Origin of the sequence: Archangium sp. Cb G35 (genome assembly GCF_001896145.1) — a bacterium.
In the GTDB taxonomy this organism is placed as follows: domain Bacteria; phylum Myxococcota; class Myxococcia; order Myxococcales; family Myxococcaceae; genus Archangium; species Archangium violaceum.
Window position 1 is genome coordinate 457,999 of the sequence record NZ_MPOI01000005.1, and the last position, 188,537, is coordinate 646,535.

The window sequence follows — 188,537 nt, forward strand, 5'->3', positions numbered from 1 at the left end:
AGCGCCGCCACGGAGGAGGTGAAGCTGACGGATTTCGGCATTGCCTCGCGCATTCCCCGCGAGCATGTGTCCCCGAGGAGCCCTCGTCATATCGAGGGCTCCCTGCCTTACATGTCTCCAGAGCAGACCGGCTGGACGAACCGGGCGATCGACAACCGCTCCGATCTCTACTCGCTCGGCGTCATCTACTACCAGATGCTCACGGGCAGGCTTCCGTTCGACGCGAGGGACCCCCTGGAGTGGGTGCACTCGCATATCGCCCGCACGCCACCGTCCCCCTCGGCGCTCGTCCGCACGGTGCCCGAGACGCTCTCTCTCCTCGTGATGAAGCTGCTGGCCAAGGCGGTGGACGATCGCTACCAGGGCGCCCGCGGACTCGCCCACGACCTGGAGAAATGCCTGGTGCAATGGCGTGAGCACGGGACGATCGAGCCCTTCCCCCTGGGAGAGCGGGACATCACCGCCCAGCTCCGGATTCCCCAGCGGCTCTACGGACGCGAGGCCGAGCTCGCCCTCTTGCAGGGCGCCTTCGAGCACGTGGTGTCCGGAGGCACTCCGGAGCTCGTCATGGTGGGGGGGGACTCCGGAGTCGGCAAGTCCGCGCTCGTGCGCGACTTCCACGAGACCGTCGTCCGGGCTGGAGGCAACTTCCTGTCGGGCAAGTTCGACCCGTACGCGCGCAACGTCCCGTATGCCACCATGGCCCAGGCCTTCAAGGCGCTCGTGCTCGACTTGCTGGCCCAGGACGAGACACGGCTGAACGCCACGAGACAGGCGCTCTGGGAAGCGCTCGGCCCGAACAACAGGCTGCTTTTCGACGTGCTCTCCCCGCTCGAGTTGCTCCTCGGAAAGCTCCCTCCCGTTTCCGAGCTTCCACCTGCCGAGGCGGAGCGGCGCTTCCGCGGAGCCTTCCGGAAGTTCCTGGGGGTGTTCGCGTCGCGGGAGCACCCCATCGTGCTCTTCCTCGACGACCTTCAGTGGGCCGACTCGGGCAGCCTCGGCCTCATCGAGGATCTCCTTGTCGAGCCTGGAACGCGCCACCTCCTCCTCATCGGAACCTGTCGCGACAACGAGGTCTCCGCCTCACACCCGCTCACGATGCTGCTCGAGCGGGTGAAGAAGACCTCCGCGGCCTTGAATGAATTCCGCCTCACACCGTTGCGGCTGGAGCACGTGGTTCAACTCGTGGCGGACGCCGTGCGCGAGGCGGAGCCAGAGCGCATCCGCCCGCTGGCCACCCTCGTTCATGAGAAGACGGGCGGCGCTCCCTTCTTCATCCTCCAATTCCTGACGACCCTCCACGAGGAGCGGCTGCTCGAGTTCGACGAGTCCTCCATGGTCTGGCGGTGGGACCTGGAGCGGATCCGCCAGAAGGGCTACACGGACAACGTCGTCGACTTCCTGCTCGGCAAGCTCGTGGGGCTCCCCACCCCCGTGCGGGACGTCCTGGAGACAGCGGCCTGTATCGGCAGCAAGGGGAAGATGTCCCTCCTCGCGCTCGCGGGCGGGAAGTCCGAGGAGGAGACCCGCCATGATTTGATCGACGCGGTCCGGGAGGGGCTCATCCTCTACTCGCGCGAGGTCTACGCCTTCGCGCATGACCGCGTGCAACAGGCCGCCTACTCCCTCCTGTCCGAAGGGAACCGGCGCGAGCTGCACCTGCGGATCGGCCGCCTGCTCATGGCGCGCACTCCGGGAGAGGCGCTCGACGAGCAGCTCTTCGAGGTCGTCACCCAGCTCGACCTGGGCGCGCCCATGGTCACGGAGCCGCGGGAACGGACCCATCTCGCGGAGCTGAACCTGCGCGCCGCACGCAAGGCCAAGGCCTCCGGGGCCTACCGGAGCGCCGTGAGCTACCTCGTCACGGGAATGGAGATGCTCGACAGGAGCTCGTGGGAGCTCGAGTACAGACTCGCCTACGAGCTGTTCCTCGAGCGGGCGCATTGCGAGTTCCTGAGCGGCAACTTCAACGAGGCCGAGCGTCTCTTCCCCGAGCTCCTGCGGCATGCCCGGACACGTGCGGACAAGGCCGCCGTCCATTGCCTCCAGATCAGCACCGAGCTCACCCGGGGTGAGCTCGGCGCATCCATCGAGGCCGCGCTCGAGGGGCTGCGGATGTTTGGAATCAAGATGCCGCTCCATCCCTCGGAGAGCGAGGTGGAGCAGGTCTACCGCTCGGTCTGGAGCCACCTCGGAAACAGGCCGATCGAGGACATCCTCTCGTTGCCCCCCATGACGGACCCCGACGTGCAGGCCGCCATGAGCCTCCTGTCCACCATGCGCGTGCCGTCATTCTCCTGGGACCTCCACCTTCTCAACCTGACCCTCTGCCACGCCGTACTCCTCGGCCTGCGTTACGGCAATGCCTCCACCTCTCCCGCCATCTATGCCTGGTTTGGCATGAGCCTGTGTCACGCCTATCACCGGTACGAGGAAGGGTACCGGTTCGCCAGCGTGGCCCTGGAGCTGGTGAAGCGGCCCGGGTTCATGGCCTACAAGGCGAAGGTGTACGCGTGCATGGGAGCCGTCTCGTTCTGGAGCCGCCCCATCGAGACGAGCCTGGAGCACATGCGCGCCGCCTTCACGGTGGGCAAGGAGGAGGGGGACCTGGTGGCGAGCTGTTTCGCCTGGCACCACATCGTCACCCAGATGTTCGCGCGGGGGGCGCCCCTGGCCGAGATTCATCGCGAAGCCGAGCGGGGGCTCGACTTCATCCGCCGGGCCAGGTTCCAGGATGCTCACGACATGCTCACCGTCGTCGAGCGTTTCGTCCAGGCCCTGCGCGGGGAGACACGGCACCTCTCGAGCTTCGACGGCGAGAACTTCCACGAGGCGGAGTTCGAGGCCCGGCTGACCGGGAGCCGCAACAAGACGGTGGTGGGCCTGTATCACCTGATGCGGCTCACGGCGCTGTTCATGGCGGGCGACTACGAAGCGGCCCTCGCCGCGGGCAGGAGGAGCCGGGAGCTGCTGGGCTCCTGCCTCGCCCTGGTGGACGTCTACCTCTTCCATTTCCATGACGCCCTGGCACTGGCGGCGGTGTGCGCCGGTCTCCCGTCCGAGCGGCGGCGGGAACCCCTGGACGCGCTCATCGCTCACCGCGAGCAACTCCGGGAGTGGGCGGAGAACTACCCGCCGACCTTCCAGAGCGCCCATGCCCTCGTCTCCGCGGAGGCCGCCCACCTGTCGGGCCAGGGCGAGGAGGCCATGCGGCTCTACGAGGAGGCCCTCCGGTCCGCCCGGACGAACGGCCTCGTGCAACACGAGGCCCTCGCCTACGAGTACGCGTCGCGGTTCTACCGGGCCCGTGGGTTCGAGCTGTTCGCCGACACGTACCTGCGCGAGGCCCGCGCCCGCTATGTGCGCTGGGGCGCCGACGGCAAGGTGAGGTGGCTCGACCAGCGCCATCCCCACCTCGTGGAGCACAAACCCCTCGACTCCATGGCCGCCACCATCTCCGCGCGCACCGAGCAGCTGGATCTGCTCTCGGTGGTCAAGGCGTCGCAGAGCATCTCGGGGGAGATCATCCTCGACAAGCTCCTGTGCACACTGCTCGAGGTCGTGCTCGAGCAGGGGGGCGCGCAGCGGGGCTGCCTGCTCCTGGCCCGGAATGGAGCCGTCTCGCTCGAGGCCGAGGCGAACCTCGTCGAGGGACGGCGGGTGGTGTCTCACGTGTTGCGGTCCCAGCCCCTCTCGCCAGAGCTGGCCCCCGTTTCCATCGTCCATTACGTGGTGAGAACGAAGGAGCGGGTGATTCTCGACGACGCCGCCGGGGCCGTGAAATACGCCTCGGACGCGTATCTGGCCCGCGTCAGGCCCAGGTCACTCGTGTGTCTGCCCATCCTCCGGCAGGCCGAGGTGGTTGGACTGATGTATCTGGAGAACCGCCTCGTCCCGGGCGCGTTCACCCACGAGCGGCTCGCCGCACTGGAGCTGCTCGCCTCGCAGGCCGCCATCTCCCTGGAGAACGCGCTGCTGCTCGCCCGGGAGCAGTCGGCCCGGGCCAAGGCCGAGCTCGCGGAGCGCCGCTCGAGGTTCCTCGCCGAGGCAGGAGAGCTCCTTTCGGAGTCGCTCAATTATGAGGAGACACTCATGCGGCTCAGCCGGCTGTGTGTCCGCTCGATGGCCGACTGGTGTGTGATCGACGTTGTGGTGGACGGGGAGCTCCGCCGGCTGGCGGGGGCGCACGTCGATCCATCGAAGGAGCCCTTGATCGAGAAGCTCCGGCGGGAGTATCCGCCCCGTCAGGATTCAGCCCACGCGGCAACGGCCGTTCAGCGCCACCGCCAGCCGCTCGTCATGCCGGACCTGACGGATGAGCTCATCCGCCGCATGACAGACAACGCGGAGCACCAGCGGCTCATCCATGAGCTGGGGAGCACCACCGCGCTGGTCGTCCCGATCATCGCGCGTGGACAGATGCTCGGGGTGATCAGCCTCGCCTCGGGAGAGGCGGGGTACCATTATGGGAATGCCGAACTCGAGCTGGCGCAGGAGGTGGCACGCCGCGCCGCGATCGCCATCGACAACGCGCGGCTCCATGGCCAGACCCAGGAAGCCATCCGTGTGCGGGACGAGTTCCTGTCCGTGGCCTCGCACGAGCTCAATACACCGCTGACCTCCCTCACGCTCGCGCTTCAATCCCTGCTCCGGTCTCTCCAGATGGGGCGGATCGTCGAGCCACAGGACCTGAAGAAGCAGCTCGAGCGCGCGTTGCAGCAGGGAGCACGTCTTGGCAGGTTGAACCGTGCCCTCCTCGACGTCTCGCTGCTCCACTCGGGGCGGCTCCCCCTGGAGCTCAGGGACGTGGACCTTGGAGCCGTCGTCCGTGAGACGGTCGAGCACTTCGCACCGGAGCTGATGCGGGCCCGGTGTCCCGTCTCCATCCAGGAGGACGCCCGCGCCTTGGGCGTGTGGGATCGCACCCGGCTCGGGCAGATCGTCGCCAACCTCCTGTCCAATGCCATCAAGTTCGGAGCGGGCCGGCCCATCGAGCTCCGGGTCGGGAATCTGGGTGGAAGGGCCCGCTTGACGGTCACGGATCACGGAATCGGCATCGAGCCGAGCCAGCGTGCGCGAATCTTCGGCCGCTTCGAGCGCGCCGTCTCGGAGAGGCACTACGGTGGGTTGGGCCTCGGCCTGTACATCAGCCGGGGGATCGCCGAGGCGCATGGGGGCAACATCCAGGTCGAGAGCCAGCCGGGACAAGGAGCGACCTTCACGGTCGAGTTGCCCTGTCCCGGCCCCTGATGGGTCAGCTCACGGGATGCGGCTCAGCGCGTGTAGCGCTCCACGGAGCGGGGGCTGTTGTCGTTGCCGCCCACGAACAGCACTTCGCCGGTGTGGAGCATGGTGGACGAGTACTCGCCGCGGCCCACGTTCATGCCTGGCGTGGCAGTCCACGTGTTCGTCGAGGGGTCATACAGCGCCGCCTCGCCGCCGCCGCCCGTCACCAGGACCTCTCCCGAGTAGAGCAGCGTCGCGGAGAAGAAGAAGGTCCCGTCGAAGGGGAGGGGAGGACCCAGGGAGAACTGGCCGGTGTACGGGTTGTACAGCTCCACCGTGTTGCCGCCGCCAATGCCACCCACGATGAGGACGAGGCCCGAGTAGAGCCGGATGGCGGAGTGGCCGTGGCGAGCCTTGGACAGGAGGCCGGCGAAGGACCACGAGTTCGTCGCCGGATCGTAGAGGTTCGCCTCGGAGGATGCGTTGGCTGGGTCGGTCAACCACAGGTAGCCACCGGTCACCAGCACCTTGCCCGAGTAGAGCACCGTCGCGGAAACGCGGCTGCGGGGCCAGAATTGGCCACCGGGGATGCTCGACGTGCCCGTGTCCGGGTCATACACCTCCGTCATGTTCCCGATGGGCCCGCTCCGGTTCACGAACATGTTGCCGCCCATCACCAGCACCTTGCCCGAGTCGAGCAGCACGGAGGTGTGGTTGAAACGGGCCGTGGTCATGGGGCTCGTGGCGCTCCACGTGTCGGTGGCCGGGTCGTACAGCTCCGCGCTCGATTGGATGTTGGACCAGTCCGTGGTGCGGCCACCGAGCACCAGCACCTTGCCCGAGGGGAGCTCCGTGGCGGTGTGGGAGTAGCGGCTGGCCGTCATGGCCGGTGTGCGCCGCCACGCGTTCGTGTACGGGTTGTACACCTCCGCGCCATTGCCATCCGCCACCAGCACGTCGCCCGGGCCGCGCAGCAGGGTGACGCTGTGGCCTCCCGGGTGCGAGTTCAGTGAGGACGCATTGCTCGTCCATGCGCCGGTGGTCAGCGCGGATTTTTGTGACTTGAGTGCGGCGGGGGGGGCCTGCACGGGCTCCTCGGGCCCGCATCCACCGGCCATGGATGCGAGGCCCGCGAACAGCAACGACCAACGGCTTGTCTTCATGAGTACCCTCCCTATGGGGGACATGCGGCCTGGGGGGAGGCCGCGTTGTCAGTGTAGCGGGAGGGACTGCGCATGACGCTCGTGGCGAGGCCTCTCATGAACTTGGAAATTTGGAATTGAAGACTTCGCGCACCCTGATGTGCCTTCATCGAGGCCACCGCGTCCATGACGCTCATTGCAGGAGATTCCACCATGCCGAAGTCGAAGAACCTCTTGTCCCGCCTCCGTTCCGCCCGCCGAGCCTGGCCGGGGCTCACCGCCCTTGCCCTGGCCGCGGCCACGCCGGCCGCCCATGCCGATTCGGCGATCTACGGCGGCGGCCCGTTCTATTCCGGCGGTACCGCGGTGATGGACGACCTGCGCAACTCGGGCTTCACCACCGTGATGTTGTGGAGCTTCCACATCGAGGACAACGGCGACCTCGTCTACAACGACATCCCGGTGGTCAAGAACGGCGCCTACATTGGCGATCCCGCCTGGCCGGCGCGGCTGGCCACGCTCAAGACCGCGCCGACCTCGGTCAATCGCATCGAAGTATCGATTGGCGCCTGGGGCGTTCCCGATTTCGAGCGCATGATCAAGCTGGTCAACGGCACCGCCGCTGGTTGTGGCAGCACCCTCGTTTGCGGCACCGGCAGCAACAGCATCCTGTATCGCAATTTCCAGGTGCTGAAGACCGTCACGGGCGCCACCGCGGTCAACTTCGATGACGAGAGCGCCTACAATCTCGCCCCGACCACCCAGTTCGGGCAGATGCTGATTGGCCTGGGCTACAAGATCACCTTCGCGCCCTACACCAATCAGACCTTCTGGAGGAGTCTCAAGGACAACCTCGGCAGCGCGGTCGATACCATCTACCTGCAGGTGTACGACGGTGGCGCTGGTAACAATCCGGCGAGCTGGAACACCGCGATGGGCATGACTGTCGATCCGGGCCTGTGGTCGCGTCACGGCTCCGGCTGCGGCAGCGGCGACAGTCCTGCCACGGTGCAGAGCAAGATGACCAACTGGAAGGCCTCCGCCGGCATCTCGGGCGGCTTCATGTGGCTGTATGACGATATCCAGGCGTGCGCGTCCCAGGGCACGGCCGCGCAGTACGCGGCGGCGATCAACACCGCTGTCAGTGGCAACACCCCGCCAGTGGCCAATTTCGGTGTCACCGTGAGCGGGTTGACCGCGACCTTCAGCGACGCCTCCAGCGACAGCGACGGCAGCATCACCTCGCGCAGCTGGAATTTCGGCGACGGCAGCGGCTCGACCGCCACGAATCCCAGCCGTGTCTACGCCAGTGCCGGCAATTACAACGTTAGCCTGACCGTGACCGACAACGGTGGAGCCAGCCACACCAGGACCCAGACCGTCTCGGTCGGTGCCGGCTACGCCAACCTGGCGCTCAACAAACCGGCGACCGGCTCCACCGCCTGCAACAGCAGCGAGACGCCGGCCAAGGCGGTCAACGGCAGCGTCTCCGGCGGCACCACCGACAAGTTCTGTTCGTTGGCCTCGCCGTCCTGGCTGCAGGTGGATCTCGGCTCGGTGCAGACGGTCAGCAGCTTCGTGGTCAAGCATGCCGGCGCGGGTGGTGAGTCGAGCACCTGGAACACCAAGGCCTTCACCATCCAGACTTCCAGCAACGGCACGGCCTGGAGCACCCCGGTGACGGTGACCAACAATACCGCCAGCTCCTCGAGCCACTCGATCGGCGCCACCTCGGCGCGCTACATCAAGTTCAACGTGACCACCCCGTCCCAGAACGGCGATCCCGCGACGCGCATCTACGAATTCGAGGTGCGCTGACCCCGCATTCACCGTTCGGTCCGCCGCCTTCCAGTTGCCCGGCGCGGTGACCGCCGCGATGGCCGCGCCCGGCGACTTTACCCCCAGAGTCCGAAGGTCTCCTGGAATGTCATCGAGCAGCGGGGGCGGAGGGGACACGGCGGGGCAGTATACTCGCCGCCTCTTCAGGAGGACCGAATGTCACGCTTCAAGGTAGGGACGTTCAATGTGCTCAACCTCGCCCTGCCAGGGCAGGTGACCTATTCGAACGACAGGCCGTTCAGCGACGAGGAGTACAAGAACAAGATCGCGTGGATCGGTGGCCAGCTGCGGAGGATGGATGCCGAGGTCGTCGGCTTCCAGGAGGTGTGGCATGAGGACGCGCTGAGAACGGCCGTCCAGGCCGGGTCGTCTGGCGGCAGGCCCGTCCAGGTGATGGTCGCCACCCAGGAGCAGAAGAAACCCCAGGTGGGACTGGCCACCTCCCTGGAGGTCGTCCAGACCCTCACGCACCAGGATTTTCCAGAGGGCTTCGAGCTCTCGGTCACTGGGATTCCCGAGCCCATCAAGGCGTTCTCCCGTCCGGTGTTGCAGGCCGACCTGAGGCTGCCCTCGGGCCAGGAACTGACCGTGCTCGTCGCGCACCTGAAGTCCAAGCGCCCGTTGGTGGACGATGACCATCAGGTGGACGCCAGGGCCCTCGCCCTGGGGAGTGCACGTGCGCTGATGGTGCGGGCCGCCGAGGCCTACGCCCTGCGCTGCATCCTGCTCAAGCTCATGCAGGGCACGGAGCGGCCCGTGGTCCTGCTCGGAGATCTGAACGACTCCGCCCTGGCGGTGACGACGGTGATCATCTCGGGCTCGCCTCCCATCCATCACCTGCCCCCGCAGGAGAAGCAGGCCATCTGGGATGTGCTGCTCTACAACGCCTTCGACATCCAGGCGCGGCAGAACACCCGGCGGGATGTCAGCTACAGCCACATCTTCAACGGCTATTACGACACCCTGGATCAGATCTACGTCTCCCAGGAGTTCAGCCGGCTCAACCCCAGGCGGTTGGGGGAGGTGGAGTATGTGCACTACTTCAATGACCACCTGGTGGACCGGACCTTGAGCCGGGAACGGCCCGACCGCATCCAGTCCGACCACGGACAGGTGGTGGCTACCCTCCGGTTGACGGAGAAGCCCTCTCAGCGCCGGTGAGTGGGCACCGCGGAGCGGACAGGCCCTCCCAGTCAGTCACTGCTTCCGCCCCCGCCACAGCCCCCGCAGCCGCCACCGCCACCGCCACCGCCCGAGTCCCCGCTGGAGCTCGAGCTGGAGTCCGAGCTCGAGCCGTTGGACGGATCGTAGGCATTGGGAATGAAGGCCCGCAGGTAGCTGTGCGCGGCGGCGAAGTCCGCGGCCGGCAGCGTCCACACCCCGAACAGGCCCACCGCCAACGCGAGATCCCGGGGGCGCAGCGCGCGGGCACTTCCCTCGGTGGAGGCACTCACGCGCAGCGGCTCGTGCTTCTTCTTCAGCATCTCCAGCGCGGCGTGGCCCCGGGGCGTCACCAGCCCAAAGAGCCACCCATTGAACCACAGGAGGAGCGCCCACGCCGGGACGAGCGGCATGAGCAGGCAGACGAGAACTTGCACCGGCTTGTCCCGCTCGATGCCCACCGCCAGCTTGGCCACCCCCAGGCCCACCGTCACGAGGAACACCAGCCAGGGCAAGCCCAGATAGCGCCGGTGCTGCTCGCGCGAGCGCATGAAGCCCAGCTCTCGCAGGGTGTCCTCCACGCGTTCGAGCTCCGGCTTCACTCGCGTGCGCAACGTCTCCACGTAGATCGGGCCGGCCTCCACCGCGCGGTACACGGCGCGCTTGAGGTCCGACGCCCGAGCGGGCAGGGGCACGGCCACCGACAGCCGCCTCTCCTCGAAGCGCAGACAGCCTTGGTGCACGAGCTCCACCACTGTGCTGCACACGGCCGACTTTTGCCCATCCAGCACCGCCACCTGCTCCGGGCTCAGCTCGAGCTCTCGGGGCGTTGGCGGCGTCGTCGGCTGGTCCAACGCCCGCCGCCACATGAACGAGCCGAAGAAGGCGAGCACCAGCAGCGGTACATAGAAGGCGAGGAAGTACGGCCCCGGCCAATCCAGCGGATTCATGATGGGGCCAGCATACATGGCGCCCCCGGGTTCAGTCCCGCCCCCCCGGGGAGCGGGTCACTCGCTTGCCGGCCCGGGACGGGGAGACGAACCCAGCGCGAACTCTCCCACCGAGGTCTCGGTGAAGCGGCCCAGTCCAGAGGCCCGGGCAAACGTGTCGGGGTTTCCGCCGCCGAGCGCGCAGGGAGCGAGGCCCATGGCGGTCGCGACCAGGTACAGGGTCTGGTACAGGGCGCCCACATTCTGGAGGATGAGGGCGTAACCCATGGACTCGTACTTCCAGAAGACGCGCGGGAACCGCGCCGCGAGGGTTATCAGGACGTGGGGCGGTTCATGGCGGCCGAGCGCGCGGGCGGCGTCCTCGAGCAATGCGCGCACGTCGGGCGTCATGGGCGAGAGGTAATACAGCCGATGCTCGCCCGCATGATAGTGATACAGCCCGGCCGCGAGCTGTCCGCACGAGGCAACGCTGAGATAGAGCTCGAGCTCGTAGCTGGCGCCACCGCTGGGATATGGGCGATCGCTCGAGACCCCGTTCTCGCCGGCGGCGGTGGCCCGTTCGCGCGCGACGCGATAGAGAAAGGCGCCGAGTTCCTGTTCGGTGAGAGGGGACGCGCCGTACTCGCGGCGGGAGCGGCGGGCTTCGAGCACCCGCGTGAATGAGATGTCATCAGCGCTCAGGCGCTCGATGTCCGGCCGGTAGAGGTCCACCGCGGTCTCGGACATGGGCGCCTTGAGCGCAGGCACCGGCTGGACGGGAGCCGCGCCCCTGAAGGTGCCGCCATATCCTCCCGCGTGCCGGCCCATGCGGCTCCGGGTATGAAACAGGAGATCGTGGAACTGCCACCTCGCGAGCGGCTCGTCGTGCTCGTCCTGGGGCTGACCTGTGGGCCGGGCTGGGACCAGCATCCGCGCCTGGTGCAGGAGTGCGCACAGGTCCTCGGCCTCGTCGCTCGACAGGCCGCACGCCGCGTGCGGCAGTGCATCGCGTGTGTGCGCCGAGATCAGCGCCATGCACAGGAGCCGCGCACGCGGATCGTGGAGGAGGATGCGTGCGCCAGTCGTCGAACTCTCGACCATCAGCTCGTCATCCACGCGCCTGAGATACGCGAATGGAGACAGGACATAGGGGATGTCCGGAGCCGGCTCTTCTGTCTGGAGGGGGCCCGATGGGTTGGGTACGGGAAGTGGAGCGAGGGTGGCGAGCGCGCCCGTGGAGCTGGCGGCCACGGCTCCGAGCACGCCGGAGGCTCGCCACTCATCGAGGTGGTAATACAGCCGAGCGAGCGCCGCGGGGCCGTCGTGCTCGAGGAGATGGTCAGCCAGCTCCTCCCGGGTCGCGCCCGCGCCCGCCAGCGCGCGCACTGCGTGACCCAGCCCGCGAGACGCCTGGCGCAGCACGAACTGCCAGCCCGCTCCACGAATCGCGAGCTGCTGCTCGGCCAGCTCGACGACCGAAACGCCGGGGCCAAAGAACAGCTTGAGCGATGCTCCGGGTCTCCTGGTGATGGGTGTCATGACTCCATGGGAGCGATCAAAAGAAGATCGAGACAGGGTTGAGCTCATGCTCGTGGCGCGGGCGCTGCAACCAGCCGAGCTTGACGGGCACGTCGTAAAGCCTGCCCGGACCGAGCCGCCGCCAGAAGTGCCGGAGCCCGGGCACCACGACCTTGACGACGTGCATGCCGATGTCCGGCCGCGACTGGTCGAGGACCAGCGTCTCCAGCCCGTGTCTGGCTGCCATGCGCACACAGGCCTCGACGTCGTCGCGCAGATCGCCGCGGTGCTCGGTGGGATGGCTGGCTGCACGGACAGGCGGGAGGTCCGTGGCCGGTACGAGGTAGTCGTGCGCGTCGAGGGTGGCCTCCCTGAGCCACGCGTCGACCTCGTCCTCGTTCGGGCGGACCTTGGCCGGCGCACGGTCGCGCTCGAGAACCAGTGGGAGGAACTGGTTGGCCTCGGTGATGGCCCGGAGGATGCCCAGCCTGGGTGACAGGTGTGCACCGAATCCCAGGGTGATCGCTTGCGGATGGGCGTGCGTGTTGGCGGAGATGGCGGCGAACGCCGGGATGCCGAGATCCGTGGTGAGATCCAGCACCCACAGATCGCGTCCGAGCGAGCGGTAGTAGGCCCTCAGCTCGGCGAAGTACGGCTCGTCGAAGGAGTCGAGATCCACTCGCGGGCGCCGGACACGGTTGTACCACCAGAGGGAAACGCTATCGCGCTCGACCAGCTCCATGAATCCCTGGAGGATGGCTTCCTCGATGCAGTTGCCGGCCGCGCAGCCGTTGGAGTCCGACAGGCACGGCATCGAACGGGCGGGCTCGGGGTAGCCGTAGTAACAGTACGAGGCCGGCAGATACTTGAAGGTCTCCTCGGTCAGGGACCACAGCGGGCACCATTCCAGGGTGGCGTTCTCATCGAACGGTACCGGGACGACGTGATTCATCTTGAGCTGCTTCGCGTTCCAGGCCTCGCGCGTGGCGTATTGCGAGTCACTGAAGCACATGGCTGTATTGGGGTGGATGGCTCGCTCGCCCAGCTCGCGGTAGCTGTGGCGGACGCGGATCTCGTCTCCCTGGAACACGCCCGAGTGCCGCTCGATGGCCTCGCACAGCGCGCTCGCCTTGGCCTGTGTATCGGTCTTGCCCTTGCCGCTGCACTGTCCGCGGAAGTTGGTGCGCAAGAGCGACAGCGAGTCGCTCATCATGGCCGTGTTCTGACCCGAGATGTAGACGGGAGCGATCGATGGATCGGCGAATGAGGCGGCGTGCAGTGTGGCGATGACACCGGTGATCGGGCTGACCTGGTGGGCGTGCCTGGCCAGGGTGACCTCGGGAGCGCAGGCCCGGTATCCGCCGTCCTGGGTGAAGGCCTTGGGCTGGCTGCGTGGCCGCAAGGGAACGGGGGCTCGGGTGCGCCAGGATTCGCCGGCACCACAGGCGATGCACTGGGGCCGGCGGACGAGGGCGTGGCGCTCGGTGGCGAGGGTGGTGAAGTCGAGGGAGATCAGGCTGCCATCGAGCGCGCAGTTTCCATCGAGGGCGAGCCACTTGACGATCTCGGTGGCGAGCAGATGGGCCGCGGCGGCCGCGACCGGGGGCACGGTGGCCTGCGGATACGGACGGGGGAGGGGCCGCTGATGGAGGCGCTCGAGGTATGTCTCGATGACGCGATTCTGCCGCAGGCGCGCGGCCAGGCACTGCCAGCAGCCCGTGTGCCCGGGGCGGAACACCGGACCGAGCCAGGCGCTCGGGCCGTGCAGTTTGGCCAGCACGAACGGCGTCTGGTGGGCGAGGAAGCCGCGATTGTAGGCGTCCAGCCTGGGGTCCAGATAATCCTCGACGAGGAGCACCGAGAGCCCGCGCTCCTGGGTGAGTGCGACTCCGCCGGTGGCTGGCCTGGCGTGGATATCGAGGCTGGACAGCGCCGAAATCAATAATTCCCGTGGTGCTGACGGATCCAGCGAGTGAATGGGCACGTGCGCGCCGCGCAGGCGCCGTGCACCCACGTCGGCATCCGCGCCGAACGTCTCCAGGAAGGCGGCAACCGCGGGTGTGGTCTCTGGCGGTGCCGTCCGGATGAAGCCCATGTTCTCGAGCCGGGCCAGCACGTAGAAGATCTCGGCGGCCGGCACCCGATGCGCGAGCAAGCCCAGGAGATCGTCCACGGTCCGTGTGCCGTCGAGCAGTGGAATGACAGAGGCGTACGCCCGGCCCGTGAGCAACTCCGTGCCATTCCTGGCGAGCAGGAGGACATGGTGCTCGTCCACGACGTGAGCGTCGTAGCAGCTCTTGAGTGTTGGTCGATTCGACATGCCATCATCCTTCGGCGGACACGAGAGGCAGGCCCGCCTGTTCCGGACGCGAGTGCTCGCGACGGCTTTGGGCCTCGAACTGTTGCAACAGCGCCGCGGGCGCGACGGCGAGGGCGACCAGGTGGCCCTCCAGCGGGACAGCCACCTTCCTGGCCATGGCCCACTCGGCCTCGAGCGCGTTATCCAGGGGCTGGGTCACGAGCGCGGCCAGGGCCTTCGAGCGCTCGATGACCTCGGTCTCCGGGAGACCGGGTAGACCCCGTGTGTCGGTCAGCAGGAACCAGTCACCAAACACTGGCTGGATGGTCAGGGCCGGCCGTCTGTCGGCTCCGCGCCAGGCCTCGATCCACCGCGCGACCTCGTCATACAGGGTGCGCAGCAGCGTGGGCTGATCGTATAGCGCGCTGTCGTAGTCGCCCCAGAAGTGGAACGCGACCTGACGCGCGTCGGCATGCTCCGGCAGGGTCCAGGTGTACGAAGGAAGTGGCTCGATGCGGCGGATTCCGTATTTCTCAGGCCGCTCGAAATACGGGCTGAACCGGTCGATGGAGACGTGCACCAGGCCGTTGGGCGGCGGCAGGTGGCGGAGCAGCGGCAAGAGCGCCGCGATCTCCGCGTGTTCATCGGCGGTCTCGCCGGGGATCCCCCACAAGAGATTCCACAGCACCGAGATGTCCACGGCCCGCGCGTAGCGGAGGAGCGCGACGTTCTGCCGCCCTGTGACTCCTTTGTCCATGCGCCGCAGCAGTTGGCTGGAGAAGCTTTCGATACCGGGCTGGATCTCGTGGACTCCTGCCTGCTCGAGGGCGACGACGTGCTCGAGACGGAGGTTGGCTTTTTGCTCGTAGAACAGTCGCAAGCCCGGGAATGCGGTCGCCAGCCTCGGAATCAACGTCTGGAAGTACCGGCGCGGCATGATGTTGTCGACCATGAACACGTTCGGCTCCGGGTGGCGCTTCAGCAACTCGCCGAGCTCCTCGAGAACGCGCTCGGGGGACTTCTCGCGAAACCCCATGGCCTCTTCGCTGATGCCGCAGAAGGTGCAGTGATGGACCGCGCCCCACCAGCACCCGCGGCTGCTCTCGTAGGGCAGCACCATGGCGCTGCCGTGCACACTGTCCGGAAGGTGAGCCGCCATCTGCTCGTAGTAGTCGTCGAAGCGCGGCGTCGGCAGGTCATCCATGCGCCGCACCGGCGTGCCGCGCAGCACGCGGTCGCGGGGAACCTGTCCCGCCGCGACCGCACGCAAGAAGCGCACGAAGGACTCTTCGCTCTCGCCTGAGAACACGTGATCGATGGCCGGCGACAGGCTGGCGATGCCCTCGGCCATCGGTCCTTCGCAATTCGAGCCGCCGATGATGGTGATGATGCCGGGCGACAGGGCCTTGATGCGCTTGAGGATCGCGATGCTGGCCGCGGTCTCGTCATAGCAGGTCGTGCATCCCACGATCCTCGGCCGGGCTTCCACCACCATCCGGGCGATGGCGTCCGCGAATGGCGCGGCCAGCGCTTCGATGGAATACAGCTCCTCGAGGCTGATGGGGAATCCCGAGTGGTGCTCGAACGCGATCGAGCGGCTCTTGCCGACCAGGAGGTTGGGATCGAACATGTCGGCCGGACACTGTCCGAGCGGCTCCAGGCCGTAGGCGGCGGCGGCGAAGATGCGCTCGCCCACGAGCGACGTTGCCGCCGCGAAGCCGATGGTATCGTAGCGTTTGACTCCGATCTGCGCGGCGAACCGCATGTTCGCGTACAGGATGCGGACGTCGAAGCCAGCGTCGCGCGCGCACGCCTGGAGCAGGTGCAGAGCGAGCGATGGACGATCGAGCGCCGAGAACGGCGGGCAGATGAGAAGGGTATCGACCATGGCTCCGCAGGTGCGCAGCTCGTGCGCTGATGACGCCGCGCGTGCACGCGAGGCCTGGTACACACTACCCAGGCTCGCGTGCACTCGGGAAGGCGGGTGAGGTCAGCTGCTGCAGGTACTACAGGTGCTGCAGAACTGCGTGCCACCTTCCGCCCACAGGCGCGAGCTCTGATTACCCAGACCCTCGGGCTTCGCGGGCAGCGGCAGGCCGATCATGCCGGTGGCCGTATTCGGCAGCAACTTGATATCGACCTTGCCGGTGACATCGACGCCATACTGCTTGAGCACCGCGACAGGATCGGCTTCGACCTGCTTCTTGAACGCTTCATCAGTCCAGGTCTTCGCGACGATCTGCGCCCATGCCTTGCCCAGACTCTGCCAGAAATCCATGCTGCTGCTCCTCTCGTGGGGTGCTGCGTGGTGAGACAGCTGGGGCCCAGGGTCACGGTGTTCTCGCCAACGAACCCTGCTCGAGGCTCGCGGGCAATTCTGTCTCCCCGGGGGGGTTTTCAGCGGCCGGTGCGACCGGGTTCCGTGGCTCGGAGGCCTCGTTCCGGTTCGCTCGCACCGCGTCGAGCAATCGAGCGACCGCCATGGGGCTCAGCAAGGCGCTCTTGAGGTCGCGTTGCCGTGCGCACGCTCGTATGTATTTCCAATAGTGTGGGCGATCCTTCCAGACGACGCCCAGCTTCCACATGGCGAGCAGTCCGCCCGTGAGGTGCTCCGGGAGCCGGAACGCGGGCGGTTGCACCGGGGCAGGCCGTCCACGGCTATCGAGCGTCATCCTGGCGGGCCGGCCCAGCCGACGCGAGACCGTCTCACCCAGGGACTGCCATGCGGATGCCAGCCCGGAACGGCTCGCGGCCCGCTGTTTGGGGCGCACGTGCTCGACCTGGTAGGTCAATCGCCGCAGCATGCTCCTGGGTTCGTACAGCCCCTCGACCGTCTCGGTGAACATCTGCTGCACCACGTCCTGGCCGAGCTTGTAATGCATGTACGGCCACTCCGGCCGCAGCCGCCCTTCGTGCTCCATGCGGCGATAGAGCTGCGTGCCTTTCAGCGCGGTCAACATGGTGATGCCAATCAGGACGATGTTCGCGCTCTCCACGAACGCGACCTGGGCAGCGCCAGACGTGCGGGTGTCGGTGTCGAACCCGAGGATGAGAGAGCCCGCGACTTCGATGCCGTGGGCGTTGATCTTGCGGATCGACTCGGCCACCGGATGACGGGTGTTCTGCTTCTTCTGGATGCGCAGCAGCGTATCCACTTCCGAGCTTTCGATCCCAATCCCGAGGACCTTGAAACCCGCGTCGCGGTACAGGCCGAGGAGTTCCTCCCGGTCGGCCACGTCCAGGGTCGCGGCGGTGTCGAATTGGAATGGGTAGTCGTGGCGCTGTTGCCAGCCGGCGATGGCGCGCAACATCTCGCGGGCGGTCTTGGGATTGGCGTGGAAGTTGTCGGACACACACGTCACCCGCCCGCGCCAGCCGGTGTCGTAGAGCAGGTCGAGCTCACGGAGGTAGCGCTCGGGCGACTTCGACTGAGGCACCCGGCCAAATATCTCGATGATGTCGCAGAACTCGCAGAGGTATGGACAACCCTTCTGGAACTGCACCATCGCGGACGTGTAGTGGCGGGTGTCGATCTTCTCCAGCGCCGGCAGCGGCTGCAAATCCATCGGGATGGTGTCGCTGGTCTGGAAACGGATCTGCCACGGCGGAGGGTCGTCGTTGGCGTCGAGCCACTGGACGAGCTCGTAGGTCCGATCACCCAGGTCGCCGATATGGACGATGTCGAAGCTCGCGGCCAGGTCTGGATTGAGGATGACGCCAGGCCCACCGATGACCGAGATGGCGCCCCATCGCCGCGCGTGCATGGCGATCTCGTTGGCTCGCCGGGCTTCGATGTACATGCCCGAGAGGAAAACGATGTCGGCCCACTCCAGGTCCTGTTCACAGACAGGAGTGCCGATGCGCTCGTCGATCAGCCGGTGTTCCCAGGACTGGGGGAAGTAGTTGATCGCCGTCATCAAGCCGAGCGGCATCGACAAGCTCTTGAACTCGCGGAGCGATGTCTTCCAGCGGGGGAGGGCGGGTGGACGTGTGCTCGGCACGCCGCGAAAGCTCGCCTCCGCGGAGATCCACAGGCACCGCTTGTGTGAGCGGACCGGCGGCGATTGCAGCCACTGCGGACGTTCCTCCGGGGGGCACCCAGGCGCGAGGACCGGCGGCTTGATGATTGGCGTGCTCCGTGGACCTGGCCGCTGGCTCATGGCTTCCCCGGTCCGGCGCGAGATGCGCATGGACAAGGCCGGTGATGGTCCGTCGAGGTATCTTTGGCCTCAAGCCTTCTCGTATGCGTTCATCGATTGATGATGGCTTGCCTGTTGGATGCCCGACATTTCGTGGGCATCTCTTGCCGGGCACATGCGCCCCAACCCTTGTCTGTCCTTGGTGGGGCGCATGTCAGTGCTCAGGGGGCCCGGACGGTGTGGTTGCGGACCCGGAACTCGTTGTCGAAGTGGCCGCTCTTGAGCGACACCTTGCCGAGGTCATCGGTGGGGGGCGCGTCGGAGCGGAAGGCGAAGCGGTCGGCGATGAGCACCTCGCTGCCACCGGGAGGCGTCACCCAGACGCTGTATGTCTTCGCACCCAGGTCCGTCCGCATGCGCACGTGGTAGGTGGTGTTGGCCTGGTAGGGCACGCTGGCGAGCGCGGCGTACGCTCCGCCCCGGCGCACGTCGAAGAAGCCACTCGGGTTCATGCGGATGCTCATGGCCAGGCTGGTGTAGGCGGTGACATTGGTCGAGGTGTCCGCATAGCCAATGACGCCGTCGATGAGCTTGCTGAGCGGCGTCACGTCGAACTCGACGAGCCGCACCCCGGTATTGCCGGTGCCCAGGCCCCGCACGCTCTCGGGGAAGCCGAGCGTCGAGAGCCATCCTCCCTGGTTCCACAGCTTGAAGCGGCTCGCCGCCTCGACGAAGTAGTAGTCCCCGTAGATGAGGCTCTTGTCGATGTCCTCGCCCGTCGGCTTGATGGCCGTCTTGTAGAAGGCGGTGCCGTGCAGGAGGATGCCGGGGAAGGCACTGGTGGCCGGGGCCAGGTAGGCCGGGGACGCGAGGCTGTCGAGCGTCGCCAGGGCCGCGCTCTGGTAGCGCTGGGCCACGGCCGGGTCGCTGACATACCTGCTCAACTCCTGGAGCGCCGAGGCGACGATGGCGGCGGCCGAGGAGTCCTTCTGTTGTTGATCCGCAGGCGCGTTGAAGTCCCAGTTGGGGACGAAGTCCGCGGGCAGCCGGGCCAGGTAGTATTCGGTGACCTTCTGCGCGGCCTGGAGCATGCGGGGGTCCCGCGTGTACCGGTAGGCCATGGTGAAGCCGTAGATGGCCCAGGCCTGCCCCCTGGACCAGGTGGAACTGTTGGAGAACCCCTGGAAGGTGCCCTTGGAGAGGATGGCGCCCGAGGTGCTGTAGTCCACCACGTGGAAGGTGCCGCCATCCGCGCGCACCATGTCCGTCGCTGTCTTCAAGGCATGCCGGAGCGCCATGTCGTTCCAGGCGGGGTCACCTCCGTTCCGGGCCGCCCAGAAGAGCAGCTCCAGGTCCATCATCGTGTCCGTGACCATGGGCACATGCCAGGTCCCGTCATTCCAATCGCAGCAATCGATGACGCCCACCGTGGGGTTGAAACGCCGGGCCAGCGAGCCCGCGGCCGTCAACAGCACTTGCCGGTAGGTGTCATTCCCCGTCAGCCGGTACGCGTGGCCGAAGCTGCCCATGAACTTGAAGCCCAGGTCATGGGTGATTTGACGGATGTCCGGGTTGCTCTTCTGGATCTCCAGGCTGCGCGTCCAGGCATCCGCCTTGGTGCTCCAGAAGGGATCCCTCCCCTGTTCGTACATGAGCCAGAGCTGGCCCGGGAAGAAGCCCTGCACCCAGTCGATGTTGGCGGTGTTGGCGACCGTCCTCCACGGGCCGTTGGTCGTGGCCTTGGGGTATTGGGTGGTGGGGATCGCGGGATTCGTGGCCGTGGCGCGTAGCTTTTGTTGGGCGGCTTGTAGGACTCGATCCGCCGCGGCTTCATCGAAGGCGCTGGCTGGAGCCGCCACGAGCATGCACAGACATCCCACCAACAGCCAGAGGATGGATTTCCTGCGTGACGCCAGTCCGGTTTGCGGCCAGACGAGCGCGGCCGTCCTTTCCAACACGGGCACACTCCGTCCCTGGATGCTTCGTTCCCTGTTCATGTCCTTCTCCTGGTGAGCCCACACGTGGGCATGGAGATGGAGTGGGTCTCTTGTGGTTGTGATGTTTTCTCATGGCTCGGATGTCCAAACCCGCCCCCGAGATAGGACATGGCTGTCAGGGGAGCTGAACCTCCGTGTGCTCGCGTACCGTGAAATCAAGGGTTTGCGTGCGGAACGGGACTTGCTGTGGCGCGAGGTCCCCTTTCCTGGAGGATGACAGACATGACGCGAAAGCATCTGGCCGTGCTGTGGGCGGCTTTGTCGTTGGTGGGCTGTGGTGGTGGTGGTGGTTCGGGCTTTGGAGCGGCCCCGGGCGGTTCGCAGGACATCGCGCTGGCTCGGACGAAGATCGACCAAGGGCAGATACCGAGGCCGGAGGACTTCGTCGCCGAGGGGCTCTTCGCGGAGCATGACCTGCCCCTGGACGGCCCGCCCTGCGAGCAGGTGCTGTGTCTGAGCACGGCGACGGGAATCGCGCCGGCCCTCGACACGGGGCGTCAGGAGGTGTTCGTGCAGGTGGGGTTCTCCTCGGGCGTGGACCCGGCCACCTTCCGCCGCAAGCCGCTCGACGTGGCGCTGGTCATCGACCGCTCGGGCTCCATGGCGGGCGAGGCGATGGAGGCGGTGAAGGCCGCCGCGCGCACGCTGGTGGACAAGCTGGACCAGAACGACACCCTCTCGCTGGTCATCTTCGATAACTCGGTCAGCACGCTGGTGTCGCAGGGCCCCGTCAAGGATCGCGCGGCGCTCAAGCGCTCCATCGGCACGATCCAGGATGCGGGCGGCACGTGTATCGAATGTGGGCTGCGCGAGGGGTTCAAGCAGCTCGCCACGCGGAAGGTGGATCCGTCACGGGCCCGGCGGCTCTTCCTCTTCACGGATGCGATGCCCAACGTGGGCGCCACGGGCGATGGCGAGTTCATGGAGTTGCTGCGTGAAAACTCCCAGAAGGGCAGGGACACGACGGTGTTCGGCGTGAACATCGCGTTCGGGCAGGAGCTCGTCACGAAGATGTCGGCCGTGCGCGGCTCCAACTACTTCTACCTGAGCGACGCGGAGCGGACGCGGAAGGTGTTCGACGAGGACTTCGACTTCCTGGTGACGCCCATCGCCTACGACTTGAAGATGGCGCTCACGCCGGCCGAGGGCTCCCGGGTGGAAGCGGTGTACGGCCTGCCCGGAGTGGATCCCGGGGCGAGCCAGGCGGTGATGGACGTGGCCACGGTGTTCCTCTCGCGGCGCCGGGGCGCGGTGCTGGTGCGGCTCAGCCGGCCGGAGCAGGGGCAGGTGCCGCCCAACCAGCAGCTGGTGACGAGCGCGTTCTCCTACAACGCGGCGGAGGGGAACTCGGGCACGTCGGCCACCCTCACGGCGAGCTACGAGGGCAGCGAGCCGCTCGTGTCCTCGGAGGCGTGGTACTCGCAGCGCACGGTGCGCAAGACGGTGGCGCTGACGAACTTCATCCTGGGGGCCCGGATGGCCTGCGACAAATGGATGAAGGGCGAGCAGGCGCAGGCTCGCGAGCTGGCGGACCGGACGGCGGAGCTGCTGCGCTCGGAGGCGGAGGTGCTGGACGACGCGCCGCTGCGCACCGAGGCGGAGCTCGCGAGCAAGCTCGCCGCGTTGATGGTGCGCTGAAGAACCCCAAGAACCCCTCTCCCCCTGGGAGAGGGAGGGGGTGAGGGGGGTCACGGGCCCTGGGTCGAGCCCGTTACCTGGGGCACCTTGCCCGGGGCCGCAGGACGCGTGGGCCAACGCATGGTCCACGTCGCGACCTGGAACAGCCCCTTCTCGTTGGGAACATGGGCGGCCACCATGGCCACGTCGCCGTTCACCGCGGAGGTCAGCGACGTGTCCATGCCGAACTCATTCCACACGAGCCGGGTCCGCGCGGGCCCGTAGGAATAGGTCTCCCAGGTGCTGAACACCAGTTGGTAGTACTCGTTGATCCAGAAGACGCCGCGCTCGGAGCCGTTCTGCAGCGGCTCGGAGATCAACGAGAGTCCCATGGGGCCATCGAGGACCTTTCCGAACCAGGTACAGCGCTGCTCGAGGGTGGCGATCTTCAGGTGGCAGCGCCGGGCATCGCCCAGGTGGGTGATGTGGATCCACTCCACGTTCGTGCCGTCGCTGATGACGGCGACGGTCGTCCCGAAATTGAGGAAGACGCGTTTGAGGACGGCCTGCTCGGTCTCGGCGGACATGCCCGGGACCTTGGGCCACCGGTTGACGGTCCGGATGGTGGGCGGGACCTTGGATTCGGGGATGACCTTGGGCTCGGCCGAGGGCTTTCCATCGAGGCCGTACGGCCGGGAGTAGTAGCGGTCCTCGATGGACGAGCGGTACGTCACGACGAAGCCCTGCTCCGAGCGGCGGACGTCCGGGTAGACCTCACCGGGAGGTGTCTGGTGCGCGTGGGCGAGGGTGCCCGTCATCCACATGGCGAGCAGGACTCCGCGCATCCACACCTGGGGGTTCTGGTTCATCATCCCCCGAGCCTACCCGAGAGCCCGGACCTCGTGGACCTCCCCCAAGGTCATTCGCGGGGCCGGGCCGTCTCCACCTCGGGGTCCGGCGTCCCCTGGAGGTAGCCGGCCTGCTGGAGGGCCTCGATGGCGGCCTGGCCGATGTGGCCCTGCTCCGCGGTGGTGCTCCGGCGCTTCCACCGCTCGAGCTCCGCGCGGAGGGCGGTGGAGGCCGCTTCGGCCCGGGCGGACTCCTCTCCGGCGATGTCGCGCTGTCCGGAAGGATCCTTCGCCAGGTCATACAGCTCGCGCGGCTTCACGGTGGTGCGCAGGCCGTAGGAGAGCACGGACTCCTTGCCCTCGGGGTTGATGATGACGAGCTCGTCGCCCCGGTACTGCGCGAAGAAGTAGCCCTTGCAGTCGGCGTAGGCGGGGGCCTCGGGGAGCGGCTCGCCCCGGAGCGCGGGGGACAGGTCCCTCCCGTCCAGCCCGGGCGGGTGCGGCACTCCGGCGAGCGAGAGCAGGGTGGGGAACACGTCGATGAGCTGGACCCGGGACGGGATGCGCTGCCCGGCGGCGAGGTTGCCCTCCCAGGCGATGATGAGCGGGACCTGGAGGACGGAATGGTGGGGCGCGACGTGCTCGAGCACGGCACCGTGCTCGCCGAGCCGCTCGCCATGGTCGGCGGTGATGACGACGATGGTGCGCTCCAGCACGCCGTGCTGGTCCAGCGTGGCGAGCATCGCCTGGATCTCCTGGTCCGCGTCCACGATGGCCGAGTCGTAGAGCGCGTTGATGTGCTCCTGCTCGCGGGGCGTGACGTCCCCGGGGGACATGAACTGGTTGTGGTCCTCCTGGGTGAAGGCGTTCTGGAAACGTCCCTCGTAGCCGGGGTCGAACCGGAGTGGCTGCCGGGGGGTGAGCGGGTAGTGGACGTTCTCCAGGTGGAACCAGGCGAAGGTGGGGTGGCCGGCGAACTGCGCGGCGAGCCGCTCGAGCTGCTTCTGCGGCGAGGGCTTGATGAAGACGTTGATGCGGTCGGCGTCGTCGAAGTCGGACAGGTCGATGGGCGGGAAGAGCGCCTGGTCCGTGCCGGCGAAGGTGTCGTAACCGTGCGCGGCGAGGAGCTGGGGAAGGGTGGCGAGGTCGGGCGGGGGCCGCTGCCCGCGCTCCTGGACGCCGGTGTGGAGGGGATAGCGGCCGGTCATCAGGGAGGTGATGGAGGGCCAGGTCAGGCAGGACTGGGCGGTCGCGCGGTCGAACTGGACGCCCGAGCGCGCGATGTGATCGATCATCGGCGAGGTGTTGCGCCCATGGCCATAGGTGCCCAGGCGGTCGGCGCGCAGGGCGTCCACGGTGATGAGCAGGATGTTGGGCGCGGACGAGGCGCTCATGACGCGGGGGGTGGACCAGAGACCGCGCGCCTCGCCCGTGCCGCCGGCGGCCTGGGCCTCCAGGGTGATGCGCGAGCGCTGGCCGGCCTCGCCCTCCAGGCGCAGCCGCTGGTCGTGCCACTTCAGGTCCGCCGGCACCACCTCGTCGAGCAGCACGCGGTCATCCTGGCGGGCGATGAAGCGCACCGGGGCTCCGCGCGAGCCCTGCTCGTGGCCCAGGCCCACCCAGAGCTCGGCGCGCTCGGGCAGGGTGACCTCGAAGGTGTAGCGGCCGCCGGGACGTGCCACGAGCCCCGTGCGCCAGCTGGAGCCCGTGGGGCTGGCGTTGGCGGCGCGGCGGATGAGGCGCGAGAGGATGGGGTTGCCCGGGGTGCGCCAGTCCGGCATGTCCGCGTTCAGCACCTCGATGCGCCGCACGGCGTTGGCCGCGCCGGAGATGACGAGCAGGCCCGCGCCCGCGTTCGAGGGCAGGTGGGCGAAGCGCTGGCACATCCACTGTCCGTTGGGGGCGCGCGAGGACCGCAGGCAGGGGCCCAGCTCCTTACCGGGGAGGGGCCCGTCGATGGGCCGGGGCTGGCCTCCGAAGGCCGCGGCCTCGGCGGCGTCGAGGCTGCGCAGGGTGATGGCGGGGCGGGGGCCGTCGGTGGGGGCCATCAGCACGCGGAGCACGAAGCCGCGCACGGGCTCCACCGGGATGGGCACGGCGAGCGCGGCGTGGCCCGTGGTATCCGGGAAGCTCTCCAGCTCGAGCAGCGCCGGCTCGACGGGGGGCGCCGGGACCTCGAGGGCGTTCGCCAGGGCATCGATGAGCCGCGGGGACGTGGGGGGCGCGGCGTAGGGCCTCAGGGTGAAGGCCAGCCCCAGCGCGCCGGCCAGCAGCACCAGCAGTACGAGCATCCGCGCGCGCATCATTGTTCCTCCCGGTAGACGAGGTGCTCACGCGCGTCCAGCCAGCGCAACGGATCCTGCTCCATCCAGCGCAACAGCTCGGCTCGCAGCGAGGCGGTGACGTCCGGGTGCTCGCTGGACAGGTCCCGCTGCGCGTGGGGATCCGCCTTCAAGTCGAACAGCCGCCAGCGGGGCGACTCGTTCGTCGGCATGTAGACGAGCTCCCAGGGACCCCGCCGCGCGGCGCGGAGCTTGGCGGTCACCGTCCGGTCCATCCACGAGCGCTTGAGCACGAGCGCATTCGTACCGGGCTCGACCTCCAGCAGCTCCAGCAGGGCCGGGTAGGTGAGGGCGCCGGGCGGTTGCGACCGGGGGCCGCCGAGCCAGAGCGTGGTCTCGGCGAAGACGGTGCGGTCCTCGGGGAGCGGCTGGAGCAGGGAGCGGCCGTCGAGGCCCTCGGGCACCTTCAGCTGGAGCGCGTCGAGGAGCGTGGGCATCAGGTCCACCCCGCTGGCGAGCCCCTCGCGGGTGCCGGGCGTGATGCCGGGGCCCTGGAGCAACAGGGCGGTGCGGTTGGCGGCGTCACCGCCCTCGAACCACTTGCCGTGCTCGGTGGTGGTGCCGGGCTCGAAGAGGTTCTCCCCGTGGTCTCCCGTCACGACGAGGAGCCGGTCCTGGACGCCATCGGCCTCGAGCCGCTCGACGAGCCGGCCCACCTCGCGATCGAAGGCCCGGAGGCTGCCGTCGTAGAGGGCGCGGATCTGCTCGATGTCCGTGTCGGCCGGACGGTCGGAGACGCGGGCGAGGTCGTTGAGCTGCTGGAGCTCGTAGGAGTAGCGGCTGGAGCCGGTGTAGTCCGGCCGGGTGTAGGCGTTCGCGTCCGGCATGGGCGGGGCGAAGGGCGCGTGGGTGACGGAGTAGAAGGCCACCAGGAGGAAGGGCTTGTCGCTGGACTCGAGCCGCTCGAGCTGGGCGAGGACGCGCTCGGTGAGGACGGAAGGGTCCGCGTTCACCGGGAGGTAGCGGGCCACGGGGAACAGGCGCTGGCCGAGCGGGCCACTGAAGAAGGCGAGCGCGAGGGGCAGGCGCTGGAAGGACTCACGGTCCGCGAAGACCTCGACGCTCGTTTCGGGAGGGGCGTCGACGACGTCGAAGCCGTAGCGGACGCGGTTGAACATCTCGCCGGCGTAGTCGCTCACCACGGCGGTGTTGTAGCCCTGGGCGGCGAGCACGCGGGGGAGCGTGGGCAGGAGCACGTTGGACACCTCGGCGCGGGGGAAGAGATCCCGGATGCCGTGGCGGTGCGGGTAGACGCCCGTGAGCAGCGAGGTCCACGACGCGGTGGTGCTGGCGATGGGCACGAAGTGGTTGGCCACCCACAGGCTCTTGCTCCGCAGGGCGTCCAGGTGGGGCGTGGTGTCGCGCGGGTTGCCCTCGGAGGTGAAGCGGTCGGGCCGGAGCGAATCGGCGGCGAGGATGATGATGGACCTCCCCTTGGCCTGGGAGGTGTGCTTCATCGGCAGCGCGGAGGCGAGGGCCACGAGGAGCACCGCCCCGCCGCTGAAGAGGGCCTTGCGTCCGAGCAGGAGCCGGTGGTGCCGCACGAGCGCGGCCACGGCCCAGGCGGCACCAAGGCCGAGCAGGAGCAGGTCCAGGTTCCGCTCGCCGAGGCCCTCCACCAGCGCCACCTGGAAGCGCGCACGGAGGCCGCCAGCGCGCCAGAGCATGTCCTCGAAGAGGGCGGGGCGGTGGGCGATGGTCCGAGCCACCTGGGCGGCGGCGAGCAGCGCACCCAGGCCGGCCACCCGGAGGCGGGAGGGACGGAGGCCGAGCCCGAGCAGGAGGACGCGGGCCGCCACGCCGCACAGGGCACCCACGAGCACCACGCCCAGGATGAGCGCGGCCTGGAACCCGAGGATGTGGGCGGTAAGGGCGGACATCTCGTCCCGCACCTGGCCGGTGAGTTGCCGCCACGCGGGGAGCAGGAAGGCGCCGAGCGAGAGCAGGTGCAGGGCCAGGAGGAGGCCGGCGCCCAGGCCAGCCGCCTCGAGCCAGGGCCGTGCCCTCGAGACCCGGGAAGCGGGCGGGTGAGAACTCATGCCGGGCAAGAAACCCGATCCTCCGATGGGCATGCAAGGAATTGCGGCCGGGAAGCTCCCCTGCCCGTCCCCGGTCCCGGCGGGGGGGCGCCCGGAGGGTCATCCCTCACCGGCAGACGGAGTGGGCGGTCTCGTAGGTGCCCACGTGGGCCTCCAGGGTGGCGGTGATGGGCTTCGCGTAGCCGCCCCCGAGGGTGAGCACGATGGGGAGACCGCGGTGCCACGCGGCCTGCAGCACGAACCGGTCGCGCTCGCGCATGCCGGAGTGGGTGAGGGACAGCCGGCCGAGCGAGTCCTCGGCGAGCGGGTCCACCCCGGCTTGGTAGAAGAGGATGTCAGCACCGGCGGCCTCGAGCACCTCGGGCAGGTGGGTGACGAGCACATCGAGGTAGGAGCGATCGTCCACGCCATCGGGCAGCCCCACGTCGCGGCTGGAGCGCTGCTTGCGGAAGGGGAAGTTGTGCTCGCCGTGGATGGAGAAGGTGAAGACGGAGTCATCGCCCTGGAAGACGGCGGCGGTGCCGTTGCCCTGGTGGACGTCGAGGTCCACGACGACGGCGCGCTGGATGCGCCGCTCGGCCTGGAGGACGCGGATGGCCACGGCGATGTCGTTGAAGACGCAGTAGCCCTCGCCATGGTCGGGGAAGGCGTGGTGGGTGCCACCGGCGAGGTTGCCGGAGATGCCGTCCTCGAGGGCGGCGCGGGCGGCGCCCACGGTGCCACCCACGGAGGCGCACGAGCGCACGAGCAGGTTCTCGGACCAGGGGAAGCCCAGGCGGCGGAGCTCGGCCTCGGAGAGGGTGCCGGTCCAGAGGGCGTCGAGATAGCGCGGGGTGTGGACGCGCTCCAGGTCCGTGCGCGAGATGGGGGCGGAGGGCTGGAGCTGGCCGGGGGAGAGCACGCCGCGCTCCAGGAGGAGCTCGCGCAGCAGCCGGTACTTCTCCATGGGGAAGCGGTGCCCGGGAGGGAGGGGGACGGCGTATTGGTCGCAGTGGAAGACGCGCACGGGTGGACAGGCGTAGCGCCTGGGCGGAGCGGGTGCAACGGGAGGCGTTAGACCGAAGGGGAGGCTCGTCCGTTACACCAGCGAGCGCGCGCTGGAATTTCGACCCGGATTACCTCTCCCGGAGCCCTGCCATGACCCTGAAGTCCGTTTCGCGCCCCGTGTTCGGGGCCGCGCTGGCCCTCGTTGCGTTCGCGTCTCCCCTGGCCCTCGCCGAGGCGCCCCAGAAGCCCGCCCAGGCCCAGGTGCAGCAGGGGGCACAGGTCCAGCCCCCGCCATCCCAGCAGCAGCAGATGCGTCCGAGGATCGACGTGGTGTTCGTGCTGGACACGACGGGCTCGATGTCGGGGCTGATCGAGGGCGCGAAGCAGAAGATCTTCTCCATCGCGTCGCGCATCGCGCAGGGCAAGCCCACGCCCCAGGTGAGGGTGGGGCTGGTGGCGTACCGGGACGTGGGGGACGCCTACGTGACGAAACGGTACGAGCTGACGGCGGATCTGGACGGCCTCTTCACGCATCTGCGGAAGCTGGAGGCGGACGGAGGCGGTGACACGCCGGAGCACGTGGGGCGTGGGTTGGGCGAGGCGGTGTCGAAGCTGTCGTGGGACCAGAGCCGGGAGACGATGAAGCTCATCTTCCTGGTGGGGGACGCGCCGCCGGCGCAGCGCAACGACGACTGGAACTTCAAGCACTGGGTGAAGAGGGCGGCGGAGAAGCACATCGTGGTGAACACGGTGAGGTGCGGAGGGGATCCGGAGACGGAGACGCACTGGAAGCTGGCGGCGAAGACGACGGATGGGCGGTACGAGTCGCTGGAGCAGTCGGGAGGGATGGTGGCGGTGGCGACGCCGTATGACGCGGAGCTGGCGAAGGTGAACGCGGAGCTGGCGAGCAAGACGCTGTACGCGGGGAAGAAGGAAGCGCAGGTGGCGAACCGGGCGAGGGCGGAGCAGATGGCGACCCTGGCGCCGGAGGCGGCGGCGGAGCGCATCCAGTTCCTGAAGACGACGCGTGGAGCGGGGAAGGGAGCGGGGGCCGCCGCGTCGGTGAGCAGCGCGCCGGAGTCGGTGGGAGGAGCGGTGGATCTGGCGGCGCAGCCGGAGGCGTTGGCGAGCGTGAAGGCCGACGAGCTGCCGCAGGAGTTGAAGGGGCTGGACGCGGAGGGGCGGGACGCGAAGGTGAAGCAGCTGGCGGGGGAGAGGAAGGCGCTGGAGGAGAAGGCGGCGAAGCTGGCGGCGGAGCGGGACGCGTGGAGGGCGAAGAACGTGGAGGAGAAGGAGGACTCGTTCGACGCGAACGTGATGAAGGGAGTGAAGGAGAAGGCGGCGAAGTACGGCCTGACCTACTGAGTGGCCCCAATCACCCAGCCACACTGACTCCTCGCCCCAATCACCCCTCTCCCCTCGGGAGAGGGACGGGGTGAGGGTATCTGGAGCACACGGGTTGCGAGTACCTTGGGGCCGCATGTCCCTTGTCCGCAATCCGGCTCCCACCGTGTCATTCCGTTGGGTGGTGTTGTTCCTCCTGGCCTTCATGGAAGGCTGTACGTCGATGGGCTCGGGCCGGACGAAGCCCGAGCTTCCCGCGGGAGAAATCCTCTACATCCGGGGAGCCGACCTCTGGATCCAATCCCTGGATAGCGGACGACACCGACCGCTGACCTCCAGTGGGAAGGTGATGATCGAGCCAGCGGGACACATGCCGCCTGGCTGGAGGGGCGTGGCCATCTCGCCCGATGGGAAGCAGGTGGCGTACGTCGAGAACCACCTCTCCGATGCTCCTGGTTCGAGCCAGGGCGGGGTGGGCCGCTGGAACATGCTTTTCGTCGTCAATGCGGACGGGACGGGACGCCGCAAGCTGGTGGACCTGACGCGGCAGCGGGTACCGGAGGGGCAGTACGTCCGAGCGGGCCGCTTCCTCTGGTCCGATGACGGGAAGAGCATCGCTTATGTCCTCGCGAGCAGTCCCATGAAGGCTCTCTCGGGGAGCTGCGCGAACGTGACCTTTCACTCCGTGGACGTGGCCTCGGGCCGTGGCACCTCCCTGTTCGAGGCGCGTCCCCTGGATGACGTCACACTGCTGGGCTGGAGCCCGGCACGCGCGGAGCTCGCCTTCCATGACGGGTGCGGTTTTCAGGAGGGAGATGAGCCCAGTCCCATACCGAAAGGCCGTGTGACGCTGGTGCGGGTGAGCGACATGAAGATGCGGCAGCGGTATGCGCTCCATCCCTCGATGTCTCCGGATGGGACCTTCGTCTTCATTCCCTTGCAACCGGGCGTCCATGCTCCACCCGCCCTCTACCGGACGGAGGAGCTGGGTGGGGCGCCCGCCGTGCCCATTGCGCTGCCAGCCGGGCATGAAGGGCGCATCCACTGGCTGCACCAGGCTCCTGCCGCACTCATCAGCTCCACGGCGTGGGAGTTACCTTTTCTGGAGTGCGTGGGCACGGAGCCGCAACCGCGGGTGCTATTCAGGTTGGACTTGGGGACGGGGGCACTTCAGAGGGTGAGGGAAGATGCTCGCGCGCTGAAGGTGGTGGCCATCAGCCCCGATGGAACGCACGCGCTCGTTGGTATCATCACGGGTGAGGACGATCGGTTCTACGGCCGCTGCGTGGGCCGGCCTGTCGAGCGGCTGTTCCTGGTACGTCTGGATGAGCTCGCGAGCGAGCTGCCCATCCAGGAACTCAAGCGCCGCGCCAGGCCTCTCACGCCGCCTCGCCTGTGGAGTGGCGTGGATGCCTTCAACGAGTACGTGGGCTGGGTGCGCTGACTACGGCCAGCGCACGTTGCCGCCAACGGCCATGGCCGAGCCGACGAACGGAGTCATCGTCTTGAAACCCGTCGGGGGAGTCATGGGGGTGGTGCTGGCCACGCCGAGCTGGGTGATGCCGTGGGGGAGGAGCCGCTCGAGGTTCCAGCTCCTGCCCTGGAAGTGGAACGTCGTGCTGGAGCGCAGGGCCGCGGAGAACAGGTTGGTGCCGAGCGGACCCACGGAGGTGCCCACCACGGAGGACAGCCGCTGGAAGGTGGCGATGGGCTCGCCGCGAGAGAACGTCTCCGGGCGGGAGAAGTCCCCACAGGGCTCGCGGTTGAGGTACAGCGTGAAGCTGCCGGTGGTGTCGAGCGACACCGACAGGTCACCATTCTGGAACTTCCGGGCGGTGAAGGGCTCGGCGCGGAAGGTGAAGAAGGCCGAGCCCTCACCGTGATGAGGGCCATTGAAGAGGGGCTCGATGCCCCCGAGGTGGGCGAAGTAGCCCAGGTCCTGCAGGGACCCATCCTGGGCCTCGTAGAAGCGCCCGATGGCGTACCAGACGACTCCAGCGATGGGGTGCGGGTCCATGGCCGTTACCTCCGAGACTCACGCGTGGGCGCGCAGGAACTCCACGAGGGGAGGATTGACGGCGTCGGGGTGGGTCATGTTGGCGGCGTGGGCGGCACCGGGGACGAGGACGAGGCGCGTGCTGCCGGGGAGGCTCTTGTGGAGGAGCTCGCCCTCGGAGGGGGGAATGCCGGTGTCATCGGTGCCGTGGAACACGATGGCGGGGCAGCGGATGTCACCGAGCCGGGGCCGGATGTCATCGCGGTCGATGAGGTTGTTCATCGCGGCGACGAAGTGGTCCTTGGGGGTCTGGCGCCAGCGGTCGAGCCAGGGGGAGTGGAAGCGGGAGTCGCCGATGATGCCGCCGGCGAGGAACTGGATGATGTTCTCGGTGGCGCCCGGGGTGCCCCAGAGGTCGCGCGTCTGGAGGTAGCCGGCGCGGACTTCGGGCTCGTCGATGGTGCCGCGGGTGCTCATGAGGACGAGGGCGCGGACGCGGTCGGGGTAGCGGAGGGCGACGCGGAGGGCGCAGTAGCCGCCCTGGGACATGCCGCCGACGACGGCCTGGCGGATGCCGAGGTGGTCGAGCAGGGCGATGCAGTCCGCGGCGGAGTCATAGAGGTCGAAGGGCTTGCCATCCCAGCGGGTGCGGCCGAAGCCGCGGGCGTCCCAGCGGATGACGCGGAACGCGGGGGCGAGCGCCTGGACCTGCGCGTCGAACATGCGGCTGTCCATGAGGAAGCCATGCGCGAGGATGAGGGCGGGACCGGAGTCGCCGGAGTCCTCGAAATAGATGCCTTGGTGGTTGAGTTCGGCGATGGGCATGGGCGCGTTCTAGCACGTGCTCAATCCTCGTCACGGGTATCCATCAGCTCGCGGAGGTAGCGCTCGCGATGGAGGAGGAAGTCGCGAGTCAGGCGGTAGTGCTCGGTGTCCTCGTAGGCAATGGGGGCGAGCCCCTGCTTGGACAACCAGTAGATGCGCGAGTCTGGGTAGGCCAGGAGGATGGGCGAGTGCGTGGCGATGAGGAGTTGCGAGGACTTGCGGCGGGCCAGGTCGTCGATGTGGCGCAGCAGGGTGAGCTGGTGCTGGGGTGACAGGGCGGCCTCGGGCTCGTCGAGGATATAGAGGCCGTTGGCCCAGAAGCGGTTGCGCACGAGCATCAGGAACGACTCGCCGTGGGACTGCTCGTGCGGCGAGACGCCACCATAGGCGTCCTGGAGGATGTCCGGCATCTGTTCCAGCACGGTGCCCACGTTGAAGTAACTCTCCGCGCGCAGGAAGAAGCCGGTGCGAGGGCGGCGATAACCTCGGATGAGCCGGAGAAACCGATGCAGCTCGGATTCGGAGCTGCGGGTGGAGAAGTTGAAGCTGCGCGTGCCTCCTTCGGGGTTGAACCCCGCGGTGGCGGCGATGGCCTCGAGCAACGTGGATTTCCCGCTGCCGTTCTCCCCGGCGAAGAAGGTGACACGCGGGTGGAGCTCCAGATTTTCGAGCTCGCGCACCACGGGTAGGTTGAACGGGTAGCGGTTGAAGTCCGGTACCTGCTCGCGCAGGAGCGTCACCGTACGGATGAAGGTCGGGTCCATGGTTCTCGCGGTTGCCTCGTGGCCGAGGATACACGAGCCGGATTGTCGGGCTCGGATGCCCGATGTAGCGTCGGAAGACATGAGTCGCTGGATGATGCCGCTCCTGGTCCTGATGTGCGCATGCGTGCGAGGCCCCTATCCCTACCCGGTGGCGTATGGAGCGGGACCGTCCACGGGACGCTTGGAGCAGAGCCTGGACTCGGCTTCGAGCGCCTGCCGACAGAACCCGGCGTACTGCACCGCCATGGCGGGTGAGGAGACGATTCTTCCCATTCCCGTGAGTACGACTCCGTTGCCTGTTCTTCCGGAAGCCGCAGCGCCGACAAAGGACGAGCCCTCTGAGGGTTCAAAGGATGAAACGACGGAGTGGTCACCAGAGAAAATCAAGAGAAGGTGCAACGAGGAATTTACTCGATGCCTGGGAACAGCGGTGCAAAGCATTCGCGGGCCCAAATTCAACCACAGTCAGTGCGTCGGATGCCGTGATGTCTGTATGCAGAACAGTGGAGTCTGGCCTACCGAGGCCAATGGGAAGCTTTGTCCATGAGCCAGGAGCGCGATGAGGAGGCGTTTCATCAGCGGTGGATGGCAGGCGCTGATGCCATCGCCCAACTCTATGTCGCTCTGCTGGACGCTCCGTTCGAGCAATACGAGCGGGAGTTCCTTGCACTGCAACGCAAACTGCTCGCCACGGTGAAGACTCCTTGGGAGCACTTGGAGACACGCCGACGCGTCGCGGAGGAGATCCTGCTGGGCGCTTTTGGTTGTAATGCCCCATGGCCGGATTTCGGACGTGCCCTTCGTCGAATCCGGCGGCTGGGCTACACGGATGTCGAGCGCCGGGTGCACGTTGCCATTCTGTTCGCGCGATGGGCGAAGTTCCATCCAGAGCACCTGCCGGCGGCGAGACGCATGCTGGAACTGGCCGAGCGCCAGTTTCGATCCGTCTCGCCGGAACATACCCAGTACAAGGATATGAGAGGCAGCTTGGAGTTGATCCGGATGGAGAAGGAGTTCAGACCGGATTCATCCATTCCCTGAGCGGTGGTGCTGGTTGCTCCAACGCTCACTCCCTCGTCACCGCGCGCAGCACGATCTCCCTCCGCTGTCCGAGCAGCCGCAGCGCCAGGGGGAGCAGCGAGCGGTACAGAATGAGATTGAAGGCGGCGCACAGGGCGATCATCGCCAGCGTCTGCCCGGTGGGCCCGCTCTTCCCGGCGAACCGCAGGGCCCAGACGAAGGGCGCACAGCCCACGCTCGCCGCGACGATGCCGAGCATGGAGGCGGTGAGGGGCAGCTTGTCCCGGCGCTTGAGGCTCGCGTGGAACTTCACCGGAAAGTACAGGGATAGGAAGTTGCCAGCGGCGAGCAGCACGGGGACGACGGCCACCACGGCCGTCATGGCGCACAGGAAGTCCAGCGCCGAGCCCTTGCCGAAGTACACCCGGTAGAACAGTCCCACCAGCAGGGCCATGGCTCCGGCCGCCGTGCCCTGCACCACGTTCTTCGCCCGCAGCACGTCCCCCAGCTCCACGGGGGCGGCGATGAGCATGGCCAGCCCGTGCCCGTCATAGGCGAACGTGTTCTGCGAGAACGTGGAGGCCATCACCACCGCGCCGTAGATGCACAGGCCGCCCATCAACCAGGCATCCGCGCTCGCTCCCAGCATGTACTCGAAGAGGGCCCGGCCCGACGTCAGCTTCAGCAGGATGGCCAGCACGAAAGGCACGGACGCCAGCAGCCGCGCGCGCGGGTTGCGCCACAAATCCAACGCCTCGCGTGTCAGCAGCGTGGTGTACGTGGTGCGCGTCCGGGCGAACGGGTCGTTGTCTCCGGACTCCTTCACGGACGGGCCGGCGCGGCCCACGTTGCGGTGGAAGCGCAGCAGCAGCGCATAGGCGATTCCCAGTCCCAGCAGGGCGAAGAAGACCATGCCCACGCCGTCCACCAGCGCATTGCGCCTGTACCCATAGCTGAGCTCCAGCAGCGCGTCCCCGAAGAAGCCCGAGGGCACCCGTCCCAGGGCAATCGTCGCGTCGATGATGAGGGCCATGTCCAGCTTCTCCACGCCCCCCTCGCCCACGGCCGTCAGCCAGGAGGTGTCGATGGGCGGGATGAGGGACGCGCCCACGAGGAACAGGACGAAGCCGCCACCAATCAACTGGGCGCTGTGCTTCTCGCGCAGCACGTTGAGCACCGCGTGCAGGCCCACCCGGCTCCAGGCCGCGTTGAGCAGCGCGAACAGTATGTAGAGCAGCACGGCGAACCACTTCACCCGCACCGGGTGCACCGAGGCGAAGCCCAGCGCCGCTCCCGTCAACGGCGCGTAGAAGACGAGCGCGCGCGGCTCGAAGAGGCTCGCCACCGTGGAGGCGATGAGCAGCCGGAAGGGCGAGATGGGGAAGGGCGCGTAGCGGCTCAGCTCCGAGTGGTCATCCACGCCCGCGCTCATCAGCGGCCACGTCACCCACACCGCGGAGGTGACGAAGCACAGCAGGTTGAGGATGAAGAAGGGCCACACGCCGTTCTCGGCGATGGGTTTCAGCCGCATCAACCCATAGAACGTCACGCCCAGGCCCCAGGCCGGGGCACTCGAGAGCAGGAAGGCGGCCACCGCCATCCACCGGCTCCGGCCCGGACCCTGGTTGAGTCCGATGTCCAGGCGCAGGCCCCACAACAGCCACAGGTGCCGGAAGAAGCCCGGCGCGGCTACCCGGTTCACGCGGACCCCCGGCGCAGCTGCACCACCTCGGCGGCCGGCGCGTCCCCGTAGAAGGACAGCTTCGCGTTGCGCGCGGCCGGCACGGAGATGAGCTTCTCGAACACGGCCTCCAGCGAGGGCGCGTCATAGCGCTGCATCAACTGTTGCACCGTGCCCTGGTCCAGCATCCTCCCGCCCCGGATGACACCCGCGTGCGTGGCCAGCCGCTCCGCGATCTCCAGCACGTGCGTGGTGAGCAGCAGCGTCACGCCCCGCCGGCTCAGCTCGCGCAGCAGCTCGCGGATGACGCCCGCGGCCAGCACGTCGATGCCCTCGAAGGGCTCGTCCAGCAGCACCAGCTCCGGCGCGTGGATCAGCGCCGCCGCGATGGCCAGCCGCCGCCGCATGCCCTTGGAGTACTCGGCCACCAGCGCGCCCGCCTTGTACGTCAGCTCCGTGAGCTCCAGCAGCTCGGCGGCCCGCGCCGCCGCCTCGTCCCCGCTCAGCCCGTACATGCGCCCGCAGAAGGTGAGGTACTGCCGCCCGGTGAGCCGCTCGAAGAGGCTCAGCTCCTCGGGCACCACGCCGATGTGGCGCTTCACCTCCAGCGGCCGGGCCACCGCGTCCACCCCCAGCAGGGAGATGCGGCCGGCGTCCGGCGCGTACACGCCGGTGAGCAGGGCGATGGTGGTGGACTTGCCCGCCCCGTTGGGGCCGAGGAAGGCGTAGAAGGAGCCGCGGGGAATGGTCAGCTCCATGCCATTGAGCGCGGTGAATTCGCCGAAGCGCTTCACGAGCCCATGGGCATCGACGGCCAGGTCAGTGGGGGTGGGAGACATGCGCGGGCCGGATCAGAGCCGACTCCGCCGCCCTCCCACAATCCCCCCGATGTCCGAGGCCCACAGGAGGAGCCTGGCACCTGGGAGGTGGCGCGGGAGGGTCCGTGCTGCTCAGTGCACCATGGCCACTTCGGGCGGGCCGATGATGCGCTGCACCGTCATCCGCACCTTGTCCAGGTCCACGGGCTTGGAGATGTAGCCGGCGGCTCCCACCAGCTCCGCCTCCCACTCGAAGCCGTAGCCCGAGATGATGATGATCGGCAGCCCGCGCGCCCGCGGCATCTTCTTGAGGGCGTCCAGCAGGCCCCAGCCGCTCATCACCGGCATGCGCAGATCCAACAGCACGGCCTGGGGTATCTCTCCCTCGAGGGTGTCGAGGGCCTCCCGGCCGTTGCCGGCCTGTTCCGTGCGATAGCCCATCTCCTCTAGGGCATCGCAGATGAGCGTGCGGTGGCTCGCGTCGTCGTCGACGACCAGGATGTAGGACATGGCAAGGCCTCGATGCGTGTTCCGGCAGGGATGGCAGATTCTATGCGGGGCAAGATGCGAATGGCTTTCCGGTTCCGGAAGGGGTGTGCCCGGTTTTCAACATCCCTCGAAAAGTTGGAGGGCGTTCTGCCCCAGGAGGCCTGCCTCCACCTCGTCCCCGAGCTTGAGGGCCAACAACTGCTTGAGCTCGCGGTCCCAGGCGTACGGCAGGTTGGGGAAGTCCGTGCCGTAGAGAATGCGCTCGGGGCGGACTTCCAGCAAGCGGCGGGGGACCGGAATGGGGAAATAACCGGCCACCGCCATGGTGGTGTCCAGCCAGAGGTTGTCGTGGCGTTCCAGGAGCCGCTCGTACGCGTCGAACTCGTCCGCGCCCAGGTGGGGGATGCACAGCTTGAGGCCCGGGTGGTCCTTCAGGACCCGCTCCACGCGCTCGGCCGAGCAGAGGGCGTGCACATCGCACCTGTATTGGGGGCTGGCGGGCTCGCGGCCGGCGTGCATCACCAGGGGCCGCCCGGCTCGGGCACAGGCCTCGTACACCTCGTGAAGCGCGGGGGCGTCCGGGGCGAAGCACTGCACGTGGCAGTGCAGTTTCACGCCCTTGAGGCCCGCCGCGAAGGCCTCGGCGAGGATCTCCGCCGCGCCCTCTTCTCCCGGCATCACGGTGGCCAGCCCCAGCACGCGCGGCTCGGCCCGGGCCACCTCGGCGACATAGGAGTTGAGGAAGCGCGCCATGCCCGGCTTGTGCGCGTAGTGCAGCGCCACCACCCGGTGCACCCTGCGCGACAGCAGGAAGGACACCACCTGGGGCGTGTGCAGCTTGTAGCGGATGGGCCAGCCGTACTGGTCGAACCAACGCCAGATGGCCTCGAAGACGCCGTCCGGGAAGAGGTGGACGTGGGCATCCACCACGGGTGGCAGCCCCTCGGGCAGCCGGGGCCCCTCCTCGTCGTTCAAGGCCGGCAGGGGCAGTGTCGAGCTTCCAGGCGCCAGCCAGCCGGAGGCGGCGCCCAGGCAGACCGGGGAGTCATCGGGGTGGTGCATGCGCCGAGGAGGTCTACTCCTTCTTGCGCTCCGCGTCCCCCGGCTTGGGCGGGTTGTCCAGCCGCTGGAGGTAGGCGTTGTTCGAGTATCCGGCGCGCTCCAGGCGCTGCGTCTCGATGAGATCGGCGACCTTGGTACACACCTGGCTGAGCAGACGGAGCGACTCGGCCAGCAGCTTCTCGGCCTGGTCCTGCGCGTCCGCGCGCTTGATGACGGTCCGATCGCGGCGGAACAACTGGGTCAACTTCATCCCCGCCAATCTAAGGGAAGGCGTGCCCTCTTGCCACCGGACTCACGGGCTCCGCGCGGGTGCCGCGCGCCGCTCGGGGCTCCCTCGGGGGCGGGGCGGGCTGATCCGCTCGCGCGCGAGTGTCGGGCCGTTGACGCATCCGGACGGCGCGGAGCGTTGGGCATCAACAACTTAACAGTCCAGCAAATTTACAACTTGGAGTGCGCCCGGCTGGAGGGTGGAGCCGCCACGAGGGGAAGCGTCGGGTAAACGACCAATATCAGGGGCCTTTCACGAATTTTCAGCTGGGGGGGTGACGCGCGGAAAATTTGTGCTTACAGTGCCTCCATTCACTTCCCGACTTCCTGTCGGACGGTCGAAAGGGGGAACTGCGCATGGCTTACGATGGCGAGCTTGTGAAGATGGAGAATGGCCGCTGGGCGCGGTTCCAGCGTTGCCAGGTGTACCGCCCGGGCGTCGAGGACGCGGGCGAGACGATGATGTTGATCGCCGTGGAGCTGGACGAGCGCTACCAGTTGTTGCTGGACGAAGTGGCGGACTCGCTGGCGCAGTACCGGCATCGGGGCATCCCGGTGCAGGCCAGGCTGGACGAGGCGCAGCGGCTGACGCTGCACCCGGAGTCGGAGTCCAGCGCGCTTCACTAACGAGGCCGGTAGAATCGCGTGGCGTTGTCATGCGCCACGCGCTTCACCACTCGTTCCGACAGCTTCGCCTTGGCCAGCATGTTGGCCACGCGAGCGAGCCCCAGGATGTCGCCGGCGCCATCGCCGGCGTCCGAGTTGAGCACCAGCCGTTCGCTGCCAAGCCGGCGCACCAGTGCCACGGCACGTTCGGCCTTCAGTGCCTCGGGGTGCAACGTCAGCCCCGCCCAATGCCCACAGCCGAGGATGTTGCGCACGGTCCGGCCGTTGGCGTGGTCCACCAGCACGCGGGAGGGCCGGATGCCGGACTCGCGCAGCAGGGTGAGGATGCGCCGGGTGTGGCGCTCCTTGTCGCGCACCGGGGTGTGCACCACCACCTTCAGCTTGAGCTGACGCGCGAGCGCGAGCTGCTCGAGGAAGGCCTCCTCCTCCTCGATGCCGCCCGCGTGCAGGCCCGTCTCGCCCAGGGCCACCACGCGTCCGCCCCGGAAGTAGTCGGGGAGGCTGGAGAGCACCTCGGACAGCCCGCGGCGGGGGATGCAGCGCGGGTGCACGCCCAGGGCGGCCCAGGCGCGGATGCCCAGCCGCTCCAGGCGGGGCAGTTGCCGGAGCATCAGGTCGTCGAAGTGCTTGCGCAGGGCCTTGGGCGTGGGCTCGGGCAGGTGGTGGGCGACCACCAACGCCCGCTCCACCCCGAAGAAGCGCATGGACTCGAGGTCCTGGTCGCTGAGGGCCTCCGGGTGGAGGTGCGCGTCGAAGAGTTGGAGGAGCGGGGTGGCCACGGTGTGTTCCGTCCTGTCCGTCAGTCCTGGCCGAGGCCAGCGCCCTCGTTGCGCGGGTCGCTCCCCGCGTAGCGCAGGTTCGTCTTGGGGTCGCTGTAGACGGCCTCGGCGTCGCCCCAGCCCTCCTGCTTGCGAATCTTGTGGCCCTTGGCCTCCAGTGCCGCCTGCGTGGCGGGCTCCAGGCCGTAGCGGTCCACCCACAGCTCATCCGGCATGTACTGGTGGTGCAGCCGGCCCTGTCCCACCGCGCGCACCACGTCCATCTTCTGGTCCACGATGTTGGAGATGACCTGGATGACGGTGGTGGGGATGGTGGAGCCGCCCGGGCTGCCCACCGCCAGCATCACCTTCTTCGGGTCCTCCTTGGAGAAGACGAGGGTGGGGGACATGGAGGACAGGGGCACCTTGCCCGGAGCGATGGCGTTGGCCTCGCCCGTCACCAGCCCGTAGGCGTTGGGCACGCCGGGCCGCGCGGCGAAGTCGTCCATCTGGTCGTTGAGCAGGATGCCGGTGCCCTTGGCGACGACGCACGAGCCGAAGGCGTAGTTCACCGTGGTGGTGAGGGCCACCGCGTTGCCGTCCTTGTCGATGACGGAGATGTGCGTGGTGTTCTTCTTCTCGGGCACGCTGGAGGGGTCGTACCAGGTGCCATCCGGCTTCTTGAGCGTGGAGCCGCTGGCGCCCTCCACGGGGGGCAGCAGCGAGGCGCTCGACGTGGCCTTCTTCGGGTCGATGCTGCCCGCGAGGTCCGCGATGTAGCCGGACGAGGTGAGGCTCTCCATGGGGATCTTCACGAAGGCGGGGTCTCCCAGGTACTTCGCCCGGTCCACGTACACGCGGCGCACCGCCTCTGTGTACAGGTGGAGCGACTCCGGCTCGCGGAAGTCCAGGCCCTGGGGGCGCAGCCGCTCCATCGCGCCGAGCACCTGCACCACCGCGAGTCCGCCCGCGCTCGGCGGCGGCATGGTGAGGATGCGATGGCCGCGGTAGCTGCCCTCCAGCGGCGCATGGGCGCGCGTCTTGAAGACCTTCAGGTCCTCGAGCGAGAGCGTGCCGCCGCCCGCCTTCACCGTGTCCACCATGGCCTGCGCCAGGGGGCCCGCGTAGAAGGCCTTGGCTCCGCTCTTCGCGAGCGTCTGGAGCGTGCGGGCCAGTTCCGGCTGGCGCACGAGGTGGCCCACGGGCGGCACGTCCAGCTCGCCCTTGTCGTTCTTCGCGAGGAAGAGGCGCGAGGCCTCGGGGTCCTGCCGCAGGCAGTCGCGCCGCATGTGGGCCATGGCCTGGTACTTGGGGGACACCCAGAAGCCCTTGCGAGCGGCGTCGATGGCCGGCTGCAGCACCACGGCGCGGGACAGCTTGCCGTGCTTCTCCAGCAGCTCCAGGTAGCCGGCCACCGCGCCGGGCACCGCCACGCTCGTCGCACCGTCCGTGGAAAGCCCAGGCACCACCTGTCCGTCCTTCAGGTACATGTCGCGCGTGGCCCCCTTGGGCGCCACCTCGCGGAAGTCCAGCACCTGCGTTCCGCCCGTCTTCGCGTCGTGCACCAGCGCGAAGCCACCGCCGCCAATGCCCGAGTGGTACGGGCCCACCACGCCCAGGGTGAAGGCCGCCGCCACCGCCGCGTCCACCGAGTTGCCGCCCTTCTCCAGCATCCGCAGCGCGGCCTCGCTCGCCATCGGATGCGCCGTGGCCACCGCTCCACCCCGGTACGGACGCGCCGCCCACGCGGGCCACGCCATTACCAGTGCTATCAGTGCCACTGCCCACCCGTTCTGGTGAGTCCGCATCTTTACCGTCTCCACGTGAAAAGCCTCCGTCGAGGGCCCACCGGGCGCTTTCGCGAGTGGGAGTTCTGGAGTATCCCGGCCGCCGCTCGGACTCGCTAAGAAACGTTTCAACATCGGGAAGTGTCCGGCTGACACCAGCATGCCCGGCCTGGAGTTTGACCGGGGCACAGGCGAGTGCATCCTGTGCATGACGGTTCGTCGCGCCGGGGGAAACATGAACGCCAACCTGACGACAATGAAGCAGACGTCGGCCTCACCAGAGGTCACGGTGACGACGCTCTTCCTCAAACCGACGTTCGGTATCACCGTGCAGAGCAACACGCTGTCCGTCTCAGTGCAGGCCCGTCCGGAGGGCATCCGCCCCACGCGCCCACCTGCTCGCGGTTGACGTGCCGCTTTCGCATCCCTAGTAATCGCCGCTTATGACAGCTCCTCTGGCGGCGGTGGTGTTGTGCGCTGGTAAGGGCACGCGGATGAAGTCGGAGAAGGCCAAGGTCCTTCACCCCATCCTCGGCAAGCCCATTTGTGCCTATCCCCTCATGCGAGCGTTGGAACTGGGCGCCTCTCCCGTGGTGCCGGTGGTGGGCCACCAGGCAGACGCGGTGGAGCGCTCCATCCGCGCTCATTTCCCCACCGCTCCCCTGCGCTTCGCGCTCCAGAAGGAGCAGCGGGGCACGGCGGACGCGGTGCGCTCGGCGGAAAGCGCGCTGAAGGACTTCAACGGGCGCGTGCTCATCCTCTCCGGGGACGTGCCTCTGGTGCGCCGCGAGACGCTCGAGGCGCTGTCCACCGCGCACGGCAAGAGTGGTGGCGTGCTCTCCCTGGTGTCCATGTCTCCGGCGGATCCCACCGGCTACGGCCGCGTCATCCGCGAGATGGGCAGGGTGGTGCGCATCGTCGAGCACAAGGACGCCACCCCCGAGCAGCGCCAGGTGCGCGAGTGCAACGCGGGCCTCTACCTGGTGGAGTCCTCCTTCCTGTGGAAGGCGCTGGCCAACATCCGCAGCGCGAACGCGCAGGGCGAGTTCTACCTGACGGACCTGGTGGAGATGGCCGCGGCCCAGGGGCCGGTGGGCTCCATCGAGGCCGAGTTCGGCGAGGCGGCCGGCGTGAATGACCGGGTGGAGCTGGCGGCGCGCGCCAAGGAGCTCCAGGCGCGCATCAACACCTGGCACATGCGCAACGGCGTCACCCTGACGGACCCCGCCACCACGTACATCGAGGAGGGCGTGGCCATCGGCTCGGACACGGAGATTGCCCCCATGGTGACGCTGTCGGGCGCCACGGTGGTGGGCCGCAACGTCACCATCGGACAGGGCAGCGTCCTGTACGCCTCCTCGGTGGCCGACGGGACGACCATCAAGCCGTACACCGTCCTGGAGGAGGCCCGGGTGGGCGAGCGCTGCATCCTCGGCCCGTTCTCGCGGCTGCGCCCCGGCACGGACCTCGCCGAGGAGGTGCACCTGGGCAACTTCGTGGAGACGAAGAAGGCCCGCCTCGGCCGCGGCTCCAAGGCCAACCACCTGGCCTACCTGGGCGACGCGAAGATCGGCGCCAAGGTCAACGTGGGCGCCGGCACCATCACCTGCAACTACGACGGGGTGAACAAGCACGTCACCGAGCTGGGGGATGGTGTCTTCATCGGCTCGGACTCCCAGCTGGTGGCCCCTGTGAAAGTCGGGGACGGTGCGTATGTCGGTGCGGGCACCACGGTGACGAAAGATGTGCCTCCCGGGAGCCTCGCCGTGTCCCGTACGCCACAGCTCAACATGGAAGGCTGGGTGGAGAGGAAGAAGGCGCGCATGGCCAAGTCCGCGGAAGCAGGCACTTCCAAGCCGGACAAGGCCTCCGCGGGGTAGTCGGCCCGCGTCTTGCTTGTCTTGAGGGCGACAGGTGTCGCCCGATGTGGGTGGAAATGCCCCCGGAATTTGCAAACCGGGGTTCGGGCGTGAGAGAGGACGGACAACATGTGCGGCATTGTTGGGTATGTCGGGGACAAGGAGTCGGCTCCCATTCTGGTGTCCGGGCTGAAGAAGCTCGAGTACCGGGGGTATGACTCCGCTGGCGTGGCGGTGGTGAACCGCAACGTCCTGAACGTGGTGCGGGCCACGGGCAAGCTGAAGAACCTGGAGAACCGCGTCCAGACTGACGTGCCGCAGGGCACCGTGGGCATCGGTCACACGCGCTGGGCCACGCACGGGCGTCCCTCGGACGAGAACGCCCACCCGCACACCTACGGTGGCGTGGCGGTGGTGCACAACGGCATCATCGAGAACCACCTCGCCCTCAAGGAGGAGCTGCGCGCCAAGGGGCACCACTTCTCCTCCGAGACGGACTCCGAGGTCTTCGCCCACCTCATCTCCGATGAGCTCAAGAGCGGCCTGGATCTGCCGGCGGCGGTGCGCGCGGCCATCGCCCAGGTGAAGGGCACCTACGCCCTGGCGGTGGTGACCACCAGCGACCCGAACCGGATCGTCTGCACCAAGGACTCCTCTCCCATGGTGCTCGGCCTTGGCCAGGGGCAGAACTTCCTGGCCAGCGACGTGCCGGCGCTGCTCGAGCACACGCGCGACTTCGTCTACATGGAGGAGGGTGACCTGGCCGTCATCACCGCCTCCAGCGTGGACATCTACGGCCGCTCCGGCCAGAAGGTGAACCGGCCCACCCGCCGCATCGACTGGACGCCGATGATGGCGGAGAAGGGCGGCCACAAGCACTTCATGCACAAGGAGATCATGGAGCAGCCTCGCGCGGTGGCGGACACGCTGCGCGGCCGCATGCTCCTCTCCGAGGGCGACGTGCACTTCGAGGGCTGGAACCTGAGCCCGGAGAAGGTGCGCTCGCTCACCAAGGTGACCATCCTGGCGTGCGGCACCTCGTGGCACTCGGGCATCGCCGGCAAGGCGATGATCGAGTCCCTGGCGCGCATCCCGGTGGAGGTGGAGCTGGCCAGCGAGTTCCGCTACCGCGATCCCATCGTGGAGTCCTCGCACCTGGCCATCGCCATCAGCCAGTCGGGCGAGACGGCGGACACGCTGGCGGCCTTCAAGGAGGCCAAGGCGCGTGGTGCCACGGCGCTCGCGCTGTGCAACGTCATCGGCAGCGCCATGACGCGTGAGGCGGACATCACCATCCTCACCAACGCGGGCCCTGAGATTGGCGTGGCCTCCACCAAGGCCTTCACCACGCAGTTGGTGGGTCTCTACCTGCTGGCGGTGAAGCTCGGCCGCATGCGTGGCACGCTCACCGTCAAGGCGGCGCAGGAGCACCTGACCTCGCTGACCGAGATCCCCAAGATGATCGAGGACGTGCTCAAGTGCGAGACCTCGGTCAAGCGCGTGGCGCGCGAGTTCATGAACGCGCAGGACTTCCTCTTCCTCGGCCGCGGCCCCATGCACCCGGTGGCGCTCGAGGGCGCGCTCAAGCTCAAGGAGATCTCCTACATCCACGCCGAGGGCTATGCCGGCGGTGAGATGAAGCACGGTCCCATCGCGCTCATCGACGAGAAGATGCCGGTGGTGGTCATCGCGCCCAAGCAGCCGCACGTGGCGTACGAGAAGATCATCGGCAACATCGAGGAGGTGCGGGCGCGCGGCGGCAAGGTCATCGCGATCATCGACGAGGATGACGCGCACGTGGCCTCGCTCGCGGATCACGTCGTCCGCATCCCCGCCGCCAGCGCGCTGCTCGCGCCGGTGGTGGCCACCATCCCCCTGCAGCTGCTCGCGTACCACGTGGCGGATCTGCGCGGGAACGACGTGGATCAGCCGCGCAACCTCGCCAAGAGCGTGACGGTCGAGTAGTCCGCGCCGGATCGGTCCGCCGATCCAGCCCGCCCGGGGATGCCTCGCTTCGAGGCCCCCGGGCGTTTTCATTTCCAGCTGAGCCTTCCGGTCAGAAGGCCGCGTCGAAGGTGACCTCTCCGGCGACGCCCACCTGGTACGCCGAGACGCGGCGCTCGAAGAAGTTCGCCAGCTCCTGCACGTCCTGCAGGTCCATGAAGCCGAACGGGTTCTTCGCGCCGTAGCGCTTCGGCAGGTCCAACATCACCAGCCGCTGATCGGCGACGAACTCCAGGTACTGCCGCATCTCGTGCACCGAGAGCCCCGCGACCCCGAGTCCCAGGATGTCCTCGGCGAACTGGAGCTCGCACGCCACCGCTTCCTCCAGCATGGTGGCGACCTCGCGCTCCATCTCCGCGTCGAAGAGGCCGGGCTCCTCGCGGCGCACCGTCTTCACCACCTCGAAGGCGAAGGCCATGTGCGCGCTCTCGTCGCGGAAGACCCAGTTGGTCCCCGCCGCCAGCCCGTGCAGCAGCCCCCGCGAGCGCAGGAAGTACACGTACGCGAACGCCGCGAAGAAGAAGAGCCCCTCGATGCAGGCCGCGAAGCAGATGAGGTTCAGGAGGAATTTCCTCCGCTGCTCCCGCGTCTCCAGCCGCTCCAGCTCGCCAATGGAGTCCATCCACTTGAAGCAGAACTCCGCCTTCTTGCGGATGCTCGGGATGGTGTCGATCGCCGCGAAGGCCCGGGCCCGCTCGGCCGGGTCCGGCACGTACGTGTCGAGCAGCGTGAGGTAGAACTGCACGTGCAGCGCCTCCTCGTAGAGCTGCCGCGACAGGTACATGCGCGCCTCGGGGGCGTTCACGTGCTTGTAGAGGTTCAGCACGAGGTTGTTCGCCACGATGGAGTCGCCCGTCGCGAAGAAGGCCACCAGCCGCTGGATGAGGTGACGGTCCGCCGCCGTCATCTTCGAGCGCAGGTCTCCCACGTCCGTCGAGAAGTCCACCTCCTCCACCGTCCAGGTGTTCTTGATGGCGTTGCGGTACATCTCGAAGAAGACCGGATACTGCATCGGGCGCAGCGTGAGGTTCATGCCCGGGTCCAGCAGGCGCGCACCCGTCTTCGGCGTCGCGTGTGAGACCTTGTTGGGCACTACGGGGGCAGTGTCTCGCACGGGCGGGAGGTTCATCGGAGTCCAGGTGTCGTTCGTCGGTGCGCTCACTGGCAGGCCTCGCAGGCTTCGGGGTTCTCGAGGGAGCAGGCCACGGCCTGCTCATCGGTGGGCTTCGGCTCCGCTCGCGCGATCTCGCCGGTGCCGTTCAGCTTCGTGTCCGAGCCGTTCCGGGACGCGTCCACGGTGGCCTTCGCGATGCGCGTGGCCGGCCGCGAGCGCAGGTAGTAGGTCGTCTTCAGCCCCTTCTTCCACGCGTACATGTACATGGAGCTGAGCTGGCCGATGTTCGGCGCCTCCATGAACAGGTTGAGCGACTGGCTCTGGTCGATGAAGGCACCCCGGTCCGCCGCCATGTCGATGAGCGAGCGCATCGGCAGTTCCCACGCCGTGCGGTAGATGGCTCGCACATTCGCCGGAATCTCCTCGAGCGACTGGATGGAGCCCTCCGCCAGCTTGATGCGGGCCCGCATGTCCTCGTTCCACATGCCGAGCGTCTTCAGCTCCTCGACGAGGTAGCGGTTGACCTGGAGGAAGTCTCCCGAGAGCGTCTCGCGCTTGAAGAGGTTGGACACCTGCGGCTCGATGCACTCGTAGCAGCCCGCGATGGACGCGATGGTCGCCGTGGGGGCGATCGCGATCAGCAGCGAGTTGCGCAGGCCCACCTGCTTCACGCGGGCACGCAGCGCGTCCCAGCGCGCCGTGTCCTCGGGGACCACGTTCCACGCGTCGAACTGGAGCTCGCCGCGCGCCGCCCGCGTCTCGGAGAAGGCCGGGTGGGCTCCGTGCTCGGCCGCCAGGTCCGTCGAGGCGGAGAGCGCGTGGAAGTAGATCTCCTCGGAGATCTTCCGCGACACGGCCCGCGCCTCGGCGCTGTCGAAGGGCAGGCGCATCTGGAAGAACACGTCCTGCAGGCCCATGACGCCCAGGCCCACCGGGCGCCAGCGGAGGTTCGAGCCCTTCGCCGAGGGGATGGGGTAGTAGTTCAGGTCGATCACCCGATCCAACTGCCGCACCGCCGTCCGCACCGTCCGCCCCAGCTTCTCCCAGTCGAAGGACACCCGGCCGCTCTCGTCCACCGACGTGTGCCGCGAGAGGTTGATGGAGCCGAGGTTGCACACGGCCGTCTCGTCCCGCGACGTCACCTCGAGAATCTCCGTGCAGAGATTCGACAGGTGGACGACCCGGCCCGGCAGCGCCGTCTGGTTGCAGGCCCGGTTCGACTTGTCCTTGAACGTCATCCAGCCGTTCCCGGTCTGCGCCAGCGTCCGCATCATTCGTGCGTAGAGCTCGCGCGCCTTCAGCGTCTTCGCCGCGAGGCCCTGCCGCTCCGCTTCCTCGTAGGCGCGATCGAACTCCTCGCCGTACAGGTCCGTGAGGTGCGGCACCCCCTTCGGGTCGAAGAGGGACCACTTCCCATCCGCCTCGACGCGCTTCATGAAGAGGTCGGGGATCCAGTTGGCGAGGTTCAGGTTGTGCGTGCGCCGCGCCTCGTCGCCCGTGTTGTCACGCAGCTCGAGGAACTCCTCCAGGTCCGCGTGCCACGTCTCCAGGTACACGCAGGCCGCGCCCTTGCGCTTCCCGCCCTGGTTCACCGCCGCCACCGACGCGTCCAGCGTCTTCAGCCACGGGACGATGCCGTTGCTGTGCCCGTTCGTGCTCCCGATCAGCGAGCCGCGCGAACGCACCCGGTGGTACGCCAGCCCGATGCCTCCCGAGAACTTCGAGAGCATCGCCACGTCCGTGTACCGCTGGTAGATGCTCTCCAGCTCGTCCCCGGGCGAGTCCAGCAGGAAGCACGACGAGAGCTGCTCGTGGCACGTGCCCGAGTTGAAGAGCGTGGGGGAACTCGGCACGTACTCGAGCATCGAGAAGAGCCGGTAGAGCTCCAGCGCCTCGGGCACCGTCTCCCCGAGCGCCACCGCGATGCGCATGAAGAAGTGCTGCGGCGTCTCCAGCACCTCGCGCGTCGTCGGGTGCTTGAGCAGGTAGCGGTCGTAGACCGTCCGCAGCCCGAAGTACTCGAAGAGCCGGTTGCGCGAAGGGTCGATCGTGTCGTTCAGCTTGCGCGCGTTCGTCGAGACGAGCCGGGCCACGCGCTCGTTCACGAGGCCGAGCCGGTGCGCGGCGGCGATCGACTGCGAGAAGGAGTGGATCTCCTGACCGGAGACCTCCTTGTCGATGTACGTGGCGAGCAGCCGCGCCGCGAGCTTCGCGTACTCGGGCTCCTCCAGCGTCAGCGAGGCCGCGGTCTGGATGGAGAGCTGATCCAACTCCTGCGTCGAGGCACCGTCATAGAGGCCGGCGATCGTCTTCGTCGCCACGCGGATGGCATCCACCTGACGCAGCCCATCGCAACAGCGGCCGATCGCCCGGACGATCTTGTTCAGGTCCGCGCCCTCGAGCACCCCGTTGCGCTTGCGCACCCTCATGGTGGTGGGCGGCGGTGTCGTGGACGTGATGTGGGTTCCGTTCAGCATGCTCCTCCTCCTCCGTTCGCGACCGTGTGGATCCGCGGAGAAAAAGGTCTGCCCGTGTCGCGCATTGCGACGTGCGATGACTCGCCAGGCCGACCTTCGCCCCCTCGGGCGACTGGAGCACCCCACGAGGAGAGCGGACGGGCCGGACGAGCACGGGGAACCCGTGGCGCACGGAACCTTCCACCTCCCCACGAGGCGTCCAGGTCGATCCACCCCCGGATTTCTCCCCAGGGGCAGGTGGCTGGCAGGTCTTCGGGCTCGCGAGCACCCGGCTCATCGCCGACGCCTACAACCGTCCCCTTCCCAGCCTCTCGGCCAGTGTGCGTGGACGGGTTCGTTCTCGCTGACCGCTGCGGGGCAGCTCCGGATTCACACCGGATTCCCTTTCAAGCCCGGGCCGAGACCCGGGCACCAGCGACGCGCGTCAACGTAAGGGGGGTGCCCCATGCTGTCAAAGGATCAGTGGCCGACGTTCCGGGCCTTGTGTCCTGCTTCGAGCGATCGTACTTCTGGGCTACCTTGGGTGGCCCTTCTCGCGTTCCCAGAGCGCCAGGGAGAGCGCCTGTTGCAGCCCCGCCTGGATCTCGCGCGGGCTGAAGGGCTGGCCCGTGTCCAGGGCCCACGTCAGGAGCGCTCCCGCGAACTCGCCCGCCGTGCGGTAGCGCTGGTTCACGTCGGGTGCCAGCGCCTTGCGCATCACCGCCGCCAGCCGCTTGTCCAACGTGTCCGGCAGATTCAGCTTCGCCGACCGGATGGCCGCCATCACCACGTCGGGGTCGTCACTGCCGCGCTCGAAGGGGTGGAAGCCCAGCACCAGCTCGTGCAGGACGATGCCCATGGAGAAGAGATCCGAGGCCAGCGTCACCGAGTCCCCGCGCGTCTGCTCCGGCGACAGGTAGTGCAGCTTGCCCGCCGTCACGCCTTCCTCCGGGCCCAGGTCCAACCCGCGCGCCTTGGCCACGCCGAAGTCGCCGAGCTTCACCTCGCACTGCCCGGAGAAGAAGATGTTGGCGGGATTCACGTCCCCGTGGACCAGCTCCAGCGGCCGGCCGGTGCGCGTGCGCGCCTGGTGGAAGTAGGCCAGTGCCCGCAGTACCTCGATGCACACGTGGACGCCCGCGGCCAATGGGATGCGCTGCCCCTGCCGCTCGTGCGCCCGGAGCATTCCGTCCAGGTCTCCACCCACCAGGAACTCCATGGCGATGAAGTAGCGCCCGAAGGCCTCTCCAATCTCCAGCCGGTGCACCAGGTTGGGGTGCTCCAGCAGGCCCATCAGGTCCGCCTCGTCGGCGAAGGACTCGGCGGTGACGTCCTTGCGCATCAGCTTCAGCGCCACCTTGAAAGGGGCCCCCTTCTCGTCCTTCGCCTCCGCGAGGAAGACCTCCGCCATTCCCCCCGAGCCCAGGCGCGAGCGGAGCACATAGCGCCCGAAGCGGCGCGAGGGGATTTCCACGGTCTTGGGCTGTCCGGGGGGCTGCACGGTCAGCGATTCTACTCTGTCACCACCCTGATTCAGGTACGGGAAATGCCCACATGCCTCCCCGGAGGGCGGGGTGCTGTCATCCGGGTGGCGGCCGGAGGTCCCGGCGTCGGGTGGCGGAAGCTCCGGGGTAGGGGAGGGGCGGGATGCTTTGGAGGTAGTGGGTCCCGGTCGTTACAGTCCTGGCCGTGACCGACAGCACCCACACACGCCCGCCCGGCTCCGGTTCCCGCCAGGGCGAATTGGGGGAAGAGGGGAGCGCGGAGCTGCCCTCCCTGGCCCCCTGGGAGGCGCCGGCCAGCCCCGCCGGGCCCGAGGAGGACCTGGGGCAGGTGCTCGCCCTCGTCCAGGATGCGCGGATGGCGGCCAGCGACGCGGATCGCGCCCAGGTGGCCGGGGTGCTGAACCAGCTGCTGGACGCGCTGGCGGCTGGAGGGGGCTCGCGGGAGGTGGCGGATCTGCTCGAGCAGCTCCTGGAGAGCGGCCAGCTCGCGGGACTGGAGGACACGGGAGGCCGCGCGTGCCGGGCGGCGGCCACCGAGGCACTGACTCGGCTCGGCTTCCCCTACGCGCTGGAGGTCCGCCCGGAGGATCTGGCCTTCCTGCGTGGCCAGGATGGAGCCTCTAATGACTCCCCCTGGAGGCCCACGGCGGCCGGGGCGCTGATGGCGGTGGGCATCGCCGCCCAGGTGCTGACCCATACACCGTCCCTGGAGCTGGACGGCCCGGGGCTGCCCCTCGTCCTGCTCTGGGGACTGTCGCTGCTGTCCCTGGTGCCGGCGTTGTTGGGCCCTGAACGCTCGGCGTCACAGCGGGCGGGCCTGCTGGGCCTGCTCGTCCTGTCACTCCTTCAGCTATACCTGGGCGTCTTCGGGGGTTACTACGGAGCCCTCAGCGGGGGAGCTGGACTGTTGGCCTGGTTGCTCCTCATGCTGCCTCGGCGGTGAACGCCGTGGGTCATGTCAGAGGGATGGACTAGGGTTATCCCTACGCGATACTAAACGCGAGTTCAGGTGGGCCGGGGTGGCTCGCCGCATACGCAAGGAGCAAGACGAAATGGCCGTGAATCCAGAGAAGGAGAAGGCGATCGAACTGGCGATGTCCGCTGTGGAGCGCCAGTTCGGTAAGGGGTCGATCATGCGGCTCGGCAACGAGGAGCCGCTGGTCCGGGATGTTCAGGCCATTTCGACGGGAAGCGTCTCGCTCGACATCGCACTGGGCGTCGGCGGTGTGCCCAAGGGCCGCATCGTCGAGATCTACGGGCCGGAGTCTTCCGGTAAGACGACCCTCTGCCTTCACATCGTGGCCGAGGCGCAGAAGCGCGGCGGCGTGGCCGGCTACATCGACGCCGAGCACGCGCTGGACATCGGCTACGCGCGCAAGCTGGGCGTGCGCACCGATGACCTGCTGCTGAGCCAGCCGGACACCGGTGAGCAGGCGCTGGAAATCGCCGAGATGCTGGTGCGCTCGGGCGCCATCGACGTGCTGGTGGTGGACTCGGTGGCGGCGCTGGTTCCCAAGGCCGAGCTCGAGGGCGAGATGGGTGATGCGCACATGGGTGTGCAGGCCCGTCTGATGAGCCAGGCGCTGCGCAAGCTGACGGGTACCATCAGCAAGAGCCAGACGTGCGTCATCTTCATCAACCAGATCCGCATGAAGATTGGCGTGATGTTCGGCAACCCCGAGACGACGACGGGCGGTAACGCGCTGAAGTTCTACGCGTCGCAGCGTCTGGACATCCGCCGCGTGGGCGCCATCAAGAATGGCGAGAACGTGGTGGGCAGCCGCACCCGCGTGAAGGTGGTGAAGAACAAGGTGGCGCCTCCGTTCAAGGAGGTCGAGTTCGACATCATGTACGGCACGGGTATCTCGAAGGAGGGAGACCTCATCGATCTGGCGTCCAACGACGGCATCATCGAGAAGAGCGGCAGCTGGTTCTCCTTCAAGGGCGAGCGGATCGGCCAGGGCCGTGAGAACGCGAAGGACTACCTGCGCGACCACCCGGAGGTGCGCGTGGAGGTGGAGCGGCAGGTGATGGAGAAGTACGGCATCGGCAAGCCGGCCCTGGCCGCCGTCCCGGCTCCCGCCGAGGAGACTCCCGCCGAGGGCCACAGCGAGAAGCGCCAGCGCGCGAAGGCCGCGAAGTAGTCCGGGCCTTCTCAGCCTGAAGTACCAGGGGCCGTCTTCCCGAGAGGGGGGGCGGCCCCTTGCTTTTCTGGTACCCCCGCGGCCCGTCACAACGGTTCTTCGTCACCCTCCGCCCGCTGGAACTTCCCACGGAGCCACAGGAGGGCTTCATGTCCAAGACCGTGCAGGGCCTGCTCACGTTCCTCATCTCGCTCGTCGTGCCCACGGTGGTATTGCTGAGCATCAGCGTGCTGCCGGTGTGGCAGGGCGTCTTTTCGCCGCAGACCGTGGCGGCACTTCCCAAGGTCGCGCTCATCGCCGGAGGCAGCTTTGGCCTGCTCTATGGGCTGGAGGCGGGCATCCTATGCATCTATGACCTGGAGACGGCCGCCGGGTGGATCGAGTTGTTCATCGACCTGACGTGGAGCCTGCCGAACACGATGGCCGGGTTCGTGCTCGGCAACATCATCTACATCTTCTTCGGAGCGCCCTCGCGTACGGATTCCGAGGGGCAGGCGTGGATCAGCTTCCAGCCGCGGGGCTCGGGTGGCTTTGGCCACAGTGTTCTGCAGACCATCGGGACGGTGAACCTGGGTGGCGCGGGTCAGCACGAGCGGATGCACCTGTTGCAGGCCCGGGTGCTCGGTCCCGGCTACATCCCCCTGGTGATTGCCTCCTACGCCGTCACCTTCACCCTCCAGGTGGTGTGGACCCTCACCCTTGGCGGGCTCCTGGCGCTGATCGGCGTGCGGAACAAGGCGTACTTCGAGCCGCCCTCCCACTCGGCCGTGGGTGGCTTCTTCGGGTGGATCTACTACGCCACCCCCATCGAGTTGTTCGCCTACGCCACGGGCAATCCCTGACATCTCGCAGCTTCGTGCTCGGGCCCAGGCGCAGCCGTGACCGTGGTGGCGCCCGAGTAGCCGACCGCTACCTGGGTAGGCGCGCTCGCCGAGGTCACGCCTTCATGAACGCTTGCATCCTCCGGTGGCCCGGCTGGCGCCTCCAACTCGAATAATTGAGTCTCATTGTGTCATCGGGTGTGAGTCCTCCTCCGTCTATCCAATTGCACCCTGTCGGTCGTACGCTCCGGGCCAGCCCACCCGGGTCCATCGTTTCCGCCCGAGGGCGTGGCGAACACTCATACGAGGAGCTGTGCATGACGGCCATTCCGATGGAAGTTGCCGATCCCTTTGAACTGATGCATCCCGAGCGGCGGAAGGATCCCTATTCCGGCTACGCGCGGATGCTCCGGGAGGCACCTGTCCATTTCTTCGAGCCGTGGGGTGCCTGGTTGGTGTCGCGGTACGCGGATGTGAACGCGGGCTTCCGCGACATGCGCCTGTTGTCGGCCCGGACGGGCCAGTTCTCCGCGGGCATGTCCGAGGAAGTCCGCAAGATGATGGAGCCGCTGGCTCGCAACCTGTCCTCCTGGGCGCTCTTCCTCGATGCTCCCAGCCACACGCGCCTGCGCGGGCTCATCAACAAGGCCTTCACGCCACGCATGGTCGAGGCGTTGCGTCCGCGCATCCGCGCGCTCGTGGAGGAGCTGCTGGACGCGGCGCGGGGCAAGGAGCGGATGGAGGTCATCAGCGAGCTGGCCAACCCGCTGCCCGTCATCGTCATTGGCGAGATGTTGGGGCTGCCCCGGGAGGATCGGCACCGGCTCAAGCGGTGGTCGGATCAGCTGGCGGGCCTCATCGGCACGGGCCGTCCCACGCAGGAGCAGGTGACGGCGGGCCTGAACGCCATCCTCGAGTTCGAAGCCTACTTCCGGATGCTCATCGCCCAGCGGCGCACCCAGCCGGGGACTGATCTGCTGAGCGGGCTCGTGCACGCGGAGGAGCAGGGCAACCTGCTGAGCGAGCAGGAGCTGCTGTCCACCTGCACCATGCTGCTCTTCGGCGGCCATGAGACGACCACCAACCTGATTGGCAACGGCTTGCTGGCGTTGCTGCGCCACCCGGAGCAGTGGGAGCTGCTGCGCGCCTCTCCGGAGCTGCTGCCCAACGCGGTGGAGGAGTTCCTCCGCTATGACCCGCCGGTGCAGTTCACGAACCGGGAGGCCAAGGTGGACATGGAGATTGGAGGCCAGGCCATCCGGAAGGGGGATCGGGTGATGTTGATGATGGCGGCGGCGAACCGGGATCCCGCGCAGTTCAAGGACCCGGAGAAGCTGGACGTGCGGCGCGAGGAGCTGCGCCACATGACGCTGGGCATGGGCCCTCACTACTGCCTGGGCGCGGCGCTGGGGCGCATGGAGGCGCAGGAGACCTTCGCCGCGCTGTTGCGCCGCTTCCCGCACCTGAAGCTGGAGCCCGGGGCCACGGTGGATTGGATCGACAACGCGGGCTTCCGCGGGCTCCTGGCGCTGCCGGTGGTCCTGGGAGCGGAGGCCCGGTAGGACTCCGCTCCCAGCCCGGTGCTACTCGGCCGTGAAGTACAGGTTGTCGAGCAGCAGCTTGTCCGCCGGCGCGCCCCCGCCGGCGAAGAGCGCGAACGGAGAGCTGACGACGTTCAGCTTCAGGCCGCCCGCTGTGAAATCCGCCAGCGGGATGGCCAGGTGGTGCCACTCGCCGTCATTCCTGTAGCCGTACTTCTCCACGTCGAGCTGCACGCTCTTGTCGGTCCCGTCGAGGTAGTTCATCCCCACCTTCACCGCGGAGAAGCCGGGGTCGGACGAGCGCAGGCTCACGTGGAGCGTCTTCCACGCGCTCAGGTTGCGCGTCGAGTCCCAGTGCACGCCGAGCCCCAGCCACGCCTTGCCCGCGTGGACGACGAGGTCCGCCGACTTGCCCTCCACGCGGGTGGAGGAGGGCTCCAGGGTGGAGGTGCCATCGTACAGGTAGACGTGCGTGGTGGTGTTGTCCACGGCGATGTCGTCGGAGCGGCCCCCCTCGTAGAAGCCCACGCCCAGGCGGCGCTGCCCCGTCTGGTAGGGGAACGGGCCCGGGAGCACGTCCGGGTCCGTGTCCGGGTCTCCATTGCCGGGGTTGGTCGGCCCCTGGTTCTCGTAGTCCGACAGTCCCGGGTCCGGCCTGCACGCGGCCAGCAGGGCCAGCACCGCGTATCCAGCGAGCTTCTTCATGGCTTCACCGCCCTGTCCTGACCGTTCGACAGCTTCACCAGCGTCCAGCCGCCCTGCACCATGCCGCCCATCTCGGTGATGCCCTTGTACGCGGGCGTCACCAGGTCATAGGCGTACGTTCCCGTGGCGTCGTAGGTGACCGCGTCGGGGAAGTTGTCGAGCACGGACTGGTAGGCGCGGATGGCCTGGGCCTTCACCAGGGGCAGCTCCTCCTGGCTCGCCTCGCCGTTCTGGTAGATGGCCAGCAGGGTGGTGCCCACGTAGAACTGCGCCTCGCCTCCCGGCTCCCGCGCGAGCAGCGTGGCCCACGAGTAGAACGCGGCCACGCGTGCGCCGCTGGCCTGGATGTCCCACTTCGTTTCCACACCCGGCGTGGTGTGGCGGAAGGGGTTGTTCGGATCCTCCAGGACGGAGCTGTCCGGGTAGATGCCCACGTTGGGGCTGTGGAGCTGGAGCGTGAGATCCTCCAGCGACTCGCCATACACGAAGCTGGCGGGCTCGTAGCATCCGGAGATGCCCACGGCCGCGGCCAGCACCAGCCACGTCTTCATACGGCCTCCCTCAGAGCGACAGGATTGCATACGCGCCCACCTCGTATTCGCGGCCCATCAACCCCTCGGAGAGGGCAGCCGCGCTCATGCCCTCCGAGTATTGGTCCAGCATGCGGACGATTCCGCGAACACCGAAGCGGGTGGTCACCGCGCCGAGCACCGGCCGCTTGAGGCCATACGACAGGTCTCCCGTGGCCTGGAGCGGGTAGGTGAGGTTGAACACGCGGTGGTAGTCGTACGGACCCCAGTCGTTCAGGCGCAGCTGCGCCGAGAGCGCCAGCGTGTCCAGCAGCACGGTGCCATCCACGCCGTAGCGGAAGATCTGCCGTGCGTCCTCGCCCGGGGACTGGAGGCTGCCCACCATGGCGGTGCCAAACAGCTTCAGGCGCTTGGTGGGGTTGCCCACCATGCGCAGCGTGGCCTCCCACTCGTCCGCCGCGGGGGGCGCCTTGCCGAAGGCGATGGTGGCGCCGCTGGCGAGGATGGCGATGCCGGCGTCACGCGACGTGGGCTGATGCCGGTAGACCAGGTCCAGGCCCGCGGCGAAGGGCGCGTCCTCGCGCATGTCCCGGTCCCAGGACCAGAACCACGTGCCGGGCGTCGGGTCGAAGGTGAGCAGCAGCTCGGCGCCGAGCGTCTCGCGGTTGTCCAGCACGCTGAACGTGTCCGATAGCACGCTGCGCGGCTTGACGCCCGGGAAGTACCGCCCCGTCTCCGCGTCGTAGGCGTCGTTGATGGTGGGGTTGGGCCCGATGAGGGGCTTCTGGTAGAGCACGTTGGGCGCTACCTGGAAGGTTCCCATCTGGAAGGTCATGCCCGCCTGGGCGCCGTAGTGGTTGCCACGGCCGCTCTCGCGCATGCTCCAGCCCGTCAGCACCGTGCGCTGGTCGGGGCCACCGTCCGCCACCAGTCCGCGGAACGAGGCCTGGGCGAACATGCGCACCGAGCCCAGGTCATACGTGAACCGCGCCTTGGCGCCGAGCGTGTCCAGGAACTGCACCTTGTCCCGGAGCACCTCGTAGCCGCTGTTCAGGTAGCTGGGGCCGCTCGTGGGCCGCGACCAGATGAACTCCTCGCCGATGCGCTGCGGCGCCGCGAAGATGCCACCCACCTCCAGGCCCATGGGGCCGCGCTGCCACTCGAGGCCCAGCGCCGTCCTGCGCGCCACGCGCTCGCGGATGACGGAGGCCGTCTGCTGCGTGGAGCCGCGGGTCAGGTCCTCCTGGTGCACCAGCGTCAGCGTCACCGGGCCCACGCCCTTGCGGTACTTGGCGACGATGGAGGGGTTGGCGCCCCAGAAGAGCTCCGGGCCCACCGCCACCTTGAAGCCGTCCAGCGCCTTCTTGCCGCTGAACACGACGCCGAAGGGCGCGTTGCCGTGGTAGATGTCGATGTTCGGCCCGTAGTGCGCCTCGCGGTACAGGTTGAAGAAGTCGCCTTCCTCACCCCAGTGCGTGTGGCCCACGCGGTAGAAGCCCTCGAGGTTGAAGTCCTCCCGGTCCAGCTTGAACTCCGCCTGGTACAGCGCGAAGCGCTCCAGCCCGAGCGGCTGACCCGAGGCGCCGGTGGGCGGCGTGCCCGGGGCCGGGGTGCCGTTCACCGTCGTGGGCGCGGCCTGCGTGCCCCGGTTCTCGTAGAAGAGGTTGTAGAGCCGGTTCTGCGCCACGTTGCCCACGATGTTGAACGACGCGCGCCCGTACACGCCGGAGGTGGGCTGCATCGCCAGATCGAAGAAGATGGACTCGGTGTGGTCCACCGTGTCCAGGTTGGGCCGCGTGGTGGCGATGCTCCCGCGCGACATGGAGCTGTCCATCACCAGCCGGAGGTTGGCGACGCGCACCGCGCTCAGTTCCTCCGTGCGAGCCAGCGCCACGGAGGACTCGTAGCCGCGGGACATCTCCGTCGGGCGGATGGCCTCGAAGTGCTGGCGGATGGTGTCCTGCGTGGTGGTGGCGGCGTACGGGTCCAGGCGGAAGGCCGCCTGCAGCACGTAGTAGGCCGTACGAGGCTGCACCCGGGCGATGCCCGCGTCGTCCTCGGGGCCCAGCGCGCTGATGCCGAACCACTCCTCGTTCATGTTGTTCTGGCCCTCGACGAAGTCGCTCGGGTAGCCAGCGTTGGGCCAGGACGCGGTGGCGTCGTGGACGGACAGGTTGGACTCCTGTCCCATCTTCCACCAGCCATCCACCCACTGGAACACGAAGCCACCGAGCGCGTTCTGCGCGCGGCCGTGGCCGTAGCTCTGCGAGTAGATCTCCTCCCACTGCTTGCGCAGGTAGTCCGCCTGGGCCAGGTGGTCCTCGCGGCCGGCCTTCGCGTCATAGGCGTCCGCGCCGAACTCGGTGAACATCACCGGCTTGTTCAGCTTCTGGAGCACCACGTCGAACAGGTCGCGGGCGGAGGCGCCGCGGTAGACGTTGGCACCGAAGACGTCCAGCTCGGGGGCGAGGCGCGCGATGAGGTCCACGTACTGCGCGTCGCCGTTGGCGATGGAGACCGGGTGGTGGGTGTCGCGGGCCTTGATGACGCGCACCGCCTCGCCCATGAGCGAGTAGAGGTGCTCGGCGCGGGCGGCGTCCTCCTGGCCGGGGAGCGCCTGAATCTCATACCCCGTCCAGTGCAGGCCGTAGTTGTTCTCGTTGCCCAGCATCCACATGAGCACGCCGGGAGTGCCGTGGTAGCGCTCCACCCGCTCCGCCAGGTCCGTGAGCAGCGCCTTGCGGTGGGCCGGGTTGGAGTAGTCCGTGTTCGGCGCCGAGATGCCGCCCACGAAGGTGCCGTAGCGCCCCATGAGCGGGTTCACCACGGTGAAGATGCCGTAGTTCTTGTAGATGTACTCCACCCAGCGCGGGGGGATGTCGTCGAACTGGCGGATGGCGTTGACGCCCATGTCGCGCAGCAGCGTCATCTCCCGCTTGAGCACGGCCTGGATGAAGGTGTCCGTCTGGTTCCACAGCGAGTAGCGGTAGTTCTCGCCAATGGGCGTGTAGCCCCAGTTCATGCCGCGGATGGGGAAGTCGCGGCCGTCCACCTGGAGCTTGAAGCCGCGTTCATCGCGGTGGACGCGCACGTTCTGCACGGCCGCGGAGGGAGCCGCGGAGGCGGGAGCCGGCGCCACCGTGGGCTGGAGGGAGGGGGCGGGCGATGCCACCGGCGCGTCGGCCGCCGGCTCGGTGGTGGCGGGCGCCTGCGACAGCGTCACCGCCAGACACGTGACAAGGGTCAGGGAACTCATGCCGCTTTCTCCACGTCCAGGTCGTTCTGGGTGATGACGGCGCGGTAGAGGTGGGCGCTGTCCTTGGGAATCCGCTTCTGGGTGGCGTAGTCCACGAAGATGAGCCCGAAGCGCTTCTGGTAGCCGAAGGCCCACTCGAAGTTGTCGAGCAGGGACCAGGCGAAGTAGCCCCCGAGCGGCACACCCTGCCGGATGGCGTCCAGGCACGCCCCCAGGTGCGTGCTCAGGTAGTGGGCGCGCTTGGTGTCACGCACGCGCCCGTCCGCGTCCGGAACGGTGGCGTAGGCGCAACCGTTCTCGGTGATGTAGATGCGCGGCGGGTGGTAGTCCTTGTGCAGCCGCGTCATCAGGTGGGTAAGGCCGGTCGCGTACACCTCCCAGCCCATGTCCGTGTGCTCCGGCTCCGCGTGGACGGTGCGAGGAGCGTTCTTCTCCTCGGGGATGCGGTCGCTGCGGATGATGCCGCGGTTGTAGTAGTTCACGCCCAGGAAGTCGGTGGGCGTGGCGATGGCCTCCATGTCCCCGTCCTTGACGAAGTCCAGCGTCTCAGAGGAGATGCGGCCGGCGGCCAGGTGGTCGGCGATGACGTCCTTCGGGTAGCCACGGCCGTAGAGTGGGTCGAGGAACCAGCGGTTGAAGCTGCCGTCGAAGGCGCGGGTCGCGTCGAGGTCCTCGGGGCTGGGCGAGGCGGGCTGCGAGGGCACCAGGTTGAGGGTGATGCCCACCTCCGCGTTCTTCACGTTGGAGCGGATGACGGACACCGCCTGCCCGTGCGACACCAGCAGGTGGTGCGCCGTGGCGAGCATCTCGCCCCACTGGTTCTTGTGCCCGGGCGCGTGCTCGCCGTTGGCGTGGCCCAGGAAGCTGATGCACCAGGGCTCGTTGTGCGTAATCCACCGATTCACGCGGTCGCCGAGCACCTGGCTCACCACGTCCGCGTACTCGACGAAGGCGCTCACCGTGTCACGCGCGGGCCAGCCGCCCTTGTCCTGCAGGGCCTGCGGCAGGTCCCAGTGGTAGAGCGTGACGAAGGGCTCGATGCCCGCCTTCAGCAGGCCGTCCACCAGGCGCGAGTAGAAGTCCAGACCCGCCTGGTTCACCTTGCCGTGGCCCGAGGGGAGGATGCGCGGCCACGCGATGGAGAAGCGGTAGGACTTGACGCCCAGCCACCGCATCAGCTCCACGTCATCCTGCCAGCGGTTGTAGTGGTCGCACGCGACCTTGCCGTCCGTGCCATCGGCGATCTTTCCCGGCGTGGCGCAGAAGCGGTCCCAGATGGACTCGCCGCGCCCGTCGGTGGTGGTGGCGCCTTCGATCTGGAAGGAGGAGGTGGCCACACCCCAGAGGAAATCAGGAGGAAACTGCCGCATCGTCAACGACTCCTTTCGAAGCTTCGAGGTGGCAGCGAACGAGGTGGTCCGCCGCCGAGAGGTGTTCAGGTGGGCGGGTGGCGTGGCAACGCGCATCCGCGTGGGGGCACCGGGGAGCGAAGGCACAGCCATTCGGGGGCACGGGCCCCGTCGAGGCCTTCACGGGCAGCGGGGCCCGCAGGAAGTCCGCGCCCTCCGGCACGGCCGAGCGCAGCAGCCGCGTGTACGGGTGCCGGGGAGCGGAGAGGACCTCCGCGGTCCGTCCCGACTCGACGACGCTGCCCGCGTACAGCACCATGACGCGGTCCGCGAGGTGCCGCGCGCTCGCCAGGTCATGGGTGATGAAGAGGATGCCGATGCCGCGCGCCTTCGTCAGGCCGCGCAGCAACTGGAGCACCTCGCGGCGGGTGGACACGTCCAGCATGGAGGTGGGCTCGTCCGCGATGATGACGTCCGGTTCCACCGCGAGGGCCCGCGCCACGGCCACGCGCTGGCGCTGGCCACCGGACAGCTCATGCGGGAAGCGACGGGCGAAGGACTCCGCCGGCGTCAGCCCCACCGACTCGAGCAGCGCGTGGACGCGCGCCTGGAGATCCGCCCGCGTGGCCCGCCCGTGGCGCAGCAGGGGCCGCTCCAGGTGGTAGCCCACGGTGTGCACGGGGTTGAGCGAGGCGAACGGATCCTGGAACACCATCTGCACGCGGCCCCGGTAGCCGAGCGAGGCGCCCTGCTTCTCCGCCGCGAGCATGTCCTCGCCGCCGAGCCGCAGACTCCCACCGTCCGGCGCGTCCAGCCGCGCGAGCACCCGGGCCAGCGTGCTCTTGCCGCTTCCGGACTCGCCCACGAGCGCGAGGATCTCCCCGCGCTCCAGGGTGAACGACACGCCGTTGAGCAGCGTGCGCCGGGAGCGGGACAGGAAGCCTCCCACCTGGACGCTGCGCGACAGACCGGTGACCTCCAGCAGGGGAGGGCTCATTGATGACCTCCACGAAGCGCGGTCCGCACGGGGGCCGGCGCGTTGGCCGCGAGCGCGAGCTCCGGCGGTGGCTCGGCCGCGTCGTCGGCGCTGAGATGGGGGAAGGACGACAGCAGCAGGCGCGTGTACGGGTGACGGGCCCCCGCGCGCAGGCGCTCCGAGGTGTCCACTTCCACCAGCTTGCCGCCCTGGAGGACGCCCACGCGGTTGGAGATGGCCAGCAGCAGCGGCAGGTCATGGGTGATGAAGAGCACCGCGAATCCCAGCCGCTCCTTCAGCTCGAGCATCCGCTGGAGCAGCTCCTTCTGCACCACCACGTCCAGCGCGGTGGTGGGCTCGTCCATCACCACCAGCTTGGGCTCCAGCGCGAGCGCGAGCGCGATGCCCACCCGCTGGCGCATGCCGCCCGAGAGCTGGTGCGGCCAGGCATTCACCAGCTCCGGCGACAGCCCCACCATGGCCAGCAGCTCCCGGGCCCGGGCGTAGGAGGCCGTCCGCGAGGCACGCCCGTGTGCGGCCAGCGTGTCGTGGAACTGCTCGCCCAGGGTGAGCACGGGGTTGAGCGCGCTCATGGCGCTCTGGAACACCATGGACACCTGGGACCAGCGGAAGGCTCGCAGCGCGTTGGCGTCCAGGGCCGTGACGTCCGTGCCGTTGAACAGGATGCGCCCCTGGCTGATGCGCGCGGCGGGAGGCAGCAGGCGCAGCAGCCCGAAGCCGATGGTGGACTTGCCGCTGCCGGACTCGCCGGCCAGGCCGAACACCTCGCCGGGCGCGATGTCGAACGACACGTTGTCCACCACGCGGGAGGGGCCGCGCTCCGTCGCGTACTCGATGCACAGCTCGCGCACGCTCAGCAGCACACCGGGGGCCTGGGGCTCGGCCTGCGCGGCCGTCACCACCGGGGCGATGGGGGCCACCGCCGGAGGGGCCTTGAGCGCCGGGTTGGTCAGCTCGTCGATGGCGGAGCTGAGCAGCGTCAGCGAGAAGCCGACCAGCGCGATGCACACGCCGGTGGGGACGAAGATCCACCACGAGCGCGTCAGCAGCGCCGCGTCGTTGGAGGCCCAGTAGAGGTTGGTGCCCCACGTCACCGAGCCCACGTCGCCGAGGCCGAGGAACTCGAGGCCCACCTGGGCGCCCACCGCGTAGAGCGTGTTGCCGATGAACGAGGAGCCGAGCAGCGACGCCATGTTGGGCAGCAGCTCCCGGGCGATGATGCGGGCCCGGCTCTCGCCCGTCACCAGCGCGGCGGCCACGAAGTCGCGGTTGCGCAGGGACAGCGCCTCGGCGCGGAAGACGCGGGCGTTCCACGCCCAACCGGCCACCGTCAGCACGGCCACCATGCGCAGCGGCCCGGACGGCAGGTACGCGCCCAGGACGATGGCCAGCGGCAGGCCGGGGATGACGAGGAACACGTTGGTGGTGAGCGACAGCGCGTCATCCACCCGGCGGCCCAGGTAGCCGGCCGTCACGCCGATGAGCGCGCCCACCAGGGTGACGAGCAGGCCCACCGCGAAGCCCACCGCGAGCGTCTCGCGCGCACCCACCACCGTCTGCGCGAGCACGTCCTGTCCCTGGCCCGTGGTTCCGAAGAGGTGGGCGCTGGAAGGCGGCTGGTGGGGGCGGCCCACGAGGTCGCTCGGGTCCATCACCAGCCAGGGCCCCACCAGGGCCAGGACGAGGAAGAACAGCAGGATGCTCCCGCCCACCGCGGCCTTCCGGTGGCGGAGCAGGCGTCGGATGGAATCAAGCATGGGCGCGGGTCCTCGGGTCCAGCCAGAGGCAGAGCATGTCCACGGCGAAGTTGGCGGCGAGCACCGCCAGGGTGATGACCAGGAAGAGCCCCTGCATGAGCGGGTAGTCCTGGTTGCGCACCGCGAGGATGAGCAGGTAGCCGGTGCCGGGGTACGAGAAGACGATCTCCGTCAGCAGCGAGCCGCTGAGCACGAAGCCCAGCGCCATGCCGAAGCTGGTGACGTTGGGCAGCAGCGCGTTGCGCGCGGCGTAGCGGAACATCACCTGGCGCGGAGGCAGTCCCTTGGCGTGGGCCAGCCGGAGGGTGTCCGTGCCCAGAGTGGCCACCATGGTGTTGCGCATGCCCAGCATCCACCCGCCGAGTGTGGCCACCACGATGGAGGCGGCCGGCAGCACCGCGTGCCGGACCACGTCCGCCGCGAAGGTGAAGGACAGCCCCGGCTCCAGGTCATGCGAGTACGCGTGGCGCAGGGGGAACCAGCCGAGCCCGAAGCCGAAGAGGTACAGGGCCAGCATGGCCAGCCAGAAGTAGGGGAAGGCCCCGAGGAAGGCGAACGCGGGCGCGGCCACCGAGTCCAGCCACCCGCCGCGGTTCCACGCCGCGAACACCCCGAGCAGGCAGCCCACCACGAAGCTGATGATGACCGCGCACCCGGCCAGCCCCAGCGTCCACACCAGCCCCGTGCCGATGACTTCCGACACGCGGGACGGGTAGTAGGCGTAGGACAGCCCGAGGTCTCCGGTGAGCAGGTGCTTCAGGTAGGTGAAGTACTGCTGGTAGAGCGGGGCATCCGTGAAGCCGAAGGCGGCACGCAGGGCCTCCATGGCCTCGGGCTGCACCCGGCCCTCGAAGCGCGCGAACATCGCGGAGGCGGGGTCGCCCGGAGCCAGCCGGGGGATGACGAAGTTCAGCGTGAGCGAGGCCCACGCGGCGATGAGGTAGAAGCCGAGCCGCCGGAGGAGGTAGTGCATCTCAGGGCTCCCTCGGGGCGAGCCGCGTCAGCACCAGCAGGCTGTCGGGCTCGGCATGGGGGGACAGGCGCGCGTAGGGATTCTGCGCGTTCGGGAATCCGGTGAAGCGTTTGGTGCTGGCCTCGCCCCAGGACGGGTTGGGGAAGAGGGGAATGGCCGGCGCCAGCTCGGAGAAGCGCCGCTGCACCCCGGCCATCAGCTCCTTCTGCTTCTCGGGCGAGCTCTCCGTCTCGAAGCGCGTCAGCAGCGCGTCCGCCTCCACGTCGCCGAAGCGGTGCCAGTTGGCCGCGGCCACCTCGCCCACCGGGCGCACCGTGCGCGGCGACAGCAGCCACTTGTAGAAGGTGTACGGCGTGGGGCCATCCAGCGACCAGGAGATGGCGAGTTGGAACTCCCCCTTCTGCAGGCGCGCGTACCAGGCGCTGAACTCGTACGTCTTGAGGTGCGCCTGGATGCCCAGCTTGCGCAGGTCACGGACCAGCACCTGCCCCGCGCGCACCCAGTCCGACCAGCCGCCCACCACTTCCAGCTCCAGCTCCAGCGGCTGGCCGTCCGGCATGCGCCGCAGGCCATCCGGGCCGCGCGTGAGGCCCGCCTCGTCCATCAGCCGGTTGGCGGCCTCCTCGTCATGGCGCACCCACGCGCCGTTGGCGGCCTCGGCGTCCCGCCAGCCCGTATACGAGTCATTGAGGGCCGTGGCGTCCGCCGGGCGCGTGTAGCCGTACATGGCGATGTCCACCAGCCGCTCCCGGTCCAACGCCATGCTCAGCGCCTTGCGCACGCGCACATCGTTGAAGGGCGGCCGCGTGGTGTTGGGGTAGAGGAAGACCGTGCTGCCGTAGAGCGGGAACCAGCGCGAGTGGTGCTCCGGATCCTTCGAGACGAAGGTGCGGTCCACCGCGGGCACGAAGTTGCCGGCCCAGTCCACCTCACCCTCCACCAGGGCCAGGTTGGCCTGGTCATTGGTGGGGAAGGCGAGGAAGCGCAGCGCGGAGACGGCCGGCTTGCCGGGCTGCCAGTAGTTGGGGTTGCGCCCCATTTCGTACACCTGGTTGCGGAAGACGTTCACCTGGGTGAAGGGCCCCGTGCCCACCGGCTCCGGGTTGGTGAACGTCACCGGATCCGCCACCTTCTCCCAGACGTGGCGCGGGACGATGGGCTGGTGGGCCAGCTCCGAGAAGCCGGGGATGTAGACGCGCGAGAACCGGAACGCCACCGCGTGCGTCCCCTCCGCGCGCACCTCCTCCAGGAAGCGCCACGCGCCGCCCGAGTCCAGCGCGGGGTGCTTCTTGAGCAGCTCGAAGGTGTAGGCCACGTCCTCGGCCGTGAAGGGCCGGCCGTCGCTCCAGCGCACGCCCTCGCGCAGGGTGAAGCGCAGCGTCCGGTGGTCCTCGGACCAGGTGTGCGCCGTGGCCAGCCAGGGCGTCCACTCGCCGGAGGAGGGGAGGAACACCTCCATGCACTCGTAGACGCCGGCCCGGGTGGGCCAGCGCGAGCCCGCCCCGGTGAAGAGCGGGTTGAAGTTGCGCACCCACGCGCTCTGCTGCTCCACGGAGACGAACAGCGTGCCCGGCTGCCGCGGACGGGGCTCCGAGGAGGAGGAGGTACAGGCCACCAGCAGCACCACCACCAGCACCAGGACGGGCACCAGCAGGAGCGCGGGTTTCACGGGGCCCTCGTGTAGACGCGGACGTAGTCCACCTTCATCTGCTGCGGGAACACCGTGGTGCTGTCCGGCGGCCCCAGGTAGTTTCCGCCCACCGCCACGTTGAGGATGATGAAGTGCGGCTTGTCGAACACCCACCGCGCCCCGGCGGGCAGGCGCGCGGGCGTCGTCTCGAAGAAGACCTTGCCGTCCAGCAGCCAGCGGATGCGGTTGGGCTCCCACTCCACGGCGTAGACGTGGAAGTCCTCGTTGAGCTTCCCGCCGCTCACGACGAACTCGGAGCCGAGGTTGTTGCCGCCGGAGTAGCCCGGGCCGTGCAGCGAGCCGCGGGTGATGGCCGGCAGCTGGCCCCGGTACTCCATGATGTCGATCTCCCCGCACTCCGGCCAGCCCACCTCGCCGACGTTCGCGCCCAGCATCCAGAACGCCGGCCAGATGCCACGCCCCACCGGCTGCTGGATGCGCGCCTCGAAACGGCCGTACGTCTGCTCGAAGCGCCCGCTCGTGTTGATGCGCGCGGACGTGTAGTTCCGGCCGCTGTAGTTCTCCTTGCGCGCGGTGATGACCAGGTTGCCGGTGCCGTCCAGCGAGGCGTTCTCCGGCCTGTCCGTGTCGAACTCCAGCTGCTCGTTGCCCCAGCCGTGTCCTCCCACGTCGTGCACCCAGCGCTCGGGAGCGGGCGGTGTACCGGCCGGACCGTCGAACTCGTCCTGCCACACCAGCTGCCATTCCGGGCTTGGCTGCCCGGGGGTGTTCGGCACGTCGGGCTTGATGCTCCGGTTGGCCGCGGGGTCACATGCGAGCGTGCTGAGGGCGGCGAGCCACGGGAGGAGACGGAGTCGGGTCATGCTGTCTTCCGGACGTGTTGGAGGGGAAAGAGGGAGCGGTCGCGCAGCGCCGCCTGGAGCACGAGGGTGGCCGCGCCGACCGCGATGGCCCGGTCTCCCAGCGCGGAGGTGACGATGCGCGTTTCCGCCATGGAGGTGGACAGCGCCCGCTTGCGCACCGAGGCGCGCAACGGATCCAGCAGCAGGTCTCCCACCGAGGAGATCTCACCGCCGAGCACGACGATGGCCGGGTTGATCAGGTTGAGCAGGCCCGCCACGGCGATGCCCAGGTAGTGCCCCAGGCTGTCGATGACCTGCCGCGCGGCCGGCTCGCCCGAGCGCGCGCCATCCACCAGCTCACGCACCGTGGGCGCACGGCGGCCCTTCGAGCCCATCAGCTCCCGGGCACGCTCCAGCAGCGGCACGGTGCCGATGAGGGTGACGAGGCACCCGCGCAGCCCGCACACGCACTGCTGGCCGGCCGGATCCACGGCGATGTGGCTGATTTCCCCGGCGGTGCCGCCCGAGCCCCGGTAGACGTCTCCGTGGATGATGAAGCCGGCGCCAATACCGGTGCCCAGCTTGATGTACGTCAGGTCCTCGCCCCCCACGCCCGCGCCCCAGTAGCGCTCCGACAGCGCGCCCAGGTTGGCGTCGTTGTCCACGAACACCGGCATGTTGAAGGCGGACTTGAGCGACTCCTGCACGTCGTAGTCGCGCCACGCCGGCACGATGAGCGGGGACAGCTTGCCCGGGGTGGACGGGTGCACGGGGCTCGGCACGGCCACGCCCATGCCCAGCACGGAGCGGCGCGGCACGCGCTCGGCGTCCAGGCACTCCTGCACCAGCTCCCGCACCTTCTGGAGCGTGCCCTTGGGATCCTCGCGCACCGCGTGGGGGGTGTGCCGGTGGGCGCGCACGCGTCCGCGCAGGTCCGTGAGGACGACCGTCACGTGCGTGGCGCCCATCTCCACGCCGATGATGCTGAAGGCGTCATCACAGAAGCCGATGAGGGTCGGGCGGCGGCCTCCCCGCGACACCCCGGCGCCGATGTTGCGCACCAGTCCGGAGTGCTCCAGGTCCGCGACGATGGCGGACACGGTGGACGGGCTCAGCTCCGTGCGCCGGGCGATCTCCGCCCGCGACAGCTGCTGCTCGCGCCAGATCATGTTCAGCAACAGGCTGCTGTTCTGCGCACGCATGCCCGCCGCATCGACCGTCGTCGCCGTTTCCGCCGTTCCCACTTTCATCGTGCCCTCACGCTCCATTCGGCCGCGCGGGAGCGGGGGTGCAGCCCGTGCCATCCCCCCTCTTCCCGTCAGAGACGCGGCTGGCGCCGATTGTGTACCGCTTCGGCTCCGTCGTGAGCGGGACTTCCTCCAATTTCAGCTCGAAGCCCTCGACGCCCGGCCCCATGCCCTCCAGAGGGGTGGCCTGCTCGCCTCCCGTTGCGCCCCGGGCAGAGAAAGACACCGGGGATGCACCTGAGGGGACCTCGAACCCGTGCAGGCCCAGCACCGAGAGCGCTCCCGCCGCCACCCATGTCCACGCGAAACGCTCGTGCCGCTGCATCGCGCCCCTCCGCCACTGAATGGCTTCGTACGTACGACGAAGAAACGGGATGCCGCTGCGAACCTGTCTGTCATTGCGCGCCGCGTCACCTGGACGCTCCGCGTCAGGAAAAGACCCCCAGCCCGCCCCTCTCACCGGCACCCGAGTTCGTTCGAGTGATGAAGAAAGTATCAGCGACTTGCTAGCGATTGCAAGTATGCTGGTGGTTGCAGGTGGGGGGCGGGCACTCATCCGCGCATGACGCGCCGCGCTGTGCCGTCAGCTACGAAATGAAAGTTCTGTTGAGAACCCAACAATATTAGGTGGGTTTACTGAACTCTATAGGAATTCGAGACTTCGAGTCTAACATGGGTACTTCCTTCGGACGGTGGAGTTTCTCGTGTTCCCGTGCGGAGGACTCGACCGGAGAGAAAAACCATATGCGAAACAAAGCTGCAGGATTGGCAGTGGGAATCGTGTTCGCCACGCTGCTGGCGGGAGGTGCCCTCGCCGCGGCCACCTTCGGAGTTCAGCCCTCGGGCTCGTCGGCGATCTTCTACGTGAACACCACGTCGTGGGCGGACATCCACTACAAGGTCAACAACGGTGGCCAGCTCAACGTGCGGATGACGGTCGTCAATGGCCGCAACGAGTTCACGGTGACGGGCCTGGCCGCGGGCCACTTCGTCGACTACTTCTACACGTACTGGGACACGGCATGTAATTGCGCCGTGGACACGGCCTGGACGCGCTACACGCACAGCGGCACGGGCGGCGGCACGGACGCGGGCACGGGCGGTGGCACGGACGCGGGCACGGGCGGTGGCACCGACGCCGGCACCGGCGGCAACCCGGGCAACATCGTTCCCCTGTTCAACAGCGGCACGGCGCTGGAGCCGGCCACGGTGCAGGACACGGGCTCGGCCATCGTCACCCGCGTGGGTGACCGCGTCCGTGACCGTCATGCGCGCGAGGACCAGTACCAGGCGTACGACCACTACCTGTCGCTCTACTTCGAGAACCGCACGCACTGGATCGAGATCGTGGATCAGGTGGCCAAGGGCGGCAGCCAGATCATCGTCAACCTCTACTCGATCTACCCGTATGACAGCCCGGACTTCCGCGCGTTCTTCCGCGGCCTCAACACGGAGGCCGAGTACTTCCACAACGCGGACTTCATTCGGGTGAACGACTATCAGCACACCGCCAGCGTCAACTTCAACGCCAAGGAGGGCCGCGCCATCCGCATCGGTGACCGGATGGAGCTCGAGGTCGGTGTCTTCCTGCGCCAGCCCGTGAACGGCCGCTTCAACTACTACTCCACCATCATGCTGTACATGGTGGGCACCGGCGGCATCGTGCCGCTCGAGGTCTCCGGCACCATCCAGGACTCCTTCCCCATGCCGGCCATTGGCCAGAGCGGCGGCCGCACCACCGGCAACCAGCACCTGTCCAACGAGGCGGACAACCACTTCCTGCAGATGGCGCTGAACATGGCGCCGGCGAACGCGCAGCCCTTCGTCGAGGGCCGCCGCATCCACCACACCGACTTCGGTGATGGCAGCCACTCCGAGCCGGGCAACCCCGCCCTCACGGTCCATGCGGGCAAGCTCGGATCCAACTACATCGAGCGCTCCTGCATCGCCTGCCACAAGCAGAACGGCCGCGGCCTGCCGCCCGCCGTCAACACCTCGCTGAGCAACTACACGGTGAAGGTGGGCCGCGTCAGTGGGACCACGGTGACCGCGGATCCGTCTCTCGGCTTCCGCATCCAGCCGCGCAGCACCAGCGGCACGCCCGAGGGCGACGTGCGCATCTCGGGTTGGACCACCACCAGCGGCACGTTCACCGACGGCACGGCCTACCAGCTGCGCAAGCCGGCCTACAGCTTCCTGAACGTCACGCCCACGAACTACTCGGCGCGCATCACGCCGCAGCTGGTGGGCATGGGCCTGCTGGAGGCGGTGCCCGAGACGGCCATCGCCGGCCTGGCGGACCCCAACGACAGCAACGGTGACGGCATCTCCGGCCGCATGCAGACGGTGACGGATCCGGAGACGGGCGCAGCGCGCCTGGGCCGCTTCGGCTGGAAGGCGGGCGCGGCGCGGGTGCGCCACCAGGTCGCCGATGCGCTCCGCAACGACATGGGCGTCACCAACCCCGTCTTCACGACGCTGGACTGCGGCACGTCGCAGGCGGGCTGCGGGGGCACCAGCACGGAGCTGAACAACACGGACCTCGACAAGCTCACCCGCTACATCGCCCTGCTCGGCGTCCCGGCGCGCCGTGACTACCGCGACACCCAGGCCCTCCAGGGCGAGACGCTGTTCCGCAACGCGGGCTGCACGAAGTGCCACACGGAGTCGCTGACCACCAGCGCCTTCCACCCGAACGCGGAGCTGCGCAACCAGGCCATCCGCCCGTACACGGACCTGCTGCTGCACGACATGGGCACGGGCCTCGCGGACAACCTGCCGGAAGGCCAGGCCTCCGGGGCCGAGTGGCGCACGCCTCCGCTGTGGGGCATCGGCCTGACGGCGGGCATCAGCGGTGGCGAGGCCTACCTGCACGACGGCCGCGCGCGCAACCTGACCGAGGCCATCCTGTGGCACGGCGGTGAGGCGCAGGCCGCGCAGCAGGCCTTCGTCCGGATGACCAGCGCCGAGCGCGCCGCGCTGTTGCGGTTCCTGAAGTCGCTGTAAGCGGTACGAATGGCGTTGTTCGGGGGACCGCACCGCTGGAGGCGCGGTCCCCCTCGTCAGGTGTTAAAGGGAGGCCCGCGGGTTCGCACGATGGGGCGGCATTCATGAGCGGCAGGCAGGTCTACCAGGACGAGTACTTCACCGTGCTCGTCGATGATCGCACGGGCATCGTCCGCACCGTTCGCAGCGAAAAACCGCTCGAGGCACTCGAGGAGCTCGACGGCATCTTCACCCGGCTCGGTGCCTGCCTGGATGCGCTGGGGCGTTCGAGGTATGGGCTCCTCGCAGATCTCCGGGCCACGCCCGGCCGGAACGATCCCCAGTTCGAAGCGGCCATGGTGCGGCTCCGCCCCCTGTGGGTTGGCGGCTTCCGGAAGGTCGGCGTGCTCGTGCGGAGCACCGTGGGCATGATGCAGATCCAGCGTCACGCCCGGCACGACGGCGTCGAACGGCTGATCTCGAAGGATGAGGACGAGTTGCTGAAGTACCTCGTCCAGGACGGCTAGTCAGGCGAGCGGGCGAGCACCCGGCGCGGCGTTTCGTGGCAATCTGCGCGGCCCGTGCCGACGCCTCCCGCTCCGATGAATCCTTCCTCAACCCCGAAGCCCGTCGCGTGGGAGCGGCGAATCGCCGTCATGGGCGCGCTGCTCGCCGTCGCGGTGGTGGCGCTCAAGCGAGGCCGGCAGCACCCGGACGAGGTCTTCCAGTTCCTGGAGCCGGCTCATGGACTGGCCTTCGGGTATTGGCTCCCGGCCTGGGAGTGGGTGGAGGGTCTGCGCAACTGGGCCGTCCCCGGGGTGCTCGGGGGCGTGCTCGCGGTGTGTGGGCGGATGGGACTCGAGCACCCGTGGGCGATGGCCGCGGTGGTGTGGGCCTGCTGTGCCGCCGTACAGGCGTGGGGCTCCGTAGCGCTGTTCCGGCTCGTCGAGGAGCGGGATGGCCGCGAGCCCGCGCTCCTGGCGGCGGCCGTCCACGTCACCTGGGGTGGGTGGCTCCTCTACGCCGCGAGGCCCCTGGCGGACTCGCTGAGCGTGGCCCCGTTGCTCGGCTCGCTCCTGTGGGCCTGGCGCGCCCGCGCCCGGGACGGTCTGCGCGAGGGCTTCTGGAGTGGTGTGTTGTTGGGCCTGGCCTTCGTGGTGCGCTACCCCTCGGCGGTGTTCGGCGTGCCCATCGCCGTGAGCCTGCTGACGGCGCGGCGCTGGCGCTCGCTGGCGGGCGGCGCGCTGGGCGTGGGCGGGGTGCTCCTGGCGCTCGGCCTGCTCGACTGGCTCACCTGGGGCGCGCCGTGGCACACGCTCTGGAAGTACTTCGAGTTCAACATCCTCAGCGGAGGCTCGGAGAAGTTCGGCACGCAGCCCGCGTGGTGGTACCTGACCAAGCTGGTGGGCATGGTGCCGCTGCTGCTCGCCTGGCACTTCGGGCGCGGGCTGGCCCGGAGGGATCTGCTCGGGGGCTCCTTCGTCTTCTACCTCGGGGTGATGTCGCTGCTCGCGCACAAGGAGCTCCGCTTCATGGCGCCGCTGCTGCCGCTCTTCGTCGTCCTCGCCGCGGGACCGGCCTGGCGCACCCTCTCGCAGCGGGTCCGCACCCGGTGGGCGATGGGCGGACTCGTGGGGGCTTACGCGCTCTCCTCGCTGGCGGCGGCCACCGTGCAGATGCCGAAGGGGTTGGCCACGGAGCAGATCGACGCGCTCGTCTTCGCCGGGCGGGATGACTCACTCACCGGGCTCATCGTCGCGGGCCAGCAGGAGTGGAACATCAGCGGCCGCTTCTACCTGCACCGCGACGTGCCCCTGCTCGTGCGCCCAGCGCATCAGGTGGGGGAACTGGAGGGCCCGCTCGCGGAGACACGGTTCTCCCACGTGCTCGTGAATGGAACGGCGCTCGGGGAGCGGCAGGTCGAGGCGGCCGGGTTCTGCGTCCTGCGGCGGTGGGGCGGGGCGGTGCTCTGGAAGCGCTGCCCCTCCGGGCTCGGCTCCGGGGAACTGCTCACGGCTCCTTCCGGGCCGTGAAGGTGACGCAGGCGCTCCGAGCATGGGAACGGAGCGCCTGGGTCTGTCTCACTGCACGAAGGTGAGCGCGCCCGCGGGCAGGCTGGAGCCCGAGGGCCACAGCACGTACGCCGAGCGGCGGGAGTGATCCCACGCCTTCAGCAGCTCCTCGCGCTTGTACGTCACGTTCACGAGCTCGTCGTTGGGGAAGGCGGGGTCGTTGCAGATGACGTCCCCCTCCGGCGTGAAGCCCTTCACCACGATGAGGTGTCCATCCGAGCGTTGGACGGGTGAGCCGCTCAGCTCTCCCTTCTCGTAGGCGATGCTGATGCTGACGGGAATCCCCTCGGCGATGAGCCGCTCCACCTGCGCGAACGAGTCGAAGCGCGCCACCAGCCCGTGCAGCGCTCCGTCCCCGATGGCCGAGCCATACGCGGTGTTGAAGGGCCAGTTGCCCGTGCCGTCATACACCGTGTCATACGTGTACTCGGCCGCCACGGGCACCGGCACCACGAGCTCGTTGCGGCCCAGCTTCTGGCCCCAGTACGCGAGAATCATCGACACCGAGGTGGGCGAGCACCAGACGCCGCCCTTGGGCGGGTAGAGCATCTGCGAGCGGCCCGGCACCTCCAGCACCGTGCCCCAGGCGCGCTTGTCCGAGGGCTCGTCCGCGGCCTTACGGGCCGAGTCCGTCATCGCCGCCGTCAGCGCACGCACGCGCGGGCTCACCCCGGGCTTGGAGGAGAAGAGCCACACCTTCATCCGCAGCCCGTCCGCCTTCTTCTTGAGCACCAGCGTGTCGGTGAAGACCTTGCCGCGCTCGTCCTCCTGCCGGTCCTTGCTGTGGCGCACCACGGTGCCGTTGTCGAAGGCCCAGACGCCGAAGTCGTAGTCCTTCGTCCACTCGCCCTCGACGCGCGCGGCGAGCGTCAGCCGCACCCACGTGCCCGGAGGCGTCAGCACGTCGAACGAGGGCACCACGTTGTCGAAGCCGCCCGTGATGGTGTGCTCCTCCGAGGCGGCGCTGCCGAAGACGTAGCTGCCCGCGGGCAGCGGCGTCTGCGCATTGGGCGGCGTGTGGCTGGGGAACGGATCGGCCTCGGAGCGGGCCGTGGCCGCGTCGAGCTCGAGCGTCCCGTCCGGGGTGAGCGCGGTGCCCTCGCGGGTGAAGCGCTCGAAGTCACGCGTCTGCGCGCTCTTCCTCCAGATCTTCGCCACCGGGCCTTGCTCCTCGGGTGTGGGCCGGGCCTGCCACGTGCAGGCCGTCAGCGTGGATGCCAATAGGACCAGAAACAGCGGATGCCGGGTCTTCGTCGGGATTGTCATGTGGCTTGCTCGGATGCTGCCGGGGAAGGAGGACGGGGGCTTACTTCGTCAGCTCGGACAGGAGTTGGTAGACGAACTCGGCGCCGGGCTGGAGCGAGGCCGAGGGGATCCGCTCGTTGGGCGCGTGGGCCGTGCGCGCGTCGTCCGGCGTGAGGGCGAACAAGTCGATGCCGTAGGCGTGAATGCCCGCGCGGCGCAGTGTGGTGGACTCGGTGGTGCCGGTGGACATGCGCGGGAAGACGGGGGCGCCCGGCCACACCTTCTTCGCGGCGGCCGTGGCGGCCCGGAACATCGCGTTGTTCCCCACCGGCGAGGCGGGCGAGTCCGGCGGCGTCATGTTCAGCTCCACCTGGATGTCCTTGTCCCCCACCGCCTCGACGAGCCGGGCGCGGAACGCCTGGATGTCCTCGTCCGGGAGCAGCCGGCAGTTGATGGTGGCCTCGGCGGTGGCGGGGATGACGTTGGGCCGGGTGCCCGCGTTGAAGACGGTGGGCACGCAGGTGGTGCGCAGTACGGCGGCCAGTGCCGGCTCCAACCGGGCAATGGCATCCACCGCCTCCTGGGGCGGGTTGTCCGGCGAGGCCGCGAGCCGCTTCAAGGCCTCGCCCAGCTCGCCACCCGTCACCTTCACACGGCCCTCCACGTTCAGCCGGGTGACGGGCGTGAGGCGGGTGGGGAAGGTGAGCGAGCCGACGCGGGCCACCGCCGCCGCCAGGCGCACCATCGGATTGGGCGCGGCCGGTGGGACGGAGGAGTGGCCGCCAGGGCCCGTGGCCTTCAACGTTACGTTGCGCGACACCCGCTCCGCGGCCTGGAGGTTGACGAAGCGCACCCGGCCGCGGTCCTCGGACAGCTCCGTGAGGCCGCCCTCGTTGATGGCGAGCTCCGCCTCGCGCAGCTCGGGGTGGGCCTCCAACAGCTTGTCGATGCCGGCCTTGCCACCGGCCTCCTCGTCCGCGCTGAGCACCAGCACCACGTCGCGCTTCAGCTTCACCTTGTCATTCTTGAGCCTGCGAAACGCCAGCACGCTGGCCGCGGCCATGCCCTTGTTGTCCTGGACGCCGCGTCCATAGAGGAAGCCATCGCGCTCGGTGAGCGTCCACGGATCCGAGGCCCACTCCTCGCGTTTCGCGGGGACCGTGTCCAGGTGGGCGAGCACCAGCACGGGGCGAGCGGCGCCGCTGCCCTTCAGTCTGGCGATCAGGTGGGCGCGTCCGGGCACGGGCTCGAAGAGCTGGGACTCGATGTCCGCCTCGCGCAGCCACCGCGCGGCCACCTGGGCTGCGGCGGTCTCGTTGCCCGGCGGGTTGGAGGTGTCCACGGCGATGAGCTCGGAGAGCAGCGTGCGCATCTCCTCGGTGGCGCGGGGCGGGGCGCTTCGGGACGGGGCGGCGGCGTGGCCGCAACCCGGCACGGCCAGGAGGGCGAGAGCGAAGAACAGGGGGCGCATGTTCTCAGTCTATGGTAATGGCCGCTTGCCCTGGGAGGCTCATCGCATGTCACTTCCGATGGATGTCCGAGTCATCGAGCTGCCCCTCCGCCACGCCTGGACAATCGCGCGGGGGACCAGCACGTCGAAGCGCAATGTCATCGTCGAGCTGCGTGAGGGCAACCTCGTAGGCCGCGGCGAGGCCGCCCCCAACGTGCGCTACGGAGAGTCCGCCGAGACGGTGACGGCCGCGCTCGAGAAGCTCGCTCCGGCGCTCGATGGCGACCCGCGTCATTTCCGCGTCCTGTCCGAGCGTATCGAGGAGGCCCTGCCGGGCAACCACGCGGCGAAGGCGGCACTGGACATCGCGCTGCACGACCTGGCGGGCAAGCGCCTCGGGGTGCCGCTCTACCGGATGCTCGGGTTGGATCCGTCGCGCATGCCCATCACGTCGTTCTCCATCGGCATCGACGACCCGGCCACCATGGCCCAGAAGGTGCGTGAGGCCGAGCCGTACCCGGTGTTGAAGATCAAGCTCGGCGCGCAGTCGGTGCGCGAGATGTTCGGTGCGGTGCGGGCCGCCACGTCCAAGACGGTGCGGGTGGATGCCAACGAGGCGTGGACGCCGGACGAGGCGTTGAAGCACATCGAGTGGCTGGCGGCTCAGGGCGTGGAGCTGGTGGAGCAGCCGCTGCCGGCGGCGGATGTCGAGGGCGCGAAGTGGCTGCGCCAGCGCTCGCCGCTGCCGCTGGTGGCGGACGAGGCGTTGATGATGGCCTCGGACGTGCCGAAGCTGGCCGAGGGCTATCACGGCATCAACGTGAAGCTGCAGAAGTGCGGTGGCATCCGCGAGGCGCTGCGCATCATCGAGACAGCGCGCTCCTGCGGGCTGAAGATCATGCTGGGGTGCATGGTGGAGACGTCGGTGGGCATCGCCGCCGGCGCGCACCTGGGGCCGCTGGTGGACTGGCTGGACCTGGACGGCAACCTGCTCATCTCGGCGGACCCCTTCCAGGGGCACCCGGTGGTGGATGGGCGCATCCGCCTGGGCGATGGGCCCGGACTCGGCGTGGAGCCGCGGTCCACTCCATGACGGAGCCGCTCATCCAGAGTCCCATGGCGGTGCTCGCGGTGCTGCTGGCCGTGCTGGCGCTGCTCTTCTACGCAGAGCGGCACCCGGTGGTGGGGCGCGTCTTCAAGGTCGTGCCCATCCTGGTGTTCGTCTATTTCGTGCCCACGCTGCTGTCGAACACGGGCCTCATCCCCACGAAGTCGGAGCTCTACAGTTTCGTGTCGGCGTACCTGCTGCCCACGAGCCTGGTGCTCCAGGTGCTGTCGATGGATCTGCCGGCCATCTCCCGGCTGGGGCGCAGCGCGGTGTTGCTCTTCCTGGCGGGGACGGCGGGCATCGTCCTCGGAGGACCCATCGCCTATCTGTTGCTGGGATGGCTGGTGCCGGCGGACCTCGGAGATCAGGCCTGGAAGGGCCTGGCGGCGCTGAGTGGCTCGTGGATTGGCGGCAGCGCCAACTTCGTGGCCATCGGGCAGAGCATCGGCACGCACGACAACACCCTGAGCATGATGGTGGTCGTGGACGTGGGCGTGTCGAACATGTGGACGGCGGTGCTGCTCTACTTCGCGGGCCGCGAGCTGGCCATGGACACGCGCATGGGCGCGGACCGGCGGGCCATCGACGTGGTGCGCGAGCAGGTGGAGCGCTTCCAGGCCTCGGTGCTGCGGCCCGCGAGCCTGACGGATCTGGTGTGGATCCTCACCCTGGGTTTCGGCACCACGGTGGCGTGCACGGCGGTGGCGAAGTTCCTGCCGGACATTGGCACCATCATCACGGGCTTCACCTGGGTGGTGCTCCTGGTGACGACGGTGGGCGTCGCGTTCTCCTTCACCCCGCTGCGCAAGCTGGAGGGGGCCGGAGCCAGCCGGGTGGGCATGCTGTTCCTCTACGTGCTGGTGATGACCATTGGTGCCCGGGCCGATTTCCGGCGGCTGCTGGACGCGCCCGCGCTGGTGGCGGTGGGCATGGTGTGGATGGTCATCCACGCGGCCTTCATCATGGGGACGCGGCGGCTGCTGCGAGCGCCCGTCTTCTTCGCGGCCGTGGGCTCGCAGGCCAACGTGGGCGGAGCGGCCTCGGCGTCCGTGGTGGCGGCGGCCTTCCACCCGGCGCTCGCGCCCGTGGGCGTCATGCTGGCGGTAGCCGGCTATGTGCTGGGCACCTACGGCGGACTGCTGTGTGCGGTGCTGCTGGAGCAGGTGCACCGAATCATCCACTGACTCGAGCATTTTCATCAGATGCGTGGTGTCACGGCATCTGAGTGGGCAGGGGGTGAAAGACAACGCCGTCCAGGCCGAGGCGCTCGTAGGTGTCGACGAAGAGCTGGGTGCAGACGATGACGGAGGAGTAGTCCTCCAGGCGGAACAGGTCCAGGTGACTGGGAAGCGTGGAGGCGTCCAGCAGGAGCTCACGGGGCCGCGGAATGCCGTGGCGACCGCAACGAGGGCAAGGCGGTTCGTGGTGGGGGGGCAGGCAGTCCAGGTGTACACGGCCCACGGGGAGGATTTCCAACTCGAGTAACTCAGGCGATGCACGCTGGCGGAAGCGCAAGTCGGTGCGGCATCCCTTGAGTCCTCGCAGACCTTCGGTCTGGAGCTTCTCCAGCGCGTCGCGCTGTATCAGCAGAACCCAGGGCACGGGAGAGACGAGCTGTCCAAAGCGGCCCTGGGCCTTGCCCATGATCGGGCCAAACCTCGCTCCAGGTTCGAGCATGCCTCCCTGTGGGAGCAGGGGACGTACCAGCTCACACAACCTTTCATACTCGTCCACGGGCTCGGGTCGGGCTTGTTCGAAGTCTGCCAGGGAGGCAACTGGGGTCAAGTCCACTGAGGGGTATGCCTTGGAGCCGGAACTCCAGATAGCCTTACATGCAGGGCAGATGATGCCCGGCAGTTTCCACCTGTGTGAGCCATCGACGTGGCCTGTGTGGCCTTCGTTCCTGTCCTCGTCGATTCTGAAATAGGACGCGAGGGAACGTTTTGTTTGTTTCATTCGCAATAATAGGAAACGAGCGAACCATTGAGGTAGAAGCGTTCCATGAGCTCGAAAGCATGCCGCCAGATGTCTTCCAGGGTGGCGGTTTCTTGGTTCTGTATCACGAATTGACGCCAGGCTTCATTCCATTGACCTCCTCTGGGTCCGCCACTGTGCAGCCAGGAGTGGAAGCTCTTGGGGAGCCGCATGGTGAAGGCATGAATGTTGATGCCCTTGTCTTTGAACCATTCGGCAAGGAACTTCTCCTGCGGAAAAATGTGATGCTTTTCGATGGGCTCCCGAGAGGGGATGCACGGAGGGCGAAGTGCCCTGGCCGCGTACTGGCCGCGGATGTTCCAGTTGTGCCAGGGGATCTCGAAGACGGGTTCCTTGCCGCCTGGGGCGGCCAGCGAGCGACCCCACCAGCGAGTCGGGTTGGGTGGAGGACGAAGGGCGCCATGGGCCAGGGCTGGCAGCACGGGGTGAGGGTCCACTTCCTCCAGATCCCGGCAGCGCCAGACGGCACAGCCCGCCTCGTCACACAAGGGCACCACGCAACTCGTGTCCGCGCGGACCTCTTCCCACGAGGACACCGCGTCCAGCGCTTCGTCGTCCTCTCGTGGGGCGGGTGGGGAGGTGACGCAGGCGCTGAGCATCACACCGAAGAGGGCCCACCACTTCATGGAACTCGGAAGGCTCATACCTTCGATGATATTCCCCCCGGCGGGTGAGGTGGCACGGCAGTCTCCACCTTGCCCATTGCTCCGAGGACGAGTGGTGCAGCCATCGGAACGCAGAGCGGACTCAGTCGCTTGTACTGGCACGGCCGTCGTATGCTGTGCTGCTGGAGCAGGTGTACCGGATCATCCACTGAAACCCGCCTCGATGAGCCGCACTGCCTCGTGGGTCCCGTTGACGTAGGCGGGCACGGGCCGCTCGGAGCATGACGTGGAGCCGCTCCGCAGCAGCTCCCTCACTCGCTCGAGGGCTACGTCGAGCGTGGAGATGCGCTCGGAGTCCCGGAGCCGCAGCGCCTGCCGGTCATAGAGCCGGGGCCGGGCGATGGCCACCAGCGGTGTCCCCGTGGCGCGCGCCTCCTGGACGGTGTTGTAGCCGCCCGCGCCCACCAGGACGTCGATGCCTCGCATGACCGAGAGCGCGGGCCAGAGCTTCCATGGTGCGCTGGGAGACAGCAGCCGGACGAAGGTGCGCGGGCCGGGCATACGCTGGAGCCTCTCCGCGAGCGCGGCGGACTCGTCCACCTCCTCGGGCCGGCCACAGGCCAGCACTGCCACCACGGGTACCGTCTCCTCGTTGGTGGGCACGCCCAGCGTCCTCCGCGCGGTGGGGACATCCAGCAACTCCCCGGAATCGAGCAGCAGCCACGGCGGCGTGCTCACTGCGCGCGGGTGGTGGGCGAAGGGCGCGGGCTCGCCGGGGACGAGCAGCCGGTCGAAGGTGTCGACGAACCGCGCCAGCCCGAAACGCTCCACGTAGTCCGGGTGCAGGTCCCGGTGCACGAGCACCTTGCGCGCCTTCATCCCGGGCAGCAGCGGCGCGAGCTCTCCACCGAGCCCTCGCGGGAAGGTGTCCACGACGAGCACCTCGGGGCGGACACGGTCGAGCAGCCGCTCGATGGACTCGCGCACGGCGTGCTTGTCGAACTCCGCGCCGAGCCGGTGGACGTTGCCCTCGCCCAGCTCGGCCTCCAGCGCCAACTCGGGAGCGAAGGGGCTGTTCGTGATGACTTCCACCCGGTGGCCCCGCCGCCGGGCCGCTCGTCCGAGCGCCACGGCGCGCGTGAGGTGCCCCATGCCTCCGCCGAGCGCGTAGATGAGCCAGCGTTCCCCGCTCATGGCTCAGCTTCCGCCCATGTCCTCCTCGAACTCGCGCTGCTCCCGGGCACGCTGGCGCAGGGCCTGGCCATCGGCCTCGGTGAAGTCATTGGGGTCGTTGAGGAGGTCATGGCCCCAGTATCCGTGGTCGTAGTAGCCGTAACCCCGGTAGTAGTAGCTGGAGTAGAGGTAGGGGTCGTCGCCCGCGCCCGCGGGGGGACGGCGGAACTTCGAGCCTCCGGCCTCCTCCCGGCGGGTGGCCTTGAAGCACTCGGTGCAGGCCTGCTTCCCGTTCCACGGATGGCCATGCTCGGCGCAGATGGGCTTGTCGCACTGCGCGCACCGCTGGGTGGCGGGCCGGGGGCAGTCATGCGCGAAGAGGAACCCGGCTCTCTCCTGACAGGCACCGAGTATCTCGCGAGGGGAAGGGGACATAGAGGCTTGCGATTTCCTGGAGGCGCAGCGTGGCTCAGCCCGCGCGCGAGTGCACGGCCTTCTTGTCGAGGGCTCGTGACAGGTTGAGGAGCTGGTAGAGGCTCAGCAATGCCATCGCCACCACCCGCTGGCCGTTCAAGGGCGCGGGCCCGGTGCCGCTCCCCGGGCCCGGAGGGGGTTCGTTGCCAGCGGCCCACGGCGAGGCCAGGTGGAGCGTCATGTCGACGCGGTCCGCCTCCACGGTGAGATCCTTGAGCTGGGTGCCCTTGAGGAGCTGCACGGCCCCCTCGGCCCGGGAACCGAACCGTTCGAGGTGCTGGTAGCGCTCGGGCTTCACCCGGAGCCGCACGCGCAGCAACGCATCCGACAGCTCCTTGCTCTGGTACTTCGTCTTTCCCCGGATGTTGGTCTTCGTCCGATTGCGGAGCTGGACGCGCTGGGTCATCTCCAGGCGGACGTGCGTCCCATCCAGCAGCCGCGCCTGCAGGGAGAGCCACGGGTCCAGGTAGTGCTTCACGTTCCAGCCGCTCGGGGTCTTGCTCTCGTTCTGGTACTTGTCCGAGTGAGTCTCCGGGCGCAGATCGAGTTCGAGTGTCACCGGCTCGTCTGGAGCGATGTCCGCCTGGAGCAGTCCCACCAGGCGCGAGGCCAGTTCGTAGCGCCGGTTCTCCAGGTTGAGCCGCTGGTGCCGGGAGCGCACGATGAAGGCACCGATACCCACGAGTGCCAGCGCCGTTCCGGCCCAGGTCAGTGGCATTCCGACTCCCTCACCGCCCATCACCATGAAGCCCACGAACAGGCAGAGCACGCCCGCGGCCAGCGTGAGGGTGCCCACCTTCGTGGCCCGGTCCTGCTGCTTCTCCTTGAGGGCATCGAGCTCCACCAACTGCTGGAGGTCTTCGATGATCTGGGGGCAGGGGACGGTGGCGCGGTAGATGGGCTCGTTGCTGAACTGATCGACGTCGACGGCCAAGGTCCGCTCTCGGAGTGAAAGGGAGGAGGATCGTAGGAGTGCACCCTCCCACCGGTCAATCAGGGGGGTTGGTGCCGGCGGCCCCGGGCGGGATACTGAGTGGGCCGTGTCCTCCTCCGGAATCATCTACGCGTCCTTCGACCGCTTTCCCGCGCCCAAGGGAGCGGCGGTCCACATCCGCGCCTTCGTCGAGGCGCTCGGCCGGGCCTTTGGCGGGTTGGATCTGCTGGCCATCGGAGGCGAGGCGGGAGAGCCGCCCCCCGAGGGCGTCCGCTTCCACCCGATGCGGGCCCAGGGGCCGGATCTCATCCAGCAGGCCATGTGCTTCCGGGGTGAGCTCGCCGCGTGGTGGCGGGGACGGGAGCGGGCGTCCGTGGTGCACGTGCGCTCCATCTTCGAGGGCTACCCCATCGCCCGGCGCAAGGAGCAGCTCACCGAGCACCTGGTGTTCGAGGTGAATGGCCTGCCCTCCATCGAGCTGAAGTACCACGCGCCCGCGGTGGCCGAGGACGATGAGCTGTTGCGCAAGCTGGTGGCCCAGGAAGACGTGTGTCTGGAGAAGGCGGACCTGCTCCTCACGCCGAGCTCGGTGACGGCGCGCCACCTGGAGTCACGCGGCGTGGCGCCGGGCCGCATCCGTGTCATCCCCAACGGAGTGGACACCGGACTCTTCACCTACCAGCCGCCGCGGCCCTGGGCGGAGCGGCCCGTGCGCCTGCTCTACAGTGGGACGATGACTTCGTGGCAGGGCGTGCACCACGCCATCGAGGCGTGCCGGCTGCTGCGCCGCGACGTTCCGGTACTGCTCACCCTGGTGGGCCCCACGCGCCGGGAGCAGCGCCGCGAGCTGCTGGACATGTGCGGCGAGCTGGTGGGCGAGGGCGCGGTGGAGCTGCTCGACGCGCTGCCGCAGGCGGAGCTGGCCAGGCTCCACCATGCCTGTGACGTGGTGCTGGTGCCGCTGCCGCCCAACGACCGGAACCTCGTGCAGGGGTGCTGCCCGCTGAAGCTGCTGGAGGCGATGGCCTCGGGCACGCCGGTGGTGGCGAGCGACATGCCCGTGGTGCGCGCGGTGGCGGAGCACGGAGTGCACGCGTTCCTCGTGCGTCCGGGCTCGCCCAAGGCCATCGCCGAGGCGGTGCGCTCGTTGAAGGCGGACCCGGCGCTCGGTCTCCGCATGAGTCAGCAGGGGCGGGCCCACGTCGAGCGCGACTTCACCTGGGCGCGGGCGCAGGAGTCGTTGGTGGTGGCCTACGAGGAGGCCTTCGGGATGGTGCGGTCCAGCACGCGCTGGAGCGCCGCGGCCTCGGCCTGAGCCTGGAAGCGCTCCTCGATGCGGGCGCGGGCCGCGGCACCGATGGCGGCCTTTCGCTCCTCGGGCAGGCTCAGCACGTCGACGACCGCCTGTCCCAGGTGGTTGAGGAGCGCCTTGGGCACGAGGAAGCCGTTGTGCCCGGTGTCGATGGCCTCGGGAATGCCGCCCGCGTCGCTGGCGACGACGATGCGCGCACACGCCATGGCCTCGAGCATCGCGTTGGGCATGCCATCCCAGAGCGAGGGCTGGAGGTAGACGTCACACAGCCGCAGGTGGGCGGCCACGTCCTCGGGCGCATCGAGCCGGCCGGTGACGAGGATGCGCGCGGCGGCCTCGGGGTGCTCGGCGCGGAAGGCGGTGAGGTGCTCCTGCTCGCGCGAGCGCACCTCGCCGATGACGAGCAGACAGGCGGGCCGCACCTTGCGCACCTCGGTGAGGGCGGACAGGAGGAAGGGGACGCCCTTCTTGTGGCGCAGCTCTCCGGAGAAGCAGAGCACGAGCTCACCGGGTTGGATACCGAGCCGCTCGCGCAGCGCGGGGTCCGCCGGACCGGGGTGGAAGAGGGTGGTGTCCACGGCGTTGGGGATGACCTCGACGCCCGGGTCTCGGCCGAGCAGCATGGCCATCTTGCGTCCGAGGTCTCCCGAGGCGGCGGTGAGGACGGTGGCGCGCTGGAGCGTCCAGAGCAGCCGGGAGAAGTCCGCCGGGGGGAACATGGCCTGGTCCACGTCGTTGCCGCGGGCGCTGACGGTGGAGGGAATGCCGGCGAGCCCGGCGAAGGTGACGGCCATGAAGCCCGGGGGCGAAAGGTAGTGTCCCCAGACGAGCTGATAGCGGCGCTGCGAGTGCAGATAGTCGAGCACGTCGAGCGTGTGCTGCATGGAGGTGTCCGTCTGGCCGAAGAGGCCGAGCCGGTGCAGCGTGGCCCCGCGCGCGGAGGCGGCGACCTCGCCCGCGTCGAGCGACTGGAGGGCGCCGGGGGGCAGGGTCCGGGTCCAGGTGAGGACGTCCACCTGGGCTTCCAACCGGGCCAGGGAGCCCGCGGTGCGGGCGCCGCTGCGTGCGAGTCCTCCCAGGTCAGGAGGAAATCGTTCCGCGATGAGGAGGATGCGTGGGCCGCTCGGCATGGGGCGGCATCCTATCCCTCCTCGCGCCCGCTCAGGCCATGGGCGCGGTGGTGCTCACCTGGGGCTCCCCGGCCTTGGGTTTGCGCAGCACCGAGGCCGCCACGCCGCTCAAGCCAATCAGTCCCACGAGGTTGGGGAACACCTGCAAGCCATTCATCAGATCTCCCCAGGCCCAGATGGTCTCCACCTTGCCCATGGCACCGAAGACGACCAGGCCGCAGTAGATCCACCGGTAGGGTTTGGTGATGCGCAGGCCGAAGGCGTACTCGAGGAACTGCTCGCCGTAGTAGGCCCAGCCGATCAGCGTGGTGTAGCCGAACAGGAAGGCGCAGAAGGCCACCACCCAGCCACCCACCGTGGGAATCGCCGTGTTGAAGGCCTGCGCCACCACCGCCGTGCTCGTGAGCCCGGACGTCCACGCGCCGCTCGCCAGAATCACTAGCGCGCTGATGGTCGAGGTGACGCACGAGACGATGAACACCTCCATCACCGCCTGGAGCCCCTGCTTCACCGGGGCATCCGTCTGCGCCGTGCCGTACGCCACCGCCGCCGTGCCGTACCCCGCCTCGTTGGCGTAGATGCCCCGGGCGATTCCGTACCGCATCGCCGTCATCATCCCCACCCCGAGCGCACCGCCTCCCGCGGCCTCCATGGAGAACGCCTCGCGCACGATGAGCGCGAACACCGACGGCAGTTGCGCCGCGTGCGTGAGGATGACGATGAGCCCTCCGGCCAGGTACAGCCCCACCTTCAGCGGCGCGAGCTTCTCGGCCGCGCGGCCAATGCTCTTCACTCCGCCAATCACCACCAGCCACGTGAGGATCGCGAGGACCACGCCCGAGGCCCACGGCGGAATGGCGAACTGGCTCTGCCACACCACGGCGATGGAGTTGGGCTGGGTGAAGGGCGTCGTCGTGAGCGCGGCCACGCCCGCGATGACCGCGTAGAGCCACGCCAGCTTCGGCGAGCCGAGCCCGTCCTTCAGGTAGTGCATGGGCCCCGCTGACAGCCGGTCCCCGTGTACCTTGCGATACTGGATGCCCAGCACCGCCTCGCAGAACTTGATGCTCGTGGCGAAGAAGCCGTACACCCAGATCCAGAACAACGCACCTGGTCCGCCGCTCACGATGGCCGTGGCCACGCCCGCGATGTTGCCCGTACCAATCGACGCGCCGAGCGCCGTCATGAAGGCCTGGAAGGGGCTCAGCGTCCCGGCGCCGCTCGCCTGGGCCGGCACCATGGCCCGCAGCGCCTCCGGCAAGCGCGTGACCTGGACGAAGCGCAGCCGGATCGTCAGGAACACACCAGTTCCCAGCAAGAGAGCCATCGTCCAGGGGCCCCAGACGGCATTACTGGCTACGTCGATCGCGTTGCGGATGGGTTCGGGCAGCATGGAGTCCCGTCATAATCCCATCCGCGCCTCCGGGGCACCCACCGGATAAAGAGAGGATCATCGTGACCGCCCCCGCCACTCCCCAGGAGCTCTTCGCCCTCTGGGCCGACGTCCGCCTCCAGGGCCTCCCGCCCCCCGCGCTCGTCCGCCACCCCCACGTGCAGGCTCAGCTCCGCCGGCTCCACCCGTCGGCGCCGGACCTCTTCCAGGTGGAAGAGGTAGGACGCTCCGTGGAAGGACGCCCCCTCCACCTCGTCCGCGTGGGCTCCGGCCCCCGCCACATCCTCCTCTGGTCCCAGATGCACGGGGACGAGCCCACCGCTACCACCGCCCTGTTGGACCTCTTCGAGTACCTCCGTCTCCACCGCCAGCACCCCCGCGTGGCCCGGTTGCTCTCCGCGCTCACCCTGCACGCCGTGCCCATGCTCAACCCCGACGGCGCCGAGCGCTTCCAGCGGCGCAACGCCCAGGGCATCGACGTCAACCGCGACGCGCTCGCGCTCCAGACGCCCGAGGGCCGCACCCTCAAGGCGCTCCGCGACAGGCTCCAGCCGTCGCTCGGCTTCAACCTCCACAACCAGAGCTGGCGCACGGCCGTGGGGGATGGCTCGCGCCGGCCCGCCTCCATCTCCCTGCTCGCTCCCCCCTTCGACGCGTCGCGTAGCGACAACCCGGGCCGGGTGCTCGCCAAGAAGGTCTGTGCCGTCATCCGGGACGCCCTCGAGCCGCTCGCTCCCGGGCAGATCGGCCGCTACGACGACTCCTTCGAGGTCCGCGCCTTCGGCGACAACCTGGTGCGCTGGGGCACCCCCACCGTGCTCATCGAGACCGGCCCGTGGCCCTCGGCCGAGCCCGACGAGCCGCTGCTCCGGCTCAATTTCGTGGCCCTGGTGTCCGCCCTGGAATCCCTCTCCACGGGCGCGGTGGAGCACGCGGACCTCGAGCGCTACGAGTCCATCCCTCTCAATGACAGCAAGGGAATGCTGCACCTCGTCATTCGCGGTGCCCACGTCCACGGCGAGGCGGGAGACGCCTTCCTCTCGGACGTGGGAGTGGCCGCGGTCCAGGCGGTGCGCAACCGCGAGGGCTCGGCCTCCGTCGTACTCTCGGGCTCCATCGAGGAGCTGGGAGATCTGCGTGTCTACGGCGCCGTGGAAGAGGTGGACGGCACTGGCCTCACCGCCGTGCCGCTGCCTTCCCAGGACGTGAGGGTAGGGGACACGCTGCCCTTGCCGCCCCGCGGCGAGCTCACGCTTCGGGTGGGCCTGCCCGCGGAGCTGATGTTGCTGCGGCCGGTGGAGCCGGCAGGGAATTACCGCGTGGAGCGAATCATTCGCTACGAGCGTTGAATTCCCAAGTTTCTAAAATGTGACTAATGTGCGCCCCACTTCCCAGGAGGGGTCAGCATCTTGTCTTCACACGTTCGACTTGCTCGCGCGTGGTGTGTCCTGCTGTTGCTGCTCGGGTCCAGCGCATGGGCCCAGGGCACGGCGGTCATCACCGGCAAAATCATCAACTCGGCCGACAAGAAGCCACTGCAGGACGCGGTGGTGACGGTCACGTCTCCGAGCCTTCAGGGCGAGCAGACAGTGGTTTCCGACGCCAGCGGCCAGTATCGGATTCCGCAGCTGCCGTCGGGTAACTACACCGTTCGCGTGGACATGGAGGGCTTCCGTCCCTTCTCGCGCGGTGACATCCAGCTGCGCATCGACCGCACCATCCGCTTCAACGTGGAGCTGCTGCCCGAGGGCGGCCTGAGCGAGGAGATCACCGTCACGGCGGCTCCGCCCACGGTGGACGTGGCCTCGAGCGCTTCGGGCCTGAATATCGACGCCGCCATCCTGAAGAATCTCGCGGTGAGCCGGCCGGGCTCGAAGGGCTCGGCCTCGCGCTCCTTCGAGTCGCTGGCCGAGATGGCTCCGGGCGCGCAGGAGGACACCTACGGCGTGAGCATCAACGGTGGTACCTCGCCGGAGAACCAGTTCGTGGTGGATGGCCTGTCGGTGAACGACCCGGCCGTGGGCACCATCGGCACGCCGCTCTCGGTGGAGTTCGTCAAGGAGGTCAACGTCATCACCGGTGGCTACATGCCCGAGTACGGCCGCTCCACGGGCGGCGTGATGAACGTGGTCACCAAGTCCGGCTCCAACGAGTTCCACGGCTCGGTGTTTGGTAATTTCGCCCCGGGCTTCCTGCAGTCGGCCGGTCCGGCCATCCAGCAGGCCGGCAGCGTCATCTCCGCCCAGGGCACGCCGTGGAACCAGGGTGACTTCGGCTTCGAGGTCGGTGGCCCCATCCTCAAGGACAAGCTGTGGTTCTACGCTGGCGCGGCGCCCTCCTTCACCCGCATCCAGGTGTCGCGGCAGCTCAGCACCCTGGACATCTGCACGGCGGTGGACAAGGCGAACGGCTGCGACGCCGTGGGTGCCGCCCGCATCGACCCGGAGACGCGCTTCCAGGTTGCCACGCCCATCCCGGGTGCCCGGACGGATCGCTTCGCGGACGAGCGGACCGTGCAGTACATCGGCAAGCTCACCTACCTCTTCAACGCGGACCACAACCTGTCGCTGTCCGTGTATGGCACGCCCACCTGGTCGGGCGGAGACGGCCGGTACTCCTTCAGCCGCGATGGCGCGCCCGAGGTGTGCAGCGGGCTGTCCTGCACCGCGTACGTCCAGGGCGCCTATGATGCCATCGCCACCCGCCGCACCGGTGGCGCGATGGACATCGTGGCCAAGCAGACCTCCTCCTTCTTCGACAAGAAGCTGCTGGTGGACGCGACGGTCGGCTGGCACCACCAGAACGCCTCCATCCTCCCGTCGGATGGCTCGGGGCTCGGCACCGGCCAGGGGCTCTCCGCTCAGTCCAATATCGCCTGGCGGCGCACGCGCAGCGTGAGCGGCGGCAGGACGGCGCGCGACTACCACAGCATCACCGAGTTCGAGCAGCTCGAGGACCCCTCTGTCTGTGACTCGCCCGTGGGCATGCCCGATGGGCAGTACGCGACCCGTTGCCCTGTCGCCTCGTATGCCAGCGGTGGTCCCGGCACCATCAGCATGTCGGAGCTGGACCGTTACCAGGGCAAGGCGGTGGGCACGTACCTGCTCGAGGCGCTCGGCCACCACGTCATCAAGGCCGGCTTCGATGCCGAGGGCGCGAGCTTCTACAACAAGCGCGCGCGCACCGGCGGCGCTCCCTGGCAGGAGTGCACCAGCGGCGCGTGCTTCTTCACGCTCAACCAGTACGGCTACCTGAGCGGCCCGGACACCATCGTGCCGCTGCCCTTCAAGGAGGGCACCACCGCCTCGGCGACGGTGGGCGGCTTCATCCAGGACAGCTGGTCCATCATGGACAAGGTGACGGTCAACGTGGGCGTGCGCTACGACACGCAGACCATCTGGGGCCTGGACGGCAAGATGGGCCTGAACCTGCCCAACCAGTGGTCGCCCCGCGTTGGCGTCATCTACGACTTCACCCAGCAGGGCCGCTCGAAGCTCTACGCCAACTACGCGCGCTTCTACGAGAACGTCCCGCTGGACATGGCGGACCTGTCCTTCCCCCAGCAGCAGCTGCTGACGGCCACGTACAACGCGCCCAGTTGTGACCCGCGCGACCCCGCGGACCTCGTCGAGGGCGGCGACTGCAACGTGAACTCCAACCGCCAGGCGATCGGCAACCCGGAGAACCCCAACCAGTTCTGGGGCGGCGAGGGCGGTGACCGGGTGTCGGTGGATCCGAACATCCGCGCCCAGTCCAGCGACGAGATCGTCCTGGGCGCCGAGTACGAGGTGCTGCTCGGGCGCGTGGGCCTCCAGTACACCAGGCGCTTCCTCAACGACGTCATCGAGGACATGAGCCGCGACGACGGCACCACCTTCTTCCTGGGCAACCCGGGCAAGGGCTTCGCCACGGACTTCCCGCTGGCCCGCCGCGACTACGACGCGGTGAACGCCTACTACACCAAGAGCTTCTCGGACGGATGGCTGGCGCAGGTCAGCTATACGTGGTCCTCGCTGCGCGGCAACTACTCGGGCCTCTTCCGCGCGGACACCGGGCAGATCTCCCCCAACCTGACGCGCGACTTCGACCTGAAGTCGCTCACCATCAACCGCGATGGTCCGCTGCCGGGTGACCGCACGCACGCCATCAAGATCTTCGGCGCCAAGGAGTTCCGGCTCGCCAAGGACCTGAGCCTCGACATCGGTGGCGGCTGGCGCAGCCGCTCGGGCGCTCCGCTCAACTACCTGGGCTTCCACCCCCGCCGCAGTGGCGCGGAGACGTTCATCCTGCCGCGCGGCAGCGCGGGCCGGCTGCCCTGGGTGCACAACACGGACGGCCACCTGGGCATCACCAAGAAGCTCGCGGGCAACTACGCGCTCAGCCTCTCCCTGGACGTCTTCAACATCTTCAACTTCCAGGAGGTGACGGCGCGGGATCAGGTCTTCACCACCACGCGCGTGCACCCCATCGAGCAGAACGGCAAGCCGGCGGACCTCGAGGCCTGCCGCACGGACACTGCCAGCCCCGACTGCCGCGTCTACGTCACCACCGCTCCGCTGGACAGCCCGCAGGCCATCACCAACGCGGACATCAACCCCAACTTCAAGAAGCCCATCGCGTATCAGGCGCCCCGCTCCATCCGCTTCGGCATGAAGCTGAGCTTCTGAGACACGCTCCTGGGAGAAACATCATGACTCTTCGACTGATTGGATTGGGTACGGGCGTGGTGCTGCTCGCCTCCACCCTGAGCGCCTGTGATCCCCTGCAGCAGGACCCGCAGTGCGTGGTGGCGCGCGCCGTGTCGGACGGCTCTACCGGCTCGTTCGCCACCTCCTTCTCGCTGGCGCCGGGCGAGGACGCGGCGGCCTCGTGCGCGCACCTCAAGCCGGAAGTGGTGGGCCTGCAGAAGTATTTCAGCCAGGACCCGAACGCGCGGGACAGGGACCCGAACGTGAAGGACCGGGTGGGCATCCGCTCCCAGCCCTGGTGGTTGGCGATGCCGGCGGTGGTGGCAGCGGAGCGGCCGTACGCGGTGGATCCGGACGCGCCGGTCCAGCGCCACGCCGTGGGCGACCTGACGACGGACGCCCCGGGCCCGGACAACTATTGCGAGGTCCCCCAGCTCGACAACCCGACCCGCCTGGAGCTGCGCTCGACCGTGAGCGGCCAGCCGGGCCTGAGCCTCGCCTACGCCTGGTCCAACCTGCGCGTCTACAACACGCCGGAGATCCCGGGCACGTTGTTCGTCGCGGACCTGACCTACACGGAGAACGGCTGCGAGGCGAAATACAAGGTGAAGGGCATCTGGCCCGTGGTGTCCTGCGCGACCAACAGGAAGCCGGATGAGTCGAAGTGCGACCCGAACGCGGATCCCTCCGTGGGCCGCCTGCGCGGCTCGGGCATCAACCCGAGCTTCGACGTGAAGTGCGATCCGGACGCGCTCATCTGCGTGCTCAAGGATCCCACCGCCGCGTTCCCGTAGCCGTGGAACGGCGCCTCCGCGTCCTCCCCTCGGCAGGTGGGGACGCGGGGGGGCTGGGGGCTCGCCTTTTCATGTGGGATGGTGTAGGGTTTTTGGTGCCATGCACGCCTACGCCGTCGAACTGTCGAAGGAACTGGGCCTCAAGCCCGAGCAGGTGGACCGGACCCTGGCGCTGAGCGAGGAGGGGGCGACCGTCCCCTTCATCGCCCGCTACCGCAAGGAGGCCACGGGGGGCCTGGACGAGGTGCAGATCCAGACCATCCTGGACCGGGCCGCCGAGCGCGCCGAGCTGGATTCGCGCCGGGAAACCATCCTCCGCACCATCGAGGGGCAGGGGAAGCTGACCCCGGAGCTGGCCCAGGCGCTCCAGCGGGCCCGGACGCGCACGGAGCTGGAGGACCTGTACCTCCCCTACAAGCCCAAGCGCCGCACCCGCGCGGCCATTGCCCGGGAGCGGGGCCTGGAGCCGCTCGCGGACCTGCTCTGGAAGCAGGAGGCGGGGAAGAAGGACGACGTGGCCGCCCGCGCGCGCGCGTTCGTCGACGAGGGCAAGGAGGTGCCGGACCTGGAGACGGCGCTCGCCGGGGCTCGGGACATCTGCGCCGAGCGCGTGGCGGATGACGCCGGCCTGCGCCGCACCGCCCGCGAGATGTGCGTGCAGAAGGGCCGCCTGCGCTCGGCCGTGGTGGCCAAGAAGAAGGGCGAGGCCACCAAGTTCGACAACTACGCGGACCACGAGGAGGACCTGTCCAAGGCGCCCTCGCACCGCATCCTCGCGCTGCTGCGCGGCGAGGCCGAGGAAGTGCTGCGCATCCAGCTGGCCCTCCCGGATGACGAGGTGAAGGGCACGCTGTCCTCGCGCGTGGTGACGAAGCCCCAGTCCCCGTTCGCCCCCGAGCTGCGGGCGGCGGTGGAGGACTCGTGGGAGCGGCTCATGGGCCCCTCGCTGGAGTCCGAGCTGCGCAACGAGCTGAAGGAGCGCGCGGACCGCGAGGCCATCACCGTCTTCGGGCAGAACCTGCGCCACCTGCTGCTCACCGCGCCCGCGGGCAGCCGGCCCGTGCTCGCGCTGGACCCGGGCCTGCGCACCGGCATCAAGGCGGCCATGATGGATGGCACCGGCAAGGTGGTGGACACCGCCACGCTCTACTCCGAGAAGAGCGGCAGTGAGCGCGCCGCCGCCGCCAAGCAGTGCGGGGCCATCATCCTCAAGCACAAGCCCGAGCTCATCGCCGTGGGCAACGGCACCGGCAGCCGCGAGGCGGAGACGTTCGTGCGCGAGGTGCTCAAGGCGCTCGGCTCTCAGGTGCCCGTGGTGTCCGTGAGCGAGCAGGGCGCCTCCATCTACTCGGCCTCCGAGGTGGCGCGCGAGGAGTTCCCCGGCCTGGACGTGTCGCTGCGCGGCGCGGTGTCCATCGGCCGCCGGTTGCAGGATCCGCTCGCCGAGCTGGTGAAGATCGACCCCAAGAGCATCGGCGTGGGCCAGTACCAGCACGACGTGGACCAGGGCATGCTCAAGAAGAAGCTGGGCGAGGTGGTGGACTCGTGCGTCAACGCGGTGGGCGTGGACGTGAACACCGCGTCCCCCCAGTTGCTGGAGCACGTGTCCGGCATCGGCCCCACGCTGGCGAAGAAGATCGTCTCCCACCGCGCCGCCAAGGGCCGCTTCACCACGCGCCGGGAGATCCTCAAGGTGAGCGGGCTGGGCCCGAAGACCTTCGAGCAGGCCGCCGGCTTCCTGCGCGTCCACGGCCCCGAGCCGCTCGACGCGAGCGCCGTGCACCCCGAGCGCTACGGCGTCGTGGAGCGCATGGCGAAGGACCTGGGCGTGGACGTGAAGCAACTGGTGGGCAACGCCGCGCTGGTGCGGAAGATCGACCCCAAGCGCTACCTGGGGCCGGACCTGGGCGAGATGACGCTCAAGGACATCCTCGCCGAGCTGGAGAAGCCCAGCCGCGACCCGCGTGGTGACTTCACGGCGCCCTCCTACCGCGAGGACCTGCAGAAGCTGGAGGACGTGAAGGAGGGGATGGTGCTCCAGGGCGTCGTCACCAACGTCACCGCCTTCGGGGCCTTCGTGGACGTGGGCGTGCACCAGGACGGGCTCGTCCACGTGTCCCAGCTCTCCACCCGCTTCATCAAGGATCCCAGCGAGGCGGTGAAGGTGGGCGACCGGCTGACCGTGAAGGTGTTGAGCGTGGACCTCGCCCGCAAGCGCCTCGCACTGTCCGTGCGCGCCGTCACCGAGGGCACCTCGGGCGCGGCCGGCGGGCCCTCCCGCTCCTCGCGTCCCGAGCCTGCTCCGCCGGCCAGCAAGCCAGGGAGCGGGGGTAGCAGGGCCCCGGCCCCCGCCGCGCAGAAGCCCTCGGCCGAGCCCTTCAACAACCCCTTCCGCAATCTCAAGCGCTAAGAGGGCGGGCCCCATCGCTGGGATCCCAAGAGGGCCGGGCTCGTATATCCTGGGCTCCCAGCTTTTGCGGGAGCGCCATGAGACGACTGCTGCCAGGAGTATTCGGCCTCGTGCTGCTGTGCTGCGGCATGGCGGTGGCGCAGGAGTCCGCTCCCATCGTCCTGGGGCTGCACGCGGACATGAGCTCCGGCTCGGCGCTCGCGGGCGAGGCCATCCTCCGGGGGGCCCAGCTCGCCATCGCGGAGATCAACGAGCAGGGAGGCCTGCTGGGAGGGCGGAAGCTGGAGCTGGTGGTGAGGGACCACCACGGCGTGCCCACGCGGGCCACGGAGCAGTTGCCGGAGCTCGCGAGCACGCCCCACCTGGTGGCCGTGCTGTCGGGGCTCCACGGTCCTCCCGTCGTCCAGAACCTGCGGTACATCCATGAGCAGCGGCTCATCGTCGTGAGCCCCTGGGCGTCGACCTCCGGTGTGGTCCACCACGACTGGTCTCCCAACTACACGTTCCGGGTCTCCGTGAACGACCAGCAGATGGCCGAGTACCTCATCGCGCAGGCGCTCGCGCGGGGGCACAAGCGGCTCGGCATCGTCCTGGAGAAGACGGCGTGGGGCCGCAGCAACAAGACGGCCTTCAGCGAGGCCCTCGCCCGGCGCCAGATGACGCCCGCGTGCATGCAGTGGATCAACTGGGCGGACGCGGATGGGGAGGAGCAGCTGGCCGAGGTGGAGCGGGCGGGGGCGGACGCCCTCCTGCTGGCGGCCAACGCGCCCGAGAGCGCGGCCATCGTGAGGGCGCTGATGCGCAGGCCCGCGGACAAGCGGCTCCCCATCTTCGCGCATGGGGGAATCAGCGGACCGGACTTCGTGCGCCAGTCGGGAGCGTTGCTCTCCCAGGTGGAGCTGCACGTGGTGCAGACGTTCTCCTTCATCGGCAACCCGGGCGCGCGGGCGAAGGCGGCCGCCGCGAGGTACCACGCGTTGTTCGGCACCCGGTCCGAGGAGGAGATCTTCGGCCCGGCGGGCACGGCCCAGGCCTATGACGCCGTCTGGCTGCTCGCGCTCGCCATCCAGAAGGCGAAGTCCACCGAGCGCTCCCGGGTGCGCGACGCGCTGGAGCGCCTGGGCCCCTACGAGGGCCTGGTGCGCACCTATCAGCCGCCCTTCACTCCCTCCCGCCACGAGGCGCTGAGCCCCGCGGATTACAAGTTGGCCACCTTCAACCCTCGCGGCGTGCTGGTGCTCGCCCAGCCGTAGGACTCCCCACCGTGAATCTCCTCCGGAGCTTCCAAGGCAAGCTCCTCCTCTTCTTCCTGCTCATCGACGTGCTCATGGTGGGCGTCCTCGTCACCACCGTGTCTCGCGGCGCGCACCAGGCGCTCGAGACGGCGAACCGCGAGCATCTGCTCGAGCTGGCCCACTTCGCCTCGGATGGCATCGACGAGCAGCTCCAACTGCGGTGGAACGCGGTGCAGTCGCTCGCCTCCAACCCGTTCATGACCAACAGCGTCATCGATACGCTGGGCCGCAGCGACTACCTCGAGCCCCTCATGCAGCGGCTGAGCCTGCCGGGCAAGGGCGGCGAGGAGAGCGATCTCTGGCTGCTCGACTTCATGGGGCGCGTCATCGCCCGCAACGGCCGGAGCGAGAGCGTGGGCTCCTTCGCGCAGGAGCCCTGGTGGCCCAGGGTCCGCGATGGCCAGCCGCAGGCCCTGATCGTCTCCGAGGCGGGGGTGCCGCACGTGCTCTTCGCCTTTCCCGTCGTCTACCAGCGGCACACCGAGGGGGCCCTGGTGGCCCGGTTCGACCTGTCCTTCGTGGGCGGAGGCGCCGCGCGCCAGGGGCTGGAAGTGGTGCTGATGGACGGGGAGCGGCTGCTGGACGGCCACCTGTCGCCCCAGGCGGTGGGGGCGCTGAAGTCCTTGTCCTCTGGAGCCGGCGCGCGCAACACCATTCTCATCGACGGGACGTACTACCTGGTGGTCCCGGTGGAGGGCTTCGCGCGGGAGCATGGCTTCGGCTGGTCCCTGGTCCTCTCCGTGCCGGCCGAGCGCATCTCCGGTCCGGTGGAGGCGTTGCGCCAGCGGATCATCCAGGGGGGCGTGGTGACGGGGGTGCTGCTCATCCTGCTGATCATCTGGCGCACCCGGCTGCTGATGCGCCCGCTGCAGCAGCTCCAGCGCTCCATGCGGCGCATCATCGACGGGGGGGACCTGAGCGAGCGCATCCAGGTCCGCACCGGGGACGAGCTGGATGCCATCGCGGGCACCTTCAACCTGATGCTCGAGCGGCTGGCCCACCGGGGCGCCGAGCTGGAACGCTCGCGGGAGCACCTGTCGCTGCAGGCGCAGATCACCTCCTCCTCGCCCAACGCCATCCTCATGGTGGGCGGAGAGGGCTGGGTGCTCGTGTGCAACGAGGCGGCGGAGAAGCTCTTCGGGTGGCCGCGGCTGGAGATGCTGGGGGCCTCCTTCCTGGAGCGGATGGTGCCCGAGGAGTCGCGCGAGCTCGTCCTCGGGTTGTTGGACCGCGCCAGGCAGGGCGAGCCCGTGGAGGCGGAGCTCTCGCTCATCACGCGGCAGGCGGGGAGCATCCCCGTGCAACTGACGTTGTCGCGCATCCTCGACGCGGCGGGGTCGGTGCTGGGGCACGTCTGCATCGCGAGGGACCTGCGCGAGGTGAAGCGGCTGCGCGAGTCGCTGGTGCAGTCGGAGAAGATGGCGGCGGTGGGCACGCTCGTGGCCGGCCTGTCGCACGAGCTGAACAATCCGCTCGGCATCATCCTCGGTTTCGCGCAGGCGCAGTTGATGAGGCCCTCGCTGGACAACGGGTCGCGCACGGCGTTCGAGTGCATCGAGACCCACACCCAGCGCTGTGCCCGGCTGGTGCGTACACTTCTGGACTTCTCGCGCAGGAGCGGCCCGGTGCGCGAGCGCATCGAGGTGGGGCGCATGCTCGAGCGCGTGTACGAGCTGGCCAGTGGCCAGGCCGAGCGGAGCCAGGTGCAGTTGAAGATCATCGAATCCCCGGCGGACCTTCCCGGGTTGGAGGCCAATGTGCCGGAGATGGAGTCGGCGTTGCTGAATCTGGTGGGCAACGCCTTGGATGCGACGCCGCCCGGGGGGACGGTGTCCATCGGGGCGCACCTCTCTCCGGCGCGCGATGGCATGGAGTTGTTCGTGACGGACACCGGGAGCGGCATGGCGCCGGACGTGCGCCAGCGCATCTTCGATCCCTTCTTCACCACCAAGCCGGTGGGACAGGGGACGGGCCTGGGCCTGTCCATCACCCGCAGCATCGTCGAGTCGTACGGTGGCCGTATCGACGTGGAGACGGCCCCCGGTGCCGGCACCACGATGCGGTTGTGGTTCCCGGTGGCGCCGGCGCACCCCACGGAGGTGTCCGCGTGAGTTCCCCCATGAATGAGCAGATCCTCGTCGTGGACGATGAGCGGGACATGCGCCTGCTGCTGCGCTACCAGCTGGAGCAGGAGGGCTACGCCGTCACCGAGGCGTCCGATGGCAAGGCCGCCCTGAAGCTGCTGCGCGAGTGCTCGCCCGGGTTGATCATCACCGACGTGCGCATGCCCTTCATGAGCGGGCTCGAGCTGCTGCGCGAGGCCAAGCAGGTCCTGCCCGCCACCGAGGTCATCGTCGCCACCGGCTATGCCGAGGTGGAGACGGCCATCGAGTGCATGCGGGCCGGGGCGTTCGATCTCATCCGCAAGCCGTTCAACATCCATGAAATGTACGCGTGCGTCACGCGCGCGCTGGACCGGTACCGGCTCAACGCCTCGGCGGACATGGTGCGGGCCAGCCAGTCCTTCTTCGAGACGAACGAGTTCGATCGGATTCCCCAGGCCATCGTGGAGGGGAGCCGGACGCTGATGGCGGCGGACGCGGTGGTGCTGCTGATGCAGGAGGCGCAGGGGCGGCTCCAGGTGGCGCACGCGTGCGGCCTGTCCTCGGAGGAGGAAGGGGGCTTGCTGCGCGAGCTGGGCGAGCGGGTGGTGCAAACGCTGTCCTCGGACAGGACGCCGGCCCTGGCGGCGCCCGGCCTGGAGGATCGGCGGCTCGGTTCCATCCAGGCGTTGGGGAAGGGGGCCTCGGTCATCCTCCACCCGTTGACGGTGGGGGAGCGGGTGCTGGGCGTGCTGGGGATGCTGCGCAGGGACGGGCTGCGCATGTTCGGCAGGAAGGAGTTGGATCGCGCGGCGATGCTGGCGAGCCATGTGGTGCTGGCGCTGGAGAACTGGCGCCTGGCGTGCCAGCTCGCGTCCTCCGAGCGGCTGGCGACGCTGGGGCAGGTGGCGGCCGGCATCGGACATGAGATCAACAACCCGACGGCCTATGTGCTGGGCAACCTGGGCTTCATCCAGGAGCAGGTGGCGGCGTTGCGCCAGGGCGAGCCGGTGGACCTGGAGGAACTGGAGCAGGCCGTGATGGACGCGCGGGAGGGCGGGCTGCGCATCAGCGACATCGTCCGGGACATGCGCTCGCTGGCGAAGACGGACGCGGAGGCGGGGGGGTGGTTCGAGCTCGACGAGGCCATCCGCTCGGCGCTGCGCATCGCCCGGCTCGAGACGATGCGGCAGGCGAGCGTCGAAACGCAGCTGCCGCGAGGGTTGGAGGTGAAGGGGAGCCCGGGCCCGGTGTCCCAGGTCTTCGTGAACCTGCTCGTCAACGCGGCGCAGGCGCTCGAGTCGGCGGAGGGGCCGCGCAAGGAGATTCGCGTCACCGCCCGGCGCGAGGCGGACATGGCCGTCATCGAGGTCAGCGACACGGGGCCCGGCATCCCGGCCGAGGTGCTGTCCCGGCTCTTCCAGCCCTTCTTCACCACGAAGGGCTCGACGGGGACGGGACTGGGATTGTCCATCAGCCGGAACATCGTGCGCCGGCTCGGGGGAGACATCGCCGTGCGCAGTGCTCCGGGAGATGGGACCGTGTTCACCGTTTCATTGCCGGCACGTCCCGTGGAGAAGGAGGTCCCGGTTCCGGTGGTGCCCTCGCGCTCAACGGGCTGACACGGCGCCCCCACGGTGCCCCCTCTCCCTCGCCCTCCGGGAGAGGGTCGGGGTGAGGGTGCCCGGGCCCGTATTCCCACCCGTGGCCCGGAAGAGGGCCACGGGTTCCATCACGGAATCAGCTCAGTGCTGTGCCGTGAGCTGCTCGCGCATCCGATACAGCCGGGTGGGCTTGATGCCCGGCTCCGGCTCGAACGAGGGCTCCGGCTCGGCGTGGAGCTCTGGCGCGAGAGCCGCGGGGGTGGAGAGGATGCTGCTCACCGTGGTGGCGCTGGCGATGTCGACGAGGGACTCCATCACGTAGGGCCGCACGGCGAGGGAGACGCCGGGCGTGAGATAGGAATAGACGGTGATGGCGTACTTCTGGCCGGGCTGAAGGATGCCGGGAGGCACGTCGACGAACGTCTCGCTCGTGTGGATCGTGCTCACGGCGCTCGCGACGGTGCGCGTATCGCTCGCGCTCAACCGGGAGAGGCGGACGCGGTAGGCGGAGGGCGAGCCCACGAGCGGAGCCTTCCAGGTGATGCGAGGCGTGAGGGAGGTGAGCGTGAGGGCCTGCTGGGCGTTGCGTCCGTCCACGGCGAGGTCCCACGCCGGGGTGATACGCGGGGTGATGGGCCCGGCGGTGGCGACACTCAACTTCCGCGTGTCGATCAGATTGCCGGTGACGCCGCCCCAGGTGGTCCCGGGCAGGAGCGTGGCGGGGATCTGGAAGCCGTGGGAGATGCCGACGACGGCTCCCCAGCTGAAGGGGTAGGGGTTTCCGTACGTGAAGCTGGTGACGAGGTCGGTGATTTCGCTGGGATTGCTGGCGAACATCAGATCACCGGAGTACCCGTACCAGCTCTCCGAGTCCCAGGGGGTGGGCGAGATGCCGAGGCCCTGGCTGGAGGGGACCGACTGCGGGTGCACCTGGACCTGATAGGCCTCGAAGCGCGAGCGCCACCACTCGAAGCGAGCCGTGTACTGGGGGGCCAGCTGGAAGGTGCCGTACAGATCGTTGCTGACGGTGGGGCTCATGGTGAGGGGGTCCGGGGTGAAGAACCGGTCGATGGTGCTGTAGGTGAAGGTGCCGTTGTTTCGTTCGGCGAGGGAGTTGATGTACAGGCGGTCGCCTCGCGACGCGTTCACGAGCAGCTCATCCACTGTGTTGGTGGACATGTAGCGCACGGGGAGCTGGTCCACGAAAGTGGCCCCGGCGGGCACGGGGGCGTTGGCGTTCAGGTACGCGAATTCGCCGAGGTTGGAGCTGACGGCCTCGAAGCTCGGGAAGTCGTCGTACGGCTGGGGCGCGAGGTTGGACGCGGAGACCGTCACCGGGAGGGGAGTGGTGGTGCCCGCGCGATCCCGGCGGCCGAGGTCATAGCGGTCCAGGTCCATCGTGCGCGAGTCGGACACGACGTAGAGGGTGCCGAGCTGCAGGTAGTAACGGCCGGCGGGAGCATCGGTGACGCGGAAGGTGCCGTCCGGGGACGTCTGCACCGTGAGCGGGCGCGTGCCGCCATCCGAGAGCGTGAAGGCCTTCAGCTCGGGCGAGAGCGGATCCACGGGTTGGGTGAAGTCGCCGATGTCGATGCGGTAGTGCATGACGCGGCTGCCGCGCACTTCATACGGGTTGCCACCATCGACACCGCCGTCCGCGGCGAGGCTCGTGTCCTCGGGGACGATGATGGGGTCACGCCCACCATGGAAGTCATCCGGCTGCCCATCGGCGCCGGAGCCGCAGCCCACCAACGTCAACGAAGACAGCAGGACGGAGAACAACGACCTTTTGAGAGACACGAGGCACCCCTCTCGGGAGCATGAGTGAGGCTCCCGAATCTACTACAAGGGATGCGGCTATTCCCTGGAAGGCATCTTAGACCGGGAGAGAGCTGTCGATGGGGAAGGGAACCATTTCACCGCCGAGCCGCTTCGTGCGTGCGAGCAATTGATGGAAGCGGTCCGTGCCGTTGCGCGAGTCGAATTTCACCGCGATGCCCTCGGCCTGGGAGGAGAGCCAGCCGCGCAGCGTCCGGATTTCATAGGTGTCCCCGGGCGAGTACAGCGCGAAGGAGCGCGGCAGGGAGAGCACCACCTTCTCCCGTCCCTCCTCCACGGCCCGCTCCATGAGGGCGAGCGCGGCCGAGTGGAAGGTGAAGCGGTCCCGGTGGCTGGCGTGCTCCAGCGCCCACCCCACGTGGCGCTCGAAGAGCTTCAGCCCGCGCTCCACGTTGCCGGTGAGCGCGAGGAACTCCAGGTGCTCGCCCACGGTGGCGAGGAACTCGCGGTTGCGCTGCACCAGGGCATAGCCGCGCAGGTGGCTGTCCCTGGCCTGCTCCAGCCGTCCCAGCTTGAAGAGCGGGTAGAGCACGCTGCCCAGCGTCAGGTGCGGCACCTCCGCGCACGCGTTGCGCCCCTCGAGCAGGGGCCGGGCCTTCTCCAGCGCCACGGCGTACTCGCCCCGGTCGATGTGGTGATCCAACTCGTCATCGAGCTCGCAGGCGCGGCAGTCCGTGAGGTGGTCGCGGGGCTCGCGCACCCACTGGGCCCAGAAGTCCTCCGCCACCGCGGTGTCGCCCATGTCCCGGGCGGCCTGGTAGCGCAGTTTCAGCACCGCCCGCCGTCCCGCTCCGGCCTTCGCGAAGCACTGCTCCACGTCGTCCAGCGCGCCGGCTATCTGCTTGCGGCTGATGTGGGGGAACTCGTCGAGCCGGCCCACCACCCACTTCTGCTTCCAGAGCAGCGGCTCTGGCGGGTAGCGCACCGGGTCGCGCTGCTGCTGGCCCCGGCACCAGGCGAAGGCCACCAGGGCGCGGTCCGGGAAGCCTCCGAAGGTGGCCGCGTCGATGAGCGCGTCCCGCACCTCGTAGGCGAGTGGTCCGTCCGCGTGTGCGTCCGCGAGCCGGGCGGCTTCCTCGAGTGCCATCACCTTGGCCTCGCCCGGCTCCAGCCTCTCCGCGCGCCCGAGCAGGTGTTTCACCTGCTCGCGCCAGTCCTGCTCCATCAATGCATGCCCCCAGTGCCTTCGTCGTCATCCAGCCGCGCGGCGATGAGGCCGAGCAGCCCGCGGTTCAGCAACCCCATCTCCCGCGCGTTGAGCGGGCGGTGTCCCAGCAGCAGCGCCTGCACGTACAGCATTTCCACCGACAGCTTGAGCTGCGCGGTGTCCCGCACCCGCGTCAGCCGCCGCACCACCGGGTTGCGGAGGTTGAAGCACAACTGCGGCCGCTCCTCCTCGTGGGAATCGGTCAGCGCTCCCTCCAGCACCGAGGCGTACAGCTCGTCCGTCTCCTCGCGGGCGCGCTCCACGTCGCGCCGGAAGGCCCCGTCGTCCACGTCTCCGTAGAGCGTGGGCACCTCGGGAGGGAGGAACTTCTTGATGCTCACCTCGCAGCGGAACGGCTCCAGCGCTTCCGTGGCCACCTGCCGCAGCCGCGCCACCATCTCGCGCTCCTCGTGCGTCAGCTCCTCGAAGCCCTGAGGGAGCTGCGCCGCGGAGAAGAGCTCCACCTGGGCGTCCGGCATGACGCGCGGCAGCTTCTCCAGCAGCGCGGTGTCATGCGTGTAGGCGCCGTTGAGGATGCACAGCCCCTGCGCCGCCGCCACGCGCGCCACCTGCCGGAAGGCGTCCAGCGTGTTGACGTAGCGCACCGAGGGAAAGGACTGGCGGTAATGCCCCAGCGTCATCATCCCCAGCGTCGTCTCGAAGGGCAGCCAGTGGATGACGAGCCGGTAGAAGTCGTCATCGTCCAGCGCGAGCGCCTTCACCGACAGGCCATGCAGGGCGATGAGCCGCTGCAGGGTGCGAGGGTCGTTGTGGGCCAGGTCCACGAGGTACTGGCGCAGGCACTGGCCGAGCGATTCGCGGGCGCGCGCCAGCGTGGTGTCCTCGTAGAAGGCCTCGCGGCTGGCGGTGGGGCGCAGACCCTGGGCATTCACCACGCACCTGACGAAGAAGGCCCACTCGGGGAGCAGGTTCTCCGCGCTCTCGGACAGCAGCATGTCCTTGAGGTAGACGCGGTGCTTCTGGCGCGCGTTGAAGTGGGGAGAGAAGGGCAGCACGAAGGCCACCCCCTCCACCTGGCCCGCCTCGGCGCGCAGGGGGATGCAGTCCACGAAGTCCTGGCCGAACACCTCGCGCCCGTAGGCCAGCAGCGCGGCACGGCGCTCTCCCGCGCTCTCGTACTCGCGGCGCCAGGGAGGCGGGGCCGGGTTGAGGTGCGCGGCGCGGCCCTCCACGGTGAGGTGGATGGGGAAGGGCAACAGGCCCCCATAGTGCACCGCGAGTTGCCGCACCCGCTCCGCGGTGAAGTACTCGGCCGCGTCCGCCCGGGCGGCGAGGAACACCTGGGTGCCCGGGTGCGCCAGCGGGTGCTCGGACGGCCGCACGGAGTAGGTGCCGTCATGCCGGCCCCGCCATTCCATGGTGCGCCCGTCTCCCTTCGCCGAGCGCGTCACCACCAGCAGCTCGTCGCACACCATGAAGCAGGACAGCAGGCCGATGCCGAACTGGCCGATGAAGTCGTTGCGGCGGGCCTCCAGCGTCTCGCGCTTGGAGCTCTCCCCGATGGTGGCCAGGAAGCGGTGCAGCTCCTCTTCCGTCAGCCCCACGCCATCGTCACTGAAGAGCAGGGTGGGCAGCCCGCCGTCCTGCTTCTCGATGAGCTCCATCCGCACCGAGCCCGGGTGTCCAGGCTCCAGGTGCCGCCGGGCACGGATGGCGTCGGTGGCGTTCTGCAACAGCTCGCGCACGAACACGCCGGGCGTGCTGTAGAGGTGGTGGGAGAGGAGGTCGATGACCCCCCGGAGGTTGACCTGGAAGCGATGGTCCACGGGCGGCGCAGCCTATAGCGGGTATGCCGCGAGCCGTACGCCCTCACTGGTAGTGCTGTCCACCGGAGTATGAGCCGCCAGATTTGCCGCTGGACGATTGCCCGCCCGCCGAATATGCGGCCCCTCGACCGCGGGGTGCCCGGGTGGCACCGCGGGAGACCTGACTCGTTTCGAGAGGAGTACGCAATGCGCAACAAGCTCATGGCAGTGACGGTGGGAGCGCTCCTGGGGCTGTCCGGAACGGCCGCCGCGCAGCCGCCCGCCGGGAAGGGTCCGGCGAAGAAGGCGGCCGTGGCCACGGCCGGCAAGGCGGAGCTCACCTGGTGGGGCCACGCGGCCTTCGTCCTCCGCACCCCCGGCGGTGCCACGATTGCCATCGACCCCTGGTTCTCCAACCCCAAGGCCCCGCAGGGCGCCCAGTGGCCGGAGCAGGTGGACGCCATCCTCGTCTCCCACGGGCACTTCGACCACGTGGGCGAGACCAAGACGCTGCAGCAGAAGACCGGCGCCCAGGTGTTCGGCTGCTTCGAACTCGTCAACCTCCTGGGCATTCCCCAGGACAAGGCGATGGGCGGCAACGTCGGCGGCACCTTCAAGGTGAAGGACGCCACCATCCACTTCGTGGAGGCGGTGCACTCCAGCAGCTACGCCGCGGACGAGAAGAGCCCCGCCCAGTACGCGGGCGCGCCCATGGGCTTCGTCATCCAGATCGACAACGGGCCCACGCTGTACCACGGCGGTGACACCGGCCTGTTCAGCGGGATGAGCCAGATTGGCGAGCGCTTCAAGCCCACGTACGCCCTGCTGCCCATCGGCGGTCACTTCACCCTGGACCCCACCGGCGCCGCCCAGGCCGCCCGGATGCTCGGCAACCCCACGGTGGTGCCCATGCACTACGGCACGTTCCCCCTGCTGGCCGGCACGCCCGACAAGCTGGAGGCGGACCTGAAGAAGGCGAAGAGCAACGCGAAGGTGAAGGCGCTCGAGGCCGGCAAGGCCACCGCGCTGTAGTCCGTCGTACCGGCCCCGCCTCCTTATGAGGGGTGGGGCCGTTGGCGCCGGGCTGGGAAGTGGGATATTTCCTGGTTGTCTGTCTGGTGCGCGGCACCCGGGGTGGACTTCCGATGGATCTAGGCAAGGCGGGTTGGCTCTCCTCGATGCTCGAGGAGTCGGTCGCGGCCCACGCGCGTGCACCCGCTCAGGGGGTGTCCCCGGGACTCTCCGGCCGTGCCCGCGCCCGCTCGTACCTGCGCCGGATGCTGCGCGCCAGTGGGTTGCTCTACGGCACGCCCGCCGGCGGTGGGGTGTCCTCGGAGGGGGTGTCCTCCGAGTCCGCTGGGACGGCGGCTCCCGAGGAGGTGCTCTTCCGCGCGGTGGTGCGGACCTTCGCGCGCATGGCCCTGGACATCGCGGTCCTGGCCGGTGCGCCCCTGGGTCCTCGCCGCGAGCAACTGTTGCTCCTCTTCGCCGTCCTCACCGGCCAGCTCGAGGAGGCCCAGGCGATCGAGGAGAAGCTGCGGCAGGGGCACGAGGCGCCGAAGCGGTTGTGGGGCAGGGTGGAGGACGCGCTGGAGCGCCGTGCCCTGTCGCTGTCCGGGGATCCGGCGTATGGGCTCGTCCTGCACAACGGGGCGCTCTACGCGGATGGGCACATGTTCGGCCGGCAGGCGCTCGACTACTTCTCCCGCGGGGGGTTGAACCGCGAGATGGCCCGGCGGCGCATCGACTTCGCGGCGCGGCAGAAGGCGCTGCTCGTGGAGGTGCTCACGGGCCTGGCCTGCGTGGACCGGCAGCCCTCGTTCTCCGCGCGCCGGGCCATCCTCCGGCAGGTGGAGGACCTGGGGTTACCGGCCGCGCTCGAGAGCGAGTTGCGGACCGCGGTGAGGCAGTCCTTCGAGCGCCGCCGTTCGTTGAGCACGGCGGTGAAGGACGTGCGCAGCGTGGACCTGAGGCGGTTCATCCTGGAGCAGACGCTGCTGGCCTCGCTGGTGGATGGCCGGCGGACACGGGGCGAGCGGGCCTTCATCGATCAGCTCTCGCATGAGCTCCGGGTGCCGGAGAGCACGGTGCACCAGCTGGAGCTGGAGGTGGCCGAGTTCTACGCGAAGAACCGCTCGGTGGTGGATGTGTTCACGGTGTCCTCCGCGGCGAATCTGATGGGCGAGGACATGGTGTCCCGCATGCAGAACACGCTGGAGCGGAATTTCCACCGGTTGATGCAGGAGGTCCGTGAGACGGGCGAGCTGTATCACCTGCTCACGAAGGCCGCGCGAGGACAGACGCTGACGGCCGAGGAGCGCCAGCGGATGCGGGCGCAATTGATTGACGTGGCGAAGGCGATTCCGGCGCTCGCCATCTTCGCGGCGCCGGGAGGGATGTTGTTGCTGGTGGCCCTGGCGAAGGTGCTGCCCTTCAACCTGTTGCCGAGTGCCTTTCAGGACGAGCCCGAGCCCGTGAGTCCCGAAGAGGAGGGCACAGGCGGTGGCGACAAGCCCCCGGTCCGCGAGGTGGGCTGAATCCCTCTCACGTCTTCTGCCGCTGAAGCCTCGCCACCAGCCGCCGCAGGTCCTCGTTCGCCCTCACGTACTCGGTGCTGCTCTTCTCCTCGGTGAGCTGCTTCTCCAGCGTGGGCAGTGCGTTGCGCGCCAGGGCCGCCGCGTCCTTCGCATCCTCCACCAGCCACTCCGCCCCGAGGATGAGCGCCATCCGCGTGTCCGGGTCCTTCTCCGTCATCCGCGCCAGCAGTGACCCCAAATGTGCCGCCGCCTTGCCGCGCCCCACCTCCATCGCCGCGCGCGCCACCACACCCTTGTCCGCGTCCTCCAGCTTCTTCACCCAGCAGCCCGTGTCCGTCCCGCACGCCTTCGCCGCCTCCAGCCGCTTGCCGTGCCGCGCGATCGTCTCCACCCGCTTCTTCCCCAGCGCCACCGGGTCTCCACACCCCTCGCCTCCCAACGCATCGCACTCGGCCGCCGTCTTCGCCGGCTCCGCCGCCGCCAGCTTCTCCAGCACCGGCATCTCCCGCGCGTCTCCCAGCATCGTCAGCGCCTCGAGCGCCGCCTCGCGTGCGTACCAGTCCCCCTGGCCCGCCGCCTTCTCCAGTGCCGGCAGCGCGTCGCGTCCGCCCATCCGAGCCAGTGCATGCGTGTACTCCCCGCGCACCCCCGCATCCGGTTCGGACACCAGTGCAGCGATGGGCTTCACCGCCGCCGTCGAGCGCATCCTCGCCAGCGCGTCCGCCGCCCGTGTCCGCACGATGGCCTGGATTCGCGGATCCTCGTGCTTGAACTCGAGCTGCTTCAGCAGCGCCGCCTCCGCCCGGCGCTCGCGCAGGTCTCCCAGCAACTGCGCCGCCTTGAAGGAGTAGCTCGCCGGGTTGATGCCGTTGCGCTGGGCCCAGCTCGACAGCTCCGTGTCCTTGCCCTCCAGCACCGCGAGCAGTGCGTCCGACGCCGGCTGGCCCAGTTGGAAGAGTGAGAACGAGCTCTCCACGTAGAAGGACACCCCGCGGCGCTCCTTCGTCAGCATCCGCACCAGCGTCGGCACCGCTCGCGCGTCCCCGATACGGCCCAGCGCTTCAATCGCCTTCTTGTTCAGGAAGAGCTCCGCGCTCTCATCCGTGGCCAGCGCCATGAGCGGTTCCACCGCTTCCTTCACACGCATCCGCCCCAGTGCCTCCACGGCCTCGATTCGCGTGTAGTTGTCTCGCGCCTTCAGGAGCTTCAGCAGCATGGGCACGGCCTTGGGGTCGCCAATCTCTCCCAGCGCCGAGGCCAGCTCCTTGTTCAACTGATTGCCGGCCGAGTCCGTCGCGGTCAGGTCCACCGCGTTGCCCAATGGCTCCACCGAGGCGGGGTTCTTCACGTCGGCGATCGCCCTCGCCACCGCGGCCTTCACCTCGGGCTTCTGGTCCGACGCGAGCTGCCCGTGAAGGAAGGGCAGGAAGCTCGCGTTCAACGTGCCCGAGCTGCGCAGCGTCTCGAGCACCCGCGCCTTGTCCTGGGGGCGCCTTGCCTTGCCCAGCGTCTTTTCCCAGTACTCCGGGGAGGTCGGGTCCACCTTGCACCCGGAGAGAAGGAGCACGAGCGCCAGGCTCGTTGCGGCAAGTAGGCGAGACATGGGACCCCCCAATGGGTTGTAGGTGCTTTTCCTGTAAACCCATCCTGTCGGAAGGAGCAAACCAACCCGGGAGATTGGAGTACGCTGCTCAACGCCATGTCCGTCGATAATCAACCTTCCACCCGTCCTCATGTCGTGCGCCGGAAATACCTGGTCGATCCCGGGTTCCAGCTCCGGTACATGTTCCGGCTCGCCGCGCTCGGCGGAGGCGGGGTGTTGCTCGTGGGTGTGCTGGCGTACCGGGCGCACCGGGCCGCGGTGGACAGCGGCGCCTCCCCCATGGACCTGGCCACCAGTGGAGAGACCATCCTCTGGCTCACCGGGCTCGGCGCGCTGTGCATGGCGGGGCTGATGGTCCTCATGGGGCTCGTGCTCACCCACCGCGTGGCCGGCCCCGTGTATGTGATGAGCCTCTACATCGCGACGCTCGCCGCCGGCCGCTACCCGCGCATGCGTCCGCTGCGCAAGAAGGACGAGCTGCGCGGCTTCTTCGACCGCTTCAGCGAGGCCGTGGACCGCATCCGCGAGCGCGAGGCCGAGGAGGCCCGGCTCCTCTCAGAGGTCATCGAGACCCTGCAGCCCCTGGCCACCACGCAGGAGACCCAGGCCGCGCTCAGCATCCTCGGCTCCCTCCGCGCCCGGAAACGTCAGGCCACCGAAGGTCCCACCTCGGGGGCGCTGAAGACCGTTGCCTGAAGCCTCCCAGTACAGCAGAAGGCTCTCTCCTATGACCCGCCCCCGCATCGTCTTCATGGGCACGCCCGAGTTCGCCGTGTCCTCCCTGGCCGCCCTCTTCGACATCGGAGACGTGGTGGCCGTCGTCACCCAGCCGGACAAGCCCAAGGGCCGTGGTCAGGCGCTCGCTGTTTCTCCGGTGAAGGCCTACGCGCTCGAGCGCGGCGTCCCCGTGCTCCAGCCCCAGAAGATGCGCACCCCTCCCTTCTCCGAGGAGCTGCGCAAGCTCGCTCCGGACGTCGCCGTGGTGACGGCCTACGGGAAGATCCTCCCCAAGGACGTGCTGGAGACGCCCGTGAAGGGGTGCCTCAACGTGCACGCCTCGCTGCTGCCGCGCTTCCGGGGCGCCGCCCCCATCCAGTGGGCCATCGCCCATGGCGACCCGGAGACGGGCGTGGCTTTGATGGTGATGGACGAGGGCCTGGACACCGGCCCGGTGCTGGCCGAGAAGCGCCAGCCCATCGCCCCGGACGAGACGAGCGCGACGCTGCACGACAAGCTCTCCAAGCTGGGTGGAGAGCTGCTGCGCGAGCACCTCCCCGCGTACCTGCGCGGCGAGCTGAAGCCGAAGCCGCAGCCCTCGGAGGGCGTGGTACTCGCCCCCATCATCGAGAAGGAGGAGGGGAAGCTCGACTTCTCGCGGCCGGCGGTGGAGCTGGAGCGGCGTCTGCGCGCCTTCACCCCGTGGCCCGGGGCCTTCACCACGCTGGAGGGCAAGCTGTTCAAGGTGCACCGGGCGAAGGTGGGGCAGGGCAGTGGGGCGCCGGGCACGGTGGTGTCCGCGGGGCCGCAGGGGCTGGAGGTTGCGTGTGGCGAGGGCTCCCTGGTGCTGCTGGAGGTGCAGCCCGAGGGCAAGCGGGTGATGACGGCGGGCGAGTTCCTCTCGGGCCGCAAACTGGTGCCGGGCAGCCGGCCCTTCGAGACATAGGAAGAAGAGGACACGCGACATGGGCAAGAGGCTGCTGGTCCTGCACGGGCCGAACCTGAACCTGTTGGGCGAGCGGGAGGGAAGGCAGGGAGGACGGCTCGCGGACCTCGATGCCGCGCTGACGGCCCGGGCCACGGAGCTGGGGCTGGAGTTGAAGGTGGTGCAGTCCAACCACGAGGGCGTCCTTCTCGACACCTTGCATGCCGAGCGTTCCCGGCTGGACGGCGTGGTGGTGAGCCCCGCGGGGCTCTTCGGTTCCTACTCCCTCATGGAGGCGCTCGAGCTGGTGGGCGTGCCCGCCATCGAGGTGTACCTGGAGCGGCTCGGCGCGCGCGAGTCCGTGGTGGCCGAGGCCTGTGCCGCCACCATCGAGGGCCAGGGCTTCCACTCGTACCTCGAGGCGCTCGAGCGCTTCGCCAGCGGGGACCTCACCGGGGAGCTGACGGAGGAGGACGAGGCAGAAGAGGACGAGGAGGCGGTGGACGAGGGCGCGGAGGACGAAGTGGAGGAGGGGGCGGAGGACGATGACGGCGTGGTGGATGCCGCCTGGTCCGGGGAGGACGACGAGGCCGCGGCGCCGGAGGAGAAGGGCAAGACGCTCGGCCGCCGCAAGAAGGACATTCCCCGGGAGAAGTCCCTGGCGGTGAGGCAGCCGGGGGCCCTGGCGCGTGCCTCCGATGCACCGGCGAAGGCCCTGGCTCCCTCGGGCGGGAGCCGCAAGACGCTGGGCCGCAAGGTGGAGGCGCCGGCCGCGCCGAGCACGTCCTCGAAGACGCTGGGCCGCAAGGTGAAGGGCGTGGAGGGGACTCCCGCGGCGAACGTCCTGTCCCGGGCCCTGGTGCGGCAGAAGATCGCCGACCGGCTGGCGGGCAGGCTCACTCAGGCGGAGCTGGCGGCGTGGGCGCGCTCGAAATGGTCGGAGCTGCAGCGTGGAGCCTCGGCGGAGGGGGGCTACGAGGACATGCTGGAGGATCTGCTGCTCTCCCTGTCCTCCCTGCCCGCCAGCAAGCTGTCGGATTCGGAGCTCGTGAACATGATGACCCGGTTGGACAGGTGAGAGGGGAAGGATGAACGCACGTGCCATCGCCATCCAGGTTCTGAGCCGCGTCCGGGCCACGGATGCGTACCTCAACGTCGTCCTCGACACGGTGCTCTCGGAGTCGCCACCGGCCGATCCCCGGGACACGGGGCTCATCACCGAGCTGACCTACGGGGCCACCCGCCGTCAGCTCACGCTGGACTACGCCATCACCCGCTTCGCCGATCGCAAGCTGGACGCGCTCGAGGACAAGGTCCTGGCCGCGCTGCGCGTGGGGGCCTATCAAATCTTCTACACCCGCGTCCCGGCCCGCGCCGCCGTGGCCGAGACGGTGCAGGCGCTCAAGGAGGTGGGGCTGACTCGCGCGGCGGGCTTCGTCAACGCCATCCTGCGCAAGCTGTCCTCGCTGCCCTCGCCGCCGCTGCCGCCGGAGACGGATGCCATCGAGCACCTGTCGGTCCGCGAGAGCCACCCGAAGTGGATGGTGGAGCGCTGGGTGCGCCAGTTCGGCCGCGAGCGTGCCGAGTCCATACTCGTCGCCAACAATCAGACGCCCTCGGTGGTCATCCGCGCCAACAGCGCGAAGGTGACGCGCGACGCGCTGCTGGAGCAGCTGCGAGAGACGGGGCTCGAGGTGCGGCCCACGGCGGTGTCTCCGGTGGGAATCGTCCTGCCGCCGGTGGGACGGCTGGAAGACATCTACGGCTACGCCGAGGGCCTGTGGCAGGTGCAGGACGAGGCCGCTCAACTGGTGGGTGTGTACGGGGACATCCCGGAGACGGCGCGGGTGCTGGATGCGTGCGCGGCGCCCGGCGGCAAGGCGTGCCACCAGGCCGAGAAGCACGAGGTGGTGGCCACGGACCTCCACGCCAACAAGCTGCGCAAGATTGAATCCGAGGCGAAGCGGCTGGGTCTCTCCGGGCGCCTGCGGGCCGAGGCGCATGACGCGTCGCAGCCCTGGCCGGAGGAGTGGGGCGAGTTCCACGCGTTCGTGGTGGACGCGCCGTGTTCGGGCCTGGGGACGCTGCGGCGGCACCCGGAGCTGCGCTACCGGCGCAAGCCGGAGGACATCGGGCGGCTGGCGGTGTTGCAGCGGCGCATCCTGGAGAACTGCCAGGAAGCGGTGTCGGCCGGAGGCCTGCTGGTGTACGCGGTGTGCACGATGGACCCGCAGGAGGGGCAGGATCAGGTGGAGATGTTCCTGCGCAGCCACCCCGAGTGGACGGCGGAGCCGCCGGTGCTGCACGAGTCGGTGAAGCTCCCGCTCACCCAGGCCTACCTGCGCACGCTCCCGGGCCCCGAGAGCTGGGACGGCTTCTTCGCCGCGCGCCTGCGCAAGATGTACTGAGGCCTACGCGCTGGGGACGCCGGGCTCGAAGTTCGGCGGCGGGGGCGGTGGCTCATCCGGCAGGGCTCGCAGCACCGGCAGCAGGGCCCTCAGGGCCTCGGTGACGCTGCCGAACCGCCTGCCCGCCGCGGCCGTGGCCCGCTCCACCCAGTGCTCCCAGCGTCCACACCACGCCCCGTCCCGCCGCGTGGCCAGCATGTCCCGGACGATGAGCCCGAAGGAGAAGACATCGGCCGAAGAGGGCACGGGACCCGTCTCTCCCAGCTCGGGCGCCACGTAGGCCGTGCCCACCTGCGGGGGCCTCAGCCAGCCGGGCGCGTGGGTGCGGCGGAAGACCTCCAGCCCCAGGTCGAGCAGGCACAACCTCACTCCCTTGCCCCCGGGCGCGACGAGCAACCGCGTGGGCCGCAGCCGGCCATGGGCGATGCCCGCGGCCTGGGCGGCGGTGAGCGCCTGCGCCAGTTGATCCGCGAGCGCATGCAGGTAGGGCAGATCCAGGCCCACCGGGTGGAGTCCTCCCAACATCGAGGGCAGCGACTCGCCATTCCACCAGGGACGCACCATCCACAGGGCCTCGCGGGCCACGTCGTACCCCACGGCCTCCACGGGCTGGAAGGCGGGGTGCTGGGTCCGCTCCCCCGAGTGCATGTGCTCCTCGAAGCGTTTCAGCTCGGTGGAGGTGGGAGGCCGCAGCGTGCGGCACAGGGTGAGCCGCCGGGCCCTTCCTCCCTCGACGGGCTCCACCCGGTACTCCGAGCCGGGCTCGTCTCCGAAGGCCGGTCGGACGATGCGCCACTCCCTTCCGAGGACGTCACCTGCGGTCAGCGCGCTCATGAACGAAGAGTGTAGACGGGATGGCCCCCTGTCATGGCAGGGGGCCCGCCACGGGACGTCCATCCTCGAACACGAGGCTGCTCCCCTGGGTCACCCCATCCCATACGTTCCCCATTCCGGGATTACCTCGCGCACCCTGGCTTCTCCGCGTGTTCGTCTCCTCGCGCGACGCGTCTTGATTCCATCCCGGCAAGCCCAATACTTCGGGGTTCGTCACAGGGGACCGGGCGGGAGTCCCCCCGCTCGCCGGGGATGTAATGGAGAAGGGCTCACTGCAGGAGTTGGAGCAACGGTTGGCGCTGTGCAGGCCGGAGGACACCCTGCGTGGCTTCTTCTTCACGGGCGCGCTGGATGTGGTGCGCGGCCTCCATGACGAAGGGGTCCTGCGGCGCTGTGTCGACGCGGCCGGAGGCAGCCGCTTCATGGCCTTCTTCAGCTATCCCGTCGGAGCGCTGAACCGGCTGCTCTACGCCGCGGCGTGGGCCCTGAGCGAGCACCATGGCGGCTTCGAGGGCGCGATGTGGCGCCTGGGGCACCAGGTGGCGCCGGAGTACCTGGAGTCCGGGGCGGGGCGGGTGCTGCTGATGCTGGCCGGGGGAGAGCCGAGGCGGATGCTCAATGGTTTCCCCTCGGCGTGGCGGACGTCCGTCCGGCATGGCGAGTGCTCGGTGCAATGGACCGGGCCGGGCAGCGGCATCGTCTCCATCAAGGGCAGCACCCTGCCGTGCGACTACCTGGTGGGCGCGGTGCGGGGCCTCTACGAGGCGGCGCGGGTGGCGGACGTGAAGGCCACCGGACGGCAGGTGAGCCTGACTGAGACGGAGGTCGAGGTCTCCTGGTAGGCAGGGAGGCGGGCACGGGCAGAAGCGGCGTGCGCGCGGTGTTCGGAGCGCGTTCGCGAAGGAGGCACATGCGCCGGGTCGTTGAGCTGACGGAGATGGGTCGAGGCACGGGTCCCCGGGTGTTGTTGCTGCCCGGGCTGGGTGCGCGGGGCGTCGGCTTCCGGGCCCTGGCCGAGCGGCTCTCCTTCGTGGCCCGGCCCGTCCTCGTCGAGTACCCGGAAGGCAGCCTCGCCGCCTGTGGGGCAGGGGAGCTGGCGCGTCAGGTGCTGATGGCGGCGGGGCGGATGGACGCGGTGGTGGCCAGCTCCTACGGGGGCATGGTGGCCGGACACCTGGCGGCGGCGGGTGCGGTGCGCGGGGTGGCCTTCATGGGCTCCTTCACCCGGCCCGAGCACCTGGGGTTGCGCGGCCACCTCATCCCCCTGATGGGGCCCATCGCCGTCCTGGGCCGCCCCGGTCCATTCACCGCCTGCGTGGCCTCGTGGACGCGCGTCCCGGCCGAACAGGTGGCGGACGTGGTGCCCACCACGACGCTGGAGCGGATGACCACGCTCCACCGCGCCTTCGCCTGCCGCCGCGAGCCGCCTCCGCCCGAGCTGCGCCCACTGTCCGTTTCGTGTCTGTGCATCCAGGGGGACCGGGACGTGCTGGTGCCCGCGTCCACCATGGCGCGGCTCGCGGCCTCGCTGCCTTCGGGCACGCCCCAGCACCTGCTGCGCGGCGCGGGCCACGTGCCCTACTTCACCCACCCCGAGGAGTGCGCCCGGCTGCTGACGCCCTGGCTGCACGCGCTGGCGCCCGCCACGGGGGCCGAGACCGCCGCCTGAGCAAACGAAAGCCCCGTGCCTCCCACGAGGGGTGGCACGGGGCCGGAGCTGCTTCGACCCGGGACGGGCTCAGTGCTCGTCGCTCGTGGCCTCGGCCAGCTTGAAGGCCTCGAGCACGGCGGCCGACGCCCGGTCCAGGTACTTGCCCTTGCGGATGAGCAGACCGATGGGGCGCGACACCGGGCCCTCGGCGAAGGGCTTGGAGACGACAGAGCCCTGCGCCACCTCGGCCGCCACCGTGGCCATGGGGAGGATGGCCACGCCGATGCCCATCTCCACCGCGCGCTTGATGGTCTCGACGTTGTCGATCTCCATCACCGGGTTGAGGTCCAGGTTCTTCTCGCGGAAGAGCCGGTCCAGCGCCTTGCGCGTGGGCGCCTCGCGATCGAAGGCGATGAAGGGCACCCCGGAGAGCGCCGTGAGGCTCACCTTCGCCTTGGTGGCGAACGGGTGGGTGGGCGAGCACACCACCGCCAGCTTGTCGTCGCGGAACGGGTGGATGTCCACGCCCGCGCGCGGCTGCGGGTACGCCACGATTCCAATCTCCGCCGCCCCGAGGATGACGTCGTCGTAGACCTGATCATTGCGCCGGTAGTTCAGGCGCATGTTCACCTTGGGGTGCGTCTTCAGGAGCTGCTTCTGCACGTTGCGCAGCTCGTGCAGGCCCACCGAGTAGATGGTGGACACCGTCGTGGTGCCCTGCACCTCGGTGGACTGCTCGCGGATCTCGTTCTCCACCTCGGCGAACCGGGCGAGGATCTCCTTGCACCCGCGGAACAGGCGCTCGCCGGCCGGCGTCGGCGTCACCTGGCGGGCGCTGCGCGACAGGAGCTTCTGCTCGTAGCGGTTCTCCAGGGCGCGGATCTGCTGGCTCACCGCGGACTGCGTCACGTGGTTGAGCTGCGCGGCCCTCGAGAAGGAGCCCGTCTCCACCACGTCACAAAACATCTTCAGGGATTCAAGCTGCATAAGAGGGGGCCTCTCCTAACCGAAGCCTAATGTCGAGGCTAGAGCTAATTAGCCGGTCTACGCCGCACCGGCAAAAGCGCTTACCCCGCTCGACCGTCCGGCTGCTTGACGGAGGAGGCGATGAACCCTTGGAGGTCGAAGGGCCCTCAGCTGGAGGCCGCGCGGGCCCGCGAGCGCATCAACACCACCACGGCCGCTCCGAGTGCCAACAGGCCGGCGCCCATGATGACCTGCATGCGGCCCATCTCCTGCTCGGCGTCCCGCTTGAAGCTGCATTCCATCTCGGACAGGCCGGTGCAGTCCGCTGGGGACAGGCGCGTCTTGAATCCCACCCCCAACAGGAAGAGACCGCCCAGGAGGATGCCGCCACACAGCCCCAGCAGGGCCGCCCGGGTCAATCCTTCCGCGCTCTTCGGGGCCTTGGTGTCCGTTCCCTCATGTTGCATGACGGGGACGCTACCGCCGCATGGGCTCGTGCGCCACATCCCGCGTATGCTCCCAGCCCATGAGAATCCTCTACGGTGTCGTTGGCGAAGGCATGGGACACGCCACCCGCTCCCGCGTGCTCCTCGAGGAGCTGGCCAAGGAGCACGAGGTCCATATCGTCGTCTCGGGGCGCGCCAAGGACTACCTGGCCAAACGCTTCGAGAACGTGCATGGCATCTGGGGCTTCACCATCGCCTATGAAGGCAACTCGGTGAAGAAGTGGCAGACGGTGCTGCAGAACCTCTCCGGGGCCGTGAAGGGCTGGCCGCAGAACGTGCGCCAGTACTTCGACCTGGTGGAGGACTTCAAGCCGGACGTGGTGGTGAGCGACTTCGAGAGCTTCAGCTACCTCTTCGCCCGCAACCACCGCCTGCCCGTCATCAGCGTGGACAACATGCAGATCATCAACCGCGCGAAGCACGACGCGTCGCTGCTCGCCGGTTTCGAGGACGACTTCGAGGCCACCCGCGCCCTGGTGAAGTCCAAGCTGCCCGGGTGCTTCCACTACCTCGTCACCACCTTCTTCTACCCGCCCGTCCGCAAGGAGCGCACCACGCTGCTGCCCTCCATCCTGCGGCCGGAGATCCTTTCCGCGAAGTCCGAGCCCGGTGAGCACCTGCTCGTCTATCAGACGTCCACCACCAACACGCAGCTGCCGGAGATCCTCAAGCAGAGCGGGCTGCCCTGCCACATCTACGGCATGCGCCGCGACATCACCGAGGACGTGAAGGACGGCAACCTCCTCTACCGCCCCTTCAGCGAGAAGGGCTTCATCGACGACCTGCGCACCGCCCGCGCCGTCATCGCCGGGGGCGGCTACACGCTCATGAGCGAGGCCGTCTACCTCCACAAGCCCCTGCTCTCCCTGCCTGTGAAGGGCCAGTTCGAGCAGGTGCTCAACGCCCTCTACCTGGAGAAGCTCGGCTACGGCATGTACGCGCCCGAGCTCACCCTCGAGCGTCTGCGCGACTTCCTTCAGCGTGTCCCCGGCTGCCAGGAGTCGTTGAAGGGCTATGAGCAGGACGGCAACGAGAAGATGATCGCCGCCCTGCGCGAGCAGCTCGCCCGCGCCGCCGAGTACAAGGGCCGCTGGTGGGAAGAGGGGGGTCCGGCCGAGCCCTCCAAGGCGTGAGCCTCACCGCCCTGGCCGCCAGGAGACCGGGCGGCCGGGCGGAGAAGCGTTGGCTGGTCATCGAAGGGCGCGGTGGGCGGGAGCCCATCGGAAAGATGCTCCGTCGGCTGCCGAGCTGACGGGGCGGTCCCATGTTAGGAGGCGCGTTCCGGCACAGGCGGCCGGGGCCTGTTCTTCAGTAGGCGTGCCTTCGCCAGGGCCCGCCCATGGTTTCCCCTCCCTTTGTCCCGAGCCCCCCGATGGACAGCCGCAACACCCCGAAGTTGTTCGCGACCGGCATCCCGAGCTTCGATCTCCTGCTGGGCGGTGGCATCCCCAGGCGCCAGACCCTCATCGTGGCGGGCAATCCCGGCTGCGGGAAGACGATCCTCTGCAGCCAGCTGGCCTTCCTCGCCGCCTCGCGCGGGTTGCCGGTGGTGCTCGCCACCGTCACCTCCGAGCCTCACGACAAGCTGGTGGACGCGCTCTCCGGCTTCTCCTTCTTCCGCCGTGAACTGTTGGGCGACAAGCTCATCTTCGTCAGCACCTATGCTTCGCTGAAGAAGGGCGCCAAGGAGGCACGCGACACCCTCCTGCACACCGTGCGCGAGCGCGGCGCGAAGCTGCTCTTCCTCGACGGGCTGCGCTCCATCCGTGACCTGTGGCAGGACGAGGCCCGGCTGCGCGAGTTCCTGTACGAGCTGGGCATCGGGCTGTCCGCCACGGACTGCATCGGGCTCTTCACCACCGAGTACCCCATCGAGAAGTTGATGACGCTGCCGGAGGCCACGACGGTGGATGGCATCATCTCGCTGTGGGTGAGCCCGCACGGGGGGCGCCGTCATCGCCGCGTGGAGGTCGTCAAGCTGCGCGGCCGGCCCCACCTGCCGGGGGCGCACCTGTTCCAGATTGGTGCCGAGGGGGTGGAGATCATCCCGCGGCTCGAGACCCGTGTCCCCTCCGACAAGGACTTCGTCCCACCTTCTACCCGGGCCGGCTTCGGTCTGCCCGAGTTCGACGGACTGATGGATGGAGGCCTGCCGCTGCAGAGCACCACCCTGATGGCGGGCAGCATGGGGATTGGCAAGACGCTGCTCGCCGCGCACTTCGCGGCGGAGGGGGCCCGCCATGGGGAGAAGACGCTCTTCGTCTCCTTCTTCGAGCCTCCCGCGGCGCTGTTGGCCCGGGCTCAGCGCATCGGTCTGGACGTGCGGGAAGCGCTGGCGAGCGGGATGCTGACGTTGATGCACCACCCTCCCTCCGAGCGGGAGGCGGATGTCCTGGCCGACCGCATCCTGGCGGAGGTGGCCCGGATGGGCATCCGGCGGCTGGTGGTGGACGGGCTGACGGAGCTCGAGCTCTCCATCGCGGACCCGGAGCGGCGGCGGACCTTCCTGGCCGCCTTCAGCGTGCACCTGCGGGCCGCGGGGGTGACGTCCCTGTTCACCAAGGAGGTGTCGAAGATCGCCGGCACCGAGCTGGACTTCAACGACACGCCCATCGCCATCCTCGGCGAGAACCTGATGCTGCTGCGCTACGTGGAGTTGCGCGGGCGCATCCACCGCGTGATGTCCATCCTCAAGATGCGTGACAGCAAGTACGACGGAAACCTGCGCGAGTTCGAGATCAACGACTCGGGGATCCGTGTGCTCAACCCCCTGCGTTCGGCCGTGGGACTGCTGACGGGCCAGGCCCAGCCCATCGGTTCCCGCATCGGAGGGGAGGAGGAATGAGCCTCGTCCTCATCGCGGAGGATGAGGAGGCGATGCTCGAGATCTTCGCCCAGGTGGTGGAGGATCTGGGTCATCGGACCCTGCGGGCGCACAACGGGGAAGAGGCCCTGATGCTGGCCCGGACCGAGCGGCCGGACCTGGTGGTGAGCGACCACATGATGCCCCGGCGCACCGGCGTGGAGTTGCTGCGCATGCTGCGGGCCGACCCTCGCCTCGAGAGGGTCCCCTTCCTGCTGCTGAGCGCCGCGCAACCCAAGGGATTGGAGGAGGCCGATGCCTTCCTCCCCAAGCCGGTGGACCTCGACACCTTCGAGGCCGCTGTGCAGCAGGTGCTGGGCTCGCGTCCCACTGCTCCGGAGCCACGCGAGGAGGCCATGCCCGCGGAGGCGCGCGCGGGCCACTCCAGCGGCGCCGGGCGCGAGGAGATGCTCAACTGGGTGGCCCATGAGATCAAGACGCCCCTGAGCTCCGCGCGGCTCAACGCCCAGATGCTGCTGCGCAAGCAGGGAGAGCGGGGCTCCGCCGAGGAGCGGAAGTGCTCCGAGGCCATCCTCCGTCAGCTCGACCGGATGAACGCACTCGTCACCTCCATCCTCGACGCGGCACGCCTGTCCGAGGGCAAGGTGGCACTGCGGCGTGAGCCCGGCGAGCTCGCCACCTTCCTCCAGGAGGTGGTCCAGGAGTGGCGCGAGCTCCAGCCCCAGGTGGACTTCTCCCTGACCGGAGCGCTCCAGCGGGTGGCGCTGTCCTTCGACCCCGAGCGCGTGCGGTACATCCTCAACAACCTGCTCTCCAATGCGGTGAAGTACGGCGGGGCGCAGCGGCGCGTCGAGGTGTCGCTCTTGCGCACGCCAGGCCTGGCCCTCGTCCAGGTGCGCGACTGGGGGGTGGGCATCCCCGCCTCGGAGTTGCGCAACATCTTCGACCGCTTCCATCGCGCGGACGGCGCGGGCGGGAACGGGCATGGGCTGGGGCTGTACATCGCCGCGGCGCTCGCGAGGCTCCACGGCGGCTCGCTCACCGCGCAGTCGGAGCTGGGCAACGGCTCCACCTTCAGCCTCCGGCTTCCCCTGCCGGTCTAGTGTCACGGCCGGAACTCAGACCCTCACCCCGGCCCTCTCCCAGAGGGAGAGGGAGGAGTGGAGGGAAGAGTGGGGGGGTGCTGCTCAGTGGAGCAGATCCTCGTTGTTCTTCTGTGCCGCCTGCCTCGTCAGCTTCGTCACCCAGGAGCGTGTGAGCGGCGTCTCGCTGTCCCGGCCCCGGTACCGGTCCGTGCTGCTGTCCTGCGGCATCATCCGGTTCACCTGCGCCAGCACCGCCGCCGTCATGCCCGGTGCCAGCGTCCTCGCCAGTGCCGCCACCTTCGACGGCCAGCCCACCAGCGCCTCCGCGTCACCCCGGCGGCAGGCCTCGATGATCTTCCTCGCCGCCCGCTCCGCCTTCATCGACATCCCCGGCAACGAGTCCCCCAGCACGAACCACGCGTACTCCGCTTCGTGGTCGCCCTTGAAGAACGCATTGGGCGGACTGCCCGTGCGCATCAACCCCGGGCACACCGTCGTCACCAGGATGCCGTCCTGCGCCAGCTCCGCCCTCATCCCGTCCGACAGGCCCACCAGCGCGAACTTGCTCGCGCTGTACGGTACCAGGTGCGGGATGCTCACCCTCCCGCCAATGGACGAAACGTTCACGATGCGCCCCGAGCCCCGCCGCTTCATCTCCGGCAGCACCGCCAGCGACGTGTAGAGCGCCGCCCAGAAGTGCACCTTCATCGCCTCGACGAAGTCCTCCTCGGCCATCGACTCGAGCGGACCCACCTGGATGCCACCGGCGTTGTTCACCAGCACGTCCACCGCGCCAAAGCGCTCGTGCACCTGGGCCACCATCGCCTCCACCTGCACCCGGTCACTCACGTCGCAGGGGATGGCCAGCACCTCGCCGCCCAGGCCCTCCAGCTCGTCGCGCGCCCGGGCCAGCTCCACCTCCTCCCGGGCGCAGATGATGACGCGCGCCCCCTCGGCCAGGAACTGACGGGCCATCACCAATCCCAGGCCCCTCGAGCCGCCCGTCAGCAACACGGTGCGGCCCTCGAAGCTCACCTTCTCCCGCAGCATCGCCCTCAGCCCCATCACCGCCCCCATTCCCGCGGCGGTCAGGGCCCCCAGCGACAGACGGGAGGCCTCCTTCTTTTTCTGGCCTGCCATGTCGTTCCTCGTGCGCGGGGGTTCAGGGCGCGAACGCGCCGGAGGTGGCCTCGGGGCCGGTGAGCCGCTCCAACAGCCGCCTCAACTCGGGGTTCGTCGCCGCCTCTCCCGCCACCCGCAGGCGCAGGATGCCGAAGGCGTCGTACACCAGGAACGTCGGGACATCCTCCACCCCGTACGCCTGCTCCATCGAGCCGTCGTCCACCGCCACCGGGTGCCGGAAGCCCATCCGCTTCACGATGGCCTCGATGTCGTTGGTGTCCAGCGCATGGCCCAGATCCTCGCCCTCCATCGGGACGTGGACGCCAATCACCTGGAGCCCCTTGGGGATGAACTCGTCCAGCAGCGTCTTCACCAGTGGCAACTGCTCCTGGTTCGTCTTGCTCAGCTCGGACCAGAAGTACAGCAGCGTGGGCCGGCCCCTCAGGTCGTGCACGTGCACGGGGGCATTGATCCAACCGCCTTCGGGATCCAACAGCGTCAGGGGAACATCCATCGAGGACATGGGCAGGGCCTCCTCAAAGGGTGGAGAGGACGCGATTCAAGCTAGGCATCCGCGCCCCGCGTCCCGGACGTGCCCTCCCACCCGTCCCCTCCCCACCCGGCACACACGGCGCCCGCTCTCCTGTCCGGCGCCCGCTCCCTCCTGACGCAACGTGTCGAGGAATCCCGCTCTGACACGTTGAGTCAGGAATCTCTCATTTGGTGAGAATGGAGGGTTTTCGTTTTTTGAGAATGCACGAGTAGAGTGGCCGTGCCTGCCTGGCACTCAGCCGGGCGGGTACCCCCTTGGAAGCAAGAGCAGGAGGCGCTCTCTCATGAAGAAGCTTTTGAGCACGGCCATCATCGCCGCCACCGCCCTGGTGGGCGCGGAGGCGTCGGCCACCAACTATTCGCTGTGGATCCACGGCCGTAACGGCAACACCACGCGGGCGGGCAACTACACCGACTTCAGCTACTGGGGCCCGAGCACCACCGCGGCCGGCATCAACAAGAAGGCCGTGAACTGGAACGGCACGCAGAAGATCTCCGTGGAGAACTACCGCGTTCGCGACGCGCTCGACTGCTTCTGCACGGGCGCCAACTGGTGCTACATCGCGGCGCACAGCGCGGGCAACCTGCAGATCGGCTACGCGCTGTCCATGTACGGTGGCTCGGCGCGCTACAAGAAGAACGCCGTCCCCAACTCCTCGGGCGTGTGCGGCAACACGGACGGCACCACGCAGGTGGGCTGGAACATCAAGTGGGTGGACGTGGCCTCGGGCGCTGGCGGTGGCAGCGAGCTGGCCAACTACGGCGACTGGGCCACGAGCGAGCCGCTCACCAGCGACCTGGTCACCAGCACCGCGCGCGGCATGTACAACCACAACACCACGCGCTCCATCTGGTTCTACATGTTCGCCGGCTCCAGGGGCACGGCCTACTCCGGTGTGCTCCCCGGCCAGGACGACGAGGCCGTGTCGTACCACTCCACCGGTGGCGTCTCCGCGACCGGCGGCTTCTGCAACCCGGGCGACTGGTTCTGCGACGGCACGCTGAACACCGGCACCGCGGCCACCAGCAACGGCAAGGCCAAGTGGAGCTACCACACCGTCGAGCTGCGCGATGACGGCGAGGCCTACGATCACTACGCCGCCGGCAACTGGGCGGGCATCGTCGGGCCCGTGCGCACCGACATGGCCAACTACGCCAAGTAGGCCGTTTCTGGCAGCATTGGATGTATCCCCATGAATCAGCGCCCTTCCCGCCGTGGCCGTTGGCTTCTCTTGCTCGTTCCTCTCGTGCTGGGAGTGGGAGGGGTGTTGCTCTCCGTGGGGCTCATTCGTCCCGGGCCGGGTGCGGCGGACTCGTCCGCGCCCGGTCCCGAGGTTTCCAGCGGTACCCAGGCCGAGCCACCGTCGCGCGGGCCGGCACGGCCGTCCGCGGTCTCCGCCCAGCGCCCTGGCCAGCCCGCCCTGTCGCCCGAGGAGCTCGAGCGCGAGGCGCAGCGGCAGTTGTGGCAGAAGCGTCTGGAGCGGGCCCGCTTCACCCTGGACTCCTACCGGAAGTCCACGCGCTACCCCCATGAGTCGCGGCCCATCGAGGAGCACCCGGACCTGGTGTACCCGCAGTCGCCCGAGCGCAAGCAGCCCCTGGACAAGGACAAGGGAGACATCGCGCTGAAGTTGAAGCAGGAGAAGGTCTACGTCGTGGGCGACGAGGTGGTGCGCTTCTTCGTGGGCTGTGAGAACGCGAGCTCCGGCCAGCCGCTGCCGTGCGAGGTGCACTCCGCCGTGGCCCGGGAGGCCCCGCACATGGCGGGCGCCGGGCAGGCCACCCCCGTCCCCCTGGACTTCAACGACACCGGCCGCAATGGCGACGATGTGGCCGGAGACGGCATGTGGACGGGCAGCTTCCAGCCCTCGCGCCAGGGCTTCGCCATGTTCGAGGGCACGCTGCGCGTCGAGTTCCGCGTGCGCGCCAACGGCAGTGCCGAGGGAGGGGCCTTCTTCGACATCGTCTTCACCCCCGCCGCGCCCGCCACCTTCACCGGCCGGGTGCGCGAGGTCATCGAGAAGGGTTCGCTCCAGCTCTACGTGGGCCTGCAGGTGCGCAAGCCCGGCCGCTACGTGATGGCGGGCCGCGTGGATGACGAGGCGGGGATTCCCTTGGCTTATCTGGAGTTCAACGAGGAGTTGGAGGCCGGCGCCCGCGAGGTGCGCTTCGAGCTCTTCGGGTTGCTGCTCCACGACAAGAAGCCCGACTTCCCCCTGCGGCTGCGCGACGTGGAGGGCTTCCTCCTCCGGGAGCAGGGAGATCCGGATCGCGAGCTGGTGAAGGGGCTCTACGGTTCCGTGCACACGACCCAGCCGTACACGTTGGATCGCTTCTCCGAGGCCGAGTGGGACAGCGATCAGCGCCGGCGCTACCTGGAGGAGTACGCCCGGGACGTGGCCGAGGCCGAGGGGGCACTGGGAGGTCTGTCCGGACAGCCCGCGGCTCCCAGGGCCCCGTAGAAGCCGGACTGTTCGTAGGGGTTTCCCCGGAGCATGGGGACGGCGCACGATTTGCGGTCGTGTGCCGCGCGGCCGCGCAGCGGTTGCGTCCACGGGAGGACGGCGCACTCCGGCGCCGGGGCGGCCCACGCCTTGCTACGGGAGGGGGTGTTCCCGCCCCTTCCCCGGGGGCCCACATCCCCTAGAGCCGAGTGCCCGTATGAGCAGCGTCCAGGCGTTCCCGAATCGCAATCCTCCGCCGAGCAACGTCAGTCCCTCCGACAGCCAGAGCACCGACCTGCGGCTCGTTCCCGTGGAGATCGCTCCGGACACCTTCTGGGTGGGCAAGCGCGACCCCGGCAACATCTTCTACGCCAACCCGTACCTGCGCCGCTTCCGGGGCTCGGACCCGAAGACGGGCCGCCCCAACGAGTTCAACCTGCTCATCGATCCGGGCTCGAGCAGTGACTTCGCCCAGGTGTCCACCAAGGTGACGTCGCTCATCGGCGGGTTGGATCGGCTCAGCGCCGTCTTCATCAACCACCAGGATCCGGACGTGGGCTCGTCGGCGAGCATCATCTCGGCGCGCTACGCGCCCAAGGCCGGCATTCTCTGCTCGGAGGACACCTGGCGGCTCATCGTCCACCAGAACCTGCCGCGCGGCCGCTTCATCGCCACGGAGAAGTTCAGCCACGGGCTCAACGTGCCCACCGGGCACCGGCTGCTGCCCGTGCCCTCGCCCTTCTGCCACTTCCGCGGCGCGGTGATGCTGTACGACCCGGAGACCCGCGTGCTCTTCACGGGCGATCTGTTCGGCGGCGTCACGGACGTCAACGCGCAGGGCCTGTGGGCGGATGAGTCGGACTGGAACGGCATCCGCGCCTTCCATCAAATCTACATGCCGGTGAACCTGGCGCTGCAGCGCGTGGTGGCCGTCATCCGCAAGCTGGAGCCGGCGGTGGAGATCATCGCGCCGCAGCACGGGCGCCTCATCCGCGGGCCGCTCATCCAGACGTTCCTGGACCGGATGGAGAAGCTGCCGGTGGGCCTGGACATCATGGACGAGGCGCAGGACCGCTCGCACCTGCAGGCGTGGAACGCGGTGCTGGAGCGGGTGATGACGCTGGCGCGCGGCTACCTGGGCCAGTCGGTGGACGAGAAGCTGATGGGCAGCACGGAGCTGGCCGAGACGGCGAAGGTGCGGAACGGGCAGATCTCCATCCAGCGGCTGGGGCGCTGGACGGTGGAGCACGTGGTGGACCTGCTGTGCCACGGGGAGCCACCGGAGATCGCCGGTCCCATCATGATGGAGGCCACCACGGCCGCCGCCGAGTACAACCTGCCCACGCCCCACCTGGACATCGAGGGCAATGGCGTGCCTTCCAACGTGTCGCTGCTCGCGGGCTGAGGCCACGCGAGGGGAGGGGAGGCTGCCGTGACGGACGAGGAGCACGACAGCGGGGTGGCGTACCTGAATCCCGAGGAGGGGGCGGTGGTACTGCCTCCCGTGGCCGCACCGCCGCCCTCGCGCGAGTCGAGGGGGAGCGGGCCCGCGCGCACGCTGTTGCTCGGCAGCAGTGAGCATCCGGTGGGTGAGCAGCCACCGGGCCAGCCGGTGGTGCGCGGGCTCATCCCGGGGCAGGTACTGACCGGGCGTTATCAGGTGGAGCGTTGGTTGGGCGCTGGAGGGAGCGCCATGGTGCACGAGGTGATCGATCTCACCTCGGGTGAGCACATGGCGCTCAAGGTGCTGGCCGTGCCGGGCGCGGACGCATCGCAGATCGCCCGGTTCCGCCAGGAGGTGGAGCACGCGCGGGGGCTGGACCATCCCAACATCGTGCGTGTGTACGACGTGGGGGTGGATGGGGACCGGCACTTCCTCACCACGGAGCTGCTGGTGGGGATGGACCTCAAGCGCCGCCTGATGGGCACCCGGCCCACGCTGGCCGAGTCGCTGCGTTGGCTCACCCACGCGGCGGCGGCGCTGGAGCACGCGCACGGGCGCGGCGTGCTGCACCGCGACGTCAAGCCGGGCAACCTCTTCCTCACGAAGCCGGGCATCCTCAAGCTGATGGATTTCGGGCTTGCGAAGAGCTCGCACGTGGCTGGAGTGACGGCGCAGGGCGCGGTGCTCGGGACTCCCGAGTACATGGCGCCCGAGCAGATCTCCGGCGCGCACCCGGTGACACCCGCGACCGATCTCTATTCGCTGGGCGTGGTGGCGTATGAGCTGCTCACCGGGCAGTTGCCCTTCCGTCACCCGCAGCCGGTGCCGCTCATGTTCCTGCACGTGCAACAGCCGCCCGTGCCTCCGCGTACCCTCACCCCGAGCCTGCCCGAGCCCTTCGAGCGCGTGGTGCTCAAGCTGATGCAGAAGCACCCGGAGCAGCGCTACCCGAGCGCCGCCGCGCTGCGGAGTGACCTGGCCCGGTTGTGGCCCTTGGCTCTGCCGCCGAATGTGGGCTTGCCCCAGTTACGTGGACAGTAGGATTAAGATGCCGACTTCTGCGGTAAGGCCGCAAGCTCAAAATCCACTGGACTGACATAACCCAGCGTCGAGTGCTGCCTCTAGCGATTGTAGAAGACCTCGATGTACTCGAAGAGCGCCGTGCGAGCCTGCTCGTGCGTGGCGAAGTCGGCATCGTGAACGAGCTCCATCTTCAGGATGCTGAAGAAGCTCTCGGCCACGGCGTTGTCCCAGCAGTTGCCCTTGCTTGCGCGACATGCTGCACTGGATGCCCCGCGCGGCCAATGCCTTCTGGTAGTCCTCGCTGGCGTACTGACTGCCCCGGTCCGAGTGGTGTAGCAATCCTCGTCCTGGCCGCCGTCCCTTGAGGGCCATGTCCAGCGCGTTGAGCACCATGTGCCGATTGGCTCGCTCATGGACCAGCCGACAATCATGCGAGAGAAGCGGTCCATGACGACGGCCAGGTAGAGCCAGCCCGCCTCGTCCACACGTAGGCAATGTCCGTGGCCCAGATGCAATTGGGCTGGCCGGGGGAGAAGTCGCGCTCAAGAAGATTGGGTGGGGGCTACGGGCTGGGTGTGGCGTGAATCCGTCGTCTGCACGAAGCGGCGCCTCTTGCGAGCGCACAGACCCTGCTGGCCCATGAGACGAGCCACGCGTTTGCGGCTCACGCGGCAGCCCTGGGCACTCAGCTCGGCATGCACGCTCGGGCTGCCGTACCTGCCGCGGCTGGCCTGATGCACCGCCGTCACTTGCTCGGCCAGGGCCCGGTCCGCCGTGTGTCGCTCACTCTCCGGACGCTCCTTCCAGGCGTAGTAGCCCGAGCGCGACACGCCCAACTGGTGACACATGAAATCCACTGGGATATGGGCCTTCTGCGCGTCAATGAACTCGAACTTCACGTCGAGCCCTCCTTCGAGAAGAAGGCCGCTGCTCTTTTTTAGGAAGTCGCGCTCCATCTGCAGCTGGCGGTTCTCCTTGCGCAGCCGCACCAACTCATCCCGTTCCTCCGTGGTGAGCGGGCCCGCCGGCTCCTTGCCCTTGCCTCCGTCGGCCTCGCGCACCCAGTTGCGCAGGGCCGACTCCGTCAGGTCCAGGTCCTTGGCCACCTGAGGCCGGCTCTTGCCGCCCTCGCGCACCAATTTGACTGTATCGGCCCTGAAGTCCGGGGGAAAACTCCGCCTCTTCATTCGCCCCATGGACACTACCTCCCGTGTAGCCGACTTATGAGGTGTGTCCACAAAACCGGGGCAGGCTCAAGGAGTCAACCCATCCGATAGAGCGCTGATTCAGGGTTGCATGGGCCCGAAAAACGAACCATTCGTCACTTCAATGACCGCGCACGCCCCAGTCGCATCCCATGAGAAATATATATTGCTGCTCGGGCCGATGGCGGCAATCGCCTGCATATGAGGCTGATATGTGGTGTAGCAGTAATACCGCACTCCTGCTTTTATAGCCGAGCAGACCGCTTCACTACCCCACACTGACGCCCTGATACCGCACTGGATGACTTGGCTTTGGTCAGCCGAGGCCCGAACTCGTGCGACAGAACCAGAGGCGAATCGATTGACAACATCGATCGTTAGCTCTGAGTTATCCTTTTGACCGGCAGACGCGAGGCCTCCACAAAACAAAGAGCTCACAACCATGGCAGTAAACACGTTCTTGCATGACATGGGTTTCCCTTTCGAGTCGTCAACACGTGGTTGACAGGCAACGAGACCACGCGCCCATTAAATATGTCAAGCCGGAAATCCCTTTGGATGACTGAAGCCTGTTGACGACATTGATTTAGACGTCACGCTAAATGCTGTCTACGGGCCCTTGATAAGTCCTATGAGGCGCAACGGGAATTTGGTCTGCTGGCCATTCAGAACGTCAGGAACGGCATCTGACCATGATTGATTTGCAAGGTCTTGTGGCGGAGTTTGCGCGGCATGTACAGGCAGAAACCGAGGCGGCCTGGAGGGGCGATTCCAAGACAGCGAACAAGCACGTTGATCAGTGCCTGGCCGTGTTTGACAAACTGCGGGCTCATGGTGACACCGGACGGGATGCGCTCGCGGTGCTCTTCACGCATCCGCGAATGGACGTGCGCGTGTCGGCGGCGGCGCTGCTGTTGCGCCATCGCACGGCGGAAGCCAAAGCGGTTTTGGAGGAAGCAGCGAAGGGCAAAGGACTGGTTCCTTTTGAAGCATCCCAGGCGTTGAAACGTTGGGAAGAGGGTACTTGGGCCCTGGATCCTGCCGACGATGAGGCGGGGCCGCCGGAAGCAGCCCGCCCGGCACCGTCCAGCAAGCGCAGCCGGCCACGCACGGAGCGCGCCGTGCCTGACAAACGGAGGAGGAGCAAGCGGGACAAGCGCGGCGGTTGATGGTGGCGCAGGTGAAAGCCAACACGGGACTGGCGCCCAAGGAGCTGCGCGCGGACTCGGGCTACCTGTGCAAGGAAGACATAGAGAAGGTGGAGGACAACCTCTGACCGATTCGCCGACAGGCGCCTGGCCCTCTCCCAGAGGGAGAGGGGACATACACGGGCTTCAACCTGGGTTACTCGTTCGCGGTGACGATGTTGTAGGCCGTCGCTCGGACGACAGCGCTCGGGTGCTGGCGCAGGGCCCTCAGCCGGCGGGCCACGTCCTCCCGCCAGTGCAGCCGTTGCCCCGCCACCGAGATGAGCACCACCGCCGTCAGTGGCAATTCAGCTCCCACCGTGTCCGCCAGCTCCAGCAATGTCTCGGGTTCCCACCCGGCACTCTCATCCTGTACCTCCGTGGCCACCGCGGCCGAGAGGCTCCAGGCGAAGAGCGGCTCCTCCCGTGACTCCGCCGCCAGCACCCGCAGCACCTCCGCGACGGCCCGCGCTTCGCGCCACTCCACGCTGGCCAGCCGCAGCGTGGCGCTCTCGGGCCACAGCGACGCATCCCGGGCGAGCACCCGCGCCACCTCGTCGAGCCGCGCCCTCAGGCCCAGGCGCACCGGCCGGGGCAACTCGAGCAGCGTCTGGTGGAGCCCCTTCAACCGCTGGCGCGCGGGCACGTCCCGCTCGGGCGTGGCATCGGGCGTCAGCGGCGCGGAGGCGAGCTGCTCGGCGCAGGCCAACACCTGCTCGAACGCCTTGCCCTCACGCGTGACTTCCACCAGCGCCCACGCGGCTTCCTTCCACTCGGAGCCGCCTGACAGGTCCATCACCCTCGCGGCCGACTCCCGGGCCACCTGCTCCTCCACCCCCGCGGCCCAGCCCGGGAGCACCGTGAAGGCCCTCCGGCGCACGGTGAGCTCCGGGTGCCGGGACACCTGGAGGACGAGCGCCGCGTAGCGAGGCCTCGCCTCCAGGGGCAACTGCCATGGGGGTGGGTCGAGCAGGCTCGTGGCCACGTACTCGTCCGGGCTCCTGGCCATGGCGTCCAGCAGCTCCCAGGCCGCCGGGTCATCGAGCAACTGGCGCGCGGCGTGGCCCACGGCGATGCGCACGTCCCGGTGCAACTGGGGCCTGTCCCACTGCTGGCGCAGCAGGGCCACGCTGCGCGCCGAGCGGAAGGTGCCGAGCAGCCGCAGGGCCTCCTTGTGCACCGTCACCTTGAGCTTCTCGCGCGAGAGGAGCGCGCCCAGCGTGGAGGCGAGCGTCTCGGGAGAGACGAGCTTCGCCACGCGGGGGATCGCGTACATGGCCACCCGGGCGCGGTCTCCGTCGAGGTACTCCAGCAACAGGGGCAGTGCTGGCTCCGGCCTGTCCAGCCATACGAGCGCCCCGAGCGCCGCCTCCACCGTGGTGACGTCCGGCGATTCGAGGAAGGGCGTGAGGGTGTCCACCTCCACCACGGGGAGGTGCGGGAGGATGTGCAGCACGCTCATCCGCTCCCAGGCGCTGCGTGAGGTGTCCCGGGCGATGAGCAACAGCAGCTCCCTGAAGCGGAGCTGCTGGCGCGGCAGCCAGCGGTGGAAGCCCCGGCGGGCCGGGGGCACCCAGCCCGTCTTCCCCGTGCTGAAGCGTCCCCGCAGGCTCCGCCCCTGGAGGAAGGGATCCAACCACTCCTGCCGGCGCCGGTGGAGGTGCTCGAAGACGATGGCGAGGGTGATGGTGGTCTCGTCGCGGTCGAGCAGCTTGCGCACCCGGGCATCGCGCGTGCGCGGCGGAGCGAGCCACAGCTGCATGGCCTGTTGCGCGACCCAGTCGGGCGTGGCCTCGGTGAGGGGCTCGAGCATCGCCTGGAGCATGTCCACGTTCCACGCACGCCGGCCGAGGGCCTGGGTGAGCGTGAGGATGAGGCCATGGCTCTCGCGCTGCGCGGCGGAGCGGATCATCGGCAACAGGGCCGCGAAGAGGTGGTGCTCGGTGCCCCGCGGCAGATCCTTCTCCAACGAGGGCAGGACGAGCGTGCCGGACTGACCGGCCAGCCGCTTCAGCGTGTCGAGCGCGAAGCGGAACAGGGGACTCTCGGGCGCGGTGGCGTGGGCGCGGATGAGCCGGAAGGCCAGCTCCTGCAGCGCCAGTTGCGTACCGCGCGAGGTGTCCCGCGCCTCGACGACGTACGTCACCAGCGATTCGAGGGCCGGGATGTGCCCGGGCTCGAAGAGGGACGGAGGCACCCGGGAAAGCGCGGTCAGTGCCTCCAGGCGCACCGGATCCTGATCGTTCTTCAGCCGGGAGAGGTACGTGAGCGTCTCCGGGAGGCCCCGGCGGGACAGGCCCGTGCTGGACACCAGCAGCGAGAGCGCCCGGGCCCGGTCCTCGGCCTTGCTGGCGAAGGCCGCTTTCTGGAGAGGCTCGCGCGCGTGCTCGATGGTGCGCAGGGCCTGCATGGCGAGCCGCCGCTCCGGGTTCTCCTGCACCTCGCGCAGGCCGAGCTGGCGCACGGCCTCGGTGTCTCTCAGCTCGTGGGGGAGGACCTGGAGCAGGGCCTCGGGCAGCTCGCGGGGCTGGGCTCCCTCGAAGGCATGGGCGAAGAGTCCGGCGCGCTGGGAGGGGGGCAGGGCCTCCAGGAAGCGGGCGAGGTCCGCCGGGGACTCCGCCAGGAGCCGCGCGAGGCCGAGGCGCTGGGCGTCGGAGAAGAAGCGGAGCTGGCGCAGCAGGCCCGCCGTCATCTCACGGGCGAGGTGGGCCGCGCGCCAGCCGGGACGGGTGAGGAGCGCGAAGACCTGTTCCGGGTGGCGCCGCGTGAGCCTCGGGATCGTCTCCCGCACGAAGAACGGGAGCACCTCCGGAGGCGCCAGGTCCCGCACGAGCTGGAGCAAGGCCTCTCCATGAGACAGCGTCAGCTCGGAGAGGGGCACGTGATAGTAGGCGAAGAGGTAGCTGCGCTCGCGTTCTGGCGCGTGGGTGATGCGCGAGCCGATGAAGGCGAGGACTTCGTCCGGGTGACGGCGCACCAGCGTGCGCCAGGCGTGGAACGTGTGCTCGAGCTGGGGCAGCAGCTGGCGTACCGAGTCCGCGTCGAGGGCGGGCAGGAGCAGGGCCGCTTCCTCGGCGCCGTGGCGGTCGAGGACGATGGGGAGGAGCCGGGCCGCGAGCGTGCTCCGCTGGGCCCGGGCCACGTCCTTGAGGAGCCGGCGGCGGACGAAGGGGGACAGCTCCGGGAGGAGCCGTTCGAGCGCGGCATCGTCCTGGACGTGGCTTCCGGCCAGGGCGGCGGTCCGCGCGCGCACGAGGCTGGAAGGGTGGGTGAGGCCTCGCAGCACGCGGGATTCGTCCCGTGCGCTCCGGGCCATTTCGAGCGCGAGGCTCGCCTCGTACGCATCGCCGGACAGGAGTGCGTCCATGAGCTGTGTCAGCTCGGGGCTGCCCCGGCCATCGCGTCCCAGCCTGGAGGCTCGCGCGATGCGTGCGCCGTAGCCCAACGAGTCCAGCTCCGACAGCAGTGCCTTGCGCGACGGTACCTTCATGGGTGCTCCCTCCAAGGAGCCGGTGAGGTTAGACCAGACCGGACAGGAGCACGCCCCCGAAGTCATAGGCCTTCACGGGCACGCGGGCGGCGGGGCTCTTGGGGTACTCACTCGCCAGCAGCGAGAAGGACCACGTGTCCTCCGCGGGGCCGCCGTCCCCGCGAGCCCGCTGCCGCAGCGTCCCCTCCAACGTGAAGCCCAGCCTGCGTGCCACCGCGGCACTGGGCTCGTTGCCTACCGCCACCTGGATGTCCATGCGCTCGAGCCCGTCCAACTCGAAGCCCACCCGCACCAGCGCCGAGACCATTTCGGTGGCCACGCCCTTCCCCGTGTGCCCCGAGTGCACCCAGTACCCCAGCTCCCGTGCTTTCTCTTCCCCCCGCGCCAGCAGCACCAGCTCACCCAGCAGCTCCCGCTGTTCCGCATCGAGCACCGCGTGGATGCGGTTTTGATCCAGATCGAACTTGCCCCGGAGCTGGCGCACGAGCTGGAGGTGCTCCGCCACGGGACGGGGCTCGTCCTTGGCCCAGGTGAACCACGGCAGGAGGGCCTCCCGGGTGGTAGCGACGGCCGCCTGACGCAGGGGCGCCAGCTCGGGTGAGTAGCAGCGCAGTACGAGGCGCTCGGTGCGGATGAGATAGGCGGGAGAGGAGGCCATGGCCACGACCCTACCGGAACCCTGTCCCGGGGTGGGGTCCGGAGTCCCCGGTGCGTGGACTCCCAGGCGGGAGGGTGGGGACGGGAGACCCCAGGCGGCCGAGTGCTTTCGCGGGGTTGGAGTCGGCCCTCGTCTTGCTCCTGTCCGGGGCAGGGAGGAAGAGCCGATGCGAATCGACAGCGCGGGATGGACGCACGTGGGACGCCGCTCCCACAACGAGGATGCCTGGAGGGCCCGGGCGGACCTGGGCCTGTTCGTGGTGGCCGACGGGCTCGGCGGCTACGAAGGCGGTGAGGTGGCCAGCCAGTGCGTGGTGGACGCCTTCTCCGGCTTCTGCGAGCGCGTGGCGAAGGATCCAGAAGCCACCTGGCCTCATCGTCCGAGGCGGGGCCACTGCCGCGAGGAGGATCTGCTGCTCAACTGCACCCTGCTCGCCCAGCGGGCCGTGCTCTCGCGCCGCGTGGGGCAGTTGCGTGAGATGGGCTCGACCGTGGTGGCCCTCGTGCTGGGGGCTCGGGGCGCGGCCGTGGCCCACGTGGGCGACAGCCGGCTCTACCGGCTGCGTGACGGCCGGCTGGAGGCGCTGACCCGCGACCACTCCATCCTGGAGGAGATGCGGGAGGCCGGCGTCGAGACGCCCGCGCGTGGGGAGAGCCCCTATGGGCACGTCATCACCCGTGCCCTGGGGACGCAGCACGCGGAACCCACCGTGCGGCGGCTCGAGGTGCGGGCCGGGGATGTGTTCCTGCTGTGCTCGGATGGGTTGTATGAGCCGCTCGGGCCGGAGCGGATCGCTTCACGGTTGGGGCAGGGGAGTGCCGCGGGGGTGGCCGAGGCCTTGGTGCAGGAGGCCTACGCGGCGGGTGGCCGGGACAACATCACCGCCATCGTGGTGGGCGTGGGCGCGGAGTAGGGGGCACGGGGGCAACGGCGTCAGTCGGGCTCCTCGGGGAGCAGGCCATGGCGCCGGGCCAGGGCTCGCAGGTGTTTGCGATCCACTCCCGCCTGCCGCGCCGCTTCCGAGAGGTTGCCGCCCGCGCGCGCCAGCACGTCACGCAGGTAGTGGCGCTCGAAGGCCTCCACCATCGCCTGCTTCGCCTCCGAGAAGGGCAGGTCCGTGCGCAACGGCACCTCGGGCCCCGTTCCCTGCGGCTGGAGCGACAGGCGCAATTCCTCGAAGCCGTGGGCCCCGCGTGAGAGCACCAGCGCCCGCTCCAGCACGTTGCGCAGCTCGCGCACGTTGCCCGGCCAGTCGTGCCCCGATAGCAGCGCCAGCCCGGGGCCTCGGACGGGTCCGGGCTCGAAGCCCCGGCGGCGCAGCAGCTCCGCCACCAGCAGGGGCAGATCCTCCCGGCGCTGCCGCAATGGAGGCAGGGGCAGCGTTACCACCGCCAGCCGGTAATAGAGGTCCGGACGGAAGGTGCCCTCGGCCACCGCCAGCGACAGGTCCACCCGCGAGGCCGCCACCACCCGCACGTCCACGGCCTGCTCGGCGTCTCCTCCCACCGGGCGCACCCGGCGCTCCTCCAGCACGCGCAACAGCCGTGCTTGCACCGAGGGCGGAATGCCCGCCAGCTCGTCGAGGAAGAGCGTGCCCCCGTGGGCCCGCACGAAGGCGCCCGAGCGCGCCGCCAACGCTCCCGTGAAGGCTCCGCGCACATGTCCGAAGAGCTCGCTCTCCACCAGCCCCTCCGGCAGCGCGCCGCAGTCCACCGCCACGAAGGGCCCCTTGCGCCGGGCACTCGCCTCGTGGAGCGCGTGCGCCACCACCTCCTTGCCCGTCCCCGTCTCTCCCTGGATGAGCACCGTGGTGTCCGAGGGCGCCACGTGCTCCAGCACCGCGAACAGCTCGCGCATGGCGAGGCTCTCACCCACCAGCTCCCCGAAGCGCCGCGCCTGGCTCGGGGCCACCTCCCACGGCTGGCTTTCGGCCTGGATGCGCAGGAAGCTCCGCCCCACCTTGAGCGTGGCGCCCACGCGCACCCGTGCCTCGCCAATCCGCGAGCCCTCGTACAGCGTGCCATTGCGGCTGCCGAGATCCCTCACCACGAAGTCCGCTCCCTCCGCGTGGACCTCCAGGTGCTCGCCCGAGACGCGCGGGTCGCTCAGCCGCAGCGCGCAGCCCTCGCGCGTGCCCACCCGGACGGGAGCCTTTCCGAGTGCCACCGCGCGCCCCGCGTCGGGCCCATCGATGACGACGAGCTGACAGCGCCGGGGCGGGATGCTCCCGGAGGACTCATTCTGGGTGGCGAGGGCGGTCTTGGACACGGTGGCCGCACCAGTCTATCCCACCCTCCAGGGCATGGCCCTCGTGGGCTGGGCGGAGAACCGCTCCTCCGATGTCTCGTCTGGCGGGGAGCGGGGCGGTGAGCGCGGTTGCCTCGGGGAAATCCGCTCATCAGATTCTGGACACACGAGGGAGGATTCCATGAAACGGAGACGGCTCATTGGAAACACCACGGCCCTGAGGCGGTGGGCCGGTTCGATCGCGGTGCTCGCCGCGGCCGCTGGCGGAACCGCCTGGGCAGCACCCGAGGAGGCGGCCAGCGCCCAGAAGTCCGGTGTCTCGCCCAAGGCCCGCTCGATGCTCGAGAAGATGAGCGACTTCCTCGGCGGCCAGCGGCAGTTCACCGTCCAGGTGGATGGCTCGACGGAGGTCGTGCTCCAGTCGGGAGAGAAGGTGGAGTTCAACCACGACAGTGAAGTCCGGCTCAAGCGCCCCGACAAGCTCAGGAGCGACCGGCGCGGCGAGAAGGCGGAGATGGAGTTCTACTACGACGGACGCAGCTTCACCCTGTACGGCGAGAACAATCACTACTACGCCACCGCTCGCGCCCCGGCCACCATCGACGAGGCGATCGACGCGGCACGCGAGCGGCTGGGCATCGAGGCGCCCGCGGCGGATCTGCTCTACAGCAAGCCCTACGACATCCTGATGGAGGATGTCGTTTCGGGGACCTACCTGGGAACGGCCTTCATACGCGGCGCTACCTGCCACCACCTGGCGTTCCGCGGAAACGAGACGGACTGGCAGATCTGGATCGACGACGGGCCCAAGCCCGTGCCCTGCAAGTTCGTGATCACCTCGAAGAAGGTCGAGGGCTCGCCCGAGTTCACGGCCGAGTTCTCTCGTTGGAACTTCTCACCCAGGCTCGGCGACGAGGTGTTCCACTTCTCGCCGCCCGGCAATGCCAAACGTATCGACTTCCTCGCGGAGCAGGTTGCCCAGGGGAAGCAAGGAGACAAGAAATGAAACGCAGGCATATCTCCGCCCTCTCACTGATGTTCGTGTTCGTCGCGGGCGAGGCCCTGGCGGTGATCGGCAGGCCCCTGACGCCCATGAGCTATGCGGGAGTGGCTCGCCGCACCACGCGCCGCGTGGCCTATGCGGGAGCGGCGACGGCAGCGGCGGTGGGGACCGCCGCCGTGGTGGGCACAGCGGCCGTGGTGGGGACGGCCGCGGTGTTGTCCACGTTGCCCGCTGGCTGTGTCGAGGTCGTCAGCGCGGGCGTGATGTATCAGAGGTGCGGGAGCACCTATTACCGGCCGACCTACAACGGCCCCAACCTCGTGTACGTCCCCACGCCGATGTGATGAGGCCCGGTCAGGGGGGTGGTGCCGCGAGCCGCTCCTCGAACCAGCGCCGGGCATCATCGAGGTGGAGGTGGCTGCCCCCGGGAGTCACCTCCACGCCACCGGTGATTCCTCCCACCGTGGCCAGCACCAGGGCGTGGGTGGTGCCACGCGACAGCTCCACCCGCGCCTGGAGTTGGAGGTTCTCGCCCTGGACGTGCAACTCCCTCACCTGGATGCCCGGGTCGCCCAGCCGCAGCCGTCCCGTCACCTGGAGCTCCCGGGTATGGAGCAGCGGGGCGAGGAAGTGGGGGAGCCGCTTGTGGCGGGAGAGCAGCGCGACGAAGGGGTCCGCGTTGGCGAAGGTGCCGGAGAACCGGGCCTCCAGCTCCGGCGGGGACAGGGTCAGCGTGGCCTGGGGGAATGCGAAGGTGCCGCTCCAGCCGCGCAGCGTCGCGTTGTCCAGGTCCGCGGACACCTGGCTCAGCCGGAGGATCGTCCCATTCAATCCCAGCGTCTTTCCCCGCAGCGAGAGCCGCCGCGCGTCGAGCTCCGCGGAAGCGCGCCCGAGCAACCGCGTGTCACCCATCCGGGCTTCGAGCAGATCGGTGTCCAGCATGAGGTGCATCGCTCCGCTGGCGTGCTCGGAGTCACGGTGGCCCGCGGCCTTCAGCGTGGCGCTGCCGGAGTCCACCTGGAAGGTCTCTCCCGTCCAGGTGTTGAGCAGCCGCAGGTCCACCGGCCTGCTGGGCGCCACGTGCAGCTCGCTCTGGACCGCGGGGGCCGGCGGCTCCAGACGGGGTTCCGCATGGAAGGTGAGCGCCACCTCGGGGAGCTCCAGCACCTGCTTCGCCGGGCCCTCCACCCGCACGGACGTGAAGGAGAGCTGGAGCCGGCCGCGCGCCGTGCCCTGCGCATCCGGCTCCACCACGCCGAGGGCATGCCAGGGGGCTTTCACCCGGGCCGGGCCGAGTTTCAGCGTCAAGGGGGCACCCCGGGCTTCCAGGCGGCTGCCGGGCTCCACGCGGCCCCGCTGGACGCGTACGTCCGCCTCCAGCGTGCCGGCGCCCTCGTGGAGGCTCACCTCCGCGTGCCGGGACAGCCGGGCCCCGAGCCAGTCCAGGGAGAGGAGGTCTGCCTTTGCCTGGAGCCGCCCGCTCAATCCCCCGAGCACGTCCCAGCCTTCCGGGTGCTGCCGGGTGGCCTCGAGCGAGAAGCCGGCGGACAGCTCCTCCAGCCGTGCGAGCCGTTGCCCTTGTTCCTCCATGAAGCCCCCCGCCAGGTGCACGTGCGCGGCGTCCACCGCGAGCCGCTGGCCGGCGATGACGCGCACGGTGCCCCGGGCGTCCGCGGGCCCGAGGTAGTGCGTGGTGCCCCAGGCCAGCTCCCGTGCGTCCTGAACCTCCAGGTCCCGCAGCTCCACCCGCCACGGATGGGGGCGGGGAGGCCTGGGCGGAGTCCGTTCTTGGGGCGGCAGGGGCTCGACCCTCGCTCGCACTCCACGGGCCCGCACCTGCCCGGCCTCGACGCGACGGGAGAAGAGCGCGGCCACGGAGAGCTTCCCTTCCACTTCGTCCGCCTCGACACGCCAGCGCGCGTGCGCGTCCTGGTGTTCCAGGAAGAAGCCGCGGGCATGGACCTGTCCGGGCCACAACCACCAGGCTCCGCTCCAACCCAGCCGCAACCGTGGCACGGCCCGGTGGATGAGCGCCGGAATGAGTCCGGTGTTGAGCGCGAGGTTGAGCAGCCCCTCCAGCAACAGCACCATCCCCAGCACCCAGACCAGGGCGCGGAGCCACCGCCTCCAGCGCGGGCGCGGAAGGGACACGGCGCGTGCGGTACTGGCACCACGGACGGACATCGGGCCTCCAACCAGACGGGTGCCTCCGGGGGAGGTAGCCCCACCTGCCCTGAAAGGCATCGTCCAGGAGGGCAGCGGTTCATTCCACCCCTCCCCATGGGGCGGGTCCCCATCCCAGGAGGACGTTCCAGATTGAACGCCGAGGGAGGAAGCGCTTCGTGCCATGACGGATCCACACACCTCCATGACTCCACCCGACGAGGAGCGGGCGGTGGCCTTCCTGCTCGACCTCGCGCGAGCGCTCCACCTGGCGTACCTGCCGGCCCCCGCGGTGGAGGAACACCTGCGCCGCGCCGCGCGGGCCTGGGGACTGCGGGTGCAGGTCTTCACGCTCCAGAGCCTCGTGGTGACGGAGGTGGTCTCCGGCGCCCCACGGCGGGTGGACATGGAGCGCCTGCCCTTCAACCCGCATTGGAATCTCTGGCGGACCGCCCGGCTGCTCGAGCTCTCCAGGACGCTCGCCGCCGGGAGTCTCCAGGTCGCCGAGGCCCGCGCCGAGCTCGACCGCATCGTCGCCGCGCGCCCGCTCTACTCCCATGCACTCGTGTTCCTCGCCTATGCCGTGTACGGAGCCGTCGTCGCCGCGCGCGTGGGCGGGGCGTGGCTGGAGATGAGCGTCGCCGCCGTCATCGGCTTCCTGGCGGGGATCATCCACTTCGGCACCATCCGCTCCATGCGCGTGGACCTGCAGAAGAGCTTCCTGGCGGCGTTCGTTGGGACGCTCGTCGCCTTCGGGTTCACCACCGTGCTCCCGCAGTTCGACGCGCCCCGGGCCGTCTTCGGTGGCGCCACGCTGCTCGTCCCCGCCATGGTGGTCACCCTGGGGACGCACGAGCTCGTCACCGAGTCCGTCGAGGCCGGCATGACCCGGCTCGTCTATGGCCTCTTGCGCTTCCTCATGCTGGGGGCGGGGATGCTGGGCGCGGTCAGGCTCTGGCAGGTGTTCCTTCCCCTCCCGGACTCCACCGCGGCGAGCCCCCTGCCCATGGGCGCCGTTCTCGGGCTCGTCGCCCTGGGGGGCGTGGCCCTGGTGTTCTGCATGGGGGTGAGGTGGCGCGAGATTCCTTGGGTCATCGGCGCGGTGCTGCTGGCCTACGGCACCCAGGAGCTCACGAAGGTCATCTTCGGCGGGCGGGGCAGCCCCATCCTCTCCGCGTTCGTGATCGGGATCGCCGGCATCCTCTATGGCCGCCTGCCGGGCCGCATGCCGACGACGGTGATCATGCCCGGCCTGCTCCAGCTCGTGCCGGGCTTCCTCGGCACCCAGGCCATCCTGGGGCTGCTCGGGGCCAGCGAGGCGGGTGATGGGGCGCACGTCTTCGACATGCTCATGGTGGTGCTGCAGATCGTCATGGGGCTCGTGTTCGCTCACATCCTGGCGCTGCCGCGCGCGGAACCTCGGGTGCGGCAGCCGGTGTGAGGAGACGAGGCCCGGCCGTCACCGGGGTTGGGGACAGTCCAGGGCCGGGGCCACCCAGGGCGCCAGGACAGGGGTCGTGTGCAGGCTCCGCCGTCCGTCCCTCCCTGACGGACAGGGCACGGGCGTGGTCATGCCGCCGCTCGCCACCTCGTTGCCTGGCGGTGCTCCGGATGAGCACGGATTGTCCTGTTGGACACACCCGGGGGAGCGGCGCTCGAGGTGGTGAGCGTGGGACTCCTCGTTCCCGTGGAGGACGCAACACATGCCGCACAGCAAGAAGACGGGCAATGGCCACTCGAAGACGGGCAACGGCCACGACAAGAAGGCGGAGCGCAGGCAGCCCAACATCCTCGTCATCTGGGGAGATGACATCGGATTCTGGAATGTCAGTGCCTACAACCAGGGGATGATGGGCTACCGCACCCCGAACATCGATCGCATCGCGAAGGAGGGAGCGCTGCTCACCGACTGCTATGGGCAGCAGAGTTGCACGGCGGGCCGGGCCGCCTTCATCACTGGAATGAATCCGCTGCGCACGGGGCTCACCACCATCGGCATGCCGGGCGCGAAATACGGACTGCAGGATTCGGATCCCACCATCGCCGAGATGCTCAAGCCGCTGGGCTACGTGTGCGGCCAGTTCGGCAAGAACCACCTGGGTGACTCCAATCCCTACCTGCCCACCGTACACGGCTTCGACGAGTTCCACGGCAACCTCTACCACCTCAACGCCGAGAACGAGCCGGAGTGCCCCGACTACCCGAAGGATCCGTCGTTCAAGGAGAAGTTCGGGCCGCGCGGGGTGCTCCACTGCTGGGCAACGGACCGGGACGACCCGACCGAGGATCCCCGCTGGGGCCGCGTGGGCAGGCAGCGCATCGAGGACACCGGGCCGCTCACGAAGAAGCGCATGGAGACCGTGGACGATGAATTCCTGGCCTCCTCGCTGAGCTTCATCGAGCGGGCGGCGAAGGAGGGCAAGCCCTTCTTCCTCTGGCACAACACCACGCGCACCCACGTGTGGACGTACCTCAGCGACAAGTACAAGGGCAAGACGGGCAAGGGCCTCTATGCCGACGCCATGACCCAGCTCGACGACATCGTGGGCGCGCTGCTCGCCAGGCTCGAGGAACTGGGCATCGCGGACAACACCATCGTCGTCTTCTCCACCGACAATGGCGTGGAGAAGATGGGCTGGCCCGATGGCGGCAACGCGCCGTTCCGGGGGGAGAAGGGCTCCACCTGGGAGGGCGGCGTCCGGGTCCCCTGTGTGGTTCGCTGGCCGGGTGTCATCGAGCCGGGCACTGTCATCAACGACATCTTCGCGCACGAGGACTGGATGCCCACCTTCGTGGCGGCCGCGGGCGGCCCCGAGGATCTCACCGAGCGGTGCAAGAAGGGTTTCCAGGTGGGCCAGAAGAAGTTCCGCGTGTACCTGGACGGGTACGACCAGCGCGAGCTGCTCGCCGGCAAGGGGCCGGGCAGACGCCATGAGTTCGTCTACGTGCTCGACAGTGGCGACCTCGCCGCCGTCCGCTACGACGATTGGAAGCTCATCTTCTCCTACCAGGATGGTGAGGGGCCGGACATGTGGTTCAGCGGCAAGCGTTTCAACCCCGCCTGGCCGTACATCATCAACCTGCGCTCGGATCCGTTCGAATACGCCACGCACTCGGGGCTCTACACCTCGTGGTACGGGGAACGGATGTTCCTCTTCGTGCCAGGGCAGATGGTTGTCCGGCGGTTCGCCGAGAGCCTCATCGAATACCCACCCAGTCAGGCGCCGGGCAGCCTCAGCATCGGGCCCCTCAAGGAAAGGATGCGGGAGAAGATGAAGGAGAAGGCGGCGCAGCGGAAGGCGCGGCATCAGGAAGAGGAGGAGGGCGAGACCACGAGCATTGGCGAGACACTCCATCACTTCGCCGATGAGGTCGAGCGGGCCATTGCCCGCTTCCGGCAAGCGCACGCCTGATGACGCCGTGCCAGGCGATGCCATTCATTGAGGCTGGAAGGGCAGGCCAGGGGACGCCCGGGAGTATTGCCAGAGACTCCCGGGCGTCCTGCTTCGACTACTTCCGCCCGGCCTCGTCGCGGAGCTCCCGGGGACTGCGCAGGCGGCGCCTGCGGTGGAAGACCTTGCGCTCCAGCAGGCCCACCAGCCAGTTGGTCAGGGCGATGACGGGCGCCACCACGGCGGCAAGCACCGGGCTGCCCAGCGCCGCCTCGCACCCCACGGCCGCGGCGATCCAGATGGAAGCGGCCGTCGTGATGCCGAGGATGTAGGTGCCCTTCTTGAGGACGCTCGCCGCGCCCACGAACCCGATGCCGGACGCGATGCCCTGGATGATGCGGAGCACTTCGTCCTCCCGCCCCGCCACGTTCGCCGCGGTCGTGCAGAAGAGCGCGGCGCCCAACGTCACCATGTAGTGGGTGCGAACGCCGCCCGGCCGCCGGCGATAGGGCAGTCCCAGGACGAAGCCGGAGAACGCCGCCACGAGCAGCCGCAACAGCAGGTCCCCCAGCTCGAACCCTCCCACCATACGGGGCTCCTCTCTCACCCCCCCTCCCGGCAAGCCTTCCTGCCAGGAATGAAGTCTCAGAAGGCCTGCGCGGGCAGTGGCGGGATCCATCTGCCCGCCCAGGCCTGCTCCAGGCTCTCGGCGTGCCGGCGGAGTGGCTCGAGCCACGGGGAGTCCGCCAGGGCTCGCTCCGCCTCCGCCAGGACCCGGTGGAGCGTCTCACTCGCCGCCTGCCGGTCCTCCGCGGTCCGCGCGCGCTGTCCGACGGCCCCCGCCAGCCGCAGCAACCGGACCACCACCGCGGGCTCGCTGGCGCCGTAGCGGAGGATCTGATCCGTGGCCAGCTCCAGGTAGTCCCGCAGCGTGAGGGCATGCAGGAAGACGCGGGCATTGCCCGCCTCATCCTCCAGCATCCGGGGGCCCAGGTGCAGCCGGCTCAGCTCGCACAGCAGGAAGATGAGCTGATCCACCACTTCCACGGCCGTATAGGGGTCGTTGATACCGGGTGACAGCGCCTTGATGGCCACGTCCACGAGCTGCCGCACACCCAGGGCCACGTCGGCGTCCTCGTCCCGCCAGCGGTCCAGGAGGATGGCGCGGGTCAGGAGGGCCTCGGAGGCCTCGCGCGATGCGGGTGACGCGCGGTCCGTGGCCTCCACCCAGCCCACCTCCGCGCCCTGAATCACGGGCTCGCCAATGGCATGGCGCACATGGACGACGAGCCCCCGCGCCGTGGCCGCAGCCAGCAGCGCCCGCTCATCCACGGCGACGATGAAACCGTTCGCGGGGGCGCGCAGCGGCCAGGCCCCATCCGGGCGAGCCGGCACCACGGCCGGCATGTCCGCGTCCCACCGCCGGAACCGCTCCTGCGTCCGCGCGACATGCAGCGTTTCCCGGCGGATCCACCGGACGAGTTTCTCCACGCGCATGATCTGCAGGGTGTGGAGCACCTGGAAGACCAGCGCTCCCTCACAGGCGACGAGCAGCAGCATGGCCAGACCGAGCGCCGGGCGCGGCGCACGCTCGGTGCCGGACACGAAGCCGAACTCCTGCGTGGCCACCAGGCAGAAGACGCTGGTGGCGACGAACATCGGGATGACCACGCGAATGCCCGCGCTGTGCAGGAACAAGCGCAGCAGCCGTGGCGAGTACTGCCCGGCGGCGTTCTGCACCACGAGCATGGACAGCGACAGGACGATGCTCAGCGAGGTCAACGTGATCCCCAGCACCGTGGAGAGCATGTTCCTCGCCTCCGCCGCCGTGGCCTGCCAGGCCACCCCGCGAAGCACCCGAGCCATGAGCGAGGGATACTCCACGAACAAGATGCCCAGGCAGGCGCCCGCCAACGCGGCCAGTACGGGGGGCAGCCACACCCTGCGCCGCATCCACCAACGAATCGGGTGGACTTCACCCGGCCGCGAGCGCCTCGGTGCGGCGAGCCCCGCATCCATGCGTGCCTGTGCCTGGGTGCCCCTCATGTTCGTCATCTCCACCGTTCGTGCCCCCCATGCATGGACATGGACCTGCGTCGGATACCTTCGGCGGGAGCCTCCTCGGAGGGTGGCAATGCACGAGCGTCACGGCAATGAAGTGGCACCCCGAGGACCGGGCGCGGGTGGACCTGCCCCATGGGGAGGAGCGGACGGACAGAGCGGGACACCTGGCGGGGAATGGGCCGCCGCTGCTTGCCATTGAGCGACGGGACGCCAAGCGTTGGAGGTGTCCCGTGGGCCGTGAGCGGAGGATGATATGGGAATGGAACGCTTGGGCGCCTGGCGGGCGGTGCAACGCTTCGCCCCGGGGCTGCGGCTGGTGCGGACGTATCAGCGCCGGTGGCTGCGCGCGGATGTCCTCTCCGCGCTGACCCTCAGCGCGATGCTCATTCCCCAGGGGCTCGCCTACGCGCAGATTGCCGGCGTGCGGCCGGCGGCGGGGCTCTACGCGGGCATCTTCGCCATGCTGGCCTATGCGCTGTTCGGCGCCTCCCGTCATCTCATCCTCGGGCCGGAAGCGGGCGCCGCCATCCTCACCGCCACCGCCCTGGGACATGGGGTCTCGGGCTCGGACCCCGCCCGCTATGCCTCGCTGGCCGCGCTGCTGGCGCTCATGGTGGGCGTCCTCAGCCTCGTGGGCGGCCTGGTCAAGGCGGGCGGGCTCGCGGACTTCCTCTCCAAGCCCATCCTCCTGGGCTATCTCAACGGCGCGGCGCTCATCATCATCGGCAGCCAGCTCGCGCGGCTCTTCGGCCTGGAGCGCAAGTCCAACACCTTCCCCGGCCAGGTCTGGGAGGTGGGCTCGAACCTCCAGCGGATGCACCTGCCCACGCTGCTGCTCGGGCTGGGCGTCATCGCGGTACTCGTGCTGCTGCGGCGCTTCCTGCCCCGGGTGCCCGGCCCGCTCATCCTGGTGGTGCTCACCACCGCGGCGGCCGCGCTCTTCGAGCTCCGTCAGGGAGGCGTCCGGGTGGTGGGCTCCATTTCCGCGCAGCCGCCAGCCCTCGCGCTGCCCGCCCTGGGCTTCAGCGACATCCGCTCCCTGCTGCCCGCCGCCTTCAGCCTCGCGCTCGTCAACTACGCCAGCTCCGTGCTCACCGGCCGCATCTACGCCGACAAGCAGCGCTACCGCTTCGACCCCAACCAGGAGTTCTTCGGTCAGGCCGCCGGCAACCTCGTCAACGCCTTCACCCAGGGCTTCCCGGTGACGGGCAGTGACTCGCGCACCGCCGTCAACTTCTCCATGGGCGGGCGCTCGCAGCTCGTGAGCGTCCTCTCCGCCGGCGTGGTGCTGATCTTCGCGCTCTTCCTCACGCCCCTGCTGGAGAACCTGCCCATGGTGACGCTGGGGGGAATCGTCATCGTGGCCGCCGTGTACCTCATGGATTTCGGCTCCATCGCCGCGATGTGGCGCGTGCGGCGCGTGGAGGCGATCCTCGCCCTGGTGACGATGCTGGGCGTGGTGGGGCTGGGCATCCTCCAGGGCATCCTCATCGCCGTGGCGCTGGCGCTGGGAGATCTCATCCGCCGCGCCGCCCATCCCCACGACGCGGTGCTCGGTGAGCGCGAGGGTGTCCCCGGCTACCACGACATCGAGCGGGAAGAGGGCGCCGAGACGGTGCCCGGCCTCATCATCTACCGCTTCGACGCGCCGCTCTTCTTCGCCAACGTGCGCCACCTGCGTGAGCAGGCCCGCGCCCTGGTGGCCGGAGCCAACGCCCCGGTGAAGTGGTTCCTCGTGGATACCGCCGCCGTCTTCGACCTGGACGTCACCGCGGCCGAGGGACTGGAGCACCTACGGGTGGAGTTGGAGGAGCAGGGGGTGGTGCTGGCCATCGCCCAGGCCAAGGCCCCGCTGAGGGAGCTATTGCGGCGTACGGGGCTGATGGATCGCATTGGCCCGGAGAACATCCACCCCACCGTGGGCGAAGCGGTGCACCGCTACCTGGCCAGAGAGGCCGGAGCCATTGGCGAGCAGCCACCGGGCGGCGCACCCTCGTCTTCTCCCGTGGTGCATTAGTGGCGCGCGTGCTCCCTCTCCCTCTGGGAGAGGGTGGGGGTGAGGGTCGTGTCCTGCCGTCGTGAAGCGCCGTGCACAGCGTGACCCGTGGGACGCATTGGGTGGAAGGATGAGGTTGACCATGAACAAGGTCGAGGTGAAGTCCGCTGCACCCTCCGGAGGAACGGAGGCGATGCGGCGCTACGGAGCGGAGCTCGTCGGGACGTTCACCCTGGTGGTCGGTGGCGTGGGTGCCGCCGTGCTCGCGGGGGAGCGCATCGGCTTCCTCGGGGTGTCCTTCGCCTTCGGGCTATCGGTCCTCGCGATGGTGTATGCCATTGGACCCATCTCGGGCTGTCACCTGAATCCCGCGGTGACGCTCGGCCTGCTGCTCAGCGGGAAGTTCGAGCGCCGCTACGCCCTGGGGTACGTGGTGGCCCAGTGCGTGGGGGCCATCGTGGGCGCGGGCGTGGTGCTGCTGCTGGCCAAGGGGGGGCCTGAAGGCTACTCGGCGGCCACTCAGGGGCTGGCGGCCAACGGTTTCGGAACCTACTCGCCGGAAGGCTATGGCATGGGCGCGGCCTTCCTGGCCGAGGTGGTGCTCACCTTCTTCCTGGTGCTGACGGTGCTGGGCGCCACCGATGCCCGCGCGCCCGTGGGCTTCGCCGGCGTGGCGATCGGCCTGGTGCTGACGCTCGTGCACCTGGTGGGCATTCCCATCACCAACACCTCCGTCAATCCGGCGCGCAGCCTGGGGCCGGCGCTGTTCGCCGGAGGCTGGGCATTGAGCCAGCTCTGGGTGTTCATCGTGGCGCCGCTGCTGGGCGGGGCCACGGCGGCGGCCGTGTATCGCACGGTGCATCGCCCCGCCGCGGCCATCACCGCCGCGGGTGCCGAGCGGGCCCTGGAGAGCGAGCGCGCCGAGCGGCTGGCCACCCGGCGTCCGGTGGATACGCCCTCCTGAGGGGAGCTCCCTTCGTGCGGCTCACTGGAAGGGGGGCCGCACGATGCAGCGGAATCCGATATGGCCGGAGCCGCTGTCCACCGCCTGGGGGGAGCGCGCGGCGGGGCGGTAGCGCTGGCAGTAGTTGGGCGCGCACAGGTGGCTCCCGCCCTTGAGCACCCGGCGCGGGATGGCCACCTGGGGCGTGCGCGGGTCCTGGGTTCCTTCCGGGCTGGCCGGTCCGCGCGGGTTCGCCGGGATGCAGCAGGCCTTGCCCCGATTGCCCTGGTGCCGGTCCTGGTACCAGTCCGTGGTCCATTCCCAGACGTTGCCGATCATGTCGAACAGGCCGTAGCCGTTGGCGGGGAAGGCGCCCACGGGAGAGGTCCCCGAGTAGCCGTCCTCGAGCAGGTTCTGCATGGGGAACTGCCCCTGCCAGGTATTGGCCATCATCCGGCCCTCGGGCGAGAGCAGGTCTCCCCAGGCGTAGCTCTTGCGATCCAGGCCCCCGCGCGCGGCGCGCTCCCACTCGGCCTCGGTGGGCAGTTCCTTGCCGGCCCAGCGCGAGTAGGCCTCCACGTCCTCGAAGGACACGTGGACGACCGGGTACTGCTCGCGGTCCTCCCACGTGCTATCGGGCCCCTCGGGGTTCCGCCAGCAGGCGCCCGGCACGTAGGCCCACCACTGCGTGAAGTCATTCAGGCTCACGCGCCGGTCCGGCTGGCGGAAGACGAGCGAGCCGGGGACGAGCAGCGCCGGGTCCGCTCCGGGATAGTCCTTGGGGTCGAGCGGGCGCTCGGCCACGGTGACGTAGCCGGTGGCCTCCACGAAGCGGGCGAAGCGCGCGTTCGTCACCAGGTGGGTGTCCATCCAGAAGCCGGTCACCGTCACCTGATGGGCGGGCTTCTCCTCTGGATAGTGATTGTCCGAGCCCATCCAATAGGTGCCACCGGGAATCCACACCATGTCCGGGAAGGGGGCCTCGTACGGCGCGGGCTGCTCCGGGAGCCTGGTCTCCGGGGTGGTTCCACCAAGGATGTCCGTCATGGTTACTCTCCCAGCGGGTGGGGCGAAGGTGCTCCTCGCGCAGGCGCAAGCTTGGGTATCTCCTGCCCTCGGGACCACCCAACACCTTGGACCGGGGTCTCTGTCGCCCGCTCGCCGCCCGTCCCTCCCCGCGGGGCAGGGTACGGGCGGCGCCGCCGTTGCCCTTACAAGCGCAGTCCGAACACGAAGGGCAGATACTGGCCATCCGCCTTCTGGGGGCCCGCTGCCGTTTCGATGTCGCCGCTGAAGATGAAGTGGTAGCGGCCTTCCGCGTAGAGACGGAGGGGACCTCCGAAGAGTCTCAGGCTGATGCCAACACCCGCGTTGAGCCCGAAGTCCGTCCTGCTCCGCGAGCCGAGTACCTCCTCGACCGGCACGGTGGTGTTGTAACAGATATACAGCCAGGGGTCGCAGTACGGCACCACGCCTACCCCCGCGAACTCGGTGACCTCCACCCGCCGGTAGTAGAGGCCGGGTCCGCCCAGCACGTAGATGCCGAAGGGGCGGGCGGGGAGCACGTTGTAGATGACGTTGAGGTCTCCGTACTGCATGACGTGGTAGCCATTGGTACCGGTCGAGTTCAGGACGTCGCTCTGGACGTTGTAGCCGCTGAAGAGGTACTCGGCCTGTATGCCCAGGCGCTGGTTGAAGTAGTAGGCCAGGCCGGCCTGGAAGGCGCCGCCCAGCTGGAAGCGGTCGCCGGCGTCGGAGATGGGGACGCTCAGTCCACCTCCGATGTTGAAGCCCACGTGTGGAATGAGTGTTTCGTGCGCGTCCGCGGTGACGAAGTCGGCGGGTACGTCCGAGTCGGCGGCCAGTGCCGGGCGTGCGCTTGCGAGCAGCGCCAGGCCCACGACCACTCCGGAAAAGAATCGCATGGTGTTCCTCCTTTCCGCCGAGGATAGGTACCGGGTGGGATGCGCCCCCAGTGGACCGTGAGGGGGGGAGGTGGGTCGCAGACAGGACTGCGCATCCCGGCCCGGGAGGAGGGGGGATGTTGCCTGCCTGCCTCGAACTGTCTCCTCCACCACCGGGAAGGCACGCGAGGGGTTGTCCGCGCGAGATGCCCCCGCGGGCCGTGCCTTGTTGGACCGTGGACCCAGCACGGCCGACAGACGTTGGACCTTGGCCTGCGCCGTCTGGCTGATGGGCCCTGTGCGAAGCCCGCATGGCAAGGCACCGCGAGGATGGTCACGATGAGAGGTGCGGCCTGGGAGAGGTCCGCCCATGATCGATTTCGATATGAGGCTGCTGCAGATGAGGGAGCCCCTCGTGCTCGTCCTCGACCGGGAGGGACGGGTCCTCCTCTGGAATCGGGCGTGCTCGGAGTTCTTCGGGTATGACTTCGAGGAAGTCCGGGGGAAGAAGGTCGGGGCGCTCAGGCCCGCTTCGGAGTCGGCTGAGCTCAACAGCCGCACGCTCGCCCAGATCCTGGAGGGAAAGGCTCCGCCCCAGGAATCACTCGCGCTCACGAAGTCCGGGGAGCACAGGTGGATTGCCTGGTCGGCGCAGGTGTCGAGGTCCCCCGACGGAAAGCCGGAGTTCGTCTATCTGGTGGGCGTTGACCGGACGGGTGCCAAACTCGCGGAGGCGGCGCTCCGCGCATCGGAGGCGAAGTTCGCGGGGATCATCTCCATCGCCACGGACGCCATCATCTCGGTGGATGGGGCGCAAAACATCGTCATCTACAACGAAGGAGCCGAGAGCATCTTCGGCTGGCGGCGCGACGAGGTCCTCGGGAAGCCGCTCGGCCTCCTGCTCCCAGAGCGATTCCGGGAGATCCACCGGCAGCACCTGCGTGATTTCGCGGCCGGGAGCGTGAAATCGCGGAGCATGGGCGAGCATCGTCCCTCCATCTTTGGCCTCCGGAAGAATGGTCAGGAGTTCCCCGCGGAGGCCGCCATCTCGAAGCTGGAAATCGGGGGGGAGGTGTTGTTCAGCGTCGTGCTGCGCGACGTCACCGTCCGCACCCGTCTCGAGCGCGACCAGCAGTTCCTGGCGGAGGTTGGAGCCGACCTCTCCGAGACCCTGGACTACCAGGAGGTCCTCACCCGTATTGCCCAGCTCGCGGTCCGTTTCCTGGCGGACGTCTGCATCGTCGGCATCGTGGAGGAAGAGGGACGGATCCGCCGGTTCCGTGTCGTTCATCGGGACCCCGCCAGGGAGCAGCTCGCGGCCGCGCTCGAACGGATATCCCTGGAGCAGGACAGGCGCACCCTCTTCTCGCAGATTCTCGAGATGAAACAGCCGGTGCTGATGTCCAGCGTCTCCGATGAATTCATCCAGTCCGTGGCCGAGGGGCCCGAGTACCTCGAGCTGCTTCGCCAGTTCAACCCCACTTCCCTCATGGGGTTCCCGCTTCAGGCCCATACGCGCTTGTTGGGGGCCCTCGTCCTCGTTTCCTCCGATCCGCACCGCTGCTACGCGCCGGAGGACCTCCGGCTTGGCAAGGAGTTGGCCCACCGTGCTGCCCTGGCGGTCGACAACGCTCGCCTCTATCAGGCCGCACAGAAGGCCATTGCCGCGAGGGACGAGGTACTCGGTATCGTCGCGCACGACCTTCGCAACCCGCTCAACGCGGTCGGGCTCGCCGCGGCGTCGCTCCGGCGTACGGGGCCCCCAGATGGCCCGGCGAGAAACACCCGCGGCATGGCGGAGTCGATCGAACGATGGATCCACCAGGCGACTCGCCTCATCGATGATCTGCTGGACGTGGCGCGAATCGAGAAGCAAGGGCTTCACATCGAGCGTCAATCCGTGGCGCCGGGGGAGTTGATGGCCGAGGCAGTCCCGTTGTTCACCGAGGCGGCGTCCAAAGCCTCCCTCGAACTGCGGACCGACCTGCCCGAGGCACTTCCTCCGGTCATGGCCGACAGGGCCAGGATTCTGCAGGTCTTCTCGAACCTCCTCGGCAACGCCGTGAAGTTCACGCTTCCGGGCGGATACATCCGTATGGGCGCCGAGCACCGCGACAGCGAGGTTTGCTTCCGGGTCTCGGATACGGGCCGGGGAATAGACCCGGTACATCTCTCACGGCTCTTCGATCGCTTCTGGCAGGAACGGCCCACGGACAGGCGGGGCGCCGGCCTGGGTCTCTACATCTCCAAGGGCATTGTCGAGGCCCATGGAGGGCGCATCTGGGCGGAGAGTACTCTCGGGCGGGGGACCACGTTCTTCTTCACCCTTCCCGTGGCACCTGTCCTCTCGCGGAACGAGACGGCCCCGCTCCTCATGAAGACACCTCAGTGAGTGGCCCGGCGGTGGAGGAGGCCACGGGTGATCCGGTTCACCGGGCCTCGGATCAGCACATACGGCACGATGGCCAGGAGCACGGCCACGAGCAGACCTTCGAGGGGCCGCAGCTCCTTGAACACGATGAACTGGTAGATGAGATCCATCACCACGGCGAGGATGAAGACATTGCGGACCGAGCTCCATCCGGAGCGCACCAGCTGGCGCCGGTGTGGCCTGTCCGTGAAGAGCGCCCAGAAATAAGCGGGCCGTCCCGTGTGCGCGTCCTTGATGCCGTCGCGCAGGGCGAACAGCATGGCCATCACCGGTTGTAGGTAGAAGCGGAACGCCATCGGCCCATCGGGGCGCTCGACGATCTCCCGCCACAGCTGGGTGAGCACGTCTGTCATGGTGTGCCTCTACTTCTTCGCCGGGAAGAGCAGCGAGAACACGAACCGGAGCTGGTTCGCGGCCGCGTCATCGGGCCGGACGACGTTGTGGTAGTACTGCACGGCGAGCGACAGGGGTTGGCGGCGGAACACGGTGGTCTTCGAGACACCGATGCCGACCGGAACCGTCCACCGCTCGCCTCGCGTGGCCTCCCAGTCCGCCGTGAGGATCGGCGCGGTCACCAACGCCCAGCCCCCGCTGAAGTTGTAGTTGATGAAATACTGGAACGAGAGCTGGTTGATTCTGGGCGCACCTCCCTCGTCCGCGAAGGTCCAGAGCTGGCTCGCCAGGCCGCCGACGACCCAGGGCCCCGTCATCACGACGAGCACTCCGCTCGGACCCGCCGCCCAGCTTCCTGTCCGGACGCTGTCCACGGTGGCCGTGGGCAGCGAGAGCACGGGCCCGAGGCCCCAGATGAACCCGCCCGACTTCGCGGGCGCGAAGAAGAGCTGCTCCTGGACGTCTCCCATTCCCCGGAACCGGGTGCCCTCCGGGCCCGGTGCGTCGATCAACGGCACGATGCTGCGGGCGATGAGGTTCCAATTCGAGGAGAGCTTGATGGGAATCACGGGCTGGAAGTTCAGCAGGAAGAAGGTCCGGTCTTCGAGGCCACCGCCCGTGTTGAAGTTGAATTGGAACGGCACGCTGAGCAGGTCTCCCACGGGGTTCTGGGTGGCCTTCGACAGCTCGGTCGCATCGTGCTCGGGGGGCGTCTTCCCCGCCTCTTCCGCGCCGTGCTCGGGGCTCGCTTCCGTCTGCGCGGCGGCCCCGGCGGAGAGCAGCAGGAGGACCGACACACTCATCGCCGTGAGTCTCATCTTCAGTACCTTTCGGGTGGAGTGAGCTTCAGGGCGTGGAGCCCGGAGGCCCGCCCCCTGGAACGATTCCCAGGGGGCGGGCGGCTCGTCACCGTTCTTTAATGAGACGGGGCCGGCGCGGTCTCCAGCTTCTCCAGCACCTGGTCGATGGTGAAGCTCGCCGCCTTCTGGCGTGGCGGGAACTCCTTGAAGCTCTCGAGGAACCGGGCCACGTACTGCTGGGCCGGGAGGAGCATGAAGGTGTGGTCGATCAGCCAGGTGTGGTAGCCGACTCCATCCTCCCCCCGCTCGAACGGGTCCGCTCCCAGGTCGAAGATGAGCGGTGCCCGGCGCATCACGAAGGGCGTGGACCAGACGTCGATTCCCTTGGCCTTCTGCTCGGCGAAGACCACCTTGGTGCGCCCATGGCGGATGGCGAGCAGCTCGCCATCATCGCCGAAGTAGAAGAATTCCTGGCGCTGGGAGGGTCCCCGCCCCGCGAGCAGCCCGGTTTGATCGTAGCCATCCAGGTGCACCTTGAAGGTCTTGTCGTTGGCTTCGTAGCCCTTCAGGAGCTTGTTCTTGATGTCCGGGTCTCCGGCGGCGGACACCAGCGTGGGCAGCCAGTCCTCGGACGAGAAGAGGGCGTTGATGCGGGTGCCCGGCTCGATGACGCCGGGCCAGCGGACGAGGCACGGCACGCGGAACGCGCCCTCCCAGTTGGTGTCCTTCTCTCCGCGGAAGGGCGTCTGTCCGCCGTCCGGCCACATGTTGGACATGGCGCCGTTGTCCGTGGAGTAGATGACGATGGTGTTCTCCCTCAGCTCCAGCTCGTCGAGCCTGGCCAGGAGCCGGCCGACATGGCCGTCGTGCTCGACCATGCCGTCGGGATAGAGCCCCATGCCTGTCTTGCCCTGGGACTCCGGCCTCAGGTGCGTGTGGATGTGCATGCGCGTGGTGTTGAACCACATGAAGAAGGGCTTGTCGGAGTCCGCCACCCGATCGAGGTAGTCGAAGGCCGCGGCGAGGAACTCCTCGTCCACCGTCTCCATGCGCTTCTTCGTGAGGGGCCCCGTGTCCTCGATGCGGCCGTCCGCGTAGGAGCGGATGACGCCGCGCGGACCGAAGCGCTCCCGGAACCGGGGATCCTTCGGGTAGTCCGGGTTCTCGGGCTCCTCTTCCGCGTTGAGGTGGTACAGGTTGCCGAAGAACTCGTCGAAGCCGTGGTTCGTGGGCAGGTGCTCGTCCAGGTCCCCGAGGTGGTTCTTGCCGAACTGGGCCGTGTGGTAGCCCAGGGACTTGAGCATCTCGGCGATGGTCGGATCCTCTTCGCTCAGGCCGAACCTGGCGCCCGGCATGCCGACCTTCGTCAGGCCCGTGCGGAACGGGCACTGTCCGGTGATGAAGGCCGCGCGGCCCGCGGTGCAGCTCTGCTGTCCGTAGTAGTTGGTGAGGAGTGCGCCCTCCTTCGCCAGGCGATCGATGTTGGGCGTCTCGTAGCCCAGCATGCCCTGGTTGTAGGCGCTGATGTTCCAGTAGCCGATGTCATCTCCGAAGATGACGAGGATGTTGGGCGGCTTCACTGCTCTGGCCATGTGATTCTCCTTTTTTGCAACGGAGTTGCCCGGTTCCGAGGTTGGTTCGCGGAACGATGTGCATGCACCGGGTGGGGGCTACCCGAGACCCGCCGCTCGTACAGCCCGGTGGGGAGGGGTCCTGGATGGGAACTCCCCCCTCACGGGAAGACGGTCTTCCAGTCCTTCTGGATGCTCACGACCGTCCAGCCGTGTGCCCGGGCGGCGTTGAGCGAGGCATTGTCCTTTTCCTGGTAGGCGAACTCCCGCTGCGCGTCGTCGTGGTTGATGAGGAGTTGGAGCGAGGGCCCCTCTCGGCCCTGGGAGTATTCGAGCATCGCGATGTCGCCGCTGGAGCGCTCGTTGCCGGCCGCGAGCACCGGACGTCTGCCAATGTGCAGGTCGATGTTCACCGGCTTGGTCTCCTTGTCGTTGACCGCGCCGGGCTCGGGCTTCCTCCAGAGCACGGACTTGCCGTTCTGCTCCTTGAACTCCTTCTTCAGGGAACTGCCGATCACCTGCTCCGGTGGAATCCCATACATCTGTTGGGAGACGGCCCGCATGAAGTCGATGCCACCTCCAGAGGAGATGTATGTGCGGAAGCCGTTGGCGCGGAGGTACTCGAGCAGCTCCACCATGGGCTTGTAGGCGAGCTGCGTGTAGGGCACGCCGAGCTTCGGGTGCTTCGACGTCTGGAAGAACTCGCGGACCTCCTGGTCGAACTGCTCGTCGGTCAGGTTGGCGGAGGTGATCGCGAACAACTCCATCACCGCCTTCTCACCGGCCCGGGTCAGGGACTCGAGGTCTCCGTCGAGGGCGGCCTTGACCGCGGGCTTCTGCTTGAGCGCCGGGTCCTTCGCGACGCGCTTCTGGAGTTGCCAGAGCACGAAGGCGCCCTGGATGATGGGTTGCTCGGGCCAAAGAGTGCCATCGTTGTCGAAGGTGGCGATGCGCTCCTCGGCGGGGATGAAGTCCGGGCTGCCCGGCGTGGTGACACGTTTGACGAAGTCGAGAATGGCCTTCTTGGGCGCGCCCTCGTTCCAGGAGGGAAGTGGATCCGCCTGGGCCGCGGGGGCCTGGGCGGGGGAGGGGGTACTCGCGGCGAGCGCCGCCAGACACAGCAGCGGCAGGGCCACCGCGCGAGCGGCGCGAAGGGTTGGGGATGCCATCATGGTTCACGACCTCCTTGTCAGTGGGGCCCGGTGTCCCGGGGCTCTCGCAGCGCGGACTCGGCCTGGCGCAGCAGCCGTCGCATCTGTTCCAGTTGCTCCCGCTCCTCGTCCGGCATGGAGTCCTCGATGTCCTCCGCCAGGGTGCCCAGCCGGTGCAGGCCATCGTGGAAGAGCGCCCGCTCGTCCCGGGCCTGGGGCGCGTGCCGGGCCAGGTAGTCCACCACCCCGCCCAGCACATGCGCGTAGAGGTGCTCCCGGCCCACCTTCTCCAGCACGCCGGTGCGTTCCATCATCTCCCGCGTGGGGGCGAGCGCCCGCGCCAGCAGCAGCGTCACCCCCTGGTTCTCCAGATCCTCGTGGAGGTCGGCGAGCATGTCGGCCCCGGGCACGTCCAGATCCGTCGTCACCTCGAGATCCAACAGCAGGGCCTTGACCGGGCGGGGGTTGCGCTGGATGCGTTCCAGGATCTCCTCGCGGAGGGATTCGGCGTTGGCGAAGAAGATGCCCTCGTTGGGGCGGAGGACCATCAGTCCGGGCAGGGGCCGCGCCGAGGGCTGGTGCCGCATGTCGACGAAGTCCAGGGTGCCGGCGGCCCGTCCCAGCTCGCTCAGGCGGGGGAGGCTGGCGCGGTAGAGGGTGAGGAACAGGGAGAGGCCCACCGCGAGGAGCAGGCCCGGCAGCACGTCGAAGGCGAGCACGCCCAGCAGGGCGGCCATGGCCACGAGGAAATCCGCGCGGCGCATCCGGAACAGCCGCCGCAGCTCGCCCACCTCCATCATCCCCGAGACGGCCACCACCACGATGGCGCCCAGGGTGGCCTCTGGCAGGGCGCGGAAGAGGGGCGTGAAGAAGAGCGCCACCAGCAGCGTGAGGCCGGCGGCCACCAGGGAGGAGACCTGGCTGCGGGCGCCTGCCTGATCATTGGCCGCGGACTTCGACAGGCTGCAGCCGATGGCGAAGCCCTGGAAGAGACCGGCGCCCATGTTGGCGCAGCCCAGGCCGATCAGCTCCCGGTTGGCGTTCACCGGGTAGCCATGCCGGGCCCCCAGCATGCGCGCCGGGCCGATGGCCTCCGCGAAGGCCACCAGCGCGATACCGAACGCCCCTGGCAGCAGGGCCAGCACGTCACTCCACTTCATGTCTGGCATTCGTGGCGCCGCGAGCCCGGCCGGGATGTTTCCCACCACCTCCACCCGCCGCGCCTGGAGGCCGAGCAGATGGGAGGCGAGGATGGCCAGCACCAGGACCACCAGGGCCGCGGGGAGCCGCTTCGAGACGCGCTCGAGGGCCACCAGCAGCACCAGGCAGCTCGCGCCCACCAGGAGCGTGGGCAGGTGGGTCTCCGGGAGATGGGTGAGCACGAACCACAGTTGCTCGAAGAAGCCCTCGCCGGTGCCCTTCAGCCCGAAGAGCTTGGGCACCTGCTTCATGGCGATGACGAGCGCCAGTCCGAAGACGAAGCCGGTGAGGACGGACGGGGAGAAGAACTGGGCGATGCGCCCGAGCCGCAGCACGCCCGCGAGCAGGGAGATGAGGCCCGCCAGCACGGCCAGGCCGGCGGTGAGGGCGAGGTAGTGGGCCGAGCCGGAGGGTGTCAGCGCTCCCACGGTGGCGGCGGAGAGGACGGCCACCGTGGCGGAGACGGCCACCACGAGCTGCCGGGAGCTGCCCAGCAGTGCGTAGAGCACCAGGGCCGCCGGGCACGCATAGAAGGCCGCCTGGGGGGGTGCACCGGCGAGCTGGGCGTAGGCCATTCCCTCGGGGATGAGGAGGGCCGTGATGGTGAGCGCTCCGGCCAGGTCCCGTTTCAGCCAGCCCGGGTGGTAGCCCCGTAGCGAGGCCAGGAACGGAATGAAGGAGGCGAGTCTGGCCGTGGTGGTGCTCCGCTGTCCCATGCGCGGCTCCGAGGCGGGGTGTTTCTGGCCGTGAACATGAGGTGGGCCTCCCTCAGGGAGTACCCGGGTGTGCCCATCCAGGGAGTCCAGGGGTGACTCGCCTGTTCCCGCTCCCTCGCGGGCATCCAGCCCTTCAGGGCAGTGGGGTGTCGCGGCACGCGCGGGAGATACCTGCCGTGGGGATGGGCATGCTTCCGCCGGCGTTCATCACTCCGCCTTGTTCCCGGTCCCACGAGCAGATGTTTCCGTTCTCTCCGGGGCTCATATCCGAGCCATCATGAGCCTGACAGCAATCATGTTGCTTCTGTCCTTGAGCGCGGCCCCCACGGAGACCGCGTCCACCGAAGAGCACCCGGCGTGTGAGCAGTGTGGTGGTGGCCGCTCGCGCCAGCTCGGGGGCCACACCTTCCTCTTTCCCATCCTCCAGCGGAGCGCCTTCGTCGCCAGTTACGTGGGCATCAACGAGGGCGTGGCGTGGTACGACGTGCCGGACCTGCCCATCGGCGAGCTGGGGACGCAGGACGTGTCGCTCGTGGGCTACCAGCAGACGCTGGACCTGGGCGTGCGGCTCACCCCCTGGCTGGGCCTGTGGGGCGAGGCACGCGGCACCCTCTACACCGGCCTGACGGTGGGCTCGTTCGTGTCGGATGGCGCCAACTTCCGGGCCAGCGGTGCCGGCGGTGCCGTGGTGCGGTTGCTGCACTTCGACTCGAGCGGTACGCAATTGTCGCTGCGGGCGGGCGGCGGTTACGAAGGGGGCACCGAGATCGCCCTGCTGCCGCTGCTGAACGCCATCGTGGACACTCCGGGAGTGACACTGGTGAGCATCCTGCGCGGCAATCTGGGCGAGTTGCTCACCGTGCAAGTCTCGGAGAGCTCGGTGAATGGCGGCGTGTTCTTCGCCCAGGCGCTCGGCGGCTCCTTCCTGGGGCTCCAGGCCTCGGCCTCGGCGGTGCACATCTGGCGCACGCGCAAGCCCTTCGATCCTTCCGTGGACGCTCGCGTGGAGCAGGAGACCACCGCCTTCCGCCTCAACCTGGCGGCCGCGCTCACCGCGGACTTCAAGTCGCTCGGCGTTCCCCTGGCACTGATGGGCGAGTACCTCTTCACCGGAGGCAGTCAGTCGGAGGTGGAGCTGGCGCGCACGGACCTGCGCTCCAGCTCGGTGGCGCTCGGCCTGTACTACACGGGGCGGCCCAATCTGCAGCTCGGCCTGGGCGGCGTGGCCGTTCTCAACGCCGAGCCCCGCGTCGGCCGGGATGCGGACGGCAACCCCGCGCAGTCCGGCGAGCCCTCTCTCTTCTACGGCCAGCTCGTCCTCCGCTACATCTGGTGAGCCTCCGACTGGAGGGTGGGGCAAGCGGGTTCGTGGCGCCCGGCTGCGGAGGACTTCCGATGCCTATTGTGGGGAAGTGAACCGCCCCTCGGGGGCTTGAGGGAGATCGCCATGTCCTTGCCGTCACGTCTGGCCGGTGCCTTGCTGGTGCTGGGGCTCGCCGCCTGCACGAGCATCAAGACGAACACGAACTACGACCCCAACTCGGTGCAGAAGCTGGACGCGTACCGCACGTATTCCTGGTTGCCCATGAAGGAGGGCGCGAACCCACGCGTCTACAACCCCATCATCCAGGCGCGCGTCCAGCAGGCGGTGGACAACGAGCTGCAGTCGCGTGGCTACAAGAAGGTGGAGGAAGGACAGAATCCCGACTTCAAGATGGGCTGGCACGGCGCCATCGATCAGAAGGTAGACGTGGACTACATCAACTCCTATTACGGCTACGGTTGGGACCCCTGGTACGACCCCTTCTACGGTCCGGTCGCGTACGGAGGTGCCGGCATCTCCCATCCTGTCGTGCGCGAGTACCAGCAGGGCACGCTCATCCTCGACGTGGTGGACGCCGGCACGAACAAGCTCGTCTGGCGTGGCACGGCGCAGGCCGAGCTGTCCGAGAACGTGGATGCGCAGAAGAGCCAGAAGCTCATCAACCAGGCCACCGACGAGCTGCTGAAGACATTCCCGCCCCAGCCCAAGAAGGAGTAACAGCGGGCCGCCGCGCGTCCTGCGCGTGACGTGGCCTCACCCCCAGGGGCTGCTCGGCGAGGCGGGGAGGGGTGCGCATCCTGGGGAGCCGGTCCTCCCATGCGCACCTCTCTCCGGCTTTTGTTACTCCTGTTCACGGCGCTGCTGACGGCCTGTGCCGCGGTGAAGGCGGAGCCTCGCTCGACCCTCTACGAGCGCGTGGGGAAGTCGGAGATGAGCGTGGGGGCGCTGCGCATCCGCGTGCGCGACATGGCCCGCCGCTTCCCGGGAGTCCTCGAGACCACCGCGGATGAGATCTCCTCGCGCTCCCCCTCTCCCGCGGTCCGCGAGGCGATGATCCGCTTCAAGAGCAACGCGGTGACCGCCATGCAGGGGGCGCTGCTCCAGCCGGATCCGGTGGCGGCGCTGATCGACGCCTGGGCGCTGCTGGCCCAGCTGCAGCAGTACCTGCCGAAGTCGGCGGTGGGGACGTCACCCGAGCTGATGGACACCGCCCGGCGTTCGCTGGGGATGCTGGAGTCGGAGGTGGAGGCGCTCTGGCGGGAGCTGTCGGGCCGCGAGGATGTCTCCCAGTTGCACCAGCTCGTGCACGGGTGGGCCGCCGAGCACCCCTTGACCGGCTCGCTCATCACGCGCGAGTCCACGGTGCCCCTGCTGGCCGCCTTCACGGACCGCTCCGGAGTGGGCCTGCTGGGCTCGACGGCCGCACTCCTCGCGGACACGCAGGATCTGGTCACCCGGGTGGACCTGTATGCCGGCACGCTGCCCCGGCAGGCCCGTTGGCAGGCGGAGCTCGCCGTCCAGGACATGGTGGAGGGGACTCCGGTGCTGACCTCGGCCATGGCCGAGATGGGACGGACGGTGGACGTGCTCGTGCGCATGGGCGCGCTGGCGGACGGGACTCCCCGGTGGGCGACGGGCGAGCGCGAGGCACTTCAGGACTTCATCTCGGACTTCATCTCCTCCGAGCGTCTGGCGGTGCTGGAGGGCGTCCGTGGCGAGCGTCTGGCGGTGTTGGACGCGCTCCACGCGGAGCGGGTGCAGACGATGCAGCAGGCGGACACGATGGGCCGGGGCTGGGTGGACCACGCCTTCGATCGGGCCGAGACCCTGGTGAACCACATCTTCCTGTGGCTGCTGGGGTTGACGGTCCTGGCGGTGTCGGGGGCGCTCGGGGTCGCGGCGCTGCTGATGCGGGGACGGCGCCCGGGCGAAGGGCCTCGCTGGATCCGCCGGAGCAGGGCAGGGGAGCCATCGAGTGACAGAGCGCCCGGGGGGCCCGGGCCGGAAGTGGAGCAGGGCCCACCCGGCGAGCACCCGGGCGAACCCCACCATTAGTGGGTCTGTCCGGGAGGGCACGAGGTGCCCATCGTCTCCTCCAGGAGGAGCGATGAGCAAAGAATCGCGCCTGTTTCCGGTCGAGCTGCTGCGGCAACTCACCCTGTCGGTCGAGCGCCTCGCGGCTCAGGGACTCGCCAGCGGCGCGGTGCGCGGGGCCACGGAAGAGCTGCGGGCGGGGCTTCCGGCGCTCGACGGGCAGCTCCAAGAAGTCTTCCAGGACGTGTTGACGCTGCTCGGCCGCATGGCGCACGAGGCCGCTGAGCGCCAGTCCCGGCCTTCCGAGGAGTGGTCGCGCCTGGTCGCCGCGGGGGCGGTGCGGGGCTCGGTGGAGGAATTGCGGCGCTCGATGCCCGGCCTGAATGCGTTCTCCCAGGAGGTGCTGGCTCGGCTGAATCATCTGCTCGAGCGCTCCACGCGGGTCGCGGCGAGCCGGGAGAAGGAGATTCGCAAGCCCGGGACGCGAGCCCGGCTCACCGCGGCTGGAGCGGTGCGGGGCGCGCTGGGAGAGCTCCGCGTCTCGATGCCGCAACTGGCGCCGGTGGCGGCGGAGCTCTCGTCGCAAGTGGGACGCGGTTTCGTCGAGGGACTCGGCGCGCAGGTGGAAGAGAAGCATGAGGCATTCGCCGCCTTCCTCGAGCATGCGGGCCGGAGTTTCGTTCACGCGTTCGTGGAGCAGCTCGACATGGAGGTGCGGGCCCGGTGGGGCGAGGGCGTGGGGAAGGTGGGCCCGGCCATGGAGGACACGGCGGAGCAGGTGGCCGCGGCATGCGTGCGGGGCGCCGCCGGGGAGATGCTGCGCCAGGTACGTTCCCTGCGTGAATCCACCTCGGGAAGGGGCGTTCTCCGCCGGGCGGGCCGGGAGGTGTCCAGCGGCATCCTGTCCGCCCTGAACGAGGGTCTGCGCAAGCCTTTCGTCGTCGCGGCGGGAACGGGCAGCGCGCTCCTGCTCGCCATGCTCCTCGTCATGAAGTCCCGCTGAGTGGCCAGTGGCGGTGCACCCGCGCCGGAGGCATCCATCCTCCAGTGCGCAAAGGGTGGGACCGCCGTCCGGTTTCCGGTCTCGAATGCGGTGCGAGGCCCGCCCCCCGGTGCAGTGGCCGGAAGTACGAGAGGCCCTAGCTTGTGGGCGTGCGGGATCTTCCGGAGCGGGTGTTTCCCATGAAGAAGAATGGCAGGTAGCACCGGGCCTCGGACCCCGGGTCGGTCCATGGCTCCGGGGTCCGGGACCTTCTTTCCCGAGGAAGCGCGCGCCTCAGAGCAGGTGCTGGAGGAGCTGCAGCACGAGCGAGAGGAACTGCCGGTCCAGGATGAGCAGCGGCACCATGGGCGACATCGCCGCGGCGGCGACGAGCAGGAACGGCCAGCGGCTCCACGGGAAGAACCGCATCCGGTGCGTGACATCGAACGCCGTTCCCAGATCCGCGAGCGAGGAGAACTCGGGGGCACCCAGGAGGGGGAACTTGCCCTGGCCCTCGAACCACTTGCGCTCGAAGTCTCGCGAGTGTTTGGCCGCCAGCGCGGAGAATCGAAGCTCTCCGCGCCGCTTCGCCTTCACGAGCGGGCTCCAGAAGGGCAACAGCGGACCGAAGACGAGCACGAGGGCGACGAGCGCGAGAGCGAGCAGGGGGCTGGCGTATCTCAGCGGGTCCTCGGTGGCGCTCACGTGGTTGAGGCGGCGCGCGGCACTGGCGGAAGAGAAGGCCAGGGCGAAGATGATGGGGGAGAAGCTGCCCTGGCAGACACACAGGAACCGCAGGCCGCCCGTCAGGTCCGGGTGGGTCGGCTTCAGGGCGAGGGGGAGCCGTGAGACGCGGAAGAGGAACAGGGCCCATACGGCTCCGCGCCACAGCCACCAGAGCATCAGGAACCGGAAGAGGGGCAGGCTCACCGCCGCGTACCACGTGCCAGCCGGGGAGAGATGTTCCCCGCCGTTCGCGAAGAGCCACTCCGGGTGCTGCGCGGAGAACCGTTTCAGGAAGGAGAGCGCGTAGCTGACGAGCAGCAGTCCGGCCTCGATGAGCCCCTGGCTCCGGAGCTGCTTCGCCTTTCGCGCGGCGGTTTCGAGGGCTCCCAGGCTCCCCGCTTCGATCAGCTCCGAGGAAACGAGCTGGCGCACGGCCACCGAGAGCCGCTTGTCGACATAGCGCTCGGCGGCGATGAGCACGGGCAGGGAGATCAGCAACTGGGTGTGGACGTGGTAGTCGAGCAGGAAGGCGCGGAACCCCGAGGGCCCTGCTCGCAGGAGCGTGAGGAGCAGGAGGGGGAGCCAGCTCAGGAGCGTGAGGGCGAGCAGGCGCCAGAGCAGGGTGGGACGTCCCGGCTGGAGGAGACGGCGCCGCCGCCGCAACAGGAGGAACGGGCCACCCTGGAACAGTGAGAAGTCATGTAATGACGCGGGCACGTCCATGGGTGTTCCCATTGGGGAGCCCCATCCGCCGAGGCTCCCCGTTCGCGTCCAGGTGCGCTCAGCCGCCGATGAGGCCCTTCAACGCCTCGGCCCGTTGCTGGTGGCTGTCGACGACGGGCGAGGTCCTGCTGAGGAACAGCGCCAGGGAGGTGTCGTCGCTGTAGTTCTTCAGGCCCTTGTCGATGAGCTTTTCAGCGTCCTCCTGGGCCTCCTTCACCTGCCCCAAGAAGGCCTTGTCGAACTCGTGGCCACTCAGGCCCGTCATCGAATCGCGCAGCTCGCGGAACGCGGACATCTGCTCGTCGAATTTCTTTTCGTACTTGTCCTTGCCCTTCTCGACGCCCTGGCTGGCGCCCTCGAGTCCCGCGCCGCCGACGGCCTGGTCCTCCGTGCTCAGGTTCACGGCGGCCAGCGCCATGGCCTTGGAGTCCGCCAGCGTCTCCAGGTCGTCCTGGCTCTTCTGGTGGTCGTTGATGAGATCCTGGGCGAAGGTCCGCACCTCGGGGTGCGTGGACTTCTCGAGGGCGAGCTGGGCCAGGGAGATCTGCTTCTGGTTGAACAGGGAGAGCTGGTCCGCGAAGCGGGTCTTCTGAGAGAAGGCCTCGCCGACCTTCTCTCCCTGGCTGCGCGCTTGTTTCGCTTCGTCATGGGCACAACCCGCGCCCATGCCGATGACAGCCAACACGCCCGCACCCCACAGCAGTCGCCGCATGCTCATGGTTCCAGCCTCCTTGTCCTGGGGGACGAGGCAAAGCTGGGACGCGGAGTGTTGAGCCACAAGCGCCAGGGGCGGGCGGATCCGCGAGGACAGGGCTCGCGCACCCCCGCTCCCCCCACCCCATGGGACAGGGTGGCCGGCCATGAAGAGAACCCGGCCGGTTTCACCGGGCCCTGGCTGGTGCGCTAGCCTGTGCCGGGTGAGGGAGTTGCCGCGACAGCTGGGCCCGTATCGCCTCGTGCGCCGGTTGGGGGCGGGGGGCATGGCCGAGGTGTTCCTCGCGCTGGCCTTTGGCGCCAGTGGCTTCGAGAAGCGCGTGGTGCTCAAGGTGCTGCGCCCCGAGCATGTGGGCAATCCCACCTATGAGCGCATGTTCCTCGAGGAAGGCCGGCTGGGCGCGAGGCTGAGCCATCGCAACCTCGTGGGGGTGCACGACCTGGGGTACGCGGATGGCGCGTACTACGTGCGGCTGGACTACGTGGAGGGCGCGGACCTGGCGAGCCTCCTGGTGCGTGGGAGGCCCGGGCCGGCGCTGGCGCTCTTCGTGGCGGACGAGCTCGCGCTGGCGCTCGCCGCGGTGCACGGGCTGGAGGACGAGGCGGGCCGGCCGCTCGGGCTGGTGCACCGGGACGTCACGCCGTCCAACGTGCTGGTGTCCCGGCTGGGCGAGGTGAAGCTGGCCGACTTCGGCATCGCCAAGGCCACGCTGCTGCGGGAGCAGACGCGCTCCGGGGTGCGCAAGGGGACGTACGCGTACATGTCCCCCGAGCAGGTGCGCGGTGGCGCGCTGGGCCCGGCGAGCGATCTCTTCTCCCTGGGCACCACGCTGCACGAGCTGCTCACCGGGCGCCGGCCCTTCGACGGGGAGACGCCCTTCGAGACGATGGAGCGCATCCGCGAGGCGGACGTGGGGCCGCTCACGGACGTGGAGGAGGAGTTGCGGCCAGTGCTCCGGGCCTGTCTGGCGCGGAGGCCGGAGGACAGGCCGGGCTCGGCCGAGGTGCTGCGCCAGATGCTCTCCCCGCTGCGCCGCGTGCGTGCCGAGGCCGGGCCTCCAGAGCTGGCCCGGTGGGTCCGCGAGGGCTTGGGGGAGGGCGGGGCGGGTGGCTCCTCGAGCGGGACGGTGCTGGAAGACACGTGAGGCCCGGACTGGCGCTTCAGGGGAGCTCTTTCAGGTCGAGCTGATACCAGCAGGTGCCGACGATGGCATGGAGGATGGAGCCGCGGCCCACGATGGTTCCGGTCGAGAGCGGTTCCCCATCGGGTAGCAACAAGGTGATGTGACGGGGATGCGTGAGCGAACCGTTGCCGAGACGTTGGACGACACAGCGGTTTCGTTCCTCTTGATACCCGCCCCAGAGGAGCACGCGGTCGCGGGAGACCGCCAGGGCCTGGGCACCCGAGAACGGATTCGTCCAGGCCTGCCTGGAGCGATCAGGTGAGACGCGGACCACTGGAAAGCCGGTGTAGTAGCAGGCCCAGGTCGCGTCCTCGGCGACGTTCAAGGCATAGCAGTCCGTCATGGAGTCCATGCCCGCGGGCGGCGTGAAGTTCCAGAGGACCTGCCCGTCCTGCCCGAAGCAGACCAGGCCCGAGGCTCCGATAGGCTTGCTCCAGCCGTAGTTCCCGATGACTCCTTCATCGAAATAGGAGACCCAGAGTTCTCCGTTGCGTGCGGCCTGGATGTCCTGGATGCCATCCCCCAACGTCATCCGATGCTCCAGGGTGCCCTCGGGGGAATACAGGGCGGCGTTCAGCTCGGCGCGTCCGTCGGTGTAACGGCAGCGAGAGCCCGCGAGCAGGATGTGCCCTGTCCGGAGTATCTGGATGAAGGGGAAGGCGAACGGCACCTCCGGGAGCTCGGTCCGGGTGAAGCGGGTGCCGTCGTGTTGGAAGGCCACGGCCTTGTAGGGCCGTTCCGCCCTCGACCGGGGAAAGGAAGCCCAGCCGGGCTGTTCATCGCGTGCGAAGGGAGACTCCGCGTCGTCCGCATCCACGGCCAGCAGACAGGCGCTGCGCGCGGGTCCGATGGAGGCGGCGATGAGCCGCAGGCCACCCAGCATGTCCGTGAAGTCGGCATGCCAGGTGAGCGTGACATGAGGAGCTTTCATTCTCGCACCGCCTCACTCCACCCGGATGACGACCTTGCCGAAGTGCGCTCCGCTCTTGAGATGATCGAAGGCGGCGCGTGTCTCGGCGAACGGGAAGACCCGGTCCACCACCGGGCGCACACCGTGCAGCGTCAGCGCGCGGTTGAGGGCCTCGAAGGACTGACGGTGGCCCACGAAGACGCCCTGCACGCGCAGGTTCCCCATGAGGATGGGGGTGAGGGCCATGGCGCCCGCGCCACCACTGAGCACGCCGATGACGGACACCGTGCCCCCGAGCCGCACCGCGCGCAGCGACTTCTCGAAGGTGCCGGCGCCGCCCACCTCGACGACGTGGTCCACTCCGGTGCCGCCGGTGAGGGTGCGCGCCGTCTTGTCCCAGTCCGGCGTCGTCACGTAGTTGATGCCCTCGTGGGCTCCCAGCGCCCGGGCGCGCTCCAGCTTGTCGTCCCGGCTGGAGGTGAGGATGACGCGCGCGCCCATCATCCGGGCGATCTGCAGCGCGAAGATGGAGACGCCCCCGGTGCCCTGCAGCAGCACGGTGTCACCCGCCTTGATGCCGCCCTGGGTGACGAGCGCGCTCCACGCGGTGACGGCCGCGCACGGCAGCGTGGAGGCCTCCTCGTCCGTCAGGTGCGCGGGCGTGGGGATGGCACCGTCCTCGTGCAGCAGCATCGTGTCCGCGAGCGCCCCATCGTGCGGCCCGCCCAGTGTGCTGCCCTGCACCTGGCGCGAGGGCTCTCCGGCGAGCCACGCCTGCGCGAAGAGGCTCATTACCCGGTCTCCCACCTTCACGCGGGTGACGCCCGGCCCCACCGCGTCCACCACGCCCGCCCCATCCGAGTTGGGCACGAGCGGCAGCTTCTGCCGCGGGTTGTAGCGGCCCTCCACCATCATCAGGTCCCGGTAGTTGAGGCTCGTGGCCTTCACCCGCACCCGCACCTGCATGGGCCCCGGCTCGGGGTCAGGCCGCTCGGCGTACACCAGGTTGTCCAGCCCGAATCCGCCTCGAATCTCGTAGACCTTCATGGGTCCGGAGTTCTAGCGCGCCTCGTGCTTCGCGGAGAACGGTTTCACGGGCCCGGGGCGGAAGCGTTGAATGCCCTGCGGTAGACTCCCGGGTATGACGCGGAGACTCTGGGCCCGGAGTGGTGTGGTGGTGCTGTTGTGGATGGGGACGCAGGGGTGCGCCCACGTCCCCGCCTCCCAGGAGGCGGATGTCGACGCGCTCGCGGACTGGCCCGAGCCCGCTCCCGAGCACGAGAAGGACATCGCGTCCTCCGAGCAGGGGACCCCCCTCGAGCCGCTCCGCGCTCCTCCCCGCGCTTCCAACCTCCTGGTGCTGGGCGGAGGGGGCGAACCCGCCAGCAATGAGATCGCCCTGGAGAAGAACGTCCGCTACTTCCAGCGGACGCTCGAGGCGCACGGGCTCGCGCCCGCTTCCGCCACCGTCTACTTCGCCAACGGGAACGATGGGCAGGCCACGGTGCGCTACCTCGGGGAAAAGGCGAGCGAGCAGTTCAAGGCCCCGGAGATTCCCCACGTGAAGGGACCGGCCACGCTGGAGCGCTTCCTGGAGTGGGTGGAGCAGAGCGCCCGGGAGACGCCGCATCAGCCGGCCTTCATCTACTTCACGGGGCACGGAGGCTTGAACAGCCGGCATCGCAACAACAACCACCTGGCGCTCTGGGAAGGGGACACGCTGACGGTGCGGGCCTTTGGTCTCTTCTTGAACCGGCTCCCGAGCACCACGCCCGTGGTCACCGTGATGTCCCAGTGCTACGCGGGCTCGTTCGCCAACTTCATCTACCAGGACGCCAATCCCAAACGGCCGGTGGTGGCTCAGCCCCGCTGTGGCTTCTTCGCCACCGTGGACTTCCTGCCCTCGGTGGGATGCACGCCCGAGGTGGATGAGGCGGACTACAAGGATTACAGCTCCAGCTTCTTCGCGGGCCTCAGCGGGCTGGGCCGGACGGGGAAGGCGGTGGTCTCGGCTGATTATGACAAGGATGGCCGGGTGAGCTACGCGGAGGCCCACGCGTTCGCCAAGGTGGATGGCGAGACCACGGACCTGCCGATCTCCACCTCGGAGGCCTGGTTGCAGCGGCGCGCCACGCGGGGGGACCGGCGCCGCTTCCTGTCCTCGCCCATCGTCGAGGTGCTGCGCGGCGGGCGCCCGGATCAGCGCCATGTCGTGGATTCGCTCGTTGCCAGGCTGGGTTTTCTTCCCGAACTGTCCGTGCGCGACAACCTCAAGACCGCGACGCTCCGGTCGGCGGAAGCCGTGGCCTATGTCGAGCGCCTCTACATGGAGCTGATCAACATCGGCATGCGGGAGAAGCTCCGCGCGTCGGGCTCGCCCCAGTCGCTCGCCGTGCTCGAGCGTTTGTTGCAGTGCGAGAACGGCTCCTGGGACAGGCCGGCGGGGTCGGCTCCGGTGCCGGTGCGGGTGGATGCTTCCGAGGTGGATGCGACGGTTCCGTGAGTTTTACCCTCACCCCAGCCCTCTCCCAGAGGGAGAGGGGGCATTCACGGTGGGGAACCCGGGGGGCGTGGCACCCTCACCCCGTCCCTCTCCCGGCGGGAGAGGGGCTCAGCCCGCCTCTCCTCCGTCGATGTTGTAGGCCGCCCCCGTGATGGTCGCCGCCGCCTCCGAGCTCAGGAACAGGCACAGCGCCGCTACCTCCTCCGGCTGGATGACCCTCCCCATCGCGTTCATGTTCGCCAACGCCGCGTGCGCCTCCTGCTCCGTCCGGCCCGTGCTCTTCGAGATCGCCGCCTTCGCGCTCGTGAGCATGTCCGTCTCCACCCAGCCCGGATTCACGATGTTCACCGTCACGTTCTTGCGCGCCCACTCCACCGCCAGGGACTTCGTCAGCCCCAGCAGCGCGTGCTTCGACGCACAGTACGCCGACGTGTATTTCACACCCTTCGTCGCCGCCATGCTCCCGATGTTGATCACCCGCCCCCCTCCCGCCGCCGCCATCGCCGGTATCAACTCCCGGCAGAACAGGAACGGCGCCGTCACGTTCACCGCCATCACCTTCTGAAAATCCTGCGTCGTCGTCTTGTGCAGCGGCGCCGACACCGAAATCCCCGCGTTGTTCACCAGCACCCGCGGCGTCCCCCCCTCCAATATCCGCTTGCTCGCCGCCAGCACCGCCGCCTCGTCCGCCACGTCCACCGCCAGCGGCTTCACCGCCCCTCCCGATTCGCGCGCCAGCTCCTCCAGCGCCTCCGCCGCTCGCGCCAGCGCCCACACCTGGTAGCCCTCCTTCACGTACGCCTGCACCAGCGCCTTGCCGATTCCCCGGCTCGCGCCCGTCACCACCGCTGTCTTCTGGGTCGTCGTCATGGCTCCCGACCATAGCCGGACCTCGTTCCCCGGGTCCCCTCGGTGATACAAGCCCCCGGCTCCCGCCCCTCCTGGAGGACCCCCATGCCTCGCGCGGACATCACCGATCTCTTCCGCATCGACGACCTCCTCTCCCCCGACGAAAAGGCCGCCCGCGATACCGTCGCCCGCTTCGTCGACTCCGAGGTCCTCCCCATCATCGGCAAGCACTTCCGCGAGGGCTCCTTCCCCTCCCACCTCGTGCCCCGTCTCGGGGAGATGGGCGTGTTCGGCGCCAACCTCCAGGGCTACGGCTGTGCTGGCATGAACACCGTCAGCTACGGCCTCATCCTCCAGGAGCTCGAGCGCGGTGACTCCGGGCTGCGCTCCTTCGCCTCCGTGCAGGGCTCGCTCTGCATGTTCCCCATCCACGCCTATGGCAGTGAGGAGCAGAAGCAGCGCTTCCTCCCCGCCATGGCTCGCGGTGAGCTCATCGGCTGCTTCGGTCTCACCGAGGCCGACTTCGGCTCGAACCCCGCTGGCATGCGCTCCCGTGCCCGCCGTGATGGCGACTCCTGGGTCCTCAACGGTTCCAAGACGTGGATCACCAACGGCTCCATCGCCGACGTGGCCATCGTCTGGGCCAAGACGGACGAGGGCGGCCCCGAGTCCATCCGCGGCTTCCTCGTGGAGAAGGGCATGCCCGGCTTCGCCGCCCGTGAGATTCCCGGGAAGTTCTCCATGCGCGCCTCCACCACCAGTGAGCTGTTCTTCCAGGACGTGCGCGTGCCCGGCTCCCACGTGCTGCCCGGCGTCACCGGCCTTCGCGGACCCCTGTCCTGTCTCAACAACGCCCGGATGACGATCGCCTTCGCCGTCACCGGCGCCGCCATCGCCTGCTTCGAGGGCGCTCGCGAGTACTCCCTCTCCCGCGGCCAGTTCGACAAACCCATCGCCGCCTACCAGCTCACCCAGGAGAAGCTGGCGGACATGCTCCAGGAGATCGTCAAGGCGCAACTCCTCTCCCTCCGCCTGGCGCGCCTCAAGGACGAGGGCAAGGTCACCCCCGCCATGGTGAGCCTCGCCAAGCGCAACAACGTGAAGGCCGCCCTGGAGATCGCCCGTGTGGCCCGCGGCATCTACGGCGCCAATGGCATCACCGATGCCTGGCCGCCCATCCGCCACATGCTCAACCTCGAGAGCGTCTACACCTACGAGGGCACCCACGAGGTGCATACCCTCGTGCTCGGCAAGGCCATCACCGGCTACGACGCCTTCGGTTGAGACTCCTCTCCGGGTGGGCCCCCGGCAGGCCACCCTCCTGCATCGTGGACTTGTGAGGTCACGCTGTTTAGAGGTGCCTCGTGGAGGACATGGTGGAGGAAGGCAGTCGTGAACGCGAGCAGGCTTGGCGTCACCTCGACTCCCTGTATGAGATTGGCAAGCGGCTCGCGGCCTTCGAGGGAGAGGCACGCACCTTCCCGGAGGTGATGGCGCTCGCCTCCCAGGCGCACGCGCTGCGCACGGCCGTGCTGTTCGTGGGGTTGGATTCGGGCGGCGACGCCGTGCCGGAGCGTCCGGCCGTGAAGGTCTGGCGCGCGGAAGGGGTGCCGGCCGCACGGCTCACCGCGGCCACGGAGCAGGCCGCGTCCACGTATGCCTGGCGGGTGGGAACGGCGGTGGTGGAGCCCCAGCACGAGTGGGGGGAGTCACTGGAGGGAGTGGGCTCCTGGGCCGTCCCGGCGCCTCCCATGCGGGCCGAGCCGGCGTTCCTCACCCTCCCGCTCGTGGCCAAGGGGCGCACCTTCGGCACGCTCCAGGTGGAGCCGTCCGGGGTGTTGGATGATGAGGGGCTCGCCTTCCTCGACGCGGTGGCCCAGCAGCTCGCGCTGGCCCTGGACCGGCACTACGCGCTGAGGCGCGAGGTCCGTCTGCGCGAGCGCGCGGAGTTGTTCGAGCGGGTCCAACGCGCCCTCTTGCAGCGCGAGCGTCTCGCGCATCAGGCCGCGGAGGATGCCCACCGGCGTCAGGCCTTCATGGCCGAGGCGAGTGTCCTGCTCGCCAGCTCACTGGACTACCGCACCTCGCTTTCCCAGCTCGCGCGCCTGCTGGTTCCCGTCTGGGCCGACTGCTGTGTCATGGATCTGCTGGGGCCCAGCGGGGCCGAGCGCATCGCGATGACGGCCTTGGAGCCCGCGGGCCAACGGCCCGGCGGTGTGTCCTTCGTGGCCCAGGTGCTCGCGTCCCATCCCTGGGTGGCCCTTCCGGCCCACTCCGAGCACCTGCCGGAGGGACACACACCGGTGGAGCGGGCCGAGTGGAGCGGATTCCCCTCCAACCTCCGCCTGCTCATCCGCGTCCGGGGCCGTACGCTCGGAGTGTTGAGCCTCATCTCCTCGCGGCCGGAGCGCTATGGCCCCGCGGACCTCTCCCTCTTCGAGACACTGGCCCAGCGCATCGCGACGGCGGTGGACTCCGCGCTGCTCTTCCAGCAAGCGCAGGAGGCGGTGCGCTGGCGCGAGGAGTTGCTCGCCGTCGTCTCCCACGACATCAAGACGCCGCTGCTCGTGGTGCGCATGAACGCGGAGATGCTCCTGCATGCCGCGCGGCCACCCGGGGAGGAGCGCCGGCGTCAGGGCCGCCGCCACCTGGAGACCATCCTGCAGGCGGCGGATCAGATGAGGGATCTCATCGGAGGCATCCTCGACCGGGCGCGCCTGCAGGGCATGCCCATGGCGCTGGCGCCCGAGCCCTGGCCGGTGGACGCGCTCTTCCAGCAGGCGGCGCAGGTGCTCCGGCCGCTCGCCCTGGAGAAGTCGCAGAACCTGGTGATGGAGGTGTGCCCCGGCGTGCCGCGTGTGCGCGCCGACCGGGAGCGCGTGCTGCAGGTGCTCTCCAACCTGGTGGGCAACGCCATCAAGTTCACCCCCGCGAGCGGCACCGTCACCCTGCGGGCCCGGCAGGTGGATGGGATGGTGCGCATCTCGGTGAAGGACAACGGGCCGGGCATCGCGCCCGAGGACGTGCCGCACCTCTTCGAGCGCTTCTGGCGGGCCTCCGGCGTGAGCGAGCGGGGCACGGGGCTCGGGTTGAGCATCGTGAAAAGCATCGTGGAGGCGCACGGCGGCAGCCTCTGGGTGGAGACCTGGCCCGGGGTGGGCAGCACCTTCTTTTTCACCCTGCCGGCCGCCGAGCCCTGAGCGGGGGTCCGGGAACAGGATTTCCCGGGTTGGGAAGCGAGCGGCCTACCTGCCGTGCCGCCTTGCGTCATGGCGAGGTCCGCCCATTGTGGCTCGGGGTGGTGTAGATGGAAGTGCCTTCCGTTTGAACCCGGAGCCATTTCCCATGAGCACCAGCCCCCGGCTGAATCCCACCACCGCCGCCAACTCGTCCGAGCGCATCTGGGAGGAGGAGATCCTCCCCAGGCTGCACGAGTACATCCGCATCCCCAACAAGTCCCCTGCCTTCGAGCCGGACTGGGCGAAGAAGGGGCACATGGACAAGGCGGTGAAGCTCATCGCCGGCTGGTGCGAGTCCCAGGCGAAGCACATCCCCGGGCTGAAGGTGGAGGTGGTGACGCTCAAGAACGAGAAGGGCGAGGAGCGCACCCCCGTCATCTACATGGACATCCCGGGCACCGGGGATGACACCGTGGTGCTCTACGGCCACCTGGACAAGCAGCCCGAGATGACCGGCTGGCGCGCGGGCCTCTCCCCCTGGGAGCCCGTTCGCGAGGGCGACAAGCTCTACGGCCGCGGTGGCGCCGATGACGGCTACTCGGCGTTCGGCTCGCTCGCCGCCATCCGCCTGCTCAAGGAGCAGGGGATTCCGCACTCGCGCTGCGTGGTGCTCATCGAGGCCTGCGAGGAGAGCGGCAGCTATGACCTGCCCGCGTACATCGAGCACCTCGCCCCGCGCATCGGCAAGGCGTCGCTCGTGGTGTGCCTGGACTCCGGCTGCGCCAACTACGAGCAGCTGTGGATGACCACCTCGCTGCGCGGGCTCATCTCCGGCAACCTGCGCGTGGACATCCTCAGCGAGGGCGTGCACTCGGGTGACGCGAGCGGCATCGTGCCCTCGTCGTTCCGGATTCTGCGGCAGGTCCTCTCGCGCGTGGAGGACGAGCAGACGGGCCGCATCCGCATCGACGGCCTCCAGGTTCACATCCCCCAGGCGCGCCGCGAGCAGGCCGCCGCCGTGGCCGAGGTGCTGGGCGAGGAGGTGTACTCGAAGTTCCCCTGGGTGCCCGGCTCCCGTCCGATGACGGTGGACCGTGCCGAGCAGATCCTCAACCGCACCTGGCGCCCGGCGCTCTCCGTCACGGCCGTGGAGGGCATGCCGGCCCTGGGCAGCGCGGGCAACGTGCTGCGCCCCTACACCGCGGTGAAGCTGTCCATGCGCATCCCTCCGCGGGTGGAGCCCAAGGCGGCCATCCAGGCCCTCAAGCAGACGCTGGAGGCGGATCCTCCCTACGGCGCGAAGGTGACGTTCGAGGGTGAGAAGACCAGCGCCGGCTGGGACGCGCCGCCGCTCGAGAAGTGGCTGGAGCAGGCCACGCACGACGCCTCGCGCGCCTTCTTCGGCAAGCCCTTCATGGCCATGGGCGAGGGCGGCACCATCCCGTTCATGGAGATGCTCGGCAAGCGCTTCCCCGAGGCCCAGTTCCTCATCACCGGCGTGCTCGGCCCCAACAGCAACGCCCACGGGCCCAACGAGTACCTCCACATCCCCACCGGCAAGAAGCTCACCTGCTGCGTGGCCAGCGTCATCGCCTCGCACTCCAACCGGTAGGCACTGCCTTCACACGCGGGCCCTGGTCCTCCTCGGGCCAGGGCCTTCGTGTTTCCGGGCCTTCACCAGGTGATGACCGTGGTCACCACCCGGTGGGCCGGACGCGAGGTCAGGACGGCGTGGGCTCGGAGCCACCCTCGGGGCTCGGCGTGCCCTCTGCGGCTGCCTCGGCGGGAGCGGACTCCTCGCCCTCGGTGGGCTCGTCGTCGCCCTCGTCCACCGGAGCGTCGCCGCGAGCCTCCGCCGCCTGCTGCTCCTTCACCTGGTCATCGCTCATGAAGCCGATGGGCAAGTCCTGGCGGTTGAGGAAGCGCACCGACTTCTTCGAGATGGCGTACATCTGCTCGGCCACCGCGGCGGGCACCAGCGAGTGCTCGATCTGCGCCGGCTCCGGACGCTCCACCACGCCGAGCGTGCCGTCCTCGAGCTGCTTCGCCTGCGCCTCGGTCAGCTCCAGGCGGCGCAGCTTCCCCTTGCGGGTCATGAAGTAGAAGACGGTGGCGCCCACGTCCACGGGCACCTGGCCGCCGAGCACCAGCTCGCGCAGCTTGCGGTCCAGCTCCACCTGCTTCTTGGACTCCATCCGCTGGGCGGCCTTGGAGCCCGGCAGCGGGGGCAGCTTGGGAACGATGCCGCCCGAGGGCTCAGCGCCCGGCCGCCCGCCCTGGGGACGTCCACCCTGGGGGCGCCCACCCGGGCCGCGGGGAGGGCCACCCTGAGGACGGCCACCCTGTCCCTGGGGCCGGCCACCCTGTCCCTGAGGACGGCCACCGCCCTGGGGAGGACGTCCACCCTCACGGCCCTCGCGGCGCGGCGGCCGCTCGTCGCGGCCCCGGTCCTCACGAGGCTCCCTGTCCTGGCGGCCAGGAGGGCCCTCGCGCCGGGCCTCCTGCGACGGGGCGGGACGGCGGGTCGGGGCGGTGGTCTCCGCCTTCTTGGCCTGGTCCTCGGAGACCAGGCCAGCCTTCAAGAGCTTGTCACGCAGGTTCTGCATAGGTGGCGTTCTATCCCGTACATTGGCGCGCGCAAGCCGTCCCTTGCCGCTCCAGCACCCACCCCGTAATTTGGGCAACCCCCGCATGGAGCCGGAGGAGTCGTGACCCGTTTCCCGAAGTTCGCCCTCGCCGCCGCCCTGGCCCTCGCCACCGTGGCCTGCCAGGACCCTGTCGACAAGGCGGCCAAGGCTCGCATCTTCTCGCCCGAGGACCCGCCCAAGGTGGTGGCCTCGGCCGCCGAGAAGCTTCCGCCAGAGGACGTGGCGGACAATCCCCGCGTGGCCCGCCGCATCCTTTCCATGGACTCCGCCGAGGTGACGGAGCGTCTGGGACCCCACGCCTTCAAGGCCACCGTCACCTACGAGTGGACGGGCGCCCCGGGCACCGTCCCCACCAAACTGACGGAGACGCGCACCTTCCGCGCCGGTCCGGGTGGTGTGAGTGGAGATTTCCACGGTGTGCTGGAGAACAGCCGGGACCAGGGCCTGGAGGTGATGCGGGTAGGGGGCAAGGTGTACGCCCGCAACCGTTACGGCACCTTCCGCCAGCGTCTGCGTGACCGCGGCATGGCCGAGCGCACCCGCGCCGAGCTCACCGGCGCCATCCGCGACCTGGACGCGCTCTTCCGGGGCCGGCTGCTGCTGTCTCCGCAGGGCACCGTCACCCACGAGGGCCGCACCGCGTGGCGCTACAACGTGACGTTGGGTCCAGAAGGCAACACTGGCACCACACCGGCCGTGCTGCCCGCGCTCTCCGAGCCCAAGGGCGGCCGGGATGACACCACGAAGCGCCGCCTGGCCTTCTTCGAGAACCGCACGCCCAAGTCCCTGACGGGCGAGGTGCTGGTGGACGCGGAGACGTCCGTCGTCCTCAAGACGCGCCTGGACGGGCGCATCACCGTGCCCGCCAATGATGCCGGGGGCGCCGCCGAGCTGCGCATGGTGCTCGAGTCCGCGCTGAGTGAAATCGGTCAGGACCCGAAGTTGCAGCCGCCGGAGAACTTCCTGCCGGACGCGGACAAGCCGCAGGGCATCGCGGACGCGCTGGACCGCTTCGGCATCCCCCGCAACAAGCCCGAGGGCGCCACTCCGGGGGCGGGGGCCGCCCAGCCCTCGGACGAGCCCGCGGACGAAGAGGGCAACTGACCTGGCAGGTGTTGCGAGGGAGTCAGGCCGCTACAGGGAGGCAGCGGCCTGTTGGAAGAAAATTTGACCCTCCTCTTGCGATCTCTAGAATCCTCGACGGTTGCGCACCGGACGCGTCCGACATGAGCGGATGTTCAGGTGCCCACTGCAAGGGAGCGGAGATGGAGCGCAAGGTCGGCAGTAGCACGACGGTGACGTCCAAGGAGGTCAAGGCCGCGTTGGAGAAGACGCAGACCCTGACGGCCGAGGAGGAGAAGGTGCTGCGGCTCCGGCACGGTGCCGGTGCCCCCAGCAAGAGCGCGCCGCTTCCCCGTGCCGCGGGCAACAACGAGCAGCTGGGTGACGAGCTGCTGCTCATCGAGATGCAGCTGATGAAGGCCATGCGCGAGCGCACGGGCCAGGCGCGCTCGGCGAGCAAGCCCAAGGCCGCGGCCACCGGCACCAACGCGACGAAGGACAAGATCGTCCGCGCGTTGCGCAAGAAGAAGTAGTCCCCCGGCACCCCGCCAGGGGACGGCGCTCATCGGTCGAGCAGAGCCACGAGGCGGGCACCCGCCTCGGGGAGCGTCAGCTCTTTTCCCGAAACTTCCCGGGCGAGCGCCTCGGCGTCGTCGGTACCGCCCCGGGAGAAGAGGCCCTGGAGCCAGCGGCCGGCGGTGGGGTTGCGCCACCAGTCCTCGTTGAAACGCCCGGTGAGGTGCGCGGTGAGCCGCGTTTCCAGGGCCCAGGCGCGCAGGTAGCGCGTCACGTAGAGCTGGGGGTCCACGTCGAAGAGGAAGAAGCCCGGGTGCGCCTCGACGAAGAGCGCGCGCCGCTGGGCATCCGCGTACTCCTCGGCCCGCTCGGGCGAGGGGCCGTGCTCGTACAGGGACAGCTCGTAGGGCAGCTTCGCGCAGTGCCGGCGCAGGACGGTGAGGGCCTGGAAGGCGGCCATGCGCGAGGCGTCGCGCGCGGTGGCCGAGGGCTGGCGCAGGTAGCGCTTGAGCCATTCCTCGTCGGTGAGGAGCCGCTCGAAGAGGGTGGCGAAGGCCTCCGTCACCGAGGCGTCCCCCAGCCGGCGCAGCTCCAGCGGCAACTGGCCGGACACATGGGCGTGGTGCAGCGCGTGGCCATACTCGTGCAGGAGGCTGCCCAGCGCGTCCAGGCCCGCGCGGCGCTGAAGGACGAGGCGCACCTCGCCGGGCACGCGCACCGAGACGGTGAAGGGACGGGAGGCCTTGCCGGGACGCTCCTCGTCATCCAGGCGGATGCGGCCCTCGGCGGACGGGTGGAAGCCCCACTCGCCGAGCCAGCGGACGACGGCGGGCAGCGTGTCCTCGCGCCGGAAGAAGCCGCCGAGCCAGGACACCTGGGTGGCGGCCTGCAGGTCATGCCGGCGCGCGTGGCCCGAGGGCAGGGGACGCAGCGTGGGCTCCACCTTCTTGAGGACGTAGGCGAGCACGTCACGGTAGGCGTCCTCGGTGAGGCGCAGCGTCTGCTCGGCGGCCTCGACGAGGGGCTTGAGCTCGATGCCGGAGACGTCCTCGCGCAGAGCGGTGTAGCTGGGAGCGCGGAGCTGCTCGGTGACGCGGAAGGCGGCCTCGCGGCGATCGCCGTAGCGGCCCTTGTTGTCCCAGAGGAAGCCGCCGGTGGCGCTCTCGAGGAGGGCACGCCGGCCGCGTTCGGGCTCATGCGGGAGCTGGCCGAGCGCCTCGCCGAGGGAGAGGGTCTGGTCGTCCACGGAGAGACGGGAGCGGGCCTCGAGCTGGGCGAGGGCCTGGGCGGCGGGGGCGGCGAGGGCTTCTTCGATCTGGGTGGCGATGAAGTCGCGCAGCAGCCGGAGGCGGCGCACGCCGAGCGAGTCGCCCTTGGCCTGGGCCTTGGGGATGGACTCGGTGACGGCGGCGAAGGCCTCGGGGGAGGCGATTTCGGGCGAGTCCTCGTAGAGCTCGCGGAGGGGGAGGTCCTGGGCGAAACCGGCGGCGTGGCGGTACTGGAGGGAGGCCAGCTCGGCGAGGAAGTCGTCCAGGCTCGCGCGCAGGGCAGGAAGGGGGCGGTCCATGGGGTGGCGGAAGGTAGACACTTCGGCCACGGGGGAAAAGAGCCGAGTCGGCGGAGCGTGCCGCGCTGGACCGTTGCCTAGGCGGTCTCGCCCTTCACGGGCAGCTCGAGCGTGAAGGTGGCGCCCTGTCCGGGCCCGGGGCTGTTGCAGGACAGTTTCCCCTTCATCTCCTCGGCGGCCAGGGCGCTGATGTGCAGGCCGAAGCCGTGCCCCGTCTTCTTGGTGGTGAAGCCCTGGGTGAACAGCCTCGCCACGTTCTCCGGGGCGATGCCCACCCCATTGTCCGTCACGTCGATGCGCAGCCGCTCTCCGTCGTCCGAGCGCTCGACGTGGATGCGCAGGCACTTGTCCTCCTGCTCGCTGTCCACCAGCGCATGGCGCGCGTTGCTCAGCAGGTTGATGAGGATCTGCAGCAGCTTGTGCCGATCCACGAAGATGAGGGGCACGTTCGCGTAGTCCCGCACGATGCGGATGGCCAGCCGCTCGAAGGAGACGGCGTGCAGGCGCAGCGCCTCGTCGATGAGCTGCGGCACGTCCACCTGCTCCACCGCACCCGCCGAGCGCGCGTGCTTCTGCTGCATGCTGACGATGGACTTGATGTGCTCGACGCTCTGGGCGAGCGCCTGCATCTCCTTGAGCATGCCCTCCCGCTCCTCCACCAGCTCGTCGGACACCGCGATGAGGTAGGGCGGCAACTGCTTGCCCTGCGAGTCGCTGGTGAGGAAGGTGGGAAGCTCCGGGAGGTTGTCGCGCAGCAGGCCAACGGCCTTGGCCAGGCCCGTGACGCGGGAGCGGCGCAGCCGGTCCGTGACGAGCGTGGTGGAGATGTTGACGCTGTTGAGCGTGTTGCCCACGTTGTGGAGCACACCGGTGGCCACCTCGGCCATGCCCGTCTGGCGCGACACATCCACCAGGGTGCGGTGCATCTCTCCCAGCCGTGTCTCGGCCTCCTTGCGCTGGGTGATGTCCCGGGCGAAGAGCGTCACCCCCACGGTCCGGCCGGTTTCTCCGAAGATGGGGTGGAGGCTGATGTCCAGCACGATGCGGGAGCCTCTGGCTTCATATGGCTCCTCGTAGCGCAGGCGCTGGCCCTCGCGCACCAGGGCGAGGCGGCTCCTCCAGAGCTGGATGCGCTCCGGCTTCGAATAACGGAAGAGCGTCTGCCCCAGCTCGAGCTCCTTGCCGACCATCAGCCGGTGGAAGCGCTCCGTGGCCGAGTTGGCCACGAGCAGGCGCCCCTCGGGATCCAGCGCGACCACGATGTCGTCGGTGCTCTCGATGATGCTGCTCAGCTTGAGCTCGCTGGCCCGCAGCTTCTGCAAGGCCCGCTCGAGCGAGTGGTGGGCCGCGTCCCGGGCGGTGCTGTGCAACGCGCTGATGCCCCAGATGCCCAGGAAGCCGATGCCCGCCATGACGTGCCGGACCCAGAACCGTGCCAGCGAGAAGGCCGGGTCGGTGCTGTCGGCGTGCCGCAGGACGTAGAGGGGGTGGACCACGTCCATGACCACGACGAGGAAGAGGACGAAGGGCAGTGCCCGGCGAGGCCCCAGCAGGTACACGGCGAAGGCGGGGAGCAGCATGTTGGTGGCGTGCACGCCACCTTCGAGGTTGGTCTTGTTCGCGAAGATGCCCCCCAGGAAGCCGATCGTGAGGGTCACCAGCATGATGACCGCGGGGACCACGAGTGTCCGGGCCTTGCGCGCCGCCACCAGGATGGCCAGGTACAGCACGCCCGCGATGCCAGGGAGCGGGGAGTAGGGCGAGAACAGCGTGCTCACCAGGTACAGCATGGCGAGCACGAGCATGAAGCACGCGGCGGCCACGAGCACCCGGTGACGGACGAGCTCCTCGGGAGGCGCGTTGCGCAGGGTCTCCGAGAGGAAGAAGTCCAGCCAGCGCAGGATCCGCGGGGTCTTCACGGGACCCACGGAGGCCTTGGCCCGGATCTCCGGGGGGAGGGGGACTTCCTGGCTTGTCTCGGGAGAGGAAAGGAGCGCCATGGCTGCGAAACGCCGTGAGAAGGAAGTCCCTCGCCGGCTCGAGGTCACATTCTAACGGCCCCTCCGCCTAGCGGCTGCTTCGTCCTCCGCCACCACGGCCTCGCGGGGAGGGCCCCGGCCCACGCCGCGCCCCTCCCGGACGGCCTCCCGCCTTGCCTCCAGGGCGCCCGGCGCCACGCGGGCCGCTCTTACCCTTGCCCTTGCCCTTGCCTTCGGTCCTCCCTCGCCCCTCCTTCGCTTTCCGGGCCATGTCGCGGCCGAATGCGCCTTCCACGCGGCGCGCGGGCTTCGCCCGGCGGGCGCCCTCTTCCTCCCTCCCAGGGCGAGGCGCCGGGCTCCGGCCCGGGGCGGTACGGCGGGAGTCTCCACCCCGGCGCTCCGGGCCCTCACGCCGGGGGCCCGCTCCGCGCGCCTCGCGAGCCCTCTCCGGCGCACGGGGACGGGGGCGGTCCTCGAGCTTCATCAAGTCATCCACGTCCCCCTGCTCGGCCTGGAACGTCTCCCGCTCCTCGAGGAAGACGGGGTCCTTGCGCGGCACCTCGGCGCGCGGCACCGGCATGCGGATGATGCGCTCGATGGCGCGCACCGTCTCCTCGTCCCGCTCGGTGACGAAGGTGGAGGCCCGCCCGCTCGCACCCGCCCGCGCCGTGCGGCCGATGCGGTGCACGTAGTCCTCGGGCGAGTGGGGCAGGTCGAAGTTGATGACGTGGCCCACGTCCTCCACGTCCAGCCCGCGCGAGGCGATGTCGGTGGCCACCAGGCAGCGGTACTGCCCCCGCCGGAAGCCCTCGAGCGCCTGGCGGCGCTGCCCCTGCGTCCGGTCCGAGTGGATGAGGGCGGACTTGTGGCCCGCGCGCTTGAGGACTTCCAGCACCTTCTCGGCGCGCTCCCGGGTACGGGTGAAGACGAGCGCGCTGAGCTGATCCCTCTCGAGCAGGGTGAGCAGCAGCGGGTACTTCTCGTCCGCCTCCACCTCGTACATCCGCTGCACGGCGCGCGCGGCGGGCGTGCCACTGGGCGTGACCTCCACCCGGACGGGCCGGCGCAGCAGTTCCTGCGCGAAGAGCGTCACGTTGTGGCCGAGCGTGGCGGAGAAGAGGAGCGTCTGCCTCTCACGGGGCAGGGCGGCGAGGATCCGCTGGAGCTCGGGCAGGAAGCCCATCTCCAGCATCCGGTCCGCCTCGTCCAGCACGAGCGTGCGCACCGCGGAGAGGTTCACCGCGCCCGCCTGGAGGAGGTCCGCCAGCCGGCCCGGAGTGGCGAGCACCAGGGTGGGCTTCTGGCGCAGCGCCTCCACCTGGGCACTCATGTCCGTGCCGCCGATGACCACCGCCTGGGTGACACCGCGCGGCTCGCCGAAGAAGGAAGCCTCCTGGGCGATCTGCTGCACCAGCTCGCGCGTGGGGGCGAGCACCAGCCCGGTGGGGCCCGGCTCACCGGCCAGCCGCTCGATGAGGGGCAGCAGATAGGCGGCCGTCTTGCCCGTGCCGGTGGCCGCGCAGCCGATGACGTCGCGCCCGGCGAGCGCCGGGGGAATGGCCTGGGCCTGGATGGGGGTGGGAGCGGTGAAGCGGGCGCGCCGCACCGCACCGAGTGTCTCAGGAGAGAGGCCGAGGGTCTTGAAGGAGTTGCTCACACACCGGGGGCTATCACGCCCGGGCGCGCGGGGCTACCAGCGCACGTCGAACGTCATGTCCTCGGGGCCCACCTGCTCCCAGGTGCTCTGGGGCGAGCTCACCCCCGTGGCGCGCAGGGCGGCATGGAGGATGCCGTTGTAGTAGTCGCCGGGCAGGGGGACGCCCCGGAAGTCCATCCGGTAGTGGTTGGGCCCGAGCTGCTCCACCGTGCGCGTGCCGAAGTTGCTGCTGCGGCCCACGAACTCGGGAGCCTTGCGCATCAGCCGGTCCGGCCCGAGCAGGTGCAGCGCGGCCAGTTGAATCTGCCCCAGCAGTGTCTTGCGGTAGCCCTCGAAGAGGCATGCGCCCACGCGGAAGAGCCCCTCGGACGGGTGCAGGGAGGCGAAGCGGGTACGCGCCAGGTAGTGGAGCACCTCGGCGAAGTGCTCCACCGCGATCTCCGACGGGGCGTAGTCGGTCCCACCGCTCAACCGGACGATCTCCTTCATCTCGGCGGAGCGCTCCTGGATCTCCAGGCTGCGCAACAGGCCCTCCAGGGGGGCGTAACGCATCCGCCGGGGGGCGGGTTGCTGTGAAGCGGCGGCGGTGGCGGGCATGAATCACCTCGGGGGCGGCTTTCACCGGCATGTGAGACTGGCACAGGCCTGGGCTCGAAAACCACCGGGAGACTCCTCGCGCTCACCCGCTGGCGCTGACGCACCGCGGTGTGGCACGGGCCCTCGGGCGTGTACTCTCCGCCACCATGAACGAGCAGCGCATCGACACGCTCCTGAACGACATGACCCTCGAGGAGCAGGTTTCCCTGTTGGCCGGAGCCTCCTTCTGGACGACCGTTCCCGTGGAGCGGCTCGGCATTCCCTCCCTCAAGGTCAGCGATGGCCCCAACGGCGCACGCGGTGCCGGCAGCCTCGTGGGGGGCGTGAAGGCCGCGTCCTTCCCCGTGGCCATCTCCCTCGCGTCCACCTGGAACACCGCGCTCGTCACACAGGTGGGCCAGGCGCTCGGCCAGGAGGCCCAATCCAAGGGCGCCCAGGTGCTGCTCGCGCCCACCGTCAACCTGCACCGCTCCACCCAGAACGGCCGCAACTTCGAGTGCTACTCCGAGGATCCCTTCCTGTCCGCCCGGCTCTGCGTCGCGTACATCCAGGGCGTGCAGAGCCAGGGCGTGGGCGCCACCGTCAAGCACTACGTGGGCAACGAGTCGGAGTTCGAGCGCATGTCCATCAGCTCCGACATCGACGAGCGCACGCTCCGCGAGCTTTACCTCGTTCCCTTCGAGGCGGCCGTGAAGGAGGCGGGCACCTGGGCCGTCATGTGCTCCTACAACAAGCTGAACGGCACGTTCGCCAGCGAGCACAGGCGCCTGCTCACGGACATCCTCAAGCGCGAGTGGGGCTTCGACGGCGTGTTGATGTCCGACTGGTTCGCCACGCACACCACCGTGGAGTCCATGAACGCGGGACTCGACCTGGAGATGCCCGGCCCGGCGAAGTTCCGCGGCCAGAAGCTGCTCGAGGCCGTCCGCTCGGGGCAGGTGGGCACGGAGGCCATCCGTGACAGCGCCCGGCGCGTGCTGCGCCTCCTCGGCCGCGTCGGCGCCTTCGAGCATCCCGCGCCGGTGGAGGAACAGGCCATCAATCGGCCCGAGCACCGCGCCCTCATCCGCCGGGCCGGCGCGGAAGGCACGGTGCTGCTCAAGAACAAGGGCGTGCTGCCGCTCGACCCGAAGCGGCTGAAGAAGATCGCCCTCATCGGCCCCAACGCCAGGACCGCGCAGATCATGGGAGGTGGCAGCGCGCAGGTGAACGCGCACTACCGCGTCACGCCCTACGAGGGCATCCAGGCCCGGCTCGGCGCGAGCGTCGAACTCGGGTACGAGGTGGGCTGCGCGAATCACAAACTGCTGCCCCCGCTCGCGCAGGCGCTCACCGCCGAGTACTTCAACAACCGAGGCCTGTCGGGCGCGGGGGTGCCGGGCGCCAGCCTGCCCCAGACGGAGGTGATCTGGTCCGACGCGCCCGCGCCGGGCATCAGCGCCGACAGCTTCTCCGCGCGCCTCTCCATGCGCTTCACGCCGGACGAGGACGGCGTGCACCACTTCGGCCTGGTCAGCGCCGGTCTCAGCCGCCTGTTCGTGGACGGGCGGCTCGTCGTGGACAACTGGAGCGCGTGGAAGCCGGGCGACACCTATTTCGGTAGCGGCAGCGACGAAGTCACCGGGACGCTCGAGCTCCAGGCCGGCCGTGCGTATGCCGTGACCATCGAGTACGCCACCCCGGCGGAGGGGATGCGGGCCGTGCGCGTGGGTGTCACCCGGCCCCTGGGCGACGCGCATATCGAGCGCGCCGTGCGGCTCGCCGAGGACTCCGACGTGGCCCTGGTGTTCGTCGGTCACAACGGGGAGTGGGACACCGAAGCGGTGGATCGCCCCCACATGGACCTGGTGGGCCGCCAGAACGAGCTGGTCTCGCGGGTGGCTCGCGCCAACCCGAACACCGTGGTGGTGCTGCAGACGGGTGCGCCCGTCGCCCTGCCGTGGTTGGACGCGGTCGCGGGTGTCCTGCAGGCCTGGTACCCCGGTCAGGAAGCCGGCAACGCCATCGCGGATGTGCTCTTCGGAGACGCCGAGCCCTCGGGCCGGCTCCCGCAGACCTTCCCCGTGCGGCTCGAGGACAACGCCGCCCATGGCCACTACCCCGGTGGCCAGGGCCGGGTGCGCTACGGCGAGGGCGTCTTCGTCGGCTACCGCCACCACGACACGAAGGACATCGCCCCGCTGTTCCCGTTCGGCTTCGGCCTCTCCTATACGACGTTCTCGTACGGGAACCTCCGCCTGAGCGCCGAGTCCCTCTCGCCGGGCGGCACGCTGACGGTGACGCTCGACGTGACGAACACCGGGACGCGCGCGGGGCAGGAGGTCGTGCAGCTCTACGTGCGCGACGAGAAGGCGAGCCTCCCGCGCCCCGAAAAGGAGCTGAAGGGCTTCCTCAAGGTCGCCCTGGCGCCCGGCGAGACGAAGACCGTCACCCTGACGCTCGGGATGCGGGCGCTCGCGTACTTCGATGACGCGAGGGCCGCGTGGGTCGCCGAGGCGGGCCGCTTCGAGGTGCTCGCCGGGAGCTCCTCGCGAGACATCCACGCCCGTGCCGTCTTCTCCCTCCAGCGGGACTGGGCCGGGTCCCTGGAGACGGCTCAGGCCGCCTTCTGAGGCGAGCCTCCCCGGCGTGAGGCGGCGAACTGGTGCAGTGCATCCGCCGCGCGCCGGGGGCCTCCCGCTTCCCGGAGCTCCTTCTGGAACTCCGTGACGCGGGAGCGGTAGCCCGGGTCCGTGTCGAGCCGCTCGATGGCTTCACGCAGTGCCTTCGGGTCCAGGGCGTCCCGGGCCGAGAGAGTGAGCCCCAGCCCGAGCTCGGTCACGCGCGAGGCGTTGAGCGGCTGATCCGCGAACTGTGGGAAGACGGCCAGCGGCACGCCGTGCCAGAGGCCCTCCATGGTGGAGTTCATGCCGCCGTGGGTGAGGAAGACGCGGGCCCGCTCGAGCACCTCGAGCTGGGGCACGTGCTGGCGCACGAGGACGTTGGACGGCGCGGGTCCGAGCGTGGCCGGGTCCAGGCTCTTGCCGCAGGCCATCACCACCTGCCAGCGGGTGTCGCGGAAGGCCTCGAAGCAGGCCTTGTAGAAGTCGGGCCGCATGTTCATGGGCGTGGTGCCCAGCGAGACGAGCAGCACGGGCTTGCCCTCGAGCCGCTCCAGCGGGAAGTCTCCCCGATCGTTGCGCGGCAGCACCGCGGGGCCCACGAAGAGGAAGCGCTCGTCGAAGTTCCCGGCATCCGGCTGGTACTTCCGGGGGACGGGGATGATGTTCAGCTCCTCGACGCTCGAGAACATCGACTGGGGGCTCAAGCGCGGCAGGCCGTGGCGCCAGTGCATCACCTCGGACGTCAGCAACAGCCGGCCGATGGCCAGCAGGGCGCTCGGGGGCGGAGGGCCCTTCATGTTCGCGCGCATCGCGTTCTTGATCGTGGGGGAGTGGCTCAGTCCGAAGCTCGTCTGGAAGATGGCCGCGGGCAGCCCCAGCATCGCGCCGGCGGCGCGGCCCCAGACGGCCATCGGGTCATAGACGACGCAGCCGGCCCGTTCCGCCCGGGCCTGCTCCACCAGCTGGGGGGTCTTGTGCAGGCTCCGGCGCATGAGGCCCAGCATGAACGGCATGGCCTTCTTCATCACCTGCCCGCCCGCACCTCCCAGGCCGGGCAGGCTCCCGAGGTTGGAGGGCAGGGCGAGCGAGTCATCGAGCAGCCGGGGCGACGCGCCGGTGTTGCGGATGGCCGCCTCGAACTCGCGCGTCACGTAGACGACGACCTCGTCCCCCCGGGAGACCAGCTCCTGGATGAGCGGGAGCATCGGGTTGACGTGGCCATGGGCCTGCATGGGGAAGAAAAGGAATTTCATGGGGGCAACTCCCGCACACGGGACGGCTTCGCCAGGTGGCATTGATAGGGGCGCTGCGAATTCGTCACCCCCCCTTAATGCACGGGGACCACGCCTGGCGCAGCATGTTGAGCAGGAGATCCGGGTAGGACCAGCCCACGCCTCGAGCCGCCAGGGAGCTGAGGTTGTCCTGATCCTCGCGTCCAGGCCGGCCCGGCCCCGTCATGTTGGGCTTCATGTTCAGATCGAACAGGAAGAACCCGCCTTCCTCCGAGGCGCGGCAGTCGATCCGGATGGGAGCGAGCGCGCGGACCTTCCGCGCGGCCACGGTGCACCAGGCCTCCAGACGTTGCATGGCGGGCTGGATGCGCTCGGTGCCGGAGATCCGGACGCTGTTGTTCACCACGGCGACCACCCCGTTGTAGGGCGCGATGCCGTCGTGGTGGTTGAAGCGGCGGACGGCGGGCAGTGGCCAGTGCTGGGTATACGTCCGCTCGGAGCCGCCGATGAGGTACGAGCCCGGGGGCATCACGGTCAGGGTGACTTCGGTGCCAGGGAGGTACTGTTCCACCATCAGGCGTTGGCCATAACGAGGGGCTCCCGAGGCGTCCCGGGTCGCGAGCAGCCCCGCCGCGTATTGTTTCAACTCCGCGAGGGAGTGGACCGCGCGCACGCCCTCGCTGCCCCGTCCGCGGATGGGCTTGACGACCAGGGGGAAACGCAGACCCCGCTCCTCGAGCCGTGCCTCGGTGAGGGCGTCCAGGGCGAGCGTCTCGGGCCCGTCTCCGGTGGCGGCCTGGATGGCGGCGGGCACGGGACAACCGCTCTCGCGCAGGACCTGGCGGGTGAGCCACTTGTCGTCGTATTCGTCCACCCGTGACGGGTGCTGCCCGACGATGCGTACGTCCTCGTGGGCCACCGTTTCCAGCGGGTGCCCGTTGAACAACACGGTGTTGGCCCACAGGACCCGAGCGCCCTGGCCGAGGGCCTCGGCGATTCCCTCGGCGGTATCGGGGAAGACCCAGTCCAGGGCCTGGGTGGCGTCGGGATGGGCGCGAGGTGTGAGTACGGGAACGCCCGCCGCGCGCAGGGCATGGGCGATGTCGGCGCCACTGTCGCTGTAGCCGCCCGGCTTCATGGGTTTGCGGATGCCGTCGATCTCCGGGGGCGGAGTGGCCTGGTACAACAGCGCAACCAGAGGGTGAACGAGCGGCTCCATGGAGCCACCATTCATCGGGACGTGGAGGAACGCCAGCGTTTGCTGTTGGAGGTTGTGGGATGTAGGAGAGTCCGGATCCATGAAGCTCGGTGGCTACGTCATCCACGGAAACAACCGCGACACGCTCGGCGCGTGCCTGGAGAGTCTGAGCGCCGTCTGCGACGAGGTCGTGGCCCTGGACTCGCGGTCCACGGATGGTTCGGTGGAGCTCGCGCGGAGCATGGGCGCTCGTTCCGTCTCCCATTCCTGGCGGGGCTACGGTGCCGCACGGGCCGCCGCCATGGAGGCGTTGGGCCCCTGTGACTACGTCCTCTATCTCGACTCGGATGAGCGACTGGCGCCAGAGGCCCTGTTCGTCATCCGCGCCTGGCGCGACTCCCACCCGGCGGAACCCGCCTACCGCCTGCCGTGCCGCGACTGGGCGGAGATCAACGGGCACCGCTTCCTCTACCGCACTCACTGGCGTGCGCGCCTGATCCGCCGGGACTCCGCCATCTGGCGCCCGGAGATGATCGTCCACGAGGCACTGCCTCGGATGCGCGCGCCCCGCCTGCACGCTCCCATCGATCACCGCTTCGCCACCTCGCTCGAGGGGCGCGCGGAGAAGGAGGAGCGTTATGCCATGCTCTGGGCCGTGCGCGCCTTCGCGGAAGGCAGGCGGCTCAAGCCCGCCGCCCTCCAGCGCCCCGCACACCTGATCCGCGACTGCCTGATGCACGGTGCGCTCTGGCGCGGAGGGCTGGACGCGTTGCGGCTGGCCTGGGCCGTGTCCAACTACCACTCCGCCAAGTACCGTCACCTCCGCGTGCTGCGGCAGGGAGGTTTCCCCGAGCTGCGCAAGGCCTTCGACGAGGGCCGCTACGGGGAGGTGTTCGCCCTCGTGCGGGAGGAGCGCACCCGAGCCCCGTAGCGGGACGTCTGGTTACAGGCGGATCAGCTCCACGTCATCCATGTGGATGAAGTTGGCCGAGTTGCCCACGCTGGCGCGGGTGTGGAAGCCCAGCTCGAGGTAGCCACCGGAGACGTAGATGGCGGGCGTCTCCACCAGCGTCCAGTTGCCGTAGGTGCCCAGGTTCGTGAAGACAGGTCCGCACGAGCCGCACGTCTTCGCCTGCAGCCGCGCGATGTCGAAGCCGCCTCCCTTGCGCACCCACGCGCGCACCTTGTAGTTGCCCGTCGCCAGCCCCGTGCGCGTCTGGTACGTCCACACCTCGAAGGGCGACCCGCTCCAGTGCGTCAGGTGGTACGCGCCCGAGCGGCCGCCGTTGTACGTCTCGGAGAAGTCCGCGGCCTCGGTGCCGTTGGGGCTCCAGGTGGCCCA

The 188,537-nt window shown here is 69.0% G+C and carries 143 protein-coding genes, 3 pseudogenes and 1 riboswitch (1 of these 147 running past the window's edge); of the genes and pseudogenes, 65 read left to right on the plus strand and 81 right to left on the minus strand.

Annotation, left to right across the window (positions count from 1 at the left end; all coding sequences use genetic code 11):
* On the plus strand, positions 1-5,250 hold the 3' portion of the coding sequence (locus BO221_RS18145) for an ATP-binding sensor histidine kinase (RefSeq protein WP_073561872.1). The gene continues 417 nt to the left of window position 1, outside the view; only the last 5,250 of its 5,667 coding nucleotides appear in the window; the start codon falls outside the window, past its left edge; the stop codon is at positions 5,248-5,250.
* Positions 5,251-5,273: 23 nt separating this feature from the next.
* On the opposite strand, the gene BO221_RS18150 is transcribed toward BO221_RS18145, so the two are convergent.
* Positions 5,274-6,389 carry a kelch repeat-containing protein gene (locus tag BO221_RS18150; RefSeq protein ID WP_158079871.1) on the minus strand — a complete coding sequence of 372 codons (1,116 nt, stop codon included), beginning with the start codon at positions 6,387-6,389 and terminating at the stop codon, positions 5,274-5,276.
* A 192-nt stretch (positions 6,390-6,581) separates the two neighbouring features.
* Between BO221_RS18150 and BO221_RS18155 the strand changes: the two genes are divergently transcribed.
* Both BO221_RS18155 and BO221_RS18160 read left to right on the plus strand, forming a co-directional pair.
* Positions 6,582-8,186 carry a PKD domain-containing protein gene (locus BO221_RS18155; RefSeq protein WP_073561703.1) on the plus strand — a complete coding sequence of 535 codons (1,605 nt, stop codon included), beginning with the start codon at positions 6,582-6,584 and terminating at the stop codon, positions 8,184-8,186.
* Between the two features lie 177 nt (positions 8,187-8,363).
* Positions 8,364-9,368 (plus strand): endonuclease/exonuclease/phosphatase family protein, encoded by a 1,005-nt coding sequence (locus tag BO221_RS18160; RefSeq protein ID WP_073561704.1) that lies wholly within the window; start codon positions 8,364-8,366, stop codon positions 9,366-9,368.
* 32 nt (positions 9,369-9,400) lie between these two features.
* On the opposite strand, the gene BO221_RS18165 is transcribed toward BO221_RS18160, so the two are convergent.
* The 7 genes from BO221_RS18165 to BO221_RS18195 form a co-directional block, all read right to left on the minus strand.
* Positions 9,401-10,318 (minus strand): TIGR04222 domain-containing membrane protein, encoded by a 918-nt coding sequence (locus BO221_RS18165; protein ID WP_073561873.1) that lies wholly within the window; start codon positions 10,316-10,318, stop codon positions 9,401-9,403.
* A 57-nt stretch (positions 10,319-10,375) separates the two neighbouring features.
* The gene (locus BO221_RS18170; protein WP_073561705.1) at positions 10,376-11,836 is read right to left on the minus strand and encodes a SagB family peptide dehydrogenase; all 1,461 of its coding nucleotides are present in this window, start codon (positions 11,834-11,836) and stop codon (positions 10,376-10,378) included.
* A gap of 16 nt (positions 11,837-11,852) precedes the next feature.
* Positions 11,853-14,135: a TOMM precursor leader peptide-binding protein gene (locus BO221_RS18175; protein WP_073561706.1), complete on the minus strand. Its 2,283-nt coding sequence runs from the start codon at positions 14,133-14,135 to the stop codon at positions 11,853-11,855.
* Positions 14,136-14,139: 4 nt separating this feature from the next.
* Entirely contained in the window at positions 14,140-16,002 is a 1,863-nt protein-coding gene (locus BO221_RS18180) for a RiPP maturation radical SAM C-methyltransferase (RefSeq protein WP_073561707.1), read from the minus strand.
* Positions 16,003-16,104: 102 nt separating this feature from the next.
* Positions 16,105-16,392, minus strand: a complete 288-nt coding sequence (locus tag BO221_RS18185; RefSeq protein WP_073561708.1) for a hypothetical protein — start codon at positions 16,390-16,392, stop codon at positions 16,105-16,107.
* Positions 16,393-16,444: 52 nt separating this feature from the next.
* A complete protein-coding gene (locus BO221_RS18190; RefSeq protein WP_073561709.1) occupies positions 16,445-18,046 on the minus strand; it encodes a radical SAM protein in 1,602 nt (533 codons plus the stop codon).
* 428 nt (positions 18,047-18,474) lie between these two features.
* Positions 18,475-20,250 carry a glycoside hydrolase family 88 protein gene (locus BO221_RS18195; RefSeq protein WP_083681140.1) on the minus strand — a complete coding sequence of 592 codons (1,776 nt, stop codon included), beginning with the start codon at positions 20,248-20,250 and terminating at the stop codon, positions 18,475-18,477.
* A gap of 222 nt (positions 20,251-20,472) precedes the next feature.
* Here BO221_RS18195 and BO221_RS18200 point away from each other — a divergent pair, with 222 nt between their 5' ends.
* Complete coding sequence (locus BO221_RS18200; protein WP_073561711.1) at positions 20,473-21,888, plus strand: VWA domain-containing protein; 1,416 nt, start codon at positions 20,473-20,475, stop codon at positions 21,886-21,888.
* A gap of 50 nt (positions 21,889-21,938) precedes the next feature.
* Here the strand turns inward: BO221_RS18200 and BO221_RS18205 are convergent, their stop codons facing one another.
* The 4 genes from BO221_RS18205 to BO221_RS18220 form a co-directional block, all read right to left on the minus strand.
* Entirely contained in the window at positions 21,939-22,739 is an 801-nt protein-coding gene (locus tag BO221_RS18205; protein WP_073561712.1) for a hypothetical protein, read from the minus strand.
* A gap of 47 nt (positions 22,740-22,786) precedes the next feature.
* On the minus strand, positions 22,787-25,021 hold the full coding sequence (locus BO221_RS18210; RefSeq protein ID WP_083681142.1) for a sulfatase: 2,235 nt from the start codon (positions 25,019-25,021) through the stop codon (positions 22,787-22,789).
* On the minus strand, positions 25,018-27,096 hold the full coding sequence (locus BO221_RS18215) for a sulfatase (RefSeq protein WP_143195522.1): 2,079 nt from the start codon (positions 27,094-27,096) through the stop codon (positions 25,018-25,020). The genes BO221_RS18210 and BO221_RS18215 overlap by 4 nt, the downstream gene beginning before the upstream one ends.
* Positions 27,097-27,202: 106 nt before the next feature.
* Entirely contained in the window at positions 27,203-28,102 is a 900-nt protein-coding gene (locus BO221_RS18220; RefSeq protein WP_073561715.1) for a histone deacetylase, read from the minus strand.
* A gap of 131 nt (positions 28,103-28,233) precedes the next feature.
* On the opposite strand from BO221_RS18220, the gene BO221_RS18225 reads away from it, so the two are divergent.
* Both BO221_RS18225 and BO221_RS18230 read left to right on the plus strand, forming a co-directional pair.
* Positions 28,234-29,448 (plus strand): VWA domain-containing protein, encoded by a 1,215-nt coding sequence (locus tag BO221_RS18225; protein WP_073561716.1) that lies wholly within the window; start codon positions 28,234-28,236, stop codon positions 29,446-29,448.
* Positions 29,449-29,563: 115 nt separating this feature from the next.
* Positions 29,564-30,871: a hypothetical protein gene (locus BO221_RS18230; RefSeq protein ID WP_073561717.1), complete on the plus strand. Its 1,308-nt coding sequence runs from the start codon at positions 29,564-29,566 to the stop codon at positions 30,869-30,871.
* On the opposite strand, the gene BO221_RS18235 is transcribed toward BO221_RS18230, so the two are convergent.
* Genes BO221_RS18235 through BO221_RS18245 form a run of 3 tightly spaced genes read right to left on the minus strand, consistent with a single transcriptional unit; the run spans position 30,872 to position 33,012 of the window.
* The gene (locus BO221_RS18235) at positions 30,872-31,444 is read right to left on the minus strand and encodes a hypothetical protein (protein WP_073561718.1); all 573 of its coding nucleotides are present in this window, start codon (positions 31,442-31,444) and stop codon (positions 30,872-30,874) included.
* Positions 31,445-31,462: 18 nt separating this feature from the next.
* Positions 31,463-32,248 carry an alpha/beta fold hydrolase gene (locus BO221_RS18240; protein ID WP_073561719.1) on the minus strand — a complete coding sequence of 262 codons (786 nt, stop codon included), beginning with the start codon at positions 32,246-32,248 and terminating at the stop codon, positions 31,463-31,465.
* A 20-nt stretch (positions 32,249-32,268) separates the two neighbouring features.
* Positions 32,269-33,012: an AAA family ATPase gene (locus BO221_RS18245; RefSeq protein ID WP_073561720.1), complete on the minus strand. Its 744-nt coding sequence runs from the start codon at positions 33,010-33,012 to the stop codon at positions 32,269-32,271.
* A 543-nt stretch (positions 33,013-33,555) separates the two neighbouring features.
* On the opposite strand from BO221_RS18245, the gene BO221_RS18250 reads away from it, so the two are divergent.
* The gene (locus BO221_RS18250) at positions 33,556-34,053 is read left to right on the plus strand and encodes a hypothetical protein (protein WP_073561721.1); all 498 of its coding nucleotides are present in this window, start codon (positions 33,556-33,558) and stop codon (positions 34,051-34,053) included.
* A 25-nt stretch (positions 34,054-34,078) separates the two neighbouring features.
* On the opposite strand, the gene BO221_RS18255 is transcribed toward BO221_RS18250, so the two are convergent.
* The 5 genes from BO221_RS18255 to BO221_RS18275 all read right to left on the minus strand — a co-directional run bounded on the left by BO221_RS18255 (position 34,079) and on the right by BO221_RS18275 (position 38,332).
* Positions 34,079-35,734: a hypothetical protein gene (locus tag BO221_RS18255; RefSeq protein WP_073561722.1), complete on the minus strand. Its 1,656-nt coding sequence runs from the start codon at positions 35,732-35,734 to the stop codon at positions 34,079-34,081.
* Positions 35,731-36,552, minus strand: coding sequence for an ABC transporter ATP-binding protein (locus BO221_RS18260; protein ID WP_073561723.1), 822 nt, complete (start codon positions 36,550-36,552; stop codon positions 35,731-35,733). The genes BO221_RS18255 and BO221_RS18260 overlap by 4 nt, the downstream gene beginning before the upstream one ends.
* A 111-nt stretch (positions 36,553-36,663) precedes the next feature.
* On the minus strand, positions 36,664-37,041 hold the full coding sequence (locus BO221_RS18265) for a response regulator (RefSeq protein ID WP_043414414.1): 378 nt from the start codon (positions 37,039-37,041) through the stop codon (positions 36,664-36,666).
* Between the two features lie 96 nt (positions 37,042-37,137).
* The gene (locus BO221_RS18270; RefSeq protein WP_073561724.1) at positions 37,138-38,082 is read right to left on the minus strand and encodes an amidohydrolase family protein; all 945 of its coding nucleotides are present in this window, start codon (positions 38,080-38,082) and stop codon (positions 37,138-37,140) included.
* Positions 38,083-38,095: 13 nt separating this feature from the next.
* Positions 38,096-38,332: a hypothetical protein gene (locus tag BO221_RS18275; protein WP_043414407.1), complete on the minus strand. Its 237-nt coding sequence runs from the start codon at positions 38,330-38,332 to the stop codon at positions 38,096-38,098.
* Between the two features lie 374 nt (positions 38,333-38,706).
* Between BO221_RS18275 and BO221_RS18280 the strand changes: the two genes are divergently transcribed.
* On the plus strand, positions 38,707-38,976 hold the full coding sequence (locus tag BO221_RS18280) for a hypothetical protein (protein WP_073561725.1): 270 nt from the start codon (positions 38,707-38,709) through the stop codon (positions 38,974-38,976).
* On the opposite strand, the gene BO221_RS18285 is transcribed toward BO221_RS18280, so the two are convergent.
* Positions 38,973-39,755: a TatD family hydrolase gene (locus BO221_RS18285; RefSeq protein WP_073561726.1), complete on the minus strand. Its 783-nt coding sequence runs from the start codon at positions 39,753-39,755 to the stop codon at positions 38,973-38,975. The genes BO221_RS18280 and BO221_RS18285 overlap by 4 nt on opposite strands.
* Positions 39,756-39,775: 20 nt before the next feature.
* Complete coding sequence (gene ggt, locus BO221_RS18290) at positions 39,776-41,542, minus strand: gamma-glutamyltransferase (RefSeq protein ID WP_073561727.1); 1,767 nt, start codon at positions 41,540-41,542, stop codon at positions 39,776-39,778.
* A gap of 187 nt (positions 41,543-41,729) precedes the next feature.
* Between ggt and BO221_RS18295 the strand changes: the two genes are divergently transcribed.
* From BO221_RS18295 to glmS, 3 genes are all read left to right on the plus strand, one after another.
* A complete protein-coding gene (locus BO221_RS18295; RefSeq protein ID WP_143195523.1) occupies positions 41,730-41,930 on the plus strand; it encodes a hypothetical protein in 201 nt (66 codons plus the stop codon).
* Between the two features lie 34 nt (positions 41,931-41,964).
* Complete coding sequence (gene glmU, locus BO221_RS18300; protein WP_073561729.1) at positions 41,965-43,401, plus strand: bifunctional UDP-N-acetylglucosamine diphosphorylase/glucosamine-1-phosphate N-acetyltransferase GlmU; 1,437 nt, start codon at positions 41,965-41,967, stop codon at positions 43,399-43,401.
* Positions 43,402-43,509: 108 nt separating this feature from the next.
* Entirely contained in the window at positions 43,510-45,345 is a 1,836-nt protein-coding gene (glmS, locus tag BO221_RS18305; RefSeq protein ID WP_073561730.1) for a glutamine--fructose-6-phosphate transaminase (isomerizing), read from the plus strand.
* Positions 45,346-45,436: 91 nt separating this feature from the next.
* Here glmS and BO221_RS18310 read toward each other — a convergent pair whose 3' ends face one another.
* The 3 genes from BO221_RS18310 to BO221_RS18320 form a co-directional block, all read right to left on the minus strand.
* Complete coding sequence (locus tag BO221_RS18310; RefSeq protein WP_052519717.1) at positions 45,437-46,417, minus strand: ribonucleotide-diphosphate reductase subunit beta; 981 nt, start codon at positions 46,415-46,417, stop codon at positions 45,437-45,439.
* A 125-nt stretch (positions 46,418-46,542) separates the two neighbouring features.
* Positions 46,543-48,975 (minus strand): ribonucleoside-diphosphate reductase subunit alpha, encoded by a 2,433-nt coding sequence (locus tag BO221_RS18315; protein WP_233166112.1) that lies wholly within the window; start codon positions 48,973-48,975, stop codon positions 46,543-46,545.
* 225 nt (positions 48,976-49,200) lie between these two features.
* Positions 49,201-49,406, minus strand: a riboswitch (cobalamin riboswitch).
* A gap of 83 nt (positions 49,407-49,489) precedes the next feature.
* Positions 49,490-50,455 (minus strand): serine/threonine-protein kinase, encoded by a 966-nt coding sequence (locus BO221_RS18320; RefSeq protein WP_233166114.1) that lies wholly within the window; start codon positions 50,453-50,455, stop codon positions 49,490-49,492.
* 188 nt (positions 50,456-50,643) lie between these two features.
* Between BO221_RS18320 and BO221_RS57355 the strand changes: the two genes are divergently transcribed.
* The 4 genes from BO221_RS57355 to BO221_RS18340 all read left to right on the plus strand — a co-directional run bounded on the left by BO221_RS57355 (position 50,644) and on the right by BO221_RS18340 (position 54,986).
* Positions 50,644-51,402, plus strand: a complete 759-nt coding sequence (locus BO221_RS57355; protein WP_073561732.1) for a hypothetical protein — start codon at positions 50,644-50,646, stop codon at positions 51,400-51,402.
* 109 nt (positions 51,403-51,511) lie between these two features.
* Positions 51,512-52,603, plus strand: a complete 1,092-nt coding sequence (recA, locus tag BO221_RS18330) for a recombinase RecA (RefSeq protein WP_073561733.1) — start codon at positions 51,512-51,514, stop codon at positions 52,601-52,603.
* Positions 52,604-52,752: 149 nt separating this feature from the next.
* On the plus strand, positions 52,753-53,445 hold the full coding sequence (locus tag BO221_RS18335; protein WP_073561734.1) for a hypothetical protein: 693 nt from the start codon (positions 52,753-52,755) through the stop codon (positions 53,443-53,445).
* 296 nt (positions 53,446-53,741) lie between these two features.
* A complete protein-coding gene (locus tag BO221_RS18340) occupies positions 53,742-54,986 on the plus strand; it encodes a cytochrome P450 (RefSeq protein ID WP_198956135.1) in 1,245 nt (414 codons plus the stop codon).
* Between the two features lie 21 nt (positions 54,987-55,007).
* On the opposite strand, the gene BO221_RS18345 is transcribed toward BO221_RS18340, so the two are convergent.
* The 11 genes from BO221_RS18345 to BO221_RS18395 are packed head-to-tail and all read right to left on the minus strand — an operon-like array spanning position 55,008 to position 68,597.
* Positions 55,008-55,670, minus strand: coding sequence for a putative glycoside hydrolase (locus tag BO221_RS18345; protein WP_073561735.1), 663 nt, complete (start codon positions 55,668-55,670; stop codon positions 55,008-55,010).
* Positions 55,667-56,221: a hypothetical protein gene (locus BO221_RS18350; protein WP_198956136.1), complete on the minus strand. Its 555-nt coding sequence runs from the start codon at positions 56,219-56,221 to the stop codon at positions 55,667-55,669. The genes BO221_RS18345 and BO221_RS18350 overlap by 4 nt, the downstream gene beginning before the upstream one ends.
* Before the next feature lie 10 nt (positions 56,222-56,231).
* Positions 56,232-59,456 carry a glycoside hydrolase family 2 TIM barrel-domain containing protein gene (locus tag BO221_RS18355; RefSeq protein ID WP_073561737.1) on the minus strand — a complete coding sequence of 1,075 codons (3,225 nt, stop codon included), beginning with the start codon at positions 59,454-59,456 and terminating at the stop codon, positions 56,232-56,234.
* Complete coding sequence (locus BO221_RS18360; RefSeq protein WP_073561738.1) at positions 59,453-60,826, minus strand: GH1 family beta-glucosidase; 1,374 nt, start codon at positions 60,824-60,826, stop codon at positions 59,453-59,455. Before BO221_RS18360 ends, BO221_RS18355 begins: the two co-directional genes overlap by 4 nt.
* Entirely contained in the window at positions 60,807-61,802 is a 996-nt protein-coding gene (locus BO221_RS18365) for an ABC transporter ATP-binding protein (RefSeq protein WP_073561739.1), read from the minus strand. The genes BO221_RS18360 and BO221_RS18365 overlap by 20 nt, the downstream gene beginning before the upstream one ends.
* Positions 61,799-63,559 (minus strand): dipeptide/oligopeptide/nickel ABC transporter permease/ATP-binding protein, encoded by a 1,761-nt coding sequence (locus BO221_RS18370; RefSeq protein ID WP_073561740.1) that lies wholly within the window; start codon positions 63,557-63,559, stop codon positions 61,799-61,801. The genes BO221_RS18365 and BO221_RS18370 overlap by 4 nt, the downstream gene beginning before the upstream one ends.
* Entirely contained in the window at positions 63,552-64,532 is a 981-nt protein-coding gene (locus tag BO221_RS18375) for an ABC transporter permease (protein WP_073561741.1), read from the minus strand. The genes BO221_RS18370 and BO221_RS18375 overlap by 8 nt, the downstream gene beginning before the upstream one ends.
* Before the next feature lies 1 nt (position 64,533).
* Entirely contained in the window at positions 64,534-66,201 is a 1,668-nt protein-coding gene (locus tag BO221_RS18380; protein ID WP_073561742.1) for an ABC transporter substrate-binding protein, read from the minus strand.
* Positions 66,198-67,046: a family 16 glycosylhydrolase gene (locus BO221_RS18385; RefSeq protein WP_073561743.1), complete on the minus strand. Its 849-nt coding sequence runs from the start codon at positions 67,044-67,046 to the stop codon at positions 66,198-66,200. Before BO221_RS18385 ends, BO221_RS18380 begins: the two co-directional genes overlap by 4 nt.
* The gene (locus BO221_RS18390) at positions 67,043-68,275 is read right to left on the minus strand and encodes an ROK family transcriptional regulator (protein WP_073561876.1); all 1,233 of its coding nucleotides are present in this window, start codon (positions 68,273-68,275) and stop codon (positions 67,043-67,045) included. Before BO221_RS18390 ends, BO221_RS18385 begins: the two co-directional genes overlap by 4 nt.
* A 7-nt stretch (positions 68,276-68,282) precedes the next feature.
* Positions 68,283-68,597: a hypothetical protein gene (locus BO221_RS18395; protein ID WP_073561744.1), complete on the minus strand. Its 315-nt coding sequence runs from the start codon at positions 68,595-68,597 to the stop codon at positions 68,283-68,285.
* 419 nt (positions 68,598-69,016) lie between these two features.
* Between BO221_RS18395 and BO221_RS18400 the strand changes: the two genes are divergently transcribed.
* From BO221_RS18400 to BO221_RS18410, 3 genes are all read left to right on the plus strand, one after another.
* A complete protein-coding gene (locus BO221_RS18400) occupies positions 69,017-71,278 on the plus strand; it encodes a di-heme oxidoredictase family protein (RefSeq protein ID WP_073561745.1) in 2,262 nt (753 codons plus the stop codon).
* Positions 71,279-71,382: 104 nt separating this feature from the next.
* Positions 71,383-71,784 carry a hypothetical protein gene (locus tag BO221_RS18405; RefSeq protein ID WP_073561746.1) on the plus strand — a complete coding sequence of 134 codons (402 nt, stop codon included), beginning with the start codon at positions 71,383-71,385 and terminating at the stop codon, positions 71,782-71,784.
* A gap of 75 nt (positions 71,785-71,859) precedes the next feature.
* Positions 71,860-73,290 (plus strand): glycosyltransferase family 39 protein, encoded by a 1,431-nt coding sequence (locus BO221_RS18410; protein WP_083681144.1) that lies wholly within the window; start codon positions 71,860-71,862, stop codon positions 73,288-73,290.
* Between the two features lie 48 nt (positions 73,291-73,338).
* On the opposite strand, the gene BO221_RS18415 is transcribed toward BO221_RS18410, so the two are convergent.
* Both BO221_RS18415 and BO221_RS18420 read right to left on the minus strand, forming a co-directional pair.
* Positions 73,339-74,595: a peptidase C39 family protein gene (locus tag BO221_RS18415; RefSeq protein WP_233166116.1), complete on the minus strand. Its 1,257-nt coding sequence runs from the start codon at positions 74,593-74,595 to the stop codon at positions 73,339-73,341.
* 40 nt (positions 74,596-74,635) lie between these two features.
* Positions 74,636-76,045 carry a M20/M25/M40 family metallo-hydrolase gene (locus BO221_RS18420; RefSeq protein WP_073561749.1) on the minus strand — a complete coding sequence of 470 codons (1,410 nt, stop codon included), beginning with the start codon at positions 76,043-76,045 and terminating at the stop codon, positions 74,636-74,638.
* Positions 76,046-76,091: 46 nt separating this feature from the next.
* Here BO221_RS18420 and BO221_RS18425 point away from each other — a divergent pair, with 46 nt between their 5' ends.
* Positions 76,092-77,117 carry a dipeptide epimerase gene (locus BO221_RS18425; protein WP_073561750.1) on the plus strand — a complete coding sequence of 342 codons (1,026 nt, stop codon included), beginning with the start codon at positions 76,092-76,094 and terminating at the stop codon, positions 77,115-77,117.
* The gene (locus BO221_RS18430; RefSeq protein ID WP_073561751.1) at positions 77,114-78,316 is read left to right on the plus strand and encodes a DUF819 domain-containing protein; all 1,203 of its coding nucleotides are present in this window, start codon (positions 77,114-77,116) and stop codon (positions 78,314-78,316) included. Before BO221_RS18425 ends, BO221_RS18430 begins: the two co-directional genes overlap by 4 nt.
* A 28-nt stretch (positions 78,317-78,344) precedes the next feature.
* Here the strand turns inward: BO221_RS18430 and BO221_RS18435 are convergent, their stop codons facing one another.
* The 5 genes from BO221_RS18435 to BO221_RS18455 all read right to left on the minus strand — a co-directional run bounded on the left by BO221_RS18435 (position 78,345) and on the right by BO221_RS18455 (position 82,313).
* On the minus strand, positions 78,345-79,088 hold the full coding sequence (locus BO221_RS18435) for a double-CXXCG motif protein (protein ID WP_073561877.1): 744 nt from the start codon (positions 79,086-79,088) through the stop codon (positions 78,345-78,347).
* Positions 79,085-79,753 (minus strand): TIGR02269 family lipoprotein, encoded by a 669-nt coding sequence (locus BO221_RS18440; RefSeq protein WP_233166119.1) that lies wholly within the window; start codon positions 79,751-79,753, stop codon positions 79,085-79,087. Before BO221_RS18440 ends, BO221_RS18435 begins: the two co-directional genes overlap by 4 nt.
* A 180-nt stretch (positions 79,754-79,933) precedes the next feature.
* Entirely contained in the window at positions 79,934-80,926 is a 993-nt protein-coding gene (locus tag BO221_RS18445) for a hypothetical protein (protein ID WP_073561752.1), read from the minus strand.
* A 3-nt stretch (positions 80,927-80,929) separates the two neighbouring features.
* Positions 80,930-81,340, minus strand: coding sequence for a hypothetical protein (locus BO221_RS18450; RefSeq protein ID WP_083681145.1), 411 nt, complete (start codon positions 81,338-81,340; stop codon positions 80,930-80,932).
* A 34-nt stretch (positions 81,341-81,374) separates the two neighbouring features.
* Entirely contained in the window at positions 81,375-82,313 is a 939-nt protein-coding gene (locus BO221_RS18455; RefSeq protein WP_073561753.1) for an ABC transporter permease, read from the minus strand.
* Positions 82,314-82,419: 106 nt separating this feature from the next.
* On the opposite strand from BO221_RS18455, the gene BO221_RS18460 reads away from it, so the two are divergent.
* Positions 82,420-83,628, plus strand: coding sequence for a glycosyltransferase family 4 protein (locus BO221_RS18460; RefSeq protein WP_073561754.1), 1,209 nt, complete (start codon positions 82,420-82,422; stop codon positions 83,626-83,628).
* Here BO221_RS18460 and BO221_RS18465 read toward each other — a convergent pair.
* Positions 83,565-84,755: a glycosyltransferase gene (locus tag BO221_RS18465; protein WP_073561755.1), complete on the minus strand. Its 1,191-nt coding sequence runs from the start codon at positions 84,753-84,755 to the stop codon at positions 83,565-83,567. The genes BO221_RS18460 and BO221_RS18465 overlap by 64 nt on opposite strands.
* A 31-nt stretch (positions 84,756-84,786) precedes the next feature.
* The gene (locus BO221_RS18470) at positions 84,787-86,148 is read right to left on the minus strand and encodes a sodium:alanine symporter family protein (RefSeq protein ID WP_073561756.1); all 1,362 of its coding nucleotides are present in this window, start codon (positions 86,146-86,148) and stop codon (positions 84,787-84,789) included.
* A gap of 62 nt (positions 86,149-86,210) precedes the next feature.
* On the opposite strand from BO221_RS18470, the gene BO221_RS18475 reads away from it, so the two are divergent.
* The 7 genes from BO221_RS18475 to BO221_RS18505 all read left to right on the plus strand — a co-directional run bounded on the left by BO221_RS18475 (position 86,211) and on the right by BO221_RS18505 (position 99,059).
* Positions 86,211-87,497 (plus strand): M14 metallopeptidase family protein, encoded by a 1,287-nt coding sequence (locus BO221_RS18475; RefSeq protein WP_143195524.1) that lies wholly within the window; start codon positions 86,211-86,213, stop codon positions 87,495-87,497.
* 60 nt (positions 87,498-87,557) lie between these two features.
* Positions 87,558-90,815: a TonB-dependent receptor gene (locus tag BO221_RS18480; protein WP_073561758.1), complete on the plus strand. Its 3,258-nt coding sequence runs from the start codon at positions 87,558-87,560 to the stop codon at positions 90,813-90,815.
* A 23-nt stretch (positions 90,816-90,838) separates the two neighbouring features.
* Entirely contained in the window at positions 90,839-91,630 is a 792-nt protein-coding gene (locus BO221_RS18485) for a hypothetical protein (protein ID WP_073561759.1), read from the plus strand.
* Between the two features lie 100 nt (positions 91,631-91,730).
* Positions 91,731-94,040 carry a Tex family protein gene (locus BO221_RS18490; RefSeq protein ID WP_073561760.1) on the plus strand — a complete coding sequence of 770 codons (2,310 nt, stop codon included), beginning with the start codon at positions 91,731-91,733 and terminating at the stop codon, positions 94,038-94,040.
* A 77-nt stretch (positions 94,041-94,117) separates the two neighbouring features.
* Positions 94,118-95,293: an ABC transporter substrate-binding protein gene (locus BO221_RS18495; protein WP_073561761.1), complete on the plus strand. Its 1,176-nt coding sequence runs from the start codon at positions 94,118-94,120 to the stop codon at positions 95,291-95,293.
* Positions 95,294-95,304: 11 nt separating this feature from the next.
* Positions 95,305-97,446 carry a PAS domain-containing sensor histidine kinase gene (locus BO221_RS18500; protein WP_073561762.1) on the plus strand — a complete coding sequence of 714 codons (2,142 nt, stop codon included), beginning with the start codon at positions 95,305-95,307 and terminating at the stop codon, positions 97,444-97,446.
* Between the two features lie 8 nt (positions 97,447-97,454).
* The gene (locus BO221_RS18505) at positions 97,455-99,059 is read left to right on the plus strand and encodes a hybrid sensor histidine kinase/response regulator (RefSeq protein ID WP_143195525.1); all 1,605 of its coding nucleotides are present in this window, start codon (positions 97,455-97,457) and stop codon (positions 99,057-99,059) included.
* A 123-nt stretch (positions 99,060-99,182) separates the two neighbouring features.
* Here the strand turns inward: BO221_RS18505 and BO221_RS18510 are convergent, their stop codons facing one another.
* The 3 genes from BO221_RS18510 to BO221_RS18520 all read right to left on the minus strand — a co-directional run bounded on the left by BO221_RS18510 (position 99,183) and on the right by BO221_RS18520 (position 103,874).
* Positions 99,183-100,841 (minus strand): hypothetical protein, encoded by a 1,659-nt coding sequence (locus BO221_RS18510; RefSeq protein ID WP_143195526.1) that lies wholly within the window; start codon positions 100,839-100,841, stop codon positions 99,183-99,185.
* A 76-nt stretch (positions 100,842-100,917) separates the two neighbouring features.
* Positions 100,918-102,045 carry a hypothetical protein gene (locus BO221_RS18515; protein WP_073561765.1) on the minus strand — a complete coding sequence of 376 codons (1,128 nt, stop codon included), beginning with the start codon at positions 102,043-102,045 and terminating at the stop codon, positions 100,918-100,920.
* Positions 102,045-103,874 carry an HSP90 family protein gene (locus BO221_RS18520; RefSeq protein ID WP_073561766.1) on the minus strand — a complete coding sequence of 610 codons (1,830 nt, stop codon included), beginning with the start codon at positions 103,872-103,874 and terminating at the stop codon, positions 102,045-102,047. Before BO221_RS18520 ends, BO221_RS18515 begins: the two co-directional genes overlap by 1 nt.
* Positions 103,875-104,060: 186 nt before the next feature.
* Between BO221_RS18520 and BO221_RS18525 the strand changes: the two genes are divergently transcribed.
* Both BO221_RS18525 and BO221_RS18530 read left to right on the plus strand, forming a co-directional pair.
* Positions 104,061-104,885 carry a metal-dependent hydrolase gene (locus BO221_RS18525; RefSeq protein WP_083681146.1) on the plus strand — a complete coding sequence of 275 codons (825 nt, stop codon included), beginning with the start codon at positions 104,061-104,063 and terminating at the stop codon, positions 104,883-104,885.
* Between the two features lie 113 nt (positions 104,886-104,998).
* Positions 104,999-106,390 (plus strand): LETM1 domain-containing protein, encoded by a 1,392-nt coding sequence (locus BO221_RS18530; RefSeq protein WP_073561767.1) that lies wholly within the window; start codon positions 104,999-105,001, stop codon positions 106,388-106,390.
* Positions 106,391-106,397: 7 nt separating this feature from the next.
* Here the strand turns inward: BO221_RS18530 and BO221_RS18535 are convergent, their stop codons facing one another.
* Complete coding sequence (locus BO221_RS18535) at positions 106,398-107,993, minus strand: HEAT repeat domain-containing protein (RefSeq protein WP_073561768.1); 1,596 nt, start codon at positions 107,991-107,993, stop codon at positions 106,398-106,400.
* Positions 107,994-108,089: 96 nt separating this feature from the next.
* Here BO221_RS18535 and BO221_RS18540 point away from each other — a divergent pair, with 96 nt between their 5' ends.
* The 4 genes from BO221_RS18540 to rsmB are packed head-to-tail and all read left to right on the plus strand — an operon-like array spanning position 108,090 to position 112,043.
* Positions 108,090-108,689 (plus strand): signal protein, encoded by a 600-nt coding sequence (locus BO221_RS18540; protein ID WP_073561769.1) that lies wholly within the window; start codon positions 108,090-108,092, stop codon positions 108,687-108,689.
* 31 nt (positions 108,690-108,720) lie between these two features.
* A complete protein-coding gene (fmt, locus tag BO221_RS18545) occupies positions 108,721-109,656 on the plus strand; it encodes a methionyl-tRNA formyltransferase (RefSeq protein WP_073561770.1) in 936 nt (311 codons plus the stop codon).
* A 19-nt stretch (positions 109,657-109,675) separates the two neighbouring features.
* Positions 109,676-110,713: a type II 3-dehydroquinate dehydratase gene (locus tag BO221_RS18550; RefSeq protein WP_073561771.1), complete on the plus strand. Its 1,038-nt coding sequence runs from the start codon at positions 109,676-109,678 to the stop codon at positions 110,711-110,713.
* A 10-nt stretch (positions 110,714-110,723) separates the two neighbouring features.
* Positions 110,724-112,043: a 16S rRNA (cytosine(967)-C(5))-methyltransferase RsmB gene (rsmB, locus tag BO221_RS18555; RefSeq protein WP_073561772.1), complete on the plus strand. Its 1,320-nt coding sequence runs from the start codon at positions 110,724-110,726 to the stop codon at positions 112,041-112,043.
* 3 nt (positions 112,044-112,046) lie between these two features.
* On the opposite strand, the gene BO221_RS18560 is transcribed toward rsmB, so the two are convergent.
* Positions 112,047-112,877, minus strand: a complete 831-nt coding sequence (locus BO221_RS18560) for a protein kinase (RefSeq protein ID WP_073561773.1) — start codon at positions 112,875-112,877, stop codon at positions 112,047-112,049.
* A 257-nt stretch (positions 112,878-113,134) separates the two neighbouring features.
* On the opposite strand from BO221_RS18560, the gene BO221_RS18565 reads away from it, so the two are divergent.
* Together BO221_RS18565 and BO221_RS18570 are read left to right on the plus strand one after the other, a co-directional pair.
* Complete coding sequence (locus BO221_RS18565; RefSeq protein WP_073561774.1) at positions 113,135-113,719, plus strand: TIGR02265 family protein; 585 nt, start codon at positions 113,135-113,137, stop codon at positions 113,717-113,719.
* A gap of 68 nt (positions 113,720-113,787) precedes the next feature.
* Complete coding sequence (locus BO221_RS18570) at positions 113,788-114,546, plus strand: alpha/beta fold hydrolase (protein ID WP_073561775.1); 759 nt, start codon at positions 113,788-113,790, stop codon at positions 114,544-114,546.
* Between the two features lie 69 nt (positions 114,547-114,615).
* Here BO221_RS18570 and BO221_RS18575 read toward each other — a convergent pair whose 3' ends face one another.
* A complete protein-coding gene (locus BO221_RS18575) occupies positions 114,616-115,515 on the minus strand; it encodes a LysR family transcriptional regulator (RefSeq protein WP_073561776.1) in 900 nt (299 codons plus the stop codon).
* A 146-nt stretch (positions 115,516-115,661) separates the two neighbouring features.
* Complete coding sequence (locus BO221_RS18580; protein WP_073561777.1) at positions 115,662-115,961, minus strand: hypothetical protein; 300 nt, start codon at positions 115,959-115,961, stop codon at positions 115,662-115,664.
* A 59-nt stretch (positions 115,962-116,020) separates the two neighbouring features.
* On the opposite strand from BO221_RS18580, the gene BO221_RS18585 reads away from it, so the two are divergent.
* The 3 genes from BO221_RS18585 to BO221_RS18595 all read left to right on the plus strand — a co-directional run bounded on the left by BO221_RS18585 (position 116,021) and on the right by BO221_RS18595 (position 119,927).
* The gene (locus BO221_RS18585; RefSeq protein WP_073561778.1) at positions 116,021-117,133 is read left to right on the plus strand and encodes an MJ1255/VC2487 family glycosyltransferase; all 1,113 of its coding nucleotides are present in this window, start codon (positions 116,021-116,023) and stop codon (positions 117,131-117,133) included.
* Positions 117,134-117,372: 239 nt separating this feature from the next.
* Positions 117,373-118,845, plus strand: a complete 1,473-nt coding sequence (locus tag BO221_RS18590) for an ATPase domain-containing protein (protein WP_073561779.1) — start codon at positions 117,373-117,375, stop codon at positions 118,843-118,845.
* Complete coding sequence (locus BO221_RS18595) at positions 118,842-119,927, plus strand: hybrid sensor histidine kinase/response regulator (protein ID WP_073561780.1); 1,086 nt, start codon at positions 118,842-118,844, stop codon at positions 119,925-119,927. Before BO221_RS18590 ends, BO221_RS18595 begins: the two co-directional genes overlap by 4 nt.
* An 84-nt stretch (positions 119,928-120,011) precedes the next feature.
* On the opposite strand, the gene BO221_RS18600 is transcribed toward BO221_RS18595, so the two are convergent.
* Complete coding sequence (locus BO221_RS18600; RefSeq protein WP_073561781.1) at positions 120,012-121,049, minus strand: SDR family oxidoreductase; 1,038 nt, start codon at positions 121,047-121,049, stop codon at positions 120,012-120,014.
* A 22-nt stretch (positions 121,050-121,071) separates the two neighbouring features.
* Entirely contained in the window at positions 121,072-121,554 is a 483-nt protein-coding gene (locus BO221_RS18605; RefSeq protein WP_073561782.1) for a redoxin domain-containing protein, read from the minus strand.
* Positions 121,555-121,867: 313 nt separating this feature from the next.
* Between BO221_RS18605 and BO221_RS18610 the strand changes: the two genes are divergently transcribed.
* From BO221_RS18610 to BO221_RS18625, 4 genes are all read left to right on the plus strand, one after another.
* On the plus strand, positions 121,868-122,746 hold the full coding sequence (locus BO221_RS18610) for a hypothetical protein (protein WP_073561783.1): 879 nt from the start codon (positions 121,868-121,870) through the stop codon (positions 122,744-122,746).
* 30 nt (positions 122,747-122,776) lie between these two features.
* Positions 122,777-124,045: a hypothetical protein gene (locus tag BO221_RS18615; RefSeq protein WP_073561784.1), complete on the plus strand. Its 1,269-nt coding sequence runs from the start codon at positions 122,777-122,779 to the stop codon at positions 124,043-124,045.
* A gap of 199 nt (positions 124,046-124,244) precedes the next feature.
* Positions 124,245-125,432: an MBL fold metallo-hydrolase gene (locus BO221_RS18620; RefSeq protein WP_073561785.1), complete on the plus strand. Its 1,188-nt coding sequence runs from the start codon at positions 124,245-124,247 to the stop codon at positions 125,430-125,432.
* 27 nt (positions 125,433-125,459) lie between these two features.
* Positions 125,460-126,512 (plus strand): serine/threonine-protein kinase, encoded by a 1,053-nt coding sequence (locus BO221_RS18625; RefSeq protein WP_233166121.1) that lies wholly within the window; start codon positions 125,460-125,462, stop codon positions 126,510-126,512.
* 2 nt (positions 126,513-126,514) lie between these two features.
* Here BO221_RS18625 and BO221_RS18630 read toward each other — a convergent pair.
* Positions 126,515-127,690 (minus strand): annotated as a pseudogene (locus BO221_RS18630) (IS3 family transposase).
* Between the two features lie 701 nt (positions 127,691-128,391).
* On the opposite strand from BO221_RS18630, the pseudogene BO221_RS18640 reads away from it, so the two are divergent.
* Positions 128,392-128,739, plus strand: a pseudogene (locus BO221_RS18640) (DUF2019 domain-containing protein); the annotation flags it as partial.
* A gap of 304 nt (positions 128,740-129,043) precedes the next feature.
* On the opposite strand, the gene BO221_RS18645 reads toward BO221_RS18640, so the two are convergent.
* Both BO221_RS18645 and BO221_RS18650 read right to left on the minus strand, forming a co-directional pair.
* Complete coding sequence (locus BO221_RS18645) at positions 129,044-132,376, minus strand: hypothetical protein (protein WP_073561786.1); 3,333 nt, start codon at positions 132,374-132,376, stop codon at positions 129,044-129,046.
* Between the two features lie 28 nt (positions 132,377-132,404).
* A complete protein-coding gene (locus BO221_RS18650; RefSeq protein WP_073561787.1) occupies positions 132,405-133,034 on the minus strand; it encodes a GNAT family N-acetyltransferase in 630 nt (209 codons plus the stop codon).
* A 166-nt stretch (positions 133,035-133,200) separates the two neighbouring features.
* Between BO221_RS18650 and BO221_RS18655 the strand changes: the two genes are divergently transcribed.
* Entirely contained in the window at positions 133,201-133,947 is a 747-nt protein-coding gene (locus tag BO221_RS18655; RefSeq protein WP_073561788.1) for a PP2C family serine/threonine-protein phosphatase, read from the plus strand.
* 20 nt (positions 133,948-133,967) lie between these two features.
* On the opposite strand, the gene BO221_RS18660 is transcribed toward BO221_RS18655, so the two are convergent.
* Positions 133,968-135,302: a sigma 54-interacting transcriptional regulator gene (locus BO221_RS18660; protein ID WP_073561789.1), complete on the minus strand. Its 1,335-nt coding sequence runs from the start codon at positions 135,300-135,302 to the stop codon at positions 133,968-133,970.
* A gap of 160 nt (positions 135,303-135,462) precedes the next feature.
* Here BO221_RS18660 and BO221_RS18665 point away from each other — a divergent pair, with 160 nt between their 5' ends.
* Entirely contained in the window at positions 135,463-136,287 is an 825-nt protein-coding gene (locus BO221_RS18665; RefSeq protein WP_073561790.1) for a DUF2092 domain-containing protein, read from the plus strand.
* Positions 136,284-136,628 carry a hypothetical protein gene (locus tag BO221_RS18670; protein WP_073561791.1) on the plus strand — a complete coding sequence of 115 codons (345 nt, stop codon included), beginning with the start codon at positions 136,284-136,286 and terminating at the stop codon, positions 136,626-136,628. Before BO221_RS18665 ends, BO221_RS18670 begins: the two co-directional genes overlap by 4 nt.
* A 10-nt stretch (positions 136,629-136,638) precedes the next feature.
* Here BO221_RS18670 and BO221_RS18675 read toward each other — a convergent pair whose 3' ends face one another.
* On the minus strand, positions 136,639-138,468 hold the full coding sequence (locus tag BO221_RS18675) for a hypothetical protein (RefSeq protein ID WP_073561792.1): 1,830 nt from the start codon (positions 138,466-138,468) through the stop codon (positions 136,639-136,641).
* A gap of 163 nt (positions 138,469-138,631) precedes the next feature.
* Here BO221_RS18675 and BO221_RS18680 point away from each other — a divergent pair, with 163 nt between their 5' ends.
* The gene (locus BO221_RS18680; protein WP_073561793.1) at positions 138,632-139,888 is read left to right on the plus strand and encodes a threonine/serine exporter ThrE family protein; all 1,257 of its coding nucleotides are present in this window, start codon (positions 138,632-138,634) and stop codon (positions 139,886-139,888) included.
* A gap of 262 nt (positions 139,889-140,150) precedes the next feature.
* On the plus strand, positions 140,151-141,860 hold the full coding sequence (locus tag BO221_RS18685; RefSeq protein WP_073561794.1) for an arylsulfatase: 1,710 nt from the start codon (positions 140,151-140,153) through the stop codon (positions 141,858-141,860).
* Between the two features lie 97 nt (positions 141,861-141,957).
* Here the strand turns inward: BO221_RS18685 and BO221_RS18690 are convergent, their stop codons facing one another.
* Together BO221_RS18690 and BO221_RS18695 are read right to left on the minus strand one after the other, a co-directional pair.
* On the minus strand, positions 141,958-142,428 hold the full coding sequence (locus BO221_RS18690; RefSeq protein ID WP_073561795.1) for an MgtC/SapB family protein: 471 nt from the start codon (positions 142,426-142,428) through the stop codon (positions 141,958-141,960).
* Between the two features lie 56 nt (positions 142,429-142,484).
* Positions 142,485-143,885: a DUF2254 domain-containing protein gene (locus tag BO221_RS18695; protein ID WP_083681148.1), complete on the minus strand. Its 1,401-nt coding sequence runs from the start codon at positions 143,883-143,885 to the stop codon at positions 142,485-142,487.
* Between the two features lie 277 nt (positions 143,886-144,162).
* Between BO221_RS18695 and BO221_RS18700 the strand changes: the two genes are divergently transcribed.
* Together BO221_RS18700 and aqpZ are read left to right on the plus strand one after the other, a co-directional pair.
* Positions 144,163-145,920 carry a SulP family inorganic anion transporter gene (locus BO221_RS18700; protein WP_073561883.1) on the plus strand — a complete coding sequence of 586 codons (1,758 nt, stop codon included), beginning with the start codon at positions 144,163-144,165 and terminating at the stop codon, positions 145,918-145,920.
* A 109-nt stretch (positions 145,921-146,029) separates the two neighbouring features.
* Positions 146,030-146,863 (plus strand): aquaporin Z, encoded by an 834-nt coding sequence (aqpZ, locus tag BO221_RS18705; RefSeq protein ID WP_073561796.1) that lies wholly within the window; start codon positions 146,030-146,032, stop codon positions 146,861-146,863.
* 21 nt (positions 146,864-146,884) lie between these two features.
* Here aqpZ and BO221_RS18710 read toward each other — a convergent pair whose 3' ends face one another.
* On the minus strand, positions 146,885-147,889 hold the full coding sequence (locus tag BO221_RS18710; RefSeq protein ID WP_083681149.1) for a formylglycine-generating enzyme family protein: 1,005 nt from the start codon (positions 147,887-147,889) through the stop codon (positions 146,885-146,887).
* A 164-nt stretch (positions 147,890-148,053) separates the two neighbouring features.
* Positions 148,054-148,767: an outer membrane beta-barrel protein gene (locus BO221_RS18715; protein ID WP_073561797.1), complete on the minus strand. Its 714-nt coding sequence runs from the start codon at positions 148,765-148,767 to the stop codon at positions 148,054-148,056.
* 349 nt (positions 148,768-149,116) lie between these two features.
* Here BO221_RS18715 and BO221_RS18720 point away from each other — a divergent pair, with 349 nt between their 5' ends.
* Positions 149,117-151,138: a PAS domain S-box protein gene (locus BO221_RS18720; protein WP_073561798.1), complete on the plus strand. Its 2,022-nt coding sequence runs from the start codon at positions 149,117-149,119 to the stop codon at positions 151,136-151,138.
* Here the strand turns inward: BO221_RS18720 and BO221_RS18725 are convergent.
* The 5 genes from BO221_RS18725 to BO221_RS18745 all read right to left on the minus strand — a co-directional run bounded on the left by BO221_RS18725 (position 151,132) and on the right by BO221_RS18745 (position 157,008).
* Positions 151,132-151,530 (minus strand): hypothetical protein, encoded by a 399-nt coding sequence (locus tag BO221_RS18725; RefSeq protein ID WP_073561799.1) that lies wholly within the window; start codon positions 151,528-151,530, stop codon positions 151,132-151,134. The two genes, BO221_RS18720 and BO221_RS18725, sit on opposite strands and share 7 nt — an antisense overlap.
* Positions 151,531-151,539: 9 nt before the next feature.
* Positions 151,540-152,373 (minus strand): hypothetical protein, encoded by an 834-nt coding sequence (locus BO221_RS18730; protein ID WP_083681151.1) that lies wholly within the window; start codon positions 152,371-152,373, stop codon positions 151,540-151,542.
* A 113-nt stretch (positions 152,374-152,486) separates the two neighbouring features.
* Positions 152,487-153,962, minus strand: coding sequence for an arylsulfatase (locus BO221_RS18735; RefSeq protein ID WP_073561800.1), 1,476 nt, complete (start codon positions 153,960-153,962; stop codon positions 152,487-152,489).
* A 140-nt stretch (positions 153,963-154,102) separates the two neighbouring features.
* On the minus strand, positions 154,103-155,113 hold the full coding sequence (locus tag BO221_RS18740) for an HAD family phosphatase (protein WP_143195530.1): 1,011 nt from the start codon (positions 155,111-155,113) through the stop codon (positions 154,103-154,105).
* 17 nt (positions 155,114-155,130) lie between these two features.
* Complete coding sequence (locus BO221_RS18745) at positions 155,131-157,008, minus strand: SulP family inorganic anion transporter (RefSeq protein WP_073561801.1); 1,878 nt, start codon at positions 157,006-157,008, stop codon at positions 155,131-155,133.
* 277 nt (positions 157,009-157,285) lie between these two features.
* Here BO221_RS18745 and BO221_RS18750 point away from each other — a divergent pair, with 277 nt between their 5' ends.
* From BO221_RS18750 to BO221_RS18765, 4 genes are all read left to right on the plus strand, one after another.
* Entirely contained in the window at positions 157,286-158,344 is a 1,059-nt protein-coding gene (locus BO221_RS18750) for a hypothetical protein (protein ID WP_143195531.1), read from the plus strand.
* 111 nt (positions 158,345-158,455) lie between these two features.
* Positions 158,456-159,049, plus strand: a complete 594-nt coding sequence (locus BO221_RS18755) for a DUF4136 domain-containing protein (RefSeq protein ID WP_073561803.1) — start codon at positions 158,456-158,458, stop codon at positions 159,047-159,049.
* 99 nt (positions 159,050-159,148) lie between these two features.
* Complete coding sequence (locus BO221_RS18760; RefSeq protein WP_198956137.1) at positions 159,149-160,387, plus strand: chemotaxis protein; 1,239 nt, start codon at positions 159,149-159,151, stop codon at positions 160,385-160,387.
* 52 nt (positions 160,388-160,439) lie between these two features.
* Positions 160,440-161,369, plus strand: a complete 930-nt coding sequence (locus tag BO221_RS18765) for a hypothetical protein (RefSeq protein ID WP_073561804.1) — start codon at positions 160,440-160,442, stop codon at positions 161,367-161,369.
* A 273-nt stretch (positions 161,370-161,642) separates the two neighbouring features.
* Here the strand turns inward: BO221_RS18765 and BO221_RS18770 are convergent, their stop codons facing one another.
* Positions 161,643-162,797 carry a hypothetical protein gene (locus tag BO221_RS18770; protein ID WP_073561805.1) on the minus strand — a complete coding sequence of 385 codons (1,155 nt, stop codon included), beginning with the start codon at positions 162,795-162,797 and terminating at the stop codon, positions 161,643-161,645.
* A gap of 58 nt (positions 162,798-162,855) precedes the next feature.
* Positions 162,856-163,515, minus strand: a complete 660-nt coding sequence (locus BO221_RS18775; RefSeq protein ID WP_073561806.1) for a DUF4142 domain-containing protein — start codon at positions 163,513-163,515, stop codon at positions 162,856-162,858.
* A 208-nt stretch (positions 163,516-163,723) separates the two neighbouring features.
* Between BO221_RS18775 and BO221_RS18780 the strand changes: the two genes are divergently transcribed.
* Positions 163,724-164,656: a serine/threonine-protein kinase gene (locus tag BO221_RS18780; protein ID WP_158079873.1), complete on the plus strand. Its 933-nt coding sequence runs from the start codon at positions 163,724-163,726 to the stop codon at positions 164,654-164,656.
* A gap of 16 nt (positions 164,657-164,672) precedes the next feature.
* Here BO221_RS18780 and BO221_RS18785 read toward each other — a convergent pair whose 3' ends face one another.
* Positions 164,673-165,626 carry a hypothetical protein gene (locus tag BO221_RS18785; protein WP_073561808.1) on the minus strand — a complete coding sequence of 318 codons (954 nt, stop codon included), beginning with the start codon at positions 165,624-165,626 and terminating at the stop codon, positions 164,673-164,675.
* Between the two features lie 12 nt (positions 165,627-165,638).
* Positions 165,639-166,652, minus strand: a complete 1,014-nt coding sequence (locus BO221_RS18790) for an NAD(P)-dependent alcohol dehydrogenase (protein ID WP_073561809.1) — start codon at positions 166,650-166,652, stop codon at positions 165,639-165,641.
* A gap of 94 nt (positions 166,653-166,746) precedes the next feature.
* On the opposite strand from BO221_RS18790, the gene BO221_RS18795 reads away from it, so the two are divergent.
* Entirely contained in the window at positions 166,747-168,108 is a 1,362-nt protein-coding gene (locus tag BO221_RS18795; protein WP_233166125.1) for a Caspase domain-containing protein, read from the plus strand.
* Between the two features lie 108 nt (positions 168,109-168,216).
* Here BO221_RS18795 and BO221_RS18800 read toward each other — a convergent pair whose 3' ends face one another.
* Complete coding sequence (locus BO221_RS18800; protein WP_073561810.1) at positions 168,217-168,978, minus strand: SDR family NAD(P)-dependent oxidoreductase; 762 nt, start codon at positions 168,976-168,978, stop codon at positions 168,217-168,219.
* Positions 168,979-169,062: 84 nt separating this feature from the next.
* Between BO221_RS18800 and BO221_RS18805 the strand changes: the two genes are divergently transcribed.
* The 3 genes from BO221_RS18805 (at position 169,063) to BO221_RS18815 (ending at position 173,748) form a co-directional block, all read left to right on the plus strand.
* Positions 169,063-170,241, plus strand: a complete 1,179-nt coding sequence (locus tag BO221_RS18805; protein ID WP_073561811.1) for an acyl-CoA dehydrogenase family protein — start codon at positions 169,063-169,065, stop codon at positions 170,239-170,241.
* An 89-nt stretch (positions 170,242-170,330) separates the two neighbouring features.
* The gene (locus BO221_RS55480; protein WP_233166140.1) at positions 170,331-172,157 is read left to right on the plus strand and encodes an ATP-binding protein; all 1,827 of its coding nucleotides are present in this window, start codon (positions 170,331-170,333) and stop codon (positions 172,155-172,157) included.
* Between the two features lie 145 nt (positions 172,158-172,302).
* On the plus strand, positions 172,303-173,748 hold the full coding sequence (locus BO221_RS18815; protein ID WP_073561813.1) for a M20 family metallopeptidase: 1,446 nt from the start codon (positions 172,303-172,305) through the stop codon (positions 173,746-173,748).
* 109 nt (positions 173,749-173,857) lie between these two features.
* Here BO221_RS18815 and BO221_RS18820 read toward each other — a convergent pair whose 3' ends face one another.
* Positions 173,858-174,742, minus strand: a complete 885-nt coding sequence (locus BO221_RS18820) for a DUF2058 family protein (protein WP_073561814.1) — start codon at positions 174,740-174,742, stop codon at positions 173,858-173,860.
* 102 nt (positions 174,743-174,844) lie between these two features.
* Here BO221_RS18820 and BO221_RS18825 point away from each other — a divergent pair, with 102 nt between their 5' ends.
* Together BO221_RS18825 and BO221_RS18830 are read left to right on the plus strand one after the other, a co-directional pair.
* The gene (locus BO221_RS18825; RefSeq protein WP_073561815.1) at positions 174,845-175,888 is read left to right on the plus strand and encodes a hypothetical protein; all 1,044 of its coding nucleotides are present in this window, start codon (positions 174,845-174,847) and stop codon (positions 175,886-175,888) included.
* A gap of 161 nt (positions 175,889-176,049) precedes the next feature.
* Entirely contained in the window at positions 176,050-176,379 is a 330-nt protein-coding gene (locus BO221_RS18830) for a hypothetical protein (RefSeq protein WP_043414156.1), read from the plus strand.
* A 29-nt stretch (positions 176,380-176,408) separates the two neighbouring features.
* Here the strand turns inward: BO221_RS18830 and BO221_RS18835 are convergent, their stop codons facing one another.
* The 4 genes from BO221_RS18835 to BO221_RS18850 form a co-directional block, all read right to left on the minus strand.
* Positions 176,409-177,929 carry a peptidase M3 gene (locus BO221_RS18835; RefSeq protein ID WP_073561816.1) on the minus strand — a complete coding sequence of 507 codons (1,521 nt, stop codon included), beginning with the start codon at positions 177,927-177,929 and terminating at the stop codon, positions 176,409-176,411.
* Between the two features lie 77 nt (positions 177,930-178,006).
* Complete coding sequence (locus BO221_RS18840) at positions 178,007-179,848, minus strand: nitrogen regulation protein NR(II) (RefSeq protein ID WP_233166126.1); 1,842 nt, start codon at positions 179,846-179,848, stop codon at positions 178,007-178,009.
* Positions 179,849-179,996: 148 nt separating this feature from the next.
* Complete coding sequence (locus tag BO221_RS18845; protein WP_073561818.1) at positions 179,997-181,565, minus strand: DEAD/DEAH box helicase; 1,569 nt, start codon at positions 181,563-181,565, stop codon at positions 179,997-179,999.
* Between the two features lie 33 nt (positions 181,566-181,598).
* On the minus strand, positions 181,599-182,162 hold the full coding sequence (locus BO221_RS18850; RefSeq protein ID WP_083681153.1) for a DUF2378 family protein: 564 nt from the start codon (positions 182,160-182,162) through the stop codon (positions 181,599-181,601).
* A 146-nt stretch (positions 182,163-182,308) separates the two neighbouring features.
* On the opposite strand from BO221_RS18850, the gene BO221_RS18855 reads away from it, so the two are divergent.
* Positions 182,309-184,774, plus strand: coding sequence for a glycoside hydrolase family 3 C-terminal domain-containing protein (locus BO221_RS18855; protein ID WP_073561820.1), 2,466 nt, complete (start codon positions 182,309-182,311; stop codon positions 184,772-184,774).
* Here the strand turns inward: BO221_RS18855 and BO221_RS18860 are convergent.
* Positions 184,759-186,018, minus strand: coding sequence for a macrolide family glycosyltransferase (locus BO221_RS18860; RefSeq protein WP_073561821.1), 1,260 nt, complete (start codon positions 186,016-186,018; stop codon positions 184,759-184,761). The two genes, BO221_RS18855 and BO221_RS18860, sit on opposite strands and share 16 nt — an antisense overlap.
* A 64-nt stretch (positions 186,019-186,082) precedes the next feature.
* Entirely contained in the window at positions 186,083-187,216 is a 1,134-nt protein-coding gene (locus BO221_RS18865) for a biotin carboxylase (protein WP_143195532.1), read from the minus strand.
* Positions 187,217-187,295: 79 nt separating this feature from the next.
* Between BO221_RS18865 and BO221_RS18870 the strand changes: the two genes are divergently transcribed.
* Positions 187,296-188,126, plus strand: a complete 831-nt coding sequence (locus tag BO221_RS18870; RefSeq protein WP_073561822.1) for a glycosyltransferase family 2 protein — start codon at positions 187,296-187,298, stop codon at positions 188,124-188,126.
* A gap of 12 nt (positions 188,127-188,138) precedes the next feature.
* Here BO221_RS18870 and BO221_RS18875 read toward each other — a convergent pair.
* A pseudogene (locus BO221_RS18875) lies at positions 188,139-188,537 on the minus strand (glycoside hydrolase family 16 protein); the annotation flags it as partial.

Excerpts from the sequence above, each read along its gene's own strand:
- BO221_RS18150 (WP_158079871.1), bottom strand. The coding sequence starts at position 6,389 with ATGAAGACAAGCCGTTGGTCGTTGCTGTTCGCGGGCCTCGCATCCATG.
- BO221_RS18155 (WP_073561703.1), top strand. The coding sequence starts at position 6,582 with ATGCCGAAGTCGAAGAACCTCTTGTCCCGCCTCCGTTCCGCCCGCCGA.
- BO221_RS18160 (WP_073561704.1), top strand. The coding sequence starts at position 8,364 with ATGTCACGCTTCAAGGTAGGGACGTTCAATGTGCTCAACCTCGCCCTG.
- BO221_RS18165 (WP_073561873.1), bottom strand. The coding sequence starts at position 10,318 with ATGAATCCGCTGGATTGGCCGGGGCCGTACTTCCTCGCCTTCTATGTA.
- BO221_RS18170 (WP_073561705.1), bottom strand. The coding sequence starts at position 11,836 with ATGACACCCATCACCAGGAGACCCGGAGCATCGCTCAAGCTGTTCTTT.
- BO221_RS18175 (WP_073561706.1), bottom strand. The coding sequence starts at position 14,135 with ATGTCGAATCGACCAACACTCAAGAGCTGCTACGACGCTCACGTCGTG.
- BO221_RS18180 (WP_073561707.1), bottom strand. The coding sequence starts at position 16,002 with ATGGTCGATACCCTTCTCATCTGCCCGCCGTTCTCGGCGCTCGATCGT.
- BO221_RS18185 (WP_073561708.1), bottom strand. The coding sequence starts at position 16,392 with ATGGATTTCTGGCAGAGTCTGGGCAAGGCATGGGCGCAGATCGTCGCG.
- BO221_RS18190 (WP_073561709.1), bottom strand. The coding sequence starts at position 18,046 with ATGCCGCTCGGCTTGATGACGGCGATCAACTACTTCCCCCAGTCCTGG.
- BO221_RS18195 (WP_083681140.1), bottom strand. The coding sequence starts at position 20,250 with ATGAACAGGGAACGAAGCATCCAGGGACGGAGTGTGCCCGTGTTGGAA.
- BO221_RS18200 (WP_073561711.1), top strand. The coding sequence starts at position 20,473 with ATGACGCGAAAGCATCTGGCCGTGCTGTGGGCGGCTTTGTCGTTGGTG.
- BO221_RS18205 (WP_073561712.1), bottom strand. The coding sequence starts at position 22,739 with ATGATGAACCAGAACCCCCAGGTGTGGATGCGCGGAGTCCTGCTCGCC.
- BO221_RS18210 (WP_083681142.1), bottom strand. The coding sequence starts at position 25,021 with ATGATGCGCGCGCGGATGCTCGTACTGCTGGTGCTGCTGGCCGGCGCG.
- BO221_RS18215 (WP_143195522.1), bottom strand. The coding sequence starts at position 27,096 with ATGAGTTCTCACCCGCCCGCTTCCCGGGTCTCGAGGGCACGGCCCTGG.
- BO221_RS18225 (WP_073561716.1), top strand. The coding sequence starts at position 28,234 with ATGACCCTGAAGTCCGTTTCGCGCCCCGTGTTCGGGGCCGCGCTGGCC.
- BO221_RS18230 (WP_073561717.1), top strand. The coding sequence starts at position 29,564 with ATGTCCCTTGTCCGCAATCCGGCTCCCACCGTGTCATTCCGTTGGGTG.
- BO221_RS18235 (WP_073561718.1), bottom strand. The coding sequence starts at position 31,444 with ATGGACCCGCACCCCATCGCTGGAGTCGTCTGGTACGCCATCGGGCGC.
- BO221_RS18240 (WP_073561719.1), bottom strand. The coding sequence starts at position 32,248 with ATGCCCATCGCCGAACTCAACCACCAAGGCATCTATTTCGAGGACTCC.
- BO221_RS18245 (WP_073561720.1), bottom strand. The coding sequence starts at position 33,012 with ATGGACCCGACCTTCATCCGTACGGTGACGCTCCTGCGCGAGCAGGTA.
- BO221_RS18250 (WP_073561721.1), top strand. The coding sequence starts at position 33,556 with ATGAGCCAGGAGCGCGATGAGGAGGCGTTTCATCAGCGGTGGATGGCA.
- BO221_RS18260 (WP_073561723.1), bottom strand. The coding sequence starts at position 36,552 with ATGTCTCCCACCCCCACTGACCTGGCCGTCGATGCCCATGGGCTCGTG.
- BO221_RS18265 (WP_043414414.1), bottom strand. The coding sequence starts at position 37,041 with ATGTCCTACATCCTGGTCGTCGACGACGACGCGAGCCACCGCACGCTC.
- BO221_RS18270 (WP_073561724.1), bottom strand. The coding sequence starts at position 38,082 with ATGCACCACCCCGATGACTCCCCGGTCTGCCTGGGCGCCGCCTCCGGC.
- BO221_RS18275 (WP_043414407.1), bottom strand. The coding sequence starts at position 38,332 with ATGAAGTTGACCCAGTTGTTCCGCCGCGATCGGACCGTCATCAAGCGC.
- BO221_RS18280 (WP_073561725.1), top strand. The coding sequence starts at position 38,707 with ATGGCTTACGATGGCGAGCTTGTGAAGATGGAGAATGGCCGCTGGGCG.
- ggt (WP_073561727.1), bottom strand. The coding sequence starts at position 41,542 with ATGCGGACTCACCAGAACGGGTGGGCAGTGGCACTGATAGCACTGGTA.
- BO221_RS18295 (WP_143195523.1), top strand. The coding sequence starts at position 41,730 with ATGACGGTTCGTCGCGCCGGGGGAAACATGAACGCCAACCTGACGACA.
- glmU (WP_073561729.1), top strand. The coding sequence starts at position 41,965 with ATGACAGCTCCTCTGGCGGCGGTGGTGTTGTGCGCTGGTAAGGGCACG.
- glmS (WP_073561730.1), top strand. The coding sequence starts at position 43,510 with ATGTGCGGCATTGTTGGGTATGTCGGGGACAAGGAGTCGGCTCCCATT.
- BO221_RS18310 (WP_052519717.1), bottom strand. The coding sequence starts at position 46,417 with ATGAACCTCACGCTGCGCCCGATGCAGTATCCGGTCTTCTTCGAGATG.
- BO221_RS18315 (WP_233166112.1), bottom strand. The coding sequence starts at position 48,975 with ATGCTGAACGGAACCCACATCACGTCCACGACACCGCCGCCCACCACC.
- recA (WP_073561733.1), top strand. The coding sequence starts at position 51,512 with ATGGCCGTGAATCCAGAGAAGGAGAAGGCGATCGAACTGGCGATGTCC.
- BO221_RS18335 (WP_073561734.1), top strand. The coding sequence starts at position 52,753 with ATGTCCAAGACCGTGCAGGGCCTGCTCACGTTCCTCATCTCGCTCGTC.
- BO221_RS18340 (WP_198956135.1), top strand. The coding sequence starts at position 53,742 with ATGACGGCCATTCCGATGGAAGTTGCCGATCCCTTTGAACTGATGCAT.
- BO221_RS18345 (WP_073561735.1), bottom strand. The coding sequence starts at position 55,670 with ATGAAGAAGCTCGCTGGATACGCGGTGCTGGCCCTGCTGGCCGCGTGC.
- BO221_RS18350 (WP_198956136.1), bottom strand. The coding sequence starts at position 56,221 with ATGAAGACGTGGCTGGTGCTGGCCGCGGCCGTGGGCATCTCCGGATGC.
- BO221_RS18355 (WP_073561737.1), bottom strand. The coding sequence starts at position 59,456 with ATGAGTTCCCTGACCCTTGTCACGTGTCTGGCGGTGACGCTGTCGCAG.
- BO221_RS18360 (WP_073561738.1), bottom strand. The coding sequence starts at position 60,826 with ATGCGGCAGTTTCCTCCTGATTTCCTCTGGGGTGTGGCCACCTCCTCC.
- BO221_RS18365 (WP_073561739.1), bottom strand. The coding sequence starts at position 61,802 with ATGAGCCCTCCCCTGCTGGAGGTCACCGGTCTGTCGCGCAGCGTCCAG.
- BO221_RS18370 (WP_073561740.1), bottom strand. The coding sequence starts at position 63,559 with ATGCTTGATTCCATCCGACGCCTGCTCCGCCACCGGAAGGCCGCGGTG.
- BO221_RS18375 (WP_073561741.1), bottom strand. The coding sequence starts at position 64,532 with ATGCACTACCTCCTCCGGCGGCTCGGCTTCTACCTCATCGCCGCGTGG.
- BO221_RS18385 (WP_073561743.1), bottom strand. The coding sequence starts at position 67,046 with ATGACCCGACTCCGTCTCCTCCCGTGGCTCGCCGCCCTCAGCACGCTC.
- BO221_RS18390 (WP_073561876.1), bottom strand. The coding sequence starts at position 68,275 with ATGAAAGTGGGAACGGCGGAAACGGCGACGACGGTCGATGCGGCGGGC.
- BO221_RS18395 (WP_073561744.1), bottom strand. The coding sequence starts at position 68,597 with ATGCAGCGGCACGAGCGTTTCGCGTGGACATGGGTGGCGGCGGGAGCG.
- BO221_RS18400 (WP_073561745.1), top strand. The coding sequence starts at position 69,017 with ATGCGAAACAAAGCTGCAGGATTGGCAGTGGGAATCGTGTTCGCCACG.
- BO221_RS18405 (WP_073561746.1), top strand. The coding sequence starts at position 71,383 with ATGAGCGGCAGGCAGGTCTACCAGGACGAGTACTTCACCGTGCTCGTC.
- BO221_RS18410 (WP_083681144.1), top strand. The coding sequence starts at position 71,860 with ATGAATCCTTCCTCAACCCCGAAGCCCGTCGCGTGGGAGCGGCGAATC.
- BO221_RS18415 (WP_233166116.1), bottom strand. The coding sequence starts at position 74,595 with ATGACAATCCCGACGAAGACCCGGCATCCGCTGTTTCTGGTCCTATTG.
- BO221_RS18420 (WP_073561749.1), bottom strand. The coding sequence starts at position 76,045 with ATGCGCCCCCTGTTCTTCGCTCTCGCCCTCCTGGCCGTGCCGGGTTGC.
- BO221_RS18425 (WP_073561750.1), top strand. The coding sequence starts at position 76,092 with ATGTCACTTCCGATGGATGTCCGAGTCATCGAGCTGCCCCTCCGCCAC.
- BO221_RS18430 (WP_073561751.1), top strand. The coding sequence starts at position 77,114 with ATGACGGAGCCGCTCATCCAGAGTCCCATGGCGGTGCTCGCGGTGCTG.
- BO221_RS18435 (WP_073561877.1), bottom strand. The coding sequence starts at position 79,088 with ATGAAACAAACAAAACGTTCCCTCGCGTCCTATTTCAGAATCGACGAG.
- BO221_RS18440 (WP_233166119.1), bottom strand. The coding sequence starts at position 79,753 with ATGAAGTGGTGGGCCCTCTTCGGTGTGATGCTCAGCGCCTGCGTCACC.
- BO221_RS18445 (WP_073561752.1), bottom strand. The coding sequence starts at position 80,926 with ATGAGCGGGGAACGCTGGCTCATCTACGCGCTCGGCGGAGGCATGGGG.
- BO221_RS18450 (WP_083681145.1), bottom strand. The coding sequence starts at position 81,340 with ATGTCCCCTTCCCCTCGCGAGATACTCGGTGCCTGTCAGGAGAGAGCC.
- BO221_RS18465 (WP_073561755.1), bottom strand. The coding sequence starts at position 84,755 with ATGCCGAGCGGCCCACGCATCCTCCTCATCGCGGAACGATTTCCTCCT.
- BO221_RS18470 (WP_073561756.1), bottom strand. The coding sequence starts at position 86,148 with ATGCTGCCCGAACCCATCCGCAACGCGATCGACGTAGCCAGTAATGCC.
- BO221_RS18485 (WP_073561759.1), top strand. The coding sequence starts at position 90,839 with ATGACTCTTCGACTGATTGGATTGGGTACGGGCGTGGTGCTGCTCGCC.
- BO221_RS18490 (WP_073561760.1), top strand. The coding sequence starts at position 91,731 with ATGCACGCCTACGCCGTCGAACTGTCGAAGGAACTGGGCCTCAAGCCC.
- BO221_RS18495 (WP_073561761.1), top strand. The coding sequence starts at position 94,118 with ATGAGACGACTGCTGCCAGGAGTATTCGGCCTCGTGCTGCTGTGCTGC.
- BO221_RS18505 (WP_143195525.1), top strand. The coding sequence starts at position 97,455 with ATGAATGAGCAGATCCTCGTCGTGGACGATGAGCGGGACATGCGCCTG.
- BO221_RS18515 (WP_073561765.1), bottom strand. The coding sequence starts at position 102,045 with ATGGAGCAGGACTGGCGCGAGCAGGTGAAACACCTGCTCGGGCGCGCG.
- BO221_RS18525 (WP_083681146.1), top strand. The coding sequence starts at position 104,061 with ATGCGCAACAAGCTCATGGCAGTGACGGTGGGAGCGCTCCTGGGGCTG.
- BO221_RS18530 (WP_073561767.1), top strand. The coding sequence starts at position 104,999 with ATGGATCTAGGCAAGGCGGGTTGGCTCTCCTCGATGCTCGAGGAGTCG.
- BO221_RS18535 (WP_073561768.1), bottom strand. The coding sequence starts at position 107,993 with ATGTCTCGCCTACTTGCCGCAACGAGCCTGGCGCTCGTGCTCCTTCTC.
- BO221_RS18540 (WP_073561769.1), top strand. The coding sequence starts at position 108,090 with ATGTCCGTCGATAATCAACCTTCCACCCGTCCTCATGTCGTGCGCCGG.
- fmt (WP_073561770.1), top strand. The coding sequence starts at position 108,721 with ATGACCCGCCCCCGCATCGTCTTCATGGGCACGCCCGAGTTCGCCGTG.
- BO221_RS18550 (WP_073561771.1), top strand. The coding sequence starts at position 109,676 with ATGGGCAAGAGGCTGCTGGTCCTGCACGGGCCGAACCTGAACCTGTTG.
- rsmB (WP_073561772.1), top strand. The coding sequence starts at position 110,724 with ATGAACGCACGTGCCATCGCCATCCAGGTTCTGAGCCGCGTCCGGGCC.
- BO221_RS18560 (WP_073561773.1), bottom strand. The coding sequence starts at position 112,877 with ATGAGCGCGCTGACCGCAGGTGACGTCCTCGGAAGGGAGTGGCGCATC.
- BO221_RS18565 (WP_073561774.1), top strand. The coding sequence starts at position 113,135 with ATGGAGAAGGGCTCACTGCAGGAGTTGGAGCAACGGTTGGCGCTGTGC.
- BO221_RS18570 (WP_073561775.1), top strand. The coding sequence starts at position 113,788 with ATGCGCCGGGTCGTTGAGCTGACGGAGATGGGTCGAGGCACGGGTCCC.
- BO221_RS18575 (WP_073561776.1), bottom strand. The coding sequence starts at position 115,515 with ATGCAGCTTGAATCCCTGAAGATGTTTTGTGACGTGGTGGAGACGGGC.
- BO221_RS18580 (WP_073561777.1), bottom strand. The coding sequence starts at position 115,961 with ATGCAACATGAGGGAACGGACACCAAGGCCCCGAAGAGCGCGGAAGGA.
- BO221_RS18585 (WP_073561778.1), top strand. The coding sequence starts at position 116,021 with ATGAGAATCCTCTACGGTGTCGTTGGCGAAGGCATGGGACACGCCACC.
- BO221_RS18590 (WP_073561779.1), top strand. The coding sequence starts at position 117,373 with ATGGACAGCCGCAACACCCCGAAGTTGTTCGCGACCGGCATCCCGAGC.
- BO221_RS18595 (WP_073561780.1), top strand. The coding sequence starts at position 118,842 with ATGAGCCTCGTCCTCATCGCGGAGGATGAGGAGGCGATGCTCGAGATC.
- BO221_RS18600 (WP_073561781.1), bottom strand. The coding sequence starts at position 121,049 with ATGGCAGGCCAGAAAAAGAAGGAGGCCTCCCGTCTGTCGCTGGGGGCC.
- BO221_RS18605 (WP_073561782.1), bottom strand. The coding sequence starts at position 121,554 with ATGTCCTCGATGGATGTTCCCCTGACGCTGTTGGATCCCGAAGGCGGT.
- BO221_RS18610 (WP_073561783.1), top strand. The coding sequence starts at position 121,868 with ATGAAGAAGCTTTTGAGCACGGCCATCATCGCCGCCACCGCCCTGGTG.
- BO221_RS18615 (WP_073561784.1), top strand. The coding sequence starts at position 122,777 with ATGAATCAGCGCCCTTCCCGCCGTGGCCGTTGGCTTCTCTTGCTCGTT.
- BO221_RS18620 (WP_073561785.1), top strand. The coding sequence starts at position 124,245 with ATGAGCAGCGTCCAGGCGTTCCCGAATCGCAATCCTCCGCCGAGCAAC.
- BO221_RS18645 (WP_073561786.1), bottom strand. The coding sequence starts at position 132,376 with ATGAAGGTACCGTCGCGCAAGGCACTGCTGTCGGAGCTGGACTCGTTG.
- BO221_RS18650 (WP_073561787.1), bottom strand. The coding sequence starts at position 133,034 with ATGGCCTCCTCTCCCGCCTATCTCATCCGCACCGAGCGCCTCGTACTG.
- BO221_RS18655 (WP_073561788.1), top strand. The coding sequence starts at position 133,201 with ATGCGAATCGACAGCGCGGGATGGACGCACGTGGGACGCCGCTCCCAC.
- BO221_RS18665 (WP_073561790.1), top strand. The coding sequence starts at position 135,463 with ATGAAACGGAGACGGCTCATTGGAAACACCACGGCCCTGAGGCGGTGG.
- BO221_RS18670 (WP_073561791.1), top strand. The coding sequence starts at position 136,284 with ATGAAACGCAGGCATATCTCCGCCCTCTCACTGATGTTCGTGTTCGTC.
- BO221_RS18675 (WP_073561792.1), bottom strand. The coding sequence starts at position 138,468 with ATGTCCGTCCGTGGTGCCAGTACCGCACGCGCCGTGTCCCTTCCGCGC.
- BO221_RS18680 (WP_073561793.1), top strand. The coding sequence starts at position 138,632 with ATGACGGATCCACACACCTCCATGACTCCACCCGACGAGGAGCGGGCG.
- BO221_RS18685 (WP_073561794.1), top strand. The coding sequence starts at position 140,151 with ATGCCGCACAGCAAGAAGACGGGCAATGGCCACTCGAAGACGGGCAAC.
- BO221_RS18690 (WP_073561795.1), bottom strand. The coding sequence starts at position 142,428 with ATGGTGGGAGGGTTCGAGCTGGGGGACCTGCTGTTGCGGCTGCTCGTG.
- BO221_RS18695 (WP_083681148.1), bottom strand. The coding sequence starts at position 143,885 with ATGAGGGGCACCCAGGCACAGGCACGCATGGATGCGGGGCTCGCCGCA.
- BO221_RS18700 (WP_073561883.1), top strand. The coding sequence starts at position 144,163 with ATGGAACGCTTGGGCGCCTGGCGGGCGGTGCAACGCTTCGCCCCGGGG.
- aqpZ (WP_073561796.1), top strand. The coding sequence starts at position 146,030 with ATGAGGTTGACCATGAACAAGGTCGAGGTGAAGTCCGCTGCACCCTCC.
- BO221_RS18710 (WP_083681149.1), bottom strand. The coding sequence starts at position 147,889 with ATGACGGACATCCTTGGTGGAACCACCCCGGAGACCAGGCTCCCGGAG.
- BO221_RS18715 (WP_073561797.1), bottom strand. The coding sequence starts at position 148,767 with ATGCGATTCTTTTCCGGAGTGGTCGTGGGCCTGGCGCTGCTCGCAAGC.
- BO221_RS18720 (WP_073561798.1), top strand. The coding sequence starts at position 149,117 with ATGATCGATTTCGATATGAGGCTGCTGCAGATGAGGGAGCCCCTCGTG.
- BO221_RS18725 (WP_073561799.1), bottom strand. The coding sequence starts at position 151,530 with ATGACAGACGTGCTCACCCAGCTGTGGCGGGAGATCGTCGAGCGCCCC.
- BO221_RS18730 (WP_083681151.1), bottom strand. The coding sequence starts at position 152,373 with ATGAGTGTGTCGGTCCTCCTGCTGCTCTCCGCCGGGGCCGCCGCGCAG.
- BO221_RS18735 (WP_073561800.1), bottom strand. The coding sequence starts at position 153,962 with ATGGCCAGAGCAGTGAAGCCGCCCAACATCCTCGTCATCTTCGGAGAT.
- BO221_RS18740 (WP_143195530.1), bottom strand. The coding sequence starts at position 155,113 with ATGATGGCATCCCCAACCCTTCGCGCCGCTCGCGCGGTGGCCCTGCCG.
- BO221_RS18745 (WP_073561801.1), bottom strand. The coding sequence starts at position 157,008 with ATGGGACAGCGGAGCACCACCACGGCCAGACTCGCCTCCTTCATTCCG.
- BO221_RS18750 (WP_143195531.1), top strand. The coding sequence starts at position 157,286 with ATGAGCCTGACAGCAATCATGTTGCTTCTGTCCTTGAGCGCGGCCCCC.
- BO221_RS18755 (WP_073561803.1), top strand. The coding sequence starts at position 158,456 with ATGTCCTTGCCGTCACGTCTGGCCGGTGCCTTGCTGGTGCTGGGGCTC.
- BO221_RS18760 (WP_198956137.1), top strand. The coding sequence starts at position 159,149 with ATGCGCACCTCTCTCCGGCTTTTGTTACTCCTGTTCACGGCGCTGCTG.
- BO221_RS18765 (WP_073561804.1), top strand. The coding sequence starts at position 160,440 with ATGAGCAAAGAATCGCGCCTGTTTCCGGTCGAGCTGCTGCGGCAACTC.
- BO221_RS18770 (WP_073561805.1), bottom strand. The coding sequence starts at position 162,797 with ATGGACGTGCCCGCGTCATTACATGACTTCTCACTGTTCCAGGGTGGC.
- BO221_RS18775 (WP_073561806.1), bottom strand. The coding sequence starts at position 163,515 with ATGAGCATGCGGCGACTGCTGTGGGGTGCGGGCGTGTTGGCTGTCATC.
- BO221_RS18785 (WP_073561808.1), bottom strand. The coding sequence starts at position 165,626 with ATGAAAGCTCCTCATGTCACGCTCACCTGGCATGCCGACTTCACGGAC.
- BO221_RS18790 (WP_073561809.1), bottom strand. The coding sequence starts at position 166,652 with ATGAAGGTCTACGAGATTCGAGGCGGATTCGGGCTGGACAACCTGGTG.
- BO221_RS18795 (WP_233166125.1), top strand. The coding sequence starts at position 166,747 with ATGACGCGGAGACTCTGGGCCCGGAGTGGTGTGGTGGTGCTGTTGTGG.
- BO221_RS18800 (WP_073561810.1), bottom strand. The coding sequence starts at position 168,978 with ATGACGACGACCCAGAAGACAGCGGTGGTGACGGGCGCGAGCCGGGGA.
- BO221_RS18805 (WP_073561811.1), top strand. The coding sequence starts at position 169,063 with ATGCCTCGCGCGGACATCACCGATCTCTTCCGCATCGACGACCTCCTC.
- BO221_RS55480 (WP_233166140.1), top strand. The coding sequence starts at position 170,331 with ATGGTGGAGGAAGGCAGTCGTGAACGCGAGCAGGCTTGGCGTCACCTC.
- BO221_RS18815 (WP_073561813.1), top strand. The coding sequence starts at position 172,303 with ATGAGCACCAGCCCCCGGCTGAATCCCACCACCGCCGCCAACTCGTCC.
- BO221_RS18820 (WP_073561814.1), bottom strand. The coding sequence starts at position 174,742 with ATGCAGAACCTGCGTGACAAGCTCTTGAAGGCTGGCCTGGTCTCCGAG.
- BO221_RS18830 (WP_043414156.1), top strand. The coding sequence starts at position 176,050 with ATGGAGCGCAAGGTCGGCAGTAGCACGACGGTGACGTCCAAGGAGGTC.
- BO221_RS18835 (WP_073561816.1), bottom strand. The coding sequence starts at position 177,929 with ATGGACCGCCCCCTTCCTGCCCTGCGCGCGAGCCTGGACGACTTCCTC.
- BO221_RS18850 (WP_083681153.1), bottom strand. The coding sequence starts at position 182,162 with ATGCCCGCCACCGCCGCCGCTTCACAGCAACCCGCCCCCCGGCGGATG.
- BO221_RS18855 (WP_073561820.1), top strand. The coding sequence starts at position 182,309 with ATGAACGAGCAGCGCATCGACACGCTCCTGAACGACATGACCCTCGAG.
- BO221_RS18860 (WP_073561821.1), bottom strand. The coding sequence starts at position 186,018 with ATGAAATTCCTTTTCTTCCCCATGCAGGCCCATGGCCACGTCAACCCG.
- BO221_RS18865 (WP_143195532.1), bottom strand. The coding sequence starts at position 187,216 with ATGGAGCCGCTCGTTCACCCTCTGGTTGCGCTGTTGTACCAGGCCACT.
- BO221_RS18870 (WP_073561822.1), top strand. The coding sequence starts at position 187,296 with ATGAAGCTCGGTGGCTACGTCATCCACGGAAACAACCGCGACACGCTC.